The organism is Dehalococcoides mccartyi CG5 (assembly GCF_000830885.1).
Lineage (GTDB): Bacteria > Chloroflexota > Dehalococcoidia > Dehalococcoidales > Dehalococcoidaceae > Dehalococcoides > Dehalococcoides mccartyi_B.
In genome coordinates, this window is record NZ_CP006951.1 from 1147454 (window position 1) to 1362151 (window position 214698).

Sequence of the window (214698 nt, forward strand, 5' to 3'; positions counted from 1 at the left end):
TTTCGTCACTGACCAGTGCATTTGTGCCTATGCAAAGCAGCAAATCATGGTAGGGGGCATCTTCCTTGTCCAGATAGTGGGTATCGTTGGTAGCTACCAAGGGAATATCCAGCTCCCGTGCCATAGGTATAAGGACGCTGTTTATCTTTTCCAAATCAGGCATGGGGTGGCGCTGGATTTCTATATAGTAGTTTTCAAAAGTTTTCTTGTACCACAGGGCGGCTTCTCTGGCCTCATCATAGCGGTTTTCCAGTATCAGGCGGGGTACTTCACCCGACGGGCAGGCCGAAAGGCAAACCAGCCCTTCTGAATATTTCTCAAGCAGTTCTTTATCTATACGGGGTTTGTAGTAAAAGCCCTCCAGATGCGAACGCGAGCTAAGCTGAATAAGGTTATGGTAGCCCTTGTTATTTTTAGCCAGCAGTACCAGATGGTAGTAGTTTTTGTCTGCCGCAGTTTTGGCGGTGCGGTCACCATATGCCAGATAAAATTCGCTGCCCAGTATGGGTTTTATGCCTGCCTCTTTGGCTTCTTTGTAAAAACGGGGAATGCCATGCATAGTGCCGTGGTCAGTAATAGCTAGTGCCTCCATGCCAAGTTCCTTGGCGCGGACTACCAGCTGGGAAATACGGCACATGCCGTCCAGCAGGCTGAATTCGGTGTGGACATGAAGATGACAAAACATAGCTTTTCCTAAGGGCAGATTATAACACAGCCCTGCCATTTGAGGTATGCAGGTGAGAAGGCATTTCAAGGCTTAAAACAACCTCAAACAGACAACCTCAAGGTTTGAAGGTGCATTTTTCGCAGATAAGAGTGTAAAATACAGCCATGAAACCAGAATTGAAAAGATTTTTATATAATGTCTGGAAAACCTTAGCCATACTCCTTATCCCACTGATAATACTCACCCTGACCCTGAGTATACTTATAAACTGCCAATGGCTGTATGAAAAGGGTTTTGAAAAGTACGAAATCAGCCAGAAAACCGGCTTTACCCCCGTCCAGCTGGAAACAGCCGCATCTACCCTTATCAGTTACTTTAACAACGGCGAGGAATATATAGACCTGCAGCTGGAAAAAGACGGGGTAGACGTAACCGTATTTAAAGAACGGGAAATACTGCACTTAAAAGATGTAAAGGGGCTTGTCCGCCTGAATTATCTGGCTCTGGGCATCTGCCTATTACTTGGCGGAGGATTTTTCCTTTACCTATACTTGAAAAAACAGGCCGGGCGGGTAAAAGAAGCCGGCATAGTGCTTATTCAGGGGGGAATGTTCAGCCTTTTGTTATTAGGCGGCATCGGGCTTATAGCCATGCTGGATTTCCAGACTTTCTTCACCCGGTTGCACCTGCTTGGTTTCAGCAATGCCTTCTGGTTGTTAGACCCCGCCAAAGACTATCTGGTAATGTTTTTCCCCAGAGGGTTCTGGGAAGACAGCACCCTTGTGCTGGGCATTTCAATCGGGGTATTGGCAGTCAGTCTTATGGCCGGCGGTTGGCTACTAAGAAAACCTGCCAGAAGTGACCTGCCTTTTTAATAGCCAAACGGCGGTAAACCCCGCCGCTTCTTTTCAAGATGCTACATTGCACACCTGTGATAAACAATACAGAACTTCAGTTCTAGCTTACTATGCCTTACTGACAGTCAGCAACAGGCGGTACTGGTCTTTGGTAATTTCTGTACCAGCTGCAGGGTAGGGAGTAACGTTAAAGCTGAATTTATAAATGCCGAAATCAGCTACCGCATCTCCTCCGGCACCTCTTTTAACCATGTAAAACTTGGTCTTTTCGCCGCCAGAGTTAATCTCCAACTGAACCATCACTTCACCCGCCCAGATACACTGGACACCCTCGGGGCAACGGCTGTCGGATACTACCCCTACGAATTTGATAATCAGATCTTCGCCGGCTATGGCACAACTCTGTCCAGGGGGGAAAGAGATAGACTGGTCAAGCCCTGCCGTAGGAGTGTCAACGGAACAGGCCGAAAGGGGTAAACCTAGCATCAGCAAACCGGCAAATATAGTTAAGACTCTCTTGCGCATATTTTATCCTTTACCTTTCCGGGAAACACACCTGAAGACAGTCTGAAACACTCTGAAAGCTCAAAGACATCCGGTGCACCAGCGGCAGAGTAATTTTCAGACATATCTGTTTCCCTCTATCTTATAACGATAAACGGAACTTGCAGATAGCCGCTTATAAAAAGTACCTGCCAACCGCAAGCTAAATAAATACCCGCTTAAGCACCGTACAGAGTAAAGGCAATAGAAAATCCGGATCTTTTACTAAAAACAAAAACCGACACAATACATTGCTGGCTGGGATAGGCAGATGAATTATGTCGGCATTTGCCGGTCAGCTTTAACGAAACACAGTTTCATCAACCGAATTTAGTGGCAGCCGGAACAGCTGGAACAAGAACCGCTTGAACAGGAACCGCCGCCGCTTCCGCAGGAACCGGTACCTCGGCAGGCAAAACCTGAAACGCCTCTGGCAGAGGGAGTTTTGCATTCAGGGCAAAGAGCTTCCTCATCAGCCTTGCTGGTAGAGCGGATGTCTTCAAATCTGGTTTTGCATTTTGGGCATACATATTCGTAAATTGGCATTTTTATCTCCTACTAAAATTGTATCGTCAAAAGAGCTTAAAGTCAACGCTTACCTGACATAACTATATATCCCAGATGTAGTTGGCCTCAATAACAGTTTAAAAACTAAATATTGTCCAAGACTCTAAAATTTTCAAAATAAATCCTGCCGCTAAAAGCAGATACTCCTGAAGCTGGATTGACACTAGTCTATCCCAATAAGTATAATCTAGCGGCTTAAGTTGTCCAGATAACCCTGATCAACTGGTGACTTGACAGGCCGAAGTGGCGGAACGGCAGACGCGCTACGTTCAGGGCGTAGTACCTGTAATAGGTGTGAGAGTTCAAATCTCTCCTTCGGCACCATACCGGCGCTTGTAGCTCAGTTGGATTAGAGCGCAGCCCTGCGAAGGCTGAGGTCGTGGGTTCGAGTCCCACCAAGCGCGCCATATTTCTTTCGGGCGGTTAGCTCAGCTGGTTAGAGCACCTGCTTTACACGCAGGGGGTCATAGGTTCGAATCCTATACCGCCCACCATTTTTTGAACGTGAAAAAGCCCCTTTGACTTAACTGTCACGGGGGCTGTTTTTATAAATGGCACTAAACAACTGTCACCGGCTACTATACATGAATTGTTATCTGCTAAAACTGAGATGAAGTATCGTTATACGTATAACTGGTGTTATAATTTCACCGGTATATCAGGCATTATTCAGATAACAGGAGAGAATTTGATTATGGACACACTGGGTTTTATTTTAGCAATACTGGGCATTATGGTGGCAATTTCCTTACTCTATGTCTTAAATTTATCTGCAAAAGCTTTAACAATTTACATCAACAAAAATAAAAAATAGTAAAAAGTTAAACCCTCCCGCTTAGCCAGTCCCGCAAGAAACTCCGGCAATAACGTAACCAAGATAACATTGACAAAGACATTTTTTATATTGTAATATTGTTTTACAGACTAGGAATGAGATTAGTAGGTCTAAAGCGAAGCTCAGAGAGCCGGGCAAGGTGAGAGCCGGTGCTAGCGCATAGAACTGAATGGACTCAGGAGTCGCAGGCCGAAAAAGGAAACTTGAGTAGGTTTTGACGGAAGGGCACCGTTATCAAAGCCTAGGGTATCGCTCTGAGAAATCCGGGCCGCACCCGAAAAAAGATATTCCTGTATTTTTTGCAGGGATAATTAGGGTGGCACCGCGAAGGTTAATCCCTCGCCCCTAAAAAGGACGAGGGATTTATTTTTTTGCGAGGTGCCCGTTAAAATGTATTACCCATCTTTAGCCGAAGTAAAAAAACTGGCCGCACAGGGCAACCTGATACCCATCTCTTGTGAGATTATGGCCGACCTTGAAACCCCGGTTTCCGCTTTTCTGAAAATCAAAGACAGCCAACATTCTTTTCTGCTGGAAAGTGTGGAAGGCGGGGAGCGCGTAGCCCGATATAGTTTCATCGGCACCAACCCCTATAAAGTGCTTACAGCCTATCAGACAGATACCGTTCCTCCTCTAACCCAAGTTGAAAATGAACTAAACAAATACCGGGTAGTACCGGTGGGGGATTTGCCCCGTTTCTGCGGCGGGGCGGTGGGTTTTCTGGGCTACGAGGCAGTTACCCGCTTTGAGGAGTTGCCCTCGCCATCGGCTGACCCCCTAAATCTTCCGGAAGCAGTCTTCATGCTGGTTGATACCATGCTGGTTTTTGACCACATCAGCCATTCCATAAAAGTACTAAGCTATGTCCATACCGAACAGGATATTGAAACGTCATATAATCAGGCTATCCGGAATATAGAAAATCTGGTTAACCGCCTTAGAAAGCCGTTGCCCGAAACCTCCCCAAAATCTACCGCCGCAAGTATCCCCGAAATGAAATCCAATTTCAAACAGGCGGATTTTGAGGGCAAGGTATCCAAAATAAGAGATTACCTTAACTCAGGCGAAGCTATTCAGGTAGTTTTGTCACAGCGTCTGTCCAGACCCACCTCCGCCCATCCCTTTGACATCTACCGTGCCTTGCGTTCAGTAAACCCTTCACCATACATGTACTATCTGGATTTCGGTGATTTCCAGATTGTGGGCGCCTCGCCGGAGGTACTGGTACGGGTGGAAGACGGCGAGGTTATGACCCGCCCTCTGGCAGGCACCAGAAAACGGGGCAAAACCCAGAAAGAAGACGCCAGGCTTGAGCAGGAACTCCGCCATGACGAAAAAGAGTGTGCCGAACATATCATGCTGGTGGATTTGGGACGAAACGATATCGGGCGCATAAGCCAGCCGGGCACAGTCCGCATAACCGACGTCATGGATGTGGAACGCTATTCCCACGTAATGCATCTGGTTTCCCACATTCAGGGCAAATTAAAACCAAACATTACTCCGTTTGAGGCTTTGCAATCCTGCTTCCCGGCAGGCACAGTCTCAGGCGCACCTAAAATACGGGCTATGGAAATAATAGCTGAAATGGAAACCGAAAAGAGAGGCATTTATGCCGGGGCAGTCGGATATTTTTCTTATTCGGGCAATATGGACATGGCTATAGCCATACGCACCATGGTTGTCAAGGGAGGCATTGCCCATGTCCAGGCAGGCTGCGGCATAGTAAGTGACAGCGTACCCGAACATGAGTATCAGGAAACATTAAACAAAGCTCAGGCTTTGCTGAAAGCTCTGGACAGGGCAGAAAATCAGGCATCGGAGAAACCGCATGTTATTACTAATTGATAATTACGACAGTTTTACCTATAACCTTTTTCAGTATTTTTCCGAACTGGGGCAGGAGGTTAAGGTAGTCCGCAATAACAAGGTTACCCTTGATGCCATAGAAGCCCTAGGTCCTGAATATATCGTGATTTCACCCGGACCATCTTCACCCCTTCAGGCAGGGGTGTCCAATGACATTATCCGCCATTTCGGCCCCAGACTGCCGATCCTCGGTATATGTCTGGGTCACCAGTGCATCGGGCATACCTACGGGGGGATTGTCAGACAGGCAGACCGGATAATGCACGGCAAACAGTCTCTGATACAGCATAACAACCGGGGTATTTTTAAAGGTCTGCCCAAAGGGTTTCCCGCCATACGTTACCATTCCCTTATAGTTGATAAACCGACCCTGCCGGAGTGTCTTGAAATAACCGCCTGGACAGATGACGGCACCATTATGGGGCTTAGGCACAAAGAGTACCCGGTTGAAGGCATACAGTTCCATCCCGAATCATTCAAAACCGAATGCGGCAAGGAGATTTTGGGCAATTTTCTGAAATACTATGCACCTGTATCAGGTAAAAGAGAGTAAATAAATGATTAAAGAAGCCATCGGGTCTTTAGTTCTGGGTAAATCTCTGACTCTTGAACAGTCTGCCTCAGTCATGGACGAAATCATGGAGGGAAAAACTACTCCTGCCCAGATTGGGGCATTCCTGACTGCTCTCAGGGTCAAGGGTGAAACCGCCGAAGAGATAGCCGGTCTGGCAAATGTCATGCGGGCAAAGTCTACCCGTATATCCACCAGCACTCCGGTACTGGACATAGTGGGCATTGGCGGGGACGGGATAAACACGTTTAATATTTCTACCACCGCCGCCTTTGTTATATCAGGAGCCGGCATAAAAGTGGCCAAGCACGGCAACCGGGCGGCAAGCAGTATGTGCGGCAGTGCCGATGTGCTGGAAGCACTGGGCATAAAAATAGATCTAAATGCCGAACAGGTAAAAATATGTATAGAGCAAATAGGTATCGGGTTCATGTTTGCCCCGGTTTTTCATCCCGCCATGAAATTTGTAGCCCCTTCCCGCCGTGAAATAGGCATCCGCACCGTGTTCAATATTTTAGGTCCACTGACTAACCCGGCCAGTGCCCAGTACCAGCTTATCGGCGTACCTGAAATAGGGCTGGGTGACAAGATTATTTCAGCCCTCTGCCACATGGATATCAAGCATGCTCTGGTGGTACACGGCCTGGACGGCATGGACGAAATGTCTATCAGCGGAGACTCTGTTATCTGGGAACTGAAAGACAAAGAGATAATCAAATTTCGCCATACGGTTTCACCCCGAGAAATGGGCTTAGAACAGGTTTCCCTTCAGGCTGTCAAAGGGGGTGCGGCAGAGGAAAACGCACTTACCCTGCGGGCCATACTCTCAGGTGCAAAAGGGCCCAAACGGGATGTAGTTCTGCTGAATGCGGCCGCCGCCCTGATGGTGGCAGACAAGATTGACACCATTGCCGAAGGTATCTCTCTGGCCGCAGAAATAATTGACAACGGGCTGGCACTTAATAAGCTAGAATCTTTGATTAAACTCAGCCAGTCTTTGGCAAGCGGGTAAAACCATGATTTTGGAACGTATTGTCACCGACAACCTGCCTGATTTGGAGCGGAGAAAAATGCGGCTGCCATTAGCAAAACTGCAGGAATTGGTACTGGACATACCCTATCCACCCATTGACATGGCCATGAAGCTTAAAGGGCGGCAGGTCAGGCTGATTGCCGAGGTAAAAAAAGCCTCTCCGTCAAAGGGTATAATCCGCTCGGATTTTGATCCGGTGGATATTGCCGGCATATATGCCCGAAACGGGGCTTCCGCCATTTCGGTTTTGACAGAAGAACACCATTTTATGGGAAGCCTTGACAACCTGAAGAAAATACGCGAATCAGGGGTGGCATCAAAGCTGCCGCTTCTCCGTAAGGATTTTATCCATGACCCGTATCAGGTATATGAATCCCGCCTGTACGGGGCAGACGCTATTTTGCTGATAGTAGCCATGCTGTCTCCCGAAAGGTTACAGGAACTGCTTTCACTCAGCCATAAGCTGGGCATGAAATGTCTGGTGGAAGTGCATACCCGGTCAGAGCTGGAAATAGCTTTAGAGAGTAATGCCCGGATTATCGGCCTGAATAACCGTGATTTGCATACGTTTAAAATAGACCTAACTGTAACCGAAAGGCTTCGCCCCCTGATACCCCCTGAGTGCATAGTTGTCAGTGAAAGCGGCATTCAGACCAGAGCAGATATTTCCCGTCTGGAAGAACTGGGAGTAGATGCAGTGCTGGTAGGAGAAGCCTTAACAGCCTCGGTTGATATTGCCGCCAAAATGAGGGAACTGCTGTGATTAAGACTAAGATTTGCGGCTTGACAGAGGTTGGACAAGCCTTGGCCACAGCCCGGACAGGGGCTGACTTTGCCGGAGTGGTATTTGCCGAAAGCAAACGGCGCATCACCACGGAGAAAGCACTTGAGATAGCCGAAGCCCTGAAACCACTAAACCCAAGACCGATGCTGGTAGGCGTCTTTGCCAACCAGACGGCAGAAGAAGTAAACCGGATTGCCTCCGTCTGCCGTCTGGACAGGGTACAGCTAAGCGGTAACGAAAGCTGGGAGTACTGCAATCAGGTAAACCTGCCGGTTATCAAGGTTATTCACGTTGCTGAAAGCACTACCGCCGAACTGGTTATTCAGGAAATACAAGCCGGGCTTAAAGCCCTGAAAAAAACGCCCGTATTCCTGCTGGATACCCATACTAAGGCCTTATTCGGAGGCAGCGGCCAAAGTTTTGACTGGCAGATTGTAAAACAGGTCTCTCTGAAATACCCCGTCATGGTGGCCGGCGGGCTCAATCCGGAAAACATACAGGGATTTATAAAAATAGCCAAACCATGGGGAATAGACGTTGCCAGCGGAGTGGAAACAGACGGGATAAAAGATACAGCCAAAATACACCTTTTCATTGAACGGGTGAAAGATGCGGATGGTAACCGGATATGTTAGTAATAATGAAAAACGATGCAACTCAGGAACAGATAGATAACGTCATCCGTGAGATTACGGATGCAGGCTACCGGGGCATACCCATACCGGGTGACCACCGAACCGCCGTCTGCATAGTGGGCAATCAGGGTATGGTGGAGGAAAGCCCTTTTCTGGCACTGGAAGGTGTGAAAGAAGTATTGCGGGTGACCAAGCCCTATAAACTGGTCAGCCATGAAACCTGCCCCAAACCGACAGTTATCCGTCTGGGAGAGGTAGAAATAGGAAACGGCTGCAAACCGGTTATCATTGCCGGACCTTGCTCGGTGGAAAGTGAAGAACAGACCCTCCGGATAGCCCTTCAGGTAAAAGAGGGCGGTGCCAAGCTCTTCAGGGGAGGGGCATTCAAGCCCCGCACTTCACCCTACAGCTTTCAGGGTTTGGGCAAAGCCGGCCTCAAAATTCTGGAAAAAGTACGCTCTGAAACCGGACTGTTTATTGTTACCGAAGCCACCGACTCTGAAAACCTGAAGCTGGTTGAAGCCAGCACAGATATTATCCAGATTGGTGCCCGAAACATGCAAAATTACTCTCTGTTACGCCGGGCAGGCCAGACAAAAAAGCCGGTCATTTTAAAACGGGGGCTGTCAGCCACTATTGAAGAACTGCTGATGGCAGCCGAATATATAATGGCCGAAGGCAACACTCAAGTTATTTTGTGCGAACGGGGTATCCGCACCTTTTCGGACAATACCCGCTTTACACTAGACCTAAGCGCCATCCTGTCCGTCAAGGCCTTAAGTCACCTGCCCATTATAGTAGACCCCAGCCATGCCGCCGGACGCCGTGATTATGTTATCCCCCTGTCCAGAGCAGCCATTGCAACAGGGGCAGACGGACTGATAGTAGAAGTCCATTCAGACCCGCCCAGCGCTCTGTCTGACGGAGCGCAGTCTTTGTATCCGGAACAGTTTTGCCAATTGGTTAAAGAGGTGGAATATTTAAATATGCTGGGAGTAGAAAAATGCCTAAAGTAGATAGCACCGGTAAACCGGGGTATTTCGGCAAGTATGGCGGGCAGTTTGTACCTGAAATACTGGTGCCAGTCCTAAACGAACTGGAACAGGCTTATGAACAAGCCAAAAAAGACGAGTCTTTCCAGTCACGCCTGAAATCCCTTTCAAACACCTTTTCGGGGCGGCCCACTCCGCTGTATCTGGCAGAAAGGCTGACTGAACATCTGGGGGGTGCCAGAATTTACCTGAAAAGGGAAGACCTGGCCCATACAGGTGCCCATAAAATCAACAACGCACTCGGTCAGGGGCTGCTTGCCTTGCATATGGGAAAGAAAAGGGTAATTGCCGAAACAGGGGCGGGGCAACACGGGGTAGCCACCGCAGCTGTTTGCGCCATGCTGGGGCTGGAATGCATTGTCTATATGGGCGAAGATGACATCAAACGTCAAGCCTTAAACGTATTCCGCATGAAGCTGATGGGAACGGAAGTCAGAAGCGTATCTTCGGGCAGCCGTACCCTGAAAGACGCCATCAATGAAGCTATGCGTGACTGGGTAAGCAACCCGGAGACCACTTATTATATAATCGGTTCGGTGGTCGGCCCGCGCCCTTATCCGGCTATGGTACGGGATTTTCAGGCAGTTATCGGGCAGGAAACCAAAGCCCAGTCCTTAAGACAGCTGGGAGGACTACCTGACTGCATTGTTGCCTGTGTTGGCGGAGGCAGCAATGCCATGGGTATTTTCTATGATTTCATACCGGACCAAAGCGTACGTCTTATCGGGGTGGAAGCTGCCGGCAGCGGCATCCGCACCGGCAAACATTCGGCCACCCTTAGTGCCGGCAAGGTGGGTATACTCCACGGTGCCATGTCATATCTGCTTCAGGACGAACACGGACAGGTGATTGAAACCCACAGTATTTCGGCCGGGCTGGATTATCCCGGCGTAGGCCCTGAACACAGCTACCTGAAAGATAATAAGCGGGTGGAATATGTTTCGGTCACAGATGAAGAAGCCCTGAACGGCTTCAAACTGCTATGCTCGCTGGAAGGGATAATGCCTGCTCTGGAATCTTCCCACGCCATTGCCCATGCCCTGAAAATAGCAGGCGGCATGCCGAAAAACAAAAATATAGTCATAAACCTCTCCGGCAGAGGGGACAAAGACATGGATATTGTTCAAAAAGCAATGGGGGTAAAGATATGAGCCGTGTCAGTGATGCATTCCAAAAACGAAAATCTCTTATAGCTTACATAACAGTCGGCTACCCGGATATTGAAACCACCCTGCGGCTGGTGCCTCTGCTGGAAGAAAACGGGGTAGATATTATAGAGCTGGGTATTCCCTTCTCAGACCCGCTGGCAGACGGAGTTACTATTCAAAATGCCAGTTATCAGGCACTCCAGAACGGGGTGACGCCTGAAGTCTGTTTATCTGTTGCCGCCCTGCTCAAAGAAAAAATCTCCATACCCATGGTATTCATGGGTTACTATAACCCCATTTACAATTACGGACTGACCAAGTTCTGCCAAAAGTGTGCAACTGCGGGTGTAAGCGGATTTATTATTCCTGACCTGCCGCCGGGAGAAGCCCAAGACATAGACTTTGCCGCCACAGAAGCCGGCTTGGATATAATCTTTCTGTTAGCCCCCACCAGTACCGACGAACGGATTAAGCTAGTTGCCGCCAAATCACGGGGGTTTATTTATCTCGTTTCCCACTCAGGCGTTACCGGGGCAACTGCCAACTTGCCGGCTGATTTGAGCAGTTTTGTAAACAGGGTAAGGAAAACCGCCCGCCAGCCTCTGGCAGTGGGCTTTGGTATTTCAACCCCCGAACAAGCCCAAAATATCTCAAAATTTTCCGACGGGATAATAGTAGGCAGCCGTATCCTGCAGCTTGTCCAGACAGACCCTTCACTTGAAAAAGTAGCCACATTTATCAGGCAACTCAGACAATCATTAGACTAACCGAAAAATCTGCTTTATGCTGAATAATTTCGGCTTGCTAATCTTTAAAAACCGGGGGATAGCAACAGGGGAGGTTTAACCTCCCCTGTCAGACACCGATAATGCAGCCGGTACTAGGCTACTTTTTTGTGACGGATGACAAGCTGCCAGTCAAGCGCAGCCAGTATCAGAAAAATGATACCGAATATCAGGGCTCCCATCCAGGCTGAAGTCGGTTCGTTTTCTTCAAGCGAACTGAAATAATGCTGGACGGTGGCAAAGAGTGAAGCTACTGCCAAAAACCCGATAATCCATTCGTACCACTTTATACCAAGCTGCCGGCGGATAAGCCAAACAACAAACAGAGTCAAGGCGACTGCTACTGCCAGTCCTACGAAAAACATGCTTCCTACCTCCAATTCCTTAAGCTATTAGTAACTGGTGTCAATACCGTAGGTGAAGTCATCCATATCCCACCACTCTTCGGGGTCTTTCCGCCCGTAATCCATAGCTTTTTCCATATTTGTAAAGAAGCTATTTAAAAGCGGGGTATTGGCAACTGTGCCCTTAACCACAGCATGCAGGAATGAATCCGGTTTGCTGTTGAAGGGGCAAGTGCCCTGACAAGTGGGGCAGTGAGGACAATCTGCGGTATTGGTTCGCCAGCCCTCAAATGTGCCCTGCTGAATGCCGGACTTGGCTGAAGCCGGGTTTTCCCAGGTGGGGTCACCCTTCTGGATAAGCCCGAAAGGACAAGCATCCGCGCAAATACCGCAGGTTTTGCAGAATTTGTAGGCACCAAAGTCTATGGGCGGAGTGGGCAGCAAGGGCAGGTCGGTGATTAACGCCCACATAGCCCGGTTAGTTACCCCGTATTTGGGAGTAATAGTGGGTGAAGACATACGGCCATGTTCGCCCATGCCGGAAAAAGCCGCCAGAGGGCTGGTAAGGTAACCCTTCATTCCCGGATTCAAGGCCTGATAACCCAAACCGCGGATAAATTCCTGAATCTGCACACCTACCTTGGGCAGGCGGGAATAAGAATACCAAACAGCATAGTTTTCAGTTATACCAGCCTGGCGACGAGTGCCCTCGAGAGATTGTCTGGCACTCCACATCAGTACCCACTTGCACTTGCGGGGGATAACCATCTTGGTTGTGGTCTCATAAGCTTCCTCTACGTCTTCAATAACCAGGTCTTTACCACCAATTTTAGAGTGAAAAAACTTCAAAATATCGTCATCAAGTTCAAGGGCTGCCACATCCGAGCCGCCAAAGAATCTAATGGCAGAGCGGCAGGTTTTAAGGTTTTCTTCGGGAGTACCCTGCCAGACCGGAGCCCCGAAAACCTGGGGACGGGTAGTAGTATCCAGCTGAGGCCCCAACCACGGAGTAAAGGTAGGGCTGCCGCCGGCCGCCATAATAGCCGCTTGAACATTAATCCTTTTACCGCCCATTTCCATATTGCCGGGCCAGGCACCCATCATCATAAATTTGGAAGCATTGCACAGGGCGGTGGTTCGGGTATCTCCCATACCGGCATAGCCCGGAGTCCAGCCCGGAAACTCCTTGGCCATAGCATCATAAAGAGTCAGGGCCATTTCAGGGGTTTCAAGGTCAGTGGAAGTACCGCCGACAACGCCGGCTTTTGTGAAATCAGCTACAGTGGGTCTGGGTAAAGTCTTAAACGTGCCCGCATGGCGGGTAATTTTGGGCCAATCCATTGGTACGGTAGGATTTTTGAAATCCCTTTCCTTTACCCACCAGGGATTTTTATTGATACCGATTGCCGAAGATGTGACCTCATCCAAATCGTGGAAAACGGGGGCGGCAGCGCTCAAAGTACCCAAACCTGCTCCGACTACCCCAAGGCTTTTCATAAAATCACGTCGCGAGAGTGTGGAATGGAAATTAGACATTTTTCAATTTTCCTTTTACCAATATTTAGTCTTTCCTATAGCCACCTGGTCTTCCCCGAGAGCCAACTTACATACAGCCTCCTAACATATATTTGGTATATTGCTAGTATACGATTATAGTATACGATTATAGTGGCCGCAGCATAGGTAGTAAATAGGACTAAAGGCCTAGTCTTTCTAAGCATTTAGTATATTTCTAGCAGAATATAAAATAGAAAACCCTGTACGGTACATCCATATAACTAATATTTGAGTTTATATCTACCAGGATATTGGATAACGAGCGTATACAGATATCAGAAAAAACTACCAAATATCAATGAGGCTATATAATCCATAACCTAAACGCCAACAGCTATATCAGGCCTGGGCAAAAACCAGAGGGGGAGACCCAGGTCTCCCCCTCTTTTAATCAATACACGGGTAATTGAGATTCAGGCTTTCTTTATACGCCTGGCAGCCAATTGCCATGAGATTGCCAGCAGAATAAGGCCGGGCAATCCGATAACCAGCAGGAACATAGAGGCTGCTTTGCTCTCCAATTCATCCAGACTGCCAACAAAATTCTGGATGGTAAAGAGAATCAAAGCCATGCCGATAATCCCTATCAGCCATTCATACCAGGTAAGACTGAAATTACCCCGTTTCATCAGCCAAACAAGCCCAAGCAGCAGGGCACCGATAATTAAACCAATAATAAGCCACATATTTTCACTCTCCTATAATGCATTGGGGTTTATTTGTTATAACCGCCTTGACTTGAGGTAGCGGCACTGTCAAACCCGTAAACCGGCATAGACAGATCCCACCAGGCTTCCTTGTCTTCAGTCAAACCGTAACCAAAGAATTTATCTGCCTGCCACAAGAATGAATTCAACAACGGCGTAGTTGCCAATGTAGTCCTGACCAGCTCATGGATAGGAGCATTATTAGTATTGAAAGTACAAGTAGCCATACAGGCACCGCAGCCGTTGTACTCAGTCAAGAAAAGCCAGCAATCAAGGGCATTCGTCCAGTACTGTTTTCTTCCCGGAGAATGCGTGATATCCGGCTTGCCATAAACAGTCGGCAACTCCCAAGAGGGTTCATGATCTTTGGGTATGGCGTTTACAGGGCAGGCATCTGCACACTTGGTACAGGTCTGGCAGAACCGCCAGATACCGGCATCGATGGGGTTAGTAGGTTCAAGAGGCATGTCGGTAACCAAACTGAACACCCCAAGTATAGGCCCGTATTCGGGGCTGGTGCAGAAGCCATTGTTTCGGTTTCCTTCCGTAATACCGGTTAACTGGGCGCTGGCAATTGCGGGCATCATACCGGAAAAGGGTGACGCGTAACCGTAACAGGTATAGCCAAGTGAGCGGATAAATTCCTGAATACAATTTTGGATATTACCGAAAAGCCGATAACGAGACAGATTGGCCGAATACATTATCTGGGATTCGTTAGCCGTCCTGAACATATCTTTGGACATAGGCACAGTGAAACAGAATTCATAAAGCTGTTTATTGGACGGCAGAACAAATGTAGTCGCCCCTTCATAACCCTGCTCCACATCTTCAAATAAATATGATTTACCCAATGCAGGCGGCGGGGGGAAATTTTCAACAAAGCCAATGGAGTTGGCAGCCCCTTTATGATTGGTAAATACCAGCTTGTCTTTAATTTTCTGGTCTATAACACCAAAACCAACCTGCCCTCCACCATAGAAGATTACCGCAGACCGCAGCATCCGGCTATTTTCCTCAGGAGTACCCTGCCAGACCGGGACACTTAAGCTTTGAGGTGTAGCCACTTTCTGGGGACCCATAAAAGTAGTCACATAAGGCAAATTCATAAAATAGCCCGCGCCGGATGAAAGAGCGTAATCTCTCAGTGTCTGACCGGGGGTATCATGGGTAATGGCCTTTACCTTGTTGGTCAGGACATTGGCGTATCTCTTCTTTATTTCGTCCGCACCCAGATATTTGGCTTGGATACCGGGCGCTTGCGCTGTCTGACGGGCATCCCATCTATTCATCAAAGACCAGTCAATTTCGGTAGTGGGATTATCCGCCTCCCGGTATTTCACCCACCAGGGTCGTTTCCATTCAGCCTTAGGCGAAGAAATAATATCATCCAAATCGTGAAAAACCGGAGCAGTTGCCGCCGCAGTTCCAAGACCGGTCCCTAATATCCCCAGTCCTTTCATGAAATTACGGCGACTAATAGTGTGATGGAAATTAGGCATTTTTTAATTTTCCTTTTTATCAATATTTAGTCTTTCCTATAGCCACCCGGTCTTCCCCGAGAGCCAATTTATTTCAGCGATCTCCTTTCATATATTCAATTATATTATAGTATACGATACTAGTATACGATTATAGTTACAGATATTATATTGGTCAATAGGCCTTAAGGCCAAGAAAGCTAAGCATTTAGTATATTTTTAGCCCAATAAGACAATACTTAAACCTGCACACCTCATTTTTAAATCAAATATTTGTATTTACCCCCCAAGATATTGTTTAATAAGCGCATACACATAGTAGAGAAAACTACTGAATACCAAGAAGGCTATATGACTCACAGACTAAGGGAAAACGGCTACGCAATATGGTCCACACTTATGCAGGCAAGGGTTGCTGCCTATCACGTACGCAGAAAAGACCTGCTGGAGTACGGCGTTTCCCCTGAACAGGCGGGCATACTGGAACGTCTGTATCATTCCAAAGACAAAACAATGACACCCACCCGAATAGCCGAATTGTATTTCCGTCAGCCAAACACCATTACCGCCATATTGAGAAACATGGAGAAAAAAGGGCTGGTCGAACTCACCAAAAACTTGGAAAGAAAAAATATGATTCGGGTATCTATTACCGAAAAAGGTATGCAGTTAAGAGAAACTATAAGCACCAATCTCACTGAAACACGTAAAATATTTGATGTCTTGTCTGACGAAGAGTTGGACCAACTGGAAAACATGCTCTTAAGAATACGGGATAAATCCATAATCCAAACTTCATCATCCAAATTCAATGCTACCCGCAGACTTGATCAAATTCATGAATCTGACGGGCAGATAATCTAACTGTTTTCTCCCTGATGCCGCCATGTATTGGCAAGTTGCGAAAAACAGCTTGCAATACAGATTAAAATCATTCTTTATCAACACTGTTTCCGCTTGTGAAAATACTTCTGAATTGGTATCCTTTCGGCATAAGGAGACGCCTCTTATGGAATATAACGTAGAAGTAAAACTGCTGGCCATTACTCCGGATGCCGAAAATCTGGCAGAACAAGCCGGACGATTGTGTTACGCCAGCGGCAATAAACTTGGCAGCAGCCAGGACTGGCTTCAGACACGCATCAAACAAGGGCACGAAAGCCTGCTTGAGCATGTTTCGGCCACTTTTTATATAAAGGCCTCACGGGTGGTTACCCATGAGCTGGTCAGACACCGTATTGGCAGTTACTCCCAGCGAAGCCAGCGTTACGTTAAGGAAAATCAGGCCGAGTTTATCACCCCGCCTGAAATTGCCGAAGAAGACAGTGCCAAACTGGCGCTGTTCAATCAGGCTATGGAAAGCGCCTGGGATTCCTACCGCAAACTGCTGGAAGCGGGCATAAAGCCGGAAATAGCCCGTTACGTACTGCCCAATGCCTGTGCCACCGAGATTATCTGCACCTGGAATTTCCGCGAACTGCGGCATATTTTGAAACTGCGCACTGCCCCGTCCGCCCAGCCGGAAATGAGGGTAGTCGCTAACCTAATCCAAGAGATACTGAAAAAAGAAGCCCCCAAGATATTCGGAGACCTATAAGCCACAGGCAATGAGATTTCGCCCCCGCTTAAGTCAGGCTAAATGACAGGCGCAGAGATGATTTTCGGAAACCCCTTTCAGGGATGGAGTTTCCTGGTGGCAAATCGGTAAATGCACCGGGCAACGCCCGGCAAAACCGCAGCCTTGCCCATCTTCGGCATGGTGATGCAGGTCATGACCTTCTTCAAGCTCCAGTGCCAACCCTGCCAGCAGCATTTTCGTATAGGGATGAACAGCCGAAGACATATTTCCGCTTTCCATTACCTCAACCAGCTTGCCCCGGTACATAACTGCCACACGGTTGCAAACTGAACTAATCATCTGTAAATCATGGGAAATAAGCAGGTAGCTTAAACCGTATTCCTCTTTAAGCTCCAGCATAAGCTTGAGCAACTGGTAACGAAGGATAGTATCCAGCCCGCTCAAAGGTTCATCAGCGATTATTATTTCAGGCCTTACCAGCAGGGTTCTGGCAAGTGACACCCGCTGACGCTGCCCGCCGGACAGTTCCGTGGGGTAGCGACCCGCAAGTGAAGGCGGAATAAAAGTTTTCTCCATAATGGCTGAAACCAAATCTTGTCTTTCAGCCTTATTTAAGTGCCGGTTTATCTTTAGAGGCTCTTCCAGAAGCTCTACAAGCCTCATGCGGGGGTCCAGAGTTGAATCCGAGTCCTGCAGTATTAGCTGGACTTCGCGGCGGTATTTTTTGAACTCAGGGGCATCCATTTTTTGCAGGTCACTCCCCCGGTATAATACCTGCCCGCCAGAAGGGCGAACCAGCCCTGCCAAGGCTCTGGCCAGAGTGGTCTTGCCCGAACCGCTTTCACCTACCAGACCCAGTATCTCTCCGTTTTTCAGTTCAATACTCACGTCGGAAACAGCCCTGATGGTGTGGTCTGGGTGCTTCAAACGTACCAGCGGGTTATGCCTGACTACAAAATGGACTGACAGATTTTCGGCTTTTAACACAGCTTCATCCCGCTTTGGGTATAAAGATGGCAAACCACTCTGCTGTTGTCCAGACAAACTTCAGGGGGTAATTCTTTAAAACAAATCCCGGTTGCCTGTGGACAGAACGGGGCGAAACTACAACCTTCATTATCTCCCAGTAAATCCCGGCTTTCAAAACCTGTCAAAGGTATATCAATATAATCTCCGGCTTGCTGGCATTTCATAAGCAGGCGGCTGTAAGGGTGAAGGGGGTTTGACATCAGGCTTAAGGTATCACCATACTCCACAATCCGCCCGGCATACATTACCCCCAGCTTTGGGCAGAGGGTTTTCAGAGCAGGTAAGTCATGGCTGATAACCAGCAGGCTGGTTCTTTTGGATGCCTCTTTCAGTATATTCAGGGTGGTGGTACGGGTATTGGCATCAAGTGCGGTAGTAGGTTCGTCTGCCACCAGTAAATCCGGCTCTGAAAGAAGCGCCATGGCCGTCAGCACTCTTTGGCGCATACCCCCGGACAGCTGGTGGGGATAGCTTTTTAAAATATGTTCAACCGAATGAATATCGCCCAATCCCAAATCCGAAAGTAACTTTCTAGCCCCCTCCAGCCTTATGTCAGGCCTGTTCAGGTTCACGCAAACCTCGCCTATCTGTTCACCCACCTTTAAAAGGGGATTGAGAGCGGTAGACTGGTTTTGAGGGATAAGGGCAATCTGCCTGCCCCTTATATGGTTCAGCTCAGCTTCGGGCAGATTTACCAGCTCTCTGCCGTTGAAAAGTATACTGCCGGTTATAATTTTACCGGGTTGCTGCAGCCCCAGCAGGGTATAGACAAGTACAGTCTTGCCGCAGCCGCTCTCCCCCATAATACCCAGATTACAACCCTCTTCAAGGTGCAGATTCAACCCGTTGTTAGCCCGCACCAGACCGGCAGGAGTCTCAAAATAAACGTGCAGGTTGGAAACTACCAGCAGGTTTTTCATCTGTCCAGTATCCTTTGCAACCGGGGATCAGTACGGTCTTCAAAACTCATATTGATAAAGGTCAGCCCCAGTATGCACAGGGTAATGCACAGTCCCGGCGGCAGATACCACCAGTACAGGTTCTGGACAAATCCTCCCCGTGAAAAAGCATAATGAAGCATCATGCCCCAGCTTTTTTGAGACGGGTCACCCAGACCCAGAAAACTCATGGAAGCCTCAAGGAGCAAGGCCACCGCCACCACCAGAATAAACTTGGCAGCCACCAGTGGCAATACATTCGGAAGTACATGCCGCCACATCAGGCGGAATTCACTTGCCCCCATAATACGGGCGGATTCCACGTAACCGCTCTGGCGGATAGTAATCACCTGCGAACGGATTACCCGTGCCGTCCCCGGCCAGAGAGTCAGGGCGATAACCAGAATAATATTCCAGATACTGGGTCCCAGATATACCGAAAGGAGTATTACCAGAGGCAGAGCCGGTATAACCAGAAATATATCAGCCATACCCATCAGTACATTATCCAGCCAGCCGCGGCGGAATCCTGCCCAGATACCCACCGCCACCCCCAACAAAGTAGCCAGAGAGGCAGATACAAAACCCACCCACAGGGATACTCTGGCAGAATAAACCAGCTCGGAAAATATATCCTGCCCCACGTCATTAGTCCCCAGCAGATGCTGGGCAGAAGGGTGCAGAAAAGCCTGTCCGTAAGTCCACGGGTCATGCGGGGAAATCAGCGGAGCAAATACCGCTGAAAGCACGAATATCCCCAGAAGTACCACCCCGAAGAACAGGAGTTTATTTGCGGTCAGTTTTTTAAGGATATTCATCTTAAGCTGTCCTCGGATCAAGGCGTCTGTAAAGCAGGTCTGCCGTCATGTTAGCCAGCAGGACACAAACTGCAATAATTAAAAAGGCACCCTGAATAAGTGGATAATCACGCGCCCCGATAGCTTCATAAATAAGCGTCCCCATGCCCGGCCAGGAAAAAACGGTTTCCACCAGCAGTACTCCCGAAAAAAGCATGCCAAACTGAATAGCGGTAACCGTCACCAAAGGGGCAAGTGAATTTCTGAGTATATGTTTAAAAAGAATCCGCCCGCGGCTGAGCCCCTTGGCTCTGGCCATCAGGATATAATCTTCTCCGCAAATGGAGATAACCGTATTTCTCATAATCAGAAAATCATAGGCCGCCTTAAACAGGGTAATAACCAGCAGGGGCAGCGCCATATGCCAGAGCAGGTCTGCAAAATAGGCAAAACCGCTCAGCCCGCCGGTAGTCACCTTGCCCATGGGAAACCAGCCCAGATTGAAACTGAAAAACATAAGCATAAGCATGGCAATCCAGTAATGAGGCATGGCATAAACCAGCATAAAACCGCTGGTCAGACCTATGTCCAGAGGGGTCTTCCGGAAATAGCCCGCCACCAACCCGGCCAGCCCGGCAAGGAGCGCCCCCAGTATAATAGCCGGCAGGATAAGTACCAGCGTCCATAGCAGATGCCCGCCCACTGCCTCCAGAACCGGCTGCATATACAGGTACGAGTAGCCCCAGTCACCGCTAAAGAGTCCGCCCAGATAGTCACCGAACTGCTGGTATATGGGTTTGTCCAGCCCCAGTTCAGCTGAAAGAGCGGCCACATCCTCCGCGGTATAGTAGGCCTGTTCACCCAGTATATTTTTAACCGGGTCTCCCGGCATAACTCTGGGAATAAGAAAATTTAAGGCAATAATAACTATAAGTACGATGCTGTAACGCAGCGCCTTACCCAGAAAGCTGGCCGCAGGGTGATAATGTCTTTGCATATTTTATAAAGTGAATAAAGGCTGACCGGGATATAAAAACCCCGGCCAGCCATAATACTCTAGGGGGACTGGACACTCAAGAAGGAAAATCCGTTAAACACCCCGCCATAGATACTATCTATCACCCAGCCTGACCAACCCTGCCGGTAAGGGTAGACACTCTCAGTCCAGGCCAGGGCAATACCCGGCAGATACTCGGCGGTAAGTTCCTGTATCCGGAGGTCAAGCACCGCCTGCTGGGCAGGGTCAGCCGTAGCCAGTCTAGCGTCACAAGCGGCCAGATATTCAGCCGCGTCCAGATTGTGCAAAACACCCTGACCGGTACGTCTGGAGTCAAAGTATCCCGAACCATGCCCGGCATGCATCAGAGTACCCCAAGGAGTAGCCCCGAACAGAACCATATCGTAGTCAAGTGCATCTTTTACCGAAGCCCAAGCCGAAAGGTCCAGGGCTCTTATCTCTACCCCAAGCCCAATCTCAGACAGGGCATCCCGCAGTATTTCAGCCAGACGCATATTGGTAGACTGGTCAGATCTGGCCAGCAGTCTCAGGGAAATATTCTGTCCGGATGAATCCTCACGGATACCATCCCCATCTGTATCCAGCAGTCCGGCCGCATCCAGCAGGGCATTGGCCTCTGCAGGATTATATGCCAGAGAAGGCAGGTCAGCATTGAAATTGGGGTGGGTGGGGGGAACAAAACCGGTGGTAGGCACACTACCGTAGCCCGCATAAAAGTATTCTATTATCTGCTGGTAGTTTATAGCCGCCGCAATAGCCTTGCGGACATTTATATCGCTGGCAGGGCCGTCTTCAAGGTTAAAACCCAGAGCAGAGGGCACACCCAGATAGGTGCTGGTCTCAAAGTCTACCTTACCGGACTTTATCAGGGCGGGTATGCTGGTATAGGGGAAAGTCCCGGAATAATCCCACCAGGTATCTATATCACCTTTGGCAAGTGATAAAACCAAAGCGTCCATATTCTGGTAAATATCCACCTCAAGGCGGTCAATGGTGGGCTTGCCCTGAAAATAGTCTTCGTTAGCCTTGAAGATAAACTTGCCGGAAGAAAGGTCAAAACTTTCAAATACGAACGGACCCGAACCGACTGTCATATCCGTCTGGTTATACTTAAGCGGGTCAGTCACATCCTGCCAGATATGTTTGGGGACAATGGAATAGGTCATAAATTCGGTCAGAAGGTTACCGTAGGGACGGGACAGAGAAAGGGTAACTGTATCCCCCGAAAAGCTGACATCAGCTATTACATCTTTCATCCAGCTGGCCGAAGCAATGTAATCACGGTAGTATTCCACAGAAAAGGCCACATCTTCAGCCGTCAGCTTAGTGCCGTCATGCCAGTAGGCATTATCCACAATGGTAAAAACAAATGTCTTAGCGTCATCTGACACTATCCATGATTTGGCCAGCCAGGGCTTGATGGACATGTCATCCCCCAGCCTTATCAGGCTGTCATGGGTAGTCAGGTTGGTCAGTACCCCGTACCAGTAGTCACTGAAGCAGTTGGTCGTCTTGAAGGGTTTGGTAGAACCGACCTTCAGGGTAACAGCCGTGGCAGTATCATCTGCATTGGGTGTTGTCTGCTCACAGCCAGCAAACAGGCTTAGCGATATCACTGCCGCCAGACCGATAAGCCAGACTTTCTTAAACTTTTTCCAATTTTTAATCACCAGATTACTGAACCTCCTTTTTAATCCGGATAAGGGCATCTCTATTCTGGCGTTTCAGCCAGACCTGTCCGCCCTCAGTAAAAGTTTTACCGCTATCCGTCAGATGTTCTTTCAGCTTGGCAAGCTCTTCCGGATTGAGCCCAGGGTTGTAGGAGAACATCTCCAGCTGGACATCCAGCGGTATCTGATAATTACGGTAAAACACCTCTACATCGGGGCTGAAACCCATCTGGTAGAGTATGTTGTATATATAAATATAATCAGGCGAGGCCTGCAGCCCGAAAAGAGTCTTCAGAATAGGGCGGAGGTCGTTGCCGGCAGTGTGGACAATAAACACATTCTTAGCGGCCAGAGTTATCATCTTTTCCAGTGCCAGGCGGATATTCTCCATTTCCAGCGAATAAACCGCCATGACATGGTCATGACAGCCTATTTCTTCGGGCAACAGTTCTTCCCACGGCTGGCTGACTAGCCTGATATTGGCAAGTAACTCTTTTTCAATCTCAGCCATCAGCAAACCTGACTGTCTGGGTGAAGGCTCAATGGCAGTTACTTTTACACCCTGTTTGGCCAGAGGAATAGCAAACGAACCGGCACCGGCACCAATATCCAGCAGGCTTTCACCCCCGCGGGTAATGCCAATAATCCGTTCAAGCAGTTTCCCGGGGTAATCACGGTTGACATACAGGCTCATCCAGCTCTGGTATTTCTGCCAGAAATCCTCGCGGCTATGCCCCTGCCGCTCAAGATTAGCCCTCAGCCCTCTTTGGGCAGTAGCGTCATCCCAGGCTTTAGCCCAGTCAATATCCGAAGCAGGTCTGTTCATATCACCATCTCTTATGCAATATTAAGCAATTGCAACTAGTTGCATTAGAATATAACAAATACCAGAACCCTGTCAAGCCGTAAACACACTTCCAGACTCCGGAAGTAACCTTGCAGAATCACTCCCACGCCAAACGGCAGATTGCAAGCTGAATAACCGATATTGGTGCTATATATGTATTATTACAGATGTATATGCGTATTTTTTTAAAGTACTTGCCCTGATATGTTATAATGGCGCGCACGTTTTATTTAATGGGGGAAAGAAACAAAAAGCATAATGGTAGAAATGTTCGACAACCTGAATCACAGACTTTATCACCACTTCAGCTGTACCTATCTAAGTATTTTGCGCTATATGCAAAAGCGAATGGCTCACGATACCGAATATACCCTTGAGCAAATGTCTATTTTGAATATGCTCAGAAATCTGGGCAAGGCCGATGTGGATACCATGGCCCGCCTTATAATCAAAGAGCCAAACACTCTCCTCCAGATAATGAACCGCATGGTAGAAAAAGGGTATCTGGAAAAACAGAAGATTGGCCGCAAGACAGTTTACCAGATAACTGAAGAGCACCGTGCCAAGCATAACCCTGAGTTATTCAATGACTATACCCAAGATATTTTTGACTGCTTCACTCAGGAAGAAAAGGATAAATATCTTGAGCTTTCAGACAAGCTGTTCAATTCGGTAAACACCAAACTTAACAACTATTTCGTAGAATACGAATAATCTCCAGCCCCGTTTATCAATCACCGTTGTTCCTCCGCTTTTGACAAATATTGTCTCCAGCCGGAGGGATGGCGGGACTGATATCCCTCTAAAACCACTTAGATTTCAATTTATTTTATTCATCTGCTAGAATATTTTGTCTGGTGCATTCCGGCAGGCAGATAGCCTGCATTTACTGCCGTCATTCCGGGGCAAAAAACGCCTCTTGTCGGCATATCTGTTCATCAGCATTTAAAAGAGGTGTTTAAATGGGCGAAATACTGCTGCTGGCGGCAGGCGGGGCTTTGGGTGCAGTCAGCCGTTACGGGCTGAATAACCTTACCGTCAAATTGTTGGGAGATAGCTTTCCTTACGGAACCCTGATTGTAAACTGCCTGGGCTGTTTCGTGCTGGGCTTCCTGATGCAGTGGGGATTCAGCTCCGACAGCCACAATACCCACCTGAAACTTATGCTGACAGCCGGTTTTCTGGGGGCTTTCACCACTTTTTCCACCTTCAGTTATGAAACTTTAGACTGCTTTAAAAATGGCGACTACTTTAACGGTTTTTCCAATATTCTGGCCAATGTTCTGCTGGGTCTGCTGATGGTATTCATAGGAGCGTATCTGGGCAGTCTTTTAAAACAGAACAGCGGAACATAATAAAACAGCCTCCGAAAGAGGCTGTTTTTGTCTGCCCTGAACTTACGAACTAGAGACTGATCAGCGAGTATTCAATATTGCGGTCTTTAAGGCTGGATACCAAAGCGTATACATCTTCTTCGGTACAAACCACCGCCGAAGACAGCCCGTGCAAAGCGGCATCTATAACTACTCCGGAAACATCATAAAGGTAATCGGGTTCTATTCCGGCCCGGTGCAGTGCCGCCACAGATTCAAGCCCGATTGCCCCTACATAACTAACCCCTTTGAGTCTGGTTTTCAAAAGCTCCAAATCAATATGCCGCGAACCGCCTTTGGCAATACCCGGCACAACCAGCACTGCCACCAGCCCGTAGCTGAATTCAATCAGCCCCTGTATATCGCGTACGCCCACATCTTCGCCGGCTTTGGCATCAGCTTCGGCAATCCCGGTGGACTTGGTCTGGCAATCAGCAGTGGCATACAACAGGCCGTTTACCATTTTCAGGCCTACCTGTTCGCCCTGTTTTATATCCTTTTCGGCAATAGCGGGTGATATCACTATCCCGTTTATGACACTGTCTATCCCGTCAAAATAGGCCTTTACCTCCCGGACATTCTTAAGCACCCAGTTTACCCCTTCGCGGGTTATCTGGTAGCGTGAACGCCCCAAATAGGTAATCATGCTTTCGCCTTCCAGCTGGCTTATATAGTCTGAAACGGCCTGCGGGGTGATAGACAGCTCTTGGGCTATAGCCCTCTGCTGAATAGTAGGCCCGTGAGTAGCTATCTCAATAAGTATCTGGAAACGGGTGGCAAAACTCTTGTTTCGAAGTATCTCTACCATATCGGGCTTATTATAACCGCAAAGTACCCTCCTTACAATCCAGCCATTTATAAAAGCAGTCTTAAACAAGGCCGCAAGGAGTGTTATACTTACCATAAATATTCCGGATAAGGAAGTGCTGATGTCACCGCGCAAACTCAAGACTGATCCTGTAATACTGGAAATGCCAGATCAAAAGATGGCGGTTGTCAGGGGAAAGGGTGCTCCGGACAAGGTTTTCTCCCAAATATTCCCGGCTTTGTTTGGCTCTGTATATACCCTGAAATTTGACCTGCTGAAGAAGGGATTAGAGTCATTTAAAGTAAGTTGCCCGCGTGCCCGTTACCCTGATGCCCATTTATATCCAAAGGATGAATGGGTGATTATTGCCGGTATACCGGTACCTGAAAATATAACTTCACTGCCCCAGAAAGAACCCGGTACCGAGGTAAAGCTGGAAACTTGGGAATACGGCACGGTAGCCCAAATCCTGCATTTGGGGTCTTACGATCAGGAAATGGAATCTGTGGAACGCCTGCACAGGTTTATCGCCGCAAACGGTTATGAGATATCCGGCCCGCATGAGGAAGAATATCAATCCAAACCGGATGCCAAAGTACTAAAAACCCTTATCCGCTACCAGATAAAGAAACAAAAATAAACCGGGTACAAGACAAGGATACATCATGAAATCTTTGGTTATATATGATTCATTTTACGGCAACACCGAGCAAATTGCCCGGTCTGTAGCCAGTGCTATCGGCAGTGGTGCTGAGGTATGCAGAGCAACCGAAACCAGTCCGTCAAAACTGCTTACCTTTGACCTGGTCATATTCGGCTCGCCGACTCAGGGCGGCCGTCCTACCAAACCCTTGCAGGAATTGATTAAAAATCTTCCCACCCTGAAAGGTATTAAAGTAGCATCATTTGATACCAGATTTTCCAACCCGATAGTCAAAATATTCGGCTTCGCCGCTGACCGCATAGCCGCATCGCTGACCCAAAAAGGCGGACAGCTTTTAGCCCCGCCGACCTGGTTCTTCGTAGCGACTGAAAAAGGCCCTCTAAAAGAAGGCGAACTTGAACGTGCCGCCGCTTGGGCAAAGGAACTCATAAAATGATTTGGGAGGTGGTAGCCTGCCCTTATAGCCGTATAAACCAGATGATTACCGGCAAACAGTAAAGCGGGCAGCCACCTTCTTTATCAAGTGAAATAGACCTAATAGCCAGCTCAGGCCTTGCGGGTATTTCCTCTGGACAGGGACGCAAAGATACCCAGAAAACACAGCGTAGTAAAAAGTATCATAGCGGTACGCATGCTGGTCAGAAAACCTTCATAATTCTCCGGACCAATCTGAACCGGCCCCAGTATCAGGGAAAACAGGAACATAACCACCGCCAAGCTTATCATCTGGCCGGAAAGACGCATGGTGGAAAGCGTTCCTGAGGCCACCCCGTAGTGTTTTCTCTCAACCGAACTCATAACCGCATTGGTATTTGGAGAAGAAAACAGGGCAAAGCCCAACCCCAGTAATATCAATGCAGTTATTATAAATACCAGCGGAGTGTCCGTGCTCAGGGTTGACAAGAAGGCCAGCCCGATAGTAGTTAAGCCCATACCGGCAGTAGCCACAAAACGCGGTTGAATGCGGTCTGAAAGCCTGCCGGCAAAAGGCGACAGACAGGCCTGAACAATGGGCATAGCCACCAGTACCAGCCCGGCAGATTGGGGACTGAAACCTTTTATATACTGCAAATACAGGCTCATCAAAAAGCCCACCCCGAAAGTAGCACTGTAATTTATAAGAGCCGCCAGATTGGACAAGATAAACGGACGGTTACGTTTAAACAAACGCACATCAAAAATAGGGCTGGTGAAATTCAGTTCCCGCCAAATAAACACGCTGAAAGCTATAAGGCCTGCCAGTATATACCAGACTGCAGTCGGGTCAGGCAAAATGGTAGTGCCGGCCATAGCCGCCACCACCCCAAGCCCATATACCAGTGAACCCAGATAATCAAATTTTTCACCCTTGGATTCGGCCATATCCCAGCCGCGCATCTTCCAGAAAATAAACCCGATAACCAGCAAACCCAAAGGCACATTTGACCAGAAAATACTTCTCCAGCCAAAGTTTTGGGTAAGAAAGCCCCCCAGAAAAGGCCCGGCAGACAAACCTATATATACTGCCGCTACATTTATCCCCAGCACCCGTCCCCGCATACCGGGAGGAAAAGCCGAAATGAGAATGGGAGCAGAAGTACCGAATATACCGGCACCGCCCACACCCTGAATAATCCGGCTGAATATCAGCCAGCCTTCATTGGGAGAAAGTGCAGAGGAAATTGAAGCCAGAGTATAAATAATGATGCCGATAGTCAATATACGTTTGCGTCCGTAGATATCCGCCAGCCTTCCGAAAGGCACCAGACAGACCACTGCCGCCAGAATAAAGGCGGTGGCTATCCAGCTAAGGTGGACGGCATCAATACCGAATTCTTTGCCCATGGAGGGCAAAGCGATATTTATAGATGATGAAATAAAAGGAGTCAGGAAGGCACTTAAGGTCGTAACCACCAATACGGCTTCCTGACTTATCTGTCTCTTGGGCAAATCTGGCTGAGTCATAATCTACTTATTATAATCCAAATAGCTCTGGCAGAAAAATCAAACCCTTTTTCAGAGAATAAGATTCATCAACCCGCCCACCCCGAAAGCCGCAATCAGCATGACCAGTACTGATTTTAAAGCATCTCTCTTTCCCAGTTCGCGGAAAAGTATTACCAGCGAAGCAATGCAGGGAAACAGCATGGCCAGCACCAAACTGGCAACCACCAGTTGTTCAGGCCCCATATCCAGAGGACCCATCAGCGCCATAGCCGCATCCTTACGCAAAAAACCCACCACCAGAGGCACAGCCGCTTCAGCCGGCAAACCCAGAATGCCGGTCACCACCGGCTCAGCCACCTTGGCGATAACATCAAATACTTTAGTGAAATTTAGTATATTTATAACTGCCACTACCCCCAGTATGATAGGCAAAGCCTCTTTCAGAAAACTTTTAATCCTGAAGGCCAGCTTTTTAAATACCAGATTGACAGGGGGCAGGCGATAGGGAGGCACTTCCAAAAGGAGTTCGGGACTGAAACCGGGGGTAATCTTGTTCAGAATCATACCCAGCCCCAGCCAGACTGCAAACAGGGTACCGAAAACCAGAAAAACATACCCTATCCCGAATCCCCCCAGCATGCCAATTATCATGGCCTGCAGAGAAACGCAGGGCACCGCCACCGAGACCAGAGTAGCCGCAATAAAACGCTCACGACGGCTTTCCAGGCTGCGGGTAGCCATAATAGCCGGCACGTTACAGCCCAAACCCAGCAAAGTGGGTATAAAGGCAAATCCATGAAGGCCCAAATGGTGCATTACATTGTCCAGCAGCACCGCCAGACGGGGCAGATAGCCGGTATCTTCCAGTATGCCCAAAACCAAATAAAAGGCTACTATGTACGGCAAAACCATGGCAAACGGCACATACAAACCGCTGGTAAGGAGTCCCAGAGACTCTTTGAAGTTTATTTCCCCGCCGGACACATTACCCACCAGCAGTCCGTGCAGAAAACCACTGCCGCCTAAAGCATCGGAAAGAGAATGCACTACCGGTGCCCACAGGTTATCGAAAATGGGGTCAAATACATAACTTATCAGCCCCTCGCCCACAAAACGGACCACCAGAAAAACTGCCGCCATAATCAGCACAGCCATAAACACACCCAAAACAGGGCTCACACTGGCATCCGCCAGCCTTTCCCCAAGGGTGTGGTGTCTGTGGGTTATTTGCTGTACTTGGTGAATAATACCGCCGATACGTTGCCAGCGTTCATCCTGCCCCTGTACGGCCAGAGAAGGAATTTGGGGTGAAAGCAACTGTACCACCAACTGTTTTATACCCTCGCCGCTGGTAGCCGAGGTTGGAGCTATGGGCACGTCCAGTATTTCCGAAAGCCTATCCAGCTCTATTTTTATGCCCTTGTGGCGGGTCTCATCCCACATATTCATAGCGATAACAGTAGGCAAACCCCTTTCCAGAAGCTGCTGGGTAAGATACAGGTTTCTTTCCAGATTAGTGGCATCTATCACATTCAGGATAATTACTTCACCCTCTTTGTCAGCCGCCACTTCGTCCAGCATCCGTCTGGCCACGGTTTCCGCTTCGCAGGTAGGCTCAAGGGTATAAGAACCGGGCACATCTATAACCTCGGCAATTTCATCACCCAGCTTCATCTGGCCGCGACTGAAAGTTACAGTCGTACCGGGATAATTGGCAGACATGGTTTGGACACCGGTCAGGCGGGTAAAGACCACACTTTTACCCACATTCGGGTTGCCAAAAAGCAAGACCTTTTTCATATACCGGTAACTTCCACCATTACTTTGGAAGCCATGCCATGCCCCATGGCCAGCTGGGTGCCGTCAACCTTTACGGTAACCGGTCCTTTAAATGACATAGCGCTGATTTTGGTCAATTCCTTGCCCGGCCTAAGCCCCAAAGCTGCCAGACGGTTATTAACCGCTGTGCCGCCCTCTATGCTGCACACCCGGGCACGGATGCCATTTTTCAGGTTTGTTAAAGAAACTATTTCTTGAGCCATATGTATCCTTGTCTATATCTTATAATTTCTGTGCTAAATTTACCGGGAATCTTCATTTTTAGAGCAGCTGGCACAATAACCGCTGAAACGCAGGTCTGTATTCAAAACCCGAAAACCGCTGGCTTCAGGCACATTGCTCAATATATATTCCAGCGGATACTTGAACTCCACCACCTTGCCGCAACCCAAACAAAGTAAATGATAATGCTCACCACCGGTCTTTATTTCGTAGTAGTGGGTATGCTCATCCAGATGGATTTCCTCTATAAGCCCGGCTTCCTTAAGGGTTTTTAAGTTGCGGTAGATAGTCCCCAGGCTAACCCGGGGGAATTTCTTCTGTACTTTCTGATAAATATCCACCGCGGGCATATGCCCCTTGGCTCTGGATAAAACCTCCAGCACAGCCTGACGCTGGCGGCTGGCACGTGTGCCAATTTGGATATTTCCGGGTAGAGAACTAGTCATCTCTCTGCTCTCTTGTTATCAGTAATGATTACTGTTATTAGTATATGACAGGGGATACTCTCTGTCAAGCGCTAATGCATTATGCCCGGATTGTAAGCAATCTGCGTCTAGGGTATGATATAATACATATGGCAGAATACGTAACCCTGACAACTAACCGCAAGGCATTTCACAACTATTTCCTGGAAGAAAAATACGAAGCCGGGATAATGCTGCTGGGCACGGAGATAAAATCCCTCCGAAGCGGCAGAGTAAATATGGGAGATGCCTATGTAAAGCCCCAGAGGGGCGAACTCTGGCTGGTAAATGCCCATATTTCAGCCTACGAGTGCAGCGGACATACCAGCCATGAACCAATGCGGGAACGCAAACTGCTGATGCACCGCAAGGAAATAGCCCTGCTCATGTCAAAGGTCAAAGAAAAAGGGCTGACACTGATACCGGTTCGTATTTACCTAAAAAACGATATCGCCAAGGTAGAGCTGTCACTGGGGCGGGGTAAGAAGCTCTATGACAAAAGGGATACCGTAACCAAGCGGGACACCGAACGCGAACTTGAGCGGGAGGTCAAATACCGCAATTTCCGCCGCTAGTTACCAATTTTTATGGGGACGCGTGGTTTCGACAGGGAAGGTAGGCTACTGGATTGCAGGCTGAGGTGCCATCCACCTCATTAAACAGGTGGCAAAAAACAACTGGCGAACGTGAACTCGTTCTTGCTGGCTAAATAAGACAGCACATCCTGCTTGGCCCCACCTCAACGGGTCAGGTTTGGGTGCCGATTAGTTGAGGTGCCGTTTCCCCAACGCCGATGAGGGGGACGAAAGAAATATCGGCTGGTTTGGCTAAATTAGGCCGGCAAAAGCTAGCCAGACAAGATTAAATAGACGGATAATCCTGTAGTAGATCCTGGGTCACCTTTTCTGGACGGGGAGTTCGACCCTCCCCCGTCTCCACCAGAAACACGGACGAGCCGCTAGGTTCATGACTTAATGGCTCGTTTAAAATATGAATCTTAGATTCTTTCTTTGAAACTGCCACCTGAAAGATAGGCCTGAAGGGTGGCTTGGCTTTAACTGCTATTACCGAGCGATGCTCTTTCACATCCACATAGACCCCGTCCAGCATGGTAAGTAAAAGCTTTCTCTGCTCTGACAAGTTGGCCTTGGACCAGAGCGATGACAGGTTAAGAATAAGATTCCCGGCTTCTTGAGCCACGTCATAGTCAGGTACAACCAGTGATTCCAGACTGAGTTCCAAGAGTTTCTTCTGCCTTGAGTATTCTTCTTCCGGTATAAGGCCATCCATAAATACCCTAGCCATACGATGGAGTTTGGTTATAGTCAGATCTCTTTCTTTCTTGACCCTATCTACTTCATCCTTGAGACTTATTATAGATAATACTTCCTCAAGCCATCTTGGTCCTAGCTCTATGGCCGAAACCAGTTCCCTTACCTGTTTATCTATAACTTGGCAGGCTATTGTACCGCCATGTCCCGGACATTCTTTGATGCTTCTTGAGGCTTTATGCTCTCTGTAATAGCTCTTGCCACTCTTATAGGTCTGGGCCCACATGGGCATTCCGCAATGTGAACATCTTACCAACCCTTTAAGCAAATATTCCCTGTCAGGTAATGTTTTGAGGGTTTCAGAGCGGCCGGAGTTTTTCCTCAAGGTTAGCTGGACCAAGTCAAATAATTCCTGACTGATTAAGGCCTCATGAGCACCGGGCATCAGTTTTCCCCGGTGGTTTATCTGCCCGGTATAGAATGGATTATGCAGGATACTTCTGACTGAGGAACTGGTAAAGAGTCTTGGTCCTGAAACCAGATTGCCGTTGGCATCGGGCAGGTTCTTGGTATTCCTAGTACGGAAGCCCTGTTCATTTAACCAAGCGGCCAGTTGCGATAGGGTGGTTGTACCGGCGGAATAACGCCTAAATAACCCTTCTGCAGCTTGCCCTTCTTTGGGATGGATATGGATACCACTTTGGTGTTCCGGCTCACAGCGTTGTTTCTTTTCTCCCTTTTCATTTGTCTCCCAACAGGATTCATAGCCAAAGGGGATACAGCCGTTGTGTTTGCCTTCATACGCTCTCTGGTCAAGTCCTTTCCTGACATGGGTACTCAAAGCTTCGCTGAAGTACTGGGCAAAAGCTCCCAGCATCTGAGTGAAAAGTATGCCATCCGGCTTGGAGTAATCCAGATTTTCAACAATGGATACCAGACCTATTCCATACCTGCCCAGAATCTTTAATGATTCAAGGGTAACTGTAAGATTCCTTGACCAGCGGTCAAGGGTATGGACAACTACAACATCAAACTCATCTTTAGCCGCATCTTCTAAAAGCTTTCTGAAAACCAGGCGCTTGTGAATGCTGTCCACATGGGCAGATTTGCCTTCTTCCCGGTATATGCGAACTGACTGCCAATCCCGGTTTTTACAGAGTTCAGTAAAGAGTCTTTCCTGAGCATCCAGTGAATAACCCTCTACTTGCGAAGCTGAAGATACCCTGACATAGGCAACTGCTCTCTTGCACTCAGTCATTTTGATAATCCCTTCGGGATGCAACTGATAAGGCCACTTCGGCTAAGGCATTTAGAAATTCTTTTATCATTAACTGGTCCACCTCACTCTTGTCAGAATTGGCGGACAGTGTATAGATACAGGGTATACCCGTCAACGAGTTTTTCACCTGACCAGTTAGAGGCTCTAACATCTCAAAAATCCCTGAAACCCTGATAATTAGAATCAAGGAGTCTCTTTAAGGTGGCATAACCAATTCCAAGAGCCTTGGCAGCCTGCCGTCTTGAGATCTGGCCAGCTCTGAGACGCTCTAAAATGTCTCCATAAGCCTGATTGAAGCCCTGCCTTTGGGTTACCCTTGGCCGCCCTATCTGGCAGCCCATTTTACGGGCATGGGCCAAACCAGACTTAAGCTTTCGATGCTGGCGGTTCTTTTCAAGTGCTGCATAGGACAGGCTGAGCTGGTAGAGGGCTTCACCCGAAATAGAGGTTGTATCAAACCATGGTTCAGAATAAGACCGGAGTCCAATTCTTAAGACCTTCAATTTTCCCAGAGTTTTAGCCATATCCATAACCGAAGAGAAGACTTCATCAATTTGTGGAATAAGTACCAAATCAAACTTGCTAAGTGCGGCATCTGCCAATAGTTCTTGCCAAGCGTTCCGGCGGGAGTTACCAGCAATTGAAACATTATCCTGATACTGGTTGTAAATCTCCCAGCCCTGACCAAGAGCAAAATCCCGCAAGTCTTGAAAAGAAGGAATCTGCCCTTGGTCTGACTTTAGCCTCCTCTGGTAGATGGCCACTTTCATTACTCGCCCTGCACCTGCCGAAGTTGGATTTTAAGTTTGCGTTCTTCTCCATCCAGCTTAAGTGTTTCACGAAGCTCATTTATAAGCCCGTCAACCCTCTCTGCAATGTCCTGATATTCAGAGAGTGATTCCTCAAGCCTGTCTGAAATCTCGGTGCATTCCTGCTTCCCTACTCTAAGAATCGGTTCAATTTCGGTAGAATCAAGCACATACTTCGTCTTGCCACGAGAGATAGTCGTGGCTATACCCATGGCACTAAAGGCTTGCCCTATATTGGAGGGGCTTATCTTAAGCCCGAATTGACTGGCAGCTCTTTCCGCAACCTCGCTAGCGGTTGCCCGTTTGTTTCCTTCCTGAGACATAAGATATGCAGTCTGGAATAGAGTCATGCAGTTCTTCATTCCAATCAGGGCTACTCCGCTTTCAAAACATTCTTTCATGCTTGTCATGCTTTAGCCTCTCTTTCTGTATGTTTGTACATACATATATTCCGCCACTTGTCTGTTACCCCTCCCTCATACCCTTAGCCTTCTCTTCAAGCACTTTATTGATATAAGTCTGGTCCGAGATGAAAGCCCGGAAGTGCCGTCCGTCTTTCGGACAAATGAGCATGATGAAGGGTTTATTGGAAGTTCTACCTTTGGCCATCCTGATATTTAAATGGCTTGCGCAAATCGGGCAGGCTATCTCATTCATTCTGGCTGCCTCCTCTCTATATAGAATTTACAAAGCAGAAATATAGCAGTGCTTCGGGTATTGGGATTATCTTTAGGTGAGTTTTTAGCCACTGGCATAATTAAACTGACTGCTTCCTGAACTGTCTCAAGTTGGGGTCTGGTAAACTGAAGCTGCAAGTGGCTGAGTTTAGCTGTTTGAGCCTGTTCCCAAGCTTTTAAGTGATCAGCCAAACTCTCCTTGTTTATAGCAGCAAGCGTTTGAAGGCTGTTTGAGGTTTCAGGCAGCAGAGATAAAATTTCACTTTCAGGCATAGCTGAGAGCAACTCTTTAAGGAGTATCCCTTTCAACGCCAGATCGTCCTGCCCTTTGATTCCATTTATGGCTTGAGTGAGAAGCATGGCTTCCATATCACCCAGTTCAACAATCACACAGGGAGCGCTCTCTTTATTCATTTCACTCAAGACTTTAAGGCGCTGGTTGCCGGACAGGACTTCAAATCCATCCTCGCCACTCGGCCTGACTACTAGCGGCTCTACCAATCCATAACGGGAAAGACTGTTTTTTAGCAGATGTTTTACCCCTTCGTCCATCTGGTTTGGATTCCATGGGGCTTCACATAACTTGCTGATGGGTATTTCAATCACTTTCATATTGCCTCTTTCTTAGGGTAGGCTTGAGGGAGTACCTTGAGTTTGCCTTGAAAATCAGTATCCAGAAAGTAGAAATAGCGGTGTTTCCGGCTCTGGGGTACTACCCTTACCTTTACCCCACAGGATTCAAAGTGTTTGACTGAATGGCTACCGTAGGTGTGGCTTAAACTCCGTGAGTGTCTAGGTTTGCCGTCCCCGATATCAAACATGGGCATGGCTTCAGATAGTCCGGTATAGACCCAGCCGGTTGCCTGATAGATTGTGCCAATATGACCTTGAGCAGGGTCGGCATAGCTGACTAAAAACCTGATTTGGGTAAAGCGTTTCAAAGCCCGGAGAGCTATCCCTAAGACACGGGATTCTGAATTGGAGGGGAGTTCATCTGAAAGCCAAAGCCTTGAGAGTGTCAGACAGTCTGAGGGGTTTGCCCCCTCTACCATCCGGTAGACGTTGGCTGGTCCTGAACCAAAAGTAATCGCACCATAGAGCCTATCACCTAGAAAGACTCCAAAGGCAAGCTTGGTTCCACCGGGCATGGAGTGAAGATAGTGATATTTCTCAAGTATTGCCTTGGCTGCCACAAAGGGTAGGGGATTAACCATGATAGACTGGAGCGCCGCCGTGGGAATCGGACCCCGACCTTCACTCTGGATGAGTGGCGTGCTTACCCTTACACTAGCGGCGCTCATGACTGGACCTCCCGGTAGGCGGGGTCTTTTAAGACTTCCTGAAGCATCTTTCTTGCATATTCCTCGCGTTTTATATCCCCCTGACTGATGCTTTCTTTTAAAACCCGTCTCCAAGCCGGAATAGCTGTCTTTCTCCATGAATCTAAAACTTCACAGGAAGAATCCGATTCGGACTCATCATCCAGCTCATTTTTGTCTTTTTCTCTGATAAACAGGGTCTTATCCGTAACATCCGTAACATTACGATTGGCGTAGCTTTGGGGATTATCCGTAACATTTTGCTCTTTCGGACCATTTGTTACGGATGAATTTGGCTCATATTTTACGATTGGCTCAAAGCTATCTGTTACGGATGTTACGGATTGAAGTCCATTTTTAGAAAGATAGCGGTTAAAAGCATCTTGAAAATCAGCGACTTGGTAACCTTTGAAAGTTCGGCTGCCTTGTCTGATTGTTTGGCTGTGGATACCATAAGTTTTAAGTAGAGCAGCCAGTCTTCTGGCATTAAGAGATCTGCCATTCAGGTCTGACCATGGAGATTCATCTACCTTGAGGAGAGCCTCGATTAAGTCAGCAGAAGATATATGCTCACTTTTATCTTTAGTTATTTCCCGTATATCAGTTAGAAGTTGGATCCCAAGTGAATCGTCTTGCCTAACTTCTCCAGTCATTAAAGCAATGGCCGCAATGCGGGCTTTTTCAGGCCATGAATTGCCTGCTGTTTCTGCAATGATTAGGAGATGTTCCCAGCAGTCAGCCGCCCGGTCATCAAGTTCAGAGGGTATGATAAGTTCAATTTCACTTAAATCAAGTGAGGTACACTGAACTAATCTCTCTTTCAAGCTCTGAATTTCAGTTGGGATTTTTCGGGGATGGAATTTTGCAACTGTCTCATTAGCATTCCGGCGTTTAAGCTGGATAGGGATGCTCCGGTCAGCAAGAGTGCCCGGTAGCTTACCAATGCCGGCAATTGCTTTGGGGCAGAAAGTAGATAGGTCCTTATAGGAAATATCCGCCCCTTTGCCCACACAGACTGAGGATTTGCCGCCCCTTCGGTATCCGGTATTGAGTATCCCCCGCAAGGTTTCGGAGTATTCCTTTTCACCTTTGAAGGCAGCATCGGATTCGTCCAAAAGCAGAGTAGGGCATTCAGCATCTACCTTGCGGGCAAGTACGGCTGAGGTTACCCGTCCGGTAAACCAGGGACGGGCAACCAGTACTTCCAATACCTCAAGAAGCCTAGTCTTGCCACTTCTTTTCTCGGCTGAATAGATATTCAAGTAGGGGGTAGTGACTGCACTTTCTATGATATGGGTATGAATAACCCATAAGATTATTGCCTGCAACTGGTGCTCTGATAAGACTACATAACTCCGGATAAAGCTAGCGATGTCATCAAGCAAAGCTGGAAGGTTTATTGCCTCAGATCGGGATAGGGAAGGTTCTGTTTCAATCAATTTTAGGAGGTCTTGACTACTATGTCCTTGATTAAACCAGTCATGAATGTCTTCTTTTTCTTTCAAACCCGTCAGCTGGATTATTTTGACTGTCTTGGCAATCTTGGATAGGCAAGTGAGTACCTGCTCGGCATGGTGCTTGCCTGGTTCATCATTATCCGGCAGGATGATCACATCCCTGTTAATAAAGGCTGAGTTATATTCCTCTCTCCACTTTCCTGCCCCCATAGGAGAACAGGTGGCAGTTAAACCCTGCTCAACCAGAGAATTAACTCCCTTTTCTCCTTCAGCTATAAAAACAACTTGGCCCTTAGGGGTAGCTGAGAGTTCGGGCAATCGATAGAGAACCGGGGTAATGCCTTTGAGGTTATAAATCCAGTCACCCTTACCATCCGGTCTTCTTTGAGTGAAAGACTTGGGCTTATAACGAACTACCTGATAGAGGAGTTTGCCGTCCTTATCTCTGTAATCGTATAGAGCATCTATACGACGTTTAGGATTGATTGGTTGGGATTCAGGTCTAAGGCCAAGTGCCTGACAGATCTGACTATAACTATGATTTCGATTCGAAAAGCATGCTAATAGGATTTTATCTCCAGCATCTGTAATAGACAGGTGATTTTGAGGAGTAGAATGACCATCCACTGGACATGATGCAACCCAGCGGTTATCCCCCACTTTTTTAGCATCTGGTAATCGGCCTAAGAGTTCATTTAAGTTATTCTGTATTGACCCTGTTTTCATCTACGAATAATTCCTTATCTTAACCATTCGACGATGTCAGCCCGAGTGAATTTTTATACAATAATTTAATTAGCACTCTCTGATCGTTTTTCTGACCAAATAGTAAGGCCCAGATTATTCATCTGGGCCTTCGCCTATCTCTTTATTAACTTTCTAATTAAATTATACTGCTTCAGGGTATTGACAAGGGACACCCTTACAAATTATTTTTCATACTTGTTTTTTATTCTCTGGTAGCTCTTTTTGACTGCCTCGGGAGTTTTTCTAATGCCTATTGTTTGCAACATTTCTGATATTTCTGTGTACTCAAATCCACAGAATCTCTTAGCATAATATTCAAGTCGCTTGGGAAGTTCAATTCCAAGGTTTTCCAGTTGTTGTTGACAGCTAATCTGAATTTCAACAATCTTCCAATTACTAAAGGTTTCATATGCCTTAGCAAAATGTTCGCTGATAAACCCGAATAATTGTCTTGAACACAATGTATACCAGTTATCAAGAATAATCTCAGCTCTATCTTTGGCAGGCTTTCCCTCTGTTTCAAATACGGGCTTAAAAGATGGCCCATTCACAGGGTCGGTAAATCCAGCCTTAATTTCTGATTGATTGCCAAATTGGCCTGCAGGAATAGCAGGTGAGATGAGTAAAAATTCAGGCCAGTGGTACTCGGGTATATTTTTATATCTAAGTATGTTGCACCGAATCTGGCCGCATGCAATCTCAAGAGCGTTCTCCAAATCCTCTGGAATATTGTCATATAGAGGTGTGGGGGCTACAAAGGAATAAACACTATCCGAAGTGTAGTGAACACCATCCTCAAACCACTCTTCCAACAGATTTCTCAGCCCGGCCAGGATATAAGACCTATTAGGTACATCAATTTTAAAAAATTGTTCGCACCCAACTAGCCATTTATTTTCGTAATCCATTATTCTTTGGATTTCTGGATCTAGCATAATCAATTCTAACGCATTTTTACCGTCAATTATAAGACCACCTGATAAGTAAATATTGCTGCTGGTGGGAATACCCATTTTTCTATACCAGTCGGCACTCCAATAAAATATGCCTAATATTCAGGCCAAGAGCAACAATAAGTGACGAATACAATATCGGATATAGTGACAAAACCGTGTCTTGACAGCTTCAGCAAAACTTCATCCTACTGGGCAATCCCAAATCTTGAAGATTTCATTGATACAATGCTTGAATCTTGTAACCTTATAAGTTACAATTGTAACCAGTATGAGTACACTAAGAAATAAAGATATCATAGGCACTACCCTTTTCGGCAAAGCAAGGCGAGGCATTTTATCACTGCTCTACGGACATGCAGATGAAGAGTATTATCTGCGGCAGATTTCCCGCACTACAGGTATTGGGGTCGGACCGGTTCAGAGGGAACTGAAACAACTTACTGATTCTGGCATTATTCGGCGCAGAGTACATAATCAACAGGTATACTATCAGGCTAATCCGATGAACCCGGTATTTAAAGAGTTGAAAAGTCTTATAACCAAGACTTTTGGTATAACAGATATCTTGCACAGTGCGTTATTGCCATCTGCTAGCCTAATTAAGGTTGCGTTTATATTTGGCTCTATTGCCAGTGGCAATGAGGATAAAACCAGTGATATAGACATTATGGTAATTGGTGATATATCATTCGAAGATACGGTTGCCTTACTTTCAGATGCGGAAAAACAGCTCAACCGGGAAATTAACTCAGTAGTATATCAAACCTCTGAATTTCGGCAAAAAATCGGAAAGGATAATTATTTCATCAATAATGTATTAGAGGGTGAAAAAATTTTTATTATAGGCGACGTACATGGACTTGAAGAACTTACTAAATGACGGACGAATAAAAGAACATACACCAAGCAAACAGGAGATAAAGCAGCTTTTAGCCGTCTTTGACCGTGACATAACCGATGCCCAAATAGAGATCTTGAGTACAGACAGAAAATTTTCTACGGCGTATAATGCTGCTCTCACGATAGCCAGAATTGCTTTGGTCAGCAGCGGTTACAGGATCACGGGTGAAGGAAGCCATTATTGGACAATTCAAGCCTCAGCTTTCATTTTACCATTAGATACAAGCATGATAAGAAAATTTGATAAATTCCGGCAGAAACGTAATATCAGTGGATATGAGATGACAGGGATGATTTCGGAACAAGATACTAAGGAAATGATTGATTTGGCACGAGAGATTCATAGTGTGGTGCTAAAATGGTTGTCAGAAAATCACCCTGAATTCATATAGGTATAAAATAACAAGTGGTTTAATCTTGCCGCGTCACCACCAAAGCTAATAACATGGCTTGCCTTTGATAGGGCAGGCCATTTGAACGTAAAAATCCGGACGGGGAGTCCGAGGTATCTGATAAGCCATTGTCTCTTCGTTAAATCGAAACTTTTTCCCTCTGTAACACAATAAATCTCGTGAAGCCAAGACTTGTTAAAATTTAAATTATGATGCAAAATACTATTATCTCTTCAGTCTAGATGTTTGGTTGAAAAAGACTAGAAATTTGATTACACTGCTAAATAATTGAGCAATTAAATTCCAGCAGTTTTTAACATCTCACCTCAAATAAATGTTTCTGGAGTTACTGGTGAAAGATTATGATATTTTTGATAGTGATTCATACAACCTTCTGACAGCACTGGTCAGAACAGAACGTATAGCTAACAGATATGCCGAAAAAAGTACGATTCGATCTCCCCAAATACCGCATGACCAACAATATATATGCGATATTCTGGGTATTTTTAAAACAAGTACCCGATCAGATTTTGTACGATTTTTAATCCGTGAACCAAGCTCTGTGGCTCAAATATTGGGACGCATGGAGGAAAAGGGATATATCCGCAAGGAAACACTCCCGGGTACACGAAAACTGGTTTTCTCTCTTATCGAACCTGAAAAACTGTTTAATATTGGTGAAACTGACCGAGTATGCAACAATATTTTTTCAGGCCTTACTCAAAGTGAACAGGACCAATTGAAGAACTTACTGGATAAATTATTTATTTCTGTCAAAGATAGACTTGAAACCGAACATTATTCCTCACCCTTCTCTTAAAAACTCCACTTTATGAGGTTATCCAAAGCCAGAGCAAAAACTGATTTCCCAGCACTCCGTAGATTATGCAATTTTATGCCAGGGCGGAAGCTATGGCATATTTTATATCCCTTCAAGGCTTTACCAGTTTTCATTTTAACTTTTGTCACCCAAGCCAATTGATAAATCCAAACTATTAATTGGCGATACTTTGTTGCAAAATACTAAGCTGCCTAAGTCCTGCTGAGCGATATCCTAAATTAATTTCAATAAAGTGAAGTGTGTAATTTGACTGATTGAAGAGGGGACAGGCAAATCAGTAACTAACAACAAATCTACTCCTCTTTATGATCCTCCTTAGACCAGTTTCTTGAATTCCGGCCCAGATTATTTGGGTACTTTCTGTTTTGCCAAAACTAGATGGTTCTTTGATTTAATACCTGTTAAAACCGACCTATTGACAATAGTTGAATAGAATTATAGTATGTATACATATCTGTATATATAGGAGGAGTATGAACAGATAAAACCTAATTCAATTTGAACTTTACAGTGCAAGAATTCAAGAGGAGGAAGGCATGTCTCAATTTCACAGCATAGTTAGCCGACGGGATTTTATGAAGGGGCTGGGATTAGTCGGTGCCGGCGTTGGAGCAGCAGGTGCTGCAAATCCTGTTTTCCATGACATAGATGAAATAGCTTCATCATCCTCGTCACTCCAACACAACCCCTGGTGGGTAAAAGATGTTGACCAGCCCACCACACCCATAGACTGGGATGTTTTAAAGCCTGGCAGAGTAGCATATGTCGGTACCGGTATGTTTGGCGGCATGGGCCCTGATGTATTGAAATACTCTCGCGCCGAAACTCAGAAACTAATGATAAATTACCTGAAAAGTGAAGACCCCAATTGGCAACCAGGTGCTAATCTACTTGGAGTGAAGTCTGCCTCCACAGACCCGGAATATCCGGATTTTGCCGGAGATATTAAGGATAATGCTCTGGCAACCGGTTCTGCCTTACTCACCGCAGGCGTATTTCCAATGGAAGTAATAATGGCAACCGGAGGTAAGTATTTTTCCTTGACTGATCATCCCGAAGGTTGGCGAGAAGTTCCTTATATAACGCAGCGCGGCGGTACCAAGTGGCAGGGCTCACCGGAAGAAGCTTTGAAAGTAGTCCGGGCAGCTGCCCGTTTTTATGGCTTTGATGATGTTCAGGCCATACCGGTAGATGAAAAATTCCTTAAGGTTATGTGGGGCACCAAGCAAATGATAATTTCAAATGCCCCTACAACCTTTGAATTTGGTGATGTGGATGATTTTGTATGCACACCGGCAGTAAATCCCACCAATATCACCATACCTAATAAGTGCAAATGGTATCTGAACTTCACTTGCAGGCAACCCGGTGAAGTTACTCGCCACGCTCAATCAACTACTCAGAACGCTGCACAAACTTATTCGTATGCCAACTGGATCAAAACATTCAAACATGTTCAGGACTTCCTTTGGGGATTGGGCTATATCTCTTTGGACAATATCCATGGCCGTTTCATTCCCACCGGTTTTACCGGCACAATGTGCGGTGCCGGTGAGTTGTCCAGATGGAGCGGTATCTTGACTCCCAAGTTTGGCAATATGACCCGCGTTGTACACGGTGTCCTAACCGATTTACCCCTTGCGGAAACCAGTCCAGTTAACTTTGGTGCCCGCAAATTCTGCGAAACCTGTGGTATCTGTGCGAATTCATGTCCCCAAGGCGCCATTCAGCAAGGTGAAGCAACCTGGGATGCACGCTATGCCTGGGAGAACTCGGGCTATCTTGGTTGGCGTAATGACATGACCCTGTGTAACCATTGCCCGGTCTGCCAAGGCGTTTGCCCTTTTAATGCCTTTGATAAATCCGGTATTCACGAAATCATCAAGAGTACTATCTCAGCCACTTCCCTCTTCAACGGCTTTTTTACCAGCATGGACAAGAGCTTTGATTATGGCAGGAAACCTGCTGCGGAATGGTGGGATGATCCTAACCAGCCGGTTTGGGGCATGGATACCACAGTCTAATAATAGAACTCTAAAAGGAGAGACAAAATGAATTATCTGATAGGGCTGCTGATAGGAATAGTTATAGCCTTAATAGCATACACGCTTAACCGCAAAGTCAGTTTCAAGTGGTATGACTGGGTTTTGGGTGTGGCCATACTTGGTTTACTGAGTGTGGGTACCCAGCACCTGCTTTCCTCGCTGGCAGGCTTTGAAACCAGCGCTGCCTGGTTTGGGTTTGCAATTTTTGGAGGTTTGGCAGTAGTGCTGGCACTGATAGAGTGGAGACTGCTTTCCGCCAGGAATAAAGCAGCCTAGAAGTTAAGTTAAGAGCGGGCGGGAGGGCAGCTTCTTTGCATATGCCTTCCTGCCCGTCTGAACCCGTAAGGGGAGGAAGACCGATGAAATGCCTTCATCAAATATCCGCAGTTACAAATCAGGGGATATCAGCCGGTGATTAACACAGAGGGAACACCGGTCTATACCGAGCAGGAGAAAGCCTACTGGAAATCCCTTGCCCGCGAGTACGAAGCCCATCTGGCTGACATGGCAAAGAAACATCCCACCGCCGCCATGCTGGGGGTTAAAACCTGTGTGCGCTGCGGCCAGTGTTGTTACACATATGTTTGCATACCCCGGCCGGAGGAACTGCCTGCCGTAGCGGATTATCTGCATATATCCGTAAGTGAGCTGATTTCAAAATACATGGTAGCCGATACTGAAGATTGCCGGACCTTCTTCCTGCGCTGGGCAAAACACGGGGAAGAAGACATTACCGGGGGGGCGGATTCCGCCCATACGCACCTATGATCACGGGTACTGCATATTCTTTGATGAAAAAGCAGGCAGCTGCCTTATCCACCCGGTACGCCCCCAGGAGGCAAGGTACGTCAAGTGCTGGAAGACCGGTAACGGGCGTGACCGCACTAAGTGGGGCATGAGCGGCTGGACTAAAGATGATATTTACCGGTTTATACCTGATTTTGATACCCATTTGCCACAAGGCATAGGAGCAGATAAATGACAGAAGTAATAGTCTCCTGGAGCGGGGGCAAAGACTGCACTCTGGCCTGTTATAAAGCTATCAAGAGTGGTCTTAAGGTCAGATATCTGGCCAGTATCATCACCCGAAGCACCGGCAAACTCTGGCCGCACCTGCTTACACCGGAAGTGCTCAGGATGCAGGCTGAGGCTATAGGCATACCCCTTCTGGAGTGGCCTTCAGCCACGGAAGGGTACGATGACAACTACCGCCGAATGCTCGGTCAACTTAAAACAGAGGGAATAGAGGGGGTAGTCTTCGGGGACGTCAATATAGGCAACAGTTTTGCCGTAAAGCACCTTAACTGGATAAAGAGCGTCTGCGAGCCTACCGGTATGGACTACCACCTGCCGCTCTGGCAGGACAACCGGGCCACCCTGCTCTCCGAGCTTATAGACTTGGGGTTTGAAGTAAGGATTTTAGCGGCAGACAGCACCGAACTGGGTGAAAGCTGGCTGGGACGGAAACTGGATAAGGACATGCTCACAGAGCTTAAGATACGCCACAGCCTGTCTCCGAACGGGAATGTGGGGTATTACCATACCTTTGTCACCGACGGGCCTCTATTTAAATCACGGCTGGTCATAGAGGAATGGGACAGGGTATTTGATGAGCAGGCCCAATTCGGGGGTATGGGTGTCTGGTATATGGATATCAAACGCTGCCGTCTGGAAAGCAAGGCCAAACCTCAATTTATATTTTGCCCCAATTAATCTATAGAATCTGTGGTTACAGATAAAAATTACTGCACAAGGGAACCGCCTATGGGAGGGCAATACAATGTCTGTTCTTATTGATAATTATCTAAATAATAAACTCTCAGTTTCCGCGTTTCAGGCAGAGACCAACCCTCCCCCGTCTGACCTCACAGCTAGCTTGGTTATCGTCCTCCGGCGCCGGAGACAATAATAACAACGGTAACTACTTAAAAAGTGGTATCACGGATGAGGGCAGGTCACTCATTAATTGTATTAATAAAAAGGGGGAGTAATTACTCCCCCTTTGCAGAGTTGATTATTGGTTTAGGCCGAGTTACGACGCCGCACAAGTTGTACAACTATTCCCAGGATAACTATTGCTGAGAAGCCCACAATAAGAGATGAGCGCATGACCGCTCCATATTCTGATTCCTGAGCGAAAGGATATATTAAAAAAATAATACCAATACCTACAACCAATGTAAAAAGGGATATCCATAAATAATCTGTCCATTTTAAGTGGATATTCTTTTCTTTTTTAACATTCCATAATATCATCCCAACAATACCTAAAATCAAACCGCATAAAAATACTACTAACGACATTGCTTTAAGCCTTTCTCTCTGAGATTACAAAGTATACGCTCACTTGATTTATCTCCATGGAGCATAATCCGCAGCACTATGACCTTCGGGGAATCTGTTATAAAAGAAATCATCTACTTTGACTAAAAATGAGGCCAAAGCGGGATTTTGCCCTATCATACGTCCAATTTCATGCATCAGAGTATCTGGTTTTGACCAAGGACATACACTTTGGCATTTGGCACAGCCATAGGCTAATCTTCGTGCCAAACATTTTTTCTCATCTTGCAGCCAACGGATAGATTTTACGGTAGTTATTACTTCGCTAGGTTCATCATCCATTGAAATAGCTTGAGAAGGACAATTTTCAGCGCACTTTTTACAGACTTTACAAAACTCTTGAAGTCCAAAATCTATAGGCATATCTGGTACTAATGGCATGTTGGTGAACACCTCAAGCAGTCTGAGTTGAGCGCCCCAAGGTGATACCAACAAACCACTTCGCCCGAGTTCACCGAGACCGGCTTTAACGGCAAAGGGAGCTTCAATTATATCCGTGTCACTGAAGGGATTTGCCTTTGCATCATATCCTAATGCTCTTATTATTGATTCAAGGTAATGTGGGAGAAAATCACAGATAGAACATGAGACTCTAGCACTAGCTTCAACGAGAGGGCCTTCTAAGGCACTCAGAGTGTCCGTATCACATTTATCTGCCAAGACGATGCAGTATTTATATGGATAAGGCCACGGTATTTCTCGGCCTTCATCTTCTTCATAATTTGCAACAGGCCCTGAATAATTTCCGTGTTTTCTGCCAATACTATAAAAGAATGGTTTCATGTCTTCAGTCACTTCACAGATTCCGACTTGCTCGGCACCAAGCCAACGAGCCATTTTTTTTATCTTGGCAGTAGCTTCCGCTGGTGACATTTCCACTTTTGTTGCACTTATGGGGGCAGGTTCAAATTTCCCCGGAGCAAGATTTATATGCCATCTATCCATTGCAACTTGTAAGGTAGAGCTCCAAGTATAATCTAATCTTTCTATGTCGGATATCTCTGCTAAGTGTTTATTCTTTTCTTTCACTGCAGCAAGTAAAACTGGTCCCCAATCACCCGGTTCACCAGACCAGTCTCCTGTGGAAGACCTGCGTACAATTTGTGCGAATCCATGTTCCCTGGCGTCCATTCTTTCACCAGATGAAACAATTTGAGTGGTTCCTATGTAACCAGGTCTATGTTCTATCTTTTTGTAAAAATTCTCCGGAAGCTCCCTTTTGATAGATGCATTACCAAGCGGGTCCATTGCTTTTATACCCGGTTTTACAAATTCGTCGGCGATTATACCAGTGGTATTTACTGCAACAACAGCCGTTGCTGCCACAGAAGCAAGCCCGGTTTTTTTAATGAAATCTCTACGGTTTAAATCCCATTTTTGGGGGTCTACCATATTTTTTAACCTTCCTGTCTTATTATTTCCCTTCGACAGAATGACCTAGGGTGTCATTCTGTTTTGTGTGTAAATGACATTCTCAATATCGTTTACACTTAATTACACAACGAAAACACTCTATGCTTTTAATTCAGCGTTGCATCAATCGCCCGTCAATTCCAATAGTTAAATCACCCGCCTGTTTTACCCACCAAATACATTCTCTATCGGTTTGGGATGCTGATTTGATATCATCCAAGTCATTGAACACAGAAAAAGTTACGGCAACAGCACCCGACCCCAATTAATCCCAGAACCTTCATATGGTCCCGATGGGTTACAGTAGGATATTATTCCCTCCTTTCATTTGGACAACCAAACAGTCTTGATTTTAATGACCATTCCCCTTTATGGGCAGAATTTCACTTTCACTATAATGCCCTTGTATGTGAATAATCAGTTAATTGTTGTTAAATTAATTAACACTTCGATACAATTTGCGAAAAATAATGATTTAAAAAATAGATGGTATTCATACGTTTGAGATACGATGATTCAACTAAGGATAAAGGTGTAATTGACCATCCGGATAGAATTTATTCAACACAAATTTAATACAAATCCAGAGAACTATTAAATGTGAAATTGTCAGAGATATAGGTAATCTGCCAACAGATTTATTGTAAGTCACACACCAGAAATATGGCTTGCCTTTAATAGGGTCGGCCATTTGAGCGTAATAATCAGAACGAGGAGTTTGCTTATTGGATAAAACCTGGTCTTCCAAACCAAGCAAATCGCCGAAATGATAAAGCGGGGGAATTAACTCCCCCGCTTCAGCGCATCAAGAAAACTTAGCTTAGGCTTTCTTTACCCTTCTAGCAGCCAACTGCCAGCTAAGTGCCAGCAATACCACAGCCGGCAAACCGGTAACTAACAGGAACATGTAAGCAGCTTTACTCTCTACTTCCGCCAAACTACCAAAGAAGTTCTGGACAGTAAATAACAGCAAAACAAGACCTGCAAAACCAATCAGCCATTCATACCAAGTACCAGATATATTTTTATTTCGCATCCATTGTATTAAACTCAGTACGATGGCGCCAATAATGATACCTATTATAAACCACATATATTAACCTCCTACTTTTTGTACCCGCCATTATTTGCATAGATAGTAGAATCAAACCCATATTGAGGAAGAGATAAACCCCACCAGTCATTCGGATCCTTGAGTCCATAACCAAAAGCACTATCTGCTTTCCAAAGGAAGCTGTTAAGGAGACCGGTAGTGCTTACTGTTGCCTTTACTACATGATGTATTGATGCTACATCATTAACGTTAAATGTACATACTGCCATACAGATACCGCAGCCTGCAAAACCCTGCACATTTGAATAGTAATTGCAATTAAGGTCATTCTTGAAGAATGCCTTGTGTCCAGGGCTTTGATAAGGCGCACAATCCCATTTTGGTTCTGCTTCAAGCATAATAGACTCAGACGGGCAAGTCTCAGCACATTTGCGGCAAGAATGGCAAAAACGGAATAGACCCGCGTCTATCGGTTTATCAGGTGCTAAAGGCAGATCAGTAATTATCATATAGGGTCCGCCTGCAGTACTGCCTTCTTCCGGAGTTATAAATTGATTTATCCGATTCGCTTCACCAATACCGGATAGAATCAACGCGGCTGGAGCAGGGCAAATACCATTGGGATTACCCTTTGGAGCACCCAAAGCTTGGTACCCCAAACTTGCCAAAAACTTCTGAGTACCTGTTTGAATATTCCCCTGTATTCTATACCTGCTCATATTGGCAGCATCCCTTATGGCTGTGGGTGCACAACGCCAAGCTTCTTTAGCCATAGGTACGGTGTACGAAATTACATATTTACAATTATTCGCAATAACATATTTACTGTCTGTCTCGTATGATTTTTCAACATCCTCAAATACATACGGTTTGCAAGATGAGCCGTACGTACCATAAGGCAATCCCCATAGGGTTCCCCTATCCCAAGCATAGATCAACTTTTTCGTAGTGCTTTCTTCTAACTGCCAAACACTTACTTGCCCTGCACCAAAAAACCTCATTGCAGCCCGCATCATTCGGGTATTTTCTTCAGGAGTGCCCTGGTACTTGGGAAGTCCTTGTTCTTCGGGAGTTATCACTTTGAGAGGCAGATAGTTAATAAAAGATAAAAGATCAAAGTTTGATGTCAATCCTATAGCGCCTGTAGAAAGTGCCTGATCTTTCAGACTATAACCGGGTGTACCATCTTGCATGCGTTGTAGTTTTTTTGCGGTTCCTTCTATGGAAGCTCTTGCCATAGCTCCTTCCCCAAGGTATTTATCCATATTATGGGGGAAATGCAGGTTAGTGCGCTGATCCCAGCGTTGCAGCATCTGCCAATCAATTTCAATAGTAGGCTTATCAACCTGTTTTACCCACCAGGGGCGTTTCCAATCTGCTTGAGAAGCGGCCTTTACATCATCTAAGTCATTAAATACGGGGGTAGTCGCAGCAGCCACACCCAGCCCTGCCCCAGTTAGTCCAAGGGCTTTCATAAAATCCCGACGAGTTACAGTAGAATGCAATTTACTCATAGAATTCCTCCTTTTTACTTTAGTCTCTCACGTGCAGTTGTTCTAGTCGTTACCTCCTCCGACTAACGATAGTTATTGCCGCAGTAAACCAATAATAATCCTCATGCGTATTATCAATCAGTTAATTACTGTTAACTTCTTTAACCGATGTGTAATTACACAGAATAAATTGCTAGTGACATTTATTAGCTTGTAAGTCTATAATTCAATAAACAAGTAGGTATATTGCGTAATTTTTGGTGTAATTTATTATGACTGGCATTTCTAATTCTTTTTTCCGACTAATATTAGATAATTCGACTACTGCCGTTTGCCTGTTAAATGAGCAGGGCAAACTCGTATATTCAAATAAAGCCCTTTCAGACCTCACCGGATATAACCTGACAGAACTAGCGAATATGAATGTAAATCAAATATGCACCACGTTACCTATACCTCAATGGCATAGCCATTGGGACAAACTAAAAATATACGGAACGGCAATCCGAATATCAGTATTCCTATCAAAAAGAGGAATACGCATACCAGTTGAAATAACTGACACTTATTTAAAATACCTTGATATTGAATGCATCTGCTTGTTTATAAGGAATATCAATCTCATACAGAAGAATTCTAGTACAATCACAGCACACCAAAATCATTTAACATGTAATTGCAGATACGGCGAGACTCTATCAGAAAAACCCGAAATATTGCCGAAAATGGCACATACACAGACCAAAAATACATTTTCGCTTAAAGATGATAAACGCATTTTCAACGTAATCTTTAACAATGCCAGTGATGCCATCATACTTTGGGAAGCATACCGCAACAAAAGAGACTCTGTGGTTCTAGAAGTAAACGATAAAGCTTGCCAACGTTTTGAATATACCAGAGAGGAGATGATTGGCAAGCCTATTCCGTTTTTCCAGCCTCATTCTGACGCCAGTGAATCCATGCTGTCACGAGCAATGGACGCTGATTTAGGCGGAGAAGGTGCTACTTATGAATTACAACACAAATCTAAATCCGGTAAAATTTTGCAACATGAAGTAAATGCACATCAGTTTGAGATAAATGGCAAGATGGTTTTTTTATCCATAATCAGGGACATTTCTTTGCGGAAAGAATTTGAAACCAAACTGCAAGATATGTATGAGAAGGAAAAAGCACTCAATCTCCAACTTGAAAATGAATTCAAGAAACGGACAGAATTCACACGAATATTAATACATGAATTAAAAACTCCGCTTACTCCAATTGTAGCCGCCAGTGACATGCTATTAAAAATATTGCCTTCTGATGATACCCACGCACTAGCTTATCAAATCAACAAGGGCGCAGAAGAACTTGAAAATCGCATGAACGATTTATTTGATTTAGTCCGGGGAGAATTAGGGATTCTCACATTAAATACTGAAAAAGTGGATTGCGGAAAACTATTATCCAATATTGTTGAGTACGTACAACCGCAAGTACAAAGTAAAAATCAATCTCTTGAATTTGTTGTGCAACACAATTTGCCTGCGATTGAAGCAGACCCTCTTCGCCTCAAACAGATTATTATGAATGTTTTAGGTAATTCCCTGAAATTCACACCCCGGAATGGCACCATTAAATTGAACGCATTCAGTGAAGAGAATTCGCTAATTATCCGTATAGAGGATACCGGTTTAGGGATATCGAAAGACAAACAGAAACGATTGTTGATGGCATATAATGATAAACTAACAGCTATAGAAAGTTCCGGAGGGCTTGGACTCGGATTAGCCCTTTCAAAAACATTTGTAGACCTCCACCATGGACAGATTAAAATAAGTAGCCAAGAAGGCTACGGCACAATTTGTGATATTATCTTACCACTAAATAGAAACTTTTAGGCTGAGTGTATATGAAAATTCTAATCATTGAAGATGATGCCCAAACAATTGAGATTGTGCGGTTAGCATTTAAACTTGGATGGCCTGACTTGCACCTTATAGAAGCTGACTTCGGTGAATATGGGCTCGAAATGATTGAAACCGAAAAACCGGATGTAGTTATTCTTGACATTGGCTTGCCTGACATAAATGGTTATGAAGTACTAAGGAGAATTAGATTATTCTCTGAAACCCCTGTGATTGTTCTTACTGTTAGAAGTGACGAGGTTGATATTGTCAAAGCGCTCTCTCTTGGAGCCGATGACTATTTGGTCAAACCATTCCGCCAAATGGAACTGCTAGCCCGTGTCAAGGCAATCAGCCGACGGTTGCGCCCCCCAGAAGTTAACTTAGAAATTGAATGCGGTCCATTCCGCTTTGGGCGGTCAATTACTCAGCTCTACAAAAAAGAGGAAATTATCAGATTAACAAACATAGAAGGGCAAATTCTATACCACCTAATGCGTTCTAACGGACGATGTGTCAGCAATGAGATATTAGCTCAGAAAGTTTGGGGCGAAAAGGTCTATGAAAGAATCCGGGTAAATATCAGGCATCTGCGTGAAAAAATAGAAGATGACCCATCTCATCCAAAGTATCTCCTTAATGTTGCAGGTAAAGGATACATGTTTTCTTATCAGGATTCTCCCTAAAGTTTGCTTTTCTGGCAGGTACACAACTCCCTTGGCCTACTCTTACCAGTGATACCATTTTATTCTATCTTTACCACGACTTAGCTTAACCATAAGACTAGGGTGTTCGAACAAGAACCCCTTCAAAAGAAAGTTATGCTCATACTACTGCAATACACAATAAACTCCAGATTCCGTGTTTCAAGCCGCGCCGACCTTTCCCCGTCTCTACCAAAGCTAATAACATGGCTTGTCCTTGCTAGGGCAGGGCACTTGAACGTAAGAATTCGGACGGGGAATATAGATTATCTAAAAACTCCTTATCTCTACGTAGAATTAAAACCATGGAAACAAAAGAAGGGGGGAGCAAGCTCCCCCCTCTCTAAATACCTATGGCTATTTCCTAACCTAAGACTGTTTTGCTCTCCTAGCTATTAACTGCCAGGCAACCAGCATAAGTATCAAGGCTGGTACACCTATAATCGTAAGTCCCATCCAAGCCGCAAAATAGAAAAGCTCAGACATAGCTCCAAAGAAGTGCTGGATACCCAATAAAAGCAGCACCAGACCAACAGCCCCCATCAGCCATTCATACCAAATCGCCTTTATGCCATTGCGTCGCAACCACTTAACGAATTCGTATATGCCGATGGCTACAACTGCTCCAATTAGTGCAAAGGGAATGAAGTACTGCATAAAATTCTCTCCTCCTATTATTATTGGCGTAGGTTATTCGGATTGGTACCATAAATATGCCATGCTTCAGGATTATTCCACCATTTTTCCGGGTCCTTATCCTGTTTACCGTAGTGCAGAATACCCTCCATACTGGTGAAAAAACTGTTAAAAACAGGGGTTGTAGCCACAGTTGATTTTACTATGCTATGAATAAAGCTGCCGTCAGCTATTGTATTGAACGGACAGGCACCTTTACATGCGCTGCCGCAAGGTGAAAAAGCACAAGCGAACGAATTACAGCGCCAACCCTTAAAGCCCGGCATGTTATACATTACCTGAGTGCCTCCGGCCTGCTTGTCATTCACCCAATCTTGACCAGTATTGGAATCCCAGTTTCGGTCAACACCGCGCGGAGATATAGCACCTACGGGGCAGGTATCAGCACAAGTTCCGCAGGTCTCACAAAATTTAGCGAAACCGGCATCTATAGGTTTGGTCAACTCCAGAGGCAAGTCCGTGTAAAAGACAGCGTGGGTGCGCAGTAAACCGCCCAACTCAGGCGACCCGGTAATCTGACCCATGCGGCAATGTTCACCGACTCCGCTCCAGATATCCCAGGCGGTGGCTGCCTGAAGATCATGCCCATAAGCTACGTTGTACCCCAAGCCACGGATAAATTGTTCAACTACACTCTTTGCATATGCCACCCGAACATAAGACATTTCTTCAGTGCCATAAGCACCTGAACCTGAAAGACCTGTACGCAAAAATTCGTCACAAGACAGGTTATGGGTAGCAATCACGTACTTATGCGAAGTAGGTATACGGAAAGTAGTATCATCGCTGTATGCTTCGGAGATATTAGGGTCAAAGATAATGTGTTTGTTCCCATACTTGGCGTCTCCGCCTGTTACGCCTTTGCCGTTGTATTCCCAAACGAAGTTTTCAGACTTTTCATCCAGCATGGTGGTACCTATCATCGGGCCCAACCCTACTAAACTGAAAACTGCCCGTATCATAGCCGTATTTTCTTCCGGTGTTCCCTGCCAGACAGGCATACCAATATCCTGAGGGCGGGGGGCAGGGGCTATCGTTTTCATGCCGAATTGATTGGCATTAAGGACATACCCGGAGTTGCTGTACGCTGAAGCAGCGAAGGCATTTGATAAGGCATAAGTCCTGGTAGAAGGTCCTGTATATTCAGGCCAAATCTCCTTTGCTTTTGCAGTCACGGCAGTACCTTGGTCGTGTAAATGCTTCTGAAAGGCCTCAGGTCCGCCCGGGTAGGTGAACATCAGGGTGGGAAAGTCCCAATTGGAGTACCCACGCAAATCGCGGCGTTTCATAAGGCTCCAATCGATTTCTATCGTGGGGTCGCCATAATCTCTTTCTTTTACATACCAGCCACGATGTAAAACAGCTTTAGGTGAGCTGGCCACTTCATCTAAATCACGGAATACAGGGGTTGTGGCGCTTACTGCCCCGATTCCTGCCACACCAAGGCCCAGAGCTTTCATAAAGTCCCGCCTGTTTACTGTGCAATGAAATTTTGACATATAAACCTCCTTAACTATTTTTGATTTACCGAACATTCCCGGTCTCTCCCGAATGTCAAAGCCATGTATTCTCCTTCTTCAAGGACAGTTTAAAATGAAAGTATATAAGGGTTAGAATAACATCTTAGTTTTTCCCCGGCATCGGCCTTAATGCTTAAAATTACTAGGCAATAGGTTACGAAATAGGTATCTAAAGTAGATATCACTCATGTATAATTGAAAGATAAAATGGTAATAGAGCGAGGTGTCACCATGGAAGATACTTCAATAATGAAAGAATGCGAATTTGACCAAAGTAACGGAATATATCGCATGTTATTTGAGACTTCGGCTGATGCCATTGTCCTGATAGATGCCTTAACCGGTCAAATTGTTAACTGCAACAAGGAATATGAGCTATTAACCGGATTTAAGTTTGAAGATCTGATAAAAATGGAAATATGGGATACCCACCCTGCAAACCAGCGAAAAAAATGCACATCTATTATGCGAAAAACACTCAAGCAGGGCTATGGCAAAGTAGAATTTGACGATGTGAGAGCTAAAGGTGCGGTTATTCATTCTGAGGGAAAGGGACGAGCATTCACCTTTAACGGCAAGGCTTACATCCAGATTGTAGTAAGGAACAGTACCGAAGAGGTGCAAAGAAATCAAGAACTGGAGCTAAAAGTTAAAGAGCGCACAAGCGAACTCAGGGATACAATGCGCAAACTAAAAGTTTACAACCAGAAACTGCGTAAACTTACCAGTGAATACTTAAGAGCTCAGGAAAAAGAAAGAAAACGGATTGCAATTGAGCTGCATGACCGGGTAACTCAAGACCTGATTAATCTCTGCCATTTGGCAAATGAACTAAAAGAACAAAGCGATGAATCCATCAGAATACCCGTTGAAAATGTACTTAGCAGAGCTAAAAATGCTCTGGCCGAGACCAGAAACATTATGAGAACACTCTACCCCTCAACCCTTGCACGTTACGGGCTGATTGAGATGATGAGACAAGAATTGGGTAATTTAGAGAGCAAAGCAGGCATCAGCACACAGTTAAAGGATAACCAGCCGATTAAACTTGACCCCATTATTGAAACAACGCTCTACCGGATTTTTCACGAGGCTCTGCTAAATATAGAAAACCATAGTTGCAGCACTAAAAATATATGGGTAAATATCGGATATCAAAGCGGATTTGTAAAAATGGATATCAAAGACAATGGGGTAGGCTTTGATATAAAATCTGTTCAAACTAAAGACCCCGGCGGTCTTGAGGGTATGCGACAAAGAGCTGAACTGGTAGATGGTCATTTTGATTTGGAAAGCAATCCCGGTAAAGGTACAAAAATATCCGTGAAGATTCCAATCCATACATCAGATGAGATAATCCGATAATAGGGGTGAACTTATGCATAACCAGGATAATATAAACAATGAACCCACTACGAAATCAAATGGCCAAATAATTAAGGTCGTACTGATTGATGATCATGAGATAGTCAGGCAGGGGCTTGCCACTATGCTCCAAAAGGAACCTGATATCCGTCTTGTAGGCGATGCCCCTGACTCGGTTAGCGGTTTGGATATTATTGAAAAGACCAATCCGGATGTGGTATTGCTGGATGTTCAATTAGGTAACACAGATATTGATGGATTCACTCTGGCTAAAAAAATCAAGAATAAATATCCAGACAAGATGGTAATCATGCTCACCGGATTTGACTCCGAGCTGTATTTGACTGAGGCCGTAAGGAGCAAGGTTGACGGGTTTATACTTAAAGAGCACCCTCGGTTAATCTTAGCCTGCGCAATAAGGATGGCATATTCCGGCATAAGTATATGGGATACCAAAATTCTGTATAGAGCTCTAACCAATATTTCAAGATCCAAAGAAAATATTGAAACTACTCCGCTGGTACATGATAAATTCGGAGTAGATTTAAATGAAAAGGAAAAAATTATTCTGCATCTGCTGGCAAAGGGTTATTCTAATAAGGATATCGGGCATAAGCTAGAATATACTCCAAGTACTGTTAAAAAATATGTTTATAATTGCATGAAAAAATTGGGCGTTTCAAACAGAACCCAACTGGCTATCTTAGCTAATAATAATGGCTTAAAATGAATCTTCATTCATCTGCATTAAAGAGCCGGATACTAATAAGAATAAACTATGCAATACACCCAAGTTTTTGCGCTCAGGGAGAGACCGGCCTTATCCCGTCTCCACCAAAGTTAATAATGTGGCTTGCCTTTAATAGGACAGGCCATTTGTACGTAAATAGTTAGACGGGGAGTTCGAGGTATCTGATAAACTCTTGCCTCAGTGTCTAAGCTACATTTTTTACAAATAAATAAGCGGGGGGATTAAATCCCCCGCTTATTGAACCTGAAAGACTTTTGATTAAACTTTTTCTTTGTTTCCGGCTATCAGACGCCAGTCAACCACTCCTAAAATCACTGCAATAATGCCAAAGATACCCATGCCTACCCAAGCAGCTTTGGTATCATTTTCGGCCAGCGAGCCGTAGAAGTGCTGGACAGCCGCAAAAAGAGCAATCGTAGCGATTAGGGCAATCAGCCATTGCCACCAGGTAATCTTCTTATTTTGCTTGATGAGCCAGTAAATAGACAGGGCAAATACAGCTCCAACAGCTAAACCTATAAAATACATATTCTTATCCTTTCACTTTACTAGGCCGTGGTATCAAAACCATAGGTGGGTTGTTCTATATCCCAGAACTCCCACTGCGGTTTACGGCCATATTCCATAAACCTTTCCATGTTGGCAAAGAACCCGTTAAACAGGGGAAGATTGGTAGTAGTAACTTTGACCATATCATGGATAAAGGACTCCGATGTGGAGTTAAAGGGACAGGTACCCTGACAGGTGGGACAATGCGGACATTTTACATTGTCAGTACGCCAACCTCTAAACTGACCCTGCGCCAAACCGTTACCGGCAGCATCAGGGTTTTCCCAAGTAGAAGGCCCCTTCTGGATAATGCCAAAGGGACAGGAATCTGCACAGATACCGCAGGTCTCACAGAATTTGTATGCCCCAAAGTCTATGGGCTTGGTGGGAGCTATAGGCATATCGGTAAGGAAGGCCCAACCATTGGCCCGGTTAGTAGTGCCGTTTTTGGGGTGAATAGTCGGAGAAGACATCCGCCCATGCTCACCCAAACCGGTTATGGCTGACAGAGGATTTGAGAAACACAAACCGCTCATATTCAGACAATCGTAACCAAGGCCACGAATAAACTCCTGCATATGGCACATCATCTTTATATAGCGGGCATAAGAATACCAGACCGCAAAACCTTCTGTAATGCCGGCCTGACGGCGGGTACCTTCAAAACTCTGGCGGGCAGTAAAGGTAATAATATATTTGCATTTGTTGGGTATGGCATACTCGTCGCCTGTTTCGTAGGGTACATCTATGTCTTTGAACGCAACCTGTTTACCGCCTGCATCTCCCTGCCCGGCAAACATGCCACTGGCACCGCCTTTGGCCCTGTGGAAGAATTTAACAGTATCGCTGTCTATTTCAGCACAGCCTACATCCTGGGCACCCAGGAAACGGAAGGCATTCCGCACGGTTTTGTAGTTCTCTTCCGGCGTACCCTGCCAACGGGAAGCACCCACATCCTGCGGGCGGATTGAGAAACACTGCGGCCCCAGGAATGAACTGTAAGAACCGGTACCGCCGGCGGCGATGATAGCATTGCGAACGTTTATGCGTTTGCCGCCCTGATACATATCTCCCGGCCACATACCCATCATCATAAATTTGCAGGCATTATCCAAAGCGGTAGTGCGAACATCTCCTGAACCGCCCCAACCTTTGTCCCAGCCGGGGAATTCTTTTTCACAATAGTCATAGAGGATCAAGGCTTCTGCAGGTGTTTCCAGGTCGTACATATAGCGACCAACCACACCAGCCGCATCATAATCAGCCGGGGTAGGCTTGGCATGGGATTTAAAATTGTTGGCGTTTTGACGAGACAGCACGTTCCAATCAATTTCTACTGTCGGATTCTTAAATTCCCTCTCTTTAACATACCAAGGGTATCTATTAACATTTGAACCCAGGGATGTTAATTCATCCACGTCATGAAATACCGGTGCTGATGCGGCAACCGCGCCCAGTCCGGCTCCGGCCAGACCCAGGCCTTTCATAAAGTCACGTCGTGATAGTGTACTGTGAAGCTTTGACATACAGACTTCTCCTTATTTTACTTGTTTTTAGCTGGCTCTAGGGTATTTTCCGGTCTCTCCCGAACGTCATTTTTAAGTTCACCTCCTAACATACAAACTAACTTCTATCGAGCAGATAACCTATACCCCTTTGTTGAATAATCCGGGGAAAAGATACTTTAGACTTAAGCCGTCGCATATAATAGTGCAGTGTATCCAGCCTAATCTTATCTTCACCCCATATTGCATTTATAAGGCTTTGGTATTCTATTAAGTGCCCTTGATTTTGTTTTAAGCAAGAATCAAGCCGGTTTTCGGTAGGAGTGAGCTTATATGAGGTTTTGAGATTAAGCGTATTGCTATTACTTTCGTTATTGCTGCCATCTATCTTATGTGGTGGTAATTTACGTTTAGGTCGGAGAATAGAATTTATCCTGGCTTTTAGCTCTCTTGGATTAGGGGGTGAAGATATAAATGAATCTGCTCCAAGTTCAAGAATTTCAGCAGCTTCATTTTGGCTCCCCAGTACCAGTATTGGCATATAGGATAATTGCCTTATCAGAAGTGATAATTCGTGTTGAAGTAATTTGATATGAGTCTGATTTACTATTACTAAATCCGCATGAAATTGAGAAGCTTTTTTAAGCCCGTCAGTTTCATTTTTGGCCAGAATAATTTGATACTCAGCGGCTTTTAGCAAAGAAACAATAGCAGTTGTGTCAGTTATATCATCTATTAAAAGGATACATTCTTTTGCCATCTTCAAACTCCAACCTATTTCAAAACCATATCACGCCAAGGTATCGAAACAGGTGGAGACTATACTTTTTGTGAGTATATTTAATGAAGATTCGGTTTAATTTAGTGAACTTATGACGATATAATTTAGGTATCAATCAATAATTCACCTACTTGATCCAATGGGAAATATACCAGATTAGAATTGCCTTATCAGGCTGTAACCTAATCCTCTTTCAGTAACAATAATTTTAGGATATTCCGGGTTTACCTCTATTTTAGCTCTCAGATTATGGATATGCTTTTTCAAGAGATTCAAATCTCCGCTATATTCTGTTCCCCATACCTTTTCTAATAGCATCCTGTAGGTGAGCACCTGCCCGCTGTTTCTAGCAAGCAGGGCTAATAAGCTAAATTCAATAGGTGTCAGATGAACAGGGATACCGGATTGAGTAAGTTCCCGCCTGTTAAAATTTACTTCCAGACCATTGCTGATAGGAATGGTGCTTTCAGCTTTAAATCCCAGATTCATATTACGACGTAAAAGCGCATTGGTAACCGCTTGACACTCAATACCGTTAATTGGCTTTTCTATACATTCATCTGCCCCATCTTCCAAAAACTGGACTTTGCTACCGATTTCTCCAATCGTATTAAGGATAATAATGGGTATATCAGAGAATTCACGAATACTAATAATTATATTTTGGGTTGTTGAATCCAATAAATAGGAATCCAGAATGATAAGGTCAGGCGATAGTGTTTCAATTAACCCTGTCCCTTCGGTAATATTGTCAGATACTGTGTATTCCAGATTTTGGTAACGGATTTTGAGGCACAACACCAGGTCTTTTAATACTTGGGGATCACCGCACATTATTAATATTTTCATTGCATGCTGATTTTCCTTATCTCAGATTAATCTCCAATACGGAATAAGCAAAGCTATCAGTCCGTATGTCGGGGGGATACATAAAATTAGCATGTAGTCATTAGCTTTATTTTGTCGTCCACATGATTATCTGGTACTCCTTCCTGTTATCCCAATATTAGTTTTGAAAATGCCGGGAAGATTCAAGATTTTTAATAATTAAATTTAACATACAAAAGTGTAGAAACAGGTTAATATTGTGCTTAAAAAGGTTTATTCTACTGGAAATCTAGTTTAATATTGTGAATGTTTAACGATACATTGTCAGTTTGCTATTTTAATTTTCCCACCTCCGGTATTTATAATCAGCTATTAATAGTATATAATGAGATTATCTACTAAGACTATCTTTATATTGATAGTTTATGGCCTGCAAATACGGATGTCAATACCTTTTAAATTTGGTACGGTGAATATTAATGAGTATGCTTTCGGATTAATCTAACAAAGACCCCCCGAAGACGAAGGATTCACCTGACCCAAGATATCAGACTGGATTAGATGAAATAAAACAGTTTCAATCTCAACTTGGTCTCATATCTGGGCTAGACACGCACAAATAAGTGAGCAAAAGTTATATAAAATGTATGTTCTATGATAATATATAGCGGTTAGGAATTATCAGATGATTAAAATTCATTGGGAAGATAACATGGATAAATCCAGTCATTTAACGAAGCATCATCTGCTCTGGATAATGATAACCCAGATTGAACATATAGTAGGGCAATCATTTTCTCAAGAACTCAGGAAAATCGGTTTGACCCGGGAAAAATGGGCAGTTATCCATGAGTTAGTATATCTGGGCGGAGAATCTACTCCATACAGGCTCTCAAAGCGATTCGTATATGAACCCCATTCCATTTCGGCACTGCTTAGCCGTATGGAACGTGAAGGGTTCATATTAAAAACAAAGGATTTAGCTAAAAAAAATATGGTAAGGGTTTCTCTGACTGATAAATCAAGGGAACTCTACCCAAAGGCTATTAAGATCTGCCAAGAATTATTTAAGGACATTATGGGAGATATCCCTGAAGAAGATGGGATTGGGTTGTTAGAATCGATATCCCGGTTACGTGATTATTCAATTGTTTCTGCAGCGAAGAGAAAAAATCTAACACCCTTTAAATACGAATAACAGATATAATTGAGTATCCATTTCAATTCAAATGACCTCTGATAAATTCTGCTTGTTTATACCCTGGCTTTACCAACTGGTGTTCTATAGTGATAGCAAAACTCTGATTTTCACATTCGCTAGCCCACTCCTTTAGTACCCCCAGCAGTTCCTGATAGCCTGTTTGACGGCTCTGGTGATCGCTCTGGCCATCATCTCACCCAGTTTGGTATGCCCGCCTACATAAGTGTATTTGCCCCCTGTACCTGATACAGTAATTATTTGGTCTGTACCCGTGCCGGTTGCCTGCCAGTCAGGGTGGACTGCACTCCGTATATCCAGCTCCTGCAAGGCTACGTTCTTGGCCTCGGTCAGGGTTATATACGAAGATGCAAGGGTGGGTGTCTCAAGGCTTGAGCCGGTCAGCAGGATAACATTAATCGTGCCTATCTTCTCAAACTTGCCGTTACGCTCTATGCCGCTGGCTTCGTCACAGCCTATCCGCATGGCATTGGTCTTAACCCCGGCGGTGGCAAAGGCCAGCACCCAGAATTCCTCATAGGTTTCTTCCGCCCAGGCTATATTATCCTGGTCTACCCCGGTGGACAGGAATGAGACATTATCCAGGTCTGTATCGTATCTTTTGAGGACTTCTTCCAGTACTACCGAGTAGGCTGTTTGCCAGTCTGCCGAGTTGTCATGCATAAAGTCCCAGAGTTCGGGGGGAATATGAGTATTGAGTATATACCTGGCCTTGCCCAGCCCGGTAGCCTTCGCCATGAGGCAGGCTGAAACGGGGACGCCAGTTCTTGAGATCTGCCGTAAGATGGGCATTGCCAAACAGACTTTCTATAGTTGGAATAAGAAGTATACCGACATAGGTGTGGCTAAGGTGTGGAGATGGTAATATTATTTTTACCGAGGCCGCCATCACCTTTAAAACAGCGTACATCAATAAACACAATTACTTTTCTGACTGACCACTCTTCAGAATAAAGGCCGCTTTTGCAGTTAGAATTTGCCTTTGCCTTACCGCAGCAAGCGGCCTTTTAATTTTGCAAAACTGAAGAGGGCAATCTGTATGTAAACCAGTACCGTTTCCATCCTGTAGCTATAGCTACAGGATGGAAACGGAGAAATAAAGAACCGGAAGGATATTAATACCGCGTATTTATCCTATACTACTCCTTGAATCAGCACCTTCTCCTGTAAATCAGGCCTCCACCCATGTTTGTATCCCAAACTTCCAACTAAAGGCGTCGGCTTGCCAAAGGTTAGGCTGCCTTCTTCCGGAAAGACACTTAATACCTCTTGCTTTATTTCTTCATCACCCCGAAAGTGGTATACATTGCTCATGTATTTTTTGGCCACTTCAGCAGCATTTTCCATCTCCATAGGGGTAGGCCGCCGCCAGACATTATTGCCCGCTTTAAAATACGGCAGCAGAACATATGGTATGTCTTTGTTTATGCTGCTAAGGAATTTGGCCATGTTTTCTGTTTCGTGATAGTCAATATAGCCAGGTATATAAATGGATTCAACTACCAAGTCTATACCGCTCTTGTATACATCATAGAAATTTTGCAAAATCTGCTGGTTGGGAACATCGGTGTAATCCAGATGCAACTCCGGGCTGACAGCTTTGATACCAAAGGCTACTTTGTCCGTATCCTTCAAATCCGGTAGTTCATAACAATTCGTCAAGAGCACATTGTAAGTCCCATACCGTTTGTGGAGCATTTCGGTTATTGCCGCATACTCAGGATCCAATGAGGCTTCCTGCCCTTCCAGCAGTACCCTTTCAAAATCCAGTTTATCCAGTTCCTGCATAACCTCGTGTAGACTCAGGAATCTTTCCGGGGGAGCGGCCAGACCAGGATCATCATTTACATGCTGTCCAACAAAATCCTTGAGCATAGGGCTGTATATTCTCCTTTTGCAGTAACAGCCCCGGCAACGTATATTGCAGCCCCAAAACATCAGGGATACTTCTTTGGATTCAGGCGTATAGTAAATATGATATATGTTCGTCAAAATATCTTTACCACCTCATATTTCATTTCCTCGTCTCCTTTCCAACTATGGACTTTCCCAAGATGTTTCCGGGCTGTCTTCTCAGCAGCTTCCATTTCCTCATGGGTAGGGTGCCGCCACGGATTAAAACCAGACTTGAAATATGGAAGTATGTGATAGGGAATATCCTTATTTACCTGAGCAATAAATTCTGCAATGTTCTCAGTTTCAGCAATATCTATAAAACCTGGAATAAATACCGAAGCCACTGATGATTTTAGACCGGCCTGATTAAGACTGATAAAATTTGCCAAAACCTGTCTGTTTGATTTACCGGTATACTCTTTATGAATGCTGTCTGTTACAGCTTTGAGACCGATGGCTATTTCATCAGTATCCTTTAGTGAAGGCAGGCTATAAATATTGCTGCACAGGGTATTGTAACTACTATATCTTTTGTGAAGGGCTTGGGTAATTTGAGGATACAGCGGGTCAAGCGAGGCTTCCTGCCCTTCCAGCAAAACTTTCTTTATTTCCAGTTTATCCAGCGTTTTTATGAGATCTTCAAAGCTGATAAATTGTTCAGGGGAATCTGCAATCACGGTTGGTTCTTCAAATGGCAGATGTAAGTGTTCTGACAGCAGAAAATTGTGGGTTTCTTTTTTGCACAAACAACCAAGACAATTAAAATTACACCCCCAGAAGAACAGGGATATCTCCTTGGTTTCCGGTGTATAAGAAATATGATAAATATTCGTCATCACTTTTACCTGCATTCCTCAACTATGAAATCAAGCCCATCGTGCTAGATATAAACCATCTCAAGTTTTCCATTTTGATTCACTACATACAGGCCGCCACAATCAGGATTAAAATTCGGCAAAACGGCTCTTACTTGCTCAAGCGTCCAGTTTGCATTAAAATCTTTTTTCTTCTTTTCCCAGCATTTGGTGTCTTTGGCAGTTCTGGGACGTACATCATGTATCATGCAAGCGTGGATATCCTTATCAAAGAATATGCAGTACCCCCGGTCATAAGTACGGTGGAAAGGTAAATATTTGCCTACCATATCAGCTTGGGTTTCCCTGGCCCATAACATATAAAAACCTTTTTCACTTTCGTTTACTACGGCATACCTGCTGGCAAGCTCCAAAGGGGTCATATTCAAATAACTAGCAACCTTGTTAAATTCGTTAGGGGTAGGTACGCAGGGCTGTCTAAGGCAACAAAACCCGCACTGCTTACAGACCTTCTGACTACCAACTATGTTGCCCTTGTGTTTGTGTTCTTCTTCAGTCAGATACTTTTTCAGCTCTGACTTAAGAATGCCAATATCAATTCCTCTATCCATCCGTAGAGGTTTATTCATTGTGTACATATTCCCTCACTGATTTTATATGAAGATCTAAATCTGATTGCCATATCATTTTGTGTGTTACCCAGTGTCTCCCCTGAGGCTTTTTAACGGCTTCAGGGGAGACTGTTAAACACCCGTTTAAGTGGCTGAGCGTCTGCGCCAAGCCAAAGACCAGGCCAGTGCCAGTAGCACAACTGCGGGCAAACCCAGTACCAGCAGGAACATATTGGCCGCTTCCTGCTCATATTCGGCCACAGAACCGAAATAGTTTTGAATGGTCATAAGCACCAGGAAAAAGCCCACAATGCCCAAAAGCCATTCATACCAGGTGAGTTTGACGCCTTTGATTTTCAGCAACCAGGCCAAACCCATAATTCCAGCGCCAGCAATCAGGGCGATGAAAAACCACATATCTAATTACCTCCCGTTTATTTGCTGTAACCGCCCTTGGCGGCACCAATAGTACTATCAAAGCCATAGGCCGGTAGGGACATATCCCACCATACCTCTGGTGATTCATAAGGTCCGTAACCAAAGGTGTTACTCATACTGGAGAAGAAGCCATTGAACAAACTGGTGGTAGAGACAGTACCGCGGATAATGTTATGCATCATGGCGGCTTTGTCTTCACTGAAGGTGCAGTTGGCATAGCACACCCAGCAGCCGCTGGTACCGCCACCCTTGGAGTAGTAGTTACAACCCGCCATGTCAGGCCAGAAGCCTTTGTGACCGGGATTGCAGAATACTCTGGGTTTGCCGTCTACGTCTGGTACATCCCAAGAAGGTTCATCTGCATGAGAGATGGACTGTGACGGACAGGCATCTGCACACTTCTTGCAGGAGTGGCAGAAGCGGAACAGACCGGCATCAATGGGCTTAGTAGGTACTAAGGGGAAATCGGTCAGCATGGTAAAGGGAATATGGTTAGGACCGGTTTCAGGAGTAAGACAATAGTTGCCCTGACGTGAATTTTCAGCTAGACCGGTTAAGATCATGGCAGCACTGAAGTTGGATTCGGAAGTCTGGTGACCGCCGTCTCCGAAAGCTCTCCAACCACCCAGAGCCCGCACAAAGTTAAAGGTGCGTACCTTTAGGGCTTCATGCCCATTATCAGCGGTACTGCTGTTGGATTTACTTATAGTGGAATCAAGTGTCTTGGTAGCTTCCATACAAGCACCGGTGGCAATGGTTATCAGCCAAAGAGGTTTAGAAGGAATAACATGTTTGCCGGCACTTCTGCCGGTACTTCCTTTTCGCAGTTCGGAATAAGGCTGATCAACATTTTCATAGACATAGCGTAATTCATCAGATTCCGGCGGATCAGGATTCTGGGGGGTCCATGTCCAATTTCGTACAGCATCAGTGGTTGTTTTCACGAAAAGTTTATTCCGCCATTTGTCTTCCACTTCGGCATAACCGATAAACATGGCACCGTAATACCGCAAGGCGGCGTACAGCAACCGGGAATTTTCCTCCGGAGTACCCGACCATTTGGGCATACCCAGTTCCTCAGGGGTCTTGGCCCAGTCAGCCTCATCTACGATACCAGGATAAGCCCAGGCAGGTGATTCCGTACTGCCGCTGTATCCGGCTTTAAGAGCCTGATATTTAGTATCAAAACCAGGGGTTTGTTTGGCTATACGATCTGCATCTATCTTTTTCTGGGTAACTGCGGCCGCATCAATAGTTTCAACAGACCTGTACATGGTAGCAATACGGCGGGAATGAGCCTCATTCTTCCTGTCAAAGCGCTGCATCAAGTCCCAATCAATTTCAGAGGTAGGGTTAAAAAGCTCACGCTCCTTGACCCACCAGGGACGCTTGGCCGGTGTTACCGAAGAGGATGACATAAGCTCGTCCAAATCATGGAAGACGGGAGTAGTGGCTGCTACAGCACCAACACCTGCTCCAGCCATACCAATGGCTTTCATGAAATCACGGCGGCTTACCATTGAGTGAAACTTACTCATTTGGTTCTCCTTTTTAAATATGGTTCCAAGGTCTTTCTAAAGAGCCATTCGGTCTTTCCCGAACGCCAATTGCCAGATGATCACCTCCTCACTTCAGTTATATCTATCAGACCTTTTATTAAGGGATATGGCTGTATATGTGTGTATAATCGTTAACTAATCTCTTTGTTAAATATTTGCTTAATCAGAAACAAACCAAGGCGTAAGCTGTTTTTTGATTTTCCGCATGACTGAAAAATAAGCAAGGGGGAATACTTGCCTACTATAGGCAAAATCCATATTGACTAAGAGTTTTCAGATTTTACTCAAACCTACTAATCAACCACCACAACCAAAGGTCCTGTACAAAAACCAAATACCAACTTGACCTCTCTAGCAGTAGAATCTCAAATATCCCTGTATACTATCCAGTGAAATCTTTTTTGTACCTGTGTTCAACCTATTATTTCTTTAGTATTATGTAGTTGTTTACTATCTTTATTATAATGACTTTATTCTATTACTATATCAGCCAAATAGCGTATTTTAACTAAGCCATTATGCTTAGAATTTTAGACAAATATGTACTATTTTTAACTAATAAGTATTTAGTGACACATGCAATATAAGCTCAAGGGAGGAATATTGGGGTGCATTTAACCGAAGGTACACTGCAATTACGTTAAAAATCCATGGGCGTTTTACTAAGCCTGAAGAAAATAAAAAAGCGGAGGACATAATCCTCCGCTTCAGCATGATTTATAAACTCTGCTTAGGCTTTCTTTACCCTTCTAGCAGCCAACTGCCAGGCTACTCCCAGCAGAACAAGTGATGGTAATCCGGTAACCAACAGGAACATATAAGCCGCTCTAGGTTCATATTCCAGAAAGCTTCCTATAAAATTCTGAACAGTAAGCAGCATCAGTGCAAAGCCTGCTATTCCGATTACCCATTCATACCAGGTAAGAGATAGGTTATTCCGTTTTATTAACCAAAACAAACCCAGTATTACGATACCGACAACGGTCCCCATGATAAACCACATATAATCACTCCTCATTTTGTACTAATATTATATTAGCAAATCAATCGAACTAAACTCCTAAGATTAGTACCTTGAATCAATACCAAACATAGGCTCACCATTTATATCCCACCAAGATTCCGGATCTCTGTTGGAATACTTGTAACCAAAGGCCTGATCCATAGTTCTGAAGAACGAATTGAAGGCCGGTGTTACGGCAGTTGTAGCTTTAATAATGTCATGAATACCTGCTTTGTTTTTCTTTGCAAAGACACAGCTAGCAACACATATGGAACAAAGGCTGGTCAGGTCATACCAGTAACCGCGACAATTCATACCGTCACAATGGTAAACTTTCTTACCGGGGTGATTACCGGAGTATTTCACATCCCAGGAAGGAACATCATCCGGATTAAGAGCACCCGAAGGGCAATGAGAAGCGCAAAGTTTACATGTTTTGCAGAAATTCCAGACACCGGAATCAATCGGTTTATCCGGCACCAATGGCAAATCTGTGATGACACTTCCCAACCTAGCCATAGTGCCATATTCAGGGAAAACACACTGTCCCAGACGCCCCTGCTCACCCATACCGCTTATAACAGCCAATGCAGGGTTAATACTGGTGTTATTTACATAGGTGAAACTGCCAAGACCCTGATAGCCTAACATACGGAAAAATCTTTGAGCTCGTATTTGAAACAGCGTGCTCAATGAATAGGAAAGTGCGGTTGTTGCATCACCCAGCAATGTAGGAGCACGTTTGTTCATCTCCTCTGACATGGGCATAGAAAACACAACTGCATACCTGCATTTCTCAGGTATCACACGTTTTTTATCCGTCTCGTAAGCTTTTTCCACGTTTTCAAAAACAATAGCTTTACCGTCCCAATCTACGCCGTAAACCAGTTTCCTATTATTCTCATTCAGTTCTACTATGGAAATAGTGCCTGTGCCAAGAAAACGGAAGGCCTGACGAATCATAGCGGTAGTCTCTTCGGGACTGCCATTCCAAGCAGGCAAACCGAGATCAGATGGGCTGCCCATGCCATAAGGAGTAACTGTAGTATCCCCGAGAAAGTCATGTGAAAAACCTGCCTGCCAGCCATAAGCAGCCGCATCAAAGAGTGCATAATCACGCAGGGTATAACCAGATTTATCTTCTGCGATCCATTGTTTACGGTCTGCTTTCTGTTTTGCTCCCTGAGCAGCAGCCACATCTTTCCCTACAAAACTGGCATACGCAACTTGAGGTATAGTAGTGGCATCATGGCGTTTCAGCATATCCCAATCAATTTCGATGGTAGGAGTATCAACCTCTTTAATCCACCATGCCCTCTTATTACTGGAACCTGCAGAGGCCATTTCGTCCAAATCCTTGAAGACAGGGCTACCAGCTGACAATGCCCCAACTCCTGCTCCAACAAAGCCCAAAGCTTTCATGAAGTCGCGGCGGTTCAGTGTTGAATGACTTTTTACCATTACACCCTCCATTAGATTTTTAGTACTCTAATGATATAAAACAGGGCGTAACGCAAGGGGTAGAAATACATACCAGTTAAGTATTTAATAGTAACTGTTTAGTAAACAGGGGGATATATGCGGAGATTCAAATTTAAACGGGAATAGAGTACCCGATACCATGATGGTTCAGTATTATTTTAGGATTGGCAGGATCTTCTTCCATCTTTCGCCGAAGACGGCAGATATAATTTTTGATATTATCAGAAGCACCGGGTATATAATCTCCCCAAAGCACCTCCGATAGTTCGGTTACGGTTATAACCTTGCCTACTTTGGAAACAAGCTGATACAAAAGTCTTCCTTCAGTCTGGGTTAAAAACAGCCTTTTATTGTTCACATATACTTCCTGAACAGTTCTTCCAAAATGTATATTGGCAGAGGTTACAGATAAATCTTCTTCCATAAAACGGCGCTTTTTCATAGAGGCCTTCAAACGGGCAATCAATTCCAACTGACGGAATGGTTTTACCAGATAATCATTCGCATCCAGCTCAAAGGCTTTTACTAAAATGTTTTCATCTTCACAAACCGTTATGATAATTATCGGGACTAAAGAAAATGCCCGTATTTGCCTTAACACATCAAACCCGTCTATATCCGGCAATCCCAGATCCAATAAAACCGCATCCGGATTCTGAGATTCAACTAACTCAATTCCCCCTTTCCCGCTGGTACTAGATAAAACACGGATATTTGACCAAACTATCTTCAGGACACTGGAAATAGCATCTATTATCTGGGGATCGTCTTCAATTATCAGTAATTTCATATTAATTAATGACACTCATACTTTCGGTAAGGTAAATGAGAACGAACAGCCGCTATTTTTTACACTGCTAACCCATATCTTCCCTGAATGTTTCTCAATTATCATCTTTGAAAGGGCAAGCCCCAAACCTAATCCGCTTGGATGCAGTTCGTTGCCGCATCTGTAAGGATCAAAAATATTTTCAAGCTTATCCTCAGGTATACCAGGACCTGAATCTGAAATGGTAAACAAAAATTCCTGCCCCGCTAAAGCTGTTTGTATGTTTATTTCAGATCCATTACCAGAGTATTTAATAGCATTTTCAAGCAAATTGGAAACTACCTGTTTAATCCGGCCTCTGTCTCCCGATACTTCCGGTAATCCGGATTCCAATTTAACTGAAAACTTCTGTTCGTGCAACCTGATTTCAGGCATGAAAAACTCGCTAATTTCGCGGATAACAGCATTAAAATCAAATGACTCATGAACAAATTTTAAAATACCCACTTCACCCCGAGCCAAATCCAGTAACTCACTTATACGGGTATTAAGTTCGCTGGCACCGTTATTGATATTATTTACCAGTGATTTGAGTTTATTATCCACTGCAACACTGTGCAATGCATCACTGGCCAAAATTATAGGGGTAAGTGGTGTTCTTAATTCATGGACAAGTGCCCATGTAAAATAAATCCGCTTCTGGGCTTCTTTTTCGAGCGCTACCCTAAGTTGAAGCTCTTTTTCATAAGATTTTTGAAGATGGTCCTCGGCTTCCTTCCAAACAGTTATATTCTCCAGCTTACCTGTGAAGTAAGGAACAAATGTTCCGTCATCATCGTATTTGGGCTGGAAACTTTCCCTCAGCCACAATTTTGTCTGATTTTTATGTCTGACCTGATATTCAATAGAAGCCGGCTGCTGAATACCACGCATCAAGCACTTGGAAAAATATGTAAACCTTTCTTCGGATACCCGCAGATAGGTTTCCTTATCTGCATACATAGTGCCTTCGTGGTCTGACATATACAAATATTCAAACTCAGCAGGTGTATATCCTAATAAATGGGTTATCTGAGGACTGATAAAGAGCAGTTCATTACTGACAACATCCAATTTAAAATATGCTTCGCTTACGGCAGATTCCTTAAGCTCGTTTCTGGCAAGTATTCGCTTGTCGCCGATGGTTATATCTCTAGATATCAACTCTTTGACACTATCTAATCCATGGAGCAATGTATCATTGAAACTTGAAATATCCCCTTCTTTAATCTCAAAGGGCACATCAAACGCTTTTGCAAACGAAGCCACTTCCTCTTCTCTGGGGCTATCAGGTTCAAATTTGTATGCGATTATCTTTTTCGTGTGGCAGTTATGAATCAAGTTGCCTTCGGCTCTGTTGGCTCCATAAGATGCAAATACTTCTTTTCTAAGAGATGTACAGAGTGTATTCTTGACTAGCCATTCGCCCTTTGCCAGATAATCCTGAGCAATCTCTGCACCCAACATCATTTCCCAGCAATTATCACCCTTAAGTTTAATGATACGATCTTCATATCCTGCTAATATCTGCTGTAATTTGGGGTGACAGTTCCCATAAATAAGCAACGCCCCGTCATTATTAAGGCAAGCCTCATTAAAAATATGTTTTAGAAGATCCGGGGAGATGGAAAACAGGCAGCAGGGTGCCAGAGGATATATTTTATGTTCGCTGGTTACAGGACAAGCCTTGACCTGGTCAAGAATCGAAGCACAGGTGATTATTCCGATTTTTTGCTTTTGCATAAATATCTGCCATCAATCAATTTCGCCAAATCAGTTAAATCCGCGGGAAAAACAAACCTGGGTAGAAGATCCTTTAAAGATTCGTCCAAATTAAAAACTACTCCGCCTGCGAATATATCGTCGGTTATTTTCAATAATTCATCTGAATAGGATTGAATGCTGTAAATAAACTGAAATGCAGAAAAACTAAAAACTATGCTATCCGGCTTTTTACAATTCCATTTATTAATGAGCAATTCCAAATCGGTATTGGCGGTTATACCGTGAAGTTCAGTTTTAAATCCTTTTGTCTCCAGATATGTCTGAACCAGTAAAGCTCCTACAGTTTGAAGTGCTGAAAAATAGCACACCGAAACCGGTTCGGCATTCAAATACGCCTTATCAAGAGTTCCCAACCTTTGGTTAACATGCTCTATAATATATAAAATATGTGACGGGCGAATTTCCCGGTGATTCCATGAGTATATCGTATTATCAAGTAAAGAAACCAGCTCCGGCTGGCTCATTTGAGATATCAAATATCCTTGATCATTTGCTGCAGAATGGCAAAGGCCCTTCAAATTATCAGAATTCACGGTTTCCACCATGGTTGCCTCCAATTCCCTCTTATTTTATCACAATCTCATTACAAATTATGTGGAAATATAAAACAGACGAGGTATAAAATCTATCCCACCATGTCTATACTGAAAGTGTCAGCAAATAGAGCGCAAATAGCTTACAGATTTCACATTCAAAAAGCCATATAGCCCTCAAGAATAACAAACTCCATCCGCAGTTCAGGCCGCAGCCAACCCTCCCCCCGTCTCCACCAAAGCTAAAAACGTGACTTGGCCTTAATAGGCGAGGGCATTCGAACGTAAATATCAGGACGGGGAGTATAGATGTCCGAGAGACCTCTATCTCTATATCTGAGTAAAAACGGGGTAATAATAGCGGGTATACTCGGTATCATAAGCCCAACCCATACAGCAAAGGAGAAAAGCCCGTAAGGTCTCCGAAGAAATACTGTATGACCAGAAGCAGAGGTACCAGTCAAGTTAAACACCCCAAGTGTAGCTACAAAACTATATATCCTGCTAAGGATTTGGTTTCGAGTAATCCTTATCTTCAAAACTGATTAGACAATACTATAGACCCGTAACCGTTAAGAACAACCTAAACCAGAAGAATAGCTATAATATCAGTTATTCCAAAATATTCAGATTAGACTGCAAAAAAGTCGACAGATTGACACTTTGATTGATAATTTTAAACTTGCGCCTGATATTCTCACGATGACGGTTTATGGTAGCGGCCGAAACACCCCTCAAACTGGCAATTTCTTTGGTAGTTAGCCCGTTTTTGATCATATTGGAAACAGCAATCTCTACGGGTGACAGGCAGTTACAAACTCCAGTTAGGCTTGTCACAAAGGAGGAACTTATTCCCTCCAAATTCGAAAGAATCAGCTGGGTATAGATCTTCTGTGAAGGAGGAAGTTGAGCCTCCAATGACAGGAGAATAGGTTTTAATATCTTGTCAACGTTCTGGTTGATATCATTATATATGTCTTGCCGAGCAGCTTCACCCCGAGACAAAATAACCTTCAAAGCCGTATTTGCTTCCTGTAACGCCTGTCGCTCCAGTTTAAGCTGGCGGTTAATCTCCTCCAATTCCTCATCTATGGCAATACGTCCAGCTAAATTGCCAATCTGCACGGCAACGTTATTGAGCAAAATCCGTTCCTCTTTAAGGAATGGGCCTTCGTAAATAACAGGGCGCTCCTCGGTGTAGTAAATAGTACACTCACCCATCAGTTCGCCATTTAACAAAACCGGAGAGGATTGGTTCCATTTGCTAATCTGAAAACCGGTGGATAAAAAGGAGTGTCCTCTAAAAACTATTTTAGCTTTGGTGATATCAGGATACTGCCAGGCATTAGGTAGAAAATTGGAAAGCTCAAACAGGAATCGGTTTAAAGAGGAATGGTGGCGCTCTGCCAGCTGAAAAATGCCATACAGGCAGTTCAGTTCTTTAACCCGCTCCCGCAAAGCTATTTCAACTTCATCAGTTTGACCTTCAACAGTTAGCGGAATCGGCTTCAGACAAGAACCAGTATCCTGAGGCTTGCCCGATACAGGGTAAACTGCCGGAGAATTATTATTCTCTTGAAGATTCATTCAATATTACTCATATATTATAGGCATTATATAGGTATTATTCCAGTATTTTCAATAAGGAGAATACCAGATACTCTTAACAGAGTCAATTTAAAGATGGAGAGTGACTGGCGCCCGAAACCAATAAAATACGTCTTGGAACAAATTTCGGCTTATCCCCACCTTGCTTGGCCACAAAGGCAGCCTGACTGTTTTCCTCTTCCAAAGGTTCTGAACTCTCCTGCCGGTGCAGGCATGATGGGTAAATGTACATGTATAAAAGAGAGGAACAGGGAATTCTTCCTATTCCTTATCCTTCTTCTAATTTCATATACCGTATGCCATAAGTTTACATAAATCAGGCTCAAGACCAATAGAGCGAATTATTGACACTTCAGAATCAGCTCTTGAGATTAAGATTTCTATTATGCACCTGAGTGACAATGCTTATCTAAGGGGGTATTAAAAGAGCAAAAACACATGCACCCAGCGCGAAGTTTGTAAAAAATAGGCAAACCCTTTATTGTCAATTTTACTGGCTGTACTAAACATTTTATCCTGCCGAGACAAATTCCAAAGGAGAAACGTATGACTAAACTTGGGTTAGATCGGTTTGAAGTTCAAGCACTGTTCAAAAGGTCATTATCAAGCCGGCAAATTGCTGAAAGTGATATATACAACTCCTTATCGGATTTAATAGGAGATGTGATAGAAGAGAACAATAATAAAATTTCACAGCAATTATCATTAAAATTATCTGAAAAGGAACAATGGAAATATGGTAAATGATAGCATAGCCCTAAACCCAAACCCGGTAATTCAGCATTTAGGAAAACCTCCCGAAGAATTCACTAAAAAAGACCTGATAAAATTTATAGAAGACAATAACATTAAAGCTGTTAATTTTCGGCACCTGGGTGGTGACGGTCGCTTAAAAACCTTAAATTTTGTAATAAGTAGCAAGCCGCAACTGGACAGGGTATTGTCCGCCGGCGAAAGAGTTGACGGTTCAAGCCTCTTTTCGTACATTGATTCAGCTTCAAGTGACCTGTATATTGTTCCTCGCTACAAAACTGCTTTTGTTAACCCGTTCTCGACTACACCGACACTCGAACTGTTATGTTCGTACTATACGAAAGACGGCACTCCTCTGCCGAGTTCCCCTGAGAATATTCTTAAAAAAGCCAACCAGTCGTTGCTGAAAAGCACCGGCCTGACTTTTCAAGCTATGGGTGAACTGGAATACTACGTGATAGCAAATAAACAAAACCAGTATCCCGCTACAACCCAAAAGGGCTACCAGGAATCAGCCCCTTTCTGCAAGTGGGAAACCTTAAGATACGAGGCAATGCAGGCAATAGCCAAGGCGGGAGGCCGTATAAAATACGGCCATTCTGAGGTTGGTCACATATTTAACGAAGAGCACGAGATGGAACAGAATGAGATAGAATTTCTGCCTGTGCCAGTTGAAGACGCCGCCGACCAGCTGGTTATTGCCAAGTGGATACTGCGGATGATGGGGCACAAACACGGGGTTGTGGTAACATTTGCACCAAAAATTCTGGTTGGCCACGCTGGAAGCGGCCTGCATGTACATACCAAATTGATGAATAATGGCACAAATGCACTGATTAACGGTGGTGGTCTCAGCGAAACAGCACGCAAGGCCATTGCCGGTTACCTAAGACTGGCTCCGTCACTAACTGCCCTTGGAAACACTGTCCCGCTCTCATTCCTCAGACTGGTACCCCACCAGGAATCTCCTACCAATATATGCTGGGGTGACCGCAACCGCTCTGTTCTGGTGCGTGTGCCTCTAGGCTGGTTAAACGTGGGAAATATGGCAAAGGATGCCAATCCGCAGGAAACAGACGAGCCCACCGCCTTCAGCGACAGCCAAACAGTAGAATTCCGTTGCCCGGATGGATCGGCGAATATTCACCTGCTTATGGCAGGGCTAGCCGTTGCCGCCCGGCATGGGCTTGAGATGGAAAATGCCTTAGAGTTAGCCAAAAAACTTTATGTTGATGTTAATATTTTCGCTGACGAAAATAACCAAATCCAGCAGGCGCTCCCCCAATTGCCTTCTTCTTGCTGGGATTCGGCGGAATGCCTTATAAAAGACCGCCAGATATACGAGAAGGACAACGTATTCCCGCCGACTGTAATTGATGGCTTGGCAAAAATTCTGAAGTCATACAATGACAATGACCTTAGTCAGAGGTTCTACGGTAAAAATGATGAAATCCAGAAGCTGGTAGACCGATATTTGCATTTTGCATAAACCAGACTGTTAATCCTTGCCTGATGTTTGTTTAAAAACGTATAAAAAGGGTGCGGCTTAAGCCGCACCCTTTAGTTTAATTAAATACCCCGCAACTTAAACTGTTTAAATTTTATTGAGGGAATACGACTAGCCAAACTCCAGTCCCCGTGTGTTTCTGACCGCAGCCAACCCTCCCCCCGTCTCTAACAAAGCTAAAAACGTGACTTGGCCTTAATAGGCGAGGCCATTTGAACGTAAATATTTGGACAGAGAGTTCGAGGTATCTGATAAACTCTTGCCTCAGTGTCTAAGCTACGTTTTCCACAAATAAATAAGCGGGGGATTAAATCCCCCGCTTATTGAACCTGAAAGACTTTTGATTAAACTTTTTCTTTGTTTCCGGCTATCAGACGCCAGTCAACCACTCCTAAAATCACTGCAATAATGCCAAAGATACCCATGCCTACCCAAGCAGCTTTGGTATCATTTTCGGCCAGCGAGCCGTAGAAGTGCTGGACAGCCGCAAAAAGAGCAATCGTAGCGATTAGGGCAATCAGCCATTGCCACCAGGTAATCTTCTTATTTTGCTTGATGAGCCAGTAAATAGACAGGGCAAATACAGCTCCAACAGCTAAACCTATAAAATACATATTCTTATCCTTTCACTTTACTAGGCCGTGGTATCAAAACCATAGGTGGGTTGTTCTATATCCCGGAACTCCCACTGCGGTTTACGGCCATATTCCATAAACCTTTCCATGTTGGCAAAGAACCCGTTAAACATGGGAAGATTGGTAGTAGTAGCTTTTACCATATCATGGATAAAAGATTGCGAGGTAGAGTTAAAGGGGCAGGTACCCTGACAAGTGGGGCAGTGGGGACAATCTGTATTATTGGTCCGCCAACCCTTAAACTGGCCTTGTGCCAATCCATTTTTAGCCGCAGCAGGGTTCTCCCAAGTTGACTCACCCTTCTGGATAAGACCAAACGGACAGGCATCAGCACAAATACCGCAGGTCTCACAGAATTTGTATGCCCCAAAATCAATGGGGTTAGTGGGTGCTACAGGCAAATCTGTTAAAAGTGCCCAGCCATTAGCCCTATTGGTAGTGCCATTCTTGGGGTGAATGGCAGGGGAAGACCTCCTCCCATGTTCGCCGAGACCGGTAATAACCGATAAGGGATTTGAAAAGTACAAGCCGCTCATATTCAAGCACTGGTAGCCCAAACCGCGGATAAATTCCTGCATGTGGCAGATCATCTTGACATAACGGGCGTAACAGTACCAAACAGAAAAACTCTCGGTAATACCGGCTTGACGGCGGGTACCCTCAAAGCTTTGGCGGGCAGTAAAAGTAATAATATATTTGCATTTGTTAGGTATGGCATACTCATCTGCCGTTTCATAGGCTTCATCTATATCCTTAAATGCAATCTGTTTGCCGCCTGCTTCCCCGGTATTGAAGCCGCTGCCGGCGCCCTTTATTTTGTGGAAGAATTTAACAGTATCGTTGTCAATTTCGGCACAACCAACATCCTGACAGCCTAAGAAACGGAAGGCATTACGCAGAGTTTTAAAGTTCTCCTCCGGTGTACCCTGCCATTTAGCAGCACCAAAGTCCTGAGGACGAATGGTAGTGGCAGCCTGAGGGCCTAAAAATGAGCTGAAAGTGGCGGTACCACCGGCTGCTAATATAGCATTGCGCACGTTTATGCGTTTGCCGCCCTGATATATTTCGGCAGGCCATTGCCCCATCATCATAAATTTACAAGCATTATCAAGCGCAGTAGAACGGATATCGCCTGCACCGGCATAACCCTTGTCCCAGCCGGGAAATTCTTTTTCACAATAATCATAAAGCGCTAATGCTTCGGCAGGGGTTTCCAGGTCTGTCATATTGCCGCCAACCACGCCTGCTGCTGTAAAATCAGCGGCACTAGGTCTGGGGTGAGATTTGAAATTGTTGGCATTAGGGCGTTCCAGAGTATCCCAATCAATTTCTACTGTGGGATTTTTAAAATCCCTCTCTTTAACATACCACGGATATTTATTAACATTTGAACCCAAGGACGTTAATTCATCCACGTCATGAAATACCGGTGCTGATGCGGCAACCGCACCCAGTCCGGCTCCGGCCAGACCAAGGCCTTTCATAAAGTCACGCCTAGATAATGTTGAATGAGATATATTCACTTGGCAATCCTCCTTTTATGATTTGTTTTACTACACAATCAGAGATCTAAAAAGTGCTATTTCCTATATGCTGCAACACCTCGCTATAGTTAGGATATTTCATCGTCCAAATGGCGTAGTACTTTGTGCTTAATTTTTGACTAAATACATGCCTATCTGATATCCTCGTATATATCAAGAAAATTAGATACTCGGATAATAAATATGTCACCTAAATCAACAATAGAATCTAATTGGTACTTGAAAGTCTTACTCTTTCAATCTCACCATCTGCTTTCCAAACTATGGACACGCGAATTAAGGAAATCTAAAATCACTCTGGAAAAATTCGCAATCCTGCATGAGATAAGCAATTTTAACGGTAATCCGACACCTCATGCCATCGCCAAGGCTACTGTCTATGAGCCAGCAGCTGTTTCGGCAATAATAGGCCGGTTGGAAAAAGATGGTTTTATTACCAAACATAAAGATCTTAAGCAAAAAAACATGGTCAGAATTGAAATTACCCAGCAGGGCAGAGATGTATTTACCCGTGCAAGCAGGGACGTTGTTCAACTAAACCAAACCCTGCTAAGCGTTTTACCAAACGAAGAAAAAGATTATATAATTCATTCCCTTTCAATTTTCAGAGATCACCTTCTACCGTTAGCTTTTGATAAATCTAAAAAGTTAACAAATTATAAATCAACATCCAAAAAGCAAGTAGATTAAACTTTGGCCTACCCCCCAAATAGTGATACCACTTTTAAAGTAGTGACCGCTGTCATTATTGTCTCCGGTGCCGGAGGACGATAACCAAGCGAGCTGTGAGCCCGGACTTGATTGTACTGCATCCTCCAGTCGGTAATGAATACCTGAGCTTCGGCAAGCGTAGTAAAGATCTCCAAGTTCAACAGCCCATCCCGCAGTTTGCCGTTAAATGATTCAATGTAGCCATTCTCCCAACGAGAGCCGGGTTCTATGAAAAGAGTCTTGAAGCCAAGTCGGACCAGCCACTTCCGTATCGCTTTGGCGGTAAATTCGGGCCCGTTGTCCGACCGGGTATGTTCCGGGATACCCCTCAGGACAAATAGGTTAAAGAGTTGGTCTATGACATCTTCTGAAATCAACTGCCGGTTGATTGTTATGGCTGATACTCACGAGTATATTTATCGATGATATTAAGTATCCGGAAAGCCCGGCCATCCCCTTTCTTATTTCCCCGTCTAACATGAAACTGAACTCATTCTTGGAAGGGGCAGGTCATCTCTGCCATCAGAAATTTTTTCGGTATGTTTGCATAATTTAACTCTATATAGCTTGCATTACCCCGTAGTTGCCGGTTTTCCCCACCTATTTTGCCCTAGTACCTAAGCCGCACTCTTTAAAACCGAGAGGTGACAAACGCATATGGGTATCCGGTTAAATTATTAAGGGCTATGGATAACGAACCGGGCAGGATATAGCAGTGGTAATGTATAGTAATGATAATATAGTATCAGTTATATTGACTTTGCATCTTTTGCAGGCCAATAATGGTATTGGAATCAGCAAAATTAAGGGGAAGCGTTGAGCCGCTACCCATATGTGGTTCACTCGGATAGCGGGGAGCTAATAGTGAAACCGGCCCTTTAGGGGTCGGTTTTGTTTTTGGTCAAATTATAGAGATGCTTATAAGGAGGTGCTCTGAATTAAGTGAGATTGCCGGTAGTACATAGATAGCAATTCAAAGGAGGGAGAGCTTATTATGAAAAGAGCACTATCAATATTGCTTTCACTTTCAATTCTGGTAAGCTTGGGATTGTTTTCCGCTGTGCCTGTAAGCGCGGCGATAGTAAATGTATCTATCAGCAGCGGCACTTCAACTGAGATTGTAGGCGTATACAATAAGGCTGGAGGGGGATCAGTATACGTTGACCTAAGCGGTTCACCTCTCAGTGCGGTGCTCGCTCAGGAACCTAAACCATATCCTACCGGTTATGTGACCGAACCGCCTGATATTTTGGGCTCGGTTTGGGATACCGGAACCAGTCTGTATTTTCAATCCACTAATCCCGGAGCTGACTGGATATGGGAAACCCAGAGAGCCGAAGGTACAAGCGGCTATGATGTCAGCAACCCCCTGTATGATGCAGCCGCCTATACCAACGGACGGGTAGTGGTATTTGAACAGCACTTTACCCTTGACGGCACACCTCAAGCAGGTACTTTGCATATAACGGCAGATAACTGCTGGGAAGTATTTATAAACGGCGTCTTTTTGGCACGTTCTTCTGCCGCCAAAGTAGCCGGATGGGAGCTTACGAACCTGCATGAAGCCTATGTGGCTACCACCGGGTGGCAAACTGTAGGGCATATTGCGGTGCCGGATACCATGCTGGTAAATGGTGAAAATACCATTACAATTCTGGCGGCCAATGAATACTTTTGGTCAGACGACGGCAACAGCCCGTCTCCCGCCTTCAGACTTAGCCCATATTATCAATATAATCCGGGTGGGTTAATCTTTAAACTGGATGTGGGCTATGAGGAATTTGTAGCTGACCCCGGTATTCAGGTAGAGAAAGAGGGTTTACCCGTTTCTACTACTGAAAATACAACTATAGATTACACCTATACCGTCACCAATACCGGCAATGTGCCGCTTTCATCTGTGGCTGTAGTGGATAATCTGGTTTCTCCGGTTACCTACCAGAGCGGTGATGACAATACCGACGGTCTGCTGGACTTGACTGAAGTATGGGTATTTACCGGCAGCTATCTGGTACCATGGTTCACTGCCGGGCCGGTAGATAATACTGCAACGGCCGAGGGATACTGGGATACCACCAAAGTCACTGACGAAGACACCTTTAGTGTTCCAATACTGCATACCCCGAACATAGAGGTGGACAAGACAGGACCGGCTAATACGGGTTACTTTGAGCAACTGGATGCCGACTATACCTATACTCTGACAAATATCGGCAACTGTTCGCTGGATGTTGACCTGACTGATGACCAGATTGCCGGGCTGGTATTTACCGGTGGCGATACTAACGGCAACGGGTATCTGGAGCCGGGTGAAATATGGACATTCACTGGTTCAGACCTGATTGTCTGTGAAGGTATTACGGAGCTATTCTTTACCAATATAGCTACCGCTGTAGGTACTGATGCCACCGGTGCCGCTGACAGGGATACCGACGATTGGACGGTAACTATCTTCCAGTGGCAACCGCGTACCATAGGCTACTGGGGAAACTGGGATAACCACTGGTCAACTGACTGTATTACAGATATTGTTAACAGGGTTAATGCTGATTCCGCCTATTTCAGCACCCTAACCGCAGAGCAGATAAATACCCTGTTATTGTCAGCTGACCAAAAAGGTAAAATGACTCAGGAAAAAGCCCGCATACTGGTGCAGAAGCAGCTTTTGGCTGCCTGGCTAAGTCTTGAGTCATACATAGGTGCAACTGACGGTGATTCAGAGACCTGTGGTGCACTTGATGCGGCCATGAGGCCGGGTGCAACAGTGTATCTAAGTAAGTTTGCCGGTGCCGAGACCTTGTTTGGGGCATCCAGGCTCACAGTGGCACAGCTACTGGCGTTGGTAGATACCGGAATGAGCACCTGGACTCAGAATCAGCTGCTTATTGCCAAGGATGTACTGGATATGATGAATAATGCCGAGAACAACGGCTACTTCATGTTCATGGCACCCTGACATAGATTTGCTGGTGCAACGAAATACCGGGTGGCTGGCAGCCGAAAGGGCTGAGAAAGCCTAATCCAAAATGTCTTGTATATCTGGAAGAGAGGGGGAGATATCTCCCCCTCTTTATATATGCCATTTTGCTTATAAACGAGATAAAGATTTATCAGATACCGCGAACTTCCCGTCCGAATATCGACATTCATATACCCTCGCTTATTAAGCCAGCCCATTTGTACGTAAATATCAGGATGGTGAGTTCAACTTGTTATAAACCCCCATTTCTGGCTTCGAATAAACTTTGGGACAATAAAACAAGGAGGGAGTAAACTCCCTCCTTGTAAAATGCCTGTTCCTACTCGTTAGCTTAGGATTGTTTAGCTCTTCTGGCTACCAGCTGCCAGGCAACCAGCATAAGTATCAAGGCTGGTACACCTATAATCGCAAGCCCCATCCAAGCTGCAAACGGGAAGATCTCTTCCATAGCTCCAAAAAAGTGCTGGATAGCCAGTAGAAGCAGAGCAAATCCTATGCCGCCTATCAGCCATTCGTACCAGCTTACCTTTAGATTCCGATTACGCAGCCAGTTGGTAATACCGAAAAGAGCCGCTGCAACAACAGCCCCGACCAGCATAAGGGGTATGAAATACTCCATATCAATTTTCTCCTTTTTTTAAGTAGCTTACTGTCTCAACAGATTAGGATGAGTGCCATAGATAAACCATTCATCAGGGCTATTCCACCATGATGCGGGATCTTTATCCTGCTTGCCATAGTGCAGAACACCCTCCATGCTGGTAAAGAAGCTATTAAATATCGGGCTGGTGGCAACAGTTGATTTTACTATGCTGTGTACAAAGCTTCCGTCGCCTATGGCGTTGAACGGGCAGTTACTCTTACAGGCGCTGGCACAAGGCGTAAATGCACAGCTGAACAGGTTGCAACGCCAGCCTTTATAACCGGGAATGTTATACATTACCTTGCTGCCGCCGGCCTGTTTGTCATCAGCCCAGCTCTGGCCGCAATTATTATCCCAGCTACGATCAATACCGCGTTCCTGTATTGCACCTACAGGGCAGGTTTCAGCACAGATACCGCAGGTTTCGCAGAATTTGACGAACCCGGCATCTATCGGATTGGTTACCGGCAACGGCAAATCAGTATAAAAAACAGCGTGGGTGCGCAGCAAACCGCCATACTCAGGAGAACCGATAACCTGACCCATACGGCAATGTTCACCAACACCGCTCCACATATCCCAAGCCACAGCTGATTGCAGATCATGCCCGTAGGTTACGTTGTACCCTAACCCGCGGATAAACTGCTCCACAATACTCTTTGCATAGGCAACCCGGACATAAGACATTTCTTCGGTGCTGGAAAAACCTGCGCCCGCCATAGAGCGGCGCAGAAACCCGTCACATGAAATATTGTGAGTTGCGATGACGTACTTTTGCGAAGTGGGGATGTGGAAACTGGTCGCATCCACATAGGATTCGGTTATACCTGAATCCAAAACAATATGCTTATTGCCTGGAACGGATTCATCACCTGTCCAGCTTACACCGGAATACTCCCAGATAAAGTTTTGGGATTTTTCGTCCAGCATAGTAGTGCCTATTACCGGCCCCAACCCGACAAGACTGAAAACAGCCCTGAGCATGGCTGCATTTTCTTCAGGTGTTCCCTCCCATGCAGGTGTGTTTATTGCACTGGGACGGGGTGCAGGTATTTCCGTTGGCATACCGTGCTGATTTTGACTGCGGCAATATCCGGAATGACCGTAGGCGGATGCCCAAAAAGAACTTGATAAAGCCTTATCCCGGATAGTCGGACCTGCATAGTCAGGCCAGATTTCCTTTGCTTTTGCGGTTACAGCGGCTGCCTGTTTCGGAGTGTTTGCTTTAAACGCCGGCGGGCCTCCGGGAAAGGCCATCATCAAACTTGCATAATCCCAGTTTGAAAAACCGCGTAAATCACGGCGTTTCATCAAGTTCCAGTCTATTTCTATGGTGGGATTGCCGTAGTCTCTTTCCTTGACCCACCAACCACGTTTGTTAACTACCTTAGCTGAGTTCGCAAGTTCATCCAGATCACGAAATTGAGGACTTAAGGCACTGGCAGAACCCAAGGTTACCCCTGTAAGACCAAGGCCCTTCATGAAGTCACGTCTGCTTACTGTGCTATGGAATTGATTCATATTTACACTCCATTCATATTATTTAGGTAGGAAATACCAAACTGATTTGGCTTATTTTCACCTCCTTATCTGCATCGGCAGTTACAAATTTGGCTGCCGGTAAGACCTTTGAAGCAGTTTATCTATGTGGTTTTACTATATAGATAAATTATATCACCTTAGTCAATAGGATAGTGAGTTTGAATATAAGAAAATTAACAGTTAAAATTAGAATCATAAGGAGTTAAGAATATGTCTAATTTTTTCCTTTTTGATTTTGAAGATAAAAATATTGAGTTGTTCGGCATAATCATGCGAACCAGAAATATTCTCTACAAACTCTCTAAGCGAAACCTGCATCGTTTGGATATAAGCCCGGAACAGTCAACTATTCTTATGGTTGTAAAAAATAGTCCCGTAGCTCCAACTCCAATCCAGATATCCCGCCAGCTCCTTAGAGAACCGCACACCATTGCTGTAAATTTGAAACGAATGCAAAGCAGGGGGCTGGTTACTCTGGAGCAGGATTCAGAATGGAAAAACAGAATAAGAGTTAATCTGACTGACAAAGGCCGGCAAATTTGTGAGGAATCTTTTAACCCTGAATTTTTCCAAGAAGTATTTCAGGATCTGAACGAAAAGGAAATTGACCAGTTTAAGGGTATTTTGGAGAAACTTTTGGTATCAGGTATGAAAAAATTAAAGATAAAAGACACAATTGATTTGTAGTATTTCCCTTATACTCGTTTTTGATTACAGAATTGAATTGTATCGCCTATTTAAGACAAGATATGACTAATCAGCAGAAGCAGCCCTTGACCTGCCCCCCTAAAATGAGTCCCGTTTCATGTTAGACTGGAAAAGGAGCGGGGTAAATCATTCGGACTTAATCGGCTTATTAACAAACCCTAGTTTCCGTGTTTCGACAGAGACCAACCCTCCCCCCGATCTTCGCCAAAGCAACTAATGTGACTTGAAATTGATAGGGCGGGCTACTCAGGCATATATAACTGGCTGGGAAATTCGAGTTCTGATAGACCCTCGTTTATAGGTCCGGGTAAAATCAGGCAAAATAAAAAGAGGAGGGGAATATAGCTTCCCCTCCCTCAATGTGTACTGATAAGGACTAAACCTAGGCTTTCTTGGTTTTCCTAACAACTAATTGCCAAGCAATTGCCAGCAGGATAAGAGCCGGTATGCCTATAATCGCAAATCCCATCCAGGCTGCATAGGAAAACAACTCTGACATAGCGCCGAAAAGGTGTTGGACTGCCAGCAAAAGAAGCCCCAGACCAACAATACCTATCAGCCACTCGTACCAGCTGACTTTTATATTGCTCTTACGTAGCCAGGAGATAACTCCGAACAGGCCAGCAGTAACAACAGCCCCAATCAGCATGAAAGGTATAAAATTCTCCATTACGGTTTCCCTCCTTTTTTGTTACTGGCGTAAAGAATTCGGGTTAGTGCCATAAACGTACCAGGCCTCAGGTGTCTCCCACCAGGATGACGGCTCTTTAGCCATATAACCATACTTCAGGGTTTCTTCCATGTTCCTGAAGAAACCGTTGAACAATGAAGTATTTGATACGGTTGCTTTAACTATACTGTGCATAAAGCTGCCGTTGCGGAGAGCATTGAAGGGGCAGCTAAACTTGCAGGCAGCACCGCAAGCCGCTTTGGTTGTCATGCAACTAAAGGTATTGCACCTCCACCCCTTGTATCCGGGGATATTGTACATAGTTTCTGCGCCGCCGTTCTGAATGTCATTTGCCCAGTCCTGACCGCAAGCGTTATCCCAATTGCGATCGGTACCTACCGGGGATATGGAACCTACGGGACAAGCATCAGCGCATATACCGCAAGTTTCACAGAACTTAGTTAAGCCCGCATCAGTGGGGTTGGTGAATGCCAAAGGCAGGTCGGTATAAAAAGTAGCATGAGCCCGCATCATGCCACCATATTCAGGCGAAACAGCGTTCTGACCCATGCGGGAATGTTCGGCAACACCACTCAAAAAGTCCCAGACAAGCGCCGGCTGCAGAGCATGCCCATAAACCACATGGTAACCTAACCCGCGTATAAACTCTTCAACAAAGTTTTTGGCTATGGCAACACGGCTGTAGGAAATGGCTTCGGCCGGTGTGCCAAGCGGTGAATAGGTACGGCGGGTAAGCTCGTCTAAAGACAAGTTATGGGTTGAGATTACATATTTGTGAGAAGAGGGTATGTGGAGCGTATTGGGATTTTGAGTTCGGTAAAATTCACTGATATTATCATCAAAGATAATATGCTCACTCGGCTGACCCTGAGGTAACCAGGTCCAGGAATCACCGGTATATTCATAGACAAAGTTCTTGGTCTTTTCATTCAGCTCGGATACACCTACCATCGGGCCCAGACCCATTACGCTGAAAGCCGCCCTTATCATCATAAGGTTTTCTTCCGGAGTGCCTTCCCATTTGGGGATGCCCAGTTCTTCGGGAGTAGGAGCCGGATCTACTTTCCATCCTCCCTGAGTAGTATTTAAGGCGTAAGTACCAAATGTACCAACTGAACCTAATGCGTTTGCCAAAGCAAGATCTCTGGTGCTTGCTTTATAATCAGGCCACAATTCCTTTAGCCTGTCGCTATTTTTCTGGGCAGCGCTTTCCATACCCTGCATAAAAGCAGGCGGGCCACCGGGATACTGGAACGGCAAATACTTCATAGTAAAGTTGTCATATTGCCTCAAATCTCTGCGTTTGATAAGATTCCAGTCAAGCTCTATACCGATATCCCCGAATTCCCTGTTCTTTATATACCAGGGGCGACTAAGTGTTGCCTGAGATGAAGACATAAGTTCATCCAAGTCATGAAAAACAGGAGTAACCGCCGCAGCTGCGCCGATTCCTGCCCCAGCCAGACCCAGTCCCTTCATGAAATCCCTACGGGAAACTGTGGAGTGTTTCTTAATCATAAACGATCCCTTCCAGTTTAATTTTGACAAAACCTGCTGCTTATAAATAAACGTGTATCCTCTTTTACACCACCTCCTTCCCTCACCCAAAATACAGCTCGGATTGTGTACTCCCGTACACCTTAAAAGCTCTGCCGTATTCCTGAATGAAAGTGATTCAAATTCGGATAAATGTAACCCGCTTTGAAATCATCTGACAGAGTAAGTATTGCTTGCTTCTGCTTTCTTGCTTTCCAGACGGCAGCGTTTGATGTCCATATACCAGACACCCATACCCCCGAATTGAGCCTGCTCATCAAATACCCTGTCCCATTCCTCTATGACCAGCCGTGACTTAAATAGAGGCCCGTCAGTCACAAAGGTATGGTAATACCCCACATTCCCATTCGGAGACAGGCTGTGGCGTATCGTAAGCTCTGTGAGCATGCCCTTATCCAGCTTCCGTCCCAGCCAGCTTTCACCCAGCTCGGTGCTGTCTGCCGCCAGTATCCTTACTTCAAACCCCAAGTCTATAAGCTCGGAGAGCAGGGTGGCCCGGTTGTCCTGCCAGAGCGGCAGGTGGTAGTCCATACCGGTAGGCTCGCAGACGCTCTTTATCCAGTTAAGGTGCTTTACGGCAAAACTGTTGCCTATATTGACGTCCCCGAAGACTACCCCCTCTATTCCCTCTGTTTTAAGTTGACCGAGCATTCGGCGGTAGTTGTCATCGTACCCTTCCGTGGCTGAAGGCCACTCCAGAAGGGGTATGCCTATAGCCTCAGCCTGCATCCTGAGCACTTCCGGTGTAAGCAGGTGCGGCCAGAGTTTGCCGGTGCTTCGGGTGATGATACTGGCCAGATATTTGACCTTAAGACCACTCTTTATAGCTTTATAACAGGCCAGAGTGCAGTCTTTGCCCCCGCTCCAGGAGACTATTACTTCTGTCATTTATCTGCTCCTATGCCTTGAGGCAAATGGGAATCAAAATCAGGTATAAACCGGTAAATATCATCTTTAGTCCAGCCGCTCATGCCCCACTGGCTCCGATCACGCCCGTTACCGGTCTTCCAGCACTTGACGTACCTTGCCTCCTGGGGGCGTACCGGGTGGATAAGGCAGCTGCCTGCTTTTTCATCAAAGAATATGCAGTACCCGTGATCATAGGTGCGTATGGGCGGAATCCGCCCCCCCGGTAATGTCTTCTTCCCCGTGTTTTGCCCAGCGCAGGAAGAAGGTCCGGCAATCTTCAGTATCGGCTACCATGTATTTGGAAATCAGCTCACTTACGGATATATGCAGATAATCCGCTACGGCAGGCAGTTCCTCCGGCCGGGGTATGCAAACATATGTGTAACAACACTGGCCGCAGCGCACACAGGTTTTAACCCCCAGCATGGCGGCGGTGGGATGTTTCTTTGCCATGTCAGCCAGATGGGCTTCGTACTCGCGGGCAAGGGATTTCCAGTAGGCTTTCTCCTGCTCGGTATAGACCGGTGTTCCCTCTGTGTTAATCACCGGCTGATATCCCCTGATTTGTAACTGCGGATATTTGATGAAGGCATTTCATCGGTCTTCCTCCCCTTACGGGTTCAGACGGGCAGGAAGGCATATTCAAAGAAGCTGCCCTCCCGCCCGCTCTTAACTTAACTTCTAGGCTGCTTTATTCCTGGCGGAAAGCAGTCTCCACTCTACCAGTGCCAGCACTACTGCCAAACCTCCAAAAATTGCAAACCCAAACCAGGCAGCGCTGGTTTCAAAGCCTGCCAGCGAGGAAAGCAGGTGCTGGGTACCCACACTCAGTAAACCAAGTATGGCCACACCCAAAACCCAGTCATACCACTTGAAACTGACTTTGCGGTTAAGCGTGTATGCTATTAAGGCTATAACTATTCCTATCAGCAGCCCTATCAGATAATTCATTTTGTCTCTCCTTTTCGGATTATTGCCCTTAAATTGAGGTGTCTATGCCGGTTACCGGCTGTTCGGAATTCCACCATTCTTCAGGCGGCTTTCTCCCATAATCAAAGCTCTTGTCCATGCTGGTAAAAAAGCCGTTGAAGATTGAGGTATTTGCAACAGTGCCTTTAACCAGTTCATGTACGCCTGATTTATCAAAGGCATTGAACGGACAGGTACCCTGACAGACCGGACAATGAGAACAAACTGCCATATCGGTGCGCCAGGTCAGGTAACCGCCGTACTGGTACGGCTTAGCCGCATCCCAGGTGGGCTCATCCTTGCTGATAGCTCCCATCGGGCAGGCATCTGCACAGATACCGCAGGTCTCACAGAACTTGCGTCCGCCAAAATCTATAGGTTTGCATTCTTCCAGAGGAAGGTCGGTAAGTACCCCGTGCATTACCCGTACAGAGATACCGTATTTGGGAGTCATAACACCGCCCCAGCGGGCCAGTTCGCCGGCACCAGCCAAAATACCGGTAGCACCGGTAGGTGCAAAACGACCATTACAGTTGTCCAGCGAGATATATCCCAGACCCCACAGGAAGTCCTGTATGCTCTTAACTATCTTTACCCAGCTGGTGTAGTAATATGCCTGGCCGGCATTCTGGGTTGTCCCAAGGGCATGACGGGTGACTTCGCCGGGCTGACGGGATGAAAATTGCAGAAACCATTTCATCCTGCGAGGCAGAACAATCTTGGTGGGGCGTATGGCAGGCGTGCAGACGATATCATCTACATCACCAAATTCAAAGGTGGTGGGTGCGCCATGAGTTATCAGCCATTTCTCACCATACATTACCTTAAGGAAATGGTCATCTACCGGTATGGCAGTAACATCATCAAAGCCGTAAAAGCGGACCGCCGCCCTTACTATCTTCAAAGCTTCTTCGGGAGTTCCCTGCCACTTGGTGCCGCCACGCTGCTCTACTGCAGGCATTATCCTCCAGCCTTCGGGGTGGTCAGTCAGACCCATATACGCACCATGGGTTGCCATGATTAACTCTTTGGGGAACATTCCCATGTTAAGCAAGGCAGCTCCCATAACCAGAGCATTGTCTTTTATATCCCCTACATAATCAGGATATTCAGGATCGCTGGAGGCACCGGGAAATCCCAGTGTATTTGCGCCCTTATCCCAATTCGGATATTTTTCCAGAATGCGGTCCATCTTCATCCGGAAAATCTCTGATTCCGGATAGGCGGGCGGGATTAAACCCATAGGGGGAGGGCCTTTATAAGCAGGCCCCAAAGTTGGGAGCACATCCCAATCAATAGGGGTGGTGGTCTCGTTTACCTGCTTAACCCACCAGGGCATGTTAACCCGTGCCGAGGGTGCTGAAGCCATTTCATCCAAATCACGGAAAACCGGACTGACCGCAGCTGCGGCTCCTACTCCCGCGCCTGCTAACCCTAGGCCTTTCATAAAATCACGTCTGCTCAGAACACTATGAAACTGGGCCATCTTAGCCTCCTTTTACTAAATCACCTTTAATACTTTTACGCATCACACGTTAACCAATTTTGGATTTTCCTATATCTGCACCTCCTATATTTCTATATTGGCAATCATCTTATTCACTCGTTTATTCGGCCGGGCAACAGCTTAATTCTTTAAAACCCGCAACAGAAAATAATAAATGCACCGATAAACCCAGCCGCCAGAAAATCCTTATAGAAACCCTAAACCCGAAGAGACATTTCCAAAGGCAAAGTATTGCTCCCAACAGACCATATCTCTTAATAAAAACCCAGTAGACGGAAAAACAGCCCCTTGAGGCCATACTCTGTGAATCAGGCAACTTGCCAGTTTGTCTTTGCTAAACATACCGAATCTGTATACGAAAGATTCCCATATCTTTTCCCGGCTTTTTATTTGCCTTAGGGTATATGTTGTCGTGTAAAGTTATATATGACAAGTTTACATGACAAATACTAATAAATACATCGTACTAAAGTACTAGTACCTCTGGGAAATAAAAAAGAGCGACAATGTCGCTCTCCAAGCCAGAATGAGATAATTATTTATAAATCAGATTTAAATTTCATATGCCTAAGGACATCTGATGCAACTTTGTTAATCTTTTCCAGCATCACAAGAAATGAATCTACCTCGGTTTCGCTTAAAACCTTAAACAGTACGGCGTGCTGGGATTTTATTATTTTCTCAACACCTTCACAAATTTCCGTACCTTTTGGGGTAAGTTCAATCCGTATCAGGTTTTTATATTCCAAATCTTTCATCAGGAGTATGGTGCCGTTTTTTTGCATACGACTGAGTATCCGGGAGATCGCCGCCGCGTCACGCCTGATTATCTTGCCCAGTCTGGTGGGGGTCATTGGGGCTGAAGAATTGTGGACTTCCACCAGAATAATAGCCTGCTCCGGTGTAATACCGAGAGGTTGAAAACTCTTTGTAATAACCCGATATACCAAAATCCGGACTTGTTCCAACCTAAGGCCGGCTACTATATTTTTATCCCCTGCGCCAAAGGAAACCCAATACTGGTCGGCTTCTTTTTGCTTTCTACCCGGTACCTCAGCCATAAACTGATCCTCTTTTTACTACAATTTCGTCAACGATAATCAAACTGGATGATATATTGTAGGATTATATGCCATCTGCTATACCTAAGACAAATATAACCTCATCGTAATCATACCAAAAATAAATTGAACCTGCCCTTGAAACATGACTTTGCCTAAAACCGAAAGAAAATATTACTGCTGCCAACCAGTCTACAAACCCCTTGGTATCTTCTTTTTGCACACACGGTTACCCAGAGCACATAAATTCCAGCCGTGTTTCAGATGGCAGCTACCTCTCCCGATCTTCGCCAAAGCAACTAATGTGACTTGAAATTGATAGGGCGGGGCATTTGAACGTAGAAATTTGGAGGGGAGATTAAACGCAATTAAATCCACTAAACTACATCACTGTAAAGTCCAGCTTAAAGTATTCGCTTATGCCTATGTAAAGCACTACCTGATAATTACCTTTTAAAAATCCGCCTTCGGGTCTTTCCAGAGAGGCCGTATGCACACAGGTAGAGGAATCAATAAGCGATATACTTGATATCTCCTCTCCCTCAAAAAACCAGACCACACTGGTTGCGGCACAACACACATCCAGTGAACGCGGCTGCCAGCTGAAATATATAACCGGTATATCGGAAGTAAACGTATCACAGCGGTCTGCTGCTATGCCTTCACCATCTATGGCAGATGAAGTATAGGCATTAAATATCTTGGCGTAATCCAGTGTGTAGGGAACTGTCTCGGTATCTTTAGCTGTATCACCGCAGCCACTTCCAAACAGCATTATCCCGCTAAGTAGTACCGGCATTAACCCTATATTTATAAACCTGACAGATTTCATATATCTATATCCTGGTATCACCGGAATTCCTGAAGTATTCTTTGCTGAAGTCCGGTAAAAACCGGTAGATATCATCTTGTGTCCAGGCACTCATGCCCCAGAGTTTCTTATCCCGGCTCTGGCGGTCATCCCAGCATTTTATTATCTTGGCTTCGTCCGGTCTGGCCGGGTGAATCCGGCAGCCTTTCTTCTCTTTATCAAAGAAAATACAGTAACCCTTATCATAAGTGCGCCTGGGCGGTATGCGGGCACCGGTTATATCTTCCTGCCCTTCCTTAGCCCACCTGAGAAAAAAGGTCTGGCAGTCTGCCGTATCTGCCACCATATACCTGTCAATCAGCTCTTTCAGCGAAATAGCCAGATATTTGGCTACCGGGGGTATCTCATCCGGGCGGGGCATACACGGATAACACATACAGCAATATCCGCAGCACTGGCACTTTTTGAAGTTGAACTTGGAAGCCATGAAGTGCTTGGCAATCTGCTCACGGCAATACTTTTCATATTCAGCCGTCAGGGCACGGTAATTTGAAACATCGCTGGAAGAAAGACCATGTATAAATGAGCGAGGCTCTTGCATATTTCTTCTCCGGGTCAGATATTAAACTAAGGGGGGATACCCTAAAGTATCCCCCCTTATCACAAATAATGGCATTAACCAGATTGCGGGTGACGCCTTAACAGCGCCCAGGAGGTAGCCAATAAGACTACGGCCAGGATGAAAAACACCAGGAAGCCCATCCAGGCTGATTCGGGTTCATTTTCAACCAGAGACCCGAAGTAATGCTGGATTGCACCAATACCTGACAGCAATCCCAGTGCACCTATCAGCCATTCATACCACCTGACGGCTGTCTTTTTCTTGAGCCAGTTTACCAAAAGGGCTAAACCTACGCCCGAAAGCACGCCAATCCAATAAATCATTTTATTTATCTCCTATACCAAAGTTGTTCTTAGTAACTGGTATCGACCCCGTAAGGATAGTCATCCACTTCATCCCACCAAGTAGCAGGGTTCTTCCGTCCGTACTTGAAGGACTTCTCCATATTCTTGAAAAAGCTGTTAAATACAGGTGTGGTGGAAACAGTCCCCTTGACTATGTCGTGTATGAACGAACCGGGGTGGGAATTGAAGGGACAGGTACCCTGGCAGATGGGGCAGTGGGGGCACTTGGTATAGTCACAGCGCCAGCCCAGGAAACCAGCATTGCCGAAAGCATTATCATCTTTCCAGGTGGGCTCACCGGGGTTGATAGCACCGAAAGGACAAGCCTCGGCACAGATACCGCAGGTTTCACAGAACTTGCGGGCACCAAAATCAATGGGGCGGCTGGGAGGAAGTGGCATATCGGTCAGAAAACCCCAGGTAACTCTGACAGTAATACCATAAAGCGGGTGGTTTACATATGAAGCACGGGACAGTTCACCCAAGCCGCCCAGAACTGCCCAGGCACCCGCTGGAGAAAGGCTGTTGTTGCCGGCACTTATCATCTGGTAACCCAAACCGCGGGCAAAATCCTGGAAGTGGGCTTTGGTATTGTAGGCCCGTTCGTAACTGGTTTCGGTAGCCGCACCTTCAAACCTGCCGGACTGGCGGCGGGTCCATTCGTATGGCTGACGCATAGTCCACAGGAAAATATATTTGCACTTGTTAGGAATGATAACCTGCCGGGGAGTCTCTACACATTCCTCAACGTCCCCGAATTCAAGGGTTTTCCCGTACTGGTCAACGGTAAAGATTAATTTCTTAAGGTTGTCATCAAGTTCCAGAGCACCTACGTCTTCACCGCCGAAGTAGCGGATACCGGCTTTCAGGGTTCGGAGGTTATCTTCGGGAGTACCCTGATACTTGGTGCCGCCCATTTCTTCCGGAGTATGAACTATTTTAGGGCCGGCATAACTGTCTGTACTACCCAGATATCCGCCTGCGGCTCTGATTGCAGGTACCAGATCTACCATATTGCCACCCAGATTCATCTTTTGAGGAAACTGCCCGAAGGCAAACATTTCAGATGCATGGGTGAGAGCAGTGGTTCTGAGATCTCCAAAACCATCTATGCCCGGTTCAAAACCGGGGAATTCCTCACGGGCTTTGGCAAAGAGTATTTCATCTTCGGCCTTTTTGTCAGCCCAGTCCAGCCATCTGGTCACAGGCGCACCGATGGCCTTCAGGTTATCATACACCGGTAGACTGGGATCCATGCGCGCCCAAGTGTAAGGGCGTCTTTGAATCATACTCCAGTCTATAGGGGTGGTAGGGTCACCATGCTCCCTCTCTTTAACAAACCAGGGTAAATTGCGGGTACTGGGTGTTGAAGCTACGAGTTCATCAAGGTCATGAAACATGGGGGTTACAGCTGATGCGGCACCCAATCCAGCTCCAGCCAGACCTATTCCTTTCAGGAAATCCTTACGGGTAAGTGTACTGTGAAAATTCAACATGTTTTCCTCCTCTAATGATTACTTGGCAGGAATGTATTCACTTCTGTTTTGGGTTTCTGCCTCCTCCTTTCAGTTTTTAATCAAACACAGCGGATAAAGACATTTGTACACGTGAGAAAAGCCAATAAACTTGGCTCTGAATGACAGTTAAATAATAAGGGAACACAAGTAAGCATTCGCATAAACGAATGCCCGAAAAAATAAGAGTTTACTTATAAATGCATTAGAATTTACTTATATGGAGATAAAACCGAAGTATTGCATGGGTAAAACCGGGGGAATAGGCTTTAAAGCGGGCATTCAGCCATTACCAAGATAGTAACCTAACCCGTACTTGGTTACTATCAAATCAGGCTGGCTCAGAACTAACGCCAGTTTTTCCCTCAATTGGTTAACGAGTACCCTGATAGCCTTATGGCAACCCGGATACTCGTCACCCCAGATAACCGAAGCAAGACTCCGGTAGGTGACATAATTTGGCCGTTGATTAGCCAGATGAAGGAAGATAATATTCTCAGTAGGCGAAAGTTTAAGCTCACGGCCGTTGGATTCTATTTTGTTCAGGGCGGGATAGTAGGTCAGATTGCCCATAGCATATACTTCACCCTCCGAAGGGTGTGAACGCCTCAAAACATTTTTTACTCTGGAGATTAGCTCCATCTGGCGGAAGGGTTTACTGATAAACTCATCAGCACCTTTGCTGAGCGCTACAACCACATCCATTTCGTCTTTTTTCACAGTCAGCACGATGATAGGCACTTTGGAAAAACTGCGTATTTCCTGCAGGACTTCTACTCCGCTCATATCCGGCAGACCAAGGTCAAGTATGATAAAATCCGGTGCTTCAGTTTCAGCCAGCTCTATGCCCTCTTTGCCCAGCTGGGTTCTGACTATCTGGATATCCGGCCAGGCTACCGAAAAGGTGAGGGCCACCAGATCAATTATGGATAAATCATCCTCTATTATCAGTGTTTTCATCCCATTCACTCCTTATCGGCAATGTAAAGTAAAAAGTACTGCCATGGCCATATTCGCTGGTAAACCATATCTCGCCCCGGTGCAGTTCCACAATCATCTTGGAAAGGGCTAATCCCAAACCCAAACCGCCGTACCTGTCCCTTTTGGTCTTGATGCGATAGTAAGGGGTGAAAATCCCCTGCTGTTTGCCCTTTGGTATACCCGTACCCTGGTCTTTGACCGAAACCCTTATATTATCCCCTGATTTCAGAGCCTCAACACAAATTTCACTGCCAATACGTGAAAATTTAAGCGAGTTGCTAAGCAGGTTAAGCACCACCTGATGGATCATTGTTTTATCAAATAAGGTCAAGGGAATATCCCCGTCAAAATTCAGTACTATCCGCTTTTGCATCTTCTGGGCCTGAGGCTGAAGGTAATCTATACAGTCACCAATTACTTTTCTTATATCGGCATACTCAGGGTCTATTTGCAGCTGGCCGATTTCTCCCTTTGCCAAGTTCATAAGGTCATCAATCTTGTTATTCAGATTGATAGCCCCGTTTTGCATATTTCTGGCGTACCCGAGCAAGGTACTATCCGAAAGCTCGGATACCAAATATTCACTGGATGCCAGCAGGGGTGTCAGGAGTGTTTTGAGTTCATGCACCAGTGCCCGCATAAAGTAATTGCGCTGGTTCAGCTGGTCTTCAACCTCTGCATGAGCTTGGAGTTCACTTTCATATGCTTCCCGAAGGCTCTGTTCCAATCGCTTGGTCTCTGAAATATCACGGTAAACTACCACCGCCACTTCCCTGCCGGCTAAATAAACAAAGCTGGCATTTATTTCGCAATCCAGCCTTCTGCCATCTTTGGTAATATACACGTTCGGGAAACGGAGTACCGCATATTCAGACTCCAGCACCAGCTTTGTATTCGCCAGCGCATAATCTTTCATATCCGGAGCGGTAAGGTCAAGCGGTGTTAACTGAAGAAGCTCCTCCCGTGAGTAATTTACCATCTGGCAAAAGGCTTTATTTACTTCAATATATTTACCGGGTGGTATTGAACCTGAAAAATCAATCAGAGTTAAACCATCATTGCAGTTATTGAAAAACATGGAATACCGGGTAAACAGTTCGTTTAATTTCAGTTCTGTTTTCTCATGGTTCTTTATTTCCCGAACCAGCTTGCTGTTTATTTCGGCCAGCTCTTTTGTACGCTCCGCTACCTGTATCTGAAGTTGTTTACGAAGATTAACCGGATCAGTTACATCCTGCAATACTTCATACAGAAACATCTGTCCGTTTATGGTTACCTTGTTGGCGGTTTTTAAAATGGTAATCAGCTTGCCGCTGCTGGTCAGCAGTTGCCTTTCGGCATTGTCCACTGATTGCCCCATATCCAGTATAGGGCACTTCCCTTCTGCCGCCGGGCAAATAAACTTGTGACAGGAATGGCCTATAATCTCAGATGCTTCCGCCCCAATCAGCTTTTGGGCAGCCTTGTTTATATTCACAATTTTTCTGGATAAAACATCTATAACCACAATGCCTACAGGCAAAGCATCTATCTGGATTGTATCCAAGCTATCAATCATTAAAAGAGTTTCCCCGCCGAAACCATAATACTTGTATTAATATTACCATACAAAAACCCAAGTACAATCAGACAAAAACCCCAACCTGTCTGAAGATATCCGTGTAAAAGAAAGGAGAGGATTTGAGCACAGGACAAGCCTCTCGCCACTACAGCCAGCTACATCCAGCCAAAACCGCGAGGTATACACCTGAACCTTTCTATATAAAAGGGTAGTATCTTAAACCGGCTGATATCATTACTGCCAGGTAGCAAAGAGTGTATAATGGAATTAGAGTATTTCACAGCAACTAATCGATATTATTCTGGGTGAACCAATAAAGGATTTACCATATGATCAACATCGATTTATTTTACAATATAGCCCTGCTGATATTTGTAGTTGTCATAATAGACTTAATAATGCGCCATAGCGGCCACTTTACCCGAAACAGCAAAATTATTCTGGGTGCGGTTATTGGGGCAGCTACTGTACTGGGCATGATGAATGCCGTAAGCGTGGCACCCGGGGTTTTCTTTGACGGCCGTTCCGTACTCATTAGCGCAGGTGCATTTATAGGCGGCCCGGTCATAGCCTTAATATCCTCAGTTATCGCCATTATTTACCGAATCTCACTGGGGGGTGACGGCGTACTTGTAGGCTCAAGTGTGATTGTCTGGGCAGCTATGGCCGGTCTGGCCTACTACTACCTGAGACAGCGTTATCCCAAAGTTACAAACCCCCTGTTATTACTCTCCTTCAGCCTTATTGTACATGCCGGAATGCTGAGTTTGATGTTGGCTCTTCCCGGCGGCCTCTCGTCCACAGTCATCAGTGACATTGCACTTCCGGTGCTTACTATCTTCCCCCTTGCCGGTTTGGTTGTCTGTTTGTTGTTCATTGACCAGGAATCGTATTATTCAACAATCTCCGAATTGTCACTTAGTGAACGCAAATTAACAACGGCTCTGGATACCATACGAGAGGGTAACGAAAAATTGCGCCTGCATACCCAAAATTCACCTCTGGCAACCATAGAATGGAACGCTGATTTTGTTATCACCCGCTGGGAAGGTGCGGCTCTTAATATATTCGGCTGGAACTCTGACGAAACTATTGGCAAATCAATCTATGACCTTAATATAATTTACGAACCTGATGCACCCATTGTTGAGCAAACTATTAAAACACTCAAAGAAGGCATCAGCAGCCAAGTTGTTTTTCTTAATCGCAACTATACCAAAGACAGGCGGGTTATTTACTGCACCTGGTATAACTCAGCACTATACGCCAGCAACGGCAAACTGATATCCACAATGTCTCAAGTGGAAGATTCCACCGAACGCGAACAGATTAAAATATCTCTTGCAGAAAATGAAAAACACTACCGTGAACTATACGAACAATCACCCGCAGGATACCAATCTCTTGACCAAAACGGGATTTTCGTGGAGGTCAACCAAATCTGGCTGGATATTTTGGGCTACCAGAAAGAAGAGGTAATCGGGCACTGGTTTGGCGAATTTGTAGCACCCGAGGATTTAGATAAGTTTAAAAAGAATTTCCCGCTTTTTGTCAAAGCCGGATCTACTCATGTAGATTTTAAGATGAAACGAAAAGACGGGCAAATAAGCATTGTTACCTTTGAAGGCCGAATTGCCTACACTCCGAAAGGTGAGTTTAAACAAACCCACTGCATTATTCAGGATATAACCGAACGCTATATGGCCGAAGAAGCAACCAGAGAGCACAAAGAAAGATACCAGGCACTATTCAATTCCAATAATGACGCCATTCTGGTCCATCAGCCGAAGGGGGAATTGACACCCGGGACCTTTATGGAAGCCAATGACGCCGCCAGCACTCTCTTAGGTTACAGCCGGGAAGAACTGCTAAAACTCTCGCCTTTTGATATAACGAAACGTGATGAAAATGGTGAACACCCGGTTATAAAAGCAATAGAATCCCTGCGGCGAACCGGAAAAGTTCAAGCCGAACGCATATTTATTCACAAAGACCACCATGAAATCCCGGTGGAAATAAATGCCAGATTATTTAAATACAAAGGGACTGATACTATCATTACCATTGCCCATGATATAACCACCCGAAAACAAGCGGAGGCTGCTCTCACCCATTCCGCTGAAGAATGGCGCACTACCTTTGATTCCATTAAAGACATGATAGCGATAGTTGACCCGAAACATATAGTCATCAGGGTAAATCTGGCCTTTGCCAGCGCACTGGGACTCAAACCCAATGACCTTGTGGGTAAATACTGTTATCAGGTTGTACACGGCATGAACCAGCCCCATCCGATGTGCCCCCATGCCCGTACACTTGAATCCCGGCACGTGGAATCCAGTGAATATTATGACAAAAGACTGAAGCTATGGGTGGAAGCATCTTCTTCGCCTATATTTAATAAAAAGGGCGAATTAACAGGCTCTGTTCATATCATCAAGGACATATCCAAACGAAAAGAAGAAGAATTGCAGCAACAACAACTCCGCAACAAGGCGGAAATGTCCAGCCGTCTGGCCGCAGTGGGCGAAATGGCTGCCGGCATTGCCCATGAGATAAATAATCCGCTTACCGGAGTAATAGGTTTTTCCGAACTGCTGCTGGAAAGAGAAGATTTACCTGATGATATCAAAGCAAACCTGAAAATCATAAATGACGGCAGCCAGAGAGCCAAAGAAATTATAAAGAGGATGCTCACCTTTGCCCGGCAGACTACACCCCAGATGAGCCGGGTAAATATCACCGAACTTATAAACCACACTCTGGAACTGCGTAATTACGTACTGGCTACAGCAAATATCAAGATAGTCAAGGATTATGACGCTACTCTGCCCTGGGTTGTGGCAGACCCCGGCCAACTGCAGCAGGTCTTTTTAAATCTTATCGTCAATGCCGAATACGCTATGAAGAAGGCTCATGACAAAGGAATACTGACCATCAAAACTGAAAAACTTGATGGATATGTGCGTATATCGGTCAAAGATGACGGACCGGGTATGCCCGAAGGCATACGAAAAAAACTGTTCCAGCCATTCTTCACCACCAAAGAACCGGGCGAAGGCACAGGATTGGGTCTAAGCCTTTCACTGGGTATCATTCAGGAGCATACCGGCACCATAAGGGCAGAGAGTGAGGAAGGCAAAGGAACTACTTTCATCATTGAATTGCCTATAGCCTCCGATACCGACAAAATAGCGGAAATAACGCCTGAGGCCGAACCTCCAAGGTCTGTAGTCAAAGCAAAAGTTCTGGTGGTAGATGATGAACCCAGCATAAGGCTGCTTATCAAAACTATTCTCACCCAAAATGGACACGTTGTTGAAGAGTGCGACGACCCCCGCAAGGCACTGGAAAAGCTCATGGCCACCGCTTATGATGTAATCCTATTGGACATTCGCATGCCCGGCATGAGCGGCATTGAACTATACCGTAATATCCTGACCAAAAGACCTGACATGGCTTTGTCGGTAATATTTATCACCGGGGATACCTCTGACGAAGCAACCAGAGAATACCTAAGCGCTCACCAAACCCCTTATATCAGCAAGCCCTTTAACCGTAAAACGCTGGAAACAAAGGTAGATGAGATACTGGGAAGAAAAGCCTAACTTTTCTTCCCAAAAATGCGTATACCGGGCTAAAAAAGGCGGGGGTGACAGACATAAATACCTCTTTGCCGGCAGTAATTTCCCCACTCAAACTAGGAAATAGACAATATCCTTTAGTGTAAACGCTCTGTTAAATTAGGCAGCTTGCCTTCAAGATAGAGTTTCAGGGCAGTTTCTATATCAGCTACATCAGTCATATGCACTGCAATTCCGGCTTGCTTCAGGCTTTCCTGAGCTCCCTGACCCATTCCGCCAGCTATCACAAGCTGACAATCCGTAATATTTGAAACCATGCCGGCATGGGTGGCTTGGGCATGGGCATTAAATCCATGGCAAGCTCCGGCGGCATGGGTGTGCTCATGATTCATCCCTGCAACATGGTGACCGGCTTTGGGCCTTTGTTCTTTACCAGTTACGCTGCCATCTTCGGCACTTGCAACCAGATAATATTGAGCCCGTCCGAAATGCTGACAGATTGTTTTCCCGTCATCGGTTACTACTGCAATTTTCATTAGTTATTCCTCCACCTATTTGATAAAGTTATATTCCCTAGATTGTTTTGAGCATATGCTCTTAACTAATATTAACTCATCAGCCCAGGTATATCAAACTTCCGGATTTACAGGTGAATTTCTCCTGTTTACGAAAGCAGTTTGAAATAAAGTGCCGAGTGAGTCCGGCAAGTAAAAGTAGCCGAAAAATGCATTCCTCACCAAAATAAAACCCCGTATAAATAAAAAAGGCGAGGGAAATATTTCCCTCGCCTTAAGCTCGTTAGCAAAAACCCTGAATTAGGCTTTCTTGGTTTTCCTGACGGACAACTGCCAGGCTACTCCCAGCAGTATAAGGGCAATAAGACCGAATATAAGTGCCCCCATCCAGGCTGACTGGGGTTCATTTTCACGCAGAGAACTGAAATAATGCTGGCCGGTAGCAAACAAGGCTAATACGCCCAAGCCACCCAGCACCCATTCATACCACTTCGTGAATACTCCCTTTTGCACAAGCCAATTGGCCAGAAGAGCTATAGCTGCACCTGCAAGCAATCCAATCCAAAACATTACATTACTCCTTTATTCATTAAGCCTTTAGTAAGATGTATTTATACCGTAGGTATAATCATCTATATTCCACCAGTCGCGCGAGTCCTTGCGTCCGTATCCCATGGTCTTTTCCATATTGGCAAAGAAACTGTTGAAAACAGGAGTGACGGAAACTGTATTACGTACCAAATCATGTATAAAAGAACCGTCGCCATTGGTATTAAAGGGGCAACTGCCCTGACAGACCGGACAATGCGGGCAGGTGGTGGTATTAGTACGCCATCCGTTGAAACCGGGGCGGGTACCGGGTTGGGTAGCTTCCCAGGACGGGTCGCCTTTTTCAATCAAGCCGAACGGGCAGGAGTCCGCACAGATACCGCAGGTCTTGCAGAAGTCATACACCCCAAAATCTATAGGCTTAGTGGACATAAGAGGCATATCGGTCATCATTACCCACATAGCCCGGTTGGTAGTGCCGTATTTGGGGACTAAGGTCGGTGATGACATACGGCAGTGTTCACCCATACCGGTTAAGGTAGCGATAGCATTGGTGTGATAACCCATCATGTGGGTTGAAACCGCAGTATATCCCAAAGCATGGATAAACTCCTGGATAATAGCCCCGACAAAGGGGAATCTTTGATAGGAGTAGTATACAGCGGCATCCTCATATTCGCCGGCCTGGCGTCTGGTGGACTCGTAAGGCTGGCGGGCAGTCCACTGGAGGATATATTTGGCTTTGGCAGGAATGACCAGTTTGGTGGGTGTTTCAGCCGCTTCGTCTACGTTTTCTATTACCAGCTGTTTCCCGCCGCTTTGCTCGTGGAAAAGCTTAAAAACGTCTGAATCCATTTCCTGAGCGCCTACATCACAGCCGCCAAGGAAACGGACTACCTGACGCAGGGTAAGCAGGTTTTCTTCGGGTGTGCCTTCCCAACGCGGTACACCGAAATCCTGCGGGCGGAGCGTTTCGCTTGAGCGAAGACCCATGAAGGAGGGGAAAGTGGCCGTGCCTCCGGCCTTTAGTATGGCCTGCATAACATTAACCCTGTTGCCGCCCATATTTATTTCGCCGGGCCACATGCCCATACGCATAAATTTGGTGGCCATGAAGAGAGCGGTTGTCCGGTTGTCTCCCAGACCGGCATAGCCGGGTTCCCATCCCGGAAATTCCTTTTTCATGTAATCAAAAAGTACTTGCGCCTGCTCAGGGCTGGCCCAGGTACCCGAACTGCCGCCGGGAATGCCCATAGCATATCTTTCCTGAGCCGACAGGGTTGGTCTGGCCTGGTAGGGGAAAGTACCTTCCATCTTGGGTAGATTCTGCCAGTCAATGGGTACTGAAGGATCTTTGAACTCCCTCTCTTTAACCCACCACGGCAGCTTCTGTACGCCGCCGGAAGAAGCAGTCAGCTCATCCACATCATGAAAAACCGGGGCGGCAGCCGACACTGCTCCGATACCGGCACCAGCCAAACCCAAAGCCTTCATAAAATCTCTTCGGGAAAGTGTTGAATGAAAAGTTTTCACTTGATATCTCCTAATCATGTATTTGACACTAATAACCAGTTCAAGGAAAATATAAATACGGAAGGGCACTAAAAGTTATCTCTAATCCAGCTAGCTTAAATACCTTCCTTTCTGGCGGTCTCTGATACAGGCCGCCGGTTTTTATTTTTAAAGCTCACCGGGCAATTAGAACCAAGGTTGGTTTCTCCAGTAAGCTCAAAATCCCATTTAGGCTGCTTAATCTGCCATCAGATTCATAACCTTAACAATCAAACGGCAAATACTGAGTGAGTGCCGGGCATATTCACTGCACCTTGGGTACGCTAAAACCCTTACTGAATGCCCGCTATCAGTTTACGCCTCCATCTATGAGTATTGTTCGTATCATAATGTTCGTATCATAATGTTCGTTATGGAATATTAACCCCTCCGAACAAAACCGTCAATACGCCGAAATGCGTATTTTTAATAAGCTCTGGGGTATACTTTAGGATATATAATAATGTTAAACCTGTATTGTTTAGAGATTGATAGTTATTTGTATTTAACGTCTGGTTTATTGTTTAATACTGATACAGGCTGATATTTACCAAAATACAGATTGGGGAAACAGGATTATGCCAAGCAACAACACTTTTGAGATTTGGTCTATGCTGATGCAGGCAAGGGCAGGGGCTTATAATGTGCGCCGCAAAGAACTGCTGGAAACTGGAATTACGCCTGAACAAGCAGGCATATTAAATATTTTGCATGTTGAAAGGGACACCGTAGTAACTCCCGCCAAAATTTCCAAAATATTTCTGCGCGAACCCCATACCGTCTCGGTAACTCTAAAGAGTATGGAAGCCAAAGGGCTGCTAGAACTGAGAAAAGACCTGGAAAGACGGAATATGATTCGGGTAGTAATAACAGAAGCAGGGGAAAACGCCAGAAACAATGCGTTTTTACTGAACAAAGTCCAAAAAATATTTGAGGATTTTTCTGAAGAAGAAATAGAACAACTGAAGGGTTTACTCCGGAAAGTACGGGATAAATCCATAAATGAGCTCTCCACACCCAAGGTCAAACCAAACTATGATTTAAATATCCTGCACAATTACGATACCGAAATATCCCTCAAGAACAACTCCTGATACAAATGATAAATAAAAAAGCGGGGGATTTAACCCCCCGCTTGAGGATAATTAATAAACCCTGTTTAAGCTTTTTTAATTCTCCGGGCAACCATCTGCCATGAAAGAGCCAGCAGGATAAGGGCCGGCAAACCAAGCACCAGCAGGAACATACTGGCAGCTTTGGATTCAAGCTCATTCAGACTGCCGAAATAGTTCTGGATAGTAAGTAAGAGCAAGACCAAACCTACTATACCAATCAACCATTCATACCACTTGAGACTGAAACTGTTGCGTTTCATCAACCAGAACAGTCCCATAACCAGTGCACCCACTATTAGACCAACTATTAACCACATATTTATTCTAACCTCCTAGTAACTTCCGCCCTGAATACCGCAGGTGCTGTCAAACCCGCCGATAGGCTGGGGCATGTCCCACCAGTTTTCAAGATCTTCACCTGCTCTAAGACCATAACCAAAGGCCTTGTCTGCCTGCCACAGGAAACTGTTGAAAACAGGAGTGGTGGACAGGGTTGCTTTGACATAATCATGGATAGCGTTTTTGCCGGTATTAAAGGTGCAGGTACCCATACAGGCACCGCAGGTACCCAGCTGGACTCTGCCCAGCCAGCAATCAACGCTGTTTGTCCAGAACTGTTTCTTGCCGGGTACGTGGGTGGTATCTTCCTGACCGTACAACTTGGGAATATCCCAGCTGGGCTCATGGTCAGTGGGAATAGCACTCCATGGGCAGGCATCAGCACACTTGGTGCAGGTATGGCAGAAACGCCACATGCCGGCATCAATGGGCGGAGTAGGCTCAAGCGGCAAATCGGTAATCAGGTGGAAAAGACCGGTTATTGAGCCGAATTCCGGGTTATTAAATGCACCTATATTACGGGCGCCTTCACCCAAGCCTGTCAGTACGGCACTGGCAATGGTCGGTACCGCACCATTCATGGGCAGGGTATATCCGTAACACTGGTAACCCAGAGACTTGATAAAAGCCTGAATCTTGGGCTGAATCTGTGCCATGGCAGTATACCGGCTAAGATTAGCCGCATTTTGAAGCGCCGAACTAGGTGAACACCGGAACATCTCCTTTGACATGGGGACAATGAAAGTAAACTCGTATAGAGGTACATTAGCAGGGAAGACCATCTTTTCAGCTGTATCATAGCCTACCGGCACATCTTCAAAAAAGTACTGCTTGCACTGGGTAAGGGGAGGCGGCCAAGCGCCTTGGTAAGCGGTAGCGGCATTGCCCTTATCAAAGGTGCGGAAGAGTTTATCCTTGTAACGCTGGGTAACTTCACCATAGCCTACTTGAGCAGCCCCGTAAAAGATTAAGGCGCTTCGGAGCATGCGGGAGTTTTCAGCCGGCGTTCCCTGATATTTAGCCACGCCGCGGGCTTCGGGAGTGGCTGTTGCCGGGCCCATAAAGCTAATGCTGGGGATCATACCCATTGCCATCGGCAGCATACTCATAACGCCTGCAGCCAAGGCCTGATCACGCACTTTCAATCCCGGGGTATCGTTTTTCAAACCGTCTGCAGTAAATTTTGCACCCACCGCATTGCGTCTGTTAACTTCTTCTTCGCCCAGGTATTTTATCTGCACTGACCGAACCTGACCTACCATGCGCCCGTCAGACCGATACATCATATCCCAGTCTATCTCGGTAGTGGGGTCATCTATTTCCCGGTTTTTTACCCACCAGGGGCGTTTCCATTCCGCACTGGGGGAAGCTGTTACATCATCCAGATCCTGAAATACAGGGGTAGCGGCAGCGGCAGTGCCAAGACCGGCACCAGTCAAACCCAAAGCCTTAACGAAATCACGGCGGCTAACTATTGAGTGAAAATTAGGCATATTCCATTTCTCCTTTTCATATGCTTACGGTCTTTCCCGTTGTCACCCAGTCTTCCCTGAGCGCCCAAGAGCCATCTTACCCCCTGTATCAAACAAAATCTGTTATTAGTAGCAATACGATGTTTGTATACGATATTTGTATACGATTATATATCCTGCACACAGGGTCAAACAATCAGCAAAACGGATAATAATACTAAGCATTTAGTATAATTTGAGATATCGGCCTGATTTTCCGGTTGGAACAAACCCCTAAGTAACCGGAAATAAATATCCGCCATATATTGATACCGAGGCAGAGAAAGGTATAATACAGAGGATATAAATGCAGATCTGAAGAATACTTGAGGCTTACCTTTTAACACTTTTTGGGTCGGGAGCAGTTTTTAATATCCATAGCATCAGAGGGGCAAAAAAATATTTCAGCAGGAGAGATAACATGATGTCCAGTGTTACCCAGTATCCGGCCACACTAAGCGTTGATTATCAGGATAAACCCCGTGACAGGGTAAATGTAGCCTTCCGCCTTCTTATGATAATCCCTGTTGCCATAATCTTGTCTCTGATTAGCGGAGGCAGTTATAAATACACCATTGACCATATAACTTATTCCGCAGGTAATGCCGGAGGAATTATTATTCTGGCAACCGTACTTATGATTCTCTTTCAACAGAGGTACCCTAAATGGTGGTTTGACTGGAATCTGGCCCTCAGCCGTTTCAGTTACAGATTTATCTCTTATCTTACCCTGCTGAGGGATGAATACCCCTCAACAGACGAAGAGCAATCAGTCCACCTTAATCTGGTTTATCCGAATGTCAAAACCGACCTGAACCGCTGGATGCCGCTATTTAAATGGTTTTTAGCCATACCCCATTATATTTTGTTGGCTTTCCTGGGATTTGCCGCATTTATATGCACCATATTCGCTTGGTTTACCATTGTATTTACCGGTAAATACCCGAAGTCACTGTTTGATTTTGTAGTGGGGGTGCTGCGTTGGGGGCTCAGGGTATCCGCTTACTCCTCCCTGCTGATTACAGATATCTATCCGCCATTCAGTCTGGAACCTTAAGCCAAGCCACAAATATGCTAACGGCTAAAATATCAGACAGGCTAAAAACCAAACATGAGTGAAATATCTGATGGGATTATAGCTTTGCGGGGAGAGAGCGGCTTTAAAGCCGTCATACTGTTTCCTGCCTGCATTTGGCGGAACTGGAAGAAACCTGTTTAATTCTTCAGAACTTGCCAATCAGCCGGATTCCGACAAAGGTATACCAAAAGCTAAGCTATGTCTCTATGGATAACTCCTGCCATATTTTAACCCATAACCTTGAGCGGCTTTTAAACCCCAAACCATACTCCATTAAGCCGCTCAGGGCAGACACTCGTCATAGCCCCGCAGAACCACCTCAGTGCCACTTATCCACCCCAAAAGCGATAAACAGGGTATTTACACAGGCAAGCATTTGGAGTAATACTATTATGCAGGGTGATATACGAATAGAGAGGTTTTTATCAACCCTGAACGCAATAGTCAGGTATAGGCCAAACCTACAGGACTTGCCAAACGGCAGACCTGAGCCAGATACAGCCAGCCGCATACCATATGTGTGTGCCAAACCTGAATACAGCAACAAATGGGATTGGGATTCTCCAATAAACTCAATCCGTATGAATTATTTCCTCTGGCATACAACCACCCGGTAGCCGACAGATTAAGAGGTAACCGAATTGTGAAAGATAAGCTGGAGAAAAAGACCCTGCACCCGAAAAAATTGACGGGCGGCAATCCTTTACCAAATACTCAGATCAAATCTGATACTCAAGGCATGCCTGCTCCAAACTTGGCAAATCTGTCCAAGGGTGAACTGCCTTACAGCGAACAGGCTGATATCTTCTTTGAGATGGATCAGGATTTAAATTATATATACTGGGACAAAGCCTCCGAAGAACTCACCGGCATACCTGCCAAAGATGCCATAGGCAAATCTATTTATACCCTTTTCCCAAAAACCAAGGGCTCAGATATTGAAAAAGCTTATCTGAAAGCCCTAAAAACCAAGCTCCCCCAACATTTTCCTTCAAAGTACCAGATTGGAAAACAGCAACACTATTTTGAGATTAGTGCGTACCCGACTGCAAGTGGCCTATCTGTTTTTGCCAAAGATATTACCGAGTCCAAAGAAACCCATGAAACACTCCGCCAGTCCAATATTTTGTACTCCACGCTGGTGGAAAAAAGCAATGACGGAATTATCATAATTCAGGATGAGCTGCTAGTTTATGCCAATCCAAAAATGACTGAATTGTCCGGGTTTTACCTGGAAGAAATCACGGGAAAACCCATGGTTGACTTCGTTTCCCCAGAATACCGGGGGCTGGTACTGGATCGGTACCAGAGGCGGCTGGCCGGAGAAAAAATACCTAACCAATATGAGATAGAAATTGTTGCCAAAGACAAGCGCAAGATACCGGTTGAAATAAATGCCAGCCATATTGAGTATAAAAACAAACCTGCCAATATGGCCATAATTCATGATATGACTAATTACAAACTAGCCCAACTAAAACTTGCCGAAAGTGAAGAACGCTACAGGGGAGCACTGGACAACATGCTGGAGGGCTGCCAGATTATTGGATATGACTGGCGTTATAAGTATCTGAATAAAGCGGCGGTTCAGCAAAGCCGTCTGACCAAAGAATCACTCTTCAGCCATACTATGATGGAATTATACCCCGGGATTGAAAACACCGAGTTATTTACCAATCTCCGTCTCTGCATGGAGAAAAGGATTACCGTCAAAATGGAAAACCAGTTTATTTTCCCTGACCTCACTGAAGGCTGGTTTGAATTAAGTATTGAACCGGTACCGGAGGGTATTTTTATACTCTCACTGGATATTACCCAGCGCAAAAAAACTGAAAACCAGTTGCGAATCAGCGAAGAGCGTTTTCACCTGGTATTTGACCAGGTACCCATTGGGATAGCTATAGCCAATTTGGATTTTAAATTTATACAAGTTAATAAAACCATGTGCAAGATGATGGGATACTCCGAAAAGGAATTTGCCTCCATTACATTTAAAGATTTGACCCCTGCCGAATTTCTGGCATACGATATGTATCAGTTAAAACTCCTGAACAAAGGCGCCATAGACCATTTCGAACGGGACAAGCAATACCGTCATAAAGACGGCAGTGTTTTCTGGGGACATTTATTTGTAGGCACGATAAAAGATGACGAAGGTAAAATTCTATATTACACCCCATGTATTATAGATATTACCAAACGCAAACAAGCCGAAGAATCTCTGCAAAAATACAAACTGATTGCCGATGACAGCCGGGATATCATCCTGTTTCTGGATAAAAACAGCGGGAAAATACTTGAGGCCAATGTTGCCGCTACCAAAGCTTACGGGTACAGCCGCAAGCAATTGTTAAACAAGACTATATATGACATACGCCCGCTTAATACACAAACATCTATTCCCCAACAAATAGCCCTGGCTGATTCAGACGGAATACTATTTGAATCGTATCACCGCCATAAAGACGGCAGCATCTTCCCTGTGGAGGTAAGTTCCAGGGGCGCCACTGTCAACAATACCCGCTTGATAGTAAGCGTGATAAGGGATATAACCGAACGCAGAGAATCTGAAGAGGCTTTTAAAGCTATATATAAACACCAGGAGACTATACTGGCTACTGTCCCGGATATTATAGCCGAAGTGGATGAAAACCGGGTCTACACATGGATAAACGAATCCGGCAGAGAGTTTTTCGGGGATGATGTCATCGGCAAAGAGGCATCGTACTATTTTGAAGGGGAGCAGGATACTTACCACAAGATTGCACCAGTTTTTAACGGAGATGAAAACACACTTTATATCGAAAGCTGGCAACGCCGCAAGGATGGCGAAAAACGTCTGCTGGGCTGGTGGTCACATGCGCTAAAGGATATCACCGGTAAAACGGTAGGGGCATTATCCGTTGCCAGTGATATAACCGACCGCAAACTTATGGAAGAGAATCTGGTCCATTCGGCTAAAGAGTGGAGTATTACTTTTGACTCTATAAACGATATGATTTGCATTGTGGACGCCGGTTACGTAATTCAGCGGGTCAATAACGCATTCGCCAACTCCTTGAATCTGTCTCCGGTGGAAATTATAGGCAGGCATTGTTATGAACTTATCCATGCAACCAGCAAACCCTATTCCATATGCCCGCATAAACTTACCCTTGAAACGGGGCTAACCCAGACAAGTGAATACCTTGAAGAAAACCTTGGTATATGGGTTGAAGCAACCACCTCACCCATTTTTGATGCGTCTCACCGGGTGACAGGGTCGGTTCATATTATCAAAGACATCAGTTCCAGAAAAAAATCTGAAGAGTCTTTGAAGGCAGAGCGTGAGACCTACCTGTCCCTGTTTAACAGTGTTTCAGATGCTATTTTTGTCCACCGCCCGAAACCGGATAAAACACCTGGCAAACTTCTGGAAGTAAATGATATTGCGGTAAAAATGCTGGGGTACAGTCGCGAAGAACTACTCAATATGGAAGTAGCAGATATTACAACCCAAATAGTAGATGACTTGCCATTATTTGAAAAAGCCGCTGCAAGACTTAATAATAATCAGGAAGCTTCTTTTGAACGCATTTTTGTAACCAAAACCGGCAGGAAAATACCGGTGGAGCTAAGGTCACGAACCATTATTTTTGAAGGCGATACGGCAATCCTTACCATGGCCAGAGATATCAGCGAGCTTAAGAAGGCCGAAACTGAGCGGCAAAAACTTCGCGAACAGGCAGATGTAGCTAACCGTCTGGCCGCAGTAGGGGAAATGGCGGCCGGCATTGCCCACGAGATAAACAACCCATTAACCGGTGTTATCGGTTTTGCAGAGCTGCTTGCCAACAGACCTGATTTGCCTGCTGATATACAGGACTCTATAAAGATAATAAACAACGGAAGCCTCAGGGTAGTTGAGATTGTAAAAAGGCTGCTGACCTTTGCCCGCCAGACAAGACCAATTGTCAGCAAGGTCAATATTACAGATGTGATAGATAACTCCCTGGCACTGCGAAGTTATGTACTGGAAACTGCCGGAATTTCCATAATCCGGGATTATGCTCCAAATCTACCCTGGATAGATATTGATCCTGCCCAAATACAGCAGGTTTTTCTAAACCTGATATTAAACGCCGAACAATCCATGAAAAAAATCCATGAAAAAGGTACTTTGACGGTAAAAACTAAAAAAGCCGGCAAGTACATACTTATTTCATTTAAAGATGACGGAGCAGGTATACCGCCGGATGTAATGGATAAAATATTCCAGCCGTTTTTCACCACCAAAGACCCCGGGCAGGGAACGGGCTTGGGTTTAAGCCTGTCACAAGGCATTATTTTGGAGCACGGCGGCAAAATATGGGCGGAAAACAACCCTGATGGAGGCGCTACCTTTATGATAGAACTGCCCATAACCACCACTTGTGAAATCCCCGCCCAAGCCCCCGGAGAAACAGATAAGGCCTATCTGAAATCAAACAGAATAGCTTCAGCCCTGGTGATAGATGATGAACCGGCAGTCAGATCCTTGTTAAAAATCATTTTACGCCAAGATGGCCACAAGGTAGATGAATGTGAAAACCCGGAAAAAGCTCTGGAAAAACTCAAAGATAATACCTATGATATTGTCTTTCTGGATATCCGCATGCCCGGCATGAGCGGAACCGAACTTTACAAAAATATTATCAGCAACTGGCCAAAACTGACCGGCCATATTATATTTATCACCGGTGATACATCTGATGCCAAAGTCAGAGATTATCTTGATAACCACGATATCCCTTATGTTACCAAACCCTTTGATATGTCCCTGCTTAAAATAGCTATAAACAAGATATTAAATAAAATGGATGCGGATAACTGATGGATTTAAAACAGGACACTTTACTGATAGTAGATGACGAAGAACTGATACGTCAATTACTCCGTGTAAAGTTTTCAGGCGAAAACTACCAGTGTCTGACAGCCGTTAATGGGATTGAGGCCATTGAACTAATCAAAGGGATACAGATTGCAGTGGTTCTGCTGGATATCAACATGCCCGGCAAAACAGGTATTGAAACCCTGCAGGATATAAAAACCCTCAAACCGGATACCGAAGTTATTATGGCTACAGCCATAAACGATATTGAAATTGCCTTGAAATGTCTCCGTCTGGGTGCATACGATTATGTCATTAAACCCTTTAATTTAGAAGAACTGATACACATCACCAAACGGGCACAGGAACATAGACGTCTCATACTGGAAAACAGGAGCTACCAGCTTGAGCTGGAAAAGAAAGTATCCGAACGGACTGAAGAACTCAGGCAGGCTTTGGATAAATTAAAAACGGCCTCGCTGGATACCATCTTTCGTTTGTCACGGGCCGCCGAATACAAAGACGAGGATACCGGTATGCATATACGGCGAATAGGCCGTTATGCCGCCCAGATAGCCGAAACCATGGGTTTACCCGCCGAACAGATAGAATCTTTCCTGTATGCCGCCCCCATGCATGATATAGGCAAGATTGGTATTCCTGACCATATACTCCTGAAACCCGGAACACTCACCCCCCAGGAATGGGAAATAATGAAGCAACATACTATTATCGGAGCCAACATCCTGGAGGGAGCCGCCTCAGAAATAATTAAACAAGGGGCGGTGATTGCCCTTAACCATCATGAAAAATGGGACGGAAGTGGTTACCCGAACGGATTAAAAGGCGAAAATATACCTTTGGCCGGGCGCATCACTGCCATTGTAGATGTTTTTGACGCCTTAACCTCCAAACGTCCTTATCGGTTACAATCATTTTCCGTACCGGAAGCTTTGAAAATGATAGAAGAAAATGTGGGCAAACAGTTTGACCCTGAAATATACCGTGCTTTGCAAGGCAGTTTGAAAAATATTCTGGCTATCAAAGAGCACCACTGACTTCGTCTGCCCGCATACCACAGGGGGCTCTGCCCGTATCCTGATACAAGCCCACAGCGATATAAACATTACTTACTCGTAATGCTTACAGGCGTCTACAGAGGACATGACAGCTACCTGAGCAAAAAGGGTATTACCACTGCCACCAGCCCGGTAAACAGGACTGCCAGCATGAAGAGATTGTACCTGAGGGCATAATCACTGAGCATAGATGGGTCATAGTAATCTGCCACACCCTGATCTTTATACATTCTGAGCAAACCGTTAATTAATTTAGCTCTCATCTGGCGTCCGCGGATAAGCCCTACTTCAACTACAAAATTTACAACCACTATCAGTGCCACAAAAGTAAACATGACCACTGTCTGGGTATTTTCACCGGAAGAGGATGCTATGCCGGAGTTTATACCCAGAGTTATCAGATTAAGGAAAATGGCGGTCAGGACAAATATTGTATCTGTGCGGGCATTGGAAGCCAGCTCAGCAATCAAATGCTCATGCACACGTTCAATCATCTCATCACCTCAAAACCCTTAATTACGGTTAAAGTGGCGGTACAGGAAAATAAACCCGCCAATCATCACCGCTCCCAGACCCAACCCCACCCATTGCCACAATCCGGGAATGTCTCCGACCACTAGAACAGTATTGCTGAAAGTACGTATCTGCTGGTATTCGGCTATGAAAACCAGATTGTACTCTCCGCGGGACTCATCTGAAGGAGCAAGCACCACCGCCTCAATCGACTTACGCTGGCCGACACCCAGATAGTCAATGGATGCAGGGCTATATTCCACTACCCAGTTTGCAGGTACATCCGCCGACAGGGTTATATCAAATATTTCCTGAGAACCGGCATTTTCAAGTTCCAGATAAAGTTTCAAAGGTTCACCAGGTATTATGTCCATATAATAGTAACCGGAAAGTAGGTACAGAGAAAGGATGGGCTTTTCTGTCTGAGCAATTACTGTAGAAGCTGAAAACAGCCCGCCCAGCAAAGTGCCAAACAGCAGAGCGGTACAAACCAGACCGGTCAGAACCTTGTATATTTTGAAATTCTTTATAAATTTCTTCATCTCAGGTTAATAATAGACGATAAGCCGAGCCGGTGCAATTGGGGCAATAACTGATTTTTATGAAGTATGATACTTAATTCCCGATAGCCAATAAAAAGCGGGGGATTACAACCCCCGCTAAGATTTGTGCTAAAGCAACCATGCCGTTATTCTGTTTTACTGCCAACATAATTAAACGCTATTAAAGCCACAGATACTACAGCCATACCCAAGCCGAAATAAAATGTACCCTGCGGGTCCTGCCATTCCACCAAATGCTTTAAAAATATAATGCCCATAACCATAATCACCAAACTGCTCAGCTTCACTTTCAGGTCATGGAGATTTCTTATAATAAGCCACTCGGGAAGTGAAAGCTTCCCAATGAATAATTCGTAAATACCCAGTGCGAAAATCAAAAGCACAGTAGCTATAAGGAATATATCCATAAGCTCTATGAAAGGAATCAAATCAACACTTTCCTCTGCAAAATTGGAGAGAAAACCGCCCAAAATCTTGACTGCTTTCATAATGCCCAAAGAAAAAACCATAAGCGAGGCCAGCAGCATTGAGAAAACTGCCGTCAGCGTAAAATATTTACTTTTCTCTAACAATCGTTTCATCTTCTCCCTGCAAATCTACTTATTACACTCTTTATTTTCCAAAGGGAAAACGGGTAATACCAGCCTACCGCAGCTTTCATTCAAGATTTCTGCCGCCGCAAGGTATACTGCAGAAAGACCGCAAACTATGCCTTCCCAGCCGCCAATACGGATAAATATCTTGCCTGCGTCTCCGGGTACCCAGTGACCTATAGCTAACAGGGAAAATAGAACCGTTAAACTTATAAAAACGAATGCCATTACTCTGTTTTTCTTTAGGGTAGGAAATACCATAAAGAACGTAAACAGCCCCCAAAGAAACAAATACCAACCCAGAAAGGCAGGCGGCGCAGCCCATACTTCAGGCAGACCCATTTGGGGAGCTATAAGGATAAATACCAGAGTCAGCCAAAACATACCATATGAAATAAAAGCAGTCATGCCGAAAGTATTGCCTTTGCGATATTCCAGTATGCCGGCTATCACCTGAGCTAATCCTCCATAAAAGATTCCCATAGCCAGAATGGCAACATTCAGAGGGAAAAAACCGGCATTGTGGATATTTAGAAGGATTGTTGTCATGCCGAAACCTAATAAACCTAAAGGGGCGGGGTTTGATAATTTTGACTCCACGTGACTCCTTTATATGCCGGATTAAAAGGATTTGATTATACGGATATGCCGGCGTTATTTCAAACCCGGCTTGATTACACATAAATAATATTTAAATTTGTATCCCTTGGCAGGCGGATTCTGCTATTACCCGAAACCAAAGTACCGCTTTTATTTCAATATTGCCTAAAACCCTTCAATTGACTCTCCTGAATATACTGCCTTGCACCTTATATAGGAAGAAAGTTTTATGGTACAAAAGGGGTAAATTCTTGCTACAAATCTACTCAAGGAATACAATGAAGGGTATTAAAATTAGTCATATACTATGACACTGTTACTAACAACATATAATTTCTCTTGTAGCCTCAAATATCAAGGCAGGTAAAGATATATTCAGATCTGATAACCACGGAGAAGCCCGGTGAGCGAATCTTATCTGTTTTTTTACTATCTGGCCATGACAATTTCGTTACTGGCTTGTCTGACAGTAGTAGTATTAAGCTGGAAAAACCGTGAAGCACCAGTAGCCCGGTCTATGCTGGCACTTGGTGTGGCAACATTTATCTGGGGATTCGGCTTTATGTTTGAAGCCGCCAGTAGCAGCCTGAGTCAGCAACTGCTGTTTAACAATATCGGTTATTTGGGATCAATGAGTGTTCCGGTAATCTGGCTGATTTTTGCTATTCAATATACCAACACCGGCAAATCGTTTGAAAACTGGAAAAAGGCACTCCTTTTCATCTTTCCGCTCTTCATAGTGATAATGGTCTGGAGTAATGACGCCCACCATCTTATGTGGTCAAACGAACACCAGACTACTTCCGGGCCTTTTCTGATAGTTGCCAAAACCTACGGGGTGCTTTTCTGGGTAGCAGTGGCACACAACTATACCCTGATTACCGGCGTAACCATTATTTTAATACGCCAGTTATTCACCGGAATACGCATATACCGCAAACAGGCCTTTATACTGTTATTTGCAGTTTGCCTGCCTTTGGTCTGGAACGTTATATATATTTTTGATTTGCTGTCACTACCGCGCAAAGACCTTACCCCCATGATGTTTGCTATTTCCGGCATAGCCATAACCCTGGGATTGATGCGCTTCAAGCTGTTTAAAACAATCCCTTTTGCCTATCCCCTTATTCTCCAGCAAATGAATGACGGTATTTTGGTTTTTGATAAATCTAACCGCCTGCTGGAAACCAACCCGGCGGCCTGCAGAATGACCAGTTTGGACAACACTATGGTCGGACAGGAACTAAGAGATTTGTGCGAACTCTCACCCCTTCTAGAGTGTTTGTCCATCACAGATTTTGGTCACCTTGACATGGAATCTGCGACCAGAGTAAAAGGAAAGTCCTACCAACTGGACAAGCAACCCCTATTTAACAAACAAAAACAACAGGTAGGCTGGCTGGCTACTATCCGCGATATAAGCCAACGCAAACAAACTGACCAGGAACTTAAGGAACGCAAGGAACAGTACTTTACACTGGTGGAGCATGGCAATGACGGTATTATCATTGTCCAGCACGGGCTGGTAGTCTATGCCAACTCTAAAATGAAAGAGTTGTCCGGTTACCTTATGGAAGATATTCTGGAAAAACCCTTCGTCCAATTTATATCACCCGAACAAAGAGAGCTGATTGAGAAGCATTATCAGAAGCGGATTGAAGGGCAGAAATCATCAGGCAGGTACGAGACCTGTCTGATTAACAAGAATGGTCAAGAGGTATATGTTGAAATAAGCGCCAGTTTGATTGAATATGACGGACAGATCGCAGATATGGCCATTATCCGTGATTTGACTGCCCACAAACAAGCCGAGCTTGAAAACCAGAGACTGCGGGATAAGGCGGAAATGGCCAGCCGTCTGGCCGCAATAGGCGAGATGGCCGCCGGAATAGCCCATGAAATAAATAACCCGCTAACCGGGGTTATAGGTTTCTCCGAGCTTCTTGCAGCCCGTGAAGACCTGCCCGAAGATATCATGGCGGATCTTCAGGTAATCAACCACGGTTCTCAGCGGGTAGTGGAGATCGTAAGACGGTTACTCACCTTTGCCAGACAAAATAAACCCGTAAAGACACGGCTGAATGTTCATGAGCTTATTGATAATACTTTGGAATTCCGAAGCTATGTATTTAAAACCGCCAATATAGAGGTTATCCGTAAGTATGACCAGAATCTGCCTTGGATTACCGCTGATCCGGGACAATTGCAACAGGTATTTCTTAACCTGGTCATCAATGCCGAACAAGCCATGAGAAAGGCACATGACGGAGGGAAACTAACCATAACTACTACCCGGGAGGATAGCTTTTTCAGCATCTGCATTGCAGATGACGGTCCCGGTATGACACCGGAAGTTAAAGCCAAAATATTCCAGCCTTTTTTCACCACCAAAGGCCCCAAAGACGGGACCGGGCTGGGGTTAAGTTTGGCTATGGCCATTATCCTTGATCACCACGGCACTATTGAGGTTGAGAGTGAATACGGCCGGGGTACGGCTTTTACTATCAACCTGCCGATGGATTCTTCCGAAACAGAAGACTGGACTGTCCAGCAGGAAGGGCTAACGCCAAAAGCCGGTGATAACCATGCCGCCAGCATACTGGTAATAGATGACGAAGAGCATATATGCCAGCTGGTTACCCGGGTACTGGAGCAGATGCGGCATAAGGTTGAGAGTTTCAGTGACCCGATTAAGGCCCTTTCAAAATTGGAAACAACCAGCTTTGATCTGGTACTGCTGGATATCCGTATGCCGGGCATGAGCGGTTTGGAATTTTATTCGCAAATGATTTCCAAACGACCGGAACTGGCAGGCAAGGTTATCTTCATGACCGGAGATATGACCGTTTCGGATCTGGAAGCCCAGATGCAGCAGACTGACCTGATGCACATTTCCAAACCTTTTCATCCTGCAATTCTGGAACAATTTTTAAACAAGGCTTTAAAACAACAAGCAGGCTAAAAGGCTTAATTTGATAACCATATAAGGTTCATCCAGACAATAATTCGTATTTCTTTAACAATATTTAGTATAATTGATGCATATTCAAACTATAAAATCAAAAAAGGGGATTAATGTGCCGTCTAATAAAAAACATATAGCTGCATTGCTTGCCATACTGGTTCTGCCCAGTCTGCTGTTTTCTTCTTGTGCCGCCATTGCGGAGATGAATTCAGACCCGCCCGATAATACAGATTCCACCACCCAGATTTCAGACCCTGCCGCACTGGCGGAATGGGTGGCAGACGGGATTATAACGGTGAGCGAATATACCAATAGCTCAGCCCTAAATGCCAACTTTACCCTGTTTTCCAGAACAGATGACCAGTATGTTTATATTGGCATCAAGGCCAAGGCTACCGGCTGGATTTCAATCGGTTTTCAACCCCTGCCTGCCAAAGGCCACACTTCGGCTGATTTTGCACTGGGCGGAGTGAGTAGCGGAGAAGCCTATATTTATGACCTGTGGGGCCTAAACAAAGAGGAGCATTCTCTGGATACCAAACTTGGCGGAACAAGCAGTATTCTGGAATACGGGGGCACCGAATCCGGCGGCTATACCATACTGGAGTTTAAAAGACTGCTAACCACCGGTGATACCTATGACCAGAACATTGTGCATGGATCCAATAATATCCTGTGGGCCTATAGTGACGAAGACGGCTTTGCCGCTATGCATATAGCTGAAGGAACAGGGAAAATAAATATACCCTGATAAAAATACCCGCAAACTGTTTTAGTTTAAGTATAGTTTAAAGGGCACCGGATAATCCGATGCCCTTTAGATTTGCCTGTTATAATCAAATTCATTTCCCCCTGCCGGAGAGAATAAGGGCAGAGGAAGATTTTGGGTTAAAGCTGTCTGCTAACCGCCCTGAGCCATGGCAATACCCAGCTGTCTGGCGCTCTCTTTTCCAGCTTCAATTTCATCTACTTTTACAGTCAGTCCGCCAGCTACCTGCTCAAGACCAAGATGGCCGGCAATAGCTTTGATGCTATCTTCGGTGGGTTTGGTATCATTCATATGGCAGATAATAATGGCCAAGCGAATACCCTTTTTAATCTTGTCCCGTCCCATCCACAGCCGTTCAAACAGGCTTTTAGTGCCGCCTGCCATAGACTGGAAGGGTTGGGTAGTAGCCAGAATAACCCCGCCAATACCGGAAAAATCGTCAGCACTGACAGCTGAAACTTCTTTAATTACAGTTTCAGCCCCGACAGAACTAGCACCTGCTGCCGCCGCTTCAGCTAAAGATTTGGTCTTGCCCCCGAAGCTTTGGTAAACCACTAGAATTTTTGACATTATATATTCCTCCTATTATTTAATAAATCAGATGATTACGGGGAGGGCACTCTTGCGGGCACACCTCCATGTCACAACCCAGGCATTTGCTAACCAGACTTATTATCTCTTTTCTCTCACGGCTCTGGCGCTCAAGTTCGGCAATACGGCTGGCGGCATTTTCCGCTTCCAGCTTAAGCACTTTAAGGGTATGCTCAGCCTTGGCCTTACGGTCAGTTTCACCGCCTGCATCTAGTATATCCAGAATACGGTTCAGGCTCATTCCGGTATCTTTAAGGCGGCGTATAAGCTTAACCCGGTTGACATCTTTTTGGGAAAACAGACTCATGCCGCTTGAGGTACGCAAAGACGGCACAATCAGTCCCTTCTGCTGGTAAAACCTGACTGTACGCAGACTGACACCGGACTGTTTGGCTATTTCACTTATCTGGTAGGCGACTTCATTATCCATTTCGTAATGATATTAACACCATGTGACGTTACTGTCAAGACTTACATATACGTAACTTTTAATATCCCGAACAAAATTGAGACACATACTGCCGTACGGACTGAAAATGCTATAATAGATGTTCATGATACACAGCTATTATTCCCGTATAAATGGAAACTCCCCTGACGAGAAGCCCAAAATTACCCGGGGCTTGTTGAAAAGGGTATGGAGTTATGCCCGCCCTTACCGGTGGCTGGTTCTCTGGATGCTCCTCCTCACTCTGGCTACCACCGGACTGGGGTTATTGACCCCTCTGATACTGCGTGACTTGATAGACACTACTCTGCCGAACAAGGATTTGACCCGTTTAAGCTGGCTGATTGCGGCACTGCTGACAATACCTCTGCTGACCAGTTTCTTGAACGTGGTGCTGAGGAGATATAACTCACATGTGGGCGAAGGGGTTATATCCGACCTCCGACTGGCTATGTTTTCGCACCTTCAGCGTATGTCACTCAGCTTTTTTACCCACACCAAAAGCGGTGAACTGATGAGCCGCCTTAATAACGATGTTATCGGCGCCCAGACTGCTATCAGTAATACTTTTGTATCTATCGTAACCAGCCTGATTCAGGCAGTAGTGGTATTTTCGGTAATGGTTACCTTGGAATGGCGGCTGGCACTGGTAAGTGTAGCTATACTGCCCCTTTTCTTCTGGGCTGCCCATCATCTGGGAAACAGGCTGCGGGATATTGCCCGAAACCAGCTTGACCTGAACGCTAGAATGAATGCCGTTGCCCAGGAACTGCTTAACATAAGCGGGGCTTTGCTGGTCAAACTGTTTGGCCGTTCCTCTGAAGAAGACCGCCGTTTCAAGCAGCGTTCCGAAGAAGTAAGAAACATAGGTATAAAACGGGCGGTTACAGGCTCACTTTTTTTCGCCAGCATAGGTCTTTTAAGTGCTATCGGCATAGCTCTGGTTTACGGGGTAGGGGGCTATTTTGTAATCCAGGAAACACTGACTATAGGTACTATCGTAGCTTTGGGTGTATACCTGACTACCCTGTACGGGGCCTTGCAGACCCTGACTAACGCCCCGGTGGATTTTGCCACCTCTATGGTTAGTTTTGAACGCGTTTTTGAGGTACTGGATGTACCGCTTGATATAAAAGAAAAAGAAAACGCCCGTATTCTGGGAAAGGTACGCGGCGTTTTGGAATTTAAGGACGTTCTTTTCCACTATGAGCGGGAAGAAAAAGGACTCCTCAGGGAAGTGCGGCGTTTCGGCCAGATGGAGGATGTAGTTTCGGTATTGTCCGGTGCAGGTGGTGCGCCCCGAAACGGCGGTGAAAAAGATGCCGCCGGTGCGGAACGTACAAACGGCGAAGTTCTGGAGCATATCTCTTTCAGAGCCGAACCCGGCCAGCTGGTGGCGCTGGTTGGCCCCAGCGGGGCAGGCAAAACAACCCTTACCTATCTTATCCCCCGTCTGTATGACCCCGTTGCCGGGCAAATACTGATAGACGGGCATGACCTTATGGATGTTACCCTTGACTCACTTGCCGCCCAGATAGGCATGGTCACTCAGGAGACCTACCTTTTCCATGATACTGTGCGTACCAATCTGCTCTACGGCAGACCTGATGCTACCCAGACAGAAGTGGAAACGGCGGCCAAAGCAGCCAATATCCACAAGTTTGTAAAGGGTCTGCCCCAAGGATATGAAACTATTGTGGGAGAGCGCGGTTACCGGCTGAGCGGGGGCGAAAAACAGCGTCTGGCACTGGCACGGGTTATCCTTAAAAACCCGCGTATACTGGTGCTGGACGAAGCCACCAGCTCACTGGACAGCCAGTCTGAATACCTTATTCAGGAAGCCCTGAAACATGTAATGGTGGGGCGTACCAGCATTGTCATTGCCCATCGCCTGAGTACCATTCTGGCGGCGGATATTATATTGGTGCTGGACCATGGACATATAGTGGAGAGGGGTACCCATAGCGAACTGCTGGCTCTGGGAGGACTATATGCAAATCTCTATGAAACCCAGTTTCGCGGCAAGATGAATAACCTTTCTTCTGCAGAATAACAACCAAAGATTTTTTTAGGACAGTAATTACTTTCCGTTACCCCAATTTTATTATAATAACGTTGATTTTGGTTATTTATCCTCCTGAAAAAACCCTGAACCCAAATAATTTCCCCTTAATGTATAATAAAACCACCCTTAGGAGTGAGAGATTATGTTTTTACCTACAACCCCCCATGAGTTATTAAAACTGGGGTGGGATCAGCCGGATATCATACTGGTAACCGGTGACAGTTATATAGACAGCCCGTTTATCGGCTCAGCCCTTATCGGCAAAGTTCTAAGCCAGGCGGGTTACCGGGTGGGTATCATTGCCCAGCCGGATATACATACGGATAGTGATATATGCCGTCTGGGTGAACCCAAGCTTTTTTGGGGGATAACAGCAGGCAGTGTAGACTCTATGGTTGCCAACTATACCTCACTCAAAAAAAGAAGAAAAAGTGACGATTATACCCCCGGCGGAATAAATAACCGCCGTCCAGACCAAGCCAGCATTGTCTACACCAACCTGATAAAGCATTACTTTAAGAATACCCGCCCTATAGTGCTGGGCGGTATTGAAGCCAGCCTGAGGCGCATCTCCCATTTTGATTTCTGGACTGACCGTATCCGCCCTTCAATCCTGTTTGACGCCAAGGCGGATTACCTGCTCTACGGCATGGCGGAAAAAGCGGTGCTTGAGCTGGCTGCCGCACTGAAAAACGGAACCGAAGTATGGGATATACGGGGGCTTTGCTATATTGCAGGGGCAGAGGAAAGTGCTATAAAAAGGGCGGGTTATCTGGAGCTACCTCCTTTTGAGGCAGTTGAAAAAGACGCTCACACCCTGATTGATATGTTTCATGATTTTTACCGGAATAATGATTCCCTGACCGCCAAAGGGCTTTACCAGAAAAACGGCAACCGCTATCTTATCCAAAACCCGCCGTCTATGCCCCTTACCCAAAAAGAGATGGACGGTATTTACGGGCTGGATTTTGAACGCACCCAGCACCCGTATTACCAGAAGCAGGGGGCGGTAAAAGCTCTGGAGACTATCCGCTTTTCCATCCAGTCCCACCGGGGTTGTTACGGGGAGTGCAATTTTTGTGCTATTGCCATGCACGAGGGACGAACCGTCCAGTGGAGAAGCCCGGAATCTATTCTGGCTGAGGCCCAAAAACTGGCCCGGTATCCTGATTTCAAGGGATATATACAGGATATAGGCGGCCCGACAGCCAATATGTACGGCTTTGAGTGTGAAAAAAAGCTGAAAGAGGGGGCGTGCCAGGACAAACGCTGTTTATACCCGCAAGTGTGCCCTTATTTGAAAGTGAACCACCATAAACAGCTGGAAATGCTGAAGAAAGTCCGCTCGGTTGCGGGCGTCAAAAAGGTATTTGCCTCATCCGGTATCCGCTATGACCTGCTGCTTAGTGACAGACAGTATGGCGAACAATACCTGAAAGAGCTGGTACAGCACTATATATCCGGCCAGATGAAGGTTGCACCGGAACACACCGAAACAGCCGTTTTGAACAGAATGGGAAAGCCGGGCATATCACTGCTTTTACGCTTTAAAGAGCTGTTTGACCGCATGAATAAAAAGTTCGGCAAGGAACAATTTTTGACTTACTACCTGATTGCCGCCCACCCCGGGTGCACCCGAAGCGATATGCAGAAGCTGAAACGGTTTACCCGTGATAATCTTAGAATCAACCCTGAGCAGGTACAGATTTTTCTGCCGGCACCGTCTACCTATTCCAGCCTGATGTACTGTACCGGTATAGACCCTTTTTCCAAAAAACCTGTTTTTGTTGAAAAAGACCCCCAAAATAAAGACCAGCAGAAAAACATTGCAGTTGCCAAACAGCCACCAAGCCCTGTTCCGTCAAGACGCCCCCGCCCAAGACGCACCCCTTAGTTACAACCTGCGTACTTGGCATCACTTCGGCGTACCAAATCCGCTCTTACTTCCACAGACAAACCCCTCAAACAAGCATACCGTCTGTATGAAGCATTCAAAACACAGTCGGGGGTGCCGTTACTTTGCCGGCACCCCCGAATAACTTTATAAATCCCCGGACGGGAAAAGACTGTTACTTACCCCGGTAAACCATGCTGTATACAGCCGGTATGACAAACAGGGTCAGGAAGGTAGAGCTTATCATGCCGCCGATAACCACAATAGCCAGTTCGGCACTTAACATAGTACCGGAACTGACACTCAGTGCCATGGGAATCATGGCCAAAATAGTAGTCAGGGCCGTCATGACTATGGGGCGCAGGCGGATTTTGCCGCCCTCTATCAGGGCGTCTTTAACGCTAAGACCATGCTTGCGCTGCTGCTCCACCATGGATACCAGCACTATGGCATTGGTAAGTACAATACCCACCAGCATCAGCATACCCATCAAGGCCGAAACTCCCAGTGTATAGCCGGTTACTACCAAAGCCAGCATAGAACCGATAAAGGCCAGAGGTATGCTTAGCATAATAAGCAGGGGATTGCGGATAGAACGCATCATGAGTATGACTATCAGGAAAACAATGGCAATGGCCACCAGAATGGCAATACCCATCTGGATAAATGTATCACCCATCTGTTCGGCGATACCGGCGGTCACCACCTTTACTCCCGGATGTGAAGGCAAGGCATCCACCTGTTCTTGAACCGCCGCATTTACCGCACCCACATTAGCCTCAGTTATCAAGCCGGTAATGGTGGCAGAAAGCATGGTATCTGTATGGCTGACATGTGAGGGCTCTGCCACTACGCCAACAAAAGCAATATCATTCAGGGTGACCGAAACCGGGAAACCTATTTTCAGGTTTTTAGCCTGTTCGGCATCACTCAACCTGCCAGCTATACCCTTGAAGTAAACCGGATAACTGCCGCTTCCCAGCGTAATAGTTGTACCGGGCAATGCTCCGCCATTCATCAGGAGCACAAATTCCTGTTGCAACTGGGCTAACTGGGCAGGTGACAGCCCGGAAGTGGCCACCTTTGCCGGGTCTACCGCAATATTAAGTACCGGCACAACGGTTGTCAGGTCACTTTTGAGTTCTTCCAGACCGTCAACACCCTTAAGCATCTCCAACAGTTGGGCAGTAATACTGGCTATTTCTTCCCGGTTCTGCCCCTGTATGGAAAGGTTTATGGAAGAACTGGATATGCTTCCGCCCATACTGTCACCCGAACCGGAGCTGACCTGAATAACCCCATCGGTAGTAATGCCCTGGCTGGCCAGAGTGATATTTGAGAGTTCCGTTTGCAAGTCAGCTGAGTTCAGGTAAACAATAATACTGGCTGTATTGGCGCCACCGCCGCCCTGAGAGGCACTCATTATGCCAGCCATGGAGGTAGCGGAGGTACCGATGGTTGAACTGTAACTGCGGACTGACGGGTTTGCCCCAAGCAGCGCCTCCACCTTGGCGGTAAGTGCACTGGTAGCACTGACATCAGCCGTAGCCGGCAGTGAAATACTTATTGATATGGTTTCTTCGCCGAACGAACCGGACATGAATGAAGTACCAGCCATAGGCAGAAGACCGGCACTGCCTATCAGAAGCAATACCGCCGTGGCTACTACCGCCAGACGATGTCCCAGCGTCCACTTCAAGGCCTTGATATAAACTTTTTGATACCAGTTGTCCTTGGCTATAACTACTTTCTGTTTGGAGCTGACCAACCACTTGGAGAGTGCCGGAATAAGGGTAAGGGCAACTATGAGTGAGGCCAGCATGGCGAAGGTTACGGTAAGGGCAAAGGGGACAAACATTTCACCCACAATGCCGCCGACAAACATAAGGGGGGCAAAGATAGCTACGGTAGCCAGAGTAGCGGTGGTAATGGGAGTGGCCACTTCTTTGGCACCGCCGATAGCTGCCTCTTTGAAACTTTCCCCGGCACGCAAACGGCGGTAGATTACTTCTATTATGACTATACTGTCATCTATAAGCCGCCCGACCGCTATGGTCATGGCACTTAGGGTAAGTATATTCAGAGTAATACCGAATAAACTCATGCACAGGAAACCAAAGAATATGCTAAGGGGAATGGAGATGGCAGCTATCAAAGACGCCCTTACAGCCCAAAGGAAGAAGAAGACCACCAATACGGCTAAAATACCGCCTACAATCGCCTTTTCTTCAAGCTGGCTGATACTGGTACCAATGAAATCTGACTGGTCAAAAACAGTACTGATGGTAACGCCGTCACCCAGTGTTCCCTGCAATTCAGCTATTTTTTCATTTATGGCGTTGGCAGTTTCAACTGTATTGGCAGATTCGGTTTTTACTACAGATATACCTACGCTGGGCTTGCCGTTGGTGCGGGTAATGGCTGATGAGGGTGAAGGACTAAGACTAATGGTGGCAATATCTGACAGTTTAATGTCATCTCCACCCAGCGAAATCTGTTCAATATCACTCAGTGAAGAGTAATTGGTACCCAGTATGCCGGCAATTTGGGAAATGGTTATACCGTACTGGGTCATCTTGGCCGGGTCGGGGGAAATTACTAAATAATCTTTTTCTCCGCCCTCGGTATCCACCCTGAGTACCCCGTCAAGCTGAGACAACAGGGGTACAATTTGTCTGTCTGCAATTTGTTTTAGCTGGTCCGGCGGTAAATCTCCGGACAGGCTCAAGCTTACCATAGGCATAATATTCATATTGATAGGAATGATTTGAGGGTTCTTGGCATTAGCCCCCATCATGGCGGCAAAATTGGTAACCGCCTGCGGGAAGCTGATTTTACTGATGCCTTCATTAAGGCTTTCACCAACGGCATTCATATCTGTGCCGTACTCAAATTCGGCCATGATTACAGACATGCCTTCGGAAGAAGTGGAAGTGAGGTGTTTTAAACCCTTGTCTGCCCATTCGTCCCAGACAAACCTTTCAATAGGGGTGGTAACATCTCTGACCACTGCATCGGGAGTAGCCTGAGGGTAAACTGTAACCACAGTGGTATATGGCAAGCTGATATCAGGCATCAGCTCTACTTTAATGCCCATAAATGCCCACAAAGAAGCACCGGCAACTGCCAGCGCTAAAAGAATGGTAACAAGTCTGCTACGTAAGGCCCATTTGGTAATATGCCACATTAAGAAATACTCCTTTATGCTATTAGCTAAGTTCCTGCTGATGTGCCCTTATGGCTAAAATGAGTTCCTGAAGACCCTTCCTCAAAGACTCAAGCCCATCTAAACTCATATGCTCCAAAATATGCAACATATGCCCGGATTTGCTTTCTACCAAATCGGTAACCAGTTCACGACCCTTGTCGGTAACCTGAAGCATGGTTATCCGTCTATCTACAGTACCGGTTTTGCGGATAACCAGCCCTTGCTCAACCAAACGTTCTGCAATGCCGGTTACATCCCCGGGGGTAACCCCCAGCCCCTGTGCCAGAGTACTCAGATTAGTTTCACCCTTGCTCATAATAATAAACAGACTTTTCATTTGGGCAAGAGGAACATCCAGCTTGCACCATGAATTCATAGCGTAGGGCAGGACAGTCTGGCCTATCTGCCCCTCAATTTCAATTATACTTTTTATAATTTCTGCTTTATCCACATTCCCTAAACCTTTCTATCTTACCGAAGGCCGAATATGCCTTTGCATCGGATATTTTTCAAATTTTAACAGAATTTGTCCGGATAAATACTTTACATTATATATATAATTTATCCGGTATATAGTATATTGTCAAATCTGCAACTCCCCAATATTCAACCCGCGCATATGCTCTTACCTAAAAATATGCCACCCTCTTAAAAATGAAAAACGGGGGATTTCTCCCCCGTTTAGGGTATAAACCTTAAACCTGAGCTACGCTTTTTTTATTCTCCGCACAGTCAGCTGCCAGCTGAGCGCCAGCAGGATAACTGCCGGTAATCCGAGCACCAGCAGGAACATGGTAGCGGCTTTAGATTCGGTCTCTCCCAGAGCATCTGTAAAGAACAGAACCGTAAAGAGCAGGAGAACCAGTCCGACAATACCCAAAACCCATTCGTACCAGGTCAAGGATACATGGCTGCTTCTAAGCCACATGACCAGACCAAGCAGCAAAGCTCCCAATACAAAACTTATTATTAACCACATAAAATTATCCTCCCTTGCGTTTTAGTAATCTTTGCCGACTGTAACATGCGCAGTGTCAAAGCCAAGTGTTGGTTGTGACATATCCCACCAGGCCTCTTTGTCTTCGTGTACACCATAGCCGAAGAATTTATCTGCCTGCCACAGGAAGCTGTTAAATACAGGAGTAGTTGACAGGGTTGCCCTGACAATCGTATGAATATTGGCAATATCAGTATTGAAGGTACAGGTACCCATACAGGCACCGCAACCACCGATAGTGGCTTTATACGACCAGCAGGCAATACCGTCCGTCCAGAACTGTTTACGTCCCGGTATATGGGTGGTATCTTCCTTGCCGTAAATCTTGGGCACGTCCCAAGTTGGTTCATGCTCAAAGGAAATACACTGGGCGGGACATTCATCGGCACACTTGGTGCAGGTCTGGCAGAAGCGCCACATACCGGCATCAATGGGAGGTGTCGGTTCAAGCGGCAGGTCAGTAACCAGACTGAAAAGACCGACGCAAGGACCAAACTCCGGGCTTATGAAAGCACCATTGTTGCGTGCGCCCTCACCCAAACCGGTAAGGGTAGCAGTGGCAATGGTCGGAATAGCCCCGTTAAATGGCCGGGTATAACCGTAACAGGTGTAACCCAAAACCTGCATAAACATCTGAATACGGGGCTGGATAATAGAGAACTGGCTATACCGCAGGCTGTTTCCGGCACTCCCTATATCAGAGCTGGGAGATGAACGGAACATCTCTTTGTTTAATGGGTGAGTAAAAGCAAAGTCATAAAGCGGTACTTTATCAGGAAATACCAGCTTATCAGTGCCTTCATAGCCTTTCGGTACATCTTCAAACATATATTTCTTGTGAGTGAAGTCTTTGTCATATTCTCTTACAAGCTTTGTCTTCACCCGGTCAGTAATCTCAGCCATACCTACTTGTGCAGCTCCGAAATGAATCATGGCCGCCCTGATCATTTTGCTGTTTTCCTCAGGAGTACCCTGCCATTTAGGGACACCCAGAGATTCAGGGGTAGTACTGGAGGCAGGTCCCATGAAAGTGATGGGATACATATAGTTTCCGGAAGATAAAGCCCTGTCTCTAAGAGTCATACCGCTTTGATTGGTCTTTACAGCGTTGGCACTGTAAGCTGCCGCAGCTGCCCTACGCTTTGCACCTTCCTCCGCACCCAAAAAGAAATCCTGGGTGGGGTTGTTTTGACCGGTCCAGATACCGTCGGAGCGGTACATAAGTGACCAGTCCAGTTCAACTGTAGGGTCTTCTAATTCACGGTTTTTAACATACCAGGGGCGTTTCCATTCCGCAGTCGGAGACGACATAAATTCATCAACATCATGAAATACCGGACTAATTGCGGCAGAAGCCCCCAGACCTGCACCTGCCAGTCCGACAGCCTTCATGAAATCCCGCCGGCTTACCATTGAATGAAATCTTGACATTTTTCTCCTCCTCTTTAGCTGGATTGCATATTCTTTCGCAATTCACTAATCAACTAAAACCCTATCTACCCATTGACCCTCCTAAGATTATTCACTCGGAATGAATGTTCGTTATAGAATATTAACTATCATCCATAACCACTGTCAATTAGTATAAATACTTAATATACTAGGCATTTAGTATATTATCGGTATACTTAATACTCACTCCCTCTGGCTAGCCCATTAATAATGAGTATAATATTTGTATCAGGTATTAATTTTGGTGTTTAATTACCCTGCTAGTAGTTTCAGCAAAATACAACTTAGGAAAATGACATGACCCGTACTCCGAGGCTTAACACTTTTGAAATCTGGGGTATCATAATGCAGGCAAGAGCTGTCGCTTACAACGTAAGAAGAAAGGAACTGACAGAACAGGACCTGACGCCTGAACAAGCGGGCATACTGAATATCCTGCACAAAGGGAAAACCAAAATAATAACCCCGGCCAAAATCGCCAAAGAATATCTGCGGGAACCGCACACTATTTCGGTAATATTAAAACGGATGGAAGACAAAGGCCTGATTGCCCTAACCAAGAACCTAGCCAGACGGAATATGATAAGGGTAACCCTTACTGAAAAAGGGGAGAATGCCAGAACCGATGCATTCCGTCTGGACAGAACAAGCAAGCTTTTTGAAAATCTGTCTGATGACGAAATAAAAACGCTTTATAGTTTGCTTACGAAAGTAATGAACAATTCGGTAAAAGCTCTGGCAGAATCAGCATCCGATGCCAACCGTGATTTGAGCATTTTTCACGAATACGATACAAAGTTGAAATCTGAGGATTTGCCCTGACAGAACCGGCTTGTTTACATAAGTTTATTCCGGATGCATTTTCAGAATGATATAATCTGCATTTCCCGCATCCGCAGCAGAAACCGTCTGCAATCTTTTTCAATGACATCCTTTGGGGCATTATATTCGGCAGCCAGTTGAGCTGTAATCTGCCCCAAATCCCGCTGGCCGTCACACAGCCTCAGTATGGCAAGCTCTGTCAGGGTAACATTCACCAAGCGGCTTTTAACCGGCTCATACACTACAGGGGTTTTTACTGGAGTGGCAGGCAGGGTAAGTTTACGGCTGATATTCTGCTTGATCTGCAACAGGTCAAAATTAAGTACAGCGACCGTTAAATGTTTATCTAAACGGGGAACTCCCGAAGCGCTTACTGGATAATCCTGATGTGTTTCTGCCTTCGGCGGTATTTGGGCGGCTTTTAACAGGTCTTCTATAAGCGGGTAACGGGACACATACAGCAAAAGGTCTCCAACCATAAGCCTTTTAAAGATATCCCGGCTGGGGTGTTTGTTTATCAGCTCTGTCCAGCTGCGGATACTCATTTCACGGGCTTCCGGCTGCGAAATGCCCGAAACTGTTTTATAACTGCGGGAGAGTTTAAACTCGTCTGCTGTTTTACTTTCTATTATCCCGCTCACACCGTATTTTTCAGGCAATCTGGCCACAGCCGAGCCTTTGCCCAAACTGAAATAGTCTATATTGAAAGAGCGGATAATATCCCTGTTGTCCGCCAGAAAGTCAATCGTTTCACCAGCCTCAGCCTCACTTTCAGTCGGAAAACCCAGAAATACGTAAAGGTGATTCCAGATATCTGCCCGGTAAATATTACGGCAGACCTGCACGGCAATCTCTCTGGTTGTGCCTTTTTCCATATGCTCAAGCACCCGGTTACAACCGGACTCAAGCCCCAGAAATAATACCCTGAACCCGGCCTTGCGCATTTTTAGGCATAGTTCCGGGGTGAAGCGGGATTCCAGCCTGACATTTACAGAGCAACTGACCTGTATTCCACCCTTGATGAGTTCATCTGATAATGCGTCTGCCAAACTGGGGGCCAGCCCTTCGTCCGCAAAAGCAAATTTATCAACCTTGTGCCTTACTGAAAGTGACCGCATATCCTCCGCAATTTTGGCAGCCTCCCGTTTCTGGTAGTGCCACCCATACGCTTCGTTATGGGAGCAGAAAGCACACTTGCCCCAATAACACCCGCGGGACCCAAGCAGGGGCAGAACCGGCTCCGGTGAAAGATAATCCTTCAGATTCAGACCATCAAAGCAGGGAGTGGGCAGGGAATTTATTTTCAAGGAAGGTTTGGTCTTGTTTACCTGTATATGACCATCCAAATAAATAAGGTTTGGTACTTCGGAAAGGCTTCGCCCGTCCCCAAGGCAATTTGCCAACTCCAGCAGGGGTTGTTCACCCTCATTAACCACCGCACTGTCAAAGAAAAGCTTAAAAAGCTCTTCATGACGGGCTATTACATCCGCTAGCAGACTGACAATATACCCTCCGATTACTATATGCACTTGGGGGTTTGCCGATTTGAGCTGACAGGCTAAAGTAAGTGCCGGAAGTAGCTGGCTGTCACCGGCAACAGAAATGCCGATAATATCCGGGCGGCATTCAGCCACGAAAGGCAGCAGTTTTTCCCGGCAAAGTTTGATATAGGGGTTCTGTTCATTATCCGCGGTACTGTCTTTTATATCCCGGTAAGACCGCAGGTAAGCACCCATCTCAAAAGAGCTCAGGTCTACCCGGGTAGGGAAGTGGGCAGTAGAGATTATGGCCATGGCCTGATTTAAAGTTTCCCGAGCCTGTGCGAGTGTGTCAGGGTCATAATAGCGATTTTTATCATGAAAGACTTTTTTAGCCTGTGAAATCCCGCCTGCCACCCTCTCCAGAGATGTATTAGCTATAAAGAGGTCATTGTAGTATTGCTGATCAACCGGGGACAAGCTCCGTGAAGAATCAAGACGTTTAAATTCGGCATTCAGGCCTGACTTCAGACTTCTTAAGTATTCCTCTGAAAAGAAGACCTTGTAAGCTTCAAGATTGAAGTCATACTGAACTGTATCTACGCCGTGTTCCTTCAGATAGGCCGTAAGTGAAGGCAGGCTGAGATACGGCTGGTAAGGAATCCACTGGGGCGGGAAAATCAGTAAAGTTTTCACCCCTTTATTATATCCAAAAGAACCGAAACCGTCTGTAAAAATTTAAGGGAACATGCAAGATACCGCCATCACCTGAAAATAAAGGGGGGGAACTAATCCCCCTCTTTAAATTATCTGAAACCCGAAGCAGCTTAACCTGAACTTGTTATGGTAAAACCGAACTACAAGCGAGGTTCATTATTTTTGTCAGATTGTCCCAGCTGAATTTCCAAACCCACTCCAGCCTCTTCAAGGGGCGGGTGGTTAGTCTTCCGAAGGGTTATCTGAGGCATAAAGAATACCACCACCAGAGCAACAAACATCAGCATTGCCCCGATAAGATAGACCTGATCTATGGAATTGCTGAACGCAGTCTTCAAAGTTACCAGCAAATGGTCAAACGAAACGGTTAGCTGGTCTTGAATGGCCGCCGGAGCCTGACTGATAAGCTGATATATTTGAGTTTGGCCATCGGTTGATAAAAATGCCTGTATTGTATTGCCGTCTATAGCGGTAGGAATACCGGTAGGATTAAGTTGACCCATAAGCTCCACAAAGGGTTCATTGGCAATATCAGTCAGCTGGGAGGCCAGTTTGGCATTCATAACGCCGCCCAGCAGAGCACCGCCGACAGTACCGCCTATACTCCTGAAGAGCTGGGTGCCGGCCGTTACTTCACCTAACTGCTTGTGGCTGAAAGCATTCTGTACGGCAATGGTAAATATAGGCATGGTAACACCCAAACCCAAACCGAGCAGTATCATGCACATTACCAGCTGGGTATTGGTAGTATTTATACCTACAAATGAAAAGACAAACATGGCAACAGTTGCCAGAGCCACACCCCCGACCGCCAGCTTTTTGTAGTTGCCGGTACGGGAGATTATCTGTCCGCTTATAGCTGAAGAAACGACCATTGAAAGCATCATGGGAGCAAGTATAAGACCTGAAGAAGTAGCGGATACACCAATTACTCCCTGAGCAAAGACCGTGATGTATAAAAGTGCCCCGAACATGCCCATAGATGTAAGGAACAAGGTTATAGCCGAAACTGAAAATATGCGGGTTTTAAATAACCCCATTGAAAGCACCGGTTCTTTTACCCTGCGCTCCACCATGACAAAGCTGAAAAGAGCGATCAGGGCAATGCCAAACAGCCCTAATATCTGCACTGAGTTCCAGGCATATTGGCTGCCGCCCCAGACAAAGGCCAGAAGCAGGGGCACCAACCCTACAATCAATAGGGCACCACCCAGAAAGTCTATAGAGCGGTCTTTGATTTTGTGCTTTATAGGAGGAATAGCCATAGCCAGCACTACCATGGTGGCAATGCCAACCGGGATATTTATATAGAAAATCCAGTGCCAGCTGAAGGCATCGGTTATCCAGCCGCCCAGCAAAGGACCGGCTACCGCGGTAAGACCAAAGACACCGCCCAGCACACCCTGCCATTTACCCCGTTCGGCCGGGGAGAATATATCACCGATAAGTGCCATGGAGTTAACCATCATGGCACCGCCGCCGATACCCTGCAAGCCGCGGAAGAGGATAAGCTGGGTCATATCCTGAGCCAGACCGGAGAGCACAGAGCCCAGAAGGAAAATACCGATACCTATCAGGTAGAGCGGCCTCCGCCCGAAGATATCAGAAAGTTTGCCGTAAATGGGTACTGTGACTGTAGAGCTTAACATATAAGCGGTAAAAACCCAGCTTAGATGAGAAAGACCGTTAAGTTCAGTGGCTATTTTGGGCATAGCTGTAGCCACAATGGTCTGGTCCAGCGAAGCCAGCATCATTGACAGTATGACGCCCAAAAGAATAAATAGTTTATTACCCTTTTTCACTAATGATTTGTCTCCCTAGTTTCCTGTAATCTTTTCTGCCAGTTTTTTATTTAATAGCGCAAACATAGCCAACTCATCATCGTTCAGGGCATCAAAGGCTGCGACTATTTTTAATGTAGTCTGTTTCTTTATTTCCACTATCCTTCCCGATGCCTCCGCCGTAAGGCTGAGTGAGATAGCCCGTCGGTCTTTTAAATCCATCTCTCTAGTGAGCAGCCCTTTCTCTACCAAACCGTCTACGATTTGGGTAACTGCACTGGGACTGATATTGAGTAGGTTGGCTAAGTCCTTGATGCCTGTGCCTTTATTTTTTTCTACTGCTCTCAGTACCATTAGCTGAGTATGGCCAAGCGCCAAAACGTCTCCTGCAGTATGGGCAACTGAGAACATATTGTGCTTTATAAGGCACATGTCATTATGAATGTCTTCAATAACTTTTTGCCTTATCATTTTACCTCCTGTATTGTTTAGTTACTTAATATTTTATATGCTTAACTATTAAATGTCAAAACCAGCCGCCACATATGAATATCCGCTTTTAGAATGTCCAGATTAATACAGGCAATACGGCTTGATACAACAGGTTAAAAAGATTTAGAGAAAAAAACAGGGGAGGTTAAACCTCCCCTGTCAGACACCGATAATGCAGCCGGTACTAGGCTACTTTTTTGTGACGGATGATAAGCTGCCAATCAAGCGCAGCCAGTATCAGAAAAATGATACCGAATATCAGGGCTCCCATCCAGGCTGAAGTCGGTTCGTTTTCTTCAAGCGAACTGAAATAATGCTGGACGGTGGCAAAGAGTGAAGCCACTGCCAAAAACCCGATAATCCATTCGTACCACTTTATAGCCAGTTGCTGGCGGATAAGCCAGACAACAAACAGAGTCAAGGCGACTGCTACTGCCAGTCCTACGAAAAACATGCTTCCTACCTCCAATTCCTTAAGCTATTAGTAACTGGTGTCAATACCGTAGGTGAAGTCATCCATATCCCACCACTCTTCGGGGTCTTTCCGCCCGTAATCCATAGCTTTTTCCATATTTGTAAAGAAGCTATTTAAAAGCGGGGTATTGGCAACTGTGCCCTTAACCACAGCATGCAGGAATGAATCCGGTTTGCTGTTGAAGGGGCAAGTGCCCTGACAGGTGGGGCAGTGAGGACAATCTGCGGTATTGGTTCGCCAGCCCTCAAATGTGCCCTGCTGAATGCCGGACTTGGCTGAAGCCGGGTTTTCCCAGGTGGGATCACCCTTCTGAATCAGGTTGAAGGGGCAGGAGTCCGCACAAATACCGCAGGTCTTGCAGAATTTGTAGGCACCAAAGTCTATGGGCGGAGTGGGCAGCAAGGGCAGGTCGGTGATTAACGCCCACATAGCCCGGTTAGTTGTGCCGTATTTGGGAGTGATGGTGGGTGAAGACATGCGGCCATGTTCGCCCATACCGGCTAAAGCTGCTAAAGGATTAGCCAAAAAGCCCATCATGCCCGGATTCAAGGCCTGATAACCCAAACCGCGGATAAATTCCTGGAACTGGGCACCTACCTTGGGGAAGCGGGAATATGAATACCAAACGGCATGACTTTCGGTTATGCCTGCCTGGCGTCTGGTAGCTTCGAGTGACTGTCTGGCGCTCCACATAAGTATCCACTTGCACTTGCGGGGGATAACCATCTTGGTTGCGGTCTCATAAGCTTCCTCTACGTCTTCAACGACTACAGCTTTACCGCCAATCTGGGAATGGATAAATTTAAGAACATCGTCGTCAATTTCAATAGCACCCACATCCGAGCCGCCAAAGAATCTGAAGGCAGAGCGGCAGGTTTTAAGGTTTTCTTCGGGAGTACCCTGCCAGACCGGAGCCCCGAAATCCTGGGGACGGGTAGTAGTATCCAGCTGAGGCCCCAACCACGGAGTAAAGGTAGGGCTGCCGCCGGCCGCCATAATAGCGCCGATAACATTAACCCTCTTGCCACCCATTTCCATATTGCCGGGCCAGGCACCGAACATCATAAATTTGGAAGCATTGCACAGGGCGGTGGTTCGGGTATCTCCCATACCGGCATAGCCCGGAGTCCAGCCCGGAAACTCCTTGGCCATGGCATCATAAAGAGTCAGGGCCATTTCAGGGGTTTCAAGGTCAGTGGAAGTACCGCCGACAACGCCGGCTTTTGTGAAATCAGCTACAGTGGGTCTGGGCAGACCCTGAAATACACCCGGCTGACGGGTAACTTTTGACCAGTCTATAGGAACTGTAGGATTCTTGAAATCCCTTTCCTTTACCCACCAGGGATTTTTATTGATACCAAGGGTTGAAGACGTGACCTCATCCAAATCGTGGAAAACAGGGGCAGCAGCGCTCATAGTACCCAAACCTGCTCCGACTACCCCAAGGCTTTTCATAAAATCACGTCGCGAGAGTGTGGAATGAAACTCTTTCATAGATTTCCCCTTTCGAATTCTATCGGACTACCGCTGGTGCTGTAATTTATATTTATTTAAGCTTGCTATCACCCTCTTTCACTAGTATATTAGTCTATATGGACTAGTCCATATAGACTAATATACCGATTGTGTATTGTCAATAGTGTGTACGGAGATTTGGCAAAAACGGCTTGAGGGATTAAGATATACGCCGTACAGATGCTAACAGGTATCCAGTAAATAATTAATAACACAGGCAATAAGATGAACGAATTTGAGACTCTGGAACTGGAACATTTACTTTGGGTCAACATTACTCAGGTTAAACATTCAATTGAACGGGCATGGACACGCGAATTAAAAAGCCTGAATCTCTCTACCGAAAAGTTTGCCATATTACATGAACTCATGTGTCTGGGCGGAGAATCCACCCCTCATACTCTGGCCAGACGAATTGTATTTGAACCCCATTCAGTTTCAGCCATTGTCAGCCGTATGGAAAAAGACGGACTAATTATCAAAACCAAAGATTTAGACAAAAAACACATGGTGCGCATAAAACTTTCCGAAAAGGCTGTTGATACTTTCTATCAAGCTCTGGAAATTTCCAACAGAGTGTACAAGCAAATGATGGCCAGTATAACCAGAGAAGAAAAAGTGGAGTTATCAAAAACACTCACTAAATTACGGAATCACACCTTGCCCTTAACCCACAAACACACTAAAACCCTGACCCCGTTTAAATACATTTAACCCAGTCTATCAGATTAAAGAAGATGACAAGGGGGGGGATTTAAGTCTCCCCCCTTGTATTACCTGAGGTTTAGGCTTTCTTTACCCTTCGGGCGGCCAGCTGCCAGGCTAAAGCCAGCAGGACAAGTCCCGGCAAGCCTACTACCAGCAGAAACATATAAGCCGCTTTAGGCTCTACCTCTGCCAGACTGCCGAAGTAGTTCTGGACGGTGAAAAGGAGCATGAGTGCCCCGATTGCACCAATCAGCCACTCGTACCAGGCAAGGCTGAAATTGTTTCGTTTCATCAGCCAAACTAGCCCCAATACCAGGGCACCAACCAATATACCTATGATAAACCACATATCACTATCTCCTAATTCTTACTTTCCGTACCCGCCGTCTCTGACACCCATAGTGGTATCAAAGCCGTATCTGGGCAGGTCAAGATCCCACCATTCGGCCGCGTCATGATGGCCGTAGCCAAAAGCAACGTCAGCTTTCCAGAGGAAGCTGTTGAAAATGCCGGTGGTGGAAAGGGTGGATTTAACAATTTCATGTATCATGGCTTTGGTATTTACGTTAAATACACAAACGCCGGTACATATCTGGCAGGTAGCCCCGGTGCTATGTTGATACAGCTTGCACTCAGGTTCATTCTTGTAGTAAGCCTTTTTACCACCGGTGCTCCAAGGACCAGCTGGTTCCCATGTAGGCTCTTCTTCAAATGATATGGCCTTGGCCGGGCAGGTATCCGCACACTTTCGGCAGCTATGGCAGAAGCGGAAAGCGCCGAAATCTATGGGTTTGCTGACAGGCAAAGGAAGGTCGGTAATAAATTTATAAATGCCGACTACCGCGCCTTCTTCAGGAATAACGCACTGGTTAATTCTATCCATTTCGCCCAGACCGGACAAAGTAGCCACAGCCGGTGAAGGACAAATGCCGTTAGGCCAGGGGGCAGACTGCAAACCCTGATAACCCAACCCAAGCAGGAATTTCTGGACACAGGCCATGGTTTCCTGATTGAGACGGTAGCGGCTCATATTGGCGGCATAACAAACACCTGAAGGTGCAGTGCGATACATTTCTTTGGGCATGGGGGTAGTGTAAGTAACCACCCAGCGGGCTTTGTTGGGGATAATAAAGTGGGTATCAGTTACATAACCGTTATCGCAATCTTCAAAACCATAGGCCATGGGCGGGCCGTTAAAGAACATGCGGCTGGCATCTACAGGGTAGAACATGCTTTTTACATTAGCATCCAGTTCTATAGATGCAATCTGGCCGGCACCGAAAAACCTCATGGCGGATTTGAGCAAGGCAAAGTTCTCTTCAGGGGTGCTTTCCCAGCGGGGCACTCCAAAACTTTCATGGGTATAGGTTTGACCTACCAGCTCCGGTATGGGGGCTGCCCCTTCCAAAGCCGGATATACAGGTTCTCTCCAGCCGGCGTGGGCTATAAAATGAGGCCAGGCAGCTTCCTGCATGGAGGTATCCAGCAGGGAAATGGCTTCTTTAGAGCCGGTCTTTTTTGCCCCTGCGTTAAGAGCGGCTACACCCTGAGCCATAGCGGAATTTACCCTGTCCCATCCCACAAATTCAGCTAACAGCGGGGGAAGATGACAACCTTCCTGGGGAAACGGCAGTGAGGACGTTTTACTCCAGTCTATTTCTATGGTTGGCTTGTCAACCTCTCTCACCCACCAGGGCCGTTTGTTGACAGATGAATCTGCCGAGGCTACTTCGTCAAGGTCATGGAAAACAGGAGCGGCGGCGGCAACTGCACCTATACCGGCACCTGCCAATCCTAATCCCTTCATGAAGTCTCTTCGGCTCAGGCTACTGTGAAATTTACCCATAATTCTTTCCTTTCCTGCAAATATTTCAGGCGTTCCAAACAGCTACATGGATTTTGGTCTCGTCTGCTCCTCCTTAATGTTATTCAAGGATATCTGAATATTATAAATACCCTTAGTAAACCAAACGGTAAATCTCTGAAGCTTAAAGTAAAGTTAATATAAGGCTTAATTAAGTATTCTTAACTATTGCCAATCTTGGCATCAATGGTTGTTATCTGGTTATATCTCTCATTTTGGCAGTATAATAGAATAACAGCCGTACGAGAGAACCTGAGTGGAAATAGACGAATTAAAAGACGAATTAGTTAAGTTAAAGCAGTGCAATTACACTCTTAAAAAAGAGCGGCTGAAATACCGCGAGCTTTTTAACTGGGCCAACGATGCCATACTCCTGTTCAAATTCTCCAATACGAATGACCCCATAATAATTACAGAAGCCAATACTGCCGCCTGCAAGCACTTCGGATACAAATATGAGGAGCTAATCGGGAAGACAAATCTGGATATTGATTCACAGGAAACGGCACTCCGTGGACCGGAAATAGTCAGTAATTTAGTTGCCAAGGGGCATGAAGTTCTGGAAATAGCCCATAGAAATAAAAACGGGGAGAGTATCCCGGTTGAAATAAATCACAAACTAATCTACCTAGGCGGGGATACCATGATAATCTCGGTTATCAGGGATATCACTATCAGGAAGAAAAATGAGCAGGAACTTAAGGAGTCTTTAGAGCGGGAAAAACAACTAAGGGAAACTCTGGAAAATGAAATAAGCCAGCGGATTACCTTTACGAGGGCTCTGGTGCATGAACTGAAAACCCCGCTGACATCTATGCTGGCCACCTCTGAACTGCTCAGCAAAAACCTGGCAGAGGAACCTAACCTAAGCTATATGAAGTGCCTGTACGCCGGTATACAAGACCTTAATCTGCGTATAGACGAGTTGCTGGATATTGCACGGGGTGAGGTTGGTCTGCTTCGGCTGGAATGTGAACCCCTGAATATTTATGAATTACTTAAAGACATTGATGAGATAATGAACCCCGTATTTGAATCAAATTCCCAAAAACTGACTATCAGCATACAAAACCCGTTGCCTGTTGTAGTAGCCGATTACAAACGCCTTAAGCAGGTAATTTTGAATTTGTTGGATAATGCAGCAAAATACACCCCGTGGGGAGGCAATATTTCATTGACCGCCGGAATTAACCACAACAATCTGGAAGTTGAAGTGAAAGATAACGGCAAGGGCATGAGTCCGGAGGAGATAGGGGCTTTGTTCCACCTGTATTCGCGAAGCCATAAAAAAGGCACTCCCTCAGGTTTGGGTATCGGCTTGGCTTTGTCCAAGATGATTATTGACCTGCACGAAGGTGAAATAACAGTGAAAAGCAAGGTTGGCGAAGGAAGTGCCTTTACTTTTTCCATACCGCTGAGGCCAAAAGCCAAATGAAGATACTGATTATTGAAGATGATTACAAAATAGTCCAGGCAATATCTTTTGCACTTAAAATATGCTGGCCGGATGCAACCCTGCTTAGTGCCTCACGCGGGGAGAACGGTTTAAAGATAATTGAAGAACAGTCACCAAATCTGATTATCCTTGACCTGAGCCTGCCGGATATGGACGGGCTGGAAGTACTGAAGGATGCCCGGCTTTTCTGTGATACTCCCATTATTATTTTGACCGTACGGGCAGAAGAATCAGATGTAGTGGAGGCACTGGAGCTTGGGGCAAACGAATATATTATAAAACCCTTCCGCCAAATGGAGTTGCTTGCCCGAATACGGTGCATACTCCGCCGCCCCATAACTACCAACAAAGATGCCCTGATAGAATGGGGGCCTTTTAAACTGGACTATTTTAAAAGGCTGTTATTTATAAACCAGAAAACTGTAATCCTGACCACCATTGAAAGCCAGATTATGCATGAGCTTATCAAGGATGCCCCTGGGATAGTAACTTATTCAAGGCTATCTGAACTGATTTCGGGGGGGCATTACCCTGAAGTAATTAACAGCATAAAGGTACATGTATACAACCTGAGGCGAAAACTTGAGGCGGATACCTATGCCCCAAAGCATATTATGAATATGCACGGGGTAGGCTATTTCCTGTCCAAGTAAAAGTTTGATACTTTTACCGCACAACGCCTTTCAGCCAAACTAACCAAAACGGGGAGTGCCGTCATATTAACTGCTAGCTGGTAAATTCGTCTTTGGTCAAGATTAAAAGTATTACCGCCGGAATACCGGTCAGGATAAATGAGCAGGCTGCCGCTATGGCACAAATCAGCGCCCACAGCCATTTCTTACGCCGGAAAGCAAAAATACCCCCCGCCAAAGCCACCAGTGCAACTATGAGGGCCGGGATTGGGGTATCAAAAATAATACTGGGCACAAAGGGCGGGATATCCCCCTTCCCGAATCCGCTCCCGGCCTCCCCGAATATTCCTACTGAATAATTCAGTATTCCCAATATGCCGAATATGCCGGAAAGAATACACAGGCTACCGGCAATCACCGGTCCGCGGGTTTTCTTTAATTTATCGTTCATACACTTGCTCGCTTATTCCCATGATAACCGCTATATAGCCTGCAATACAAGGGGGGTATGCCCGGCTAATCTGATACTTTACCTGAAGGGTATAAAAAAGGGGGAAGCAGGGTTTAACCCCCACTCCCCCCTTTGATATTTGATTAAGATTAAAGTCTAGGCAGTGCGACTTCGGAAAAACCCGACTCCGATAAAGACAATACCCACGCCTGCCACTATCCAGAAGGCGTAAACACTGGCCCACATAATCATACTCTTGGTGGATTCGGCAGTGCTTACCATCTCGTCAATGGTTTCAGTGGTATAGGCTATGGTTGAAATGAATATAGGCATGCTGACTGAGGGTGCAGGGGAGATTTTGAGGGTGGTGGTAGTATCTGAGTACACAGGCACCCCGCTGACCGGCTCTACTTTGATATTTATCAGAAAATCACCGGTTTGGGGTATGCCGGTAGCACCGTAAGTACCCAGATTGATGTTTTTCTGGTCTACTTGAAAGACATATACTGTCAACCCCTGATAGGTCTCTTCTTTAACAAATTTGGCAGTCAGGCTCTGGTTGGCTTTTGCAGACCAGAAAGGATAATCCTGCTGCTGGGTATCAGCCGGGAAGGTAAACTGACCGGTGCGGTCGATATTCCCGTAACCGGAGACATTTGCCCGGGTAGTTCTGTCCAGCCCGTAAACTTCCTCTGAACCAAAGGGTAACTCTGTACCGGCCTGAGCGTGGGTGAAAGTAATCGTCTGGTCCATAAGCAGAACATCATCTTCCAGACCGCTGGCCTTCAGAGCACGGGTAACATTGACCGGCATAGCAGGGTTAAGCTGGCCGGTAGCAGAATTCAGTACCTGAACAGTACCGGAAAAATAATAATTCTGTTCATAATCCGCCGGCAATTTAGCCATAACCGGGAAAAACACATAAACCCAGATAAAAGCTACCGCCACTAAAAGAGTGCCTAAGAATGAGGGCCACCAACGTTTGAACAACCTAATCAACCTCCTACTTCATTTTTGTGTCACGCTAATTTGAAACCACAGCAAATAATGTTAGGGCAGATATGCTAAAGGGTCATAAAAGGAATACGGTACACTGAAAGCGAGTAATAATAACACATTATTTTACTTTTTGAAAGATAATTTCAATTTCATTCATTTTGAGACTAAAATAGTCGTCTGCATAAAAATACCAGTGCCCGAACTTTTAAGGTTCGGGCACTGTAATAGTTTTTACCGGAGAGTATTTATATCTGTTTCATCCCGGATTTCAGGCTTTAGCAAGTCTCCTTGCGGCTAGTTGCCATGTTAATGCCAACAGGATAAGAGATGGCAAGCCGGTAATCAGCAGGAACATATAGGCGGCCTTGGACTCTATTTCTTCAAAGCTGCCCATGAAATTCTGCAGGGTAAATACCAGCAGTAACAGCCCAAGTATGCCTAATACCCACTCATACCAGGTAAGATTAAGATTCTTGCGTCTTAACCACCAGATAAAACCCAGCACCAAAGCCCCGATTATGATTCCTATAAAAAACCACATAAAGCTTTAATCTCCTTTCCTATTTTCCGTAACCGGCATCAGCCGCGACAATGGTTGAGTCCTGACCAAGGGTAGGCAGGCTGAGATCCCACCATGCTTCGGCTTTTTCAGGATCAGTGCCATAGCCAAAGGCATCGCCCAGTTTGTAGAAGTAGGTGTTGAAAAGAGGAATATTGGCAATAGTACCTTTTATAATCTGGTGAACCAGAGCACCCCGGTTAACGGTAAAGGTACATTCACCCCAGCAGATGCGGCAACCGTGAGAGGTTTCGTTGGAATACTGGCGGCAGAGAGGCAGATTGTTGTAGAAGGCTTTTGTGCCCTTTACTGAGTATATAGTCTCTTTGCCTTCGGTCAGCGGCAAATCCCATGAAGGTTCTTTTTCTTTAGATATACACTGGGGCGGACAGGAATCTGCACACTTCTGACAGGAATGGCAGAAACGGTAAATGCCTGCATCTATGGGATGGGTAGGTTCAAGAGGCAGGTCCGTCAACACACCATACAGGCGGCCGGGTGCCCCATATTCGGGAGTAAGGGTGTAAAGTTTCTGGCGGCTGGCTTCACCCAGACCGGCCATGATTGCCGCTCCACCCTCGGAACCCACATAACGGGCATCGTTGCCTATAGTACCAATCAACTGGTAACCCAGATACCGCAGGAAGTTGTAGGTGGATGCGTGCAGATTGGCACAATTGTAAAAAGTATTGCCATTGGCCATACCGCCAAGCAGAGTGCCGGCTGAACGCCAGAGCTCATTTGAGCCTTGGGTTGACATGGCTATCTCCCACAAGGGGACATTAGGGATAACCAGTTTTTCAGTAGTCTCATATGCTTTGGGCACATTTTCAAAGACAATAGGACGGGCAGCGGTGACAGGAATAGTAGTGCCAATGTATTTTTCGTTGTTGGAGTCACCCTTCTCATAAGAGAAGATAACATGGTCACGATGTTCCTGGGTAAGTTCGGTATAGCCTACTAGTGAAGCGCCGTAAGCCCGCATGGCCGCCCTGAGCATACGTGAAGCCTCTTCAGGTGTACCCGTCCACTTCGGTTCGCCACGTTCTTCAGGGGTTTTTACCGGAGCGGGGTCTTTGGTTTCGGCCCAACCGGGAGAAGTACCCTGAGAAATCCGCTTAAAACTACCGGCCAGTGCCCTGGAACGGTAAGTATAACCGGGATAATTTGAAGCGGTTCTTTCAGCCAGTTCGGCAGCGGATAAAGCCGCAGCCCCCAAGACTCTGTCTGCCCCGTAATAAATAGCTCTGACTCTGGCAGACTGTCCCTGGTCACGCCCGTCATGACGTTCCATCATGCTGAAGTCTACCTCTATGGTGGGATCGTCAATGGGGCGCTCTTTTACCCACCAGGGACGCGGCTGAACAGCTGTATCAGAGGCTATAAGTTCGTCAATGTCATGGAAAACAGGAGCCGAAGCAGCAACTGCACCAATACCTGCCCCGGCCATACCCAGACCCTTCATGAAATCACGGCGGGATACCATTGAATGAAACTTGCTCATAAATTCCTCCAATTCTCTTAACTCAAGACCTGTTCTTCCACAACGCCACCCAGTCTCTCCTGAGCGCCATAACACTCGCCGCACCTCACTAAGAAAATGTTTTAATTAGTGAACCCCAATTCATGAATAAATTATACATTTCCGTATGCCATTTACTATCCGCTTTTATACGTAATACGGGTTAAGCATTTTTACTTATTTCCCGTAAGTAAAACTACGTATAGGAAAGCGATATTATCTGAGTAAATCTAGACGAGATTCAAAAGGAATCTTTCGGCGTTTGGGACTGCGGGACATGCCAAAGAAGGACACAAAAAAGCCAGCCTCTTTTTAAGGCTGGCCATTCTATCATAACACTTGTTTTAAGACCCTGTTTTCAGTTACAGGAAGCTACAGGGCTATTCCTCAAATACTTTGCCCTGTTCGTATGAGCCTAAAACTTGGATGCTCTCGGTTACCTTTTCCAGTTCCTTCAAGGCGCGCTGGGTTTCAGGGGTATTCAGTCCCCGCTCAAAATCCAGATAAAAGTAATAACCCCAGGTACGTCCCATAATAGGGCGGGATTCTATCTTGGACAGGTTTATGCCTTGATCATAAAAACATTTGAGGCACTTGTAAAGGCTGCCGGCGTTGTTCTCTGCCTTTATAGCCAGAGAAGTTTTGTTCGCCAACGGAGGATATTTAGGGTCTTTGGCGATGATAAGGAAACGGGTGTAGTTTTGCTTTTCAGTCTCAATATCTTTAGCCAGTATTTTCATATCATACAGCTGGGCAGCCAGATTGCTTCCGATAGCAGCAGCAGTCTTAAGTCCCTTTTCTTTTATCATGCGGACACTGCCGGCGGTATCGTGGCTTTCTATGCGTATCACACTGGGGTGTTTCTCAAGGAAAGATTCGGCCTGAATCATGGCGATAGGGTGGGTATACACTTCACGTATTTGTTCCAGCTTCACACCCGGCAGAGTAATCAGGTTCAGGATAACATGCAGATAAATCTCACCGACTATCTTGCTTTCATATTTTAGCAAATTGTCATAATTTTCCAGAAACGAACCGTAAAGGGAATTTTCTATGGCTACAACCCCATAATCAGCCAACCCTTTTTTGACATCTTCAAATACCTGATGGGAAGTGTTGCTTTCAATAATCTCGGAATCACCTGGAAATTTGTGGCGCGCCACAATATCATGAAAAGAGCCGCGAGCTCCCTGTATAGAAATTTTAATCATTGCCTGCCCCTTTCCATACCCGGATTATGCTAATAATAGCGTTTACAGCAGCTTGAGGCAAGGGTTTATCAGTAATGCATTTTCGTATATGATACTTTCAGATATACAGGGCGTGGTATAATAGAGGTAGGCAAGGAAGTTGCTTGCCAATACCGGCAAAAGGAGGCAAGGCATTTGGAGAAACTGCAGGCTCGGTTATGTACTTGGTTTTTCCCTTGCGCAGGCTCTTCGCTGGTGGGAGCTAGGGGGAGTTGACTAATATCAGTCCGGCAAAGAGCAACGAAGGTTCCTGAGCTTTCCGGTTCACTCACTCTATAGTTAACGAGAAATCCGGCTTTTTTGGCCGGGCGGGGAAAGTAAGGAACGATGGTTTCCCCCGATAATTGAATACGGCTTAGAATACAGTTGGGCCCCGAATCTTTTACGGGGCCCTTTTTTAACCTTTTTTAACCTTTGGGCGAAGTCAAAATACTAAGGTGAAAGCAATCACCCGGGCGGGCTGAAAGCAAACCGGCGGCACTGCCGCCCTGCAAGGCAATCTCCAGCCGTCCGCTGCTGCCTATAACTGCCAGCAAACCGCTTGCCTGAGTGTAATTTTGGCAAAGGCCATAAATGGTCCGACCTAAAATCTCAAGCCCGATAGACTTGTCCGAAGGCAACATCCGGGGAGTAATATCAGTAATCAGATTGCCGAAGTGATCTATATACACTACGTGTCCGGTAAACGAACCATCAGCCGCAATCTCCGGACCAGGTAAATGGAAAGCATATATCCAGCTAAGGCGTGGACCAAACTCCGAAAGGGGAGTACCCAGACTTACATAAGCGGCGGCAGGCGCGAATATATCCCGCCCGTGAAAGGTGGTACTGACCGGGTTAAGCCAGAAAGCCGGGTTGGATATCTGGAATGCTTCTACACCCCGGGGCAGATCCAGTTTAAGCAGACCTTCTGCCGGCAGTAAATCACTGGTGATTTTGGGTAAATACGGGCTGAGTGCGTAACTGAAAAGACCGTTGTCCGGGCCAATGAATAAGCCGCCCGGAGTGGATAAAATAATTCCCCGGCGGCCGCTGCCTACACCGGGGTCTACTACAGCCAAATGAATGGTGTCTGCCGGAAAATAGTGACAGGTTTCACCCAACAAGAAGGCCGCCTGCTGAATATTCTGGGGCTCTACCTGATGAGAAACATCCAGTATGCGGGCATCTGGATTGAGACTCAGTATAACCCCCTTCATGGCGGCCACATATGCATCTTGCAAGCCGAAGTCAGTAGTAAGGGTAATGATACCCACAACTAGCCTCCTTTAGCTTAATTTCAGCATGAGCAAAGACACCAGCAGGAACAGGACTACCAGTATGATGGTGAGTATGAAAAGGGTCTTCTCTATACCCCTTTTGGTGCGGTAGACACTGTCTGCCTGCCCAAATATACCACCGAGGCCTCCGCCTTTTACTTGCATCAGGACTGCCAGAGTGAGGGCTACGGCCAGCACTATCTGGGCTATAATCAGGTAGGTTTGCATGTTTATCCTTCCTCCAGAGCTTTCTTAAGCAACTCCATAGCTATGTTAGGGTTGGCTCTGCCCTTGCTTTGTTTCATCATCTGTCCCACCAGGAAACCGATAACCTGGGTCTTGCCTTCGTTATATTCGGCTACTGCTTTGGGGTTATCTGCCAGCACCTTTTTGGCAATGGCTACCAGTTCGGAACTGTCGGAAATCTGGCTGAGACCTTTCTTTTCAATAATAGCCTCGGCATTTTGTCCGGTAGCATACATATCTTCAAGGACTGCTTTGGCAGTAGCGGCATTTACTTTGCCGGCTGAAACCAGCACCAGCAAATGGCACAGACTGGCCGGGCTGACTTTAAGTGCAAAAGCGGTAATATCTGCCCCGCCAGTATTCATAATAGAGTTTACCGACCCCACCACCCAGTTAGCCACTTCCTTAACGCCTTTATCCTGCGGTATATTCTGGAAATCAGTTTCGCCCAGAACCGCTTCAAAATAATCCGCCAGTTCACGGCTGGCAGTCAGAAGCGAAGCATCGTATTCGGACAGCCAGTACCCGTTTATAAACCTCTCCTTGCGGGTTTCGGGCAATTCGGGCAGTTTGGCCCTTATGTCCTCAATCCAGTCACAACTGATGTGCAGGGGAGGTAAATCCGGTTCAGGGAAATAACGGTAATCATGGGCAAATTCCTTGGAACGCTGGGAGACAGTCTGGCATTTTTCATCCTGCCAGCCACGAGTCTCCTGGCTTATCTTTTTTCCTTCATCAGCCATTTTCCTCTGGCGGACTTCTTCATATTCCAGAGCGGAAAAAACCGCCTTGAAGCTGTTCATATTTTTTACTTCCACCTTAGCCCCCAGCTCGGTTGCACCTACAGGCCTTATGGAAATATTGGCATCACAGCGGAAACTGCCTTCTTCCATATTGGCGGTGGAAACACCCAAATACCGCATGATAGTCCGCAGTTTCATAAGGTACTGGCGGGCTTCTTCGGGGGTGCGCATATCCGGCTCACTGACTACTTCCATCAGTGGTATGCTGGAACGGTTTATATCCAAAAGGCTATACGGCTGGCCGTTAATATCACTCTCATGGTGCAGTTTGGCTACGTCTTCTTCAAGATGAATGCGGGTTATGCCGATTCGACGGATAACTCCGTCCACATTTATATCTAAAAAACCCTTGCCGCAAAGCGGCTGGTCATACTGGGAAATCTGGTAGCCTTTCATAAGGTCAGGATAGGCATAGTTTTTACGGTCAAACTTGGTAAAGGGGGCAATATCGCATCCCAAAGCCAAGCCGGACATAATGGTGTATTCCACTGCCTGTTTATTTATAGTAGGCAATACCCCCGGCATGCCCAGACAAACCGGGCAGACATGGGTATTGGGTTCGGCACTGGCATAGTCCGTACTGCAGCGGCAAAACATCTTGCTTTTAGTGTCCAACTGAACGTGGACTTCCAGACCGATTACCGTTTCATATTTAGTCATTGTAGTTACCATTTCACCTACCTCTGGTTAACTAGCAAGTATATCAATATTCTTTGGCTACTGGCAAGGCAGGTTTGGGGGTTGCTTTAATGCTAAAGCGGGCTTATGTTATAATGCCCTTTACATGGGGCTGTAGCTTAGTTGGGAGAGCGCTGCGTTCGCAACGCAGAGGTCAGGGGTTCGAAGCCCCTCAGCTCCATTTTTCTGTTACTTCTAGGTTAATTTTGTACTATTTCCATTCTACACCGACCATTCCGCCAGTTCGCTGCTCTTCCATGTGTTATAATACAAATGGTAATCTAAATGGAATACGTCAGTAAAGCGGAATTAGAAAAAGAAAGAACCCCTTCTGAGCTATGGAATTGGTTAATCCAAAAGGTGGGACATATTTGTTCAACTAAAGAAGGTTTAACCGCTTTCAGGTTGCAATATGGGCTTTTGAAAAAGCTACCTGAGGAAATCGCTCCTGTTGCGATATTTGGTGAACATAAGTTTGGAAGCACCGACCAAATTCTTTTAAAGCCAGTTATTGGCAGTCAAAACTACGACGCGATAGTCATAGATAAAAGAACAGAACCCTCGACTGAAACTTACATTGAGATAACCCAAGCTCATGAGGGGGAAAATGATTATTGGCGCAGATGCCAATTACTTAATAAAGGTTATGTCTTCTCTAATGCTCCCGTTATCAAGTCTGGTAAAGGGAAGAATCTTCAGGTCTCAATCCCAGAAACGGCCACCCCAGTAGAAGCAGGCGTAAAAAACGAACTTGATAGAATTGTTGATGCCGCAAACCGAAAAGCTAATAAAAACTATCCTGATAATACATCCCTAATAATCTTTTTCGATGATACGAAACTCTCCGAAGAAAGATTGCAAGCATTAAACTTACCGACACTGGATGACTTCGTGAAAAAGAACCTCATGAATTTAAATCTCACATTTACAACGCTTTATCTCGTTGGTGGTGCAAAAGTAGTTTTCCGGGAGTATCCCATCAAACAGAAAGAATAAAGGTCAACTCTAAGTCCTTGTCAGTACTACCTATTGATACCTCAGCTCCACCAAAGGTTTGCCTAATCAACAAGGTTAAACCTAAGGTAGATTGGATTTATCCGGCACAGACAAACTTAGTCTACCCTTCTTTACCAACATGATATTTCTTATCCCTGTTTGTGAACCTAACCGGATAAATAACGGGCAAAAGATTTTCTGTTTAACCCTACATGGATAAGTATGGAGGCAATAAATGCTATTGCAACGGCCACGTGGTGGCCGGAATGACCGGGATGGACATGAGCTTCCGCTATTCCAGTTATTATAGTTGCCAGAAATAATACTGCCATGGATATACAAACCGCTCTTCTCATCTGGCAACTCCAGAATGGAGTTTAGAATGTACAGGTGTAATAGCCTGCTGAGAACAGACCTTCGCACATTTCAAACACCCTTTACAGTGCTCCGGGCAGCTGATACGGGCGTGCTTGTGGAATGGCAGATTCACCTTGTCAATCACACCATTGGGGCAGGCTTCAATACATTTCCAGCAGGCCTTACATTTAGCCGTATCAAGATAAATATATTCAGTCGCGTTCTGTCTCTGTATCGGGTTGCGTAGTCTCACCAGTTTTCTCCTTGCGTTTAGCTATGTTCCTGAAGGTGCCGGGCTTCCTGCCGATAGATTCTGGTAGCCAAACACCCCTTGAAGTCACTTACCAGTTTAAACAGTTCCCCAAGCGGAATTACTTCGTGGTTTGGCAGGTGATGGATAATCTCATGCATAGTCTTAAATTCACTACGGGTTATTTCCATGTACTGTTGATAAATCTCAAAATCAGCTGGTTTTAAGCCAAACGTCAACAGCCGTTTGGCTATTTGGGCTATACGTGTTTCTATGCCATCAAATACCGGCCCGTTTTCGGTTTCTGACGCTATAATAACACCCATGGCAATCAATTCATTTACATCTGTTTCGCTTAAACCCGAGACAGATATCAATTCGGCCAGAGATATACTTACGAATTGGGTTTCATCAGGCATTGGCTGGAATATATCACCCAGCACAGATTCCATCTCGGACACATGTTTTACATCCTGACCATCCCGCTTGGCCTGCAGTATAAGTTTTATTACGGATAAAGGAAGAAATCTTTTTGATTGGAATTCTTTGATTAGACGGATATCTTCAACGCAATCAGGGCTATAGTAGGCCATATTGTGAGCAGTCTTGAGTGAGGGAAATAGCAAACCTTCACGGGTGTAGTAGTGTATAGTCGGCAAAGAAACACCCGCCGCTTTGGCGACTTCACTTATCCGCATCAGCCCTTGTTTAACTATATCTGTTTTTCTCATCTTAACCACTCTATAGTGCATAGTATATACTTACACTATATACTATGCAAGAAACGAAAAGCCTTTACAGCGTTACAAAACCACATCAAAAGCTTACTCCGGAAAAGCCGCTTTTAAAACCCTGAGAGCCCGCAGGGTAATCCACTTGCTGGGTTGTCTGTTTTTTTCCATTCCCATCCATGTTTTACCGGTAAAGCGGCATTCCATAGGCCAGCGTCCTTGGGGGTTTTGCCTGGCAAGTACTAAATCCAGAGCTTCGGCCAAGCGGGGGTCACGGGCATAGCCCGAAGCGGACAATACATCCAGCGTTTGCAGGATATCAGCCGCATAGCCCATGGGATAACCAAACTTGAACCAGCTGGAGCTTGGTTTGTCACCGGTACCAAAGGGATAATCCGCCGCGGCAGGGTTGTACTTAAGCAAAAAACTCAAGCCACGGTCAAGTGCATGTATTACGGCCGGGGAACGCTTGGACGGAGGGATTTTACTAAGGGCATTGAGTGATTTTACAGCCCCCCAGCCGCAAGACAATCCTGAATTAGGGCTGCAACTGAACATAGGTCCCGGGGTGTACATGTAATAACGGTCGGTCACACCCATAGTCTTGGAGTCTGCCATACCTTCACCGGTAATGAATCTGGCATGTTTCTCAACGGCAATTTGCAAGCGTTCATCTTCCAGCCATCCCAAATCTATCAGGGCGGATTCAAGATTGCCAGCCAGACAGTGGAGAAAGCCTGATGGGGTACCGTTATAAGAAAACCAGCCGCCTTTGGACAGGTTATATTCAAACAGATAGTTGCAACCTTTTCTGACTCCGGCGTCAGATTTATCCGCCCCCAGCTGAGCCAGAAAAATAATCTGCCAAACGGTACTCTGGTATTTGGGGGAATAACCCGCACCGGAGTGCAACCAGTATCCTTCCGGCGACTGGGCTGCCAATATGGACGGGACCGGGCCGCTTAACATAATAGCTGCCTTGGCTTCTTTCAGTTCCGCATCATGTTCCCCGCAGCCGATAATATCTTTAAGGGTAAAGTAACGGACTGCCGGCTGGGCTTGGTCTGGCTCCAGTAACCAAGGGACAGGATCTGCCCGCAACTTGTCTTTCCATATTACTTTTTCAGACATCATCATGTTCCTTTGTATAGCCTTTTAATTATTATATTGCCGGTTTGACCGCAAAATCCATCTTCTTTTTAAATAACTGAACTGGGAAGTGTCTGAAATACCTGCAGGGGAACGGGTGCACCTGACCAGTTCCGGCAATACATCTCTCTGTATCTGCCGATTCCGGATAATAAAAAGGGCGACCGCTAGCCGCCCCCGAGATATGGATATTGGCAACTACTGTTTAGCTAAAATCTTTTTAATAACCCCTTTGGGGTCGCTAAGTAGCAGGGATATTTCCCAAACCAGTAATCCAAATATAATTACGCTAACCCCCAACAAGATTGCGTCCTGATTGATTTCCAGAAATTCACCGCCTTCCTGTAAATAGGCTATTACATGATCAACCAGCCACATAATACTTGCTCCCCAGAACATAAGGCTCAGAAAACCCAGCTTGTACTTGTCATCCGGGGCTTTTATATACCAGATAGCGGTGGTGATTAGGGCGGCAACCAGAGTCATTATCAGCCACATTACACACCTGCTCCAGCAGTATTAACCTTGGCAGATGCTTTTAACCTAGCTTCAGCAATAAGCACCATAATTACCCAGACGACAGTGACCGTAACAGCCATAGCACCGCCGACAGTAGCCATCTCATGCAGCATGGGGGCGATATCAGCCGGGTTTTCCATAGCCGTCAGAAATGGCCACCAAGGCACAACCTCTCCATGCCAGACATGCTCCAAAGCCAAGAGCAGAGTACCTCCCCAGAGCATTTTGTTTAACCAGCCTAATTTCCGGCTCCAACTTAAACCTGAAATATTTTTAATCTCAGATCCCGGTTGTTTTTCTTTTTTCTCTATTACTTTTTGAACAACCGTAGTAACGGCCGCTTCCCCTGCAACCACTAAAAAACATGCCATAGTCTGCTGCTCCTTTCATTCCTCAGGTTTTATCCGAGTAATACTTGCAACTGGGATATTATTGCGTCTTGTTGCATTTAATATTAATTGCAATTATATATCCTGCCTATATGCCCCGTCAATACCGGATAACAGGCGGATTTTTACAGATTGCGGATACCTGAAAGTGAGGATGGATAACCGGATAGCGGTTTACTGAAGATAGTTCATATTTTTTAGCGGGTTAAAGCCGGAAGGTGCTTACTTTTTACGCAGGGACTGCATAAGCCCCAGCAAAGAATTTATTATCTGGGCGGGTTCAGGAGGATTGCCCGGTATTTTTAAGTTTACCGGAAGGATTTTATCTACCCCGCCCAACACCCCGTAGCCTCCGTTGGCAATGCCGCCGCTGCAAGCATCATCGCCCAAGGCTATCACCAGCTTGGGTGAGGGCATAGCATTAAAGGTCTTGCGGACTGCAATAGCCATATTCTGGGTAACCGCACCGGTGACTATCAGTATATCTGCATGGCGGGGAGAAGCCACAAAGCTGATACCGAAACGTTCCACATCATAATACGGATTGGAAAGGTTGTTAAGCTCTATTTCAGCGGCATTGTCACTGCCGCTGTCCAGTGCCCGAATAGCCAGACTCCGCCCGAAGATAGTATTTATCTCGGATTTGAGGGCAAACCCCAGTTTATCAAACTCAGCATCACCAAGAGGCATCTGTTTGCATATCTTGGGCCCGAACATATTATTTAAAACGTTCTTCACGGCAAATACCTCACAGGTCTGTTCCGGCATAAGACAGATTCAGGCTTTTGTTTATCAGGGGGAAATCCGGAATAATATCCCCCAGTACCGCATGCTCTATGGCCTGCCAGTTGCAATAAGAGGCTGTCCGCACTTTATAGCGTTCTATTTTGCCGTCCCTGAGCCAAAGCCAGTGGAGGGACTGCCCGCGGGGAGATTCAACCAATACCAGACTGTAACCATTTACCGGCTTTAGCGGGATTGCATATTCACCGGCCGAAAGTTTGGCAGCGGTCTTTAGTATCAACCCAAGTGAGGTCTGCACCTCTGAGAGCCGCACCCTGAATCTGGCCATTACATCACCTTCAGGCAAAACAGGCAGCTTGAACGAAAGCTCAGGATAAAAACCGTAAGGCTGATTTAAACGGGTGTCTATGGCCTCACCGGAAGCTCTGGCTGTCACCCCGGTAATATTCAGGGGGATAAGCAAGCGGTTATTTACGATGCCGGTGGTCTCAAAACGGTCTACCACCGAAGTTTTGGCAAGAGCCTTCTCAACCTGTTCGCTAAACCTGCCCTCAAAGGCATACAGGTAATCTGCAAGTTCGGTTATAAGCTCACCGGGTATATCTTTCAGCAAGCCGCCGGGGGCAATTATGCCCTTTAAAAAGCGGGAGCCGGTAAGGCGTTTGTTCCAGCGCATAAGTTCTTCACGCAAAGCCGACAGGGAAGCCGCCCCCACCGGATAGCCTACATCTGTAAGCATACCGCTAAGGTCTGCCAGGTGCGAATAAAGCCTTTCCATCTCAAGGAGTATTAACCGAAGCTGTTCAGCCCGGCGGGGAGGACGGGAAGAGCAGATATGTTCAACTGCCGAAGAGTAAGCATAGGTATTGGCGGCAGATTCGTCACCGCTTATACCTTCGGCTATCTTAAGGCCGAAATCTATATCCTTGCCCATAGCCAGTTTTTCCAGCCCCCGATGGGTATAAAAAAGCCTGACTTCCAGATTCAAGATAGGTTCGCCTATAGCGCTGAAACGGAAATGCCCCGGTTCAATAATACCGGCATGTACCGGTCCTACTCCGACTTCGTACACGCCTTCACCGCTTATCTTTTTAAATGGATAAAGGGCTTCATTTTCCACCCCGGCAGGCAAACTGAGCGGTTGGTTTTTAAAACTATTTGCCAGCGGATGAAAATTAGCAGGGTAGGTTTCATGCAGGAAAAGCCGTCTGCGGTCAAAGGCATTTTCAAATTCACAGCCGTAGCCGTCCCGTATTTCTCTCTCAAAATAACAGGCGGACGGGAAAATGGCGGCAATTGAGGAAACCGGGCTGTCTGCCCGGCGGATAATTACCAGTGTCCCTGAGTAATTTCTTTTTTCAAATATATATAAAAGGCTAAGCCCCTGATAACCCCGAAAACCCTCCACTCCGAATAACCCGATAAGCCCAAACCCGTCTTCAGCCAGCTTCGGGTAGAGGGCTGCCGCTTCCGTCCAGTCAAGCCACAGATAATAGTCTTTGTTAGCCCCTTTTTCCAGCTTGAGCGGATTTATAGCCGGGCTTAAAAATTCGGCCAGATAATTATGCAACTCAGGTATTTTCATAGCTTAAAAACCCAAACCCTTTACTATCTGGTTCAGGAAATCAGCCAGCATCTGGGGCTGGCAGACCCCTAAAAATACCACCCCGGCCATAATAATATAAATCGGCAGTTTCATGGACAGGGGAGTACGGAAAACAGGGCGGTCGGTATTTTTCTCACTGCGGGTAAAGGCCTTGAGCAGAAAAATGGCGAATGAAGAAGCCACCAGCAACAGGAAAAAGAGCACCATTAACACCAGCCAGACAGAAACACCCCCCAGCTGAATAAGTATATTAAGTTCAGACAGAAAAACCGGGAACATGGGCAGACCTACAATAGCGGCACTTCCCATTATAACCCCCCAAGCAGCCACCGGCTGGAGGCGGAATATATCAAATATACGGTCAAAACGGTCACTGCCGTACTGGCGGCGGATAATGCCGGCCGAAAAAAACAGCCCGCTCTTGACCAATGAATGCGCCAGTGTATGGAAAAGCATCCAGAATACCGCCAGAGGTGTACCTATGCCGATAGCCAGCAGCATGATTCCCATATGCTCTATGCTGGAAAAACCGATCAGTTTCTTCAGGTTGCGGCGGGACAGCATACTGAAAGCGGCTACCCCTATGCTGAGTATGCCCAAACCTACCAACACATTTGAAAAGGTTTCACCTATCTGGCTTTGGCGAAGCAGGGCGCTCAGGCGGAGGATACCCACTATGCCAATGTTTAATACCGTGGCAGACATCAGGGCAGTAACCACTGACGGAGCTTTGGCGTAAGCCGCCGGCAACCAGTTGTGCAAAGGGACCAGACCGCTCTTGGCCAGAAGCCCGGTCAGTATCAGCAGGGCACTTAAGCCCAGCACCGAGGGCGAAAGCAGGGGAGCCAGACTGGCCAGCTCATCCCAGTTCAAGGTACCGGGGCTGCCCGCCTGCCGGGTAAGGGAAAAAAGAATAATAAGCCCTATGAAGGCAAATATCATGGCGGTAGAGGCAATAAAAATATATTTCAAGGCAGCTACCAGATTGTCACGGGCATTCAGGGTGGCTATAAGCAGGGCCGAAAAAAGAGTGCTCAGCTCTAAAAACAGCCAGAACAGGGCCAGATTATTTGAGAAAAAGGCAAAGGTAATCACACTTAGAAGCAGATTAAAACCGATATAGAAAACGGGCAGGTTTTCTATATCCAGCTCTTTGTTTGAAAGCAGGTGGCTGACATAACCACGGGAATAAAGCGCCGCCAATATAAACACCACTGAGGCAATCAACACCTGAAATATACCCAGCTGGTCAACGAATAAGTAACGGCTTTCCATGAAATAATGGGGCAAAGGCAAGACTAAAAGTACCCAGAGACTAAGCCCCAGATGCCACAAGCCATGCCCCAAGCTAAATCCGGCCAGTATGCCCGGAGACATACTGCCTCGGAATAAACGCATGCCCAGCAGTATTCCGCCCAGAAGCACTGACGGTAATATATAAGCTGCAAGTATCAGATTTTCCATTACTTTTTCTTGAACCACTCACCCAGCGGAGTAAAGCGGGGGTGAAAATCCTCTATGGTTGAATCTATACCGAAAGCCAGCACCGTAACCAGCAGTACCAGTATCACCAGATCTATCAAAACCAGTATTTCCAATATAAAAGGCAGCTCTGCCACGAATAAACCAAACAGTATTGCCCCGTTTTCCATGCTCAGGTAACCTACAATCTTGGTCAGCATTTTCTTGCGGCTGAAGATAACCATCATGCCCATTAGTGCCATGGATACCCCTATGACCGCTCCCAGAAAAAACAGCCTGTCAGGCATAACTTCTCCCATAAGGTTTGAAAACACCTGATAGACCCCGAATATAAGCAGTATACTGACTATAAGCGAACTCACCGGGTAAAGAAAGCGGAATTCCAAATCCCGCCGGATATTCATCTGGAGGAGTATCCGGTTTAGGATACGGGGTATCAGAAATACCTTGCCGAACAGGGTGAGCAGGGCAATAAAAAGCAGAGTAAGGTGACCGTCATTTATAAAAAATACCATGGCTACCAATGCCACCAGCAGTGACTGCAAGGCATAGGTTTTAAACAAACTGGTAAGGCTGCGCTGCCAGAGAACCAGCGAAGATGTGACCAGCACCAGCACCAGCAGTATTTTCAGTATGTCATTTAGGGGTATATTTTCTAACATTCTCTACGCCAAAAATTTAAATATAACGGTGATAAAGGAAAAGAAAAAGGCCAGCATGAACAGACCGGGTACCCGGAAAAGCCGGAATTTTGCCATGAGGGATTCAAATATACCCACTCCCACGGCCAGCAGACTGCCCTTTATCACAAAGGCCAGAAACGCTACTGCTATTCCACCCGCCGCAGGCTCCGATGCCAACCCCCAGGGAGCTACAATGTTTAAAAGCACCCCCATCAACAGGGTTTGTTTAAGGGCATGTGAAAGCTCGATAAGAGCCAAATCCGGCCCGGAGTATTCCAGTGTCATGGCTTCGTGTATCATGGTCAGTTCCAGATGGGTTTCAGGGTTATCCACCGGTATCCGCGAAGTCTCTACAATAAGGATAATAAAGAGTGAAATACCGGTAAGTATCAGGCTGGGATTGGATAAGAAACTGTTTTCCCGCACCTGACCGAACATATCAAACAGGCTGGTAGTCTGAAGCACGTATGCCAGCGCTCCAAAGACAATAATTATAACCGGCTCTATAATGGCTGAAAGAGTCATCTCACGGGAACTGCCCATACCTCCGAAACTGCTGCCGGCATCCAGCCCCGAAAGTGCCATAAAGAAGCGTGCCATGACCATCAGGTATAAAAACAGGATAATATTGCCCAGACCGGGGTCTGCCGCAGGTATGAAGACCAGCGGCACAGACAGTGACGCCACCATCATAAAGGCCAGACTCAGGTAGGGGGTCAGGCGGATTATAAATGAAGTCTGGTAAGAATAAACCCGTTCTTTCTTGAAAAGCTTGTAAAGCTGGTAATAGGTCTGGAGAATGGGCGGCCCTACCCGGCCCTGAGCATAAGCCTTAACCTTTTTAATCAGGCTGATAAAGAGGGGCGACACCAGCAGTGCCAGCGCGGTATTGATAAAACCGTATAAAACCAGATTCCAGCTCACCACAGCCACCTTGCCGCCAGTATAACCAGCAAAACAGTTATAAAGCTGTACAGGATATGGCTGCCCAAATCAACATCCTGCAGGCGGGATATGAAACGGGAAATACGCCCGAACAAACCGGCAACCGGCAGATAAATATACTCATCAAAAAACTTTATGGTGTGAATAGCTGATTTGCCCTGTTTGAAAATAGCCTGCTGGTTATCTTCGTAACTGCGTTCATTGTAATGGCGGGTGCGGTATATCAGCCGGAATATCTGGAAAAGGGGCTCGGCAAAACCGGAGGCAGTATACTCAAAGCGGGGAGTTGGGCGAACATAGCCGCAAGCCCAGGTCTCGCTCCGGCGGCTTTTTCGGGGCGAAAACAGCCTGACCATGCCGAAAACCAAAACCCCGAAGATAACCAGTACCAAGCCAACCAGTGACATATCCGGCAGGTCAAAACTATAACCGGCTACCGAAAATATCTGGACAGCAAACAGACCCAATACCAGACAGGCAACTGCCAGTATGGCCGGCCCTATAATCATACTTTTTGAAACTTCTTTGGCAGAGGCTGCTTCCTGACTGCGAGGCATAGCCAGAAAGACCGTCCCGAAGGCCTTTACAAAGCAAGCGGCCGCCAGAGCTGAAGTAAGAGCCAGTATGGCCAGTACACTGAAAAGAAGTATCTTTATACTGCTTTCAGCCAGAGAGAAGGACTGGAAAAAAGACTCAAAGAGCATCAGCTCACTCATAAAACCATTGAAGGGAGGCAAAGCCGATATGGAAACTGCCCCCACCAGAAAGATAACAGAAGTGTAGGGCATTAGTTTAATCAACCCGCCCATTTTTTCAATATTGCGGTCACCCACGGCAATTACCACCGAACCGGCGGTCATAAAAAGCAGGCTTTTAAAAATGGCATGATTCAGACTGTGAAACAAAGCTGAACCAAGTGCCAGCATAGCCAGCGTATCCAGACCATACAAGCCAAAAATAACATACAGACCAATACCCATCAGGATAATGCCGATATTTTCAATACTATGAAAGGCCAGCAGGGTCTTTAAATCATGCTCTTTAAGAGCATATATAACCCCCAACAGGGCGCTAATTGCCCCGAACAGGAGTATTCCCACACCCCACCACATTTCCGGGCTAAGCACATCCATAAGGAAGCGTACCAAGCCGTAAATGGCCACTTTCAGCATTACCCCGGACATCAGGGCAGAGACATTTGAAGGGCTGGCAGAGTGGGCATAAGGCAGCCACTTGTGAAGGGGTATGATACCGGCCTTTATTCCGAATGCCAGAAATGCCAGAACAAAAACCAGACTCTGGATGACGGAGGATGCACCGCTCAGGCTGAGTGCGAAACTGCCGTTCTGAATATACATAACTACGGCCATCAGCATCAAGAAAACCGTACTAAGCTGGGTAAGCACGAAATAATAAATGCCCGCCCGCTGGGTAAAAGACTCCTGATAGTCATTCATCATCAAAAAGAAGGAGCTTAGTGCCATAATCTCCCAGAAAAATATCAGGCTAAAGGTGTTGGCCGAGGCCACCACGCCTATCATGGAGAGTATGAAGACCGCCATAAAGGCTGAGAGCAGATTGGCTCGTTCGTTTGAAGATATATGGTTATTGTAGCCCAGCGAATACACGGCTACGCAGAGAGAAATAAGGCTGATTATTATGACAAAGAATGATGCCAGACGGTCAAGATGAAAGGCTATGTCCAGCCCGGATGCAATGCTCCAGAGGGAAATATCCAGCGGATTACCGAAAAATATCTGCAAAGACCCAATAAGCAAGCATAGCGCCGCCGCTATAACCAGCCATAGTACCCCTTGCCAGACTTTTTTACTGCCATGATTAAACACAATGCCCGTCAGGGCAGCGGCCAGTAGTAAAAACCCTCCGCCAAGCAATAAACCCGCTATCATTTTAAAATACAAATCCTCAAAAAAAGATGAAGAGCCCCTGTAGGCTCCTCTATTTTATCATAGTGTAAATAGTAGATTTACATTCTAGGTATTGGCCTGTTTAAAGTCAAAACCACTCCAAAGCTGGAAGACTATTAGCTAATTTACATAACAGAATATACTCTATCCATGCCAGCAAATTTAACACAATCTTAATGCAAGCTTAGCAAGGGCTTAATAATTTGCTGTTAGAATCACATTTACGGAAAGCAGAGAGGCATCCTCAGGAGAAACATAAGTGGAAGAACCTAAAATAACTCTGGGGCTTATTGCCCATGATAACTGCAAAAAAGACATGGTGCAACTGATACACTCGTATGCCCATCTGATGAAAGGGCATCACCTTATTGCTACCCGAAGCACCGGTGAACTTATCCAAAAACACACCGGACTGCCGGTTATACTCAAGGAAAGCGGCCCTGACGGCGGAGAACTGCAGCTGGGAGGCTTTGTGGCCAGCCGCATAATCAAAGCAGTAATTTTCCTGCGTGACCCCTTGAAGCGTAAAAGCCATGAACCGGATGTTACCGCCCTGATGCGGATATGTGATGCCCACAATATTCCGCTGGCTACCAACCGGGCTACAGCTGCCTGTGTCCTCCATATGGCCCTTTTTCACCCCGAAAAGCTGGATGATACACCGCCCGGAGAGAACCGTGATAATCCGTAACCATTACTCAAGGGTGGGATATTTATCAGCTCTCCATAAGTGTCCTCTTGCACACCGTACCTGAGGACAAAACTGCTTTTAATCCAAATTTGATATTCCTGTCCCAAAACCTTGTATTTCAAGACACTTTACAACCCTGTCCTGATTTTCTAAAATATTCTAAGCAAATATTCCGGGAGAAATAAACATGGCACTATATGAATTTAGTTGCACCAAGTGCAAATATGTTTTTGAAGTAAACCTGAAAGTAGATGACAGGGATACCCCCCAGACCTGCCCGAAATGCGGGACAACTGAATGCAAACGCAGTTTCGGCAGTCCGGTAACCACCCAGTTTTCAGGCGTTTTCAGCTCTACTCAGGCCCGTGGTAAAAATAAAACACCTGAAAAAAAGTAATCCACCTGAGCAATTTGAACAAACCCAGATAACTTCTCCGAACTAAAACCAAATGAGGCAGTCTTACGGTGACTGCCTCATTGTTATTTACCGGAGTAAAACCTAAACTACTCTGACTCCGGTTCAGATTCAGCTTCCGGAAGTTCTTCGCCCGACACTTTGGCAATTTGCATCTTCGAACCCGGCAAAGCATTGCCAAAGAAGACCTTGGTATGCGGCCAGGGTATTTCAATATGTTCACGGTCAAAGGCAATCTTTATCCGCTTGCGAAGCTCTCCTTTTATAGCCCACTGAGTACCCGGCTTGACGTCACCCAACACTTTAATATCCACCCCGGAGTCACCCAGTTTGTTCACTCTGAGTACTCCCAGTGAATTTTTGACTACGGATTTATTCCATTCGGGTTCACTGGTAAATTCGGCACACACCTTGTTTATAACATCTATGGCATGGTTTATATCTTCCTGATAGCCGATACTGATATCAAAATTAACCCGTGAAAGATACTTGGTGTAGTTGCTGGTTATCCGTATTTCACCGTTGGAAACTACGTGCACCACCCCGTCCAGATCACGCACAATGGTACGGCGAAGGTCTATAAATTCCACCTCACCCACTACATCCATTACCTTGATAACGTCTCCCACCGAATACTGGTTTTCCAGTATTATAAACAAACCTGAAAGGTAATCCTTAACCAAACTCTGGGCACCAAAGCCGATAGCCACACCCAAAACACCGACACCGGCCAGTATAGGCCCGATATCCAACCCCACCTCAGACAGGGCCACAAAAGCCCCCATAGCCACTACCACTACCTCTGCAGTAGATACAGCCACCCCGATAAGGGTATCCGCCCGTTTTTTAGCTTCTTCTTTGGGTTTGGCAACCCCGCCATATATAATTCCACGGATAAGCGCCGGTACGCCCCGGCTGACAGCATAAACACCGGCAATAATCAAACCTATGATAAGTAACAGTTTGACTCCGTGGGTACCCAGCCAAACGGTCAGCCCGTCTGCTGCCACCCCGTATATTCCTATACCCGCAACTACCAGAGTCAGTACTGCCAACAATGGCACTACAAAACGAAGGCTGTCTATAATATGGTCATTTACCTGTGAATTGGCTTTGCCGGGTATTTCTGTTTTAAGCCAGCTAAGCAACCCTTCTATCAGCCCGGCCCCAATCCAAAGCGTCAGGGCTGCCATAAGTAATTCAAGGGCTTTAGAAATCTGTTTGCTAAGATCAACTTGAATAGTCAGATTTTCAAATATGATATACAAAGCAATGCACCAAATAACCAGCAAAACCGGTAAACGGACTGCTTTGAGTGCCTTCCTAAGTAAACTTACTTTTTTCCCTTCTTCATCTTTCCGGATATATCTGGAAAACAATTTGTTCACCAAAAAAAACAGGACAAGGGCAATAGCTGCTACAATAGCCGCCATAACCAAACTATCAAACGTAAATTCTATCAGCATAGGGTTTTCTTTCTACTCCACATTTCCATACATCTATAGCCAGATTATACTCCAAAATCCTGCTAACCGCGCAAACCGTGTATAGCCACCGAAATAACCTCCGGCATAAGCTGGGGTTTGGAAAGCATTCTTTCGGCAATATTGGGTATGGCATAAACACCCCGCCTGACTATCTGGTAATAAAAGAAAAAGCCTTCCAGACTAAGGTCCGGTCTGATATACCCGCCGGCTTTTCCCTCTGCCAGCAACTTGCCGATAAGATTATCCCGCCGCTCTCCCCAATAATTATCAATATATTCCTGTATAACCGGGTAATGCTTGGCAGAAGTTTCCATGAGTTCACCCTGATACTGCTGGGTCAGGGCTTCCTGACTGAAAAAGAGAGTCTCCAGCTTTTCCTCAAAGGGCATCTTGGCCTCTATTATCTTACGGTAGCTGTCCAGCAAATTGTCCAGAAAGACCTTGAAGATTTCTTTGATAAGTGCTTCCTTGTTTCCGAAGTGGTTGTAAACCGTTACCGGCGAAACACCCGCCTGCCGGGCTATTTCAGGTATGCAAACCCGGCTGAAGCCGTGCTGCTCAAATAATTCCAAGGCAACCCTAAGGATAGCTTCTTTGCTCTGGGTCTTGCGTTTTTCAAATCCGTCCATCATTTCACCGATTTTTTATTACTTTTATTAATAGTATACAAAATATAAGATTAAACACAAGTCATCAAGTATACAAATTTATAAAACTTGTATACCAGCTTTAATCACTTAAATAACCCTTGGATTTGAACCACAAATATGCGTCTGCCAGAGATTCCTCCGCCAGACGGGGGGAGAACCCCAGTTCACAGCGGGCTTTGGCAGAACTGATATTGGAATTGCTCCGCAGTACATCTAACGAATATGCTGTAAAAAGAGGGGCGCTATGGGTCAGGCGGTAATACGGATAACTGATATAAGCACCCAGTTTGGCAAGAATATAAGGTACTCGGAGACGGGGAGGAGTAAGCCCGCTAAGCCTGCCCAGTATTTCAAACAAACTCTTAATGCTGACGTACTGGCCGGAGAGTATATAACTCTGCCCATCCTGCCCCTTTTCAAAGGCGGATATCATGCCTATAGCTACATCCCGTACATCTACGAAATCGTAGCCCCCGTCTACATAAGCACTCATTTTCCCCCTGGCGTAGTCCACCACTACTCTGCCCATTTCTGAAGGATCATAGTCATACGGACCGATAACCCCACTGGGGCAGACAATAACACCTGAAAGCCCGGCTGAAAATCTCTTAAGCACCTCTAGAGCCCCCTGAGCCATACTCCGGTTGTAACCCGGCGGGAAATCAGACGGATGATATCCCTCTTCTTCAGTAAAAGCTGTCCCCGGGGGAGGTTCGGACAGGGCATGGATTGAAGAAGTATAAAGCAGGCGGGTTATTCCGCACTCCAGACAGGCATCAGCCATATTGGCTGCCCCTTTTATATTGGTTTCATAAAGCTCTTTTTCCCGCCCCGGTATTATGGAAACAATACCCGCCAGATAAAAAACAGCCTCACACCCTTTTAGCCCGTCCAAAACAGAGGGATAAACGGTTACGTCACCCTCCACCCGTTCAATATCAAGCCCCTGAATAGACAGGGCGGTATCTCCCGGCTTCACCAAAGCTCTTACCCCGTAGCCGGATTTCAGTAGCTCCCTGACCAGCACGTTGCCGATACGGCCGGAAGCCCCGCTGACTAATACTTTCATATTTTACCCGGCTTCTTTGCGGGGGATTTCCAGACAAGCGTCTACCGTATCTTTCAGGGCTGTATCCAGCCCGCCCTGCCCGTAACCTAAAGCCTTACGCGACAGGATAGGGTCAAAGAAGGTGTTACGTGTCTGCAAGATGATATAACTAACAGGGTCCAGCCCTGATTCCCGTCCCTGTAAACGATGAATGCTTTTAAGACCTAAAGCAGCCAGACGCAGGATAAAAGCCGGCAAATGAAGAACCTTTTTAGGTTTGCCCAGAATTACCCCAAACTTGGAAAGCAATGCGTCCCAGCTGAGGTTTTCGTCACCCACCAGATAGCTATGCCCCGCCTGCCCTTTTTCCACCGCTCCGGCGATAGCCTCGCCCACCCTTACCGCCGAGACACAGTTTGTGCCGCCGCGGGGGTAAAAAAGCCACCAGCCGGAATTAAGGTACTTTATCAGGGGTTCCCAGATAGGGGTGCGGCCGGGCATACTCCCGAATATATAAGGCAGACGCAAACCGCAGATAGCCATTTCGTTCCCGCCCAGCTTGAAAAGGGCTTCTTCCTGCTCAAGGCGGCTTTCAATATACGGGTGGTGTTCGGCAAGGTGCAATTCCGGCCAAAGTTTGGCAAAATGGCAGAAATATGAACCCAAGAAAACGCCCCTCTTTACCCCGGCCTCTTTGGCAATAGAAAAGAAGTGGAGACAGTCTTCAACATTGGCCTTGTGGAAATAAAGATAAGCCGGAGCTTTGGGAACTACCCGGTCATCTGCACCGGCGGCATACACCACTACGTCCTGACCTTTGAGCATGGACAGCAACATACCGTGATTAAGATTGTGGATATTTGAAAGAAATACCTCTACCGATGGGGGGAATATATGGTCTGACGGCATGGGCGGCAAAGCTATTACAGACACCTGATGCCCCCGGCGTACCAGTTCCAGTACGGCATGATACCCCAGAAAGCCGGTTCCGCCTACTACAAGTACCCGCATGCATGCCTCCTGCCAGGTTTTTACCGGATAGGAACATAAAACAACTGCTACCTGTCATCCGAGTGCTATTGATTGACCACAAAAAACCCACAGCCCATCTCGTAAATACCATTTTTTGTATCTCACCTAAGGTACTTCACAAGAGAACTACCAAATAAATGAGAACTTAATGGCTACACAGATGACCTTTGGCATCTGCCCGCAGAAAAATACACCTGATTAAGTCTAGCAGACCCAAAACAGGTTTAAATACGTGCAACTACGTAATTTTGTGCTTTTTGAGCAGGGTAACGAATATAAAAATACCCGGATTGAAAGCCGCCTTAAAACACCCCCCTGTCAGACAAGTGCTACCGGTGCTACACTATAAAGAAGGGGTTTTATAACCTCACTTCGCCCCTTTATGAACCTAAGGCAGATATGCCGGTGAATTAAAACAGGAGGATAAAATGGAAGAAGTAGCCCGCGCCATGCCCCGTATCGGGGATATCGCACCTCAGTTTGAAGCCTTGACCACTCATGGTGTTTTGAAACTGGAAGATTTCAAAGGCCAGTGGCTCATTATCTTTTCCCATCCCGCAGATTTTACTCCCGTCTGCACCACTGAATTTATTGCCTTCACTGAAATTTACCCTGAACTGCAAAAGAGGGGCGTGGAATTGCTGGGCTTAAGTGTAGACAGCAATTCGTCCCATATTGCCTGGGTAAGAAATGTTGAAGATAAAACCGGAATAAAGATACCCTTCCCCATTATTGCCGACCTTAATAAAGAGGTTTCCTCTGCCTATGGCATGCTTCACCCCGGACAGAGCAAAACCGAAACTGTCCGGTGCGTGTTTATACTTGACCCCGGTCAGAAAATACGCCTCATCATGTACTACCCCATGAACGTAGGGCGGAATATGCAGGAGATTTTACGGGTAATTGACGCCCTCCAGACCGCTGACGAGTATAAAGTAGCCCTGCCGGCTAACTGGCATCCCGGTGACAAAGTAGTAGTGCCTTCTCCATCTACCCAGGAAATGGCCGAAGAAAGAATGGGGCAGGGTTATGAATGTGTAGACTGGTATTTGTGCAAGAAACAGCTTTAGGAGGCTGAAATGCCCTGTTTTGAATCTGACGGAAGCTTGAGTACCAGCGGTAAGCAAACCCTGAAAGCTATAAAGGAACATCCCGGTACACCGGAAGAGATAGCCCCTTTTTCAGGTTTACCCCTGTACCGGGTCAGGAGCGGAACGCGTGCCTTGGCAGAAGCGGGACTGGCCGAAGAAAAAGAAGGCAAATACCATCTGACACCTAAAGGCAATACCCTGCTGGGCTAGAATAAAGCAAAATTATATATGCCCGCTCCACCAGAGAAGCGGGCATATATAATTTATCTGACCGAATTGACACCTGTCTGGCAGGCAATTGCCCGCCCCGCCGACTTTCAGCTATAATAAGGTTTTGTTGCAAGCCCCTGTAGCTCAGTAGGATAGAGCAGCGGTTTCCTAAACCGCGTGTCGGGCGTTCGAATCGCCCCAGGGGTACCACTTTCTAAAGCTAAGAAGCTCTCCCTTTGAAGAAATTCTCCTTCAAAGGGTTTTTCTTTTTACTAATTTTTTGCAAATCACGTTTTACTGAATATACTTTAACCTATTGCCATTAGTCTTCTATTGTGCTTAAATTAGTCATTATAGCGTTTTACTTAAGAAGGCAATCTCAGATGAATAAGCTTGCTTTGTTTCTGGCTATTTCAGGCGGTATCTGTATGGTACTGGGTTTCCTGACTGCACTCGGAATAATCCCGCCGCTGGTTGCCAGCGGGCACTTTTTCGGCCCGATAAGCAACACTACTATAGGCATGGGCGGTATGGCTGTTATCTTGCTGCTGGGCTGTATTGCCTGCCTTATTGCCCGCCGAAATCAAATTTAGCCTTACACCTGACTGTAAAAAACACCCGCCACTACCTTTCAAGGGATGCGCATTGCTTGTTATTTAGGATTGCCAAGACTTTATTCAGCCATGCCATATTCATCCTGCATGCTTCAGCTTTGATTATCAATTATCCGCCCATTGACAAGAACATATGCCTATCCATACACTAAGAGACACGTTATATAAGGAGAAGTCTATGATTTGCCCGGCTTGCTCTAAAGATATGCTGGTAGTGGAATACCGCGAGATAGAGCTGGACTATTGTCCGGCCTGTCACGGGGTTTGGTTTGATGCCGGAGAATTGGGGTTATTGCTGAACGCGGTAAACCTGAAAAACAGCCCCGAAAAAGCAGCTGAAGTAACCGATAACCGAGAGGCTAAACGCCACTGCCCCATCTGCCGCCGTAAAATGAAAAAAACCGCCCTGATAAAAGACCCTCTGCTGATAACCGATGACTGCCCCGGGGGACACGGCATGTTTTTTGACGGGGGAGAGGTAGACCAGCTTATTACCCGCTTGAGTAAAGATACCAAGCAACCGGCGGTGGATTTTCTAAAAGAAGTATTCAAATCTAAATAAACCAATAATTTTTAGTAAATAAAGAACACAAGGAGGGAAACATGTGGATTGCACTTATAGTCATTCTGGCACTGGTCCTGGTATTGGGGCTGTGGTTTGCCGGTGCTTACAACGGCCTGGTAGGTCTGCGGAATCAGGTTAAAAATGCCTGGGCGCAGATAGATGTCCAGCTGAAAAGACGCTACGACCTGATACCCAACCTGATTGAAACTGTCAAAGGCTACATGACCCATGAACGGCAAACTCTTGAATCTGTGACCAATGCCCGTAATCTGGCCCAGCAGTTATCTACTTCAACCAGTGTAGAAGCCAGAGCCAAAGCTGAAGGCGAACTGTCTTCTGCCCTTTCCCGCCTGCTGGCAGTAGTTGAAAACTACCCCAACCTAAAGGCTAACCAGAACTTTCTGGCTTTGCAGGAAGAACTGACCTCTACTGAAAACAAGATAAGTTTTGCCCGCCAGTTTTACAATGATTCGGTTATGAAATACAACAACCAAACCCAAATGTTCCCCTCAAACATTGTGGCCGGTATGGCTAATTTCAAGGCCAGCGAATTCTTTGAGGTCAAGGTGGAAGAGGAACGCCAGGCTCCCAAGGTAAAGTTTTAAGCAGGATTTAAACTGATATGTGGGAACAGATACAATCCAATAGAACCCGTTCCATTATGCTGGTTATAGGTATGGGGCTTATTCTGGTAGCCTTGGGCTACGCTTTGGGGATGGCTTTTACCGATAACGGGCTGGCGGGACTGGTGATTGCCCTTGTCCTGTGGGGAATAATGAACCTGATAGCCCTGACCCAGGGGGATAGTATCCTCTTGGGTATGGCTAATGCCAAGGAGATAAAACCCTCTGACCACCCGCGCCTTTACAACGTGGTGGAGGAAATGAAGATTGCCTCCGGTATGGACACCATGCCCAAGGTTTATATCATTGATGACCCTGCCTTGAACGCTTTTGCCACCGGACGGGACAAAAACCATATCTCGGTGGCTATCACCTCCGGCCTGCTGCAAAAGCTGAACAGGGATGAGCTTCAGGGCGTTATAGGGCACGAAATGGCCCATATAAAAAACCGGGATGTATCACTAATGGTCTGGTGCAGCATCCTTCTGGGAACTATCGTTATCTTAGCCCAGTACGGCTCACGGATGTTTATTTTCGGCGGAGGGTCACGCCGTTCTTCCTCCAATGAGGGGAGTGGCGGCGGGGCTCAGGCTATTTTAATGGTGGCAGCACTTTTGCTTATTGTGTTGGCACCCTTGTTTGCCCAGCTGATTTACTTTGCCATTTCACGCAAACGGGAGTATCTGGCAGATGCCTCTTCCGCCCAGTATACCCGTTACCCTGAGGGACTGGCTTCAGCCCTTGAAAAACTGGGGGCTTCCACTGAACAGCTGCGTTCAGCCAATCAGGCTACCGCTCCCATGTATATCATCAACCCTTTCAGGGCCAAAGGTAAGGCTGCGGCTAACCTGACATCCACCCATCCCCCCATCAGCGAGAGGGTAAGGATTCTGCGGTCTATGAACGGGGCTTCCTACCACAACTATGATGAGGCCTTTAAACAGGTAAAAGGCGGGCATGTCATACCCCCCACTGCCATTAAGCTGGACCATGACGAAACCATCAGGGAGGCTTCGGATGAAGGGCCTTTGGCTACCGAAATAGGCCGCGCCCGAGAGACCTCAAATGCCCTCTGGAATATGAATAAATACCAGACGGTAGATTGCGATTGCGGAGTCAGGCTTCGCGTTCCGCCCGGTTTGAAAGGGCAGGAAATCCAATGCCCCCACTGCGGTGAAATCCACCAGACTTGATACCGGTTTTAAACTAAAATATTAAAGGGGCGGTTAATAACCGCCCCTTTTTTGTTATCTCTGCAAACTGTGATAAATGACTACAGGTTAAACTCTTTCATAATCTCGCGTATCTGCCCGCGAAGCTCATCCTGAGGCACTTTCAGTCCGCTGTTTTTTTCAAGCTGGGCAAGCCTGTCCATCAGTTTTTGCTGTTCGGTCAGAACCACTTTCAGAGCGTCTGCTACCGGGTCAGGCAGTTTGCCGTGTTCCAGATCAATAACCATACGGCGTGATTCTTCAACCACCCGCCCGGGTATGCCAACTACAGTCGCCCCGGCCGGAACATCTTTGGTAACCACCGAACCTGCCCCTACTTTAGCCCCTTCACCCACCGTAATGCCGCCCAGCACTATTGCGCCTGTACCGATAACTGCATTATCGCAGATAGTAGGGTGGCGTTTGCCTTTGGACAGACTGGTTCCGCCAAGCACCACACCCTGATACATAAGCACGTCATTGCCAATTTCAGAGGTTTCGCCAATGACTACCCCCATCCCATGGTCAATGAAGAAACGCTGACCTATTTTTGCCCCCGGATGAATCTCAATGCCGGTGCAGAACCGCCCGCCATGGGAAAGCCAGCGTGCCCAGAAATGGAGTTTATGCCGCCACAGCCAGTTTGCCACCCGGTGAAACCAGAGAGCATGCAAACCGGGATAACAAAATAGAACCTCTGCCACACTTCTGGCAGCCGGATCTTTGCTGAAAACATTTTTAATATCTTTTATCATTTAAGCACCCATTATAGCACCCATTGGCTATTCCGGAATATCCGTCTGGGCAGAAAGTTCTTTATCCAGCCAGTCCAGATACTCCGGACTGCCCCCGACAACCGGCATTGCCAGCACTTCGGGGTTTTCGTAGCTGTGAACTTCATGCACTACCTCTATGAGCGAAGCAAGCAGAGACTGGCGGGTTTTTACAATAAGCAGGCTTTCGGTTGATTCCTCTACCTTGCCCTGCCACCAATACTGTGAGTTTGCCCGCGGGATAATGCTGACACAGGCCGCTTTGCGTTGGTTAAGAAGCACCTTTGAGATAAGGGTGGCTTCCTCCGCGTCGGTGGCGGTAATGAAGACTATCAGAAATGGATTTGCCTTCACCCTTTTTATACCACCCTCAGCATTCGTTCCACCGCACCCACTGCCTTAACGCGAATTTCTTCCGGTACGCTTACTACCGCCTGCATATTTTCCAGACTGGCAAGAAGTTTGGGCAGGGTGGTCATTTTCATATTGGCACACACAGCCTGTTCGGATACCGGTATAAAAAGCTTGTCCGGGTTTTCTTTGCGCAGGCGGTAGATCATGCCTATTTCAGTACCTACAATAAGCTCTTTGACATCCGCCCGGGCAGCATAGCTAACCATCTGCCCGGTGGATAAAACCTCGTCTGCCAGAGCAGTTACCTCAGGGCGGCTTTCAGGGTGGACTATTACTTTGGCGGCAGGGTAGTGTTTTTTCAGGTTTACAATATCTTCTGGTTTTATGCGTGCATGACTGGGGCAATAGCCCGGCCAGCTTATTATTTTTTTACTGGTGCGTTCTTTGACAAAAGCCCCCAGATACTGGTCAGGTACGAACAAAACTGTATCTGATTTCAGGCTTTCCACCACTTTGACGGCATTAGCCGAAGTACAGCAAATATCCGACTCGGCCTTGACCTCAGCTGTAGAGTTAACATAACATACCACCGGCAGTCCGGGATGACGGGATTTGAATTCCCTGAGTTCCGCCCCGCTTATCATATCCGCCATAGGGCAACCGGCCCTTGGTTCAGGTGCAAGCACTATCTTTTCGGGGCTGAGAATGGCCGCTGTTTCCGCCATAAAGTGAACTCCGCAAAATACTATTACTTCGGCATCAACCTTTGCCGCCTTACGGGCCAGTTCCAGCGAATCACCCACAAAATCCGCTGCGTCCTGAATTTCTCCAAGCTGGTAGTTGTGGGCCAGTATAATGGCCTTACGCTCTTTTTTCAGTTCCGCTATCTTGTGCGAAATAAGCTCTCTATACATATATCTGCCCCTTACGGCCTAATTTTACCACCCGAAGGATATAAAAACCTATACTATATGGCAAACCCGGCTAAACTCTATGGTTTGCAGCCGGGCTGTTTTACCTGATGAAGCGGAGTGTTGGGCTAAAGCGGTTTACGCGCCTGAATTATCTGAAACATGCCTAAAAGACGCTGGCGGCGGTTCAGGATTTCAAACCCGGCATCCTTTAGTTCACCGCTTAGTACTCCCGGCTGCATCATCTGGTAGGCAGGCAGACCTTCAAACACCCGTATAAATACCCTGATACCAAGTCCGCCGATACCCTGTGGCAGATTATAGTCCAGTACGTTGAAAACACCCCCCGGCTTAAGCACTTTGTAAACCTGTTTAATCGCTTCACAGCGGATAGGGGTGGGCATTTCGTGCAGCCCGTAAGATACAAAGGCCTTGTCAAAGGCACCCTCAGGGAAGGGCAGATTGTCACCCGAAGCCTGTTGGAAAACAGCCGGCATGCCCACTACCTTTTCTTTGGCTCTGGCCATCATATCCGGGGAAAGGTCAACACCTGTTACTTGACCGCCCTTCAGTTTTCCGGCTACCAGACGGGTAGTAGCACCTGTGCCGCAGCACATATCAATAATATTGTCTGCGGGCTGGATATTTGCCGCATCTACAAACTTGCGGCGAAAGCGTTCTTCCCCGCCGAAAGGCGTAAAAAGCAAGCGGGTTAAAAAGTCGTAAACTTTGGAATAACGTTTCCAGTAATCTGTCTTGTAATAGGAGGGCGGAGTAACTTTGTCCTGCATCATTTTTTGCCTTCCAGTTCATTATACTTTTCCAAGGCATTATAAAATGCCTTCCAGAACGGGTCAACCTGAGGGTGAACGAGGGGCTTTCCCTGCCCGTTTTCAATCATTTTCATACCGCTTCCGGCCGGGGTTATTTCACCCGCTACCGAGGCCTTGGTACCCTTAGCCGCCATAGCTGAAAGGATTGCTTCCGCCCGGTGGGCTCGGCAGGTGAGCAGCAGGGTACCCTCGCTTATAGACGCATAGGGGTCTATTTCAAACAGGGAGCAGATTTCTTTTACCCCGTCTTCAATAACAATTTTGTCTTTTTCTATGGTAACGCCCAGACCCGCGGCTTCAGCTATTTCATACAGCCCGCCCCAGATACCGCATTCGGTAGCATCATGCATGGCAGTTACCCCGTTATCCCGGACACCCACAGACACAGCTGCCAGAGCGTCTTCCACCACACTCATCTTATAAAAAATACCTTGCGCTTTTCGGCTGAAATCTTGTCCGTATTTTTTGGCCAGAAAACCGGGGAACATAGCAGCGAAAATACCGCAGGCTTCAATAGCCGGACCTTTGGTGATTATTATTTTATCACCGGGCTTTACAAATTCCGGGCCGACATACTGGTTAAGTTCACCTTCGCCGATTACAGTTGCCCCGCCAACGAAAGGATAGCTGCAGTTTTCATATCTGGCGGTATGCCCGGTTACTATAGATACGCCATTTTGGGCGCACTGGTCATGAATGACCTGCCAAACTAGACTCAGCTGGTCTTTGGTAATACTCATGGGCAAATTAAGGTCTATGGTCAGGTATTTGGGTTTTAAACCTGAGGTAACTGAATCTGAAAGGAGAATATGAATGGCAAACCAGGCCGCCCTTTCCCAACCATATTCAGGCACTATAAAGACCGGGTCGGTGGTCAGGGAAACAGCCTTGCCCCCCAGATTGATTACGGCGGCATCAACCCCGCTTCTGGGGCCGATAAGCACATCCTGTGAAGCTACCCCCAGTCTGGGATAGATAAGTTCCCGAAAAATATCCGGTGATATTTTACCTATTTCAGGCATTTCAGACATATCCACTTGCTCCTTTATAATACTGGGCTACAGGAAATACAGATATCTGCAAATTATACCTGAAATAGCATCTAAGACCAATTCTACCCTGAATACCCGGAGTCACCTGATGGGACACTATAAAAACCAAATTTCCGGCAGGTTATTTTGAAATATCCTTACCGGAAAATTGATCATTTATCTTGATTAAAGAGTACCCGAATATTTTATTGCGGGCATTAAAGGCTTTTAAATGCTCAGCTCCAGAGGAACTTCAGGTGAACCGCTTTCTTTCCACTGCTGTACCAGATTATCTAAATTTATAGAATCCAAAATTTCATCGGTAGCTTTTTTTATTCTGAGCCAGACATTGCGGGTTATACAACCCTCACCACGCCAGCAAACCCTAGGGTCATCTACACACTCTGAAGGGGAGGTAGATCCTTCGGTAGCCTTTACAATATCACTCAGTTTTATCTCTTTAGGATCTCTGGCCAGTACAAAACCGCCGTTTGCCCCACGAACACTCCTGACCAACCCTGCTATCCGCAAAGGGATAAAAAGCTGAGCCAGATACTGTTCAGATATCTTTCGCCGCTGAGCGACGTCACGAATCAAAATAGGGCCTTCACCGTAATGAACCGCCAGGTCAAACATGGCCTCCATGGAATGCCTGCCGCGGGCTGACAACTTCATTGTATTCGCCTCCAACAACTAACCACTAAAAGTAATATTCCTATTACTAATAAGCTTAAGAAATACGTCTATGCTATAGGATTAGTGAATTTTTGTCAAGAAAAAGGCATCTGCAGGCATAGTATAAATGGTATAAAAATGAGGACTGCCTGACTTTTGGTCAATTGTCCTCATCTAAGTAACGCCAATATCAAGGGTTCAGGTGCTGAGATGTTCACTAAGGGCACGATAACCACTGGTTGTATAACTCTTAAGGTCTTTGCCAATAAGCAGGGCTTCTGCCCCGTCCAGACTTTCAAGCAGCTTAAGGGTCTCATCCACTCCCATTACCATGGCAGCTGTAGCTAAAGCATCAGCCAGCAGAGTATCACGGGCAATAACAGTGGCACTGCACAGTTCCTGAGGTGAGAACCCGGTACTGGGGTCAATAATATGATTATACTTATAATCCGGGGTGAATGCGTTTTCATAATCACCGGAAGTAGCCATGCAGGCATTTGAAGACTGAATAACGTCATAATAACCGGTAAAAGCTCTGGGGTGGGTGATACCTACTTTCCAAGGCTGGCCGTCTTCACGCATGCCCTGAAGAGCCAAATCTCCACCGGCTTCAACTATTATCTGGCTGACACCCCGCCCGCGCAGATAGGAACTAGCCATGTCTACAATATAACCCTTGGCAATACCATCCAGAGTAATGGCCATGCCGTTCCTGCCCAAAACTATATCCTTGCCTTTGATAGACATTTCCCTGTAATCAACCAGATATTTTACTTCAGCAAGCTGGGCGGAAGAGGGAGGCAGTTTGGTTTTGGCAAAGCTGTCCTGACAGAGGTCCAAGGCAGGCAGTACAGTCGGGTCAAATGCCCCGCCGCTAAGCTCGGCACAATACCGGGCATTGGAAAGAACGGATACGAATTCGCTTGAAGCACCTATGGCCTGACCGCTCCTGTTCAGGCGGTAAAGCTCTGAGGTTATATCAAAACGGTTAAATACAGAAGACAACCGCTCAATTTCGGCAAAGGTATCTTTGACCTTGGCTTTGGCGCTGTCCTGACCGCTATCTATCAGGGTAATTGTTATATAGGTTCCCAAAAGAGCTTTGGTTTCAGAATACTGGCATTCAGCCGCCGAGGTAATCAGCTCCTTAACCCCTAAACCGCCGGCAGCTAAAACCCCGGCACCTACGGCTGAAATCCTGATAAAGTCTCTTCTGGTTAGTTTATTCTTCACTTTTTTATCCTCCCCAACCCCAAACCCTTAAAAAAGAACCGGATCTGGTGATGGTAAAAAACTTATTGTCACTAAATCTAAAGCTATTTGCCGGAAAATTTATTAACCAGCCCAATAGTGCTTTTCCGTATTTTAAGTATGATATCCATAGTAGCGCCCACCGGGCAAAGATAATGACACCAGAAATCATGGATGAAGAGAGACACGCCCAGAGTGGCTATCACCAGAAGCCACTGGTCTAGCGCGCCCTTAAGGCTAAAGATAGTGTTCCAAGGTTCAAATACGGCCAGTGAAGGGGACTGGAAAACCAGAACCAGTACCACTATCAGCCAGAGAATCACGTAACGGGTGTTTCGCATAACAAGCTGAGTGCGGGTAATGGGACGGGTACGGCCGCCGCCGATAAAATTCAAGCCCTCCTGAATGGCAGAGAACGGACACATCCAGAAACACCAAAGGTTTTTACCGAAGGCAAGCGCTGCCCCTATGATACCAAAGACCATAAGGTACAAGAGCATATTGCTCTGCCAGCTGGGTGCAAAGCCAGTGGGGAAAACGATAAAGTTGACCAGGCTAAGCGGTACAGACAGCCAGATACCAAATACCGCCAGTCCGACCAGTAGACTGAGGTAACGAAGGACATGTACTTTGCGTAAAGACGGTATCATGCGCAAGGCAAATACGGCCAAAATACCGGCGATAAAAAACACCTCGGCCAGCCCGAAATTGATAGGTTCAGGCGGAACTGGATAGGGGTTGCCAAGCTGTTCAGAAAGTATCAGGCGGCCTTCACGGACACCGGTATCAACACCGGTTGAAGAGCGGGTAGCTCCGGAAACTGCATTGATATCTTCATTCAGCTGAAGAGGATCTTGATAAGAACGCCCGATAAACTGGGAAAAATAATCATTGGCGGCAAGTCTGTTATACCAGGCAGGGGTATCGTTGGTTTGGGGAACATCCATAGCCAAAATAACGCCATCATTGCTCCATGCCACCACTACCGTCATAGGGCCGGCATAACCCAAACCCTTGCCGGAAGTAACAAAAGCAATCTGGTTGCCGTCAGAGTCAAGGGCACCGAAGAGATAAAGATCATCTGACGCCCGGTCAGCCAGTTTTTTGAAGCTGGCGGCTTCCGGAACAACCTTGGATAGATACTGCTCAACATCAGGCGAAGCTGAAACTTTGCCTATCACTCCGGCTATCACCACCGTAAGGATGGCAAATATTATAAGCGCTTTTTTACCGTGTAGCTTCCAGAAACTGCTCTGCATATAATGACCGCCTCACTTTCTGAGACACCCCACTACTAGTCTGCGTACCCCAGAAATGATTGTTTATTAATAACTATTATTAGATAAATAATTCACTGATAATACTACAACTAAATAGTTAGTTTATCACGCATATATTCCCTTGGCAAGCTCAGGGGCACGCCAGAGGTCTCCCTTTGAACCCGAATAATTTAATCTATCAGACCCGAGGCCTTTACAAACATGACCACCAGACTGATAAGTACACAGAATGACACCATGACAATCAGGAAAATATCTATCGCCTTGCTTTTTTCTTTAACAGGCTGTTCCATTTATTCCCCACCCATTTACGCGCCTTTATTATTATATCCAGTGAAGCCCCTACAGGGCAAAGATAATTACACCAGAAATTGTAAAACAGCAGAGCACCTGCAAGTGTGGCTATCAGCAGTATCCATTCCGGAAAGTCACCTTTGAGGCTGAAAAATAGATTCCAAGGCTCAAACCCGGATACATTGGGTGCTCTGAATACAAAAACCAGCATCAGTGCCAGCCAAAGGAGCGCATAGCGTACCCATTTAAAACGTTTCTGGGTTTTGGCAGAGGGAGAAACCCCCTCACCTATGAAATGAAGCCCTTCTTGAACGGCGGCGAAAGGGCATAACCAATAACAGTAATAGTTTTTGCCAAAGAGAATAGCCAATCCCAGTATTCCCCAGACCACAATATAAAAGATGATAAATTGCTCAACACTGGGGGCATAACCTACCAGAAAACTGGATATATTGTTTAGACTAAGGGGTACCGAAAGCCAGATACCCACTATAAAGAAGCTATAGGTCAAAGCCAGATAACGGGCATATTTTGGGTTTTTAAACGGCCTGAAGGTACGTACCCAAAAGACAAATGCAATCCCTAAACATACCATTAATTCGGGCAAACCAAATTTTATACCCGGAAGCGGGTCTTTATAGTCGGATCCAAGTTCTTTTACTACCAGAAGCCTTCCGGCTTTGACCGCCATAGCCACCCCGTTTGAAGAAACGGTAGAACCGGAAACAGCGTCTATATCTTCGTGTATCTGGATAGGCTCTTCGTAACCCCGGCCTATGTACTGGTCAAAAAAATGTCTGGCTTCAAGAACCCGCCACCAGGGAAGATCTTCGTGATGAACGGGAACAGATATCTGCAGGATAATGCCGTCAAGGCTCCAGTCAAGAGCAACCAGCAACGGACCGCCATAACCCTGTCCCTGTGAAATAGTAACATAGCTTTGGAGCTGACCTTCGTCATCCAGTATGGCATAAAGCACGCCCTGACTGGTAGCTATCAGTTCGGTATATTCAGAATTTTCCGGTACTACCTGAGGAATGTATTCCTGGTAACCTAAATCCTGATGGGTAAAACCATACAAAGCGGCCAATCCCAAGCTTAAAAGAGCCAGCAAAGTAACTATCCTGCTGCAATTTGGGCTAAACCGGTTTGAATTATTCAATCACTTACCATTCAAAATGGATAAATAAGGAGAGAGGCTTTATTCAAGCCTCTTCAAGATACACTTAGTTTACTCTAATCTATTAGAGAAATTCAAATAAGTCAGGGGTTTCCCTGTGGATTACTTAGACTCGATTACTTCCCTCTTCTTGCGGTAGACCAGTTTCGACAGCCAAATAGATATCTCATAAAGGACGATTAACGGACCGGCCATAATAGTCTGGTTTACGGGGTCAAAAGTGGGGGTTATAAGAGCGGCAATGACAAAGGCAATTACCACCCAGATTTTACGTTTTGAGGCCAGCCACTTTGGGGATACAACACCCAGTCTGGCCAGTACCATAATGATAAAGGGGGTCTCAAATATAAGCCCCAGAGCAATAAGTATCCGGGTAACTACATTCATATAGTCTTTGATGCCCACCACGGTAAGCACCACGTCATCACCCCAGTGCAACAGAATGTTTAAAGCGGGCGGCAAAGCTACATAATATGCGAAGGCCAAACCTGCCAGAAACATCACGGTCACTGCCGGTATGGATATGAAGATAAATTTCTTTTCGTTGCGGTTGAGTGCCGGGGTAATAAAAGCAATCAACTGGTAGAGTATATAAGGAGAGGCAAGAATGAATCCTGCCCAGAGTGATACATTGAAAAAGACCGAGGCATATTCCATAACCCCCAACTGAGCCGGTTTGAAATCCGGGCCGCCGGGAGCGGTCAGAAACCCTATTATAGGTGTGGCAAAGAAAAAGGCCGCCATTACGCCCACAACCAGTGCAATTATCCCGCGGGTAAAACGCTGGCGAAGTTCGTTAAAATGCCCGCCAATGGGCATCTTGCCCTTGGCTTTTACTTCTTCAGGGGGTTCTTCTTCCTCTACTTCGGGAGTTTCGTTTTTAGTACTCACGCTTTACCCCCGCTTCCAGGTCCATTTAAAAAGTTATCAAGCGATTTGGATTTACTGGTGGAGGTACTGGTAGAACTGCCGGTTTTCTTTTTACCGGGAGATGCCAAATTCTCAGCATCAATAGCCCGGGTAAAATCTCTGGTCATTTCACCGGTTACTTTGCGGAAAGAATTAACGAACTGGCCAATCTGACGGGCAAATTCAGGTATCTTGCCGGGCCCGAAAATGAGCGTGGCCACAATAAGCACGATAATAATTTCACCGAAGCCAATTCCCAGAAAATCCATAATTTAACGCCTTATTTCAAATTACCAACGAATTTTACTTTTAAGCCTTATGAAGAAAACACCCTAAGTAAAGGGCTTAAGACTCTTTTTTAGTCTCAGCTATCTTTTCATTTATCTTGGCAGAAACCACATCATCCTCAAGTTTTTTAACAACCTTCGGTTTGGGGGTTTCTTCTTCAAAGTCGTTCTTCTTGCGGATATTATGCAGGGCTTTACCCAGTGATTCGCCTACTTTAGGAATACGGCTGGCACCGAATACCACCACAACTAGGAGCACAATGATAAGTATTTCTATAGGACCAATCTTAGGCATAGCCCACCTCCTATTTTGAACCTTTTACAGGTTCGCTAAACAAATCCCTTCCTATTCTCAAGGAAGGGGCTCATCCCAATTTATATTTGGACTATTCGGATTTTTCAGCGGGCTTGGTTTCTTCCTTGGTTTCAACTTCTTCCTTAGCGTCTTCACCGGTGGACGCTTTTCTGAAGTTCCTGATACCCTTGCCGATAGCATCTCCAACCTGAGGAAGTTTGCCTACACCGAAAACTACCACAACCAAAAGGACAATGATAAGAATTTCCATAGGACCAATCTTAGGCATGTGTAACCTCCTAAATTAAACCTGAAAATGAGTTTAGACTGAGGCTTAATTGTAAATATAGCAAATACTCACAACCAACGTTTTATGATACTCGCTAAAATTTAGCTTGTCAAACTACATAACAAATTAGTTTAGCCGTAAAAAGCTTTTAAAAGGCCCTTTCGTGCTTGGAAATTACGGCTGTTTGATAGCATTTTCTTGCTCCTTTGAGCATTTGCTGAGATAATCAGTATAGAGGACAAAGGTGATGAATTTACCCATTACAAAACCCGTAAGCAGCCACTTCGGCTCAAAGCAATTTGGCTGGGGAGAGCGTACCTATATAATGGGCATTGTAAATGTCACTCCGGACTCATTTTCGGGTGACGGACTGGGTGCTAACCCCGAAGCGGCACTGGAACAGGCCCGCCGCTTTGTAAAAGAAGGGGCGGATATACTGGATATAGGCGGTGAAAGTACCCGCCCGAACTGCCCGCCTGTAAGCACCGAAGAAGAACTGGGCCGGGTAATTCTGGCTATACGTCTTATAGTGCGGAATCTGGATATCCCCATAAGCATAGATACCTACCGCCGTGAAGTGGCTGAGGAAGCCCTGAAGGCGGGTGCCTGCATAGTAAATGATGTCTGGGGTTTACAAAAAGACCCTTCACTTTTTGAACTGGCGGCCAAAAGCCGATCTGGCTGGGTAATAACCTCTAACCAGCGGGAACACCCTGTGGAAGACATTATGGAGGCAGTCATCTGCGAACTGAAATCTACCGCCCTGAAACTGCTGGAGCGGGGTGTACCAGCCCAAAATATTATAATTGACCCGGGGGTGGGTTTCGGTAAAACTTTGGAACAGAATCTGGAGATTGTCCGCCGTCTGTCAGAACTGAAAACCCTTAATCTGCCTGTACTGCTGGGTACTTCCCGCAAATCCCTGATAGGGCAGGTGCTGGATACCCCACCTAACGAACGGCTTGAAGGCACGGCCGCCACCGTTGCCCTGGGGATAGGGGGAGGGGTGGATATTGTAAGGGTGCATGACGTGGCCCGGATGAGACGGGTCTGCCAGATGAGCGATGCTGTTATAAGGGGTAAAATATGGAAATAATATATTTGGGACTGGGGTCAAACACCGGAACCCGTGAACAATACCTGAAAGATGCCCAGACCCGTCTTTCAGAAAAAATCGTTATCACCAGCTGTTCCACTATATATGAAACCGAACCGCTGAACTGCCCTCCCCAGACGAACTTTTTAAATATGGTTATAGAAGCCCGCACAGAGCTTTCACCTCCGGACCTTTTGGCATTTACCCAAAAGGTGGAAAAAGAGATGGGCCGAAGCCAAAACAGCCATAACCAGCCCCGCCTAATAGATATTGATATCCTGCTGTACGGCCAAAAACGCTTAAATACGCCCACCCTGACCATACCTCATCCCCACTTGACCGAAAGGGCTTTTGTAATGTTACCGCTGGTGGAACTGGCAGCTGATTTTATCTACCCGGGCAGCCGCTCCAGCCTGTCGGATTTGCTTGAGGAACTGCCTTCCGGCCAGTCTATCCGTCCGTTTTCATACCTGCCTGAGGACAGCAGAGACGATTATGACGACGACGAGGACGAATAATGTATTATCTGAGTATAAAAAAACATTTTGAAGCCGCCCATTTTCTGCGGGGATATAAGGGTAAGTGCGAAAACCTGCACGGCCACCGCTACGAAGTAGCCCTGAAGATTAAAACCGGAGAGCTGGATGAATGCGGCATGGGAGCTGATTTCAGTCTCCTGAAAACCCGCCTGAATGAGGTTCTGCAAAGCTATGACCACACCTGCCTGAATGACTTGACACCCTTTGACAACATCAATCCATCGGCCGAAAATATAGCCAAAGACATATATGACAAGCTGAAAACAGTTATCAACAAGAAGGGTGTTGAGCTTTGGGGGGTAGAGGTCTGGGAGTCACCGGATAGCTCGGTACTCTACCAGCCTGACTAACCATACCCTTGACTCAAGGTCTGGACAAGGCCGTTTTCACTCATGCCAAAGGGCTAAAAAGTCAAGGGCTTATTGTAGAATAACTTACTATATGCTATCATTTTGACTAGAAAACGAGGCGAAATGACCACGGAAAAAGATAAGGCTCTGGAACTCACTGTAGGCATAATAGAAAAACGCTTTGGCAAGGGTTCAATAATGAAGTTGAGCGACCCTTCCTTCCGGCAAACAGTTGAGTTCATTCCTACAAGTTCACTGGCACTTGATATTGCCCTGGGCGTTGGCGGGATTCCCAGAGGCCGGGTAGCTGAAATATTCGGTCCTGAAGGCTCTGGCAAGACTACTCTTGCCCAACACATTATTGCCCAGGCCCAAAAAATGGGTGAAAAAGCCGCCTATATAGACGTGGAACATGCCCTTGATCCTAAATACGCTTCAACCTGCGGGGTTAATCTGGATGAGCTTTTAATATCTCAACCGGATACCGGCGAAGAAGCGCTTGGTATTGCCGAAGAGCTGGTGAGAAGTGCTGCCATAGGTGTAATCGTGATTGACAGTGTGGCGGCGCTGGTACCCAAAGCTGAAATAGAAGGCGACATGGGTGACTCACATGTAGGTTTGCAGGCCAGGCTTATGTCTCAGGCCCTGCGAAAATTGACCGCTTCCATCGGGCAAACCAGAACGGCCGTTGTCTTTATTAACCAGTTAAGAGAAAAGGTGGGTGTTATGTTCGGCAATCCCGAAGTCACCCCCGGCGGCCGGGCGCTCAAGTTTTACAGTTCGGTGCGTATAGATCTAAGGCGCATAGAAACCATCAAGCAGGGTACCGTAGCTGTTGGTACACGCGTAAGAGCCAAAGTGGTAAAAAATAAGGTTGCTCCTCCTTTCAGGACAGCCGAATTTGATATCATGTTTGACTCCGGTATCAGCCGCGAGGGCAACCTTATTGATTTAGGCGTAAGCAGTGAAGTTATAAGGAAAGCAGGGGCTTTCTTTTCCTATGGTGACATTCGCCTGGGGCAAGGCAGAGAGAGCGCCAAAAACTATCTGGCGGCAAACCCGGATCTGGCGCAAGAAATTGAAGAAAAAATACGTGCCTCAGCGGTCACCCTTTGCAGTATTGGCGATGGCGATTAATCCATAGCTTTACGTAAAAAGGCATCTTTATCTATTTGGGGGCTGAGGCAGAGTGTGTCTCGGCTTTGTCTTTTTTTGGGGGATTAAATGCCAATCATAACGGCCATCAGGAAAACCCGGGGCGGGAACCAGAGGTGTAAAATTTCTCTGGACGGCAAGGAGTTCTTCAGCCTGTCTCTCAAAGTATGTGAAAGGGAAGGCCTGAAAGTAGACCAGGAACTGAGCTCCAGCCAAATTGAAACTCTGAAGCTTATAGATAATTGCCAAAGTTGCTACGAAGCAGCCATGGGTTATTTATCCTATCGCCCGCGCAGCCAGTCTGAACTGGCCCAAAAACTGGTAAGGCGAGGGTTTTGCAGTCAGGATATTGATTCCATATTAGCCAAGCTGAAAGAACAGGGGCTGGTAAATGACCAGGCTTTCGCCCAGTTCTGGAATGACAATCGCCAGTCATTCCGTCCCCGCAGCCGCAGCTTGACCTCACTGGAACTCAAGAGAAAGGGTATATCCAGCGAAATAATTGAAACCGTGGTAAGCACTGTTGATGAAGTGGACAGTGCTTACAGGGCAGCCGAAACCAAAGCAAAAAACCTGCCCAAAGACAATTACCACATATTCCGCCAGCGCCTCAGCCAGTTTTTACTAAGGCGAGGCTTCAGCTACGAGGTAATTAGCCGTACCGTTTCCCGCCTGTGGAATGAATATGGAAACGATCCAATAGACGAATTTTAGGTCTTACATAGTCATGGCTCTCTGATACCCCCGTTGAAGAGAGCTTCTAAAGAAAGGGGTTTATATATATGTTCGAGTTTTTTATGGAGACAGCGCCGGCTACCACCACCGGTTTGCCTTTGTCTGCTATTCTGGCTATCTTTTTCAGTTTTATTATAGGTATAGTGTTCGGCGGTATGGCACTATTCGTATTCAGGGGCTTCATTATGAACCGCCAGCTTCGTATTGCCCAGCGTAAAGCTACCAAAATGCTGGCTGATTCCAAACTGGAAGCTAAGGATGTGCTGGTGGAAGCCAAGCGCGAGGCTGACAAGACTCGCAATTCCGCCGAAACTGAACTTAAGGAACGCCGTTCTGAACTGGCCAAACAGGAAAACAGGGTTATCCAAAAAACAGAGGCGCTGGACCGCAAGCTGGAAAACCTTGAACAGCGTGAACAGTCTTTAACCAACCGGGAAAAAAGCATTGACGAAACCCAATCTCAAATTGAAGAAATACGCGAAAACGAACTAAAACGCCTGGAAGAAGTGGCCAACATGACCACTGAACAGGCCAAAACGAGCCTGCTTGAAATGCTGGAAGGCGAAATGCAACAGGAAACCTCCCGCCGCCTGCGTGAGTGGGAGATAAAAATAAAAGCCGAAGCGGATGAAAAAGCCCGCGAGGTTGTTTCCCAGGCTATCCAGCGTTGTGCCTCTGACGTAGTTACCGAAACCACTACTAATGTCGTACCCCTGCCCAGTGACGAAATGAAGGGCAGGCTGATTGGCCGCGAAGGCCGCAATATACGGGCTTTGGAACAGGCAACCGGCGTAGACCTGATAATAGATGACACCCCGGAGGCAGTTACTATTTCCAGTTTTGACCCGGTGCGGCGTGAAGTTGCCCGTCAGGCACTTTCAAAACTTATCATTGACGGGCGTATTCACCCGGCCCGCATTGAAGAAGTGGTAACCAAGGCCAAAGAGGAAGTTGAAGCCGCTATGATAGCTTCCGGTGAACAGGCTGCCTACCAGGCAGGCGTTCACGGACTGCGACCCGAAATAATCAAGGTAATGGGACGGCTGAAATACCGCACCAGTTACGGCCAGAATGTACTTCAGCACAGCATAGAAGTAGCCCAGATGTCCGGCATGATAGGCAGTGAGCTGGGTGTAAATGTTACCCTTGCCCGCCGGGCCGGCTTTCTGCATGATATAGGCAAAGCGGTTGACCGAGACGTGGAAGGCACCCATACCCAGATAGGCGCAGACATGGTTAAACAGTGGGAAAAATCTCCCGAAGTTATTAAAGGTGTGGCGGAACATCACTTTGACACCCCCACCGTTTCCATCTGGGGCTTTATAGTATCTGCTGCAGATGCCATTTCTTCGGCCAGACCCGGTGCCCGCCGCGAATCACTGGAAAACTACATCAAACGTCTGAAGGCTCTTGAAGAGATTGCCGACAGCTTCAAAGGGGTTGAAAAATCCTTTGCTATCCAGGCAGGACGTGAAGTGCGGATAATGGTAAAACCTGATGAGATTGATGATCTGGGAGCTATGCGGCTGGCCAGAGATATCGTCAAGAGGATTGAAGATGGGCTGGAATACCCCGGACAGATTAAAGTTACCGTTATACGGGAAACCAGATCCGTAGACTTTGCCAAGTAAAGCAGGTAATGATGAAAATACTGGTAATCGGTGATGTCATTGGCAAGCCGGGACGGGATGCCCTGCGGGATATCTTGCCGGGACTGAAACAGGAATACAAGATAGATTTTACCGTTATAAACGGAGAAAATACGGCCGGGGGTATTGGTATAACCCCGGCCACCGCCCAAGACCTTATATCAGCCGGGGCAGACGTGATTACCACCGGCAATCATGTCTGGAAACACCGTGACATTGCCACTGTAATGGAAGACGAAAGCCTGCCGGTTATCCGCCCCTTAAATTACCCTCCGGGCGTGCCCGGTCAGGGCTACATCCTGAAAAACAAGGTTCTGGTTGTAAACCTGATGGGTCGTACCTTTATGTACGACATAGACTGCCCCTTCCGCAGTATTGACAACCTTATTACCAAGCTGAATTTCAAACCATCTGCCATTATTGTAGACTTTCATGCGGAAGCCACATCCGAAAAAATGGCACTGGGGTTTTATCTGGACGGAAGGGTAAGCGCCGTACTGGGCACTCATACCCACGTAGCCACTTGTGATACCCGTTTGCTGCCCAAAGGCACTGCATATGTCAGTGATATTGGCATGGTAGGGCCTATTGATTCGATAATAGGGGATGAACCTGATTCGGTTATCCAGCGTTTTTTGACCGGTATACCCGGCCGCCTGAGTGTAGCCCAAGGCAGGGTAATGCTTAATGCCGTAGTGGTTACGGTAAACACCAAAACCGGACTGGCCACAAGTATCGAACGCATTTACCGGGAGATAAGCTAGAAATGGCTTCTAAAGTAGACCTGCATATCCACACCACCGTTTCAGACGGTGTTCACTCACCTGAGAATATTATTGCCAAAGCCGCCAAAGTACATATGGAGTATATTGCCATATGTGACCATGACAATCTGGACGGAATTGGCCTTGCCATACAGACTGCCCGAAAATACCCCAAACTAAGGGTTATACCCGGGGTGGAAATCAGCACTGATTACAGCGGTGGGGATGTCCACATTCTGGGGTATTTTGTAGATTACAAAGACCCGTTTTTGAATGAAACTCTGACTGAAATGCGCCGCTCCAGAGTGGAACGCGCCCGTGACATGGTAATAAAACTTAATGAACTGGGTATGGAAATAAGCTGGCAGAGAGTTTCCGAAATTGCCGGTGAAGGCACTGTGGGACGGCCGCATATTGCCACTGCCCTGCTGGAAAAGGGCTATATCCAGAACATGGGCGAGGCCTTTGAAAAATACATAGGTCGGGGCGGCCCGGCCTATGTTGAACGGATAAAAATGGGCCCCGAAGAAGCCGTCCGGCTGGTGCTAAACTGCGGAGGGATACCGGTTATGGCCCACCCCCTGACCATAATGGATCACGAACCCATGGTGGAACGGCTGGTTCAGGCCGGGCTGATGGGTTTGGAATGCCACTACGGGGGGTTCAACCCCCAGCAAATAGACGGCTTAGTCAAACTTGCCGCCAAACACAAACTACTGACTACCGGCGGTAGCGATTACCACGGTCTGGACGAACTTACCGAAACACCCATCGGCGGGGCGGAAGTACCCATGCAGGATGCTAAAAAACTTATTGCCAAAGCCCGTGAAATTAAGGCAAAAGGCCTGGCGGAGGATATGGAATGAGCCCTGTATTTCTTATTATGATACCGGCAGGCTATCTGGTAGGGGCTATCCCCATGGCATATCTGCTTTCAAGGTGGCGGCGGGGTATAGATATCCGCCGTTACGGAAGCGGCAATGTCGGTGCTTCCAATGTGATTAAAACAGCCGGCAAGAAACTGGGGCTGGCGGTTTTTGTTTTTGATGTTTCCAAAGGGGCTATTATGATCCTGTTGGCCGGCTGGCTGGGGCTGGAGCTCTGGCAACAAATAATAGTCGGCCTGCTTACCATTGCCGGGCATAACTGGCCGGTCTTCCTCCGCTTTAACGGGGGAAGAGGTATTGCCACCTCACTGGGAGTGGCTCTGGTGATGGCTCCTGTTCCGGCATTGATAGCGCTGAGTACTGCACTCACCTTCGGTTTTTTCAAAAAAATGGCTCCGGGGGTTTTTCTGGGAGTAGGGGCGCTGCCGGTTATGTCAGGGTATTTTCACGGTTTTTTTGGCGTACAGGAACACCAGACGGTAACCTGGGGTTTTGCGGGGCTTTTTTTGATTATGATTGTCCGCCGCCTGATGGCACCTGACAGCGAATACTCCAGCACCGTTTCCAAAGCTGAGCTTGTATTTAACCGCATGTTTCTTGACCGGGATATACGAAGCCGCTCTGTCTGGATAAACCGCAATACCGCTGCCCATAAAGAAGGTCTGGGTATTTAATAACCCGTCCTCACCTGCCGCAAAATTTATTCCCGATAGTCAAAACGGCAAACATCTTTCAGTACACACCCTTCACAACCGGGTTTGACCCTGCAATGCTCTTTGGCATGCCTGACTATAAGGGCATGGTATTCGTTATAAAGGGCGGCATCAGCGGCCAGATTTGCCGTAAAAAGCCTTTGAAGACGGTCATAACCCGCTTCCTTTTCCGTCAGACCCAAACGGCTGAAAATCCTTCGGGTATAAGCATCTATAACAAAAACGGGCTTTCCGCAGGCATATAAAAGTATGGAGTCGGCTGTTTCTTCACCTATGCCCCACACACTCAGCAATTCATCACGAAGAACACTACTCTCTATCTCCAGCAGTTTTTCAGCTTGTCCGCCGCAGCCAGTCTGAAGCCAATTTGACAGGGCTTTCAGTTTGCGGACTTTTACATTAAAGTAGCCTGAGGGACGGATAGATTCAGCCAGAGCGCTGTCAGCGGCCTGCAATATAGCCTCTGCCGAGAGCAAATTAGCCTCTTTCAGCCTTGAAATAGCCTTTTCAACGTTTGTCCAAGCGGCACTCTGGGTAAGTACTGCACCCGCCATCATTTCAAACCGGCTTTCGGCCGGCCACCAGTGCTGAGGGCCGTATTTCTTTAAAAGACGCTGGTATATATCAGCCAGATTTTGGGCTAAGTTTTCTTTATCCAAGGTGCTACCGTTGCCTCTTTGTCAGAGTCATAATCTGTAATAAAGGGTTTAATATCCAGTACCGGCGTACCGTTAATGGCATCCAGCCCTTTCACTTTTAGCACGTTGCCTTTATGCTCAAGCAACCTGACCAGAGTCTTGGCGATGGGGTTGGGGCGAAAGGGAGAGCGGCTGGCAAAAACCCCTACTTTACCAAACTCTGTTTGACCTCTGGGGTAAACCAGCAAGGCCATGCCCTCGGGCGGGGACTGATGGGGAGACCAGATAATATTCAGGTGGGAAAATTCCTCTATACGGGTAAGCCCTTCGGCCAGTTCCGGTTTTAGATGTATTTCAGAAACCACATCTTCCCATTTAAACATTTGTTCAGGTTTTTGGGTAATAGCATTTATGACAGTGCCGATAGGTTTCATTTGCACATTCATTTTTTCTCCAAACAAAAAGGGGGGTGGTGACCCCCCTTTTATCATCTGTCTGATTAGTCATTCATAAGCGGTGTCAGGGTTAGCAGGCGACGGCTTATCTCCGGATATTTGGCAATAAAGATAAGTTCGTCTTCAACCAGAGGTTTATGGGCCTCTACGTTGGCATAACGCACCAGTTCCAGTATCTTGTTGGCTTCGTCTTTGTCTTCAGGCAGTTCCACAGACATATTGCCCATGACATGGCGGAAGCCTGAGATGCCGCTATACTGGCCGGCACAGATTTCACGCCCGGTTTCCACCATCAGGGCTTCACCCCGTCCCAGTTCTTCGTAGCCGTAAAGCTCGTAGTTTTGAGAATCTTTGATAACACCGTCAGCATGTATGCCGGAGGCATGGGCAAAACAGTTACGTCCCACTCCCGGCTGGTTTATGGGTATTTCCACATCAAAAGCATATGAAGCAAAGCGGGCTATCTTCCAGGCCTTGGAAAGGTTTACCTCATGGCCCAGCTGGTATTTTTCACCAAAGCCCTTTGACTTCAGTATAGCCAGCAGGAAGGCTACCAGGTCTGCATTGCCGGCCCGCTCACCAATACCGTTTACGGTGGTGTTTACGTACACGTCCTGTCCGCCGTCAATAACACCCTTGGCACCGGCCAAAGAGTTACCTATGGCCATACCCAAGTCACCATGGCAATGAATCTCTATGGGCATTCCCACCTTTTCCGCCAAAGTGCGGGCGGTTTCGTATATGGTAAAAGGGTTGTCATAACCCAGAGTGTCACAGTAACGCAGGCGGGTAGCACCCACCTCTTTGGCCGCCTTGGCAAATTCTATCAGGTTTACAATGGAGGTACGGGAGGCATCTTCGGCGTTTACCCCCACTGTCTCAGCCCCCTTGGCATAAGCGGCATTGACGGCAATAGTCATATCTTCAATTATATCTTTAAAAACCTTGCGACCCTGAAACTTGCCGTTTATCATCTGTTCCGAAGTGGATATAGACAAATTCAGGTGTTTAAGGCTGGGTGCCCGGCGGAAAGCCAGGTCTACATCAGCCACGATAGCCCTTATCCAGCCTTCCAGACGCAAATTCTTGATAACGCCCATTTTGGCCAGCTCAAGATTGGCTTCAACATAACCGCGCTCATGTTTGGTGGTGGGAAAGCCAAACTCAGACTGGAATATACCCATCTCGTCCAGATAAATGTTTATCAGGGTTTTTTCCAGTTTGGAAAGGCCGAGACGAGCCGTTTGGACACCGTCTCTATTGGTAACGTCAATTATGAAAATTTTTCCCACGTAATTATACCCCCTGTAATAGATGCGCTAAATATAACATTTTATCATAGCCTGCTTCGCCTCACAAACCCCCTGTATCTATTTTATTTATTACACACCTCAAATACTCTTTGACTTAAGGGATTTTTACGTTTAAAATCATAAACAGGCAAGGAGATGAAATGGATAATTTGTGGGCACCCTGGCGGGCGAAATATATAGAACAGGCGGTTAAAAACGAAGATACCGGCTGTATCTTCTGCACCTTTCCGGCTGTAAATGAAGACCGTAAAAACCTGATACTTTTCCGCGGCAAATACAACTTTGTTATCCTTAATGCCTTTCCTTACAATACCGGACACCTTATGGTTGTGCCCTTCCGCCATACCTCCGCTCCGGAAGAGCTGACAGAGGAAGAACGTAACGAACATTACCGTTTAGTCTACCGGGCGGTAGCAATCCTCAAAAACGAATACAAACCTGAAGGCTTTAATATAGGCATGAATCTGGGGCGGGTAGGCGGTGCCGGTATAGACAAACACATACACACTCACATTGTGCCCCGCTGGAACGGAGATACCAACTTCATGCCGGTTATCGGCCAGACCAAGGTCCAGAACGAATCTCCGGCAGATACCTACCGTCGTCTCAAACCCGGCTTTCAATCCCTTTAAAACCCCTTTATTTATATCAGTCCATACGTAAACTGCAGTTTATTAGAAATATTTTCCGCAGGGTCTTGCATTTTAGTAATACTTGTTATACTATTCGTACTAGTAAGATATGTATTACTTGTAGTACTTGAACAGGAGGAATATAGATGAACCCGCAGCAAATGGAAATCTTTTACGGTTCGGGTTCGGTGGGAGCGAAGGGGCAGATAGTCATACCGGTAAAATTCCGCAAGATATTCAATATCCACCCCGGAGACCAGGTTATTTTTATGGGAAACCCCCAGCAGAATGCGTTTGCGGTGATGAGAGCTGACCAGCTGTCCGCCATGCAAACCCAGCTGGACCAGGCAAAAGCCCAAATAGAAAGGGCAAATGCCGAACTGGCAAATGAAATGAAGAAGGAGACTAAAGCCAAATGATAATGACAAATACCGAAGCTGTAGCCGGACACAAAATTATAAAGAATCTGGGTCTGGTAAAGGGAAACACTATCCGGGCCAAGCACATAGGCAAGGATATCATGGCCAGCCTGCGTAGCATTGTGGGCGGCGAAATTGAGGAATACACTCAGATGCTGGACGAAGCCCGAAACGAGGCCCTGAAACGCATGGAAGCCGATGCCAAGGAAAAAGGGGCTAACGCTATAATCTGTGTCCGCTTTTCCACCTCGGCGGTGATGCAAAATGCTTCTGAAGTAATGGCTTACGGCACAGCCGTAATAGTGGAATAAAAAGGCAGGAAAAATAAAATGGATATTAACTGGGCACTTATTGCTCCCCTTGTTGTCCTCCAGCTGATACTGCTGATAATAGCGGTGATAGACCTAGTCAAACGCCCCAAAGTCCGCTGGAATAACAAGTGGATTTGGGCGGTGATAATTGTATTTGCAGGCATTATAGGCCCGATAATCTACCTGACTCTGGGACGGGAGGAAGACTAAGCTTTGGATGCTATACTTTGCCAAAAGCTGACCAAGAAATTCGGTGATTTTACCGCCCTGGACGGACTGGATCTTGCAGTTGAGAAAAACCGGGTTTTCGGTTTTTTAGGCCCGAACGGGGCAGGCAAGACTACCGCTGTCCGAATGCTTACCGGGCTTTCCCAACCTACTTCCGGCAAGGCCTATGTATCCGGAGAAGAAGTAACACCCCGAAACCTGTCACTCCGCTCCAAGATTGGTTTTCTGCCGGACGTACCTGCTTTTTACAGCTGGATGACGGGACGTGAATTTATGCTTTTTTCAGGCGAACTCCACAAATTATCCCCCAGAGAAAATAACCTGCGGGCAGATGAATTGCTGGAGCTGGTAGACCTTAGCGAAGCCGGCAAACGCCGGGTTGGAGGGTACTCACGGGGCATGAAACAGCGCCTGGGTATTGCCCAAGCACTGGTAAATAAACCTGAAGTGCTTTTTATGGACGAACCCACCTCGGCCCTTGACCCTATGGGGCGGAGGGATGTACTGAACCTTATAGAGCGCTTAAGCGGGGATACTACCGTTTTCATGTCCACCCATATACTTTCAGATGTGGAAAGAGTATGTGACCGGGTAGCTATCATAAACGAAGGCAAGCTGATAACCTCCGCTAGTGTGGAGGAACTTAAACGCAAATACTCCACTTCGGCCTTTGAAATCCAGTTTGAAGAAGAACCTACCCCCATTCTCACCCAGCTTTTAAAAATGCCTTACATAAAAACAGCCGAGGTGCGAACCGAAGGTGAGGTCAGAGTACTATATGTACAGGCCAGTGACCTTGCCAAAGCCAAAACCGAAATACCCGGGGTGATTGCCCAAAGCGGACTGACCCTGACCCATTATGAACTTACTACCCCCAGTATAGAAGATGTATTTATCCAGCTTGTAGGGAATGGTGCAAAGGCATGAACGGACTGAAAGTTTTATTCAAAAAAGAACTGCGAGAGCAACTGAAGACCTATAAAATGCTTATTGTGGGCATTGCCTTTGTTTTCTTTGGCATATCCACTCCGCTGCTGCTGGCCTATCTGCCCCAGATTATTGAGTTTAGCGGACAGGGAGCAGATATGCCCATCAACATGCCTGATCCCACCCCCCTTATGTCCATGCAGGAGTTTGGGCAGACTATGCTTCAGGTAGGGGTACTTATCTGCATACTGATTACCATGGGTACAATTTCAGGGGAGAAAGAAAAAGGGACCGCCATGCTGACTTTGTCCAAACCGGTCAGCCGCGGGGCATTTGTAATGTCCAAATATCTGGCTCTGGGAATGCTAGTCTTTGTGTCCATGCTGCTTAGCGCAGGCCTGTGCTATGCCTATACCCTGATGCTGATTGGCGATTTTGCGTTTATACCATTTTTAGGCAGCACTCTCCTTCTGACCCTGTTTTTGCTGCTTTGTCTGGCAGTCACCCTGTTTTTCTCCAGTTTTTTTAAAAGCTCTCTGGCGGCCGGCGGCACTGCTCTGGTACTGCTCATAGCCCAAGGCCTGGCCACCCAATTGCCCTGGATAGGCAAGTATCTGCCCGGCAACCTTTCCAGCTGGTCTGCCCAACTGCTCTCAGGCAGTGGTGAACCGGCCTGGGGAGCATTGGTGGTAGCGGTGGTCATTATTGGTCTTTGTTTGTACTTTGCCCGTATCAGGCTAGAACAAAAAGAGTTATAATAAGGGACAATATATTGAGGAGGGTTGGAAGGATATGGCTGAAAAAGAGCTAAACCCTGAACCCGAAGATTACAAAGAATCCCCTAAAGAAAACTTCGAGCCCGAAGATGAATATAAAGAACCTCCGCTGGAACTTGAAACTCCGGCGGAGATTTCACAATCGGAGAAAATACCGGGCTACTATTTTTACCGGCGCAAAAAGGCCAAAGCCAAGCTGAAGAGAAAACACTTCAAAATGCCCGGCTGGTTTAATATCAGCCTTACCACACTGCTGATAATAGCAGTGATTTTCGGCACTTGGGGTTTAGCGGCGGGACATTTCCCGCCCTGGGGATTTTCTGTAGATGTTGCTACAACTCCTGTCGGCGGCGGCACAGTCAATCTAAGTCCTGACCAAGCATCTTACAGCGGCGGCTCAAGAGTAGACCTGAATGCTGTGCCTGCCAACGGATATCGCTTTGGTTATTGGGGCGGGGATGCCAGCGGCACAGACCCATCTGTCAGCCTGAGTATGAATTCATCTAAATCTGTAACGGCTACATTTATAAGGCAACACCACCTGAATATCAGCACCGCTCCCCAGTCAGGCGGTAGCCTTAGTACCATAAGCGGAGATTTTGATGCCGGCACTATCCTTAGCCTTACCACCTCTCCCATGCCGGGTTACCGTTTTGATTACTGGAGCGGGGACGTAAGCGGTACCAACCCCTCTGTCAGTATTACTATGGATACCGATAAAAACATCGTAGCCAATTTTGTACCTCTGCTACTGCTTACAGTTAATCTTACCCCTACCTCAGCCGGCATTGTCAGCCCGGCTACAGAGTACTTTGATTACGGGGCTACCGTCACTCTGACTGCTCAGGCTGCACCCGGATACCAGTTTGTAGGTTGGACAGGAGACTTAACTAATATCTCAGCCACCATAAATATTACCATGGACAAAAACTACACCTTAACCGCCAATTTTGCCCCCATTATCCAGTCAACATCTATGGTACTGCCCAACCGCATCGGTGACTCAACTTGGATAAGCTGGAGTAAAAACCTGATAGCAGGGCAGTATATAGTCATAAATTCCGGCCTGACCGGTGTCTTTAACCTTTCTGACTCCAGCCATTTGTGGAGGGTAGAGGTATTTAGTCCGGACGGAGAATATATTGACAACTGGTTTGGAGACTACTGGCTGACTCCGGAGCATGTCTTTGCTTTCCAGGCCCAGATAAGCGGAACGTATGTGGTAAAGATATCCCATTACAGCTCATTCATCAAAGACTTGTCCATGACCTTCAGCCCCGGCGGCTGGATTATAAACGGTAATTCCTGGAGCTAGAGCAAAAGGCTTTACATGCATGACTTCTGGACCGGTGTAGATACTAAACTATGCCGGTCTTTTTATTAACAGACATAACTCAAGGAGAGAGAAAATGAAAGCCAGTCAGGGAAGTTTGGGAAGAGTATTTATAATACGGCTGGAAGACGGCGACAGAGTGCCAACCTGCCTGGAAGATTTTGCCCGCACCCAGCAGATAAGCCATGCCCAGGTGGTACTGATTGGCGGGATTGAGGGCGGGCAGGTAGTAGTAGGGCCGCGCCAGAGCCGTGAGTATCCGCCTGAGCCTGTCCTGATACCGCTGGACGGAGCCCACGAAGTAGCCGGGTTGGGTATAATAGCACCTGGTGAAGACGGTACACCCAAACTGCATATCCATGCCGCTTTAGGCCGAATGGGTAAAACCACCACCGGTTGCCTGAGGCCAGGGGTTAATACTTGGATTGTAGGTGAAGCGGTTATGTATGAAATACTGGGCGCAAAAGCTGTCCGCCGTTTTGATGAAGCCACAAAATTCAATCTGCTTCAGACTGAATAACCACTGCCAAACCTTAAGCTTATACACTAAACAGAAAAATTAAATCCCCTTGGTCCGGACAGCAGGATTTATTCATTATTGCCTGCCGTTTTTGGCTAACCTGCAGAAGTTTACCAAAACCCCGCTGTCCCGCTTGAAAACTTAATCGGAAAATAAAAATCTGTAGCTATTCACCACTGGAATCAGGCAGATTTATGGGTGCTTTATACGAATCTTCAATCCGTTTCATATCCTGCCCGCAGCAGACCAGCGTACCGCCGCCAACTTTTATAACCCGAACAATATTGCCGCATATATCGCACTTGTAGGTTTCACCCAGCTGTTTTACTCCCATTTCTCAAAGCCTCCGTTTCATTAAGGGGACACTAGTCTTTTTGGACAGGTTTAATTGTTACTTCTTCTTCGTATTCTTCGGGTTCGCGGATAAGTTTAAACCCGAGCAGAAACAGGCCCATAAAAAGTATCCCGCCCGCAATAAAGAGCGGCCAGTATAATATACCTGCCAGCATGACAAAGAAACACACCAGAAGAACAATGGTATAGGCTATGACGTGGGTACGAAAGTATTCCAGCATATCGGTTACCTCCTGTAAGGACTGTCGGATATATATTATACCACCCGGTTAAGAAGGATAGCTGAAAAATAGATAATATTTAGCCAGAGCAGCTAAATATCAGAAAAACCAGAAGGTAAATTGGTACCCCCAAGGGGATTCGAACCCCTGTTGACGGCGTGAAAGGCCGCTGTCCTGGGCCTCTAGACGATGGGGGCACACAGGGTAATTAGTATAGCAAAACTGCAAGTGGCTGGCAAACTAAAGCTAAGGCAGGGTGGCCATAGCTTCAAGGCCTTCCGTTTCAGCCAGACCCAGCATAATATTCATATTCTGTACAGCCTGCCCCGCCGCACCCTTTACCAGATTATCTATGCAGCTTATGACTATCAACTGTTCATTCAGGGCATCCACCACCGGATATATAAAGCACATATTAGTACCCCGGGTATAACGGGTGTGGGGTGGTTCGGCAGTTACTTTTACAAAAGGTTCATCTTTATAAAACTGTCGGTAAATCTCTTTGACTTCTTCGTCTGTAACCGGCTGTTTCAAACGCGCATAGGCAGTTGAGAGTATACCCCGGCTCATGGGTACCAGATGAGGGCAGAAAGTAACCCGCGGGATTACCCCTCTGCTGGCGCGGCAAAGCTCCTGAACTATCTCCGGCTGATGACGGTGAGTGCCGATGGAATAGGCACAAACATCTTCGTCAGCCTCGCAAAATATGGTTTTTACAGTGGGTGTTCGCCCCGAACCGGAAAGCCCGGACTTGGCATCTATAATGGCACTTGGCTCTATCAGGTCACTTTTAAAAGCCGGGACAAGCCCAAGTATGGCTGAGGTAGGGTAACAGCCCGGATTTGCCACCAGACGGGCGCCGGCAATATCCTTACGCTTAAGCTCAGGCAGACCATACACCGCTTCCTCCAAGAGCCCCGGGCAGGGATGTTCAAATCCGTACCATGCCTGATACAGAGCCGGGTCTTTCAAACGAAAATCGGCGCTGATATCTATTACCCGCATACCTTTTTCCAGCAAAGCGGGTACTAAAGCTGCCCCTTCTTTGTGAGGCAGAGCCAGAAAGGCAACATCCACTTGCCCTTCCAGATTTTCAGTAATAGGCAAATCAAGGCGATGCAGATAGGGAAATACATCCGAAAGTTTTTTACCAGCCAGACTCCTGCCGGTTACCGAACAAAGCTCTACCGAGGGGTGGCTTTCCAGAATACGGGCAAGCTCAAGCCCTGCATAACCGGTTACGTTTATAATCCCTGTTTTATATTTCTTCATCTGCTTTTCCCTTTAAAAGATGCTAAAAGTATAGCATATTCGACTGTACCTGAAGCTACTCTGGTTTGCCCATATTCCGCAGGCTGTTCAAAATGTACTGGATTTCAATAGTAGTCATGCCGAAGCGGTGCATGGCGTGGCGGGAGAGTTCCAGACCTACTTCAAATTCGGGTTGGACAACCTCGCTAACGCCCATTTTTTTAAGTTTTTCCGCCTGCATGTCACTGGTTACTCTGGCTACAATATCCAGCCGTGAATTTATCTTGCGGGCATTTTTGACTACCTGTTCAGTATCTGCAAAACCGGGCATGGCACAAATAAGCAGGCGGGCTTTATCCAAGCGGGCAAATTTGAGTATTTCCGGATTGGCGGCATCACCGTATATGGCGGGAGCTTTCTGGCGGCGAAGTTCAGCTATGGTCTGGGGGTCTAAATCTATAACCAGAAAGGGGAAATTTCGGCGGCTCATCACACGGGTCAGGGTCTTGGCTACACCCCCTTGCGAACAGATAACCGCATGGTTGGAAATATCCAAATCCTTATATTCCGTCTGCCCGGAGGTACGCAGGCTGACCAGTTTGCTGGCTAGTGGCCACTGGCTGACCTTCCGGTAGGCCGCACCGCTGAAACTTAAGGCAAAAGGAGTGATTATCATGGTAATAACCGCAGCGCTGATAGTAATGGCGTAAATGCTGTCTGTAATGACCGATGCGGCCAGACCTACCCCGGCTAGTACAAAACTGAATTCACCTATCTGCATCAGGCCGATACCGGTAGTAAAAGACGTCTGGAAGGTATAGCCGAAAAGCCAGGGCACCACCCCGGCCACCAGACTCTTGATAACCACCAGAAAGGCCACGACCAGCAGAACCAAACCCATGTTTTCCACCGCAAAGTTCAGGTTAGCCAGCATACCCAGAGAAACAAAGAACAAAGCCCCGAAAATATCCCGCAGGGGGATTATATCTGCCAATGCCTGCTTTGCATACATGGACTGTCCTATAAGAAGTCCGGCTATAAAAGCACCTACCGCCGGTGAAAGCCCCAGCGCAGTTGCCCCCATGGCCGCCCCCAGAGACAAGGTGATAACGGACAGCAAAAAAAGCTCGTGGGAATGGGAAGCCACTCTCCCCAGCAAACGGGGGAAAACCCAGAAACCCAGTGCAAACATAGCCAGAATAAAGGCTGTGGCTTTGGCAAAGGCAATGCCCATGGTAAAGCCGATATCCCCGCCGTCACCCCCCAAAGCCGGTAAAATAATCATCAGGGGAATAAGGCAAATATCCTGCACCAGTAAAATACCCAGCATCACCCGCCCGTGAGGGGCTTCCATTTCGCCCCTGTCCATAAGTATCTTAAGGACTATCAGGGTAGAGGAAAGTGAGACCATAAACCCGAAGAAGATAGAGGCATTTATATCCCAGCCCAGACTTCTGCCCAGCAAAAAGCCAAATCCGGCAGTCACAATTATCTGGATAAGACCGCCCAGTACCGCCACCCGTCCTACCCGTTTGAGTTCATCCAGTGAAAAATCCAGCCCCAGTGTAAAAAGGAGCAGAATTACCCCGACTGTAGCCATAGATTCAATTACGCCCGGAGACTGTACCAGCCCGAAACCGTTTGGGCCTATGGCTATACCCGCCCCCAGATACCCCAATAAAAGGGGCAGTTTGAAGCGGCGTGCAAGTAACCCGGCCAGAACAGCCGCCACCAGAACAATGATTAAGTCCAACCCGAAGCTGGAGCCTAATTCTTCCAAAGCCCTCTCCTTATTCGGGGAAAATCAGGGATGCAATATTCTAACACATAGCCCCACACTTTCTACACAAGCTTTTATAACTAGTGCCCAAAGCAGGTCTAAATATTTTATAAATTGGCATTTGGATAAATAATGTCTATACTAAGTGTCTGATATGAACTACACCGAAGAAACAAACAGCCTAACTTTTCTGGGTACCGGCGGTGCCAGATTTATGGTCAGCCGCCAGATACTGGCTTCGGGCGGAATCTGGCTAAACCTTGACGGCAAGCGTTTCCTGATTGACCCCGGTCCGGGCAGTATTGTGCAGGTATGCCGCTTGGGCTTAGACCCGGAAAAACTGAGTGCTATTCTTTTGTCTCACCGCCACCTTGACCACTCCGGCGATGTGAACGTAATGATAGAAGCCATGACCCAGGGAGGGTTTAAGAAACACGGCCATTTTCTGGCCCCTAAAGACGCGTTTGATAATGAGCCGGTTATATACTCTTATCTGAAGCCGTTTTTAAATGACCTGACCATGCTTGAAGAAGGCCGTGAATACAATCTGGACGGGATAAAGGTTTTCACCACCCGGCGTCATCAGCACCCGGTGGAAACCTACGGATTTATCTTTGAATCTTCCAGCCACCGCATAGGTTACGTAAGCGATACCCGTTATTTTGAGGAGATGCCGCAGGTTTACGCAGGTTGCGATGTTCTGATAATAAACGTAGTCCTGAAGGAAGCTATAGAACGTATTTATCATTTGAGCATACCGGATGCCGCCAAACTTATTACCGCGGCTAAACCCAAAACGGCTATACTTACCCACTTTGGTCTGCAGCTTTACCGGGCAGACCCGGCTAAAATGGCGGCACAGCTGGCAAGTGAAACCGGCATACCCGTCATAGCCGCCGGCGATGACCTGCTTTTCAAGCTGGAATAAACCCGAAACACAGTTTATTGTTTTTACCAGAATTAGTCCCAGAGAGGAACGCTTTTGAACTATCCCGAACATATTCTCCATCAGGTTGAAAAGCCCGGCCGTTATACCGGCGGGGAATGGAATTCCGTTTGCAAAGAATGGGCTGATATCCCCCTGAAGGTTGCCCTGAGCTTTCCAGATACATATGAAATAGGCATGTCCAACCTGGCCATACCCCTGCTTTACGATATTTTAAACCGCAACCCCAGTATACTGGCCGAAAGGGTATTTGCCCCCTGGCTGGATATGGAAAACCTTATCCGTGAGCACAACCTGCCTTTTGTCAGTCTGGAAAGCGGCCACCCATTAAAAGAATTTGATATTCTGGGCTTTTCACTGGGATATGAACTTACCTATACCAATATACTGAATATGCTGTCTCTGGCCGGCATACCCATACTGGGAGCCGAAAGGGGAGGGGATTTCCCGCTGGTAATTGCCGGGGGAAGCTGCAGCCTGAACCCTGAACCTTTGGCAGACTTTATAGATGCTTTTGTAATAGGCGATGCCGAAGAGGCAATGGAAGACCTGTGTAAAGGCTTTATTGATGCTAAAAAACGCACTCTTTCCAAACCACAGCTTCTGAGGGAGCTGGCCAAAATCCCCGGAATTTATGTACCAAGCCTGTATCAGGCTGAATATAACCCTGACGGAACTTTAAAATCCATCACCCCAACCGTACCTGAAGCGCCTTCGGTGGTGAACCGCCGAATTTTGCCCGCTTTGCCGCCGCCAACCGTCAAACCGGTAGTGCCCTATATAGAGGTGGTGCAGGACAGGGGGGCAGTGGAGATAAGCCGGGGTTGCAGCCGGGGCTGTCGTTTTTGTTCGGCCGGCATTCTGTACCGTCCGGTCAGGGTGCGCCCGGCGGAAGAGGTTATAACTGCAGTTGAAGGCATAATGGACAACTGCGGTTATGATGAAATTTCCCTGCTTTCGCTAAGCTGTTCGGATTATCCGGGTATAGAAGGTTTGGTAAAAACTCTGGCTGAAAAATACGCAGACAAACACCTTGCCCTGTCACTGCCCAGTTTACGCCTGACCCCGGATTCGGTCAGTTTGGTAAATGTTCTGGCAGGTGCCCGAAAAAGCGGCTTAACCTTTGCCCCGGAAGCAGCCAGCCCGCGTCTGCAGAGGGTTATAAACAAACTTACCTCTGAAGAAGAGTTGTGCGCTACTGCCCGAACTGCCTTTGAAAGCGGCTGGACCAGCTTTAAGATGTATTTCATGATAGGACTGCCGACCGAAACTGACGAAGATGCAGCCGCTATCTGCCAGATGGTGGGCAAGGTAAACGCCTTGTCCCGAATCGCTCCCGGACGCCGCCCCCAGATACGCCTGAGTCTGGCATCATATGTACCCAAAGCCCATACCCCTTTCCAGTGGGAAGCCCAGCTGGACGAGGAATCTCTCTACCGAAGGGCAGATATAGTCAGGCAGGGGCTGAAACGCTGGGGGATAAAGCTTTCCTGGTCTGATACCAGAATGAGCCTGCTGGAAGCGGTATTTTCCAGAGGAGACCGCCGTCTGGGCAGGGTGATATACACCGCCTGGCAAAAGGGTGCCAAATTTGATGCCTGGAGTGAATGTTTCAATTTTTCTCTCTGGCAGGAGGCTTTTGACGAATGCGGCTTAAACCCCTCATTCTATGCCCACCGCAAACGTTCATTAGATGAGACTTTGCCCTGGAATCATATAAATACGGGGGTAAGCGCCGAATTTCTGAAAAGGGAATATACCCGCTCGCTGGAAGAGCAGGATACTCCTGACTGCCGTGAAGGCAAATGCCATGCCTGCGGGCTGGAAAAAGCGGTAACGGAATGTGCCGACCGCCTGCATAGAAAATAAACCTGCTGTTTGAAATCCGAATAAAAAGGGGGGCTTTTTTAAGCCCCCCTTTATTTTTAACCAAAAGACTTCAGCTAAAAAGTAGCTACCGCAACCACTCTGTCACCTTCTTCAAGACGCATTACCCTCACACCCTGAGTGGCTCTGCCCATGATGGGTATGCCATGTGAGGGGTCTTCTTCCTTGACCTGGGTACGGGTAACCATGCCATCGGCTGAAATAAGCATCATCTGGTCAGTTACACTGACTACCTTGGAGGCAACCACTTCACCGGTTTTATCTACTACCTTGAAGTTTATAACCCCGCTGCCAGCCCGGTGCTGCTGGGGATATTCCTCTATGGCAGTCAGCTTGCCGGCACCGTTTTCAGTTACGGTTATTACCATCGTTCCCTCTTGGGCAACGTCCATGCTGACCACTTCGTCCTCCATGGAGAGGACTATAGCCTTGACACCGCCGGAAGCCCTGAGACTGGTGCGGAGTTCACTCACCGGGAAGCGGATGGATTGACCCAGACGGGTAGCCAGCAGAATATCTTTTTCTTCTATGGTCTCTACCGCCGCTACCAGTTCATCAGAAGCAGTCAGATCCATGGCTATCAGGCCGGAGGAACGGACGGCTGTAAACTCCTGCAGGGAGGTTTTCTTGATTTCACCTTTATTGGTAGCCATCAGCAGGAAATGGTCTGCCGGGAAGCTTTTCAAATCCAGTATGGCGGTTATCCGTTCATCCTGGGTAACAGGTATCAGGTTTACGATAGCTGTACCCTTGGCGATACGGGAGGAATCATCAGGTATATCAAAACAGCGCAGGCTGAATACCTTGCCCCGGTTGGTAAAGAAGAGCAGGGTATCATGGGTATCCGAAACCGACAGGAACCGGACAGCGTCTGCTTCGCGGGTGGGCATACCCATTATGCCGGTACCGCCGCGATGCTGCAGACGGAATACATTAGCCGGTACCCGTTTGATAAAGCCGCGCTCACTTAGGGTAACTATAACATCCATATGAGGCACCAGGTCTTCCACCCGGAATTCTATAACACCTTGGTTAGAAATCTCGGTGGCACGGGGTTGGCCATAGCTGGATTTAAGGTCTTTGGCATCTTCCTTCACCAGAGCATAAATCTTTTCAGGGTGAGACAGCAGGTCTTCCAGATAACCTATCCGTTTCATAAGTTCGGCATATTCATCCAGTATCTTCTGGCGTTCCAGATTGGCCAGACGGCGAAGCTGCAAATCCAGAATAGCCTGGGCCTGTACTACCGAGAAATCAAATTCGGCTATCAGGTTTTTACGGGCGGCATCACCGTTTTCGGAGCCGCGGATAATGGCGATGATACGATCAATAAAATCCAGCGCTTTTTTAAGACCTTCCAATATGTGGGCACGGTCTTTGGCGGCTTTAAGTTCAAACTGGCTTCGGCGGGTGATAATAAGATGGCGGAAATCTATGAAGTTTTTAAGTACTTCTTTCAGGCTGAGAACCTGCGGCTGTCCGTCTACCAACGCCAGCATATTTACAAAGAAAGAGGTGCGCATATTGGTATGTTTGTAAAGGCTGTTTAAAACCTGCTGGGGTTCGGCATCCCTCTTTAGTTCAATAACTACCCGCATGCCCTGGCGGTCAGATTCGTCACGCAGGTCGGAAATACCGGTCACTTTGCGTTCCTTGACCAGTTCGGCAATCTTAGCCACCAGTTCGGCCTTGTTTACCTGATAAGGAATCTCGGTAACAAATATAGCCTTGCGGGTTTCCACTTCGCCAATATGGGCTTTGGCCTGGATAACAATCTTACCTTTACCGGTAGCATAGGCACTCTTTATGCCATCAGTACCCAGTATAGTACCGCCGGTAGGAAAGTCCGGCCCGGAAACAAACTGCATCAGTTCGTCCACCCCGCAATCAGGGTTATCTATCAGGTAACAAATAGCCTGACAGAGTTCGGCCAAATTGTGGGGAGGTATATTGGTAGCCATACCCACCGCAATACCCGAACTGCCGTTCATGAGCAAGTTAGGTATGCGGGCCGGCAGAACAGTAGGCTCTTCCAGCGAGGAATCAAAGTTGGGCATGAAGTCTACGGTATTTTTGTCTATATCTGCCAGCAGATGTTCGGCTATCTGAGCCAAACGGGCTTCGGTATAACGCATGGCAGCCGCGGGGTCGTTGTCCACACTGCCAAAGTTACCCTGACCGTCCACCAGCGGGTAACGATAAGAAAAGGGCTGGGCCATGCGTACCATGGCGTCATAAACGGAAGAGTCACCGTGGGGATGGTATTTACCTAAAACTTCACCCACGATACGGGCACTCTTTTTATAGGGGGTATTGTGTTTCATACCCAGGTCATTCATGGCATAGAGGATGCGCCGTTGTACCGGCTTAAGCCCGTCACGCACATCCGGCAGGGCACGCGAGACTATTACACTCATAGCGTAATCAAGGTATGAGCCCTTCATTTCATCTTCTATATTTATCGGCCTGGTATTACCTGTTACCATATTCTAAACCTCCAGATCACCCTCGTTTTCATCATCAGTATATGTCTGGCTTTCAGCCTCAGCTTCTTCTGCCATCAGTTCGGTTTCATCTACTTCTATCTCGTATCCGCCTTCTTCTTTGTCACTCTCATCAGGCTCGGTGCTGACAGAACTCTTGGAAATCCCTCTGGAAGAGAATGAAGGTATACCCATCTGTGAGGGGTGCTGGAAGGTTTCACGTATAATCACCACCAGTTTTTCTTCATTGGAACTGATAACGGTGGCAGAATATTTGTTGCCGCCCTTCATCAGTTTTATAAGCCGCTTGGAAGTAGGTATATCCACCATCCCCAGCACTTCCCCGCCGCAGTTTTCCACCCACAGATTCATACCGTCTATCCGCAGACAAAGCTGGTCACCGGCTACAATTCTGGCCAGTACCCCTTTGGGAGCCAGGCGGGTCAGGTTTATCACCCCGGCTTTGCCTATTTCCTCCAGGAAATCCTGAGGCTGAACACGGTGAATAACCGGCCCGGCCGCGGTGCGTTCCTTGCTGAGCACTTCCAGCCGGTGCAGATTTTTTTCAGCTATTACATTATAAGGATCTATTTCTTTGGCACGGGTGTAGGCAGCAATAGCTTCCGGATAAATAGCCAGCTCCAGATAGGCACGCCCCAGACGGTTAAAGGCTTCTACATCATTCGGGAACTGGTCAACAATTTTTCTATTAACCTCCACCGCCTCTTGCCAGCGTCCTTCCATGGCTAAATCTACAGCCTGTTTACTGCTCTGGCGCTTGAGTCTTAGCTGTTCCTCTTCTTGATATGCCATAGATTCCTCATTTTTAGTTATTTGCTAAACGAGTAGTTATTTTACTGTATGCTAAACCCGTCTACAAGTATGAGAAACCATTTATTTGGTTATTATACTCCAATTAGCTTAAAAATTCGCTTAGCCCGGGGGCAAATTGACACCATTTCTAGGCTATGGTACTGTAATTTATAGGTGTTTTAATAATTTTTAACTACTGGAAGGAGCTACTGATGCTGGAAAAAGTAGAAGCCGTTCTGGATAAAATCAGACCGGCCCTGGAAGCCGACGGCGGCAATGTTGAACTGGTAGATGTTGTGGACGGAGTAGTAAAAGTAAAACTGGTTGGCGCTTGTGCCGGCTGCCCCATGTCTACAATGACCCTGAAAAATGGCATTGAGCGTATCCTGAAGCGCGAGATACCCGAAATCAAAGAAGTAGTGGCTGCCTAAAGCAGCCACTCTCTTTTTATATACAATTTAAACCAAACACTATACCGCTAAAAAACCCTAGTCTTTTTCCATCTCAAAGGCCTTGTGTATGGCTCTGACCGCATCTTTTACCTTGTCTTCTTCTATAATGCAGGTTATGCGTATTTCCGAAGTGGAAATGAGCAAAATATTTATGCCGACATCTGAAAGAGCCTTGAACATACGGGCGGCATAACCGGGGGCATTCAGCATGCCGGTGCCGATAATGCTGACTTTGCCTATTTTGGAATCACTCAGCACTTCTCTGGCCTGAAGTTCCTTGGCAATGGGGCCTATAACCTCCAGTGCCTTGCCCAAATCTGACTTGGTTACCGTAAAGGTCAGGTCTGTGATATGGTCCTGGCTGGAGTTCTGGACGATGGTATCCACGCTAACCCCGGCCTTTGCCAGCGGGGCAAAGAGACCTGCCGCTATGCCCGGCTTGTCAGGCACTCCTAAAATGGTTATCTTAGCTACCTCAAAATCATGGGCTATTCCGCTGACCCTGTTTCGTATTTCCATCTTTTCCCCTCCATGTATAAGTGTGCCGGGATTTTCATTAAAACTGGAAGCCACCAGAATGGGTATATTGTACACTTGGCCTATTTCCACCGCCCGCGGGTGCATTATCTTTGCCCCGTAAGACGAGAGTTCCAGCATTTCTTCATAACTTATTTCCGAAAGCCGCCGGGCGTCCGGTATCAGGCGGGGGTCAGCGGTATAAACGCCGTCCACGTCTGTATAACGTTCGCATATGGAAGCTCCCAAACTGGCCGCCAATGCAACCGCTGTGGTATCGGAACCGCCCCGCCCCAGAGTGGTAACATCCTGGCAGTCTGAAATACCCTGAAAACCGGCCACAATTACTACCCTGCCTTTATCCAGTTCGTCATGGATACGTTTGGGATCAATGCCGGTGATACGCGCTTTGGAATGGACCGAGTCCGTCCGAATGCCTGCCTGCTGGCCGGAAAGGCTGATAGCATCCTGACCCATATTTTTAAGTGCCATAGCCAGCAGGGTGCTGGAAACTATTTCACCGGTAGAGAGCAAAACATCCATCTCACGCGGTTCGGGACAATCATTGAGCTTGTGGGCAAGCTCAATCAGGTCATCGGTAGTATCTCCCATGGCCGAAACCACCGCCACCACATCATTGCCCTTCTGGCGGGCGGCAATAATCCGCTTGGCTACGTGTTTAATCCTTTCGGCATCACCAACCGAAGTGCCGCCGTATTTATGAACTACAACTGCCATACTAAACCCCAAACATTCTGTTTATATTTTGCCTGTTTGTTTTAATAGACCTGCACCGGCGGGAAAGCCGGATTTTGCCATCTATTATAAACCTTTAGCCTGAAAATAAAAGACTTAGGGTCTGCTACCCCACCACAGTACAAACATAATTATCACCAAAACTACCGCACCTACTATAATCCAGGTGAAAAGGCTGCGTTCCACGCTTTTTCGGCGGGTATTTCCTGCCAGCCGCCTGCGGGTACAATCCACACAGGTACAGGCCGGGGGATGCCCCCCGTACATGGCGTTTCGGTATCTGTCATCTTCTCTGGGCATATTTTATCTACCTCTAAATAAATCTATTTAAGAAAAGCCTGCATCAGGGTGCAGCCCTTTTCAAATATTATACCTGTTTTAAGGGCTTCTTTCTCTGTAAAACGGGATACTCCGTTAGCTGAAAAACCCTTGCCCCACATCAGGAAGGGTACAGGCTCTGCCACATGGGTTTTAAGCTTGATGGGGGTGGGATGGTCAGGCATAACAAGCACCCGAATATCTTCCGGGTACGAAAGAAGTTTACTCACCATAAACTCATCAATAAGCTCTATCGCCTTTACTTTATCCGAAAGACTGCCGGCATGGCCGGCTTCATCCGGTGCTTCTACATGAATTACCGCCATATCATTATCCCGCAGGGCAGAAAGACCGCCCTGCATCTGACCTGAAAAATCATTATTCAACCCGTCGGTTATGCCGTGTAGTTCCAGTATTTTCATATCCATCATCAGCCCCAAACCCCGCAGCAGGTCTACGCCTGAGGTTAGAGCGGCATCCAGCCCGTAAGCTTTTTTAAAAGAGGGCATGGGCGGAATGGGGCCGCTGCCCCAGAACAGCCAGATGGAATTGGCCGGCAGTTTACCCTGACTCTGGCGGTGAAGGTTTAGCGGGTGATCCCTGAGTATCTGCTGGGAGGAGCTGATAAGCTGGTTTAAGATAAGGCTTCCCTCACCCTGCGGCAGATAAGGAGATACCTCCCGGTCGGAAATATCGTGGGGAGGGGTACAGAGTGCGTTCGCCGTATTGCCCATACCCTTTAGTTTAAGCAGATGACGGTAATTTACCCCAGGGTAAAACTTTACCCGTTCACTGCCAAGCTGCTTAGACACTGCGTCCAGCAGTTCGGAGGCTTCTTGGCTGGAAATATGCCCGGCTGAGTAACTGGCCATTTTGCCGTCTATTATAGATACCAGATTACAGCGGAAAATAACTTCGTCAGGGGCAACACTTACCCCCATGCTGACAGCCTCAATAGCCGCCCGCCCTTTATAATAAATTTCGGGGTCATACCCCAGCAGGGACATGCAGGCACAGGCAGATGAGGGCTCCATGCCGGGGGGCACATTGGCGCTTAATCCCATAAAACCGTTTCGGGCCATCTTATCCAGATTGGGGGTGTGAGCCAGTTCCAGTGCAGTTTTACCGCCCTGTTCTTTTAGCCCCCAGCCGGAGGCACCATCAGTAATAAGTACGCAATATTTCATTTCATCCAACCCCTGCTTGCTTTAGCTTCAAGTTGCCCTTATTAGCAATTGTCTCTATAATAGTAAATCTGGCGGGGCGTAGCGCAGCCTGGTTAGCGCGCAGCGTTCGGGACGCTGAGGCCGGAAGTTCGAATCTTCTCGCCCCGACCATTCTAATTTGCTTATTCTCCGTTTTCTTTCCTTTTAGCCGCCTGCCAGAGTTCATTCTGTTCAGCAAAACTCATCTTGGCAATATCCCTGCCTGTTTTGCGGCAAAGCTCTTCCATGTGTTCAAAACGGCTGTAAAAACGCCTGTTTGCCCCTCTGAGGGCAGACTCAAGGTCTATTCCCTGCCTGCGGGCGTAATTGGCCAGTGTAAAGAGTATATCCCCAAATTCTTTTTCTTTTTCAAGGGCGTTTGGGGCAGAACTGTACTCAGCCACTTCTTCAGCCAGCTTTTCCAGCACCCCTTCGTCTTCTTTCCAATCAAAACCCACTCTGGCCACCCGTCCCTGTATTTCCTGACTGTAACTAAGGGCCGGTAACTGTTTGGGTACCCCGGAAAGCATGGGTTTGTCATGGCCACGCTCGGTCTTTTTTATCTCTTCCCAGTTATGCAAAACCTCTGCCGAGGACGAAAGCTTAGTTCCCCCGAATACATGGGGATGGCGGCGGATTAGCTTGGTGTTTATAGCCTCTATCACGTCACCCATATCAAACTCTTTGGCTTCACTGCCCATTTCGGCATGGAATACTATCTGGAGAAGCAGGTCTCCCAGTTCACCGCAAAAACGATCCTTGTCATCTGCGTCCAGAGCTTCCAGCACTTCATAGGTTTCTTCAAGAAAGCTGTCCCGCATGGATTTATGGGTCTGAGCCCTGTCCCAGGGACATCCCTCCGGGCTGCGAAGTATACCCAGAATTTCCCGCAGGCTATCAAAACTGCGCAGGTCTTGCGGCTGTTTCATTAGCTACCCCCTAAGACTACTGGTGTGATTATACGTTTATCACCCTTGGCTTGACAAGAAAAAGCCCCGCTTCCGGCGGGGCTTTTATATTTAAATGGATAAGCGGTGAATTAAATATTTTAGTCTCTCCGCCCGAATCCCACCAGCATAAGTACAAAATAAAGCAACTGGCCGACCGCCTGTAGCAAAGCCGCCACATAGGTAAGGGCAGCCGCACCCAGCACCGCTTTGACCCCGGCTGATTCCTGCACCGAAACCAGTGAACCGCCGCTAAGCATAGCCATGGCCCGGCTGGAAGCGTTGAACTCCACCGGCAGGGTAATGAGCGAGAATATTACCGCCACCGCAAATAAAGCTACCCCCGCCCAAGCCACCGAAAGACCGAATGACAAAGAGAAGCCATACAGAAAAAGACCCACCAGCACCATAATAAAGCCGAACTGGCTGCCAAAGTTGGCAACCGGGAAAAGGGCGTTACGGATTTTCAAAAAAGCATACAGTTCTTTATCCTGAACGGCGTGGCCTACTTCATGGGCGACAATGCCTATAGAAGCCACCGAAGCCGTATTGGCTACTTCAGGTGAAAGCCGCAGTACCTTGGCTTTGGGGTCATAATGGTCTGAAAGCTTGCCTTTGGTAAGCTCTACCTGAACATTCCCCAGCCCGTGTTCGTCCAGCAGGCGTCTGGCCGCCTGAACACCGCTCAGACCGGAAAGATTTCCCACTTTGGAATATTTTTTAAAAGAACTGCTGACCCGCCACTGGGCATATAGCATAAGCGCCAGGGGAGGCAGCATAAACAGCAAATATAAAAACATACTGTGCTCCTTAGGTTACATAAATACATTATATTTTAGCAGAAACAGCCCTTCTGATAAAGTTACTGTGCCTGCGGTTGCATTTGGGTTGTATATTTGCTATATTCCATAGGTACATTTTATTGGAGGTAGACTCACTTGCCTAACACAAAATCTGCGGAAAAAGCTTTGCGTGTAGCAGATGCCAACCGTCAGGAGAACCGCCGGGCCAAGAGCCAGGTTAAGACCAGCTTAACCAAGGTCAAGAAACTGGTTGATGCCGGTTCTATAAACGAAGCTGAAACCGCCGCTGTATCCGCTCAGAGCAATTTAGATAAGGCTGCCGAAAAGGGTATTATCCACCCCAAAAATGCCGCCCGCCGCAAGAGCCGCCTGATGAAAAAGCTCAGCCAAGCCGCTAAGTAACACCGCTTTTTATTTGCGTTTTCCACCTTCCTTTGTGTATTGACAGGGAAGGTGTTTTTGGTTTATTATGTAGAACAATTGTTCTTATGCGGGGACAGAGTTGATTGCTAAACTGACTACCAGACAGCGGGCTATGATAGATTTTATTGCCCGTTTCCGCCGCCGTTACGGGTATCCCCCCAGCATTCGGGATATCGTAAGCGGCTGTAATATCAGCTCTACCTCTGTTGTAGATTACAACCTCAAAATCCTGCAAAAAATGGGGCTTATCCGCCGCCAGGCCGAAATATCCCGCGGGATAGAGCTGGTGGGCACGGAAGAAACCAACGAAGGCCGCATAAGCATACCTGTCATCGGTCAGATTGCCGCCGGCACTCCCATACCCGTCCCCGAATCAGACAGCTTTGCCGTGGTAACTTCTGACGAAAGTATAGAGGTTACCGAAGACCTTACCCGAGGGCGGGAAAATATTTATGCTTTGCGGGTTAAGGGCGTCTCCATGATAGAAGACCTGATCAATGACGGCGATCTGGTAATAATGCAGCATACCCAAACGGTGGACAACGGTGAAACGGCCGCTGTCTGGCTGAAAGACCAGAAAGAAGTCACCCTGAAAAGGGTCTACATGGAACCGGGCAGGGTACGCCTGCAGCCGGCCAACCGCACTATGCCGCCCATTTATACCAAACCGGATAATGTTGAAATACAGGGGCGGGTTATAGCTGTAATCCGCCAGCTGGATTAGGATAGCTTAAGTTGAACGGGCAAACACCTTCTGAAACCCTGCATTGGTTTATACAGGCTGGAAAACTGCTTTTCGGGCGGGGACTGGTTTCCTCACACTCCGGCAACCTCAGCCAACGATGGAAAGACAAGCTTTACATAACCCGAACCGGCAGTTCACTGCCTCTTTTTAGCGAAACAGACCTGATACTGACCGGTCTTGACCATAATGACCAGTTTACCCCGCTTGCCTCAAGCGAACTGCCCGTTCACAGGGCTATTTACCGCCGCACATCCGCCAAAGCCATAGTTCATGCTCACCCGCCTTATGCAGCCGCTCTCTCCCTGCTTGAGGGGGAAATAATACCGGACTGCGGTGAGGGGCTTTACTGCCTGGGAGCTATACCGGTTATCGGTTTCGGAGAGCGGGTTCAGCCCGGCAGTCTGGCAGAAGAAGTGGCTACAGCACTGGAAACACACCGGGTTATAGTGGTAGCCGGTCATGGCAGCTTTGCAACAGGGGAAAACATAGAAGAAGCCCTGAAATACACTTTTGCTTTGGAAGAAATGTGCCAGGTAACCTATCTGGCTCGTATCCTCAAGAAAGCTGACTAAACTCCCAGATTAACCCCGTCAAAGTTGCGTTGCCCGCGGACAAAATCTGCCGCACTGCAACCGGCCTTACCTTCCAGCTGAAGACGGATTATCTCCAGCTCTCCCGAAGCTGAGCCAACCATTACTCGGGATTGCTCATAAACCCTGACTTCAGAAGGCTTCAACCCAAGCCCCAGATTTCGGGGCTTTGCTTCCAGTATTTTCAGAGTTTTTTGATTGAAGGTGGTAAAAACCCCCGGCCAAGGGAAAAAAGCTCTTACACGGCGTTCAATTTCAACAGCCGAAGTCTGCCAGTTTATCAGTCCCATCTCTTTGGTGACCATACCAAAATAGCTGGCCTGAGTGTTATCCTGCACCTTCGGTTCCGGCAGAGAGGGGATTTGACTTAATAACTCCAAAAGCATACACCCGCCGATAAAGGCCAGTTTGTCTGCCAGAATGGGGGTGGTATCTTCAGGGCGGATGGCTACCATAGAACGGGAATAAACCGGTCCGGTGTCCAGTCCAGCTTCCAGTTTCATCAGAGAAACGCCAGCCCATTCGTCACCCCCCAGCAGTGTGGCGGCAACCGGAGTTGCTCCCCGGTAACGGGGCAGCAGGGAGGGGTGAATATTGAGCACCCCGTAAACAGGTATATCCAATACTGCCTGAGGCAAAATAAGGCCGTAAGCAGCCACTACTATCACATCCGGTTTAAGCTCCTTTAAAAAAGCCTGCTCTTCAGGTTTCTTGAGACTCTGGGGCTGGTAAACCGCCAGCCCATGCTCCAGTGCTAGTGTCTTTACCGGGGGAGGACAAAGCTCACGCCCCCGCCCGGCCGGACGGTCAGGCTGGGTGTAAACGCCGCAGATATCGTATCCTTCGGCAAGAAGCATTTTAAGCGGGGTAAGGGCAAATTCGGGACTGCCCATAAAGACTATCTTGAGTTCATTCATCACCACCATTTTAACACCGCCTAATTACCATA

At 46.5% G+C, this 214698-nt stretch carries 216 protein-coding genes, 8 tRNA genes, 1 other RNA gene, 4 pseudogenes, 1 riboswitch and 1 other annotated feature (1 of these 231 running past the window's edge); of the genes and pseudogenes, 86 read left to right on the forward strand and 143 right to left on the reverse strand.

The features are described from left to right. On the reverse strand, positions 1 to 685 hold the beginning of the coding sequence (locus X794_RS06115) for a DNA polymerase III subunit alpha (protein ID WP_011309816.1). It extends 2828 nt beyond the left edge of the window; the window shows 685 of its 3513 coding nt (coding positions 1–685); the start codon lies at positions 683 to 685; the stop codon falls past the left edge of the window. A gap of 146 nt (positions 686 to 831) precedes the next feature. Here X794_RS06115 and X794_RS06120 point away from each other — a divergent pair, with 146 nt between their 5' ends. Next, positions 832 to 1542, forward strand: a complete 711-nt coding sequence (locus tag X794_RS06120; protein WP_041344581.1) for a TIGR01906 family membrane protein — start codon at positions 832 to 834, stop codon at positions 1540 to 1542. Positions 1543 to 1632: 90 nt separating this feature from the next. On the opposite strand, the gene X794_RS06125 is transcribed toward X794_RS06120, so the two are convergent. Further along, entirely contained in the window at positions 1633 to 2049 is a 417-nt protein-coding gene (locus X794_RS06125; RefSeq protein WP_011309818.1) for a hypothetical protein, read from the reverse strand. A 348-nt stretch (positions 2050 to 2397) separates the two neighbouring features. Further along, complete coding sequence (locus X794_RS06130) at positions 2398 to 2613, reverse strand: FmdB family zinc ribbon protein (RefSeq protein WP_010937148.1); 216 nt, start codon at positions 2611 to 2613, stop codon at positions 2398 to 2400. Positions 2614 to 2871: 258 nt separating this feature from the next. Between X794_RS06130 and X794_RS06135 the strand changes: the two genes are divergently transcribed. The 11 genes from X794_RS06135 (at position 2872) to trpA (ending at position 11328) form a co-directional block, all read left to right on the forward strand. Then, positions 2872 to 2958: transfer RNA gene (locus X794_RS06135), tRNA-Leu, on the forward strand. 5 nt (positions 2959 to 2963) lie between these two features. Beyond that, positions 2964 to 3041: transfer RNA gene (locus X794_RS06140), tRNA-Arg, on the forward strand. Between the two features lie 10 nt (positions 3042 to 3051). Continuing rightward, a tRNA-Val gene (locus tag X794_RS06145) sits at positions 3052 to 3128 on the forward strand. Positions 3129 to 3551: 423 nt separating this feature from the next. Next, positions 3552 to 3819 (forward strand) — a binding site (T-box leader). Positions 3820 to 3859: 40 nt separating this feature from the next. Next, on the forward strand, positions 3860 to 5317 hold the full coding sequence (gene trpE, locus X794_RS06155; protein ID WP_041344582.1) for an anthranilate synthase component I: 1458 nt from the start codon (positions 3860 to 3862) through the stop codon (positions 5315 to 5317). Further along, positions 5301 to 5891 carry an anthranilate synthase component II gene (locus X794_RS06160; protein WP_011309822.1) on the forward strand — a complete coding sequence of 197 codons (591 nt, stop codon included), beginning with the start codon at positions 5301 to 5303 and terminating at the stop codon, positions 5889 to 5891. The genes trpE and X794_RS06160 overlap by 17 nt, the downstream gene beginning before the upstream one ends. A 4-nt stretch (positions 5892 to 5895) precedes the next feature. Continuing rightward, the gene (gene trpD / locus X794_RS06165) at positions 5896 to 6921 is read left to right on the forward strand and encodes an anthranilate phosphoribosyltransferase (RefSeq protein ID WP_010937160.1); all 1026 of its coding nucleotides are present in this window, start codon (positions 5896 to 5898) and stop codon (positions 6919 to 6921) included. Between the two features lie 4 nt (positions 6922 to 6925). Further along, positions 6926 to 7705, forward strand: coding sequence for an indole-3-glycerol phosphate synthase TrpC (gene trpC, locus X794_RS06170; protein ID WP_011309823.1), 780 nt, complete (start codon positions 6926 to 6928; stop codon positions 7703 to 7705). After that, on the forward strand, positions 7702 to 8361 hold the full coding sequence (locus X794_RS06175; protein ID WP_011309824.1) for a phosphoribosylanthranilate isomerase: 660 nt from the start codon (positions 7702 to 7704) through the stop codon (positions 8359 to 8361). The genes trpC and X794_RS06175 overlap by 4 nt, the downstream gene beginning before the upstream one ends. Beyond that, positions 8355 to 9377, forward strand: a complete 1023-nt coding sequence (gene aroF / locus X794_RS06180) for a 3-deoxy-7-phosphoheptulonate synthase (RefSeq protein WP_034376225.1) — start codon at positions 8355 to 8357, stop codon at positions 9375 to 9377. The genes X794_RS06175 and aroF overlap by 7 nt, the downstream gene beginning before the upstream one ends. Next, positions 9365 to 10564: a tryptophan synthase subunit beta gene (gene trpB / locus X794_RS06185; protein WP_034376223.1), complete on the forward strand. Its 1200-nt coding sequence runs from the start codon at positions 9365 to 9367 to the stop codon at positions 10562 to 10564. Before aroF ends, trpB begins: the two co-directional genes overlap by 13 nt. Then, positions 10561 to 11328 (forward strand): tryptophan synthase subunit alpha, encoded by a 768-nt coding sequence (gene trpA, locus X794_RS06190; RefSeq protein ID WP_034376221.1) that lies wholly within the window; start codon positions 10561 to 10563, stop codon positions 11326 to 11328. The genes trpB and trpA overlap by 4 nt, the downstream gene beginning before the upstream one ends. Before the next feature lie 113 nt (positions 11329 to 11441). On the opposite strand, the gene X794_RS06195 is transcribed toward trpA, so the two are convergent. From X794_RS06195 to X794_RS06210, 4 genes are all read right to left on the reverse strand, one after another. Beyond that, on the reverse strand, positions 11442 to 11711 hold the full coding sequence (locus X794_RS06195) for a hypothetical protein (protein ID WP_012984495.1): 270 nt from the start codon (positions 11709 to 11711) through the stop codon (positions 11442 to 11444). A 27-nt stretch (positions 11712 to 11738) separates the two neighbouring features. After that, a complete protein-coding gene (locus X794_RS06200; RefSeq protein WP_041344583.1) occupies positions 11739 to 13226 on the reverse strand; it encodes a reductive dehalogenase in 1488 nt (495 codons plus the stop codon). 434 nt (positions 13227 to 13660) lie between these two features. Beyond that, positions 13661 to 13933 (reverse strand): hypothetical protein, encoded by a 273-nt coding sequence (locus X794_RS06205; RefSeq protein ID WP_011309828.1) that lies wholly within the window; start codon positions 13931 to 13933, stop codon positions 13661 to 13663. A 29-nt stretch (positions 13934 to 13962) separates the two neighbouring features. Beyond that, the gene (locus tag X794_RS06210; RefSeq protein WP_015407263.1) at positions 13963 to 15456 is read right to left on the reverse strand and encodes a reductive dehalogenase; all 1494 of its coding nucleotides are present in this window, start codon (positions 15454 to 15456) and stop codon (positions 13963 to 13965) included. A 330-nt stretch (positions 15457 to 15786) separates the two neighbouring features. Here X794_RS06210 and X794_RS06215 point away from each other — a divergent pair, with 330 nt between their 5' ends. After that, positions 15787 to 16299: a MarR family winged helix-turn-helix transcriptional regulator gene (locus tag X794_RS06215; protein WP_034376162.1), complete on the forward strand. Its 513-nt coding sequence runs from the start codon at positions 15787 to 15789 to the stop codon at positions 16297 to 16299. 145 nt (positions 16300 to 16444) lie between these two features. After that, positions 16445 to 17032, forward strand: coding sequence for an FAD-dependent thymidylate synthase (gene thyX, locus X794_RS06220; protein WP_011309831.1), 588 nt, complete (start codon positions 16445 to 16447; stop codon positions 17030 to 17032). Positions 17033 to 17065: 33 nt separating this feature from the next. Here thyX and X794_RS06225 read toward each other — a convergent pair whose 3' ends face one another. From X794_RS06225 to X794_RS06250, 6 genes are read right to left on the reverse strand one after another with little or no spacing between them, the layout of a single operon-like run. Beyond that, the gene (locus X794_RS06225; protein WP_034376159.1) at positions 17066 to 18001 is read right to left on the reverse strand and encodes an ABC transporter ATP-binding protein; all 936 of its coding nucleotides are present in this window, start codon (positions 17999 to 18001) and stop codon (positions 17066 to 17068) included. Beyond that, positions 17995 to 18963 (reverse strand): ABC transporter ATP-binding protein, encoded by a 969-nt coding sequence (locus X794_RS06230; RefSeq protein WP_034376155.1) that lies wholly within the window; start codon positions 18961 to 18963, stop codon positions 17995 to 17997. Before X794_RS06230 ends, X794_RS06225 begins: the two co-directional genes overlap by 7 nt. Next, positions 18960 to 19799 (reverse strand): ABC transporter permease, encoded by an 840-nt coding sequence (locus X794_RS06235; RefSeq protein ID WP_034376152.1) that lies wholly within the window; start codon positions 19797 to 19799, stop codon positions 18960 to 18962. The genes X794_RS06230 and X794_RS06235 overlap by 4 nt, the downstream gene beginning before the upstream one ends. A gap of 1 nt (position 19800) precedes the next feature. Next, positions 19801 to 20775, reverse strand: coding sequence for an ABC transporter permease (locus X794_RS06240; RefSeq protein WP_034376149.1), 975 nt, complete (start codon positions 20773 to 20775; stop codon positions 19801 to 19803). A 59-nt stretch (positions 20776 to 20834) separates the two neighbouring features. Continuing rightward, complete coding sequence (locus tag X794_RS06245; protein ID WP_034376147.1) at positions 20835 to 22466, reverse strand: ABC transporter substrate-binding protein; 1632 nt, start codon at positions 22464 to 22466, stop codon at positions 20835 to 20837. A 4-nt stretch (positions 22467 to 22470) separates the two neighbouring features. Next, complete coding sequence (locus X794_RS06250) at positions 22471 to 23292, reverse strand: class I SAM-dependent methyltransferase (protein WP_011309836.1); 822 nt, start codon at positions 23290 to 23292, stop codon at positions 22471 to 22473. A gap of 279 nt (positions 23293 to 23571) precedes the next feature. Between X794_RS06250 and X794_RS06255 the strand changes: the two genes are divergently transcribed. Together X794_RS06255 and crcB are read left to right on the forward strand one after the other, a co-directional pair. Then, positions 23572 to 24027 carry a MarR family winged helix-turn-helix transcriptional regulator gene (locus X794_RS06255; protein ID WP_012034205.1) on the forward strand — a complete coding sequence of 152 codons (456 nt, stop codon included), beginning with the start codon at positions 23572 to 23574 and terminating at the stop codon, positions 24025 to 24027. 248 nt (positions 24028 to 24275) lie between these two features. Beyond that, complete coding sequence (crcB, locus tag X794_RS06260; RefSeq protein ID WP_010937175.1) at positions 24276 to 24668, forward strand: fluoride efflux transporter CrcB; 393 nt, start codon at positions 24276 to 24278, stop codon at positions 24666 to 24668. 49 nt (positions 24669 to 24717) lie between these two features. Here the strand turns inward: crcB and X794_RS06265 are convergent, their stop codons facing one another. Continuing rightward, positions 24718 to 25494, reverse strand: coding sequence for a winged helix-turn-helix transcriptional regulator (locus X794_RS06265; protein ID WP_034376195.1), 777 nt, complete (start codon positions 25492 to 25494; stop codon positions 24718 to 24720). A 121-nt stretch (positions 25495 to 25615) separates the two neighbouring features. Between X794_RS06265 and X794_RS06270 the strand changes: the two genes are divergently transcribed. Continuing rightward, positions 25616 to 26134: a GyrI-like domain-containing protein gene (locus X794_RS06270; protein ID WP_010937177.1), complete on the forward strand. Its 519-nt coding sequence runs from the start codon at positions 25616 to 25618 to the stop codon at positions 26132 to 26134. A 25-nt stretch (positions 26135 to 26159) separates the two neighbouring features. Further along, positions 26160 to 26594 carry a flavodoxin family protein gene (locus X794_RS06275; protein ID WP_011309840.1) on the forward strand — a complete coding sequence of 145 codons (435 nt, stop codon included), beginning with the start codon at positions 26160 to 26162 and terminating at the stop codon, positions 26592 to 26594. 110 nt (positions 26595 to 26704) lie between these two features. Here the strand turns inward: X794_RS06275 and X794_RS06280 are convergent, their stop codons facing one another. The 4 genes from X794_RS06280 to X794_RS06295 are packed head-to-tail and all read right to left on the reverse strand — an operon-like array spanning position 26705 to position 30591. Next, the gene (locus tag X794_RS06280; protein WP_034376145.1) at positions 26705 to 28102 is read right to left on the reverse strand and encodes an MFS transporter; all 1398 of its coding nucleotides are present in this window, start codon (positions 28100 to 28102) and stop codon (positions 26705 to 26707) included. 51 nt (positions 28103 to 28153) lie between these two features. Further along, complete coding sequence (locus X794_RS06285; protein ID WP_034376143.1) at positions 28154 to 29884, reverse strand: ferrous iron transporter B; 1731 nt, start codon at positions 29882 to 29884, stop codon at positions 28154 to 28156. Beyond that, positions 29881 to 30126 carry a FeoA family protein gene (locus X794_RS06290; protein WP_011309843.1) on the reverse strand — a complete coding sequence of 82 codons (246 nt, stop codon included), beginning with the start codon at positions 30124 to 30126 and terminating at the stop codon, positions 29881 to 29883. The genes X794_RS06285 and X794_RS06290 overlap by 4 nt, the downstream gene beginning before the upstream one ends. 39 nt (positions 30127 to 30165) lie before the next feature. Next, on the reverse strand, positions 30166 to 30591 hold the full coding sequence (locus X794_RS06295) for a Fur family transcriptional regulator (protein ID WP_012034211.1): 426 nt from the start codon (positions 30589 to 30591) through the stop codon (positions 30166 to 30168). Positions 30592 to 30665: 74 nt separating this feature from the next. On the opposite strand from X794_RS06295, the gene smpB reads away from it, so the two are divergent. Beyond that, a complete protein-coding gene (smpB, locus tag X794_RS06300) occupies positions 30666 to 31184 on the forward strand; it encodes an SsrA-binding protein SmpB (RefSeq protein WP_011309845.1) in 519 nt (172 codons plus the stop codon). Between the two features lie 14 nt (positions 31185 to 31198). Then, positions 31199 to 31550, forward strand: a transfer-messenger RNA (tmRNA) gene (gene ssrA, locus X794_RS07325). A 499-nt stretch (positions 31551 to 32049) separates the two neighbouring features. Here the strand turns inward: ssrA and X794_RS06305 are convergent. From X794_RS06305 to X794_RS06345, 8 genes and pseudogenes are all read right to left on the reverse strand, one after another. Beyond that, positions 32050 to 33138, reverse strand: a pseudogene (locus X794_RS06305) (recombinase family protein); the annotation flags it as partial. Between the two features lie 173 nt (positions 33139 to 33311). Next, entirely contained in the window at positions 33312 to 33929 is a 618-nt protein-coding gene (locus X794_RS06315; RefSeq protein ID WP_041344585.1) for a recombinase family protein, read from the reverse strand. After that, positions 33929 to 34378 (reverse strand): hypothetical protein, encoded by a 450-nt coding sequence (locus X794_RS06320; protein ID WP_041344586.1) that lies wholly within the window; start codon positions 34376 to 34378, stop codon positions 33929 to 33931. Before X794_RS06320 ends, X794_RS06315 begins: the two co-directional genes overlap by 1 nt. Before the next feature lie 243 nt (positions 34379 to 34621). Next, positions 34622 to 35257, reverse strand: coding sequence for a ParB/RepB/Spo0J family partition protein (locus X794_RS06330; protein ID WP_011309849.1), 636 nt, complete (start codon positions 35255 to 35257; stop codon positions 34622 to 34624). Beyond that, positions 35254 to 35859 (reverse strand): DUF4338 domain-containing protein, encoded by a 606-nt coding sequence (locus X794_RS06335; protein ID WP_231097493.1) that lies wholly within the window; start codon positions 35857 to 35859, stop codon positions 35254 to 35256. Before X794_RS06335 ends, X794_RS06330 begins: the two co-directional genes overlap by 4 nt. Before the next feature lie 7 nt (positions 35860 to 35866). Further along, positions 35867 to 35942 (reverse strand) — tRNA-Gly (locus X794_RS07350). Continuing rightward, positions 35943 to 38147: a DUF3631 domain-containing protein gene (locus X794_RS06340; RefSeq protein ID WP_041344587.1), complete on the reverse strand. Its 2205-nt coding sequence runs from the start codon at positions 38145 to 38147 to the stop codon at positions 35943 to 35945. It abuts the tRNA gene before it with no gap. A gap of 203 nt (positions 38148 to 38350) precedes the next feature. Next, a complete protein-coding gene (locus tag X794_RS06345; protein ID WP_034376092.1) occupies positions 38351 to 39181 on the reverse strand; it encodes a hypothetical protein in 831 nt (276 codons plus the stop codon). Positions 39182 to 39392: 211 nt separating this feature from the next. On the opposite strand from X794_RS06345, the gene X794_RS06350 reads away from it, so the two are divergent. From X794_RS06350 to X794_RS06380, 7 genes and pseudogenes are all read left to right on the forward strand, one after another. Beyond that, entirely contained in the window at positions 39393 to 40004 is a 612-nt protein-coding gene (locus tag X794_RS06350; RefSeq protein WP_011309898.1) for a nucleotidyltransferase domain-containing protein, read from the forward strand. Then, positions 39979 to 40416, forward strand: a complete 438-nt coding sequence (locus X794_RS06355; RefSeq protein WP_011309899.1) for a hypothetical protein — start codon at positions 39979 to 39981, stop codon at positions 40414 to 40416. The genes X794_RS06350 and X794_RS06355 overlap by 26 nt, the downstream gene beginning before the upstream one ends. A 352-nt stretch (positions 40417 to 40768) precedes the next feature. Beyond that, complete coding sequence (locus tag X794_RS06360; RefSeq protein WP_228384720.1) at positions 40769 to 41239, forward strand: MarR family winged helix-turn-helix transcriptional regulator; 471 nt, start codon at positions 40769 to 40771, stop codon at positions 41237 to 41239. A 557-nt stretch (positions 41240 to 41796) separates the two neighbouring features. Continuing rightward, entirely contained in the window at positions 41797 to 43284 is a 1488-nt protein-coding gene (locus tag X794_RS06365) for a reductive dehalogenase (RefSeq protein WP_041344588.1), read from the forward strand. A 27-nt stretch (positions 43285 to 43311) separates the two neighbouring features. Then, on the forward strand, positions 43312 to 43581 hold the full coding sequence (locus X794_RS06370) for a hypothetical protein (RefSeq protein WP_041344589.1): 270 nt from the start codon (positions 43312 to 43314) through the stop codon (positions 43579 to 43581). A gap of 135 nt (positions 43582 to 43716) precedes the next feature. Continuing rightward, positions 43717 to 44287 (forward strand): annotated as a pseudogene (locus X794_RS07545) (YkgJ family cysteine cluster protein). Next, positions 44284 to 45018 (forward strand): diphthine--ammonia ligase, encoded by a 735-nt coding sequence (locus tag X794_RS06380; RefSeq protein ID WP_041344590.1) that lies wholly within the window; start codon positions 44284 to 44286, stop codon positions 45016 to 45018. The pseudogene X794_RS07545 and the gene X794_RS06380 overlap by 4 nt, the downstream one beginning before the upstream one ends. 309 nt (positions 45019 to 45327) lie before the next feature. Here the strand turns inward: X794_RS06380 and X794_RS06385 are convergent, their stop codons facing one another. The 4 genes from X794_RS06385 to X794_RS06400 form a co-directional block, all read right to left on the reverse strand. After that, complete coding sequence (locus X794_RS06385) at positions 45328 to 45609, reverse strand: hypothetical protein (protein WP_011309905.1); 282 nt, start codon at positions 45607 to 45609, stop codon at positions 45328 to 45330. Between the two features lie 48 nt (positions 45610 to 45657). Next, the gene (locus tag X794_RS06390; protein WP_011309906.1) at positions 45658 to 47040 is read right to left on the reverse strand and encodes a reductive dehalogenase; all 1383 of its coding nucleotides are present in this window, start codon (positions 47038 to 47040) and stop codon (positions 45658 to 45660) included. Positions 47041 to 47881: 841 nt separating this feature from the next. After that, entirely contained in the window at positions 47882 to 48154 is a 273-nt protein-coding gene (locus tag X794_RS06395; RefSeq protein WP_011309908.1) for a hypothetical protein, read from the reverse strand. 11 nt (positions 48155 to 48165) lie between these two features. Next, the gene (locus X794_RS06400; protein ID WP_011309909.1) at positions 48166 to 49629 is read right to left on the reverse strand and encodes a reductive dehalogenase; all 1464 of its coding nucleotides are present in this window, start codon (positions 49627 to 49629) and stop codon (positions 48166 to 48168) included. A 251-nt stretch (positions 49630 to 49880) separates the two neighbouring features. Here X794_RS06400 and X794_RS06405 point away from each other — a divergent pair, with 251 nt between their 5' ends. Then, the gene (locus X794_RS06405; RefSeq protein ID WP_011309910.1) at positions 49881 to 51494 is read left to right on the forward strand and encodes a sensor histidine kinase; all 1614 of its coding nucleotides are present in this window, start codon (positions 49881 to 49883) and stop codon (positions 51492 to 51494) included. Between the two features lie 11 nt (positions 51495 to 51505). After that, a complete protein-coding gene (locus X794_RS06410) occupies positions 51506 to 52186 on the forward strand; it encodes a response regulator transcription factor (protein WP_041219051.1) in 681 nt (226 codons plus the stop codon). A 387-nt stretch (positions 52187 to 52573) separates the two neighbouring features. Here the strand turns inward: X794_RS06410 and X794_RS06415 are convergent, their stop codons facing one another. Together X794_RS06415 and X794_RS06420 are read right to left on the reverse strand one after the other, a co-directional pair. Continuing rightward, positions 52574 to 52861, reverse strand: coding sequence for a hypothetical protein (locus tag X794_RS06415; protein ID WP_011309912.1), 288 nt, complete (start codon positions 52859 to 52861; stop codon positions 52574 to 52576). Between the two features lie 20 nt (positions 52862 to 52881). Then, on the reverse strand, positions 52882 to 54399 hold the full coding sequence (locus tag X794_RS06420; protein WP_011309913.1) for a reductive dehalogenase: 1518 nt from the start codon (positions 54397 to 54399) through the stop codon (positions 52882 to 52884). 252 nt (positions 54400 to 54651) lie between these two features. On the opposite strand from X794_RS06420, the gene X794_RS06425 reads away from it, so the two are divergent. Continuing rightward, on the forward strand, positions 54652 to 55785 hold the full coding sequence (locus X794_RS06425; RefSeq protein ID WP_034376065.1) for a PAS domain-containing sensor histidine kinase: 1134 nt from the start codon (positions 54652 to 54654) through the stop codon (positions 55783 to 55785). Between the two features lie 13 nt (positions 55786 to 55798). Beyond that, complete coding sequence (locus X794_RS06430) at positions 55799 to 56515, forward strand: response regulator transcription factor (RefSeq protein ID WP_011309915.1); 717 nt, start codon at positions 55799 to 55801, stop codon at positions 56513 to 56515. Positions 56516 to 56794: 279 nt separating this feature from the next. Here X794_RS06430 and X794_RS06435 read toward each other — a convergent pair whose 3' ends face one another. From X794_RS06435 to X794_RS06450, 4 genes are all read right to left on the reverse strand, one after another. Then, positions 56795 to 57064, reverse strand: a complete 270-nt coding sequence (locus X794_RS06435) for a hypothetical protein (RefSeq protein WP_011309916.1) — start codon at positions 57062 to 57064, stop codon at positions 56795 to 56797. Between the two features lie 20 nt (positions 57065 to 57084). Continuing rightward, entirely contained in the window at positions 57085 to 58611 is a 1527-nt protein-coding gene (locus tag X794_RS06440; protein WP_011309917.1) for a reductive dehalogenase, read from the reverse strand. A gap of 97 nt (positions 58612 to 58708) precedes the next feature. Then, positions 58709 to 59350 (reverse strand): response regulator transcription factor, encoded by a 642-nt coding sequence (locus X794_RS06445; protein WP_011309918.1) that lies wholly within the window; start codon positions 59348 to 59350, stop codon positions 58709 to 58711. Positions 59351 to 59527: 177 nt separating this feature from the next. Beyond that, positions 59528 to 60220 (reverse strand): winged helix-turn-helix domain-containing protein, encoded by a 693-nt coding sequence (locus X794_RS06450; protein ID WP_011309919.1) that lies wholly within the window; start codon positions 60218 to 60220, stop codon positions 59528 to 59530. 664 nt (positions 60221 to 60884) lie between these two features. Between X794_RS06450 and X794_RS06455 the strand changes: the two genes are divergently transcribed. Further along, positions 60885 to 61397: a MarR family winged helix-turn-helix transcriptional regulator gene (locus X794_RS06455; RefSeq protein WP_011309920.1), complete on the forward strand. Its 513-nt coding sequence runs from the start codon at positions 60885 to 60887 to the stop codon at positions 61395 to 61397. Positions 61398 to 61529: 132 nt separating this feature from the next. On the opposite strand, the gene X794_RS06460 is transcribed toward X794_RS06455, so the two are convergent. Further along, the gene (locus tag X794_RS06460; RefSeq protein ID WP_231097496.1) at positions 61530 to 62156 is read right to left on the reverse strand and encodes an adenosylcobinamide amidohydrolase; all 627 of its coding nucleotides are present in this window, start codon (positions 62154 to 62156) and stop codon (positions 61530 to 61532) included. Here X794_RS06460 and X794_RS07550 point away from each other — a divergent pair. Beyond that, a complete protein-coding gene (locus X794_RS07550) occupies positions 62155 to 62283 on the forward strand; it encodes a transposase (RefSeq protein WP_078983132.1) in 129 nt (42 codons plus the stop codon). The genes X794_RS06460 and X794_RS07550 overlap by 2 nt on opposite strands. 269 nt (positions 62284 to 62552) lie before the next feature. Here X794_RS07550 and X794_RS06465 read toward each other — a convergent pair whose 3' ends face one another. The 11 genes from X794_RS06465 to X794_RS06515 all read right to left on the reverse strand — a co-directional run bounded on the left by X794_RS06465 (position 62553) and on the right by X794_RS06515 (position 73935). Further along, complete coding sequence (locus X794_RS06465) at positions 62553 to 63356, reverse strand: radical SAM protein (RefSeq protein WP_228384739.1); 804 nt, start codon at positions 63354 to 63356, stop codon at positions 62553 to 62555. Positions 63357 to 63406: 50 nt separating this feature from the next. After that, positions 63407 to 64150 carry a radical SAM protein gene (locus X794_RS06470; protein ID WP_012984533.1) on the reverse strand — a complete coding sequence of 248 codons (744 nt, stop codon included), beginning with the start codon at positions 64148 to 64150 and terminating at the stop codon, positions 63407 to 63409. 44 nt (positions 64151 to 64194) lie between these two features. Further along, positions 64195 to 64758, reverse strand: a complete 564-nt coding sequence (locus X794_RS06475; RefSeq protein ID WP_227028526.1) for a YkgJ family cysteine cluster protein — start codon at positions 64756 to 64758, stop codon at positions 64195 to 64197. Positions 64759 to 64884: 126 nt separating this feature from the next. Continuing rightward, entirely contained in the window at positions 64885 to 65157 is a 273-nt protein-coding gene (locus tag X794_RS06480) for a hypothetical protein (RefSeq protein WP_011309925.1), read from the reverse strand. A 17-nt stretch (positions 65158 to 65174) separates the two neighbouring features. Further along, positions 65175 to 66716 (reverse strand): reductive dehalogenase, encoded by a 1542-nt coding sequence (locus tag X794_RS06485; RefSeq protein ID WP_011309926.1) that lies wholly within the window; start codon positions 66714 to 66716, stop codon positions 65175 to 65177. Between the two features lie 751 nt (positions 66717 to 67467). Then, positions 67468 to 67740 carry a hypothetical protein gene (locus X794_RS06490; protein WP_012984534.1) on the reverse strand — a complete coding sequence of 91 codons (273 nt, stop codon included), beginning with the start codon at positions 67738 to 67740 and terminating at the stop codon, positions 67468 to 67470. Positions 67741 to 67803: 63 nt separating this feature from the next. Next, complete coding sequence (locus X794_RS06495) at positions 67804 to 69201, reverse strand: reductive dehalogenase (RefSeq protein WP_011309929.1); 1398 nt, start codon at positions 69199 to 69201, stop codon at positions 67804 to 67806. A 133-nt stretch (positions 69202 to 69334) separates the two neighbouring features. Next, the gene (locus tag X794_RS06500) at positions 69335 to 70012 is read right to left on the reverse strand and encodes a response regulator transcription factor (RefSeq protein ID WP_015407286.1); all 678 of its coding nucleotides are present in this window, start codon (positions 70010 to 70012) and stop codon (positions 69335 to 69337) included. A gap of 15 nt (positions 70013 to 70027) precedes the next feature. Then, positions 70028 to 71773, reverse strand: coding sequence for an ATP-binding protein (locus X794_RS06505; protein WP_034376052.1), 1746 nt, complete (start codon positions 71771 to 71773; stop codon positions 70028 to 70030). Then, a complete protein-coding gene (locus tag X794_RS06510) occupies positions 71749 to 72360 on the reverse strand; it encodes a hypothetical protein (RefSeq protein ID WP_012984536.1) in 612 nt (203 codons plus the stop codon). The genes X794_RS06505 and X794_RS06510 overlap by 25 nt, the downstream gene beginning before the upstream one ends. Before the next feature lie 600 nt (positions 72361 to 72960). Continuing rightward, positions 72961 to 73935, reverse strand: coding sequence for a helix-turn-helix transcriptional regulator (locus tag X794_RS06515; RefSeq protein ID WP_011309933.1), 975 nt, complete (start codon positions 73933 to 73935; stop codon positions 72961 to 72963). 567 nt (positions 73936 to 74502) lie between these two features. Here X794_RS06515 and X794_RS06520 point away from each other — a divergent pair. Together X794_RS06520 and X794_RS06525 are read left to right on the forward strand one after the other, a co-directional pair. Beyond that, on the forward strand, positions 74503 to 74703 hold the full coding sequence (locus X794_RS06520; protein ID WP_012984537.1) for a hypothetical protein: 201 nt from the start codon (positions 74503 to 74505) through the stop codon (positions 74701 to 74703). Beyond that, positions 74693 to 76198 carry a glutamine synthetase family protein gene (locus X794_RS06525; RefSeq protein ID WP_011309935.1) on the forward strand — a complete coding sequence of 502 codons (1506 nt, stop codon included), beginning with the start codon at positions 74693 to 74695 and terminating at the stop codon, positions 76196 to 76198. The genes X794_RS06520 and X794_RS06525 overlap by 11 nt, the downstream gene beginning before the upstream one ends. A gap of 362 nt (positions 76199 to 76560) precedes the next feature. Here X794_RS06525 and X794_RS06530 read toward each other — a convergent pair whose 3' ends face one another. Together X794_RS06530 and X794_RS06535 are read right to left on the reverse strand one after the other, a co-directional pair. Beyond that, positions 76561 to 76830 carry a hypothetical protein gene (locus X794_RS06530; RefSeq protein WP_011309916.1) on the reverse strand — a complete coding sequence of 90 codons (270 nt, stop codon included), beginning with the start codon at positions 76828 to 76830 and terminating at the stop codon, positions 76561 to 76563. Positions 76831 to 76850: 20 nt separating this feature from the next. After that, the gene (locus tag X794_RS06535) at positions 76851 to 78374 is read right to left on the reverse strand and encodes a reductive dehalogenase (RefSeq protein WP_041344592.1); all 1524 of its coding nucleotides are present in this window, start codon (positions 78372 to 78374) and stop codon (positions 76851 to 76853) included. Between the two features lie 204 nt (positions 78375 to 78578). Between X794_RS06535 and X794_RS06540 the strand changes: the two genes are divergently transcribed. Further along, positions 78579 to 79085 carry a MarR family winged helix-turn-helix transcriptional regulator gene (locus X794_RS06540; RefSeq protein ID WP_011309937.1) on the forward strand — a complete coding sequence of 169 codons (507 nt, stop codon included), beginning with the start codon at positions 78579 to 78581 and terminating at the stop codon, positions 79083 to 79085. 8 nt (positions 79086 to 79093) lie between these two features. Here the strand turns inward: X794_RS06540 and X794_RS06545 are convergent. Further along, positions 79094 to 79560: pseudogene (locus X794_RS06545) on the reverse strand (integrase core domain-containing protein); the annotation flags it as partial. A gap of 346 nt (positions 79561 to 79906) precedes the next feature. Next, a riboswitch (cyclic di-GMP riboswitch) is annotated at positions 79907 to 79991 on the forward strand. A gap of 109 nt (positions 79992 to 80100) precedes the next feature. Here X794_RS06545 and X794_RS06550 point away from each other — a divergent pair. Continuing rightward, positions 80101 to 82062, forward strand: a complete 1962-nt coding sequence (locus tag X794_RS06550) for a DUF7507 domain-containing protein (RefSeq protein ID WP_011309939.1) — start codon at positions 80101 to 80103, stop codon at positions 82060 to 82062. A gap of 355 nt (positions 82063 to 82417) precedes the next feature. On the opposite strand, the gene X794_RS06555 is transcribed toward X794_RS06550, so the two are convergent. Together X794_RS06555 and X794_RS06560 are read right to left on the reverse strand one after the other, a co-directional pair. After that, the gene (locus X794_RS06555) at positions 82418 to 82705 is read right to left on the reverse strand and encodes a hypothetical protein (RefSeq protein ID WP_010937193.1); all 288 of its coding nucleotides are present in this window, start codon (positions 82703 to 82705) and stop codon (positions 82418 to 82420) included. Positions 82706 to 82732: 27 nt separating this feature from the next. Beyond that, complete coding sequence (locus X794_RS06560) at positions 82733 to 84250, reverse strand: reductive dehalogenase (protein ID WP_011309940.1); 1518 nt, start codon at positions 84248 to 84250, stop codon at positions 82733 to 82735. Between the two features lie 231 nt (positions 84251 to 84481). Between X794_RS06560 and X794_RS06565 the strand changes: the two genes are divergently transcribed. Next, the gene (locus X794_RS06565) at positions 84482 to 84958 is read left to right on the forward strand and encodes a MarR family winged helix-turn-helix transcriptional regulator (RefSeq protein WP_011309941.1); all 477 of its coding nucleotides are present in this window, start codon (positions 84482 to 84484) and stop codon (positions 84956 to 84958) included. Positions 84959 to 85361: 403 nt separating this feature from the next. Here X794_RS06565 and X794_RS06570 read toward each other — a convergent pair whose 3' ends face one another. From X794_RS06570 to X794_RS06630, 14 genes and pseudogenes are all read right to left on the reverse strand, one after another. Beyond that, positions 85362 to 85649 carry a hypothetical protein gene (locus X794_RS06570; protein ID WP_011309942.1) on the reverse strand — a complete coding sequence of 96 codons (288 nt, stop codon included), beginning with the start codon at positions 85647 to 85649 and terminating at the stop codon, positions 85362 to 85364. A 21-nt stretch (positions 85650 to 85670) separates the two neighbouring features. Continuing rightward, positions 85671 to 87188 (reverse strand): reductive dehalogenase, encoded by a 1518-nt coding sequence (locus X794_RS06575; RefSeq protein ID WP_034376039.1) that lies wholly within the window; start codon positions 87186 to 87188, stop codon positions 85671 to 85673. Between the two features lie 189 nt (positions 87189 to 87377). Beyond that, positions 87378 to 88115 (reverse strand): diphthine--ammonia ligase, encoded by a 738-nt coding sequence (locus tag X794_RS06580; protein ID WP_041344593.1) that lies wholly within the window; start codon positions 88113 to 88115, stop codon positions 87378 to 87380. After that, positions 88112 to 88682, reverse strand: a pseudogene (locus tag X794_RS07555) (YkgJ family cysteine cluster protein). Before X794_RS07555 ends, X794_RS06580 begins: the two are co-directional and overlap by 4 nt. A gap of 135 nt (positions 88683 to 88817) precedes the next feature. Next, entirely contained in the window at positions 88818 to 89087 is a 270-nt protein-coding gene (locus X794_RS06590) for a hypothetical protein (protein ID WP_011309902.1), read from the reverse strand. 28 nt (positions 89088 to 89115) lie between these two features. Then, a complete protein-coding gene (locus X794_RS06595; RefSeq protein WP_011309945.1) occupies positions 89116 to 90591 on the reverse strand; it encodes a reductive dehalogenase in 1476 nt (491 codons plus the stop codon). Positions 90592 to 91151: 560 nt separating this feature from the next. After that, a complete protein-coding gene (locus X794_RS06600; RefSeq protein ID WP_011309946.1) occupies positions 91152 to 91673 on the reverse strand; it encodes a MarR family winged helix-turn-helix transcriptional regulator in 522 nt (173 codons plus the stop codon). Between the two features lie 64 nt (positions 91674 to 91737). Beyond that, complete coding sequence (locus X794_RS07355) at positions 91738 to 91896, reverse strand: hypothetical protein (protein ID WP_155722152.1); 159 nt, start codon at positions 91894 to 91896, stop codon at positions 91738 to 91740. Positions 91897 to 92055: 159 nt separating this feature from the next. Then, a complete protein-coding gene (locus X794_RS06605; RefSeq protein ID WP_011309948.1) occupies positions 92056 to 92505 on the reverse strand; it encodes a hypothetical protein in 450 nt (149 codons plus the stop codon). 4 nt (positions 92506 to 92509) lie between these two features. Further along, on the reverse strand, positions 92510 to 93085 hold the full coding sequence (locus X794_RS06610) for a YkgJ family cysteine cluster protein (protein ID WP_011309949.1): 576 nt from the start codon (positions 93083 to 93085) through the stop codon (positions 92510 to 92512). A gap of 74 nt (positions 93086 to 93159) precedes the next feature. After that, entirely contained in the window at positions 93160 to 93429 is a 270-nt protein-coding gene (locus X794_RS06615; RefSeq protein ID WP_041344594.1) for a hypothetical protein, read from the reverse strand. 29 nt (positions 93430 to 93458) lie between these two features. Further along, positions 93459 to 94946 (reverse strand): reductive dehalogenase, encoded by a 1488-nt coding sequence (locus X794_RS06620; RefSeq protein WP_011309950.1) that lies wholly within the window; start codon positions 94944 to 94946, stop codon positions 93459 to 93461. A gap of 300 nt (positions 94947 to 95246) precedes the next feature. Further along, positions 95247 to 95924, reverse strand: coding sequence for a response regulator transcription factor (locus X794_RS06625; RefSeq protein WP_011309951.1), 678 nt, complete (start codon positions 95922 to 95924; stop codon positions 95247 to 95249). Continuing rightward, positions 95899 to 97503 carry a sensor histidine kinase gene (locus X794_RS06630; RefSeq protein ID WP_034375900.1) on the reverse strand — a complete coding sequence of 535 codons (1605 nt, stop codon included), beginning with the start codon at positions 97501 to 97503 and terminating at the stop codon, positions 95899 to 95901. Before X794_RS06630 ends, X794_RS06625 begins: the two co-directional genes overlap by 26 nt. Positions 97504 to 97835: 332 nt before the next feature. Here X794_RS06630 and X794_RS06635 point away from each other — a divergent pair, with 332 nt between their 5' ends. Continuing rightward, positions 97836 to 101114, forward strand: a complete 3279-nt coding sequence (locus X794_RS06635; RefSeq protein ID WP_011309953.1) for a PAS domain S-box protein — start codon at positions 97836 to 97838, stop codon at positions 101112 to 101114. A gap of 113 nt (positions 101115 to 101227) precedes the next feature. Here X794_RS06635 and X794_RS06640 read toward each other — a convergent pair whose 3' ends face one another. From X794_RS06640 to X794_RS06650, 3 genes are all read right to left on the reverse strand, one after another. Further along, complete coding sequence (locus tag X794_RS06640) at positions 101228 to 101626, reverse strand: NifB/NifX family molybdenum-iron cluster-binding protein (RefSeq protein ID WP_011309954.1); 399 nt, start codon at positions 101624 to 101626, stop codon at positions 101228 to 101230. A gap of 279 nt (positions 101627 to 101905) precedes the next feature. After that, on the reverse strand, positions 101906 to 102175 hold the full coding sequence (locus X794_RS06645; RefSeq protein WP_011309955.1) for a hypothetical protein: 270 nt from the start codon (positions 102173 to 102175) through the stop codon (positions 101906 to 101908). 27 nt (positions 102176 to 102202) lie between these two features. Continuing rightward, the gene (locus X794_RS06650; protein WP_034375905.1) at positions 102203 to 103687 is read right to left on the reverse strand and encodes a reductive dehalogenase; all 1485 of its coding nucleotides are present in this window, start codon (positions 103685 to 103687) and stop codon (positions 102203 to 102205) included. 596 nt (positions 103688 to 104283) lie between these two features. Here X794_RS06650 and X794_RS06655 point away from each other — a divergent pair. After that, a complete protein-coding gene (locus X794_RS06655) occupies positions 104284 to 104799 on the forward strand; it encodes a MarR family winged helix-turn-helix transcriptional regulator (RefSeq protein WP_011309957.1) in 516 nt (171 codons plus the stop codon). Positions 104800 to 104864: 65 nt separating this feature from the next. On the opposite strand, the gene X794_RS06660 is transcribed toward X794_RS06655, so the two are convergent. Both X794_RS06660 and X794_RS06665 read right to left on the reverse strand, forming a co-directional pair. Continuing rightward, on the reverse strand, positions 104865 to 105137 hold the full coding sequence (locus tag X794_RS06660; RefSeq protein ID WP_011309958.1) for a hypothetical protein: 273 nt from the start codon (positions 105135 to 105137) through the stop codon (positions 104865 to 104867). 15 nt (positions 105138 to 105152) lie between these two features. Next, complete coding sequence (locus X794_RS06665; protein WP_011309959.1) at positions 105153 to 106652, reverse strand: reductive dehalogenase; 1500 nt, start codon at positions 106650 to 106652, stop codon at positions 105153 to 105155. A 439-nt stretch (positions 106653 to 107091) separates the two neighbouring features. On the opposite strand from X794_RS06665, the gene X794_RS06670 reads away from it, so the two are divergent. The 3 genes from X794_RS06670 to X794_RS06680 all read left to right on the forward strand — a co-directional run bounded on the left by X794_RS06670 (position 107092) and on the right by X794_RS06680 (position 113655). Then, positions 107092 to 107727, forward strand: a complete 636-nt coding sequence (locus tag X794_RS06670) for a DUF4389 domain-containing protein (RefSeq protein WP_011309960.1) — start codon at positions 107092 to 107094, stop codon at positions 107725 to 107727. A 568-nt stretch (positions 107728 to 108295) separates the two neighbouring features. Further along, positions 108296 to 112600, forward strand: a complete 4305-nt coding sequence (locus tag X794_RS06675) for a hybrid sensor histidine kinase/response regulator (protein WP_041344595.1) — start codon at positions 108296 to 108298, stop codon at positions 112598 to 112600. Further along, positions 112600 to 113655 (forward strand): HD domain-containing phosphohydrolase, encoded by a 1056-nt coding sequence (locus tag X794_RS06680; RefSeq protein ID WP_011309962.1) that lies wholly within the window; start codon positions 112600 to 112602, stop codon positions 113653 to 113655. Before X794_RS06675 ends, X794_RS06680 begins: the two co-directional genes overlap by 1 nt. A gap of 113 nt (positions 113656 to 113768) precedes the next feature. Here the strand turns inward: X794_RS06680 and X794_RS06685 are convergent, their stop codons facing one another. The 4 genes from X794_RS06685 to X794_RS06700 all read right to left on the reverse strand — a co-directional run bounded on the left by X794_RS06685 (position 113769) and on the right by X794_RS06700 (position 115945). Beyond that, positions 113769 to 114170, reverse strand: a complete 402-nt coding sequence (locus tag X794_RS06685; protein ID WP_011309963.1) for a hypothetical protein — start codon at positions 114168 to 114170, stop codon at positions 113769 to 113771. 18 nt (positions 114171 to 114188) lie between these two features. Then, the gene (locus tag X794_RS06690) at positions 114189 to 114731 is read right to left on the reverse strand and encodes an NEW3 domain-containing protein (RefSeq protein WP_011309964.1); all 543 of its coding nucleotides are present in this window, start codon (positions 114729 to 114731) and stop codon (positions 114189 to 114191) included. Positions 114732 to 114877: 146 nt separating this feature from the next. Beyond that, the gene (locus X794_RS06695) at positions 114878 to 115333 is read right to left on the reverse strand and encodes a YqhA family protein (RefSeq protein WP_011309965.1); all 456 of its coding nucleotides are present in this window, start codon (positions 115331 to 115333) and stop codon (positions 114878 to 114880) included. 15 nt (positions 115334 to 115348) lie between these two features. Then, positions 115349 to 115945 carry an acetate uptake transporter gene (locus X794_RS06700; protein ID WP_011309966.1) on the reverse strand — a complete coding sequence of 199 codons (597 nt, stop codon included), beginning with the start codon at positions 115943 to 115945 and terminating at the stop codon, positions 115349 to 115351. A 403-nt stretch (positions 115946 to 116348) separates the two neighbouring features. On the opposite strand from X794_RS06700, the gene X794_RS06705 reads away from it, so the two are divergent. Together X794_RS06705 and X794_RS06710 are read left to right on the forward strand one after the other, a co-directional pair. Continuing rightward, the gene (locus tag X794_RS06705; protein WP_034375912.1) at positions 116349 to 118907 is read left to right on the forward strand and encodes a histidine kinase N-terminal 7TM domain-containing protein; all 2559 of its coding nucleotides are present in this window, start codon (positions 116349 to 116351) and stop codon (positions 118905 to 118907) included. A 115-nt stretch (positions 118908 to 119022) separates the two neighbouring features. Continuing rightward, positions 119023 to 119661, forward strand: a complete 639-nt coding sequence (locus tag X794_RS06710) for a DOMON domain-containing protein (protein ID WP_034375915.1) — start codon at positions 119023 to 119025, stop codon at positions 119659 to 119661. A 150-nt stretch (positions 119662 to 119811) separates the two neighbouring features. On the opposite strand, the gene X794_RS06715 is transcribed toward X794_RS06710, so the two are convergent. Both X794_RS06715 and X794_RS06720 read right to left on the reverse strand, forming a co-directional pair. Next, positions 119812 to 120249, reverse strand: coding sequence for a hypothetical protein (locus X794_RS06715; RefSeq protein ID WP_034375918.1), 438 nt, complete (start codon positions 120247 to 120249; stop codon positions 119812 to 119814). Positions 120250 to 120268: 19 nt separating this feature from the next. Then, positions 120269 to 120700 (reverse strand): MerR family transcriptional regulator, encoded by a 432-nt coding sequence (locus X794_RS06720; protein ID WP_034375921.1) that lies wholly within the window; start codon positions 120698 to 120700, stop codon positions 120269 to 120271. A gap of 118 nt (positions 120701 to 120818) precedes the next feature. Between X794_RS06720 and X794_RS06725 the strand changes: the two genes are divergently transcribed. Together X794_RS06725 and X794_RS06730 are read left to right on the forward strand one after the other, a co-directional pair. Next, positions 120819 to 122771, forward strand: coding sequence for an ABC transporter ATP-binding protein (locus tag X794_RS06725; RefSeq protein WP_034375924.1), 1953 nt, complete (start codon positions 120819 to 120821; stop codon positions 122769 to 122771). A gap of 154 nt (positions 122772 to 122925) precedes the next feature. Then, entirely contained in the window at positions 122926 to 124677 is a 1752-nt protein-coding gene (locus X794_RS06730) for a YgiQ family radical SAM protein (protein ID WP_034375925.1), read from the forward strand. A 175-nt stretch (positions 124678 to 124852) separates the two neighbouring features. Here X794_RS06730 and X794_RS06735 read toward each other — a convergent pair whose 3' ends face one another. The 4 genes from X794_RS06735 to X794_RS06750 form a co-directional block, all read right to left on the reverse strand. Next, positions 124853 to 127864: an efflux RND transporter permease subunit gene (locus X794_RS06735; protein ID WP_034375928.1), complete on the reverse strand. Its 3012-nt coding sequence runs from the start codon at positions 127862 to 127864 to the stop codon at positions 124853 to 124855. A 22-nt stretch (positions 127865 to 127886) separates the two neighbouring features. Further along, complete coding sequence (locus X794_RS06740; RefSeq protein ID WP_034375931.1) at positions 127887 to 128336, reverse strand: MarR family winged helix-turn-helix transcriptional regulator; 450 nt, start codon at positions 128334 to 128336, stop codon at positions 127887 to 127889. 255 nt (positions 128337 to 128591) lie between these two features. Continuing rightward, positions 128592 to 128864: a hypothetical protein gene (locus X794_RS06745; protein WP_011309975.1), complete on the reverse strand. Its 273-nt coding sequence runs from the start codon at positions 128862 to 128864 to the stop codon at positions 128592 to 128594. Positions 128865 to 128885: 21 nt separating this feature from the next. Then, positions 128886 to 130313, reverse strand: coding sequence for a reductive dehalogenase (locus X794_RS06750; RefSeq protein ID WP_034375937.1), 1428 nt, complete (start codon positions 130311 to 130313; stop codon positions 128886 to 128888). 318 nt (positions 130314 to 130631) lie between these two features. On the opposite strand from X794_RS06750, the gene X794_RS06755 reads away from it, so the two are divergent. Further along, entirely contained in the window at positions 130632 to 131156 is a 525-nt protein-coding gene (locus X794_RS06755) for a MarR family winged helix-turn-helix transcriptional regulator (RefSeq protein WP_015408020.1), read from the forward strand. Positions 131157 to 131197: 41 nt separating this feature from the next. Here the strand turns inward: X794_RS06755 and X794_RS06760 are convergent, their stop codons facing one another. The 5 genes from X794_RS06760 to X794_RS06780 all read right to left on the reverse strand — a co-directional run bounded on the left by X794_RS06760 (position 131198) and on the right by X794_RS06780 (position 137593). Next, positions 131198 to 133330, reverse strand: a complete 2133-nt coding sequence (locus X794_RS06760; protein ID WP_041344596.1) for a B12-binding domain-containing radical SAM protein — start codon at positions 133328 to 133330, stop codon at positions 131198 to 131200. Positions 133331 to 133491: 161 nt separating this feature from the next. Further along, entirely contained in the window at positions 133492 to 135153 is a 1662-nt protein-coding gene (locus X794_RS06765) for an MDR family MFS transporter (protein WP_034375942.1), read from the reverse strand. Positions 135154 to 135168: 15 nt separating this feature from the next. Continuing rightward, the gene (locus X794_RS06770) at positions 135169 to 135603 is read right to left on the reverse strand and encodes a MarR family winged helix-turn-helix transcriptional regulator (protein WP_011309980.1); all 435 of its coding nucleotides are present in this window, start codon (positions 135601 to 135603) and stop codon (positions 135169 to 135171) included. Positions 135604 to 135808: 205 nt separating this feature from the next. Further along, a complete protein-coding gene (locus X794_RS06775) occupies positions 135809 to 136078 on the reverse strand; it encodes a hypothetical protein (RefSeq protein WP_012984544.1) in 270 nt (89 codons plus the stop codon). Positions 136079 to 136105: 27 nt separating this feature from the next. Next, positions 136106 to 137593 carry a reductive dehalogenase gene (locus tag X794_RS06780; RefSeq protein WP_041344597.1) on the reverse strand — a complete coding sequence of 496 codons (1488 nt, stop codon included), beginning with the start codon at positions 137591 to 137593 and terminating at the stop codon, positions 136106 to 136108. Positions 137594 to 137839: 246 nt separating this feature from the next. On the opposite strand from X794_RS06780, the gene X794_RS06785 reads away from it, so the two are divergent. Next, positions 137840 to 138328, forward strand: coding sequence for a MarR family winged helix-turn-helix transcriptional regulator (locus X794_RS06785; protein WP_015408024.1), 489 nt, complete (start codon positions 137840 to 137842; stop codon positions 138326 to 138328). Between the two features lie 70 nt (positions 138329 to 138398). Here the strand turns inward: X794_RS06785 and X794_RS06790 are convergent, their stop codons facing one another. Both X794_RS06790 and X794_RS06795 read right to left on the reverse strand, forming a co-directional pair. Further along, entirely contained in the window at positions 138399 to 138671 is a 273-nt protein-coding gene (locus X794_RS06790; RefSeq protein WP_015408025.1) for a hypothetical protein, read from the reverse strand. A gap of 18 nt (positions 138672 to 138689) precedes the next feature. Next, positions 138690 to 140168: a reductive dehalogenase gene (locus X794_RS06795; RefSeq protein WP_015408026.1), complete on the reverse strand. Its 1479-nt coding sequence runs from the start codon at positions 140166 to 140168 to the stop codon at positions 138690 to 138692. Between the two features lie 274 nt (positions 140169 to 140442). Here X794_RS06795 and X794_RS06800 point away from each other — a divergent pair, with 274 nt between their 5' ends. Then, entirely contained in the window at positions 140443 to 141621 is a 1179-nt protein-coding gene (locus X794_RS06800) for a PAS domain-containing sensor histidine kinase (protein WP_011309986.1), read from the forward strand. Then, on the forward strand, positions 141618 to 142295 hold the full coding sequence (locus tag X794_RS06805) for a response regulator transcription factor (protein ID WP_015408028.1): 678 nt from the start codon (positions 141618 to 141620) through the stop codon (positions 142293 to 142295). The genes X794_RS06800 and X794_RS06805 overlap by 4 nt, the downstream gene beginning before the upstream one ends. 73 nt (positions 142296 to 142368) lie before the next feature. Here X794_RS06805 and X794_RS06810 read toward each other — a convergent pair whose 3' ends face one another. The 8 genes from X794_RS06810 to gatB all read right to left on the reverse strand — a co-directional run bounded on the left by X794_RS06810 (position 142369) and on the right by gatB (position 150023). Next, positions 142369 to 142725 carry a hypothetical protein gene (locus tag X794_RS06810; protein WP_034376991.1) on the reverse strand — a complete coding sequence of 119 codons (357 nt, stop codon included), beginning with the start codon at positions 142723 to 142725 and terminating at the stop codon, positions 142369 to 142371. A 156-nt stretch (positions 142726 to 142881) separates the two neighbouring features. Next, on the reverse strand, positions 142882 to 143715 hold the full coding sequence (locus X794_RS06815) for a porin PorA family protein (RefSeq protein ID WP_011309989.1): 834 nt from the start codon (positions 143713 to 143715) through the stop codon (positions 142882 to 142884). Between the two features lie 277 nt (positions 143716 to 143992). After that, positions 143993 to 144265, reverse strand: a complete 273-nt coding sequence (locus tag X794_RS06820; RefSeq protein WP_011309990.1) for a hypothetical protein — start codon at positions 144263 to 144265, stop codon at positions 143993 to 143995. A 19-nt stretch (positions 144266 to 144284) separates the two neighbouring features. Beyond that, the gene (locus tag X794_RS06825) at positions 144285 to 145787 is read right to left on the reverse strand and encodes a reductive dehalogenase (protein WP_034376989.1); all 1503 of its coding nucleotides are present in this window, start codon (positions 145785 to 145787) and stop codon (positions 144285 to 144287) included. Positions 145788 to 146185: 398 nt separating this feature from the next. Then, the gene (locus X794_RS06830) at positions 146186 to 147016 is read right to left on the reverse strand and encodes a prephenate dehydratase (protein WP_012034217.1); all 831 of its coding nucleotides are present in this window, start codon (positions 147014 to 147016) and stop codon (positions 146186 to 146188) included. Between the two features lie 446 nt (positions 147017 to 147462). Then, on the reverse strand, positions 147463 to 148311 hold the full coding sequence (locus X794_RS06835) for an SAM hydrolase/SAM-dependent halogenase family protein (protein WP_011309993.1): 849 nt from the start codon (positions 148309 to 148311) through the stop codon (positions 147463 to 147465). 12 nt (positions 148312 to 148323) lie between these two features. Next, complete coding sequence (gene secG, locus X794_RS06840) at positions 148324 to 148542, reverse strand: preprotein translocase subunit SecG (RefSeq protein WP_011309994.1); 219 nt, start codon at positions 148540 to 148542, stop codon at positions 148324 to 148326. Between the two features lie 2 nt (positions 148543 to 148544). Then, positions 148545 to 150023: an Asp-tRNA(Asn)/Glu-tRNA(Gln) amidotransferase subunit GatB gene (gatB, locus tag X794_RS06845; protein ID WP_011309995.1), complete on the reverse strand. Its 1479-nt coding sequence runs from the start codon at positions 150021 to 150023 to the stop codon at positions 148545 to 148547. A 126-nt stretch (positions 150024 to 150149) separates the two neighbouring features. Here gatB and X794_RS06850 point away from each other — a divergent pair. Together X794_RS06850 and X794_RS06855 are read left to right on the forward strand one after the other, a co-directional pair. After that, a tRNA-Ala gene (locus tag X794_RS06850) sits at positions 150150 to 150222 on the forward strand. A 104-nt stretch (positions 150223 to 150326) separates the two neighbouring features. After that, on the forward strand, positions 150327 to 151037 hold the full coding sequence (locus X794_RS06855) for a hypothetical protein (RefSeq protein ID WP_034376988.1): 711 nt from the start codon (positions 150327 to 150329) through the stop codon (positions 151035 to 151037). Between the two features lie 167 nt (positions 151038 to 151204). Here X794_RS06855 and X794_RS06860 read toward each other — a convergent pair whose 3' ends face one another. The 12 genes from X794_RS06860 to X794_RS06910 all read right to left on the reverse strand — a co-directional run bounded on the left by X794_RS06860 (position 151205) and on the right by X794_RS06910 (position 161802). Next, positions 151205 to 151369: a hypothetical protein gene (locus tag X794_RS06860; protein ID WP_238569780.1), complete on the reverse strand. Its 165-nt coding sequence runs from the start codon at positions 151367 to 151369 to the stop codon at positions 151205 to 151207. Positions 151370 to 151389: 20 nt separating this feature from the next. Further along, positions 151390 to 151647 carry a 4Fe-4S binding protein gene (locus X794_RS07515; protein WP_011309998.1) on the reverse strand — a complete coding sequence of 86 codons (258 nt, stop codon included), beginning with the start codon at positions 151645 to 151647 and terminating at the stop codon, positions 151390 to 151392. A gap of 17 nt (positions 151648 to 151664) precedes the next feature. Then, a complete protein-coding gene (locus tag X794_RS06865) occupies positions 151665 to 152375 on the reverse strand; it encodes a MerR family transcriptional regulator (RefSeq protein WP_041344598.1) in 711 nt (236 codons plus the stop codon). A 93-nt stretch (positions 152376 to 152468) separates the two neighbouring features. Then, the gene (locus tag X794_RS06870) at positions 152469 to 153506 is read right to left on the reverse strand and encodes a nitrogen fixation protein NifH (RefSeq protein ID WP_238569781.1); all 1038 of its coding nucleotides are present in this window, start codon (positions 153504 to 153506) and stop codon (positions 152469 to 152471) included. Positions 153507 to 153722: 216 nt separating this feature from the next. After that, the gene (locus X794_RS06875) at positions 153723 to 154022 is read right to left on the reverse strand and encodes a hypothetical protein (protein WP_012034223.1); all 300 of its coding nucleotides are present in this window, start codon (positions 154020 to 154022) and stop codon (positions 153723 to 153725) included. Then, positions 154022 to 154414, reverse strand: a complete 393-nt coding sequence (locus X794_RS06880; protein WP_012034224.1) for a hypothetical protein — start codon at positions 154412 to 154414, stop codon at positions 154022 to 154024. Before X794_RS06880 ends, X794_RS06875 begins: the two co-directional genes overlap by 1 nt. 240 nt (positions 154415 to 154654) lie before the next feature. Next, entirely contained in the window at positions 154655 to 155170 is a 516-nt protein-coding gene (locus X794_RS06885; protein WP_041344613.1) for an NADH-quinone oxidoreductase subunit B family protein, read from the reverse strand. Positions 155171 to 155180: 10 nt separating this feature from the next. Next, the gene (locus tag X794_RS06890) at positions 155181 to 156761 is read right to left on the reverse strand and encodes an NADH-quinone oxidoreductase subunit C (RefSeq protein ID WP_011310005.1); all 1581 of its coding nucleotides are present in this window, start codon (positions 156759 to 156761) and stop codon (positions 155181 to 155183) included. Positions 156762 to 156764: 3 nt separating this feature from the next. Beyond that, positions 156765 to 158246, reverse strand: coding sequence for a proton-conducting transporter membrane subunit (locus X794_RS06895; protein ID WP_041344614.1), 1482 nt, complete (start codon positions 158244 to 158246; stop codon positions 156765 to 156767). Continuing rightward, a complete protein-coding gene (locus tag X794_RS06900) occupies positions 158246 to 158926 on the reverse strand; it encodes a hydrogenase subunit (protein WP_011310007.1) in 681 nt (226 codons plus the stop codon). Before X794_RS06900 ends, X794_RS06895 begins: the two co-directional genes overlap by 1 nt. A gap of 3 nt (positions 158927 to 158929) precedes the next feature. Continuing rightward, the gene (locus tag X794_RS06905; RefSeq protein ID WP_012034228.1) at positions 158930 to 159871 is read right to left on the reverse strand and encodes a respiratory chain complex I subunit 1 family protein; all 942 of its coding nucleotides are present in this window, start codon (positions 159869 to 159871) and stop codon (positions 158930 to 158932) included. Further along, positions 159868 to 161802, reverse strand: coding sequence for a proton-conducting transporter membrane subunit (locus tag X794_RS06910; RefSeq protein ID WP_011310009.1), 1935 nt, complete (start codon positions 161800 to 161802; stop codon positions 159868 to 159870). Before X794_RS06910 ends, X794_RS06905 begins: the two co-directional genes overlap by 4 nt. A 277-nt stretch (positions 161803 to 162079) precedes the next feature. Here X794_RS06910 and X794_RS06915 point away from each other — a divergent pair, with 277 nt between their 5' ends. Both X794_RS06915 and X794_RS06920 read left to right on the forward strand, forming a co-directional pair. Then, positions 162080 to 162511, forward strand: a complete 432-nt coding sequence (locus tag X794_RS06915) for a methylglyoxal synthase (protein WP_011310010.1) — start codon at positions 162080 to 162082, stop codon at positions 162509 to 162511. A gap of 187 nt (positions 162512 to 162698) precedes the next feature. After that, the gene (locus tag X794_RS06920; protein WP_011310011.1) at positions 162699 to 162908 is read left to right on the forward strand and encodes an FmdB family zinc ribbon protein; all 210 of its coding nucleotides are present in this window, start codon (positions 162699 to 162701) and stop codon (positions 162906 to 162908) included. Between the two features lie 107 nt (positions 162909 to 163015). Here X794_RS06920 and X794_RS06925 read toward each other — a convergent pair whose 3' ends face one another. The 4 genes from X794_RS06925 to X794_RS06940 form a co-directional block, all read right to left on the reverse strand. After that, entirely contained in the window at positions 163016 to 164392 is a 1377-nt protein-coding gene (locus tag X794_RS06925) for a mechanosensitive ion channel family protein (RefSeq protein ID WP_011310012.1), read from the reverse strand. A gap of 62 nt (positions 164393 to 164454) precedes the next feature. Continuing rightward, complete coding sequence (locus tag X794_RS06930; protein WP_413540214.1) at positions 164455 to 164946, reverse strand: TetR/AcrR family transcriptional regulator; 492 nt, start codon at positions 164944 to 164946, stop codon at positions 164455 to 164457. Between the two features lie 196 nt (positions 164947 to 165142). Further along, on the reverse strand, positions 165143 to 166132 hold the full coding sequence (locus tag X794_RS06935; protein ID WP_012034232.1) for an SDR family oxidoreductase: 990 nt from the start codon (positions 166130 to 166132) through the stop codon (positions 165143 to 165145). Positions 166133 to 166135: 3 nt separating this feature from the next. Further along, positions 166136 to 167122 carry an NAD-dependent epimerase/dehydratase family protein gene (locus X794_RS06940; RefSeq protein WP_034376982.1) on the reverse strand — a complete coding sequence of 329 codons (987 nt, stop codon included), beginning with the start codon at positions 167120 to 167122 and terminating at the stop codon, positions 166136 to 166138. A 449-nt stretch (positions 167123 to 167571) separates the two neighbouring features. On the opposite strand from X794_RS06940, the gene X794_RS06945 reads away from it, so the two are divergent. From X794_RS06945 to X794_RS06975, 7 genes are all read left to right on the forward strand, one after another. Continuing rightward, positions 167572 to 168213: a peroxiredoxin gene (locus X794_RS06945; protein WP_012034234.1), complete on the forward strand. Its 642-nt coding sequence runs from the start codon at positions 167572 to 167574 to the stop codon at positions 168211 to 168213. A 9-nt stretch (positions 168214 to 168222) separates the two neighbouring features. Continuing rightward, positions 168223 to 168444, forward strand: a complete 222-nt coding sequence (locus X794_RS06950) for a hypothetical protein (RefSeq protein WP_012034235.1) — start codon at positions 168223 to 168225, stop codon at positions 168442 to 168444. A gap of 133 nt (positions 168445 to 168577) precedes the next feature. Beyond that, a tRNA-Arg gene (locus tag X794_RS06955) sits at positions 168578 to 168654 on the forward strand. A gap of 173 nt (positions 168655 to 168827) precedes the next feature. After that, the gene (locus X794_RS06960; RefSeq protein ID WP_012034236.1) at positions 168828 to 169037 is read left to right on the forward strand and encodes a hypothetical protein; all 210 of its coding nucleotides are present in this window, start codon (positions 168828 to 168830) and stop codon (positions 169035 to 169037) included. Positions 169038 to 169236: 199 nt separating this feature from the next. After that, on the forward strand, positions 169237 to 169620 hold the full coding sequence (locus tag X794_RS06965) for a zf-TFIIB domain-containing protein (RefSeq protein ID WP_011310020.1): 384 nt from the start codon (positions 169237 to 169239) through the stop codon (positions 169618 to 169620). A gap of 41 nt (positions 169621 to 169661) precedes the next feature. Further along, positions 169662 to 170228 carry a LemA family protein gene (locus X794_RS06970; protein WP_011310021.1) on the forward strand — a complete coding sequence of 189 codons (567 nt, stop codon included), beginning with the start codon at positions 169662 to 169664 and terminating at the stop codon, positions 170226 to 170228. 17 nt (positions 170229 to 170245) lie between these two features. Continuing rightward, on the forward strand, positions 170246 to 171439 hold the full coding sequence (locus tag X794_RS06975) for a M48 family metallopeptidase (protein WP_011310022.1): 1194 nt from the start codon (positions 170246 to 170248) through the stop codon (positions 171437 to 171439). Between the two features lie 80 nt (positions 171440 to 171519). Here X794_RS06975 and cysE read toward each other — a convergent pair whose 3' ends face one another. From cysE to tatA, 14 genes are all read right to left on the reverse strand, one after another. After that, a complete protein-coding gene (gene cysE, locus X794_RS06980; protein WP_011310023.1) occupies positions 171520 to 172212 on the reverse strand; it encodes a serine O-acetyltransferase in 693 nt (230 codons plus the stop codon). Positions 172213 to 172239: 27 nt separating this feature from the next. Continuing rightward, positions 172240 to 172584: a divalent-cation tolerance protein CutA gene (gene cutA / locus X794_RS06985; RefSeq protein ID WP_011310024.1), complete on the reverse strand. Its 345-nt coding sequence runs from the start codon at positions 172582 to 172584 to the stop codon at positions 172240 to 172242. A 5-nt stretch (positions 172585 to 172589) separates the two neighbouring features. Then, entirely contained in the window at positions 172590 to 173498 is a 909-nt protein-coding gene (gene nadA, locus X794_RS06990) for a quinolinate synthase NadA (protein WP_011310025.1), read from the reverse strand. A gap of 125 nt (positions 173499 to 173623) precedes the next feature. Further along, positions 173624 to 174289 (reverse strand): class I SAM-dependent methyltransferase, encoded by a 666-nt coding sequence (locus X794_RS06995; RefSeq protein ID WP_011310026.1) that lies wholly within the window; start codon positions 174287 to 174289, stop codon positions 173624 to 173626. Continuing rightward, entirely contained in the window at positions 174286 to 175359 is a 1074-nt protein-coding gene (locus X794_RS07000; protein WP_011310027.1) for an AIR synthase family protein, read from the reverse strand. Before X794_RS07000 ends, X794_RS06995 begins: the two co-directional genes overlap by 4 nt. A gap of 228 nt (positions 175360 to 175587) precedes the next feature. Continuing rightward, a complete protein-coding gene (locus X794_RS07005; protein ID WP_011310029.1) occupies positions 175588 to 176034 on the reverse strand; it encodes an RrF2 family transcriptional regulator in 447 nt (148 codons plus the stop codon). Positions 176035 to 176232: 198 nt separating this feature from the next. Beyond that, entirely contained in the window at positions 176233 to 177267 is a 1035-nt protein-coding gene (locus X794_RS07010) for an FAD:protein FMN transferase (RefSeq protein WP_012984555.1), read from the reverse strand. 83 nt (positions 177268 to 177350) lie between these two features. After that, positions 177351 to 178544, reverse strand: coding sequence for a 4Fe-4S binding protein (locus X794_RS07015; RefSeq protein ID WP_011310031.1), 1194 nt, complete (start codon positions 178542 to 178544; stop codon positions 177351 to 177353). 191 nt (positions 178545 to 178735) lie between these two features. Continuing rightward, on the reverse strand, positions 178736 to 178858 hold the full coding sequence (locus X794_RS07485; RefSeq protein ID WP_011310032.1) for a hypothetical protein: 123 nt from the start codon (positions 178856 to 178858) through the stop codon (positions 178736 to 178738). Beyond that, positions 178822 to 179973, reverse strand: coding sequence for an FMN-binding protein (locus X794_RS07020; RefSeq protein ID WP_012034245.1), 1152 nt, complete (start codon positions 179971 to 179973; stop codon positions 178822 to 178824). Before X794_RS07020 ends, X794_RS07485 begins: the two co-directional genes overlap by 37 nt. A 168-nt stretch (positions 179974 to 180141) precedes the next feature. Beyond that, positions 180142 to 180930 carry a twin-arginine translocase subunit TatC gene (tatC, locus tag X794_RS07025; protein ID WP_011310034.1) on the reverse strand — a complete coding sequence of 263 codons (789 nt, stop codon included), beginning with the start codon at positions 180928 to 180930 and terminating at the stop codon, positions 180142 to 180144. After that, positions 180927 to 181217, reverse strand: a complete 291-nt coding sequence (locus tag X794_RS07030; protein ID WP_011310035.1) for a Sec-independent protein translocase subunit TatA/TatB — start codon at positions 181215 to 181217, stop codon at positions 180927 to 180929. The genes tatC and X794_RS07030 overlap by 4 nt, the downstream gene beginning before the upstream one ends. 76 nt (positions 181218 to 181293) lie before the next feature. Next, a complete protein-coding gene (locus tag X794_RS07035) occupies positions 181294 to 181530 on the reverse strand; it encodes a twin-arginine translocase TatA/TatE family subunit (RefSeq protein WP_034376979.1) in 237 nt (78 codons plus the stop codon). A 91-nt stretch (positions 181531 to 181621) separates the two neighbouring features. Next, positions 181622 to 181819 carry a twin-arginine translocase TatA/TatE family subunit gene (gene tatA, locus X794_RS07040; RefSeq protein WP_011310037.1) on the reverse strand — a complete coding sequence of 66 codons (198 nt, stop codon included), beginning with the start codon at positions 181817 to 181819 and terminating at the stop codon, positions 181622 to 181624. A 247-nt stretch (positions 181820 to 182066) separates the two neighbouring features. Here tatA and folP point away from each other — a divergent pair, with 247 nt between their 5' ends. From folP to X794_RS07085, 9 genes are all read left to right on the forward strand, one after another. Continuing rightward, positions 182067 to 182915, forward strand: a complete 849-nt coding sequence (gene folP / locus X794_RS07045; RefSeq protein ID WP_012034246.1) for a dihydropteroate synthase — start codon at positions 182067 to 182069, stop codon at positions 182913 to 182915. Then, a complete protein-coding gene (folK, locus tag X794_RS07050; protein ID WP_012034247.1) occupies positions 182906 to 183433 on the forward strand; it encodes a 2-amino-4-hydroxy-6-hydroxymethyldihydropteridine diphosphokinase in 528 nt (175 codons plus the stop codon). The genes folP and folK overlap by 10 nt, the downstream gene beginning before the upstream one ends. Then, positions 183433 to 183804 carry a 6-carboxytetrahydropterin synthase QueD gene (gene queD, locus X794_RS07055; protein WP_015408053.1) on the forward strand — a complete coding sequence of 124 codons (372 nt, stop codon included), beginning with the start codon at positions 183433 to 183435 and terminating at the stop codon, positions 183802 to 183804. The genes folK and queD overlap by 1 nt, the downstream gene beginning before the upstream one ends. A 123-nt stretch (positions 183805 to 183927) precedes the next feature. Continuing rightward, positions 183928 to 184941 (forward strand): recombinase RecA, encoded by a 1014-nt coding sequence (recA, locus tag X794_RS07060; protein ID WP_011310041.1) that lies wholly within the window; start codon positions 183928 to 183930, stop codon positions 184939 to 184941. An 87-nt stretch (positions 184942 to 185028) separates the two neighbouring features. After that, positions 185029 to 185673: a regulatory protein RecX gene (locus X794_RS07065; protein WP_011310042.1), complete on the forward strand. Its 645-nt coding sequence runs from the start codon at positions 185029 to 185031 to the stop codon at positions 185671 to 185673. 68 nt (positions 185674 to 185741) lie between these two features. After that, a complete protein-coding gene (gene rny, locus X794_RS07070; protein WP_011310043.1) occupies positions 185742 to 187325 on the forward strand; it encodes a ribonuclease Y in 1584 nt (527 codons plus the stop codon). Between the two features lie 11 nt (positions 187326 to 187336). Then, positions 187337 to 188107 carry a TIGR00282 family metallophosphoesterase gene (locus X794_RS07075; protein WP_011310044.1) on the forward strand — a complete coding sequence of 257 codons (771 nt, stop codon included), beginning with the start codon at positions 187337 to 187339 and terminating at the stop codon, positions 188105 to 188107. A gap of 2 nt (positions 188108 to 188109) precedes the next feature. Continuing rightward, a complete protein-coding gene (locus X794_RS07080) occupies positions 188110 to 188973 on the forward strand; it encodes a PHP domain-containing protein (protein WP_012034250.1) in 864 nt (287 codons plus the stop codon). After that, entirely contained in the window at positions 188970 to 189668 is a 699-nt protein-coding gene (locus tag X794_RS07085; RefSeq protein ID WP_034376977.1) for a glycerol-3-phosphate acyltransferase, read from the forward strand. The genes X794_RS07080 and X794_RS07085 overlap by 4 nt, the downstream gene beginning before the upstream one ends. 26 nt (positions 189669 to 189694) lie before the next feature. Here the strand turns inward: X794_RS07085 and X794_RS07090 are convergent, their stop codons facing one another. The 3 genes from X794_RS07090 to X794_RS07100 are packed head-to-tail and all read right to left on the reverse strand — an operon-like array spanning position 189695 to position 192092. Further along, complete coding sequence (locus tag X794_RS07090; RefSeq protein WP_012034252.1) at positions 189695 to 190366, reverse strand: endonuclease III domain-containing protein; 672 nt, start codon at positions 190364 to 190366, stop codon at positions 189695 to 189697. Further along, positions 190348 to 190791 (reverse strand): tRNA (N6-threonylcarbamoyladenosine(37)-N6)-methyltransferase TrmO, encoded by a 444-nt coding sequence (tsaA, locus tag X794_RS07095; protein ID WP_012034253.1) that lies wholly within the window; start codon positions 190789 to 190791, stop codon positions 190348 to 190350. Before tsaA ends, X794_RS07090 begins: the two co-directional genes overlap by 19 nt. 53 nt (positions 190792 to 190844) lie before the next feature. Beyond that, a complete protein-coding gene (locus X794_RS07100; RefSeq protein WP_012034254.1) occupies positions 190845 to 192092 on the reverse strand; it encodes a homocitrate synthase/isopropylmalate synthase family protein in 1248 nt (415 codons plus the stop codon). A gap of 161 nt (positions 192093 to 192253) precedes the next feature. Here X794_RS07100 and X794_RS07105 point away from each other — a divergent pair, with 161 nt between their 5' ends. The 8 genes from X794_RS07105 (at position 192254) to X794_RS07140 (ending at position 197259) form a co-directional block, all read left to right on the forward strand. Further along, positions 192254 to 192745 (forward strand): HIT family protein, encoded by a 492-nt coding sequence (locus X794_RS07105; RefSeq protein ID WP_012034255.1) that lies wholly within the window; start codon positions 192254 to 192256, stop codon positions 192743 to 192745. Positions 192746 to 192891: 146 nt separating this feature from the next. Then, complete coding sequence (locus X794_RS07110; RefSeq protein WP_012034256.1) at positions 192892 to 193164, forward strand: AbrB/MazE/SpoVT family DNA-binding domain-containing protein; 273 nt, start codon at positions 192892 to 192894, stop codon at positions 193162 to 193164. Then, positions 193161 to 193475: a YbjQ family protein gene (locus X794_RS07115; RefSeq protein WP_011310052.1), complete on the forward strand. Its 315-nt coding sequence runs from the start codon at positions 193161 to 193163 to the stop codon at positions 193473 to 193475. Before X794_RS07110 ends, X794_RS07115 begins: the two co-directional genes overlap by 4 nt. 18 nt (positions 193476 to 193493) lie before the next feature. After that, positions 193494 to 193685: a PLDc N-terminal domain-containing protein gene (locus tag X794_RS07120; RefSeq protein ID WP_011310053.1), complete on the forward strand. Its 192-nt coding sequence runs from the start codon at positions 193494 to 193496 to the stop codon at positions 193683 to 193685. A 3-nt stretch (positions 193686 to 193688) separates the two neighbouring features. Further along, a complete protein-coding gene (locus X794_RS07125) occupies positions 193689 to 194630 on the forward strand; it encodes an ATP-binding cassette domain-containing protein (RefSeq protein ID WP_011310054.1) in 942 nt (313 codons plus the stop codon). Beyond that, on the forward strand, positions 194627 to 195388 hold the full coding sequence (locus tag X794_RS07130; RefSeq protein ID WP_011310055.1) for an ABC transporter permease: 762 nt from the start codon (positions 194627 to 194629) through the stop codon (positions 195386 to 195388). Before X794_RS07125 ends, X794_RS07130 begins: the two co-directional genes overlap by 4 nt. Positions 195389 to 195422: 34 nt before the next feature. Beyond that, positions 195423 to 196721 carry an InlB B-repeat-containing protein gene (locus X794_RS07135; RefSeq protein ID WP_011310056.1) on the forward strand — a complete coding sequence of 433 codons (1299 nt, stop codon included), beginning with the start codon at positions 195423 to 195425 and terminating at the stop codon, positions 196719 to 196721. Positions 196722 to 196815: 94 nt separating this feature from the next. Beyond that, complete coding sequence (locus X794_RS07140; RefSeq protein WP_041344599.1) at positions 196816 to 197259, forward strand: PPC domain-containing DNA-binding protein; 444 nt, start codon at positions 196816 to 196818, stop codon at positions 197257 to 197259. A 166-nt stretch (positions 197260 to 197425) separates the two neighbouring features. Here X794_RS07140 and X794_RS07145 read toward each other — a convergent pair whose 3' ends face one another. The 5 genes from X794_RS07145 to X794_RS07165 all read right to left on the reverse strand — a co-directional run bounded on the left by X794_RS07145 (position 197426) and on the right by X794_RS07165 (position 200865). Continuing rightward, positions 197426 to 197593, reverse strand: a complete 168-nt coding sequence (locus X794_RS07145) for a desulfoferrodoxin FeS4 iron-binding domain-containing protein (protein ID WP_011310058.1) — start codon at positions 197591 to 197593, stop codon at positions 197426 to 197428. Positions 197594 to 197624: 31 nt separating this feature from the next. Beyond that, entirely contained in the window at positions 197625 to 197834 is a 210-nt protein-coding gene (locus X794_RS07150; RefSeq protein WP_011310059.1) for a hypothetical protein, read from the reverse strand. A 121-nt stretch (positions 197835 to 197955) separates the two neighbouring features. Continuing rightward, a tRNA-Glu gene (locus X794_RS07155) sits at positions 197956 to 198031 on the reverse strand. A 49-nt stretch (positions 198032 to 198080) separates the two neighbouring features. Beyond that, positions 198081 to 199106, reverse strand: coding sequence for an N-acetyl-gamma-glutamyl-phosphate reductase (gene argC / locus X794_RS07160; protein WP_011310060.1), 1026 nt, complete (start codon positions 199104 to 199106; stop codon positions 198081 to 198083). Positions 199107 to 199161: 55 nt separating this feature from the next. Further along, a complete protein-coding gene (locus X794_RS07165) occupies positions 199162 to 200865 on the reverse strand; it encodes a cation:proton antiporter (RefSeq protein WP_011310061.1) in 1704 nt (567 codons plus the stop codon). Between the two features lie 154 nt (positions 200866 to 201019). Between X794_RS07165 and X794_RS07170 the strand changes: the two genes are divergently transcribed. After that, positions 201020 to 201793: an MBL fold metallo-hydrolase gene (locus tag X794_RS07170; protein WP_011310062.1), complete on the forward strand. Its 774-nt coding sequence runs from the start codon at positions 201020 to 201022 to the stop codon at positions 201791 to 201793. A 54-nt stretch (positions 201794 to 201847) separates the two neighbouring features. Beyond that, entirely contained in the window at positions 201848 to 203680 is a 1833-nt protein-coding gene (locus tag X794_RS07175) for a TIGR03960 family B12-binding radical SAM protein (RefSeq protein ID WP_011310063.1), read from the forward strand. A gap of 74 nt (positions 203681 to 203754) precedes the next feature. Here X794_RS07175 and gyrA read toward each other — a convergent pair whose 3' ends face one another. Both gyrA and X794_RS07185 read right to left on the reverse strand, forming a co-directional pair. Further along, positions 203755 to 206184: a DNA gyrase subunit A gene (gyrA, locus tag X794_RS07180; RefSeq protein WP_011310064.1), complete on the reverse strand. Its 2430-nt coding sequence runs from the start codon at positions 206182 to 206184 to the stop codon at positions 203755 to 203757. A 3-nt stretch (positions 206185 to 206187) separates the two neighbouring features. Beyond that, positions 206188 to 206994, reverse strand: a complete 807-nt coding sequence (locus tag X794_RS07185; RefSeq protein WP_011310065.1) for a tetratricopeptide repeat protein — start codon at positions 206992 to 206994, stop codon at positions 206188 to 206190. A gap of 212 nt (positions 206995 to 207206) precedes the next feature. Here X794_RS07185 and X794_RS07190 point away from each other — a divergent pair, with 212 nt between their 5' ends. After that, entirely contained in the window at positions 207207 to 207425 is a 219-nt protein-coding gene (locus X794_RS07190; RefSeq protein ID WP_011310066.1) for a NifU family protein, read from the forward strand. 57 nt (positions 207426 to 207482) lie between these two features. Here X794_RS07190 and X794_RS07195 read toward each other — a convergent pair whose 3' ends face one another. The 3 genes from X794_RS07195 to X794_RS07205 all read right to left on the reverse strand — a co-directional run bounded on the left by X794_RS07195 (position 207483) and on the right by X794_RS07205 (position 210223). Next, on the reverse strand, positions 207483 to 208700 hold the full coding sequence (locus X794_RS07195) for an aspartate kinase (protein WP_034376973.1): 1218 nt from the start codon (positions 208698 to 208700) through the stop codon (positions 207483 to 207485). 114 nt (positions 208701 to 208814) lie between these two features. Then, entirely contained in the window at positions 208815 to 209018 is a 204-nt protein-coding gene (locus X794_RS07200) for a hypothetical protein (protein WP_011310068.1), read from the reverse strand. Positions 209019 to 209041: 23 nt separating this feature from the next. Beyond that, positions 209042 to 210223: a cofactor-independent phosphoglycerate mutase gene (locus X794_RS07205; RefSeq protein ID WP_011310069.1), complete on the reverse strand. Its 1182-nt coding sequence runs from the start codon at positions 210221 to 210223 to the stop codon at positions 209042 to 209044. 72 nt (positions 210224 to 210295) lie between these two features. Here X794_RS07205 and X794_RS07210 point away from each other — a divergent pair. Next, positions 210296 to 210373 (forward strand) — tRNA-Pro (locus X794_RS07210). An 11-nt stretch (positions 210374 to 210384) separates the two neighbouring features. Here X794_RS07210 and mazG read toward each other — a convergent pair. After that, entirely contained in the window at positions 210385 to 211170 is a 786-nt protein-coding gene (gene mazG / locus X794_RS07215; RefSeq protein ID WP_034376972.1) for a nucleoside triphosphate pyrophosphohydrolase, read from the reverse strand. Between the two features lie 119 nt (positions 211171 to 211289). After that, positions 211290 to 211988, reverse strand: a complete 699-nt coding sequence (locus tag X794_RS07220) for a zinc metallopeptidase (protein WP_011310071.1) — start codon at positions 211986 to 211988, stop codon at positions 211290 to 211292. A 138-nt stretch (positions 211989 to 212126) separates the two neighbouring features. Here X794_RS07220 and rpsT point away from each other — a divergent pair, with 138 nt between their 5' ends. The 3 genes from rpsT (at position 212127) to X794_RS07235 (ending at position 213731) form a co-directional block, all read left to right on the forward strand. Beyond that, positions 212127 to 212393 carry a 30S ribosomal protein S20 gene (rpsT, locus tag X794_RS07225; protein WP_034376970.1) on the forward strand — a complete coding sequence of 89 codons (267 nt, stop codon included), beginning with the start codon at positions 212127 to 212129 and terminating at the stop codon, positions 212391 to 212393. Positions 212394 to 212493: 100 nt separating this feature from the next. Next, on the forward strand, positions 212494 to 213138 hold the full coding sequence (gene lexA, locus X794_RS07230; RefSeq protein ID WP_015407359.1) for a transcriptional repressor LexA: 645 nt from the start codon (positions 212494 to 212496) through the stop codon (positions 213136 to 213138). A gap of 11 nt (positions 213139 to 213149) precedes the next feature. Further along, the gene (locus tag X794_RS07235; protein ID WP_015407360.1) at positions 213150 to 213731 is read left to right on the forward strand and encodes an aldolase; all 582 of its coding nucleotides are present in this window, start codon (positions 213150 to 213152) and stop codon (positions 213729 to 213731) included. On the opposite strand, the gene fmt is transcribed toward X794_RS07235, so the two are convergent. Next, positions 213728 to 214675: a methionyl-tRNA formyltransferase gene (fmt, locus tag X794_RS07240; RefSeq protein ID WP_050708059.1), complete on the reverse strand. Its 948-nt coding sequence runs from the start codon at positions 214673 to 214675 to the stop codon at positions 213728 to 213730. The genes X794_RS07235 and fmt overlap by 4 nt on opposite strands. Between the last annotated feature and the right edge of the window lie 23 nt (positions 214676 to 214698).

Bases quoted from the DNA above. Each gene is read 5' to 3' on its own strand.
- X794_RS06810 (WP_034376991.1), bottom strand. From the start codon at position 142,725: ATGAACGATAAATTAAAGAAAACCCGCGGACCGGTGATTGCCGGTAGC.
- secG (WP_011309994.1), bottom strand. From the start codon at position 148,542: ATGCAAACCTACCTGATTATAGCCCAGATAGTGCTGGCCGTAGCCCTC.
- X794_RS06210 (WP_015407263.1), bottom strand. From the start codon at position 15,456: ATGCCTAATTTCCATCACACTATTAGTCGCCGTAATTTCATGAAAGGA.
- X794_RS06240 (WP_034376149.1), bottom strand. From the start codon at position 20,775: ATGCAAAGACATTATCACCCTGCGGCCAGCTTTCTGGGTAAGGCGCTG.
- X794_RS06625 (WP_011309951.1), bottom strand. From the start codon at position 95,924: ATGAAAACACTGATAATAGAGGATGATTTATCCATAATTGATCTGGTG.
- X794_RS06500 (WP_015407286.1), bottom strand. From the start codon at position 70,012: ATGAAATTACTGATAATTGAAGACGATCCCCAGATAATAGATGCTATT.
- X794_RS06460 (WP_231097496.1), bottom strand. From the start codon at position 62,156: ATGGCGAAGGCTACCGGGCTGGGCAAGGCCAGGTATATACTCAATACT.
- X794_RS07000 (WP_011310027.1), bottom strand. From the start codon at position 175,359: ATGTCTGAAATGCCTGAAATAGGTAAAATATCACCGGATATTTTTCGG.
- X794_RS07075 (WP_011310044.1), top strand. From the start codon at position 187,337: ATGAAAATACTGGTAATCGGTGATGTCATTGGCAAGCCGGGACGGGAT.
- X794_RS07120 (WP_011310053.1), top strand. From the start codon at position 193,494: ATGGATATTAACTGGGCACTTATTGCTCCCCTTGTTGTCCTCCAGCTG.
- X794_RS07205 (WP_011310069.1), bottom strand. From the start codon at position 210,223: ATGAAATATTGCGTACTTATTACTGATGGTGCCTCCGGCTGGGGGCTA.
- X794_RS06970 (WP_011310021.1), top strand. From the start codon at position 169,662: ATGTGGATTGCACTTATAGTCATTCTGGCACTGGTCCTGGTATTGGGG.
- X794_RS06825 (WP_034376989.1), bottom strand. From the start codon at position 145,787: ATGAGCAAGTTTCATTCAATGGTATCCCGCCGTGATTTCATGAAGGGT.
- X794_RS06855 (WP_034376988.1), top strand. From the start codon at position 150,327: ATGGAATACGTCAGTAAAGCGGAATTAGAAAAAGAAAGAACCCCTTCT.
- X794_RS06485 (WP_011309926.1), bottom strand. From the start codon at position 66,716: ATGAGTAAGTTTCACTCAATGGTAAGCCGCCGTGATTTCATGAAAGCC.
- X794_RS06480 (WP_011309925.1), bottom strand. From the start codon at position 65,157: ATGTGGTTTTTCATCGCCCTGATTGCTGGCGCTGGAATTATGGGTTTG.
- X794_RS06920 (WP_011310011.1), top strand. From the start codon at position 162,699: ATGGCACTATATGAATTTAGTTGCACCAAGTGCAAATATGTTTTTGAA.
- X794_RS06530 (WP_011309916.1), bottom strand. From the start codon at position 76,830: ATGTATTTTATAGGTTTAGCTGTTGGAGCTGTATTTGCCCTGTCTATT.
- X794_RS06660 (WP_011309958.1), bottom strand. From the start codon at position 105,137: ATGTGGTTAATAGTTGGTCTAATAGTGGGTGCACTGGTTATGGGACTG.
- X794_RS06130 (WP_010937148.1), bottom strand. From the start codon at position 2,613: ATGCCAATTTACGAATATGTATGCCCAAAATGCAAAACCAGATTTGAA.
- X794_RS06695 (WP_011309965.1), bottom strand. From the start codon at position 115,333: ATGAAACGATTGTTAGAGAAAAGTAAATATTTTACGCTGACGGCAGTT.
- X794_RS06315 (WP_041344585.1), bottom strand. From the start codon at position 33,929: ATGAAAGTGGCCATCTACCAGAGGAGGCTAAAGTCAGACCAAGGGCAG.
- X794_RS06345 (WP_034376092.1), bottom strand. From the start codon at position 39,181: ATGGGTATTCCCACCAGCAGCAATATTTACTTATCAGGTGGTCTTATA.
- X794_RS07550 (WP_078983132.1), top strand. From the start codon at position 62,155: ATGAGGCAGGCTGAAACGGGGACGCCAGTTCTTGAGATCTGCCGTAAG.
- tsaA (WP_012034253.1), bottom strand. From the start codon at position 190,791: ATGAATGTGCAAATGAAACCTATCGGCACTGTCATAAATGCTATTACC.
- X794_RS06750 (WP_034375937.1), bottom strand. From the start codon at position 130,313: ATGTCAAGATTTCATTCAATGGTAAGCCGGCGGGATTTCATGAAGGCT.
- X794_RS07170 (WP_011310062.1), top strand. From the start codon at position 201,020: ATGAACTACACCGAAGAAACAAACAGCCTAACTTTTCTGGGTACCGGC.
- X794_RS06420 (WP_011309913.1), bottom strand. From the start codon at position 54,399: ATGTCAAAATTTCATTGCACAGTAAACAGGCGGGACTTTATGAAAGCT.
- X794_RS06440 (WP_011309917.1), bottom strand. From the start codon at position 58,611: ATGTCAAAGCTTCACAGTACACTATCACGACGTGACTTTATGAAAGGC.
- X794_RS06870 (WP_238569781.1), bottom strand. From the start codon at position 153,506: ATGTCTGAAAAAGTAATATGGAAAGACAAGTTGCGGGCAGATCCTGTC.
- X794_RS06470 (WP_012984533.1), bottom strand. From the start codon at position 64,150: ATGACGAATATTTATCATATTTCTTATACACCGGAAACCAAGGAGATA.
- X794_RS06880 (WP_012034224.1), bottom strand. From the start codon at position 154,414: ATGGCATGTTTTTTAGTGGTTGCAGGGGAAGCGGCCGTTACTACGGTT.
- argC (WP_011310060.1), bottom strand. From the start codon at position 199,106: ATGAAGAAATATAAAACAGGGATTATAAACGTAACCGGTTATGCAGGG.
- X794_RS06575 (WP_034376039.1), bottom strand. From the start codon at position 87,188: ATGATTAAGAAACACTCCACAGTTTCCCGTAGGGATTTCATGAAGGGA.
- X794_RS06205 (WP_011309828.1), bottom strand. From the start codon at position 13,933: ATGTGGCTTATTATTGGTTTAATTATCGGTGCCCTGCTGCTTGGGCTT.
- X794_RS06900 (WP_011310007.1), bottom strand. From the start codon at position 158,926: ATGTTAGAAAATATACCCCTAAATGACATACTGAAAATACTGCTGGTG.
- crcB (WP_010937175.1), top strand. From the start codon at position 24,276: ATGGGCGAAATACTGCTGCTGGCGGCAGGCGGGGCTTTGGGTGCAGTC.
- trpC (WP_011309823.1), top strand. From the start codon at position 6,926: ATGATTTTGGAACGTATTGTCACCGACAACCTGCCTGATTTGGAGCGG.
- thyX (WP_011309831.1), top strand. From the start codon at position 16,445: ATGGAATATAACGTAGAAGTAAAACTGCTGGCCATTACTCCGGATGCC.
- X794_RS06160 (WP_011309822.1), top strand. From the start codon at position 5,301: ATGTTATTACTAATTGATAATTACGACAGTTTTACCTATAACCTTTTT.
- X794_RS06790 (WP_015408025.1), bottom strand. From the start codon at position 138,671: ATGTGGTTTATCATAGGTATATTGGTTGGTGCCCTGGTATTGGGGCTA.
- X794_RS06595 (WP_011309945.1), bottom strand. From the start codon at position 90,591: ATGGCCCAGTTTCATAGTGTTCTGAGCAGACGTGATTTTATGAAAGGC.
- X794_RS06350 (WP_011309898.1), top strand. From the start codon at position 39,393: ATGAGTACACTAAGAAATAAAGATATCATAGGCACTACCCTTTTCGGC.
- X794_RS06600 (WP_011309946.1), bottom strand. From the start codon at position 91,673: ATGGCTGAGGTACCGGGTAGAAAGCAAAAAGAAGCCGACCAGTATTGG.
- X794_RS06365 (WP_041344588.1), top strand. From the start codon at position 41,797: ATGTCTCAATTTCACAGCATAGTTAGCCGACGGGATTTTATGAAGGGG.
- X794_RS06510 (WP_012984536.1), bottom strand. From the start codon at position 72,360: ATGGTGGAAACCGTGAATTCTGATAATTTGAAGGGCCTTTGCCATTCT.
- X794_RS06265 (WP_034376195.1), bottom strand. From the start codon at position 25,494: ATGGTAGAGATACTTCGAAACAAGAGTTTTGCCACCCGTTTCCAGATA.
- gyrA (WP_011310064.1), bottom strand. From the start codon at position 206,184: ATGGTAACAGGTAATACCAGGCCGATAAATATAGAAGATGAAATGAAG.
- trpA (WP_034376221.1), top strand. From the start codon at position 10,561: ATGAGCCGTGTCAGTGATGCATTCCAAAAACGAAAATCTCTTATAGCT.
- X794_RS07195 (WP_034376973.1), bottom strand. From the start codon at position 208,700: ATGGCAGTTGTAGTTCATAAATACGGCGGCACTTCGGTTGGTGATGCC.
- X794_RS06775 (WP_012984544.1), bottom strand. From the start codon at position 136,078: ATGTTTTTCGTAGGACTGGCAGTAGCAGTCGCCTTGACTCTGTTTGTT.
- X794_RS07220 (WP_011310071.1), bottom strand. From the start codon at position 211,988: ATGTTTTTATATTTGCTGTTTATGCTGCCTCCCCTGGCGCTTATGCTA.
- X794_RS06780 (WP_041344597.1), bottom strand. From the start codon at position 137,593: ATGAAAGAGTTTCATTCCACACTCTCGCGACGTGATTTTATGAAAAGC.
- X794_RS06975 (WP_011310022.1), top strand. From the start codon at position 170,246: ATGTGGGAACAGATACAATCCAATAGAACCCGTTCCATTATGCTGGTT.
- X794_RS06610 (WP_011309949.1), bottom strand. From the start codon at position 93,085: ATGCAAGAGCCTCGCTCATTTATACATGGTCTTTCTTCCAGCGATGTT.
- X794_RS07085 (WP_034376977.1), top strand. From the start codon at position 188,970: ATGAGCCCTGTATTTCTTATTATGATACCGGCAGGCTATCTGGTAGGG.
- X794_RS06655 (WP_011309957.1), top strand. From the start codon at position 104,284: ATGCCAAGCAACAACACTTTTGAGATTTGGTCTATGCTGATGCAGGCA.
- X794_RS06830 (WP_012034217.1), bottom strand. From the start codon at position 147,016: ATGATTAAAATTTCTATACAGGGAGCTCGCGGCTCTTTTCATGATATT.
- X794_RS07185 (WP_011310065.1), bottom strand. From the start codon at position 206,994: ATGGCATATCAAGAAGAGGAACAGCTAAGACTCAAGCGCCAGAGCAGT.
- X794_RS06235 (WP_034376152.1), bottom strand. From the start codon at position 19,799: ATGAATATCCTTAAAAAACTGACCGCAAATAAACTCCTGTTCTTCGGG.
- X794_RS06605 (WP_011309948.1), bottom strand. From the start codon at position 92,505: ATGAAATCTGTCAGGTTTATAAATATAGGGTTAATGCCGGTACTACTT.
- X794_RS06320 (WP_041344586.1), bottom strand. From the start codon at position 34,378: ATGACAAGCATGAAAGAATGTTTTGAAAGCGGAGTAGCCCTGATTGGA.
- fmt (WP_050708059.1), bottom strand. From the start codon at position 214,675: ATGGTGGTGATGAATGAACTCAAGATAGTCTTTATGGGCAGTCCCGAA.
- X794_RS06255 (WP_012034205.1), top strand. From the start codon at position 23,572: ATGGTAGAAATGTTCGACAACCTGAATCACAGACTTTATCACCACTTC.
- X794_RS06405 (WP_011309910.1), top strand. From the start codon at position 49,881: ATGACTGGCATTTCTAATTCTTTTTTCCGACTAATATTAGATAATTCG.
- X794_RS07130 (WP_011310055.1), top strand. From the start codon at position 194,627: ATGAACGGACTGAAAGTTTTATTCAAAAAAGAACTGCGAGAGCAACTG.
- X794_RS06685 (WP_011309963.1), bottom strand. From the start codon at position 114,170: ATGATTGAACGTGTGCATGAGCATTTGATTGCTGAGCTGGCTTCCAAT.
- X794_RS06475 (WP_227028526.1), bottom strand. From the start codon at position 64,758: ATGAATAAACCTCTACGGATGGATAGAGGAATTGATATTGGCATTCTT.
- smpB (WP_011309845.1), top strand. From the start codon at position 30,666: ATGCATTATGCCCGGATTGTAAGCAATCTGCGTCTAGGGTATGATATA.
- X794_RS06910 (WP_011310009.1), bottom strand. From the start codon at position 161,802: ATGATAGCGGGTTTATTGCTTGGCGGAGGGTTTTTACTACTGGCCGCT.
- rny (WP_011310043.1), top strand. From the start codon at position 185,742: ATGTTCGAGTTTTTTATGGAGACAGCGCCGGCTACCACCACCGGTTTG.
- X794_RS07200 (WP_011310068.1), bottom strand. From the start codon at position 209,018: ATGCCCAGAGAAGATGACAGATACCGAAACGCCATGTACGGGGGGCAT.
- X794_RS06120 (WP_041344581.1), top strand. From the start codon at position 832: ATGAAACCAGAATTGAAAAGATTTTTATATAATGTCTGGAAAACCTTA.
- X794_RS06635 (WP_011309953.1), top strand. From the start codon at position 97,836: ATGATCAACATCGATTTATTTTACAATATAGCCCTGCTGATATTTGTA.
- cysE (WP_011310023.1), bottom strand. From the start codon at position 172,212: ATGATAAAAGATATTAAAAATGTTTTCAGCAAAGATCCGGCTGCCAGA.
- X794_RS06290 (WP_011309843.1), bottom strand. From the start codon at position 30,126: ATGGCTCAAGAAATAGTTTCTTTAACAAACCTGAAAAATGGCATCCGT.
- X794_RS07150 (WP_011310059.1), bottom strand. From the start codon at position 197,834: ATGCTGGAATACTTTCGTACCCACGTCATAGCCTATACCATTGTTCTT.
- X794_RS06630 (WP_034375900.1), bottom strand. From the start codon at position 97,503: ATGATTGATAGCTTGGATACAATCCAGATAGATGCTTTGCCTGTAGGC.
- X794_RS06965 (WP_011310020.1), top strand. From the start codon at position 169,237: ATGATTTGCCCGGCTTGCTCTAAAGATATGCTGGTAGTGGAATACCGC.
- X794_RS07135 (WP_011310056.1), top strand. From the start codon at position 195,423: ATGGCTGAAAAAGAGCTAAACCCTGAACCCGAAGATTACAAAGAATCC.
- X794_RS06620 (WP_011309950.1), bottom strand. From the start codon at position 94,946: ATGTTGAATTTTCACAGTACACTTACCCGTAAGGATTTCCTGAAAGGA.
- X794_RS06465 (WP_228384739.1), bottom strand. From the start codon at position 63,356: ATGTTTTGGGGCTGCAATATACGTTGCCGGGGCTGTTACTGCAAAAGG.
- X794_RS06230 (WP_034376155.1), bottom strand. From the start codon at position 18,963: ATGAAAAACCTGCTGGTAGTTTCCAACCTGCACGTTTATTTTGAGACT.
- X794_RS06390 (WP_011309906.1), bottom strand. From the start codon at position 47,040: ATGGTAGACCCCCAAAAATGGGATTTAAACCGTAGAGATTTCATTAAA.
- tatA (WP_011310037.1), bottom strand. From the start codon at position 181,819: ATGCCTAAGATTGGTCCTATGGAAATTCTTATCATTGTCCTTTTGGTT.
- X794_RS06195 (WP_012984495.1), bottom strand. From the start codon at position 11,711: ATGTTTTTCGTAGGACTGGCAGTAGCAGTCGCCTTGACTCTGTTTGTT.
- X794_RS06370 (WP_041344589.1), top strand. From the start codon at position 43,312: ATGAATTATCTGATAGGGCTGCTGATAGGAATAGTTATAGCCTTAATA.
- X794_RS06215 (WP_034376162.1), top strand. From the start codon at position 15,787: ATGACTCACAGACTAAGGGAAAACGGCTACGCAATATGGTCCACACTT.
- trpE (WP_041344582.1), top strand. From the start codon at position 3,860: ATGTATTACCCATCTTTAGCCGAAGTAAAAAAACTGGCCGCACAGGGC.
- X794_RS06385 (WP_011309905.1), bottom strand. From the start codon at position 45,609: ATGTCGTTAGTAGTATTTTTATGCGGTTTGATTTTAGGTATTGTTGGG.
- X794_RS06395 (WP_011309908.1), bottom strand. From the start codon at position 48,154: ATGTGGTTTATAATAGGTATCATTATTGGCGCCATCGTACTGAGTTTA.
- X794_RS06865 (WP_041344598.1), bottom strand. From the start codon at position 152,375: ATGAGAAAAACAGATATAGTTAAACAAGGGCTGATGCGGATAAGTGAA.
- X794_RS06690 (WP_011309964.1), bottom strand. From the start codon at position 114,731: ATGAAGAAATTTATAAAGAATTTCAAAATATACAAGGTTCTGACCGGT.
- X794_RS06445 (WP_011309918.1), bottom strand. From the start codon at position 59,350: ATGGCAAAAGAATGTATCCTTTTAATAGATGATATAACTGACACAACT.
- X794_RS06410 (WP_041219051.1), top strand. From the start codon at position 51,506: ATGAAAATTCTAATCATTGAAGATGATGCCCAAACAATTGAGATTGTG.
- trpB (WP_034376223.1), top strand. From the start codon at position 9,365: ATGCCTAAAGTAGATAGCACCGGTAAACCGGGGTATTTCGGCAAGTAT.
- X794_RS06820 (WP_011309990.1), bottom strand. From the start codon at position 144,265: ATGTGGTTTTTTATAGGAATCATAATCGGGGCTTTGGTGCTGGGTTTT.
- X794_RS06640 (WP_011309954.1), bottom strand. From the start codon at position 101,626: ATGAAAATTGCAGTAGTAACCGATGACGGGAAAACAATCTGTCAGCAT.
- X794_RS07105 (WP_012034255.1), top strand. From the start codon at position 192,254: ATGGATAATTTGTGGGCACCCTGGCGGGCGAAATATATAGAACAGGCG.
- X794_RS06935 (WP_012034232.1), bottom strand. From the start codon at position 166,132: ATGAAAGTATTAGTCAGCGGGGCTTCCGGCCGTATCGGCAACGTGCTG.
- X794_RS06615 (WP_041344594.1), bottom strand. From the start codon at position 93,429: ATGATTTATTGGATTGGCGTGCTTTCGGGCGTAGGTTTAGCCCTTTTG.
- X794_RS06200 (WP_041344583.1), bottom strand. From the start codon at position 13,226: ATGTCTAATTTCCATTCCACACTCTCGCGACGTGATTTTATGAAAAGC.
- queD (WP_015408053.1), top strand. From the start codon at position 183,433: ATGTATTATCTGAGTATAAAAAAACATTTTGAAGCCGCCCATTTTCTG.
- X794_RS06565 (WP_011309941.1), top strand. From the start codon at position 84,482: ATGTCTAATTTTTTCCTTTTTGATTTTGAAGATAAAAATATTGAGTTG.
- X794_RS06735 (WP_034375928.1), bottom strand. From the start codon at position 127,864: ATGTGGCATATTACCAAATGGGCCTTACGTAGCAGACTTGTTACCATT.
- X794_RS06400 (WP_011309909.1), bottom strand. From the start codon at position 49,629: ATGAGTAAATTGCATTCTACTGTAACTCGTCGGGATTTTATGAAAGCC.
- X794_RS06720 (WP_034375921.1), bottom strand. From the start codon at position 120,700: ATGGATAATGAAGTCGCCTACCAGATAAGTGAAATAGCCAAACAGTCC.
- X794_RS06450 (WP_011309919.1), bottom strand. From the start codon at position 60,220: ATGAAAATATTAATAATGTGCGGTGATCCCCAAGTATTAAAAGACCTG.
- X794_RS06555 (WP_010937193.1), bottom strand. From the start codon at position 82,705: ATGGAGTATTTCATACCCCTTATGCTGGTCGGGGCTGTTGTTGCAGCG.
- X794_RS06275 (WP_011309840.1), top strand. From the start codon at position 26,160: ATGAAATCTTTGGTTATATATGATTCATTTTACGGCAACACCGAGCAA.
- X794_RS06560 (WP_011309940.1), bottom strand. From the start codon at position 84,250: ATGAATCAATTCCATAGCACAGTAAGCAGACGTGACTTCATGAAGGGC.
- X794_RS06925 (WP_011310012.1), bottom strand. From the start codon at position 164,392: ATGCTGATAGAATTTACGTTTGATAGTTTGGTTATGGCGGCTATTGTA.
- X794_RS06125 (WP_011309818.1), bottom strand. From the start codon at position 2,049: ATGCGCAAGAGAGTCTTAACTATATTTGCCGGTTTGCTGATGCTAGGT.
- X794_RS06505 (WP_034376052.1), bottom strand. From the start codon at position 71,773: ATGCAAAAGCAAAAAATCGGAATAATCACCTGTGCTTCGATTCTTGAC.
- X794_RS06725 (WP_034375924.1), top strand. From the start codon at position 120,819: ATGTTCATGATACACAGCTATTATTCCCGTATAAATGGAAACTCCCCT.
- X794_RS06540 (WP_011309937.1), top strand. From the start codon at position 78,579: ATGTCACCTAAATCAACAATAGAATCTAATTGGTACTTGAAAGTCTTA.
- X794_RS06730 (WP_034375925.1), top strand. From the start codon at position 122,926: ATGTTTTTACCTACAACCCCCCATGAGTTATTAAAACTGGGGTGGGAT.
- X794_RS06435 (WP_011309916.1), bottom strand. From the start codon at position 57,064: ATGTATTTTATAGGTTTAGCTGTTGGAGCTGTATTTGCCCTGTCTATT.
- folK (WP_012034247.1), top strand. From the start codon at position 182,906: ATGGAAATAATATATTTGGGACTGGGGTCAAACACCGGAACCCGTGAA.
- aroF (WP_034376225.1), top strand. From the start codon at position 8,355: ATGTTAGTAATAATGAAAAACGATGCAACTCAGGAACAGATAGATAAC.
- X794_RS07140 (WP_041344599.1), top strand. From the start codon at position 196,816: ATGAAAGCCAGTCAGGGAAGTTTGGGAAGAGTATTTATAATACGGCTG.
- X794_RS07080 (WP_012034250.1), top strand. From the start codon at position 188,110: ATGGCTTCTAAAGTAGACCTGCATATCCACACCACCGTTTCAGACGGT.
- X794_RS06670 (WP_011309960.1), top strand. From the start codon at position 107,092: ATGATGTCCAGTGTTACCCAGTATCCGGCCACACTAAGCGTTGATTAT.
- gatB (WP_011309995.1), bottom strand. From the start codon at position 150,023: ATGACTAAATATGAAACGGTAATCGGTCTGGAAGTCCACGTTCAGTTG.
- X794_RS06490 (WP_012984534.1), bottom strand. From the start codon at position 67,740: ATGTGGTTTATCATGGGGACCGTTGTCGGTATCGTAATACTGGGTTTG.
- X794_RS06795 (WP_015408026.1), bottom strand. From the start codon at position 140,168: ATGGGTAAATTTCACAGTAGCCTGAGCCGAAGAGACTTCATGAAGGGA.
- X794_RS06335 (WP_231097493.1), bottom strand. From the start codon at position 35,859: ATGGTTAATCCCCTACCCTTTGTGGCAGCCAAGGCAATACTTGAGAAA.
- X794_RS06285 (WP_034376143.1), bottom strand. From the start codon at position 29,884: ATGAAAAAGGTCTTGCTTTTTGGCAACCCGAATGTGGGTAAAAGTGTG.
- X794_RS06280 (WP_034376145.1), bottom strand. From the start codon at position 28,102: ATGACTCAGCCAGATTTGCCCAAGAGACAGATAAGTCAGGAAGCCGTA.
- X794_RS06295 (WP_012034211.1), bottom strand. From the start codon at position 30,591: ATGACTAGTTCTCTACCCGGAAATATCCAAATTGGCACACGTGCCAGC.
- X794_RS06330 (WP_011309849.1), bottom strand. From the start codon at position 35,257: ATGAAAGTGATTGAAATACCCATCAGCAAGTTATGTGAAGCCCCATGG.
- X794_RS06785 (WP_015408024.1), top strand. From the start codon at position 137,840: ATGAACGAATTTGAGACTCTGGAACTGGAACATTTACTTTGGGTCAAC.
- X794_RS06745 (WP_011309975.1), bottom strand. From the start codon at position 128,864: ATGTGGTTAATAATAAGTTTTGTATTGGGAGCTTTGCTGCTTGGTCTG.
- X794_RS06715 (WP_034375918.1), bottom strand. From the start codon at position 120,249: ATGTCAAAAATTCTAGTGGTTTACCAAAGCTTCGGGGGCAAGACCAAA.
- X794_RS06570 (WP_011309942.1), bottom strand. From the start codon at position 85,649: ATGGAGAATTTTATACCTTTCATGCTGATTGGGGCTGTTGTTACTGCT.
- X794_RS06665 (WP_011309959.1), bottom strand. From the start codon at position 106,652: ATGCCTAATTTTCACTCAATAGTTAGCCGCCGTGATTTCGTTAAGGCT.
- X794_RS06525 (WP_011309935.1), top strand. From the start codon at position 74,693: ATGGTAAATGATAGCATAGCCCTAAACCCAAACCCGGTAATTCAGCAT.
- X794_RS07145 (WP_011310058.1), bottom strand. From the start codon at position 197,593: ATGGGAGTAAAACAGCTGGGTGAAACCTACAAGTGCGATATATGCGGC.
- X794_RS06940 (WP_034376982.1), bottom strand. From the start codon at position 167,122: ATGCGGGTACTTGTAGTAGGCGGAACCGGCTTTCTGGGGTATCATGCC.
- folP (WP_012034246.1), top strand. From the start codon at position 182,067: ATGAATTTACCCATTACAAAACCCGTAAGCAGCCACTTCGGCTCAAAG.
- X794_RS06425 (WP_034376065.1), top strand. From the start codon at position 54,652: ATGGAAGATACTTCAATAATGAAAGAATGCGAATTTGACCAAAGTAAC.
- X794_RS07005 (WP_011310029.1), bottom strand. From the start codon at position 176,034: ATGAAGTTGTCAGCCCGCGGCAGGCATTCCATGGAGGCCATGTTTGAC.
- X794_RS06590 (WP_011309902.1), bottom strand. From the start codon at position 89,087: ATGAATTATCTGATAGGGCTGCTGATAGGAATAGTTATAGCCTTAATA.
- X794_RS07030 (WP_011310035.1), bottom strand. From the start codon at position 181,217: ATGGATTTTCTGGGAATTGGCTTCGGTGAAATTATTATCGTGCTTATT.
- X794_RS06770 (WP_011309980.1), bottom strand. From the start codon at position 135,603: ATGATAAGGCAAAAAGTTATTGAAGACATTCATAATGACATGTGCCTT.
- X794_RS06995 (WP_011310026.1), bottom strand. From the start codon at position 174,289: ATGATGCAGGACAAAGTTACTCCGCCCTCCTATTACAAGACAGATTAC.
- X794_RS06580 (WP_041344593.1), bottom strand. From the start codon at position 88,115: ATGACAGAAGTAATAGTCTCCTGGAGCGGGGGCAAAGACTGCACTCTG.
- X794_RS06895 (WP_041344614.1), bottom strand. From the start codon at position 158,246: ATGGAAAATCTGATACTTGCAGCTTATATATTACCGTCAGTGCTTCTG.
- X794_RS06960 (WP_012034236.1), top strand. From the start codon at position 168,828: ATGAATAAGCTTGCTTTGTTTCTGGCTATTTCAGGCGGTATCTGTATG.
- recA (WP_011310041.1), top strand. From the start codon at position 183,928: ATGACCACGGAAAAAGATAAGGCTCTGGAACTCACTGTAGGCATAATA.
- X794_RS06755 (WP_015408020.1), top strand. From the start codon at position 130,632: ATGACCCGTACTCCGAGGCTTAACACTTTTGAAATCTGGGGTATCATA.
- X794_RS06860 (WP_238569780.1), bottom strand. From the start codon at position 151,369: ATGGCAGTATTATTTCTGGCAACTATAATAACTGGAATAGCGGAAGCT.
- X794_RS06430 (WP_011309915.1), top strand. From the start codon at position 55,799: ATGCATAACCAGGATAATATAAACAATGAACCCACTACGAAATCAAAT.
- X794_RS07015 (WP_011310031.1), bottom strand. From the start codon at position 178,544: ATGCAGAGCAGTTTCTGGAAGCTACACGGTAAAAAAGCGCTTATAATA.
- X794_RS07065 (WP_011310042.1), top strand. From the start codon at position 185,029: ATGCCAATCATAACGGCCATCAGGAAAACCCGGGGCGGGAACCAGAGG.
- X794_RS06680 (WP_011309962.1), top strand. From the start codon at position 112,600: ATGGATTTAAAACAGGACACTTTACTGATAGTAGATGACGAAGAACTG.
- X794_RS06415 (WP_011309912.1), bottom strand. From the start codon at position 52,861: ATGCAGTACTTCATTCCCTTTGCACTAATTGGAGCAGTTGTAGCCATC.
- X794_RS06250 (WP_011309836.1), bottom strand. From the start codon at position 23,292: ATGAACAGACCTGCTTCGGATATTGACTGGGCTAAAGCCTGGGATGAC.
- X794_RS06550 (WP_011309939.1), top strand. From the start codon at position 80,101: ATGAAAAGAGCACTATCAATATTGCTTTCACTTTCAATTCTGGTAAGC.
- X794_RS06950 (WP_012034235.1), top strand. From the start codon at position 168,223: ATGCCCTGTTTTGAATCTGACGGAAGCTTGAGTACCAGCGGTAAGCAA.
- X794_RS06380 (WP_041344590.1), top strand. From the start codon at position 44,284: ATGACAGAAGTAATAGTCTCCTGGAGCGGGGGCAAAGACTGCACTCTG.
- X794_RS07035 (WP_034376979.1), bottom strand. From the start codon at position 181,530: ATGCCTAAGATTGGTCCTATAGAAATACTTATCATTGTGCTCCTAGTT.
- X794_RS06495 (WP_011309929.1), bottom strand. From the start codon at position 69,201: ATGGTAAAAAGTCATTCAACACTGAACCGCCGCGACTTCATGAAAGCT.
- X794_RS06355 (WP_011309899.1), top strand. From the start codon at position 39,979: ATGGACTTGAAGAACTTACTAAATGACGGACGAATAAAAGAACATACA.
- mazG (WP_034376972.1), bottom strand. From the start codon at position 211,170: ATGAAACAGCCGCAAGACCTGCGCAGTTTTGATAGCCTGCGGGAAATT.
- X794_RS06890 (WP_011310005.1), bottom strand. From the start codon at position 156,761: ATGAAAATACCTGAGTTGCATAATTATCTGGCCGAATTTTTAAGCCCG.
- X794_RS06340 (WP_041344587.1), bottom strand. From the start codon at position 38,147: ATGAAAACAGGGTCAATACAGAATAACTTAAATGAACTCTTAGGCCGA.
- X794_RS07190 (WP_011310066.1), top strand. From the start codon at position 207,207: ATGCTGGAAAAAGTAGAAGCCGTTCTGGATAAAATCAGACCGGCCCTG.
- X794_RS06675 (WP_041344595.1), top strand. From the start codon at position 108,296: ATGGGATTGGGATTCTCCAATAAACTCAATCCGTATGAATTATTTCCT.
- X794_RS06515 (WP_011309933.1), bottom strand. From the start codon at position 73,935: ATGAATCTTCAAGAGAATAATAATTCTCCGGCAGTTTACCCTGTATCG.
- trpD (WP_010937160.1), top strand. From the start codon at position 5,896: ATGATTAAAGAAGCCATCGGGTCTTTAGTTCTGGGTAAATCTCTGACT.
- X794_RS06805 (WP_015408028.1), top strand. From the start codon at position 141,618: ATGAAGATACTGATTATTGAAGATGATTACAAAATAGTCCAGGCAATA.
- X794_RS06455 (WP_011309920.1), top strand. From the start codon at position 60,885: ATGATTAAAATTCATTGGGAAGATAACATGGATAAATCCAGTCATTTA.
- X794_RS06520 (WP_012984537.1), top strand. From the start codon at position 74,503: ATGACTAAACTTGGGTTAGATCGGTTTGAAGTTCAAGCACTGTTCAAA.
- X794_RS07485 (WP_011310032.1), bottom strand. From the start codon at position 178,858: ATGGAACAGCCTGTTAAAGAAAAAAGCAAGGCGATAGATATTTTCCTG.
- X794_RS06270 (WP_010937177.1), top strand. From the start codon at position 25,616: ATGTCACCGCGCAAACTCAAGACTGATCCTGTAATACTGGAAATGCCA.
- X794_RS06875 (WP_012034223.1), bottom strand. From the start codon at position 154,022: ATGTGGCTGATAATGACTCTGGTTGCCGCCCTAATCACCACCGCTATC.
- X794_RS06945 (WP_012034234.1), top strand. From the start codon at position 167,572: ATGGAAGAAGTAGCCCGCGCCATGCCCCGTATCGGGGATATCGCACCT.
- X794_RS06645 (WP_011309955.1), bottom strand. From the start codon at position 102,175: ATGTTTTGGATTGGATTGCTTGCAGGTGCAGCTATAGCTCTTCTGGCC.
- X794_RS07115 (WP_011310052.1), top strand. From the start codon at position 193,161: ATGATAATGACAAATACCGAAGCTGTAGCCGGACACAAAATTATAAAG.
- nadA (WP_011310025.1), bottom strand. From the start codon at position 173,498: ATGTATAGAGAGCTTATTTCGCACAAGATAGCGGAACTGAAAAAAGAG.
- X794_RS07110 (WP_012034256.1), top strand. From the start codon at position 192,892: ATGAACCCGCAGCAAATGGAAATCTTTTACGGTTCGGGTTCGGTGGGA.